Origin of the sequence: Nonomuraea sp. NPDC003709, assembly GCF_040610775.1 — a bacterium.
GTDB classification, from domain to species: domain Bacteria; phylum Actinomycetota; class Actinomycetes; order Streptosporangiales; family Streptosporangiaceae; genus Nonomuraea; species Nonomuraea angiospora_A.
Genome location: NZ_JBEXMW010000004.1, coordinates 121,916 through 347,163, shown reverse-complemented (window position 1 = coordinate 347,163; position 225,248 = coordinate 121,916). Strand labels below are relative to the sequence as shown.

The 225,248-nt window shown below is 70.5% G+C and carries 213 protein-coding genes, 1 other RNA gene and 1 pseudogene (2 of these 215 running past the window's edge); 101 read left to right on the top strand and 114 right to left on the bottom strand.

Annotation, left to right across the window (positions count from 1 at the left end):
* The 4 genes in view from ABZX61_RS14375 to ABZX61_RS14360 are tightly spaced (each overlapping or abutting the next) and all read left to right on the top strand, a layout consistent with a single transcriptional unit that may run on beyond the window.
* On the top strand, positions 1-1,208 hold the 3' portion of the coding sequence (locus tag ABZX61_RS14375; RefSeq protein ID WP_355194567.1) for a nitrite/sulfite reductase. 481 nt of this gene lie to the left of the window's left edge; 1,208 of the gene's 1,689 nt are visible here — the last part of the coding sequence; its start codon lies beyond the left edge, outside the window; the stop codon is at positions 1,206-1,208.
* Complete coding sequence (locus ABZX61_RS14370; RefSeq protein ID WP_185077756.1) at positions 1,205-1,348, top strand: Insertion element protein; 144 nt, start codon at positions 1,205-1,207, stop codon at positions 1,346-1,348. The genes ABZX61_RS14375 and ABZX61_RS14370 overlap by 4 nt, the downstream gene beginning before the upstream one ends.
* Positions 1,345-2,073 carry a phosphoadenylyl-sulfate reductase gene (locus ABZX61_RS14365; RefSeq protein WP_350722673.1) on the top strand — a complete coding sequence of 243 codons (729 nt, stop codon included), beginning with the start codon at positions 1,345-1,347 and terminating at the stop codon, positions 2,071-2,073. The genes ABZX61_RS14370 and ABZX61_RS14365 overlap by 4 nt, the downstream gene beginning before the upstream one ends.
* Entirely contained in the window at positions 2,055-2,849 is a 795-nt protein-coding gene (locus ABZX61_RS14360) for a sirohydrochlorin chelatase (RefSeq protein WP_355194565.1), read from the top strand. The genes ABZX61_RS14365 and ABZX61_RS14360 overlap by 19 nt, the downstream gene beginning before the upstream one ends.
* A 7-nt stretch (positions 2,850-2,856) precedes the next feature.
* On the opposite strand, the gene ABZX61_RS14355 is transcribed toward ABZX61_RS14360, so the two are convergent.
* On the bottom strand, positions 2,857-3,603 hold the full coding sequence (locus ABZX61_RS14355) for a DUF1707 domain-containing protein (RefSeq protein ID WP_355194563.1): 747 nt from the start codon (positions 3,601-3,603) through the stop codon (positions 2,857-2,859).
* Between the two features lie 168 nt (positions 3,604-3,771).
* Between ABZX61_RS14355 and ABZX61_RS14350 the strand changes: the two genes are divergently transcribed.
* Complete coding sequence (locus ABZX61_RS14350) at positions 3,772-5,109, top strand: ankyrin repeat domain-containing protein (RefSeq protein WP_355194561.1); 1,338 nt, start codon at positions 3,772-3,774, stop codon at positions 5,107-5,109.
* Between the two features lie 30 nt (positions 5,110-5,139).
* Here ABZX61_RS14350 and ABZX61_RS14345 read toward each other — a convergent pair whose 3' ends face one another.
* The 4 genes from ABZX61_RS14345 to ABZX61_RS14330 form a co-directional block, all read right to left on the bottom strand.
* Entirely contained in the window at positions 5,140-5,715 is a 576-nt protein-coding gene (locus ABZX61_RS14345) for an HD domain-containing protein (RefSeq protein ID WP_355194559.1), read from the bottom strand.
* A 101-nt stretch (positions 5,716-5,816) separates the two neighbouring features.
* Positions 5,817-6,356 (bottom strand): hypothetical protein, encoded by a 540-nt coding sequence (locus tag ABZX61_RS14340; RefSeq protein WP_355194557.1) that lies wholly within the window; start codon positions 6,354-6,356, stop codon positions 5,817-5,819.
* A gap of 241 nt (positions 6,357-6,597) precedes the next feature.
* Entirely contained in the window at positions 6,598-7,488 is an 891-nt protein-coding gene (locus tag ABZX61_RS14335) for a maleylpyruvate isomerase family mycothiol-dependent enzyme (RefSeq protein WP_355194555.1), read from the bottom strand.
* A complete protein-coding gene (locus ABZX61_RS14330; RefSeq protein WP_355194553.1) occupies positions 7,488-8,039 on the bottom strand; it encodes a sigma-70 family RNA polymerase sigma factor in 552 nt (183 codons plus the stop codon). The genes ABZX61_RS14335 and ABZX61_RS14330 overlap by 1 nt, the downstream gene beginning before the upstream one ends.
* A 158-nt stretch (positions 8,040-8,197) precedes the next feature.
* On the opposite strand from ABZX61_RS14330, the gene ABZX61_RS14325 reads away from it, so the two are divergent.
* Together ABZX61_RS14325 and glgX are read left to right on the top strand one after the other, a co-directional pair.
* A complete protein-coding gene (locus ABZX61_RS14325; protein WP_350722684.1) occupies positions 8,198-8,623 on the top strand; it encodes an OsmC family protein in 426 nt (141 codons plus the stop codon).
* Positions 8,624-8,735: 112 nt separating this feature from the next.
* Complete coding sequence (gene glgX, locus ABZX61_RS14320) at positions 8,736-10,856, top strand: glycogen debranching protein GlgX (RefSeq protein ID WP_355194551.1); 2,121 nt, start codon at positions 8,736-8,738, stop codon at positions 10,854-10,856.
* On the opposite strand, the gene ABZX61_RS14315 is transcribed toward glgX, so the two are convergent.
* Positions 10,810-11,223, bottom strand: a complete 414-nt coding sequence (locus ABZX61_RS14315) for a hypothetical protein (protein WP_355194549.1) — start codon at positions 11,221-11,223, stop codon at positions 10,810-10,812. The genes glgX and ABZX61_RS14315 overlap by 47 nt on opposite strands.
* Before the next feature lie 163 nt (positions 11,224-11,386).
* Between ABZX61_RS14315 and ABZX61_RS14310 the strand changes: the two genes are divergently transcribed.
* The 4 genes from ABZX61_RS14310 to ABZX61_RS14295 all read left to right on the top strand — a co-directional run bounded on the left by ABZX61_RS14310 (position 11,387) and on the right by ABZX61_RS14295 (position 14,248).
* Positions 11,387-11,887 carry a GNAT family N-acetyltransferase gene (locus ABZX61_RS14310; protein ID WP_350722690.1) on the top strand — a complete coding sequence of 167 codons (501 nt, stop codon included), beginning with the start codon at positions 11,387-11,389 and terminating at the stop codon, positions 11,885-11,887.
* A 99-nt stretch (positions 11,888-11,986) separates the two neighbouring features.
* On the top strand, positions 11,987-12,721 hold the full coding sequence (locus tag ABZX61_RS14305; RefSeq protein WP_355194547.1) for a pyrimidine reductase family protein: 735 nt from the start codon (positions 11,987-11,989) through the stop codon (positions 12,719-12,721).
* Positions 12,705-13,871: an ATP-dependent DNA ligase gene (locus ABZX61_RS14300; RefSeq protein ID WP_355194545.1), complete on the top strand. Its 1,167-nt coding sequence runs from the start codon at positions 12,705-12,707 to the stop codon at positions 13,869-13,871. The genes ABZX61_RS14305 and ABZX61_RS14300 overlap by 17 nt, the downstream gene beginning before the upstream one ends.
* A 56-nt stretch (positions 13,872-13,927) precedes the next feature.
* Entirely contained in the window at positions 13,928-14,248 is a 321-nt protein-coding gene (locus ABZX61_RS14295; protein ID WP_355194543.1) for a hypothetical protein, read from the top strand.
* 24 nt (positions 14,249-14,272) lie between these two features.
* Here ABZX61_RS14295 and ABZX61_RS14290 read toward each other — a convergent pair whose 3' ends face one another.
* From ABZX61_RS14290 to ABZX61_RS14255, 8 genes are read right to left on the bottom strand one after another with little or no spacing between them, the layout of a single operon-like run.
* The gene (locus ABZX61_RS14290; protein ID WP_355194541.1) at positions 14,273-15,469 is read right to left on the bottom strand and encodes a flavin-dependent oxidoreductase; all 1,197 of its coding nucleotides are present in this window, start codon (positions 15,467-15,469) and stop codon (positions 14,273-14,275) included.
* A gap of 37 nt (positions 15,470-15,506) precedes the next feature.
* Positions 15,507-16,214, bottom strand: a complete 708-nt coding sequence (gene pgeF, locus ABZX61_RS14285) for a peptidoglycan editing factor PgeF (protein ID WP_355194539.1) — start codon at positions 16,212-16,214, stop codon at positions 15,507-15,509.
* Positions 16,215-16,237: 23 nt separating this feature from the next.
* A complete protein-coding gene (locus tag ABZX61_RS14280; RefSeq protein WP_355194537.1) occupies positions 16,238-17,008 on the bottom strand; it encodes an enoyl-CoA hydratase/isomerase family protein in 771 nt (256 codons plus the stop codon).
* Positions 17,005-18,492, bottom strand: coding sequence for a tripartite tricarboxylate transporter permease (locus ABZX61_RS14275; protein ID WP_355194535.1), 1,488 nt, complete (start codon positions 18,490-18,492; stop codon positions 17,005-17,007). Before ABZX61_RS14275 ends, ABZX61_RS14280 begins: the two co-directional genes overlap by 4 nt.
* Positions 18,492-18,965 (bottom strand): tripartite tricarboxylate transporter TctB family protein, encoded by a 474-nt coding sequence (locus ABZX61_RS14270; RefSeq protein ID WP_350722704.1) that lies wholly within the window; start codon positions 18,963-18,965, stop codon positions 18,492-18,494. Before ABZX61_RS14270 ends, ABZX61_RS14275 begins: the two co-directional genes overlap by 1 nt.
* Positions 18,962-19,915 (bottom strand): tripartite tricarboxylate transporter substrate binding protein, encoded by a 954-nt coding sequence (locus ABZX61_RS14265; RefSeq protein WP_355194532.1) that lies wholly within the window; start codon positions 19,913-19,915, stop codon positions 18,962-18,964. Before ABZX61_RS14265 ends, ABZX61_RS14270 begins: the two co-directional genes overlap by 4 nt.
* Positions 19,912-20,298, bottom strand: coding sequence for a thioesterase family protein (locus ABZX61_RS14260; protein ID WP_350722707.1), 387 nt, complete (start codon positions 20,296-20,298; stop codon positions 19,912-19,914). Before ABZX61_RS14260 ends, ABZX61_RS14265 begins: the two co-directional genes overlap by 4 nt.
* A complete protein-coding gene (locus ABZX61_RS14255) occupies positions 20,295-21,509 on the bottom strand; it encodes a CaiB/BaiF CoA-transferase family protein (protein WP_350722709.1) in 1,215 nt (404 codons plus the stop codon). The genes ABZX61_RS14260 and ABZX61_RS14255 overlap by 4 nt, the downstream gene beginning before the upstream one ends.
* Before the next feature lie 135 nt (positions 21,510-21,644).
* Here ABZX61_RS14255 and ABZX61_RS14250 point away from each other — a divergent pair, with 135 nt between their 5' ends.
* Genes ABZX61_RS14250 through ABZX61_RS14240 form a run of 3 tightly spaced genes read left to right on the top strand, consistent with a single transcriptional unit; the run spans position 21,645 to position 23,145 of the window.
* The gene (locus ABZX61_RS14250; protein WP_355194530.1) at positions 21,645-22,358 is read left to right on the top strand and encodes a GntR family transcriptional regulator; all 714 of its coding nucleotides are present in this window, start codon (positions 21,645-21,647) and stop codon (positions 22,356-22,358) included.
* Positions 22,355-22,744, top strand: coding sequence for a MaoC family dehydratase N-terminal domain-containing protein (locus ABZX61_RS14245; protein ID WP_355194528.1), 390 nt, complete (start codon positions 22,355-22,357; stop codon positions 22,742-22,744). The genes ABZX61_RS14250 and ABZX61_RS14245 overlap by 4 nt, the downstream gene beginning before the upstream one ends.
* Entirely contained in the window at positions 22,741-23,145 is a 405-nt protein-coding gene (locus tag ABZX61_RS14240; protein WP_355194526.1) for a MaoC/PaaZ C-terminal domain-containing protein, read from the top strand. The genes ABZX61_RS14245 and ABZX61_RS14240 overlap by 4 nt, the downstream gene beginning before the upstream one ends.
* Here the strand turns inward: ABZX61_RS14240 and ABZX61_RS14235 are convergent.
* Positions 23,120-24,163 (bottom strand): class I SAM-dependent methyltransferase, encoded by a 1,044-nt coding sequence (locus ABZX61_RS14235; RefSeq protein WP_355194524.1) that lies wholly within the window; start codon positions 24,161-24,163, stop codon positions 23,120-23,122. The two genes, ABZX61_RS14240 and ABZX61_RS14235, sit on opposite strands and share 26 nt — an antisense overlap.
* A gap of 136 nt (positions 24,164-24,299) precedes the next feature.
* Here ABZX61_RS14235 and ABZX61_RS14230 point away from each other — a divergent pair, with 136 nt between their 5' ends.
* Entirely contained in the window at positions 24,300-25,739 is a 1,440-nt protein-coding gene (locus ABZX61_RS14230; RefSeq protein WP_355194522.1) for an aldehyde dehydrogenase family protein, read from the top strand.
* 19 nt (positions 25,740-25,758) lie between these two features.
* Entirely contained in the window at positions 25,759-26,634 is an 876-nt protein-coding gene (locus ABZX61_RS14225) for a tetratricopeptide repeat protein (protein WP_350722720.1), read from the top strand.
* 50 nt (positions 26,635-26,684) lie between these two features.
* Here the strand turns inward: ABZX61_RS14225 and ABZX61_RS14220 are convergent, their stop codons facing one another.
* Positions 26,685-27,065, bottom strand: coding sequence for a hypothetical protein (locus tag ABZX61_RS14220; RefSeq protein ID WP_350722722.1), 381 nt, complete (start codon positions 27,063-27,065; stop codon positions 26,685-26,687).
* A gap of 262 nt (positions 27,066-27,327) precedes the next feature.
* On the opposite strand from ABZX61_RS14220, the gene ABZX61_RS14215 reads away from it, so the two are divergent.
* On the top strand, positions 27,328-27,720 hold the full coding sequence (locus tag ABZX61_RS14215) for an NUDIX domain-containing protein (RefSeq protein ID WP_355194519.1): 393 nt from the start codon (positions 27,328-27,330) through the stop codon (positions 27,718-27,720).
* 62 nt (positions 27,721-27,782) lie between these two features.
* On the opposite strand, the gene ABZX61_RS14210 is transcribed toward ABZX61_RS14215, so the two are convergent.
* Both ABZX61_RS14210 and ABZX61_RS14205 read right to left on the bottom strand, forming a co-directional pair.
* Positions 27,783-28,172: an RNHCP domain-containing protein gene (locus tag ABZX61_RS14210; protein WP_350722725.1), complete on the bottom strand. Its 390-nt coding sequence runs from the start codon at positions 28,170-28,172 to the stop codon at positions 27,783-27,785.
* Position 28,173: 1 nt separating this feature from the next.
* A complete protein-coding gene (locus tag ABZX61_RS14205) occupies positions 28,174-28,542 on the bottom strand; it encodes an RNHCP domain-containing protein (protein ID WP_350722726.1) in 369 nt (122 codons plus the stop codon).
* A gap of 333 nt (positions 28,543-28,875) precedes the next feature.
* On the opposite strand from ABZX61_RS14205, the gene ABZX61_RS14200 reads away from it, so the two are divergent.
* Positions 28,876-31,032 (top strand): acyl-CoA dehydrogenase, encoded by a 2,157-nt coding sequence (locus ABZX61_RS14200; RefSeq protein ID WP_355194517.1) that lies wholly within the window; start codon positions 28,876-28,878, stop codon positions 31,030-31,032.
* Here ABZX61_RS14200 and ABZX61_RS14195 read toward each other — a convergent pair whose 3' ends face one another.
* Both ABZX61_RS14195 and ABZX61_RS14190 read right to left on the bottom strand, forming a co-directional pair.
* The gene (locus ABZX61_RS14195; protein ID WP_355194515.1) at positions 31,033-31,761 is read right to left on the bottom strand and encodes a class F sortase; all 729 of its coding nucleotides are present in this window, start codon (positions 31,759-31,761) and stop codon (positions 31,033-31,035) included. It abuts the gene before it with no gap.
* 1 nt (position 31,762) lies between these two features.
* Positions 31,763-32,203 (bottom strand): hypothetical protein, encoded by a 441-nt coding sequence (locus ABZX61_RS14190; RefSeq protein WP_355194513.1) that lies wholly within the window; start codon positions 32,201-32,203, stop codon positions 31,763-31,765.
* 165 nt (positions 32,204-32,368) lie between these two features.
* Here ABZX61_RS14190 and ABZX61_RS14185 point away from each other — a divergent pair, with 165 nt between their 5' ends.
* On the top strand, positions 32,369-32,563 hold the full coding sequence (locus ABZX61_RS14185; RefSeq protein WP_355194511.1) for a hypothetical protein: 195 nt from the start codon (positions 32,369-32,371) through the stop codon (positions 32,561-32,563).
* Positions 32,564-32,569: 6 nt separating this feature from the next.
* The gene (locus ABZX61_RS14180) at positions 32,570-33,379 is read left to right on the top strand and encodes an MBL fold metallo-hydrolase (RefSeq protein WP_355194509.1); all 810 of its coding nucleotides are present in this window, start codon (positions 32,570-32,572) and stop codon (positions 33,377-33,379) included.
* On the opposite strand, the gene ligD is transcribed toward ABZX61_RS14180, so the two are convergent.
* A complete protein-coding gene (ligD, locus tag ABZX61_RS14175) occupies positions 33,376-34,377 on the bottom strand; it encodes a non-homologous end-joining DNA ligase (RefSeq protein WP_355194507.1) in 1,002 nt (333 codons plus the stop codon). The genes ABZX61_RS14180 and ligD overlap by 4 nt on opposite strands.
* 161 nt (positions 34,378-34,538) lie before the next feature.
* Positions 34,539-34,679 (bottom strand): hypothetical protein, encoded by a 141-nt coding sequence (locus ABZX61_RS14170; RefSeq protein WP_350722739.1) that lies wholly within the window; start codon positions 34,677-34,679, stop codon positions 34,539-34,541.
* Between the two features lie 106 nt (positions 34,680-34,785).
* Here ABZX61_RS14170 and msrB point away from each other — a divergent pair, with 106 nt between their 5' ends.
* Complete coding sequence (gene msrB, locus ABZX61_RS14165; protein ID WP_355194505.1) at positions 34,786-35,187, top strand: peptide-methionine (R)-S-oxide reductase MsrB; 402 nt, start codon at positions 34,786-34,788, stop codon at positions 35,185-35,187.
* Positions 35,188-35,341: 154 nt separating this feature from the next.
* On the opposite strand, the gene ABZX61_RS14160 is transcribed toward msrB, so the two are convergent.
* Positions 35,342-36,019, bottom strand: a complete 678-nt coding sequence (locus tag ABZX61_RS14160) for a hypothetical protein (RefSeq protein WP_355194503.1) — start codon at positions 36,017-36,019, stop codon at positions 35,342-35,344.
* Positions 36,020-36,370: 351 nt separating this feature from the next.
* On the opposite strand from ABZX61_RS14160, the gene ABZX61_RS14155 reads away from it, so the two are divergent.
* Positions 36,371-37,126: an SDR family oxidoreductase gene (locus ABZX61_RS14155; protein ID WP_355194501.1), complete on the top strand. Its 756-nt coding sequence runs from the start codon at positions 36,371-36,373 to the stop codon at positions 37,124-37,126.
* Positions 37,126-38,004, top strand: a complete 879-nt coding sequence (locus ABZX61_RS14150) for an ABC transporter substrate-binding protein (protein ID WP_355194499.1) — start codon at positions 37,126-37,128, stop codon at positions 38,002-38,004. The genes ABZX61_RS14155 and ABZX61_RS14150 overlap by 1 nt, the downstream gene beginning before the upstream one ends.
* Here the strand turns inward: ABZX61_RS14150 and hemQ are convergent.
* Together hemQ and hemG are read right to left on the bottom strand one after the other, a co-directional pair.
* The gene (gene hemQ, locus ABZX61_RS14145) at positions 38,001-38,702 is read right to left on the bottom strand and encodes a hydrogen peroxide-dependent heme synthase (protein WP_350722748.1); all 702 of its coding nucleotides are present in this window, start codon (positions 38,700-38,702) and stop codon (positions 38,001-38,003) included. The genes ABZX61_RS14150 and hemQ overlap by 4 nt on opposite strands.
* A gap of 5 nt (positions 38,703-38,707) precedes the next feature.
* Positions 38,708-40,111, bottom strand: a complete 1,404-nt coding sequence (gene hemG, locus ABZX61_RS14140; RefSeq protein WP_355194496.1) for a protoporphyrinogen oxidase — start codon at positions 40,109-40,111, stop codon at positions 38,708-38,710.
* Positions 40,112-40,335: 224 nt separating this feature from the next.
* Here hemG and ABZX61_RS14135 point away from each other — a divergent pair, with 224 nt between their 5' ends.
* On the top strand, positions 40,336-41,292 hold the full coding sequence (locus tag ABZX61_RS14135) for a DUF4349 domain-containing protein (protein WP_355194494.1): 957 nt from the start codon (positions 40,336-40,338) through the stop codon (positions 41,290-41,292).
* 76 nt (positions 41,293-41,368) lie between these two features.
* On the opposite strand, the gene katG is transcribed toward ABZX61_RS14135, so the two are convergent.
* From katG to hemE, 3 genes are all read right to left on the bottom strand, one after another.
* Complete coding sequence (gene katG / locus ABZX61_RS14130; RefSeq protein ID WP_355194492.1) at positions 41,369-43,597, bottom strand: catalase/peroxidase HPI; 2,229 nt, start codon at positions 43,595-43,597, stop codon at positions 41,369-41,371.
* Between the two features lie 29 nt (positions 43,598-43,626).
* On the bottom strand, positions 43,627-44,049 hold the full coding sequence (locus ABZX61_RS14125; RefSeq protein ID WP_355194490.1) for a Fur family transcriptional regulator: 423 nt from the start codon (positions 44,047-44,049) through the stop codon (positions 43,627-43,629).
* Between the two features lie 123 nt (positions 44,050-44,172).
* Positions 44,173-45,177 (bottom strand): uroporphyrinogen decarboxylase, encoded by a 1,005-nt coding sequence (hemE, locus tag ABZX61_RS14120; protein ID WP_355195178.1) that lies wholly within the window; start codon positions 45,175-45,177, stop codon positions 44,173-44,175.
* A gap of 622 nt (positions 45,178-45,799) precedes the next feature.
* Between hemE and ABZX61_RS14115 the strand changes: the two genes are divergently transcribed.
* The 5 genes from ABZX61_RS14115 to ABZX61_RS14095 all read left to right on the top strand — a co-directional run bounded on the left by ABZX61_RS14115 (position 45,800) and on the right by ABZX61_RS14095 (position 51,313).
* The gene (locus tag ABZX61_RS14115) at positions 45,800-46,396 is read left to right on the top strand and encodes a DUF3000 domain-containing protein (RefSeq protein WP_355194488.1); all 597 of its coding nucleotides are present in this window, start codon (positions 45,800-45,802) and stop codon (positions 46,394-46,396) included.
* Between the two features lie 45 nt (positions 46,397-46,441).
* Positions 46,442-47,668, top strand: coding sequence for a ribonuclease D (locus ABZX61_RS14110; protein ID WP_355194486.1), 1,227 nt, complete (start codon positions 46,442-46,444; stop codon positions 47,666-47,668).
* Positions 47,669-48,132: 464 nt separating this feature from the next.
* Positions 48,133-49,278: a Gfo/Idh/MocA family oxidoreductase gene (locus ABZX61_RS14105; protein WP_192786504.1), complete on the top strand. Its 1,146-nt coding sequence runs from the start codon at positions 48,133-48,135 to the stop codon at positions 49,276-49,278.
* A gap of 35 nt (positions 49,279-49,313) precedes the next feature.
* Entirely contained in the window at positions 49,314-50,444 is a 1,131-nt protein-coding gene (locus tag ABZX61_RS14100; protein ID WP_355195176.1) for a dihydrodipicolinate synthase family protein, read from the top strand.
* Entirely contained in the window at positions 50,441-51,313 is an 873-nt protein-coding gene (locus tag ABZX61_RS14095; RefSeq protein ID WP_355194483.1) for a sugar phosphate isomerase/epimerase, read from the top strand. The genes ABZX61_RS14100 and ABZX61_RS14095 overlap by 4 nt, the downstream gene beginning before the upstream one ends.
* A 9-nt stretch (positions 51,314-51,322) precedes the next feature.
* On the opposite strand, the gene ABZX61_RS14090 is transcribed toward ABZX61_RS14095, so the two are convergent.
* The 7 genes from ABZX61_RS14090 to ABZX61_RS14060 all read right to left on the bottom strand — a co-directional run bounded on the left by ABZX61_RS14090 (position 51,323) and on the right by ABZX61_RS14060 (position 60,318).
* Positions 51,323-51,916: a class I SAM-dependent methyltransferase gene (locus ABZX61_RS14090; RefSeq protein WP_355194481.1), complete on the bottom strand. Its 594-nt coding sequence runs from the start codon at positions 51,914-51,916 to the stop codon at positions 51,323-51,325.
* Between the two features lie 4 nt (positions 51,917-51,920).
* Positions 51,921-54,494 carry a PEP/pyruvate-binding domain-containing protein gene (locus ABZX61_RS14085; protein ID WP_355194479.1) on the bottom strand — a complete coding sequence of 858 codons (2,574 nt, stop codon included), beginning with the start codon at positions 54,492-54,494 and terminating at the stop codon, positions 51,921-51,923.
* 57 nt (positions 54,495-54,551) lie between these two features.
* The gene (locus ABZX61_RS14080; protein ID WP_355194477.1) at positions 54,552-55,478 is read right to left on the bottom strand and encodes an alkaline phosphatase family protein; all 927 of its coding nucleotides are present in this window, start codon (positions 55,476-55,478) and stop codon (positions 54,552-54,554) included.
* Positions 55,479-55,504: 26 nt separating this feature from the next.
* Positions 55,505-56,278: a sugar phosphate isomerase/epimerase gene (locus ABZX61_RS14075; RefSeq protein ID WP_355194475.1), complete on the bottom strand. Its 774-nt coding sequence runs from the start codon at positions 56,276-56,278 to the stop codon at positions 55,505-55,507.
* Positions 56,275-57,267: a LacI family DNA-binding transcriptional regulator gene (locus tag ABZX61_RS14070; RefSeq protein ID WP_350722770.1), complete on the bottom strand. Its 993-nt coding sequence runs from the start codon at positions 57,265-57,267 to the stop codon at positions 56,275-56,277. Before ABZX61_RS14070 ends, ABZX61_RS14075 begins: the two co-directional genes overlap by 4 nt.
* 67 nt (positions 57,268-57,334) lie before the next feature.
* On the bottom strand, positions 57,335-58,483 hold the full coding sequence (locus ABZX61_RS14065) for a hypothetical protein (protein WP_355194472.1): 1,149 nt from the start codon (positions 58,481-58,483) through the stop codon (positions 57,335-57,337).
* 350 nt (positions 58,484-58,833) lie between these two features.
* A complete protein-coding gene (locus ABZX61_RS14060) occupies positions 58,834-60,318 on the bottom strand; it encodes an LCP family protein (protein WP_355194470.1) in 1,485 nt (494 codons plus the stop codon).
* Between the two features lie 212 nt (positions 60,319-60,530).
* Between ABZX61_RS14060 and ABZX61_RS14055 the strand changes: the two genes are divergently transcribed.
* From ABZX61_RS14055 to ABZX61_RS14040, 4 genes are all read left to right on the top strand, one after another.
* A complete protein-coding gene (locus tag ABZX61_RS14055; RefSeq protein WP_355194468.1) occupies positions 60,531-61,259 on the top strand; it encodes a hypothetical protein in 729 nt (242 codons plus the stop codon).
* Positions 61,260-61,295: 36 nt separating this feature from the next.
* Positions 61,296-62,480 (top strand): thiolase family protein, encoded by a 1,185-nt coding sequence (locus tag ABZX61_RS14050; RefSeq protein WP_355194466.1) that lies wholly within the window; start codon positions 61,296-61,298, stop codon positions 62,478-62,480.
* Positions 62,477-64,567, top strand: coding sequence for a 3-hydroxyacyl-CoA dehydrogenase NAD-binding domain-containing protein (locus ABZX61_RS14045; protein ID WP_355194464.1), 2,091 nt, complete (start codon positions 62,477-62,479; stop codon positions 64,565-64,567). The genes ABZX61_RS14050 and ABZX61_RS14045 overlap by 4 nt, the downstream gene beginning before the upstream one ends.
* 93 nt (positions 64,568-64,660) lie before the next feature.
* On the top strand, positions 64,661-65,044 hold the full coding sequence (locus ABZX61_RS14040; RefSeq protein ID WP_355194462.1) for an SSI family serine proteinase inhibitor: 384 nt from the start codon (positions 64,661-64,663) through the stop codon (positions 65,042-65,044).
* Between the two features lie 30 nt (positions 65,045-65,074).
* Here ABZX61_RS14040 and ABZX61_RS14035 read toward each other — a convergent pair whose 3' ends face one another.
* Positions 65,075-66,547 carry an amino acid permease gene (locus tag ABZX61_RS14035; protein ID WP_355194460.1) on the bottom strand — a complete coding sequence of 491 codons (1,473 nt, stop codon included), beginning with the start codon at positions 66,545-66,547 and terminating at the stop codon, positions 65,075-65,077.
* A gap of 126 nt (positions 66,548-66,673) precedes the next feature.
* On the bottom strand, positions 66,674-68,554 hold the full coding sequence (gene dxs / locus ABZX61_RS14030; protein ID WP_350723235.1) for a 1-deoxy-D-xylulose-5-phosphate synthase: 1,881 nt from the start codon (positions 68,552-68,554) through the stop codon (positions 66,674-66,676).
* 132 nt (positions 68,555-68,686) lie between these two features.
* Here dxs and ABZX61_RS14025 point away from each other — a divergent pair, with 132 nt between their 5' ends.
* Genes ABZX61_RS14025 through ABZX61_RS14015 form a run of 3 tightly spaced genes read left to right on the top strand, consistent with a single transcriptional unit; the run spans position 68,687 to position 71,211 of the window.
* Positions 68,687-69,577 (top strand): neutral zinc metallopeptidase, encoded by an 891-nt coding sequence (locus ABZX61_RS14025; RefSeq protein WP_355194459.1) that lies wholly within the window; start codon positions 68,687-68,689, stop codon positions 69,575-69,577.
* A gap of 43 nt (positions 69,578-69,620) precedes the next feature.
* Positions 69,621-70,433, top strand: a complete 813-nt coding sequence (locus ABZX61_RS14020; protein WP_350722787.1) for a neutral zinc metallopeptidase — start codon at positions 69,621-69,623, stop codon at positions 70,431-70,433.
* A gap of 22 nt (positions 70,434-70,455) precedes the next feature.
* The gene (locus ABZX61_RS14015) at positions 70,456-71,211 is read left to right on the top strand and encodes a neutral zinc metallopeptidase (protein ID WP_350722789.1); all 756 of its coding nucleotides are present in this window, start codon (positions 70,456-70,458) and stop codon (positions 71,209-71,211) included.
* A gap of 7 nt (positions 71,212-71,218) precedes the next feature.
* On the opposite strand, the gene ABZX61_RS14010 is transcribed toward ABZX61_RS14015, so the two are convergent.
* The 6 genes from ABZX61_RS14010 to ABZX61_RS13985 all read right to left on the bottom strand — a co-directional run bounded on the left by ABZX61_RS14010 (position 71,219) and on the right by ABZX61_RS13985 (position 76,968).
* Positions 71,219-72,424 (bottom strand): ROK family transcriptional regulator, encoded by a 1,206-nt coding sequence (locus ABZX61_RS14010; protein WP_350722790.1) that lies wholly within the window; start codon positions 72,422-72,424, stop codon positions 71,219-71,221.
* A gap of 35 nt (positions 72,425-72,459) precedes the next feature.
* Entirely contained in the window at positions 72,460-73,722 is a 1,263-nt protein-coding gene (locus ABZX61_RS14005) for an ABC transporter permease (RefSeq protein ID WP_350722792.1), read from the bottom strand.
* Positions 73,719-74,483: an ATP-binding cassette domain-containing protein gene (locus ABZX61_RS14000; RefSeq protein WP_350722794.1), complete on the bottom strand. Its 765-nt coding sequence runs from the start codon at positions 74,481-74,483 to the stop codon at positions 73,719-73,721. Before ABZX61_RS14000 ends, ABZX61_RS14005 begins: the two co-directional genes overlap by 4 nt.
* A gap of 50 nt (positions 74,484-74,533) precedes the next feature.
* On the bottom strand, positions 74,534-75,655 hold the full coding sequence (locus ABZX61_RS13995; RefSeq protein ID WP_355194455.1) for a substrate-binding domain-containing protein: 1,122 nt from the start codon (positions 75,653-75,655) through the stop codon (positions 74,534-74,536).
* A gap of 300 nt (positions 75,656-75,955) precedes the next feature.
* The gene (locus ABZX61_RS13990) at positions 75,956-76,162 is read right to left on the bottom strand and encodes a 4-oxalocrotonate tautomerase family protein (protein WP_350722797.1); all 207 of its coding nucleotides are present in this window, start codon (positions 76,160-76,162) and stop codon (positions 75,956-75,958) included.
* 71 nt (positions 76,163-76,233) lie between these two features.
* Positions 76,234-76,968: an SDR family oxidoreductase gene (locus ABZX61_RS13985; protein WP_355194453.1), complete on the bottom strand. Its 735-nt coding sequence runs from the start codon at positions 76,966-76,968 to the stop codon at positions 76,234-76,236.
* A 102-nt stretch (positions 76,969-77,070) separates the two neighbouring features.
* Here ABZX61_RS13985 and ABZX61_RS13980 point away from each other — a divergent pair, with 102 nt between their 5' ends.
* Both ABZX61_RS13980 and ABZX61_RS13975 read left to right on the top strand, forming a co-directional pair.
* Positions 77,071-77,775, top strand: coding sequence for a TetR/AcrR family transcriptional regulator (locus ABZX61_RS13980; RefSeq protein WP_355194451.1), 705 nt, complete (start codon positions 77,071-77,073; stop codon positions 77,773-77,775).
* Positions 77,765-78,070, top strand: a complete 306-nt coding sequence (locus ABZX61_RS13975) for a hypothetical protein (RefSeq protein WP_355194449.1) — start codon at positions 77,765-77,767, stop codon at positions 78,068-78,070. Before ABZX61_RS13980 ends, ABZX61_RS13975 begins: the two co-directional genes overlap by 11 nt.
* A 412-nt stretch (positions 78,071-78,482) precedes the next feature.
* Here ABZX61_RS13975 and ABZX61_RS13970 read toward each other — a convergent pair whose 3' ends face one another.
* A complete protein-coding gene (locus ABZX61_RS13970; RefSeq protein WP_355195173.1) occupies positions 78,483-79,196 on the bottom strand; it encodes a sulfite exporter TauE/SafE family protein in 714 nt (237 codons plus the stop codon).
* Between the two features lie 115 nt (positions 79,197-79,311).
* Between ABZX61_RS13970 and ABZX61_RS13965 the strand changes: the two genes are divergently transcribed.
* Positions 79,312-80,076: a neutral zinc metallopeptidase gene (locus ABZX61_RS13965; RefSeq protein WP_355194447.1), complete on the top strand. Its 765-nt coding sequence runs from the start codon at positions 79,312-79,314 to the stop codon at positions 80,074-80,076.
* Here the strand turns inward: ABZX61_RS13965 and ABZX61_RS13960 are convergent.
* Complete coding sequence (locus ABZX61_RS13960; RefSeq protein WP_355194445.1) at positions 80,013-80,693, bottom strand: TetR/AcrR family transcriptional regulator C-terminal domain-containing protein; 681 nt, start codon at positions 80,691-80,693, stop codon at positions 80,013-80,015. The two genes, ABZX61_RS13965 and ABZX61_RS13960, sit on opposite strands and share 64 nt — an antisense overlap.
* A gap of 69 nt (positions 80,694-80,762) precedes the next feature.
* Here ABZX61_RS13960 and ABZX61_RS13955 point away from each other — a divergent pair, with 69 nt between their 5' ends.
* Complete coding sequence (locus ABZX61_RS13955; protein WP_355194443.1) at positions 80,763-81,680, top strand: ATP-binding cassette domain-containing protein; 918 nt, start codon at positions 80,763-80,765, stop codon at positions 81,678-81,680.
* 12 nt (positions 81,681-81,692) lie between these two features.
* Entirely contained in the window at positions 81,693-82,493 is an 801-nt protein-coding gene (locus ABZX61_RS13950; RefSeq protein WP_355194441.1) for an ABC transporter permease, read from the top strand.
* 164 nt (positions 82,494-82,657) lie between these two features.
* On the opposite strand, the gene acnA is transcribed toward ABZX61_RS13950, so the two are convergent.
* Together acnA and ABZX61_RS13940 are read right to left on the bottom strand one after the other, a co-directional pair.
* Positions 82,658-85,387: an aconitate hydratase AcnA gene (gene acnA / locus ABZX61_RS13945; RefSeq protein ID WP_355194439.1), complete on the bottom strand. Its 2,730-nt coding sequence runs from the start codon at positions 85,385-85,387 to the stop codon at positions 82,658-82,660.
* A 147-nt stretch (positions 85,388-85,534) separates the two neighbouring features.
* Positions 85,535-86,263: a metal-dependent hydrolase gene (locus ABZX61_RS13940; RefSeq protein WP_355194437.1), complete on the bottom strand. Its 729-nt coding sequence runs from the start codon at positions 86,261-86,263 to the stop codon at positions 85,535-85,537.
* Between the two features lie 429 nt (positions 86,264-86,692).
* Here ABZX61_RS13940 and ABZX61_RS13935 point away from each other — a divergent pair, with 429 nt between their 5' ends.
* The 3 genes from ABZX61_RS13935 to ABZX61_RS13925 all read left to right on the top strand — a co-directional run bounded on the left by ABZX61_RS13935 (position 86,693) and on the right by ABZX61_RS13925 (position 88,764).
* Complete coding sequence (locus ABZX61_RS13935) at positions 86,693-87,421, top strand: PadR family transcriptional regulator (protein ID WP_355194435.1); 729 nt, start codon at positions 86,693-86,695, stop codon at positions 87,419-87,421.
* A 32-nt stretch (positions 87,422-87,453) separates the two neighbouring features.
* Positions 87,454-87,996: a DUF1707 domain-containing protein gene (locus ABZX61_RS13930; RefSeq protein WP_355194433.1), complete on the top strand. Its 543-nt coding sequence runs from the start codon at positions 87,454-87,456 to the stop codon at positions 87,994-87,996.
* 87 nt (positions 87,997-88,083) lie between these two features.
* Complete coding sequence (locus ABZX61_RS13925) at positions 88,084-88,764, top strand: DUF6879 family protein (RefSeq protein ID WP_350722821.1); 681 nt, start codon at positions 88,084-88,086, stop codon at positions 88,762-88,764.
* 9 nt (positions 88,765-88,773) lie between these two features.
* Here the strand turns inward: ABZX61_RS13925 and ABZX61_RS13920 are convergent, their stop codons facing one another.
* From ABZX61_RS13920 to ABZX61_RS13900, 5 genes are all read right to left on the bottom strand, one after another.
* Positions 88,774-89,658: an ATP-binding cassette domain-containing protein gene (locus tag ABZX61_RS13920; RefSeq protein WP_355194431.1), complete on the bottom strand. Its 885-nt coding sequence runs from the start codon at positions 89,656-89,658 to the stop codon at positions 88,774-88,776.
* Complete coding sequence (locus tag ABZX61_RS13915) at positions 89,658-90,599, bottom strand: ABC transporter ATP-binding protein (protein ID WP_355194429.1); 942 nt, start codon at positions 90,597-90,599, stop codon at positions 89,658-89,660. Before ABZX61_RS13915 ends, ABZX61_RS13920 begins: the two co-directional genes overlap by 1 nt.
* Positions 90,596-91,480, bottom strand: a complete 885-nt coding sequence (locus ABZX61_RS13910; RefSeq protein WP_185077827.1) for an ABC transporter permease — start codon at positions 91,478-91,480, stop codon at positions 90,596-90,598. Before ABZX61_RS13910 ends, ABZX61_RS13915 begins: the two co-directional genes overlap by 4 nt.
* Positions 91,477-92,472 carry an ABC transporter permease gene (locus tag ABZX61_RS13905; RefSeq protein ID WP_355194426.1) on the bottom strand — a complete coding sequence of 332 codons (996 nt, stop codon included), beginning with the start codon at positions 92,470-92,472 and terminating at the stop codon, positions 91,477-91,479. Before ABZX61_RS13905 ends, ABZX61_RS13910 begins: the two co-directional genes overlap by 4 nt.
* A gap of 64 nt (positions 92,473-92,536) precedes the next feature.
* A complete protein-coding gene (locus tag ABZX61_RS13900) occupies positions 92,537-94,294 on the bottom strand; it encodes an ABC transporter substrate-binding protein (RefSeq protein ID WP_355194424.1) in 1,758 nt (585 codons plus the stop codon).
* Positions 94,295-94,622: 328 nt separating this feature from the next.
* Between ABZX61_RS13900 and ABZX61_RS13895 the strand changes: the two genes are divergently transcribed.
* Positions 94,623-95,528: an LLM class flavin-dependent oxidoreductase gene (locus ABZX61_RS13895; RefSeq protein WP_355194422.1), complete on the top strand. Its 906-nt coding sequence runs from the start codon at positions 94,623-94,625 to the stop codon at positions 95,526-95,528.
* Positions 95,529-95,541: 13 nt separating this feature from the next.
* On the opposite strand, the gene ABZX61_RS13890 is transcribed toward ABZX61_RS13895, so the two are convergent.
* Genes ABZX61_RS13890 through ABZX61_RS13875 form a run of 4 tightly spaced genes read right to left on the bottom strand, consistent with a single transcriptional unit; the run spans position 95,542 to position 99,379 of the window.
* Positions 95,542-96,141: a response regulator transcription factor gene (locus ABZX61_RS13890; protein ID WP_192786541.1), complete on the bottom strand. Its 600-nt coding sequence runs from the start codon at positions 96,139-96,141 to the stop codon at positions 95,542-95,544.
* Positions 96,138-97,229 carry a histidine kinase gene (locus tag ABZX61_RS13885; RefSeq protein WP_355194420.1) on the bottom strand — a complete coding sequence of 364 codons (1,092 nt, stop codon included), beginning with the start codon at positions 97,227-97,229 and terminating at the stop codon, positions 96,138-96,140. The genes ABZX61_RS13890 and ABZX61_RS13885 overlap by 4 nt, the downstream gene beginning before the upstream one ends.
* Entirely contained in the window at positions 97,226-98,344 is a 1,119-nt protein-coding gene (locus ABZX61_RS13880) for a histidine kinase (protein ID WP_355194418.1), read from the bottom strand. Before ABZX61_RS13880 ends, ABZX61_RS13885 begins: the two co-directional genes overlap by 4 nt.
* Positions 98,345-98,395: 51 nt before the next feature.
* Positions 98,396-99,379, bottom strand: coding sequence for a hypothetical protein (locus ABZX61_RS13875; RefSeq protein WP_350722839.1), 984 nt, complete (start codon positions 99,377-99,379; stop codon positions 98,396-98,398).
* Between the two features lie 145 nt (positions 99,380-99,524).
* Here ABZX61_RS13875 and ABZX61_RS13870 point away from each other — a divergent pair, with 145 nt between their 5' ends.
* Genes ABZX61_RS13870 through mug form a run of 5 tightly spaced genes read left to right on the top strand, consistent with a single transcriptional unit; the run spans position 99,525 to position 106,388 of the window.
* Entirely contained in the window at positions 99,525-100,439 is a 915-nt protein-coding gene (locus ABZX61_RS13870; protein WP_355194416.1) for an LLM class F420-dependent oxidoreductase, read from the top strand.
* A gap of 44 nt (positions 100,440-100,483) precedes the next feature.
* Positions 100,484-101,983 carry a 3' terminal RNA ribose 2'-O-methyltransferase Hen1 gene (locus ABZX61_RS13865; protein ID WP_355194414.1) on the top strand — a complete coding sequence of 500 codons (1,500 nt, stop codon included), beginning with the start codon at positions 100,484-100,486 and terminating at the stop codon, positions 101,981-101,983.
* Positions 101,922-104,429, top strand: coding sequence for a polynucleotide kinase-phosphatase (locus ABZX61_RS13860; RefSeq protein WP_355194412.1), 2,508 nt, complete (start codon positions 101,922-101,924; stop codon positions 104,427-104,429). The genes ABZX61_RS13865 and ABZX61_RS13860 overlap by 62 nt, the downstream gene beginning before the upstream one ends.
* A 50-nt stretch (positions 104,430-104,479) precedes the next feature.
* Positions 104,480-105,880: a sugar porter family MFS transporter gene (locus ABZX61_RS13855; protein WP_355194410.1), complete on the top strand. Its 1,401-nt coding sequence runs from the start codon at positions 104,480-104,482 to the stop codon at positions 105,878-105,880.
* A gap of 10 nt (positions 105,881-105,890) precedes the next feature.
* Positions 105,891-106,388 carry a G/U mismatch-specific DNA glycosylase gene (mug, locus tag ABZX61_RS13850; protein ID WP_355194408.1) on the top strand — a complete coding sequence of 166 codons (498 nt, stop codon included), beginning with the start codon at positions 105,891-105,893 and terminating at the stop codon, positions 106,386-106,388.
* A gap of 32 nt (positions 106,389-106,420) precedes the next feature.
* Here the strand turns inward: mug and ABZX61_RS13845 are convergent, their stop codons facing one another.
* From ABZX61_RS13845 to ABZX61_RS13830, 4 genes are all read right to left on the bottom strand, one after another.
* Positions 106,421-107,287, bottom strand: coding sequence for a CAP domain-containing protein (locus tag ABZX61_RS13845; protein WP_355194406.1), 867 nt, complete (start codon positions 107,285-107,287; stop codon positions 106,421-106,423).
* Between the two features lie 820 nt (positions 107,288-108,107).
* Entirely contained in the window at positions 108,108-108,572 is a 465-nt protein-coding gene (locus tag ABZX61_RS13840) for an NUDIX domain-containing protein (protein ID WP_355194405.1), read from the bottom strand.
* 88 nt (positions 108,573-108,660) lie between these two features.
* Positions 108,661-109,350: a deoxynucleoside kinase gene (locus ABZX61_RS13835; RefSeq protein ID WP_355194403.1), complete on the bottom strand. Its 690-nt coding sequence runs from the start codon at positions 109,348-109,350 to the stop codon at positions 108,661-108,663.
* Positions 109,347-110,363, bottom strand: a complete 1,017-nt coding sequence (locus ABZX61_RS13830) for a radical SAM protein (RefSeq protein ID WP_355194401.1) — start codon at positions 110,361-110,363, stop codon at positions 109,347-109,349. The genes ABZX61_RS13835 and ABZX61_RS13830 overlap by 4 nt, the downstream gene beginning before the upstream one ends.
* Positions 110,364-110,578: 215 nt before the next feature.
* Between ABZX61_RS13830 and ABZX61_RS13825 the strand changes: the two genes are divergently transcribed.
* Complete coding sequence (locus tag ABZX61_RS13825) at positions 110,579-111,346, top strand: GntR family transcriptional regulator (protein WP_355194399.1); 768 nt, start codon at positions 110,579-110,581, stop codon at positions 111,344-111,346.
* A gap of 604 nt (positions 111,347-111,950) precedes the next feature.
* Here ABZX61_RS13825 and ABZX61_RS13820 read toward each other — a convergent pair.
* Entirely contained in the window at positions 111,951-113,201 is a 1,251-nt protein-coding gene (locus ABZX61_RS13820) for a class I SAM-dependent RNA methyltransferase (protein ID WP_355194397.1), read from the bottom strand.
* 9 nt (positions 113,202-113,210) lie between these two features.
* Positions 113,211-115,253, bottom strand: coding sequence for an APC family permease (locus ABZX61_RS13815; protein ID WP_355194395.1), 2,043 nt, complete (start codon positions 115,251-115,253; stop codon positions 113,211-113,213).
* Between the two features lie 102 nt (positions 115,254-115,355).
* Between ABZX61_RS13815 and ABZX61_RS13810 the strand changes: the two genes are divergently transcribed.
* The 4 genes from ABZX61_RS13810 (at position 115,356) to ABZX61_RS13795 (ending at position 118,426) form a co-directional block, all read left to right on the top strand.
* Positions 115,356-116,021: a TrkA family potassium uptake protein gene (locus ABZX61_RS13810; RefSeq protein ID WP_350722857.1), complete on the top strand. Its 666-nt coding sequence runs from the start codon at positions 115,356-115,358 to the stop codon at positions 116,019-116,021.
* Positions 116,021-116,680, top strand: a complete 660-nt coding sequence (locus ABZX61_RS13805) for a TrkA family potassium uptake protein (RefSeq protein ID WP_350722859.1) — start codon at positions 116,021-116,023, stop codon at positions 116,678-116,680. Before ABZX61_RS13810 ends, ABZX61_RS13805 begins: the two co-directional genes overlap by 1 nt.
* A gap of 584 nt (positions 116,681-117,264) precedes the next feature.
* Complete coding sequence (locus ABZX61_RS13800; RefSeq protein WP_355194392.1) at positions 117,265-117,918, top strand: DUF433 domain-containing protein; 654 nt, start codon at positions 117,265-117,267, stop codon at positions 117,916-117,918.
* Entirely contained in the window at positions 117,878-118,426 is a 549-nt protein-coding gene (locus ABZX61_RS13795) for a hypothetical protein (RefSeq protein WP_355194390.1), read from the top strand. Before ABZX61_RS13800 ends, ABZX61_RS13795 begins: the two co-directional genes overlap by 41 nt.
* A 63-nt stretch (positions 118,427-118,489) precedes the next feature.
* Here the strand turns inward: ABZX61_RS13795 and ABZX61_RS13790 are convergent, their stop codons facing one another.
* The 6 genes from ABZX61_RS13790 to ABZX61_RS13765 form a co-directional block, all read right to left on the bottom strand.
* A complete protein-coding gene (locus ABZX61_RS13790) occupies positions 118,490-118,711 on the bottom strand; it encodes a hypothetical protein (protein WP_355194388.1) in 222 nt (73 codons plus the stop codon).
* Between the two features lie 103 nt (positions 118,712-118,814).
* Positions 118,815-119,486 carry a DUF3159 domain-containing protein gene (locus tag ABZX61_RS13785; protein ID WP_350722865.1) on the bottom strand — a complete coding sequence of 224 codons (672 nt, stop codon included), beginning with the start codon at positions 119,484-119,486 and terminating at the stop codon, positions 118,815-118,817.
* Positions 119,487-119,489: 3 nt separating this feature from the next.
* Complete coding sequence (locus ABZX61_RS13780; RefSeq protein ID WP_090929309.1) at positions 119,490-119,876, bottom strand: OB-fold nucleic acid binding domain-containing protein; 387 nt, start codon at positions 119,874-119,876, stop codon at positions 119,490-119,492.
* A gap of 39 nt (positions 119,877-119,915) precedes the next feature.
* Positions 119,916-120,554 (bottom strand): DUF3710 domain-containing protein, encoded by a 639-nt coding sequence (locus ABZX61_RS13775; RefSeq protein ID WP_355194386.1) that lies wholly within the window; start codon positions 120,552-120,554, stop codon positions 119,916-119,918.
* A 45-nt stretch (positions 120,555-120,599) separates the two neighbouring features.
* Entirely contained in the window at positions 120,600-121,040 is a 441-nt protein-coding gene (gene dut, locus ABZX61_RS13770; protein ID WP_355194384.1) for a dUTP diphosphatase, read from the bottom strand.
* Positions 121,041-121,280: 240 nt separating this feature from the next.
* Positions 121,281-122,540, bottom strand: a complete 1,260-nt coding sequence (locus tag ABZX61_RS13765; protein WP_355194382.1) for an AI-2E family transporter — start codon at positions 122,538-122,540, stop codon at positions 121,281-121,283.
* Between the two features lie 155 nt (positions 122,541-122,695).
* Here ABZX61_RS13765 and ABZX61_RS13760 point away from each other — a divergent pair, with 155 nt between their 5' ends.
* Positions 122,696-124,849 carry a DUF6351 family protein gene (locus ABZX61_RS13760; RefSeq protein ID WP_355194380.1) on the top strand — a complete coding sequence of 718 codons (2,154 nt, stop codon included), beginning with the start codon at positions 122,696-122,698 and terminating at the stop codon, positions 124,847-124,849.
* Here ABZX61_RS13760 and ABZX61_RS13755 read toward each other — a convergent pair.
* Positions 124,827-126,059 (bottom strand): MFS transporter, encoded by a 1,233-nt coding sequence (locus ABZX61_RS13755; RefSeq protein ID WP_355194378.1) that lies wholly within the window; start codon positions 126,057-126,059, stop codon positions 124,827-124,829. The two genes, ABZX61_RS13760 and ABZX61_RS13755, sit on opposite strands and share 23 nt — an antisense overlap.
* Positions 126,060-126,116: 57 nt before the next feature.
* Between ABZX61_RS13755 and ABZX61_RS13750 the strand changes: the two genes are divergently transcribed.
* The gene (locus tag ABZX61_RS13750) at positions 126,117-126,635 is read left to right on the top strand and encodes a winged helix-turn-helix domain-containing protein (RefSeq protein ID WP_355194376.1); all 519 of its coding nucleotides are present in this window, start codon (positions 126,117-126,119) and stop codon (positions 126,633-126,635) included.
* Positions 126,636-126,703: 68 nt separating this feature from the next.
* Here the strand turns inward: ABZX61_RS13750 and valS are convergent, their stop codons facing one another.
* On the bottom strand, positions 126,704-129,193 hold the full coding sequence (valS, locus tag ABZX61_RS13745) for a valine--tRNA ligase (RefSeq protein WP_355194374.1): 2,490 nt from the start codon (positions 129,191-129,193) through the stop codon (positions 126,704-126,706).
* A gap of 108 nt (positions 129,194-129,301) precedes the next feature.
* Here valS and ABZX61_RS13740 point away from each other — a divergent pair, with 108 nt between their 5' ends.
* The gene (locus tag ABZX61_RS13740) at positions 129,302-129,586 is read left to right on the top strand and encodes a DUF4235 domain-containing protein (protein ID WP_185077851.1); all 285 of its coding nucleotides are present in this window, start codon (positions 129,302-129,304) and stop codon (positions 129,584-129,586) included.
* On the opposite strand, the gene ABZX61_RS13735 is transcribed toward ABZX61_RS13740, so the two are convergent.
* The 4 genes from ABZX61_RS13735 to paaN all read right to left on the bottom strand — a co-directional run bounded on the left by ABZX61_RS13735 (position 129,519) and on the right by paaN (position 135,170).
* Positions 129,519-130,952, bottom strand: a complete 1,434-nt coding sequence (locus ABZX61_RS13735; protein ID WP_355194372.1) for a trehalose-6-phosphate synthase — start codon at positions 130,950-130,952, stop codon at positions 129,519-129,521. The two genes, ABZX61_RS13740 and ABZX61_RS13735, sit on opposite strands and share 68 nt — an antisense overlap.
* A 10-nt stretch (positions 130,953-130,962) precedes the next feature.
* Positions 130,963-132,498: an FAD-dependent monooxygenase gene (locus tag ABZX61_RS13730; RefSeq protein ID WP_355194370.1), complete on the bottom strand. Its 1,536-nt coding sequence runs from the start codon at positions 132,496-132,498 to the stop codon at positions 130,963-130,965.
* Positions 132,495-133,442 (bottom strand): MBL fold metallo-hydrolase, encoded by a 948-nt coding sequence (locus ABZX61_RS13725; protein ID WP_355194368.1) that lies wholly within the window; start codon positions 133,440-133,442, stop codon positions 132,495-132,497. Before ABZX61_RS13725 ends, ABZX61_RS13730 begins: the two co-directional genes overlap by 4 nt.
* Before the next feature lie 81 nt (positions 133,443-133,523).
* Positions 133,524-135,170 carry a phenylacetic acid degradation protein PaaN gene (paaN, locus tag ABZX61_RS13720; RefSeq protein WP_355194366.1) on the bottom strand — a complete coding sequence of 549 codons (1,647 nt, stop codon included), beginning with the start codon at positions 135,168-135,170 and terminating at the stop codon, positions 133,524-133,526.
* 99 nt (positions 135,171-135,269) lie between these two features.
* Between paaN and paaI the strand changes: the two genes are divergently transcribed.
* The 3 genes from paaI to ABZX61_RS13705 are packed head-to-tail and all read left to right on the top strand — an operon-like array spanning position 135,270 to position 137,545.
* Complete coding sequence (paaI, locus tag ABZX61_RS13715) at positions 135,270-135,650, top strand: hydroxyphenylacetyl-CoA thioesterase PaaI (RefSeq protein WP_350723237.1); 381 nt, start codon at positions 135,270-135,272, stop codon at positions 135,648-135,650.
* On the top strand, positions 135,650-136,945 hold the full coding sequence (gene paaK / locus ABZX61_RS13710; RefSeq protein WP_355194364.1) for a phenylacetate--CoA ligase PaaK: 1,296 nt from the start codon (positions 135,650-135,652) through the stop codon (positions 136,943-136,945). Before paaI ends, paaK begins: the two co-directional genes overlap by 1 nt.
* 3 nt (positions 136,946-136,948) lie before the next feature.
* On the top strand, positions 136,949-137,545 hold the full coding sequence (locus ABZX61_RS13705) for a TetR/AcrR family transcriptional regulator (protein WP_355194362.1): 597 nt from the start codon (positions 136,949-136,951) through the stop codon (positions 137,543-137,545).
* Here ABZX61_RS13705 and ABZX61_RS13700 read toward each other — a convergent pair.
* From ABZX61_RS13700 to ABZX61_RS13685, 4 genes are all read right to left on the bottom strand, one after another.
* Positions 137,534-138,355, bottom strand: coding sequence for a hypothetical protein (locus ABZX61_RS13700; RefSeq protein ID WP_355194360.1), 822 nt, complete (start codon positions 138,353-138,355; stop codon positions 137,534-137,536). The genes ABZX61_RS13705 and ABZX61_RS13700 overlap by 12 nt on opposite strands.
* 79 nt (positions 138,356-138,434) lie before the next feature.
* The gene (locus tag ABZX61_RS13695; protein WP_020542847.1) at positions 138,435-138,734 is read right to left on the bottom strand and encodes a DUF4193 domain-containing protein; all 300 of its coding nucleotides are present in this window, start codon (positions 138,732-138,734) and stop codon (positions 138,435-138,437) included.
* A 320-nt stretch (positions 138,735-139,054) separates the two neighbouring features.
* On the bottom strand, positions 139,055-140,125 hold the full coding sequence (locus ABZX61_RS13690) for a HAMP domain-containing sensor histidine kinase (RefSeq protein ID WP_355194357.1): 1,071 nt from the start codon (positions 140,123-140,125) through the stop codon (positions 139,055-139,057).
* Between the two features lie 292 nt (positions 140,126-140,417).
* The gene (locus ABZX61_RS13685) at positions 140,418-141,071 is read right to left on the bottom strand and encodes a response regulator transcription factor (RefSeq protein ID WP_350722895.1); all 654 of its coding nucleotides are present in this window, start codon (positions 141,069-141,071) and stop codon (positions 140,418-140,420) included.
* 235 nt (positions 141,072-141,306) lie between these two features.
* Here ABZX61_RS13685 and ABZX61_RS13680 point away from each other — a divergent pair, with 235 nt between their 5' ends.
* On the top strand, positions 141,307-141,471 hold the full coding sequence (locus ABZX61_RS13680; protein ID WP_165959788.1) for a hypothetical protein: 165 nt from the start codon (positions 141,307-141,309) through the stop codon (positions 141,469-141,471).
* 45 nt (positions 141,472-141,516) lie between these two features.
* Here ABZX61_RS13680 and ABZX61_RS13675 read toward each other — a convergent pair whose 3' ends face one another.
* Together ABZX61_RS13675 and ABZX61_RS13670 are read right to left on the bottom strand one after the other, a co-directional pair.
* A complete protein-coding gene (locus tag ABZX61_RS13675) occupies positions 141,517-142,305 on the bottom strand; it encodes an inositol monophosphatase family protein (RefSeq protein WP_355194354.1) in 789 nt (262 codons plus the stop codon).
* Complete coding sequence (locus ABZX61_RS13670) at positions 142,305-144,305, bottom strand: S9 family peptidase (RefSeq protein WP_355194352.1); 2,001 nt, start codon at positions 144,303-144,305, stop codon at positions 142,305-142,307. The genes ABZX61_RS13675 and ABZX61_RS13670 overlap by 1 nt, the downstream gene beginning before the upstream one ends.
* A gap of 32 nt (positions 144,306-144,337) precedes the next feature.
* On the opposite strand from ABZX61_RS13670, the gene ABZX61_RS13665 reads away from it, so the two are divergent.
* Positions 144,338-145,288, top strand: a complete 951-nt coding sequence (locus tag ABZX61_RS13665; RefSeq protein WP_355194350.1) for a ferrochelatase — start codon at positions 144,338-144,340, stop codon at positions 145,286-145,288.
* On the opposite strand, the gene ABZX61_RS13660 is transcribed toward ABZX61_RS13665, so the two are convergent.
* Positions 145,279-146,448 carry a lytic transglycosylase domain-containing protein gene (locus ABZX61_RS13660; protein ID WP_355194348.1) on the bottom strand — a complete coding sequence of 390 codons (1,170 nt, stop codon included), beginning with the start codon at positions 146,446-146,448 and terminating at the stop codon, positions 145,279-145,281. The two genes, ABZX61_RS13665 and ABZX61_RS13660, sit on opposite strands and share 10 nt — an antisense overlap.
* Positions 146,449-146,541: 93 nt before the next feature.
* Here ABZX61_RS13660 and ABZX61_RS13655 point away from each other — a divergent pair, with 93 nt between their 5' ends.
* From ABZX61_RS13655 to sepH, 5 genes are all read left to right on the top strand, one after another.
* Positions 146,542-147,744: an MFS transporter gene (locus tag ABZX61_RS13655; RefSeq protein WP_355194346.1), complete on the top strand. Its 1,203-nt coding sequence runs from the start codon at positions 146,542-146,544 to the stop codon at positions 147,742-147,744.
* Between the two features lie 54 nt (positions 147,745-147,798).
* Positions 147,799-148,524 (top strand): polysaccharide deacetylase family protein, encoded by a 726-nt coding sequence (locus ABZX61_RS13650; RefSeq protein WP_350722907.1) that lies wholly within the window; start codon positions 147,799-147,801, stop codon positions 148,522-148,524.
* 43 nt (positions 148,525-148,567) lie between these two features.
* The gene (locus ABZX61_RS13645) at positions 148,568-149,845 is read left to right on the top strand and encodes a D-arabinono-1,4-lactone oxidase (RefSeq protein WP_355194343.1); all 1,278 of its coding nucleotides are present in this window, start codon (positions 148,568-148,570) and stop codon (positions 149,843-149,845) included.
* Between the two features lie 79 nt (positions 149,846-149,924).
* The gene (locus ABZX61_RS13640; protein WP_355194341.1) at positions 149,925-150,869 is read left to right on the top strand and encodes a S8 family serine peptidase; all 945 of its coding nucleotides are present in this window, start codon (positions 149,925-149,927) and stop codon (positions 150,867-150,869) included.
* A gap of 160 nt (positions 150,870-151,029) precedes the next feature.
* Positions 151,030-153,861 (top strand): septation protein SepH, encoded by a 2,832-nt coding sequence (gene sepH / locus ABZX61_RS13635; protein WP_355194339.1) that lies wholly within the window; start codon positions 151,030-151,032, stop codon positions 153,859-153,861.
* A gap of 197 nt (positions 153,862-154,058) precedes the next feature.
* Here the strand turns inward: sepH and ABZX61_RS13630 are convergent, their stop codons facing one another.
* Both ABZX61_RS13630 and ABZX61_RS13625 read right to left on the bottom strand, forming a co-directional pair.
* Positions 154,059-155,513, bottom strand: a complete 1,455-nt coding sequence (locus ABZX61_RS13630) for a PH domain-containing protein (protein ID WP_355194337.1) — start codon at positions 155,511-155,513, stop codon at positions 154,059-154,061.
* Between the two features lie 281 nt (positions 155,514-155,794).
* Positions 155,795-156,316 carry a PH domain-containing protein gene (locus ABZX61_RS13625; protein ID WP_350722916.1) on the bottom strand — a complete coding sequence of 174 codons (522 nt, stop codon included), beginning with the start codon at positions 156,314-156,316 and terminating at the stop codon, positions 155,795-155,797.
* A gap of 734 nt (positions 156,317-157,050) precedes the next feature.
* On the opposite strand from ABZX61_RS13625, the gene ABZX61_RS13620 reads away from it, so the two are divergent.
* The 5 genes from ABZX61_RS13620 (at position 157,051) to ABZX61_RS13600 (ending at position 164,195) form a co-directional block, all read left to right on the top strand.
* A complete protein-coding gene (locus ABZX61_RS13620) occupies positions 157,051-157,563 on the top strand; it encodes a YbhB/YbcL family Raf kinase inhibitor-like protein (protein ID WP_355194334.1) in 513 nt (170 codons plus the stop codon).
* Between the two features lie 183 nt (positions 157,564-157,746).
* Positions 157,747-159,156: a hypothetical protein gene (locus ABZX61_RS13615; protein WP_355194332.1), complete on the top strand. Its 1,410-nt coding sequence runs from the start codon at positions 157,747-157,749 to the stop codon at positions 159,154-159,156.
* A 78-nt stretch (positions 159,157-159,234) separates the two neighbouring features.
* Positions 159,235-161,445 carry a bifunctional SulP family inorganic anion transporter/carbonic anhydrase gene (locus ABZX61_RS13610; protein WP_350722921.1) on the top strand — a complete coding sequence of 737 codons (2,211 nt, stop codon included), beginning with the start codon at positions 159,235-159,237 and terminating at the stop codon, positions 161,443-161,445.
* A 404-nt stretch (positions 161,446-161,849) separates the two neighbouring features.
* Positions 161,850-163,196, top strand: coding sequence for an alpha/beta hydrolase (locus tag ABZX61_RS13605; protein WP_355195171.1), 1,347 nt, complete (start codon positions 161,850-161,852; stop codon positions 163,194-163,196).
* 96 nt (positions 163,197-163,292) lie between these two features.
* Positions 163,293-164,195 carry a serine hydrolase gene (locus ABZX61_RS13600; protein ID WP_355194330.1) on the top strand — a complete coding sequence of 301 codons (903 nt, stop codon included), beginning with the start codon at positions 163,293-163,295 and terminating at the stop codon, positions 164,193-164,195.
* Between the two features lie 115 nt (positions 164,196-164,310).
* Here the strand turns inward: ABZX61_RS13600 and ABZX61_RS13595 are convergent, their stop codons facing one another.
* From ABZX61_RS13595 to ABZX61_RS13580, 4 genes are all read right to left on the bottom strand, one after another.
* Entirely contained in the window at positions 164,311-165,510 is a 1,200-nt protein-coding gene (locus ABZX61_RS13595; RefSeq protein WP_355194328.1) for a cytochrome P450, read from the bottom strand.
* A gap of 693 nt (positions 165,511-166,203) precedes the next feature.
* Entirely contained in the window at positions 166,204-167,274 is a 1,071-nt protein-coding gene (locus ABZX61_RS13590; protein WP_355194326.1) for a M20 family metallopeptidase, read from the bottom strand.
* A 719-nt stretch (positions 167,275-167,993) separates the two neighbouring features.
* On the bottom strand, positions 167,994-169,022 hold the full coding sequence (locus ABZX61_RS13585) for a dipeptidase (RefSeq protein WP_355194324.1): 1,029 nt from the start codon (positions 169,020-169,022) through the stop codon (positions 167,994-167,996).
* A 510-nt stretch (positions 169,023-169,532) separates the two neighbouring features.
* On the bottom strand, positions 169,533-170,111 hold the full coding sequence (locus ABZX61_RS13580) for a TetR family transcriptional regulator (RefSeq protein ID WP_355195169.1): 579 nt from the start codon (positions 170,109-170,111) through the stop codon (positions 169,533-169,535).
* A 99-nt stretch (positions 170,112-170,210) separates the two neighbouring features.
* Between ABZX61_RS13580 and ABZX61_RS13575 the strand changes: the two genes are divergently transcribed.
* A complete protein-coding gene (locus ABZX61_RS13575; protein ID WP_355194322.1) occupies positions 170,211-171,149 on the top strand; it encodes an SDR family NAD(P)-dependent oxidoreductase in 939 nt (312 codons plus the stop codon).
* A gap of 122 nt (positions 171,150-171,271) precedes the next feature.
* Positions 171,272-171,733: a DUF2871 domain-containing protein gene (locus ABZX61_RS13570; protein WP_355194320.1), complete on the top strand. Its 462-nt coding sequence runs from the start codon at positions 171,272-171,274 to the stop codon at positions 171,731-171,733.
* Positions 171,734-171,740: 7 nt separating this feature from the next.
* On the opposite strand, the gene ABZX61_RS13565 is transcribed toward ABZX61_RS13570, so the two are convergent.
* Entirely contained in the window at positions 171,741-172,685 is a 945-nt protein-coding gene (locus tag ABZX61_RS13565) for a GntR family transcriptional regulator (protein WP_355194318.1), read from the bottom strand.
* A 108-nt stretch (positions 172,686-172,793) separates the two neighbouring features.
* Between ABZX61_RS13565 and ABZX61_RS13560 the strand changes: the two genes are divergently transcribed.
* Complete coding sequence (locus ABZX61_RS13560; protein WP_355194316.1) at positions 172,794-173,390, top strand: GNAT family N-acetyltransferase; 597 nt, start codon at positions 172,794-172,796, stop codon at positions 173,388-173,390.
* A 39-nt stretch (positions 173,391-173,429) separates the two neighbouring features.
* Positions 173,430-174,299, top strand: coding sequence for an alpha/beta hydrolase (locus tag ABZX61_RS13555; RefSeq protein ID WP_355194314.1), 870 nt, complete (start codon positions 173,430-173,432; stop codon positions 174,297-174,299).
* Positions 174,300-174,317: 18 nt separating this feature from the next.
* On the opposite strand, the gene ABZX61_RS13550 is transcribed toward ABZX61_RS13555, so the two are convergent.
* The 8 genes from ABZX61_RS13550 to ABZX61_RS13515 all read right to left on the bottom strand — a co-directional run bounded on the left by ABZX61_RS13550 (position 174,318) and on the right by ABZX61_RS13515 (position 182,688).
* Complete coding sequence (locus tag ABZX61_RS13550; protein ID WP_355194312.1) at positions 174,318-175,238, bottom strand: RNA polymerase sigma-70 factor; 921 nt, start codon at positions 175,236-175,238, stop codon at positions 174,318-174,320.
* Entirely contained in the window at positions 175,235-176,407 is a 1,173-nt protein-coding gene (locus ABZX61_RS13545; protein WP_355194310.1) for an FAD-dependent oxidoreductase, read from the bottom strand. The genes ABZX61_RS13550 and ABZX61_RS13545 overlap by 4 nt, the downstream gene beginning before the upstream one ends.
* A 157-nt stretch (positions 176,408-176,564) precedes the next feature.
* A complete protein-coding gene (locus tag ABZX61_RS13540; protein ID WP_355194309.1) occupies positions 176,565-177,446 on the bottom strand; it encodes a VOC family protein in 882 nt (293 codons plus the stop codon).
* Between the two features lie 132 nt (positions 177,447-177,578).
* Complete coding sequence (locus ABZX61_RS13535; RefSeq protein ID WP_355194307.1) at positions 177,579-178,799, bottom strand: WD40 repeat domain-containing protein; 1,221 nt, start codon at positions 178,797-178,799, stop codon at positions 177,579-177,581.
* A gap of 605 nt (positions 178,800-179,404) precedes the next feature.
* An RNA gene (rnpB, locus tag ABZX61_RS13530) (RNase P RNA component class A) lies at positions 179,405-179,792 on the bottom strand.
* Positions 179,793-179,828: 36 nt separating this feature from the next.
* A complete protein-coding gene (locus ABZX61_RS13525) occupies positions 179,829-181,148 on the bottom strand; it encodes a bifunctional RNase H/acid phosphatase (RefSeq protein ID WP_355194305.1) in 1,320 nt (439 codons plus the stop codon).
* The gene (locus tag ABZX61_RS13520; RefSeq protein WP_355194303.1) at positions 181,145-181,885 is read right to left on the bottom strand and encodes a C4-type zinc ribbon domain-containing protein; all 741 of its coding nucleotides are present in this window, start codon (positions 181,883-181,885) and stop codon (positions 181,145-181,147) included. The genes ABZX61_RS13525 and ABZX61_RS13520 overlap by 4 nt, the downstream gene beginning before the upstream one ends.
* A gap of 2 nt (positions 181,886-181,887) precedes the next feature.
* Positions 181,888-182,688 carry a Nif3-like dinuclear metal center hexameric protein gene (locus ABZX61_RS13515; protein ID WP_355194301.1) on the bottom strand — a complete coding sequence of 267 codons (801 nt, stop codon included), beginning with the start codon at positions 182,686-182,688 and terminating at the stop codon, positions 181,888-181,890.
* Positions 182,689-182,783: 95 nt separating this feature from the next.
* Between ABZX61_RS13515 and ABZX61_RS13510 the strand changes: the two genes are divergently transcribed.
* The 7 genes and pseudogenes from ABZX61_RS13510 to ABZX61_RS13480 all read left to right on the top strand — a co-directional run bounded on the left by ABZX61_RS13510 (position 182,784) and on the right by ABZX61_RS13480 (position 190,735).
* Positions 182,784-184,229, top strand: coding sequence for an NAD(P)/FAD-dependent oxidoreductase (locus ABZX61_RS13510; protein WP_355194299.1), 1,446 nt, complete (start codon positions 182,784-182,786; stop codon positions 184,227-184,229).
* Between the two features lie 251 nt (positions 184,230-184,480).
* Positions 184,481-185,230 (top strand): GNAT family N-acetyltransferase, encoded by a 750-nt coding sequence (locus tag ABZX61_RS13505; RefSeq protein WP_355194297.1) that lies wholly within the window; start codon positions 184,481-184,483, stop codon positions 185,228-185,230.
* A 66-nt stretch (positions 185,231-185,296) separates the two neighbouring features.
* Positions 185,297-186,727, top strand: a complete 1,431-nt coding sequence (locus ABZX61_RS13500) for an Nramp family divalent metal transporter (RefSeq protein WP_350722954.1) — start codon at positions 185,297-185,299, stop codon at positions 186,725-186,727.
* A gap of 65 nt (positions 186,728-186,792) precedes the next feature.
* Positions 186,793-187,686: pseudogene (locus ABZX61_RS13495) on the top strand (zinc-binding dehydrogenase); the annotation flags it as partial.
* Between the two features lie 12 nt (positions 187,687-187,698).
* Positions 187,699-188,592, top strand: coding sequence for an NADP-dependent oxidoreductase (locus tag ABZX61_RS13490; RefSeq protein ID WP_355195167.1), 894 nt, complete (start codon positions 187,699-187,701; stop codon positions 188,590-188,592).
* A gap of 17 nt (positions 188,593-188,609) precedes the next feature.
* Positions 188,610-189,578, top strand: a complete 969-nt coding sequence (locus tag ABZX61_RS13485; RefSeq protein WP_355194295.1) for a YafY family protein — start codon at positions 188,610-188,612, stop codon at positions 189,576-189,578.
* Positions 189,579-189,613: 35 nt separating this feature from the next.
* On the top strand, positions 189,614-190,735 hold the full coding sequence (locus ABZX61_RS13480; RefSeq protein WP_355194293.1) for a C45 family peptidase: 1,122 nt from the start codon (positions 189,614-189,616) through the stop codon (positions 190,733-190,735).
* On the opposite strand, the gene ABZX61_RS13475 is transcribed toward ABZX61_RS13480, so the two are convergent.
* The 3 genes from ABZX61_RS13475 to ABZX61_RS13465 all read right to left on the bottom strand — a co-directional run bounded on the left by ABZX61_RS13475 (position 190,717) and on the right by ABZX61_RS13465 (position 194,452).
* Complete coding sequence (locus ABZX61_RS13475; protein ID WP_355194291.1) at positions 190,717-192,204, bottom strand: AMP-binding protein; 1,488 nt, start codon at positions 192,202-192,204, stop codon at positions 190,717-190,719. The genes ABZX61_RS13480 and ABZX61_RS13475 overlap by 19 nt on opposite strands.
* Before the next feature lie 68 nt (positions 192,205-192,272).
* Positions 192,273-193,289 carry an acyl-CoA dehydrogenase family protein gene (locus tag ABZX61_RS13470; RefSeq protein WP_355194289.1) on the bottom strand — a complete coding sequence of 339 codons (1,017 nt, stop codon included), beginning with the start codon at positions 193,287-193,289 and terminating at the stop codon, positions 192,273-192,275.
* Positions 193,286-194,452, bottom strand: coding sequence for an acyl-CoA dehydrogenase family protein (locus ABZX61_RS13465; protein WP_355194287.1), 1,167 nt, complete (start codon positions 194,450-194,452; stop codon positions 193,286-193,288). The genes ABZX61_RS13470 and ABZX61_RS13465 overlap by 4 nt, the downstream gene beginning before the upstream one ends.
* A gap of 159 nt (positions 194,453-194,611) precedes the next feature.
* Between ABZX61_RS13465 and ABZX61_RS13460 the strand changes: the two genes are divergently transcribed.
* From ABZX61_RS13460 to ABZX61_RS13450, 3 genes are all read left to right on the top strand, one after another.
* Positions 194,612-195,949: a HAMP domain-containing sensor histidine kinase gene (locus tag ABZX61_RS13460; RefSeq protein ID WP_355194285.1), complete on the top strand. Its 1,338-nt coding sequence runs from the start codon at positions 194,612-194,614 to the stop codon at positions 195,947-195,949.
* Positions 195,950-196,031: 82 nt separating this feature from the next.
* Positions 196,032-196,631 (top strand): TetR family transcriptional regulator C-terminal domain-containing protein, encoded by a 600-nt coding sequence (locus tag ABZX61_RS13455; protein ID WP_355194283.1) that lies wholly within the window; start codon positions 196,032-196,034, stop codon positions 196,629-196,631.
* A gap of 63 nt (positions 196,632-196,694) precedes the next feature.
* Entirely contained in the window at positions 196,695-197,654 is a 960-nt protein-coding gene (locus tag ABZX61_RS13450; protein ID WP_355194281.1) for a diiron oxygenase, read from the top strand.
* Here ABZX61_RS13450 and ABZX61_RS13445 read toward each other — a convergent pair.
* A complete protein-coding gene (locus tag ABZX61_RS13445; RefSeq protein ID WP_355194279.1) occupies positions 197,651-198,415 on the bottom strand; it encodes a class I SAM-dependent methyltransferase in 765 nt (254 codons plus the stop codon). The genes ABZX61_RS13450 and ABZX61_RS13445 overlap by 4 nt on opposite strands.
* A gap of 51 nt (positions 198,416-198,466) precedes the next feature.
* Between ABZX61_RS13445 and ABZX61_RS13440 the strand changes: the two genes are divergently transcribed.
* Positions 198,467-199,096: a copper resistance CopC family protein gene (locus ABZX61_RS13440; RefSeq protein ID WP_355194277.1), complete on the top strand. Its 630-nt coding sequence runs from the start codon at positions 198,467-198,469 to the stop codon at positions 199,094-199,096.
* On the top strand, positions 199,093-200,124 hold the full coding sequence (locus tag ABZX61_RS13435) for a CopD family protein (protein WP_355194275.1): 1,032 nt from the start codon (positions 199,093-199,095) through the stop codon (positions 200,122-200,124). The genes ABZX61_RS13440 and ABZX61_RS13435 overlap by 4 nt, the downstream gene beginning before the upstream one ends.
* On the opposite strand, the gene ABZX61_RS13430 is transcribed toward ABZX61_RS13435, so the two are convergent.
* A complete protein-coding gene (locus ABZX61_RS13430; RefSeq protein WP_355194273.1) occupies positions 200,082-201,263 on the bottom strand; it encodes a hypothetical protein in 1,182 nt (393 codons plus the stop codon). The two genes, ABZX61_RS13435 and ABZX61_RS13430, sit on opposite strands and share 43 nt — an antisense overlap.
* Positions 201,264-201,331: 68 nt before the next feature.
* A complete protein-coding gene (locus ABZX61_RS13425) occupies positions 201,332-202,126 on the bottom strand; it encodes a class I SAM-dependent methyltransferase (RefSeq protein ID WP_355194271.1) in 795 nt (264 codons plus the stop codon).
* Positions 202,127-202,383: 257 nt separating this feature from the next.
* Between ABZX61_RS13425 and ABZX61_RS13420 the strand changes: the two genes are divergently transcribed.
* Genes ABZX61_RS13420 through ABZX61_RS13410 form a run of 3 tightly spaced genes read left to right on the top strand, consistent with a single transcriptional unit; the run spans position 202,384 to position 206,282 of the window.
* Positions 202,384-202,791, top strand: a complete 408-nt coding sequence (locus tag ABZX61_RS13420; protein ID WP_355194269.1) for a PaaI family thioesterase — start codon at positions 202,384-202,386, stop codon at positions 202,789-202,791.
* Positions 202,792-202,851: 60 nt separating this feature from the next.
* Positions 202,852-205,434, top strand: coding sequence for an alpha/beta fold hydrolase (locus tag ABZX61_RS13415; RefSeq protein WP_355194267.1), 2,583 nt, complete (start codon positions 202,852-202,854; stop codon positions 205,432-205,434).
* Positions 205,431-206,282 (top strand): ABC transporter permease subunit, encoded by an 852-nt coding sequence (locus ABZX61_RS13410; RefSeq protein ID WP_192786611.1) that lies wholly within the window; start codon positions 205,431-205,433, stop codon positions 206,280-206,282. The genes ABZX61_RS13415 and ABZX61_RS13410 overlap by 4 nt, the downstream gene beginning before the upstream one ends.
* Here ABZX61_RS13410 and glpK read toward each other — a convergent pair.
* From glpK to ABZX61_RS13385, 5 genes are all read right to left on the bottom strand, one after another.
* On the bottom strand, positions 206,279-207,787 hold the full coding sequence (gene glpK, locus ABZX61_RS13405; RefSeq protein WP_355194265.1) for a glycerol kinase GlpK: 1,509 nt from the start codon (positions 207,785-207,787) through the stop codon (positions 206,279-206,281). The genes ABZX61_RS13410 and glpK overlap by 4 nt on opposite strands.
* A gap of 24 nt (positions 207,788-207,811) precedes the next feature.
* Complete coding sequence (locus tag ABZX61_RS13400) at positions 207,812-208,621, bottom strand: MIP/aquaporin family protein (RefSeq protein WP_350722987.1); 810 nt, start codon at positions 208,619-208,621, stop codon at positions 207,812-207,814.
* A gap of 126 nt (positions 208,622-208,747) precedes the next feature.
* Positions 208,748-209,212 (bottom strand): GNAT family N-acetyltransferase, encoded by a 465-nt coding sequence (locus ABZX61_RS13395; protein WP_355194263.1) that lies wholly within the window; start codon positions 209,210-209,212, stop codon positions 208,748-208,750.
* 8 nt (positions 209,213-209,220) lie between these two features.
* The gene (cpt, locus tag ABZX61_RS13390) at positions 209,221-209,754 is read right to left on the bottom strand and encodes a chloramphenicol phosphotransferase CPT (RefSeq protein WP_355194261.1); all 534 of its coding nucleotides are present in this window, start codon (positions 209,752-209,754) and stop codon (positions 209,221-209,223) included.
* A gap of 79 nt (positions 209,755-209,833) precedes the next feature.
* Entirely contained in the window at positions 209,834-210,307 is a 474-nt protein-coding gene (locus ABZX61_RS13385) for a MarR family winged helix-turn-helix transcriptional regulator (RefSeq protein WP_350722992.1), read from the bottom strand.
* A gap of 105 nt (positions 210,308-210,412) precedes the next feature.
* Between ABZX61_RS13385 and ABZX61_RS13380 the strand changes: the two genes are divergently transcribed.
* Together ABZX61_RS13380 and ABZX61_RS13375 are read left to right on the top strand one after the other, a co-directional pair.
* Positions 210,413-211,255 (top strand): NAD(P)H-binding protein, encoded by an 843-nt coding sequence (locus ABZX61_RS13380; RefSeq protein WP_355194259.1) that lies wholly within the window; start codon positions 210,413-210,415, stop codon positions 211,253-211,255.
* A 70-nt stretch (positions 211,256-211,325) separates the two neighbouring features.
* A complete protein-coding gene (locus tag ABZX61_RS13375) occupies positions 211,326-212,687 on the top strand; it encodes an MFS transporter (protein WP_355194257.1) in 1,362 nt (453 codons plus the stop codon).
* A gap of 120 nt (positions 212,688-212,807) precedes the next feature.
* Here the strand turns inward: ABZX61_RS13375 and ABZX61_RS13370 are convergent, their stop codons facing one another.
* Positions 212,808-213,452, bottom strand: coding sequence for a helix-turn-helix domain-containing protein (locus ABZX61_RS13370; protein WP_355194255.1), 645 nt, complete (start codon positions 213,450-213,452; stop codon positions 212,808-212,810).
* 60 nt (positions 213,453-213,512) lie between these two features.
* On the opposite strand from ABZX61_RS13370, the gene ABZX61_RS13365 reads away from it, so the two are divergent.
* The 5 genes from ABZX61_RS13365 to ABZX61_RS13345 all read left to right on the top strand — a co-directional run bounded on the left by ABZX61_RS13365 (position 213,513) and on the right by ABZX61_RS13345 (position 216,724).
* Positions 213,513-213,803 (top strand): antibiotic biosynthesis monooxygenase, encoded by a 291-nt coding sequence (locus ABZX61_RS13365; protein ID WP_355194253.1) that lies wholly within the window; start codon positions 213,513-213,515, stop codon positions 213,801-213,803.
* Between the two features lie 63 nt (positions 213,804-213,866).
* Positions 213,867-214,784 carry an ABC transporter ATP-binding protein gene (locus tag ABZX61_RS13360; protein ID WP_355194251.1) on the top strand — a complete coding sequence of 306 codons (918 nt, stop codon included), beginning with the start codon at positions 213,867-213,869 and terminating at the stop codon, positions 214,782-214,784.
* Positions 214,774-215,544 carry an ABC transporter permease gene (locus ABZX61_RS13355; RefSeq protein WP_355194249.1) on the top strand — a complete coding sequence of 257 codons (771 nt, stop codon included), beginning with the start codon at positions 214,774-214,776 and terminating at the stop codon, positions 215,542-215,544. The genes ABZX61_RS13360 and ABZX61_RS13355 overlap by 11 nt, the downstream gene beginning before the upstream one ends.
* Positions 215,541-216,338 (top strand): ABC transporter permease, encoded by a 798-nt coding sequence (locus tag ABZX61_RS13350; protein WP_355194247.1) that lies wholly within the window; start codon positions 215,541-215,543, stop codon positions 216,336-216,338. Before ABZX61_RS13355 ends, ABZX61_RS13350 begins: the two co-directional genes overlap by 4 nt.
* A 29-nt stretch (positions 216,339-216,367) precedes the next feature.
* Positions 216,368-216,724 carry a DoxX family protein gene (locus ABZX61_RS13345; protein WP_355194245.1) on the top strand — a complete coding sequence of 119 codons (357 nt, stop codon included), beginning with the start codon at positions 216,368-216,370 and terminating at the stop codon, positions 216,722-216,724.
* Positions 216,725-216,855: 131 nt separating this feature from the next.
* Here the strand turns inward: ABZX61_RS13345 and ABZX61_RS13340 are convergent, their stop codons facing one another.
* From ABZX61_RS13340 to ABZX61_RS13325, 4 genes are all read right to left on the bottom strand, one after another.
* Entirely contained in the window at positions 216,856-218,541 is a 1,686-nt protein-coding gene (locus tag ABZX61_RS13340) for a hypothetical protein (RefSeq protein WP_355194243.1), read from the bottom strand.
* Between the two features lie 210 nt (positions 218,542-218,751).
* Complete coding sequence (locus ABZX61_RS13335; protein WP_355194241.1) at positions 218,752-219,423, bottom strand: SDR family NAD(P)-dependent oxidoreductase; 672 nt, start codon at positions 219,421-219,423, stop codon at positions 218,752-218,754.
* Between the two features lie 424 nt (positions 219,424-219,847).
* A complete protein-coding gene (locus tag ABZX61_RS13330) occupies positions 219,848-220,000 on the bottom strand; it encodes a hypothetical protein (RefSeq protein WP_355194239.1) in 153 nt (50 codons plus the stop codon).
* Complete coding sequence (locus ABZX61_RS13325; RefSeq protein ID WP_355194237.1) at positions 219,993-220,664, bottom strand: DsbA family oxidoreductase; 672 nt, start codon at positions 220,662-220,664, stop codon at positions 219,993-219,995. Before ABZX61_RS13325 ends, ABZX61_RS13330 begins: the two co-directional genes overlap by 8 nt.
* Before the next feature lie 92 nt (positions 220,665-220,756).
* Here ABZX61_RS13325 and ABZX61_RS13320 point away from each other — a divergent pair, with 92 nt between their 5' ends.
* On the top strand, positions 220,757-221,326 hold the full coding sequence (locus tag ABZX61_RS13320; RefSeq protein ID WP_355194235.1) for a helix-turn-helix domain-containing protein: 570 nt from the start codon (positions 220,757-220,759) through the stop codon (positions 221,324-221,326).
* 432 nt (positions 221,327-221,758) lie between these two features.
* On the opposite strand, the gene ABZX61_RS13315 is transcribed toward ABZX61_RS13320, so the two are convergent.
* Positions 221,759-222,049, bottom strand: a complete 291-nt coding sequence (locus ABZX61_RS13315) for a helix-turn-helix domain-containing protein (RefSeq protein ID WP_185077905.1) — start codon at positions 222,047-222,049, stop codon at positions 221,759-221,761.
* Positions 222,050-222,478: 429 nt separating this feature from the next.
* Between ABZX61_RS13315 and ABZX61_RS13310 the strand changes: the two genes are divergently transcribed.
* Positions 222,479-224,584 carry an ATPase gene (locus ABZX61_RS13310; RefSeq protein ID WP_350723017.1) on the top strand — a complete coding sequence of 702 codons (2,106 nt, stop codon included), beginning with the start codon at positions 222,479-222,481 and terminating at the stop codon, positions 224,582-224,584.
* An 8-nt stretch (positions 224,585-224,592) separates the two neighbouring features.
* Here ABZX61_RS13310 and ABZX61_RS13305 read toward each other — a convergent pair whose 3' ends face one another.
* Positions 224,593-225,248, bottom strand: partial view of a hypothetical protein gene (locus tag ABZX61_RS13305; RefSeq protein WP_355194232.1) — the 3' portion only. The gene runs 265 nt beyond the window's last position; the window shows 656 of its 921 coding nt (coding positions 266-921); its start codon lies beyond the right edge, outside the window — the gene reads right to left on this strand; the stop codon is at positions 224,593-224,595.

Below are 225,248 nucleotides of genomic sequence, written 5' to 3'. Positions count from 1 at the left end.
TGGGCCTGTCCACCACCGAGGCGTGCGGCGACACCCCCCGCGTGATCCTGGGCTGCCCGCTGGCCGGGATCGACGCCGACGAGGTGCTCGACGCGACCGAGCAGATCCACGAGGTGCAGGACCGGATCGTGGGCAACCCGGCGTACTCCAACCTGCCCCGCAAGTTCAAGTCGGCGCTGAGCGGCTGCACCGCCCACTGCACGGTGCACGAGATCAACGACATCGCGTTCGTCGGCGTGGTCAACGAGCAGGGTGAGGTCGGCTACGACCTGTGGGTGGGCGGCGGCCTGTCGACCAACCCGATGCTGGGCAAGCGGATCGGCGTGTTCGTCCGGCCGGAGCAGGCGGTCGACGTCTTCGAGGGCGTGGTCGGGATCTTCCGCGACTACGGCTACCGGCGGCTGCGGCACCGGGCCCGCATCAAGTTCCTGGTCAACGACTGGGGAGTCGAGAAGTTCCGCGACGTTCTCGAACAGGAGTACCTCAAGGAGCCGCTGCCCGACGGGCCCGCCCCCGCGCTGCCGCGCGGCAGCCGCCGCGACCACGTGGGCGTCTTCCCGCAGAAGGACGGCAACTTCTACGTCGGCTTCGCGCCCAAGGTGGGCCGGCTCGACGGCGACAGGCTGCACCTGATCGCCGACATCGCCGAGCGGCACGGCTCCGGCCGGGTCCGCACGACCGTCGAGCAGAAGATGGTCATCCTCGACGTCGCACCCGACCAGGTCGACTCGATCGTGGCCGAGCTGGAGGCCAACGACCTGCGGGTCCGGCCGTCCACGTTCCGCCGCCAGACGATGGCCTGCACCGGCATCGAGTACTGCAAGCTGGCCATCGTCGAGACCAAGGCCGCGGCCGCCGACCTGATCGACGAGCTGGAGCGACGGTTGCCGGCGTTCGAGGAGCCGCTGACGATCAACGTCAACGGCTGCCCCAACTCCTGCGCCCGCATCCAGGTCGCCGACATCGGCCTCAAGGGCCAGCTCGTGGTGGACGAGAACGGCGACCAGGTCGAGGGCTTCCAGATCCACCTGGGCGGCTCCCTCGGCGTCAACGCCGGCTTCGGGCGCAAGGTGCGCGGCCTCAAGACCACCGCCAAGGCGCTGCCCGACTACGTGGAGCGCGTCGTCAAGCACTACGACGCCCAGAAGAAGGAAGGCGAGTCGTTCGCCGACTGGGTGCAGCGGGCCGACGAGGCGGACCTCAAATGAGCGAGCGAGCGGTCCCGTTCCACTGCCCGTACTGCGGCGACGAGGACCTCGAACCCTACGAGGGGGACGGCGGCTGGTACTGCCGCGCCTGCGCCCGCGCCTTCAAGCTCAAGTTTCTCGGGATCGGAGTGAAGATATGACGCTCGTGGACATCGAGGTCGGCCTGAAACAGCAGCGCGGCACCCTTGACCTGCAGGACATCGTCGAGTCCGCCGCGACGTTCCTCGAGGGCGCCCCCGCCCGCGAGATCATCCGCTGGGCGGCGGCGACGTTCGGCGACCGGCTGTGCCTGACCTCCTCGATGAGCGACGCCCTCCTGATCGACCTGGTGAGCAGGGTCAAGCCCGGCGTGGACGTGCTGTTCATCGACACCGGCTACCACTTCGCCGAGACGATCGGCACGCGTGACGCGGTGCGCCAGGTCTATGACGTCAACGTGATCGACATCAAGCCGTCGCGGACGGTCGAGGAGCAGGATCGCGACCTCGGCCCGCGCCTGTTCGGCCGCAACCCCGACCTGTGCTGCTTCCTGCGCAAGGTCGAGCCGCTCAACCGGGCGCTGGAGCCGTACCTGGCGTGGATCTCCGGCATCCGCCGCGACGAGTCCTCCAGCCGCGCCGACTCCAAGGTCGTCGAGTGGGACGCCAAGCGGCAGATGGTCAAGGTCAACCCGATCGCGGCCTGGACCCAGGAGGACGTCGACAACTACATCGCCGACAACGGGGTGCTGATCAACCCGTTGCACTACGACAACTACCCCTCGATCGGCTGCGCGCCGTGCACGCGGCAGGTCGCGGAGGGAGAGGATCCGCGCAGCGGACGCTGGGCGGGCCTGGGGAAGGTCGAATGCGGCATTCACCTGTGATCCCCAGCAGGGGATCCGTCCCGTTGGCAGGCGGGGCGGCCCCCGGCCGCGTGCCACTGGTGGCGGTGGCGCACGGGTCGCGAGATCCGCGTGCCGCCGCCACCGTGGCCGCGCTGCTCGACCGGGTACGCCTGGCGCGCCCTGAGGTGCCCGTACGGGTGGCGTATCTCGACCACTGCACTCCCGCACTGGGACAGGCGCTGAGCGGCCTCCAGGAGGCCGTTGTGCTGCCGCTGCTGCTCACCGAGGCCTACCACAGCCGGGTGGACCTGCCGGCGGCGCTGAACGAGGTCCGGGCGCGCGAGCCGCGCCTGCGCGTGCACTACGGCAGCACGCTGGGGCCGCACCCGCTGCTGCTGACGGCGCTGGAGCGGCGCCTGGCCGAGGCGGGCGTGCGCGCCGGGGACCCGGAGACCGCGGTCGTGCTGGTGTCAGCGGGTTCGAGCGACGCCAGGGCCAACGCGGTGATCGCGGGGCAGGCGCGGGCGTGGCGGCGTTCCGGCTGGTGGACGGTGTCCGCCGGCTACGCGTCGGCCGCCGATCCGTCGCCCGCCGAGGCCGTGGCCGCGCTCAGGCGGGCGGGCGCGCCGAAGGTCGTCGTCGCCCCGTACCTGCTGGCGCCCGGCTACTTCGCGGACAAGGTACGGCAGACGAGCCTGGAGGCCGGGGCCGCGGTCGTGTCGGACGTGCTCGGCCCGGCACCGGAGCTGGTGGAGGTGCTCCTGGAGCGTTACGAGGCGGCCCAGCGGCAGCCGGTGTCCTCCCTGGTCGGCTGAGCCGGGGTCAGTAGCCCCACCGGTCGCCGCGGTCCCCACGCGCCTGCCTGCCCAGCTCACGGGCCTGCCGGTTCAGCTCGCGGGTCTCCTCCCGCATCTGCCGGCCCAGCGCCCGCCAGTCCTCGCCGTGCAGCCGCCGCCAGTGCTCCCGCCAGGCCGCGAACGCGCGCTGCACCGGCTGCGCCCGCGAGTCGCCGATCACCTTGACGTCCCCCATCACGGCGTACGCGCGCACGCGCACCACCGGGACGTTCATGCCGGGGGCCGCCTGGAGGACGTCCACCCGCTTGTCGCCCATGACGGCCACGCCGTCGAGGTCCACGTTCACGCCGTCGGGGACGATGATCTTGACGTCGCCCATCACGGAGACGGCCATGATGTCCACCATGTCCGTGCGCACCTCGGCCTCGCGCAGGTCGAGCACCACGTCGCCCATCACGGCGACCGCGCCGAGCTCCTGGTCGATCCGCCAGGTCCCGCGCCGCTTGGAGTCGCCCATGAAGCCCACGAACCACCGCCGCTTCCTGCCCGCGGGCACCGGGGCGGGCGCCGGCGCCGGCGCCGGCGCGGCTCCCCCCGGCAGGTCCTGGGTGAGCAGGGCCAGCTCGGCGTGCGTGGTCGCGGAATAGGCGGCCTCGGTACGGTCGGTCAGCTCGGCGAGCGTCAGCCTGCCCTCCACCGATGCGACACGCAGCTGCTCGACGACGGCCTCGCGCTCGGCGTCCGAGGCGCGGAGCCCACCGGGATCACTCATACTCGCAACATATCGCGTCTTGCTCGGAATGCGACTCCTCCCCGAGAAGGAAAACATGTCATCCCTTGTAGGTGTTTGAACCTAGACGCCGCTTTGGCGCGTACCAAGCGATGACACGGGGCTCTGGCTTGGCCCGGGGCGCGGCCGGACCAGGCTAGGGTCCCTGTCATGCATGAGGAACAGCTCTACCGCGCGGCGTTGAACGGCGAGACCGAGACCGTGGGCAAGCTGCTCACCGGCGGCGCCGATCCCAACAGCCCAGGTGAGGAGGGGTTGCCGCTGTGCGCGGCCGCCGCCTGGGACCGCGTGGAGGTGGCCGGCGCGCTCCTGACGGCCGGCGCCGACGTGAACGGCCGGGAGGAGGGCGGCTGGACGGCGCTGCACTGGGCGGCCTCCAACGGCCACGCCGCCACCGCCAAGGCGTTGATCGAGGCGGGCGCGGAGGTCGACGCGGCCAACGAGTCCGGCGACACCCCGCTCACGCTGGCCGTCCGGCGCGGCGCGCTGGGCGTGGTGCAGGTGCTGCTCGAAGCGGGCGCCGATGCCGAGAAGTACGACGGCGACGGCGACACGCCGCTCGAGATCGCCGCCTCCTGGGTGGGCGTGCACCTGGAGAGCGCGCTGCTCGACCAGATCGAGAAGGAGGGCTGGGAGTACGTCGTGGCCCGCCAGTACGCCAAGGACGGCACCGAGCTGGTCACGGTGGCCGGACGCGCGGCCGACGGCTCGGAGAGCGAGCAGGTGCAGGCGCAGCGCGGCCACGCCGCCGTCGCGACCCTGCTGGAGGACGCGACGGGCACGTACACGCCGGTGGAGCAGCTCGTGGCGCGGGCCGTCGCGCACCGCGACATCGACGAGGACGCCGAGACCTGGTGGATCGTGGCCGACTCGCTGGGCAAGCGGGCGGACGACGAGACGTACGAGGCGCTGGTCCGGCTGTGCGGGAGCGAGGACGCCAGGGAGCGGGAGTTCGGGGTCGACGCGATCGCCCAGTTCGGGTTCGCGGAGGGGGAGAAGCCCTACCTCGACACCACGCTGCCGCTGCTGCAGAAGATGGTCACCACGGAGGGTAACCCGCAGGTGCTGCGGTCGGTCCTGGCCGCGCTCGGGCACCAGGGGGACGCCCGCGCGCTGCCGTACGTGCTGGACGTCATCGGGCGTCCGGGGCACAAGCGCACGATGACGGACGCGATCGCGCTGGCCGACGTGCTGCCGCCGGGCCACGAGGAGGGCCTGGCGCTGCTGATCGCGATGACGGAGGACGAGGACACGGAGGTGCGCGACTGGGCCACCGCCGGGCTCGCCGGGCTGTCCGAGGACACGCCCGTCATCCGTGAGGCCCTGGCCGCCCGCCTCGCCGACGCCGACCTGCGCACGGTGGCCGAGGCCACGCGCGGGCTGCTGACGCGCGGCGACGAGCGCGCTTCGCAGGGGGTGGAGCGGGTGCTGGCGGAGAGCGACGACGAGTACGAGCGGGACCTCGTCACCCGGCCCGTCACCGGCTGACCCGCACCCTCCCGCCGGGCCGGGGAGCGCTCAGTCGCCGTTGAGCACGCGCGTCACCCATTCCAGGGTGCCGGTGCGCAGGGCCTCCTCGGCCAGCCGTTTCCCGGTCGGGGTCGTCAGGGCGTCCAGGGAGCTGTCGATCCAGCCCTGGACGTTCTGGTGCCCCTGCTCCCGGTATTCGACCGCCTGGATGAGGCATTCCAGCTTGTCCGCGTCCCGGGCGCAGACGGCTTCGAGGCTGGCCTTCTCCTCGTACTCCCCCACCGCGTCGGCGACCATGTCCGCCACCTCCGCGGGCAGGCCGCGCATCTGGTCGGCGGTGACGTCCTCGTTGGAGGCCGCCTTGAGGTAGCGCTTGCCGATGTACGGGATGTCGGTGATGCGGGTCTCCTGGGTGTCGTGGAAGAGGCTCATGAACGCGGCCCGCTCCGGATTCGCGCCTTCGAGCCTCGCGATCACGCCGGCTATGACTGCCGCGCGGAACGAGTGCTCGGCGATGCTCTCCGGGTCCCGTACGCCCGCCACCAGCCACCCGGTCCGCTTGTAGCGCTTGAGCAGCCCGAACTCGTACAGCAGCCCCGCCAGTCCCGTCGCGTCGTCCACCACGGGGATCCTCCTCTCCTACGGCAAATGCCGTGGCCGTTTCGCCGGCCACGGCATTTGTCATCGACCGTTCTCCGAAAACGGGAGCTGTTTCAGCTCACCGGCTAATTCTCGGTGCCGAAGATATCCCGCCAGTCGTCCCCGTTGGGCCACCAGCTGTCGTTCTGGCCCGTCTCGTCCTGGCCCGTCTCTTCGGGGCCCTCGAACAGGTCGTCGTCCTTGACCGGGTGCTTGACCGGCTGCTCCTTGACGGGTGGCGCCACCACCGTCGGCCTCGTCTCCTGCACCGGATGGTGGTGGTGGTGGTGTTGGGGACGCGGCTGACGGATGCGGATGATCTCTTCGTCGTCGCGACGGTGGTGGCGGCGACCGCCCCAGCCGCCCCAGCCCCACGGGCCACACCAGGGGCGCCAGCAGCCTCCCCCTCCCCATCCGCGACGACCGCAGTGCTTGCCACAGAGCGGCGGCTTCTCGTTCGAGATGACCCCGACGCCCGCCGGGACGGCGGCGCTGTTGGGCACCGCGCTCGCCGCGGCCGCCAGACCCGTGGGCAGGAACAGGGAGCCGACGATGGCGCCGGCCAGCGTTAGTGTCGCGGCCCGCCCATGGCGAGGCGTCCGCGATTGCCGACTTTCAGTGTTCACGTGCATTCGTTTCCGTTCATGGGTAGATCGGCCCGAAATCCAGTGCCCACTATCTCCGCAGGCACTCAGACAGGGGCAGACGTACCCATGTGAATATTCTCCCCTAACTATGTAAACCCAAATAACCTGTCAAAACCCCGCGGGGTCATTAAACGATGGTTTTGCGAGTTACTTAAAGGACCTCGCGCTATATCCCAGGGCATTTCCCGCCCAATTCCCCCAGAATGGACAGCGCCGCCGGTCAGGGGCCGGAAAGCGCCGGGGCCGCGGTCAGGACGTCCCTGGCCAGCGGCAGGTCGCCGGCCAGCTCGGCCGGGAACTCGGCGGGCTCTCCCCTGCCGCCCAGCAGGAAGCAGAACGCGACCACGTCCGCCGTGATGTGGGCGTCCGGCGTGCCGGGCCGGGTGTCCTCCACGCCCAGCGGCACCTGCCACTCGCCCCCGCCCGCGCCCGTCAGCGTGAGGTGGAGGGTGCGGCCGGAGCCGTCCATGCCCGACAGGAGCATCGTCCAGGGCAGCAGGCGCGCGCAGAGGTCGGCGGTCGGGTGGATGTGCTCGGCGATGGGGTCGGGCAGGCGCAGCCGGGCGGTCCGGGCGGCGTCGGCCGTGTGGATCCAGGTCTCCAGGCAGCGCGCCAGGAGCTGGTCGCGGACCGGGACCTCCATGCCGTCCAGGGTGGCCGGGGTCGTGGGCGGCAGGTCGGCCAGGTGGCGGCAGAGGGCGTCGGCCTGGGCCCGCCAGTCCCTTCTGGTCTGCTCTGGGCTGCGGGTGCGCTCGTACGCCTGAACGTCGCTCGTACGTCCCGTCGAATCGGTCGCGCCCATGGGCGGCCCCAGGACGGGGGCGCCGACGGAGGCGGCCAGGAGGCCGTCCTTGGCGGCCAGGTGGGCGACGAGCTCCTGGAGGGTCCAGCCCTCGACGATCACGCGCGACCAGTCGTCGTCCACGGCCGAGGTCAGCAGCGCGTCCATCGCGGCCACCCGGCCCGCGTACGGCTCCGCCCAGGTCGCGGTGGGGGCCGCGGGCCTGCGCCGGGCCCTGGCCCCGGCCAGGAGCTGGGGCCGCAACGAACGGGCCGGCACCTCCGGGTCCTCCATCATCGCGTCCAGATAGAGGCGCTCGATGGGGTCCATTACACCTCTTCCTCCGCAAGCGCGTCCGCCAGGCGTCTCAGCGCCAGCCGGATGCGCGATTTGGCCGTGCCCTCGGGCACGCCCAGCTCCTCGCTCACCTGCCGATAGGTCCTGCCGCCGAAGTAGGCGAGCTCCACCGCCTCCCGGAGGCCGTCGGGCAGCGAGGTCACCGCCTGCCGCACCCGTTTGGCCTCGTCCGAGGCCAGGACCGTGTCCTCCAGTCTGTCAGGTTCGCGCTCGAACAGCCTGGGTCCGAGTGCCGACACCCGCCGCCGTTCCTCGGCGCGCACGTGGTCGACCGCGCGGCGGTGCGCGATCGTCGCGAGCCAGGCGCGTAAGGTGCCGCGCTCCGGGTCATAGGACAGGGGACGCTCCCAGAAGACCAGGAACACCTCCTGAGTGATGTCCTCGGCGATCACCCGGTCCCTGGTGACCCGCAGCGCGAGCCCGAAAATCAGCGAGGAGAGCCGATCGTAGACCTCGCCCAGCGCGGACTCATCGCCGCCGACCACCCGCTGGTGCAGCAGGCGGTCGTCGTACGGTGCCTCCACTGGCACCACGCTCCCGTGTAATCCGGACCAGAAGGCGGCGGGGGCGCCGCGACCCGAGCATGTCATTATTCGCCGGAAAAGTAGAGCTGGATGACCGAGAGGCAGGGAGTTTGCCGGCGCGCGATAAGGTCGGAGGACCAATACGGAGGGAGCACGTCATGGCCACCACTCGCACCGCCACCACCCAGTGGAAGGGCAACCTGATCAACGGTTCGGGCACCGTGTCGCTCGACACCTCGGGCGTGGGCACGTTCGAGGTCTCCTGGCCGTCCAGGTCCCAGGAGGCCAACGGCAAGACGTCCCCGGAGGAGCTCATCGCGGCCGCCCACTCCTCCTGCTTCTCGATGGCGCTCTCGCACGGGCTGGCCGGCGCCGGCACCCCGCCGGAGTCGCTGGAGACCAGCGCCGACGTGACGTTCCAGCCGGGTGAGGGCATCACGGGCATCGTGCTCACGGTGAAGGGCCACGTTCCCGGCATCTCGGCCGAGCAGTTCGCGGAGGCCGCCGAGACGGCCAAGGCCAACTGCCCGGTCAGCAAGGCCCTGACGGGCACCATGATCACGCTCAACGCCGAGCTGCTCTGACGGTCGCCGCGACCTGCCCGGCCCGGAGGCCGGGCACGTGGAGACCCCGGTACGGAGGGCGATCGGCGCATTGAGAGACCAAGAGCGTGTTCGCGTGCGACAATTGGGCCACATGCGCGAGGTCTGGCCGGGCGAGCCCTATCCACTCGGCGGCACCTGGGATGGCGTTGGCACCAGCTTTGCGGTGTTCTCCGAGGTCGCCGAGCGAGTCGAGCTGTGCCTTTTTCATGACGACGGCACCGAGGAGCGCGTCGACCTGCCCGAGGTCGACGGGTTCGTCTGGCACGGCTACCTGCCGGGCATCCAGCCGGGCCAGCGCTACGGCTACCGCGTCCACGGCCCGCACGACCCGTCGCAGGGCCACCGGTGCAACCCCGCCAAGCTGCTCCTCGATCCCTACGCCAAGGCCATCGACGGCGAGCTGACCTGGAACCAGGCGCTGTTCCCCTATTACTTCACCGATCCGACCCGGCGCAACACCGAGGACAGCGCCCCCTACATGCCGAAGAACGTGGTCATCAACCCGTTCTTCGAGTGGGGCAACGACCGGCCACCGCGCATCCCGTACCACCAGACCGTGATCTACGAGGCCCACGTGCGCGGGCTCACCATGCGCCACCCCGACGTGCCGCCCGACCTGCGCGGCACGTACGCGGGCGTGGGGCATCCGGCGATCATCGATCACCTGCTGTCGCTGGGGGTGACGGCGGTCGAGCTGATGCCGGTCCACCACTACATCCCCGAGCACTTCCTGGTCGCCCGCGGGCTGACCAACTACTGGGGCTACAACACCATGGCCTACCTGGCCCCCCACGGCGGCTACTCCAGCGCGGGGACGCGGGGGCAGCAGGTGCTGGAGTTCAAGGCGATGGTGCGGGCGCTGCACGAGGCGGGCATCGAGGTCATCCTCGACGTCGTCTACAACCACACGGCCGAGGGCGACCACATGGGGCCCACGCTGGGGTTCCGGGGCATCGACAACGCGGCCTACTACCGGCTGCACGACGGCGACCGGCGCTACTACCTCGACTACACCGGGTGCGGAAACTCCCTCAACGTACGCTCGCCGCACGCGCTGCAGCTGATCATGGACTCGCTGCGTTACTGGGTCCTCGACATGCACGTGGACGGGTTCCGGTTCGACCTGGCCTCGGCGCTGGCCAGGGAGCTGCACGACGTCGACCGGCTGAGCGCGTTCTTCGACCTGATCCAGCAGGATCCGGTGATCTCGCAGGTCAAGCTCATCGCCGAGCCGTGGGACGTGGGGCCCGGCGGCTACCAGGTCGGGAATTTCCCGCCTTTGTGGACGGAGTGGAACGGCAAATATCGCGACATCGTGCGCGATTTCTGGAGAGGCACCCATTCCGCGCTCCCCGAGTTCGCCTCCCGCCTGACCGGCTCCGCCGACCTGTACGAGTCCTCCGGCCGCCGCCCGGTCGCCTCGATCAACTTCGTGACCTGCCACGACGGTTTCACCCTCAACGACCTGGTCTCGTACGACCACAAGCACAACGAGGCCAACGGCGAGGACAACCGCGACGGCACCAACGACAACCGCTCCTGGAACTGCGGCGCCGAGGGCCCTGTGGAGGACCCCGGCATCGTCCAGCTCCGCCACCGCCAGCGCCGCAACTTCCTGGTCACCCTGTTCCTGTCGCAGGGGGTGCCCATGCTCTCCCACGGCGACGAGATCGGCCGCACCCAGCGTGGCAACAACAACGCCTACTGCCAGGACAACGAGCTGGCCTGGGTCGACTGGTCGATGCTGCACACGGAGCCGGAGCTGCTGGAGTTCGTCAGGGCGCTGTCGAAGCTGCGCCGCGAGCACCCGGTCTTCCAGCGCCGCCGCTTCTTCCACGGCCGCCATCCCGAGGACGGCAAGCGCGACCTGGTCTGGCTCACCCCGGGCGGCACGGAGATGACGGCGAGCGACTGGCACATCGGCTACGCCAAGTCGCTCATGGTCTACCTCAACGGCGAGGCCATCACCGAGCCCGGGCCGCGCGGCGAGCGGATCGTGGACGACTCGTTCCTGCTGCTCATCAACGCCCACCACGAGAACATGTCGTTCACGCTGCCGGGCGAGGAGTGCGGCACCGGATGGGTCCCCGTGCTCGACACCAGCCACGAGACGATGGAGGACGCGTTCGTGGACGAGGGCTGGCAGGCCGGCGACCTGGTCGCCGTCACGGCCCGTTCCCTCCAGGTCCTGCGCCAGCCGCGCTCGCGGTGAGCAGCATCAGCGCGAACGTCGCCACCCCCGCCAGGCCGTGCAGCGTCACCGCCAGCACCGGGAACCGGCGCCCGCACGTCGCGTGCCGCCCGGCCCCGAGCCAGCGCGTGGACATCGTGAACCCCAGCAGCGCGGCCACCGCCAGCCCTCCGAACGCGGCCCACGCCAGCGCCCTACTCCCCGTGACCAGCCCGCCCACCCAGCACACCAGCGCCGACACGGCCAGCGTCGGGTGGGAGAACACCAGCGCGGCCGGGAAGCGGGTGACCTTGGCCCGGCGCAGCCCGTCCCCGGAGAGCCAGAAGTAGAGCAGGTACACTCCGGCCAGCGCGGCGATCGCCCACGCCACAGCGGTGATCAGACCCACAGGGCCTCCCTCCCCCGATCCCCTTCCGCCACGTAAGCACGTGAACGCCCGCGCGTCCTTGGATACACAAAAGTGCTATACGCCCCATATCCCGAAATGCCCGCTCGCATCTGCTAGCTTTACCTTTCCGGCCGGACGTTGCTTCCGGCCGGAACGTGGTTGTATGACCATTTCTCTGGCAACCGTGCGGCCCGTGTGCGCCGCCGACCACCCCACCGTCGAACGGCTCTGGCTCATGTTCCGCCACGACATGGCGGAGTTCCAGGGCGGGCTGCCCAACCCCGACGCCACCTATCACAGCGACCGGCTGCGCTCGGCGCTCGAGGACGACGACTGGGCGGCCTACCTGTTCACCAGCGACGACCGGCCCGTCGGATTCTCGTTCGTGCGCGCGCTGTCCGGCCCGGCGCGCGTGCTGAACAGCTTCTTCGTGGTACGCGGCGCGCGCCGGTCCGGGATCGGGATGGAGGTCGTGCGGGAGGTGATCTCCCGGCACCCCGGTCCCTGGAAGATCGCCTTCCAGGACTCGAACGCGGCGGCCGTCGCGTTCTGGCGGCGCGTCGCCATCGAGATCGCCGGTGAGGCGTGGACGGAGGAGCGCCTGGCCGTGCCGAACCGGCCCGACGTTCCCCCGGACGCGTGGATCTCCTTCACCACCGCCTGACCAGCCCAGGAACCGGGCGGGGCCCGCGACGAGCGGGCCCCGCCCCAGCGCGAGCTCCCGCGTGGGCCAACTGTCGGTGGGGTGTGCCAAGGTAGAGGAGTGCGGCGCATCTATCCCGACATACAGGACAACACGGACATCGTGCAGGCGTACGCCTACCCCGAGGGGCGGCCGTGGCTGCGGCTCAACATGGTGGCCAGCGCCGACGGCGCGGCGTGGCTCAAGGGCCGCTCGGGCGGGCTGTCGAGCGCGGGTGACAAGCGGATCTTCCAGACCCTGCGCGGCCTGGCCGACGTCGTCCTCGCGGGCGCCGCGACCGTGCGCAAGGAGGGATACGGTCCCGTCCCCCCGCGTGACTGGTGGGGCGAGATCCGCGCGGGCAGGCCGGAGGTGCCGCCCATCGCGGTCATCACCCGCAGCCTGGACTTCGACCTCGACGACGAGCTGTTCACCGAGGCGCCCAGCCGGACGATCGTGATCACCTGCGAGGCCGCCCCGCACGAGCGGCGCAAGGCGGCGGCCAGGCACGCCGACGTCATCGTGGCCGGGGGCGAGAGCGTCGACCTGGTGCCGGCCGTCACGGAGCTGCACGAGCGCGGGCTGACCAGGATCCTGTGCGAGGGCGGCCCCAGGATCAACGCCCAGCTCGCGGCCCAGGACCTGGTGGACGAGATGTGCCTGTCCATCAGCCCGCTGCTGGTGGGGGGCGGCGCGGCGCGCATACTCAACGGCGAGCCCTCGGAGGTCTCGCTGCGCCTCAGCCAGGTGCTGGAGGAGGAGGGGGTCCTCTTCTGCAAATACGACAGGGAGCAGAGCCATGACCGAGCCGACTGAGCCCACGGAGCCGACCGGGCTCGCGGAGCCCGCCGAAGAGCAGCCGGTGCCCAACCTGCCGGTGCGCCCGCCGGTGCCGCCCATGCTGGCCAAGCCGGTCAAGGCCATGCCCAAGCAGAACGGCTCGCTGTTCTACGAGCCGAAGTGGGACGGTTTCCGGTGCATCGTGTTCCGCGACGGCGACGAGGTCTATCTGGGCAGCCGCAACGAGCGGCCGTTCACGCGCTACTTCCCGGAGCTGGTCGAGGCGGTCAGGGCGGAGCTGCCGGACAGGTGCGTGGTGGACGGCGAGATCGTGCTGCCGAGGGGGTCGCAGCTCGACTTCGACGCGCTGCAGCAGCGCATCCATCCGGCGGCCTCGCGGGTGAAGCTGCTGTCGGAGCAGACGCCGGCCCAGTTCGTCGCGTTCGACCTGCTGGCGCTGGGCGACGAGTCGCTGATGGAGACGCCGTTCTCGGAGCGCCGCGCGCGACTTGAGGGGATATTTTCGGAAAAGGGCGAGTCCATTCGGCTGACCCCGGTCACGACCAACGACGAGCAGGCGGCCGAGTGGTTCGAGATGTTCGAGGGCGCGGGGCTCGACGGCATCATCGTCAAGCCGGGTGACCAGCCGTACATCCCCGACAAGCGCACGATGTTCAAGGTCAAGCACGAGCGCACGGCCGATGTGGTGATCTGCGGCTACCGCGAGCACAAGTCGGGCCCGATCGTGGGGTCGCTGCTGCTCGGCCTCTACGGTGACGACGGCCGGCTGCACCACGTGGGCGTGGCGGCCTCGTTCCCGATGGCGCGCAGGGCCGAGCTGGTCGAGGAGATAAAGCCGTACCTCGCGGAGCTGAGCGAGCACCCCTGGGGCCACTGGGCCCAGCAGGCGGCGGCCAACATCGGCCAGCCCGCCGCCGGGCCCGCGACGGGCGGGCAGCGGGTGCCCGGCGCGGTGTCGCGGTGGAACGCCAAGAAGGACCTGTCGTTCATCCCGCTCAGGCCGGAGCTGGTGATCGAGGTGGCCTACGACCAGATGGAAGGCGACCGGTTCCGGCACACGGCGCAGTGGCGGCGCTGGCGGCCCGACCGCACGCCGGAGTCATGCACGTACGAGCAGCTCGAACGTCCCGTGAGTTACAACCTGGACGACATCCTTGCCCGGTAGCCACGCCACCCGTTATATCTCGACATATGAGTACAGGGGATGAGTTAAAGGCAGCTGTGTCCGCCCGCCGGGACCTCGGGCCGGAGTTCGAGGACGCCGTGGTCGAGTCCTTCCTCGACAAGATGGGGCAGGAGGTCGACCGGCGGGTGGATGAGCGCATCGCGCAGCGGGCGTCGAAGGCGCCGGCACGCGACCGGGCGCCCGACGGGCAGCGACTCGCCCTGGCGATCGTCTCGCTCAGCCTCGGCACCATCTCCACCCTCCTGCTGGTCCTGCTGGGGGACGACAAGGCGGCCTACCTGGTGCCGATCTGGGTCGGGATCATCATCATCAACGCGTTGTTCAACTCGGGGAGGTCGAGCGGCAAGAGCGGCTGACTCCGGCGGCCCGCGCCTGATCCTTCACTCCGGGGAGGCGCCGGTCTCCACCGACCAGCTCCGGCGTGCGTTCAGCGTGGCGGGCTCGAAGCCGGCCAGCTGCTTGTACCGCAGGGCGATCTCCTCGCGCTCGGCCAGCGGCAGGACGTCCTCGACGTCGGCGAAGCCTCGCGGGGCGCGCTGGTGGGCCAGCTTCAGGACGACCTCGGGCCCGTCCTTGCGGTTGGCCAGCACGACGTTGTTCGTGACGGGCCGGCGCTGCTCCTCGTAGAACTCCAGCCCCCGGCCGGTCGCCAGCGCGTAGGCCAGGACGCGGGCGTCGATGATGGCCTGGGTGCCGCCGTTGGAGCCGGTGGGATACATCGGATGCGCGGCGTCGCCCATCAGCGTCACCTTCTCCGTCGACCAGGACGGTAACGGGTCCCGGTCCACCAGCGGATACTCGAACACCTTCTCCGCCGCCGCCATGAGCCCGGGGATGTCGAGCTCGTCGCAGTGCCAGTCCGCCACGTGCGGGAGGACCTTCTCCAGGCTCACGGGCCGGTTCCAGTCGCCCCGGTGCGTGGCCTCGGTGGCCCTGTGCTGGATGCCCCAGTTGATCAGCTGCCTGCCGTCGGGGTCCGGCGGCGCGATGGGGTAGATGACGATCTTCTGTGCGCCGTCACCCGCCATGATCATGGACTTTCCGGTCATGAACGGCGTGCTGTACGAGATGCCGCGCCACAGCACGTCGCCGCTCCATAACGGCTCGCCCTCCTCGGGGAACAGCGCCTGCCGGACGCCGGAGCGGATGCCGTCGGCGCCGATGAGCAGGTCCGCGTCGTGGTCGAGCTCGGTGACGGGCGACCCGGTCACCACCGCCTCCGCGCCGAGGCGCTCCTGGACCGCCCGCAGGAGCATGAACTGCAGCCGGCCCCGGTGTATCGAGTACTGGGGCCATTTGTAGCCGGCCGTCAGCCCGCGCGGTTCGGACCAGATGCGCTGCCCGTACCGGTTGATGAAGGTGAGGTCGGCGGTCTCGACGCCGATCTCCGCCAGGCGGTCGGCCAGGCCGAGTTCGATGAGCTCGCGTACGGCGTGGGGCAGGATGTTGATGCCCACGCCCAGCGGCTGGAGCTCGTCGACCGCCTCGTGGATGACCACCTCGGTGATTCCCGCGGCGTGCAGGCTCAGGGCCGCGGTCAGCCCGGCGATGCCCGCCCCCGCGATGACGACGCGCATGGAGCGACATTAACCGAAGAAATGCGGAAAAAGGAGCCTATGTGAGCCAGATGAGCCCGGCGAAACGACCGCCCGGCTGCTCCCTGCGGTGCGAGTAGAGCTCCGCCGACTCGATCGTGCAGCGGGCGTCATGGCGTACGTCCTGGACCCCCGCGGCACGGAGCTGGGCCTCGATCCCGGCCCGCAGGTCGAGCGCGGGCGTCTCCCACGACGTCGTGGACCACGTCTCGGGGACGCGGGAGGCCACCCGCTCGCGCAGGTCGGCGGGCACCTCGTAGCAGCGGCCGCACGCGCCGGGCCCGACCAGCGCGACCATCCGGCCCGGCGCCGCGCCCTTGGCCGCCATGGCCGCCACCAGGGCGCTCGCGATGCCCGCCTCGGTGCCGGGGCGGCCGGAGTGCGCGGCGCCCACCATGCGCGCCACCGGGTCGGCCACCAGCACCGCCGGGCAGTCGGCCCCGAGCGAGGCCAGCGCCAGCCCCGGCTCGGTGGTGAACACGCCGTCGAGCGCGGGCGGATCGTCCCCGAAGGGCTCGCTCACGTACGCGACGTCGGCGCTGTGGACCTGGCGCATGAACACGACGCCCCGCACGCCCAGCTCGGCGGCCACCCCCGCCCGGTTGGCCCGCACGGCCTCCGGGTCGTCGCCGACCATCCCGCCGAGGTTGCGCGACCCGAACGGCGGGACGCTGATCCCCCCGTGGCGATCGGTGACGGCGACACGCACTCCAGGGGCCAGCTCCATGGCTCGATCTTAGAGCGCGAGGCTCACCGGCCCTGCCAGGTGGCCCGCTCCTTGGCGAGGAAGGCGGGCACGGCGGCGTGGAAGTCGGCGCTGCCGAAGACCGTGGCCACGATGTCGTCGCCGTCCGGCAGGCCGGCCACGCGCAGCCGCCTGACCGCCTCCTTGGCCGCCCACATCGACAGCGGCGCGTGGGAGAGCAGCCGCTCCTCCACCTCCGCCTGCCGCGCGGGCAGGTCGTCGGGAGCGCACAGCTCGGCCACGAACCCGGCGGCGTGCGCCTCCTCGGCCGTGTACATGCGGGCCCGCAGCAGCATGTCCAGCGTGCGGGCGGGGCCGAGGTGGTGGACGAGCAGCGAGTACGTGTTCATCGACAGGCAGTTGCCCAGCGTCCTGGCGATGGGAGCCCCGAACCGGGCACCCGGCACGGCCAGCCGCAGGTCGCAGGCGGCGGCCACGACCAGGCCCCCGCCCACGCAGTAGCCCTGGACGACGGCCACGGTGGGCACCTTGACGCGTTCGAGCCGGTCGATGATCCGCTGGACCTTGCGCTCGTACGCGATCCCGTCGTCCCCATCGACAAAGGTGGAAAACTGCGAAATATCGGTGCCCGCCACGAAGGCCCGCCCACCGGCCCCCGACAACACGAGCAGCTTGACGGCGGGATCCGCGTCGGCCCGCTCGCAGGCGTCGTAAAGACCGTCCCACATCGCCCAGGTCAGCGCGTTGTGCTGCTCCGGCCGGTTGAACGTGACCCGCAGCACGGGCCCGTCGGTGACGACGACTAGCTCGGTCACACCGTCTCCTTGACTCTTCGTGGGATGAGCTTCAGCAGCGAGGGCCCGGCCGCCAGCAGGGCGGCCAGCACGAGCACCGCCAGCGCGATCGGCCGGGTGAGGATGATCGTCAGGTCGCCGTCCCCCATCGCGGACGTCTGCACGAGCGCCTTCTCGAACAGCGCCCCGATCACCAGCCCGAGCACGAGCGGCGCCATCGGCAGATCAAACTTTTTCATGAAATATCCGATCAGTCCGGAAACGAACACGATCCACACGCTGAACATGTTGTTGTCGATCGAATAGGCCCCGACGAAGCTGGTGACCAGGATCAGCGGATACAGGTACCCGTACGGGATCCGCAGCATCTGCGCGAACAGCGGCGCCAGCGGCAGGTTCAGCACCAGCAGCAGCACGTTCCCGATGAAGAACGAGGCCAGCAGCCCCCACACCAGCTCCGGCTGCTCGTCGAAGAGCAGCGGCCCCGGCTGGATCCCGTACATCGTGAACGCCCCCAGCAGCACCGCCGTGGTCGCGCCGCCCGGGATGCCCAGCGCGAGGGTGGGCACGAAGTTGGCGTTCGCGGCGGCGTTGTTGGCGCTCTCCGGCGCCGCGACACCCTCGATCGCACCCTGCCCGAACTCGTCCCGGTGCCGCGAGACCCGCTTCTCCACCCCGTACGCGAGGAAGGACGCCAGCGTGGACCCGGCGCCGGGCAGGCAGCCGAGCAGGTAGCCGATCACGCTTCCCCGGGCGATCGCCCCCTTGGAGCGGGACAGCTCCTCCCGGGTGATCACCAGGTCCCTGAAGCGGGCCCGGATGGGCTCGGCCGCGCCCTGCCTGATCTGGTAGAGCACCTCCCCCACCGCGAACAACCCGATCATCACCTGGACGAACGGCAGCCCGGACAGCAGGTCCACGTCCCCGAAGGTGTAGCGGGGCAGCCCGGTGGCCGCGTCCACGCCGACGGTCGCGAGCAGGACGCCGAGCACGGCCATCGCCAGGCCGCGCAGCCGCGTCCCACCGGAGAAGCTCACGATGGTGGCCAGGCCGAGGACCATGACGGCGAGGTTCTCGGGCGGCCCGAAGTCGAGCGCCAGCTTGGCGAACGGCGGCGCCATCGCCACCAGCAGCACCAGCGAGACGATCGCGGCGGCGAACGACCCGATGGCCGCGATCGCCAGCGCCGCCCCGGCCCGTCCCTTGCGGGCCATCTGGTAGCCGTCGATCGCGGTCACCACGCTGGCCGCCTCGCCGGGCGTGGAGATCAGCACGGAGGTGATCGTGCCGCCGTACTGGGCGCCGTAGTAGATCCCGGCGAGCATGATGAGCGCGGTCAGCGGCTCGAACGACAGCGTCAGCGGCAGCAGCACGGCCACGCCGGTCGTCGAGCCCAGCCCCGGCAGCAGGCCGATGACGGTCCCGGCGAGCACGCCGACGAAGCACCACAGCAGGTTGGCGGGCGTGAGGGCCGCGCCGAAGCCCATGACCAGGTTGTCCAGCATCACCCGTCACCTCCGACGCCCAGCAGCCCGCCGGGCAGCGGGACGGCCAGGAACAGCACGAACACCGCGTAGATCACCACCGTGGCGGCCACGGCCACGCCCGCCGCCGGCACGACCCGCTGCTTCTCCACGAACGCCGACACGGCGAAGACCAGCAGCCCGAACGCCACCAGGAACCCGGTCAGCGGCACCAGCAGCAGCGCGACCAGCAGCATGGCGAACACGGTCCACAGCGTCCGGACGCGCCGGGGGTCGTCCGCCTCGGTGGCGGGCGCGGCACGGCGTACGGACTGCAGGAGGCAGGCGGCCGAGAGCACGGCCAGCGCCACGCCGCTCACCAGCGGCAGGAACCCGGGCCCCACCTGCCCGCCGTCCTTGGTGATGCCGTAGCCGAACGAGACGGCGGCCATGGCCGTCGCCAGGCAGACCAGCACCGCCCAGACGACGGCCTCGCCGCGGAGCAGCTGCCTCATGACGACTTCTTCAGCACCGGCGCGAGCGCCGTGTCGAGCTGTTCGAGGTATTCGCCGAAGTCGGCGCCGTACAGCTCGGCCTGCTGCAGGTAGTTGTCCTTGAGCCACTTCTGGAACTCGGCGGTCTTGGCCACACCCCTGGCCGCCTGCTCCCAGTACGCCTTCTCCCGCGCGTCCAGCCCGCCCGGCCCGATGAAGCCTCTGAACTGCACGTACGAGACGTCGATGCCCTGCTCCTTGGCCGTGCCCAGGGAGGCGAACTCAGGGTAGGTGTAGCGCTTGTCCGTGGTGACGCACAGGCCCCGGAGGTCGCCGGACCTGAACTGGCCGATCACCTCGCCCGGGTTGAGCAGGGCGACCTGGATCTGGCCGCCGAGCACGGCCGGCACCAACTCGCCGCCCGACTCGAACGGCACGCGCTGGAACTTCACGCCGGTCTTCTGCTCGATCATCGTGAAGATCACGTTGTCCACGCCGTACGCACCCGACATGCCCACGCTCACCCGGCCGCTCCTGGCCGCGCCGACCACGTCGGCGCACGTCTTGAGCGGCGAGTCCTTCTTGACCACGACGATGCCGCCGTCCTCGGCCAGCTTGGCGACCGGCGTGAAGTCCTGCCGGGTGAAGGACACCTGGCCGCTGAGCGGCAGCGACAGGATGGCGTTCTCGGTGGCGAGCAGGTACTTGCCATCGCCCTTCTTGCCGAGCAGGGCCGAGTAGCCGACCGCGCCCGAGCCGCCCTCGCGGTTCTCCACGGTGACCTTCAGCCCGGGCTGGGCCCTCTCCAGGGCGGCGGCGATGGCGCGGCCCGCCAGGTCGCTGCCGCCGCCCGCCGAGAACGGCACGATCATGCGGACGTCGCCGCGCGGCTTCCACGCGCCGCCCCCGGCGTCGGCGTTCGTGCCGCAGGCGGCGACCCCGAGCAGGAGCACGGCGACCCACGCCCTCATGACGCCTGCTCCGCGAGCTTGGCGGCGAACTTGTCCAGGTTGATGATGAAGCGTTCGTGAGTGCCCTCGCCGACCTTCCCGTTGGCGTCCTCGGCGACCACGGCGAACACGACGCGCCGCCGGTCCACCTCGGTCACCGTGGCGGTCGCGGTCACCTCGCCCCCTTTGAGCGTGGGCGCCACGTGCGCGATCTCGACCTTGCTGCCGACGCTGCCCTCGCCGTCGGCCAGGTACGGGGCCAGCGCCTCGATGGCGGCGTCCTCGATCAGGTGGACCAGGTTGGGGGTCGAGAAGATGTCGTGGTCGCCGCGGCGGGTGCAGTGCCGCTCCGTCACGACCCAGGTGAGGCCGGCGCTCACACCCGGGGTCAGCTGGTCGCTCATGAACTCTCCAAGGGGGTGGGGGATTGGGCCGCCGCGCCTTCGGCGAGCAGCCGGTCGATCTCCTGCTCGGTCAGACCGCACTCGCGCAGCACCTCCACGGTGTCCGCGCCGAGCGACGGTCCGGCGGGGCCGCGTCTCGTCGGCGTGTCCGAGAAACGCATGGCCGAGCCGAGCTGGCGTACGGGGCCCATCTCGGGATGCTCGGCATCCCAGAAGAACCCGCGCTGGTTCAGGTGCTCGTCTTCGAACACCTGGGAGTAGTCGGAAATGGGGGCGCACGGCACGCCGTGCTCGTCGAGCGCGGCCACGACCTCGGCCGTGGTGCGCCGGGTGGTGGCCGCCTCGATGGCCGGGATCAGCTCGTGGCGCAGGCCGTGCCGATCGTGCGCGTCGGTGTAGCGCTCGTCGTCGAGCAGGGCGGTCAGGCCGAGCGCCACGCAGAAGCCGCGCCAGGTCTTGGGGGTGACGGCGCCGACCGTGCACCAGCCGTCGGAGGTGCGGACGGCCTGGTACGGCGCCGTACTCTGGTGCGCGGACCCGAGCGGCCCGCCCACCTCGCCGGTGGCGAAATACTTGCCCGCCTCCCAGATGGCGAACGACACGGCCGACTCCAGCAGCGACACGTCCACGTGCTGGCCCTGGCCGGTCAGCGCGCGGGCGTGCAGCGCGGAGATCGCTCCGAGCGCGCCGTAGAGCCCGCACACCAGGTCCGCGATGGGCACGCCGACCTTGACCGGGTCGCCGCCCGGCATGCCGGTGACGCTCATCAGGCCGCCCCTGGCCTGGGCCATGATGTCCAGGCCGGGCAGGTCCGCGAGCGGGCCGTCCTGGCCCCAGCCGGAGGCGGAGACGTACACGAGGCCGGGGTTGAGCTCCTTCAGGTCGGCGAAGCCGAGCCCGAGCCGGCGCATGGCGCCGGGGCGGAGGTTCTCCACCAGGACGTCGGCGTCCTCGACGAGGCGGCGGAAGGCCGCCACGCCGAGCTCGGACTTCAGGTCCAGCGCGACCGACCGCTTGTTCCTGTTGAGCCGGGCGAACGGGGAGCTGTGCCCGGCCGTGAACGGGCCGACGGCGCGCACGCCGTCGCCTCCGTCGGGGTTCTCGACCTTGATGACGGTGGCGCCGAGGTCGGCGAGCTGCATGGCCGCGAAGGGGGCCGCCATGAACGCGCCGACCTCGACGACCCGGATGCCGGACAGTGGAGTGGTCATGTGTTACGAAAACCTCACTTCGGGCCGGATTGGTCTATTGTCTACAGAAGACAAGTGAGCTAGACAAGGGTTCTGCCGGAAGTTCTTCGGCACTATGGCGGCAGACGATGATCGCCTACGACAAGAGAGACCACGATGCGCATCGAGGCACCCCCCAGCATGGTTCAGCTCGCCACCGAGGCGCTGATGCGCATGCTGCTCAGCGGCAAGCTGCAGCCGGGCGACCGGGTCGTGGAGAACCAGCTCACCCAGGAGCTGGGCGTCAGCAGGCCGCCGCTGCGCGAGGCCATGCGCGTGCTGGAGCAGCAGGGGCTGATCACCCAGCAGCCGCGGCGGGGCGCGTTCGTCACGCAGCTCACGCTGCACGACATCTACGAGATCGTCACGCTGCGGCGGGAGCTGGAGCGGATGGCCGTGGACCTCGGCGTCCCGGTACGCGAGCCCGCCCGGCTCCGGCGCTGCCACGCCGCGCTCGACCGGCACCAGGCCGCCGCGCGATCCGGCGACTGGCTGGGGGTGCTGGAGCAGGCCGTCGAGTTCCACAGCTCGGTCATCGGGCTGTCCGGGCACCGGCGGCTGGAGGAGGCCTACCGGTCGATCCAGCTCCAGATGCTGCTCTGCATGGGCATGAACCGGCAGGTCAGGGCGTCCGGCGAGTCGCTCGTCGACGACTGGGAGCGGCATCGGCGGCTGCTGGAGGTGATCGAGGCCGGCTCGCCCGAGGCCGTGCACCGGGAGCTGGCCGGGCACGGTGACATGGCGTTCCTCGACGGCATCGAGGACCGGGTCGGCGGCCACTCCCCCGAGTCGCTGGCCTGGCTGAAGCGGGTCAGGGAAGGAGACACATGATCGAGGCTCTCCAGGAGGCGGTGGGCTGGACGGGGCCGCCGCGCGAGGACGTCGTCGAGCGGCGGCACCTGGCTTTCTACCTGCGCGCCGTCGGGGCGTCGGGCGACGAGGTGCCGCCCACGTTCACGGCGTGCTTCCTCGACGAGCCGCCGTCGCTGCCGGCCGCCTCGTCGTACGGGTCCGGCTGGCTGAACGGCGGCGACCGGTTCGAGTACCACGCGCCGCTGCGCGTGGGCGACGTGATCGTGTCGCGGCCGCGGTTCACCGGGGTCGTCGAGAAGAACGGGTCGGCGGGGCCGATGGCGCTGCTGACATTCGAGACGGAGTTCCACCGGCCGGACGGCGAGCTGGTGGTCAGGCACATCGGCACCAGGATCAGGAAATGACCGACATTCCCCCGCTGACGGAGACGACCACGCTGCGGAGGCTCGTCGAGTACGCCGGAGCGTCGGGCGACTTCTACGAGATGCACTACGACCTCGCCTTCGCCCGCTCGCTCGGCCACCCCGAGCTGGCCGTGCACGGGCTGCTCAAGGCCGCCTACCTGGGCAGGCTCGTCACCGGCTGGCTCGGCGGACGGGGGCGGCTGGCCGTGCTGGAGGTCAGCTACCGCGGCATGGACTTCCGCGACCGCGCCCACACGTGCCGGGGCCGGGTGGTGTCGACCGACGGCAACCGGGCGGAGCTGGAGCTGTGGGGCGAGGACGACACGGGCCGCCGCACCACGCTCGGCCGCGCGGAAGTGGTCTACGACGAGGAGTTCAGCGGCCGAGGCGGTGGACGGTGAGCGGGCCGCCGCCCCAGCGGCCGATCGCCTCGTCGTCGGCGAAGGCCAGCACGCGCATCATGTTGCCGCCGTCGCTGAGGTCCACGCTGCGGCGCAGCCTCCGTTGCAGCGGGCGGGGCAGGGCGGTCGTGCCGGCCTCGACCGTGTCGCCGTAGTGCGGGGCGAAGGAGACGCCCGCGAAGCCGGTACGGCTCAGCAGCCTGCGCACGGTCCACGGGGAGTAGAACATCAGGTGGTTCCTGGTGAAGCCGCTCCACGCCGGCCCGTACGCCTTGAGCAGCAGCGACTGGGCGTTCACGGTCAGGATGAGCAGCACGCCGCCGGGCGCCAGCAGGCGGCGGAAGCTACGGAAGTCGTCCAGCGGCCTGGGCAGGTGCGCGAGCACCGACCAGAGCGTGATCACGTCGAACCCGCCCGCGGCGATCTCCGGCACGTCCTCGGGGGCGCCCAGATACGCGCGGGCCCTGCTCAGCCGCTCGTTGGCCTGGACGACGGACTCCGGCGACAGGTCCACGCCCCAGGCGTCGAACCCGCGCCGCTCGGCCAGCTCCAGGAACAGCCCGGCCCCCGAGCCGAAGTCGAGCAGCCGGCGCTCCTTGCCCTCGTCGAACACCGGCGAGAACGCGTCCATGGTCAGCTCGTACCGGCGCTGCCGCTTGGCGGCGTACGAGCCGGTCAGGAAGGTGTTGTAGCCGGTGGCGTACAGGTCGCCGAGGCGTTCGGGCAGGATGTTGGGGTTGCGGTAGAGGAAGCCGCACGAGGGGCAGCGGACGACGTGATAGTGCCAGCCGTTGCCGGAGGGCTCGAACATCGGCTGCTGGCGCGACTCCCCGCACATCATGCAGGCCAGGAACTCCTCGTTCGCCTTCAGCGGCCTGAGCCTGCGGTAGTCCGTCAGCTCCATGACCGGGGCCCGCGTGGTCAGCAGCTGCCACTGCGCCTCGCGCACCAGGCGCTCCCCCGGACGGACGTACACCCGCTGCGCCCAGGGAATGCGGTCGTATCGGGAGCCATACACCAACCGGCTCAACAGTCGATATGCCATGCGAAGCGTCTTCCCCGACGCCAAGGACCGCTATGCGTGAAGATCCGGGCACTTTACGTGATCTTAGGGCTTCATGGCGAATGATGACAAGCAAGCATATGCTTGGTCCGTGTCTGACTATCGCAATCTCGTCGGCGGCGAGCTGGTCCCCGCAAGCGACGGCAGAACCCTCGACTCGGTCAACCCGGCGACCGGGGAGGTGTGGGCGCGGATCCCGGCGAGCGGGGCGCCCGACGCCGAGGCGGCCGTGGCGGCGGCCCGGCGCGCCTTCCCCGCCTGGTCGGCGCTGCCCGCCCTGGCCAGAGCGGGTTACCTGCGCAAGGTGTCGGAGGTGTTCGCCCGCAACGCCGAGGAGCTGGCCAGGCTGGAGACGCGCGACAACGGCCGCATCCTGCGCGACACGCTGAAGAAGGACCTGCCCGGGATGGCGTACCTGTGGCAGCTGGCCGCCGGGCAGTGCCTGGACGCGGCCAAGGGCGACACGGTCATCCTCGGCCCGGACACGCTCGGGCTGACGCGGCGGGAGCCGTACGGGGTGGTGGTCTGCATCATCCCGTGGAACTCGCCCGTCTCCACGTTCTCGGCCAAGGCGGCGTACGCGCTGGCGGCCGGCAACACGGTGATCGTCAAGCCGGCCGAGCAGGCGAGCGCGTCGGTGCTGCGGCTGGGCGAGCTGCTGGCCGAGGTGTTCCCGCCCGGGGTGCTGAACATCGTCAGCGGCCTGGGCGAGGAGGTGGGGGACGCGCTCGTACGGCACCGCGACGTCGCCAAGATCAGCCTCACCGGCTCGACGGCCACCGGCCAGGCCATCACCCGGGCGTCGGCGGACGCGCTGAAGCCGCTGACGTTCGAGCTCGGGGGCAAGTCCCCGAACATCGTCTTCCCCGACGCCGACCTGGACGCGGCCGCCCAGGGCGTCACCGTGAACTCCGTCTACACCGGCAACGCCGGGCAGGTCTGCGTGGCCGGCTCCCGCATCCTCATCCACCACTCGATCTGGGACGAGCTGCTGGAGCGCATCGCGCGCATCTGCGCCGAACTGGTCCTGGACGACCCGCTCGACCTGCGGACGACCATGGGCCCGATCGTCTCCTCGGCCCAGTACGAGCACGTGAGGTCGTACCTGGAGCTGGCCGAGAAGGAGGGGGCGAGCCTGCTCTTCGGCGGGCGGACGGGGGCGGAGGTGGTGCCCGGCCTGCCGGGCGGCTACTGGGTCTCCCCCACCCTCTACACGACCACGGACAACTCGCTCCGGCTCTGCCAGGAGGAGATCTTCGGCCCGGTGGCGGTGGCCATGCCGTTCTCCTCCGACGAGGAGGCCCTGGAGATCGCGAACGACTCCCGCTACGGCCTGGCGGCCGGCGTCTGGACGCGTGACCTGGGGCGGGCGCACCGTTTCGTGCGCGATCTGCAGAGCGGGACGGTGTGGGTGAACACGTTCCGGCAGATGCCGCCCGGCCTCCCGTTCGGAGGCGTCAAGGACAGCGGGTACGGGCACGATTCGGTCCTCGAGTACACCCGCGAAAAGGCGGCCATAATCCAGATTTAGTCGGATAGATTTACGCCTCATGAGCGAGGGGATCAAGGACGAATCCGAGCTGCCGGACGCAGCCGCGCAGTCCCGTGCGTCCGTACTACGCAGTCGTGCCGAATCGTACATCGCCCTGTCGAGGTATGACGCCGCGATCGCGGATCTGACGGAATCGATCGCGTTAGTACCGGACAACGCCCGCGCCTGGCGGCTGCGCGGCGAGAGCCATCGCGTCATCGAACGCTACGAGACCGCCCTGGAGGACTTCGACGAGGCGCTCAAGCTGGAGCCGGACAGCGCGTACGCGCTGGGCTCCCGGGGCCAGACGTACGCCGCGATGGGCCGCCTGGACGAGGCCATGACCGACTTCGAGCACGCCCTCACCCTCTCCCCCGACTCCCTGTGGATCCTGGAGGCGAAGGCCGACGTCCTGGTGGACCTGGACCGCCTGGACGAGGCCCTGGAGGAACACGCCAAGATCATCGCTCTGAACGCGGACCTGCCCTACTCCTGGGCCGCCCGGGGCGACCTGTACCAGCGCATGCACCTCTACGCCGAGGCCATCGAGGACTACACGAAGGCGCTGGAGGCGAACCCGGAGTACGTGCGCGCGCTGAGCCGGCGCGGCGAGGCGTACCGCATGATCGACCGGTACGAGGAGGCGCTGGCGGACCTGAGCCGCGCGGTGGAGCTGGACCCCGAGAACGACCGGGCCTATGGCAGCCGGGGGGCGGTGCTGAGCGAGCTGGGCGACAACGAGGCGGCGCTGAGCGATCTGAACCGGGCGATCGAGCTGGATCCCGAGTACATCTGGGCATTCCGCGTACGCGGGGAGATCCTGCAGGAGGCGGACCGCCACGAGGAGGCGATCTCCGACTTCACCCGGGCCCTGCACCTGGAGTTCGGGGACTGACCTCGCGGGCGGGAGTGGCGGCCAGGTGCGAGACCTGGCCGCGCCCCCGTCTATGCGTTGCGGGTCTCCAGCAACCGGTCGAGCCTGCGGCCGAGGTCGACCATGTCGTGCCGCAGGGAGTCGAATACCCCGAGGATCTCCGCGCGGGCGGAGATGAATTGATCGTTGGTCTGCCGTCGAAGACCTGTCAGTTCGTCGCCCAGGGCCGCGAAGTCCTGGGAGATCTCCAGCTGAACATCCGCGATCTCGGCCCGCATCTCGGCGACGGCGATGTCCGCCGAGGTGATCTTCGAGCCTTTCGCGCGTGTACGTCTCCCCGTTCGCAGGTGGGCATGGCTGTAGTCGTCAGAATCTGCGTCACCGGAACGCACGATCGCTTCGAACGCGTCGATGCGGAGCTTCAAAGCGCGGATCTCCGCCTCAATGTCCACGTACTCCTGCCTTTGCATGTACTCGGAAGGGATTCCGTGCCCCGATGACGCGGATCTCCGCTTCCCCTGAGACATCGTCGCAGGTAGCGCGAGATTGCGAGGCTCGGCGAGAACGCTCTGGGTGTGGTTTTCTCTGTCTCGGGAGTGCCAGAGATCTCTGCGGGGATGACGTATGTAAGCCGCGCGGTCGCAGGAAAAGACCAACCATCCGATGACTCTCCAAGGGGGATAAATGCGGAGGGATATGTGCATGATGGTCGGCATGATTGACAAGATCGCGTGGATCCACCTGGCGGACGGCAAGATCCTCAGTACCCGGTCACGGGGCAAGACCGTCTACTACCTCCCCGGCGGCAAGCGCGAACCCGGCGAGAGCGACCTCGACACCCTCGTCCGCGAGATCGACGAGGAGCTGTCGGTCGCCATCGTCCCCTCCACCGCCGTCCACCTGGGCACGTACCAGGCTCAGGCGGACAGCCACGCCGACGGCGTGATCGTGAAGATGACCTGCTACACCGCCGACCACGAGGGGACGCCGACGCCCAGCAGCGAGATCGAGGAGGTGGTGTGGCTCACCTACGCCGACCGCGACCGCGTGGCGCCCGTGGACCAGATCATCTTCGACGACCTCCACCAGGACGGCCGCCTGAGCTGACCCGATGTCCGTCGGGGCGCATCGGGCCGTCCGGGGGTCACCCCGGACGGCCGTCGGGTCGCCTACCCCGCCCAGGCGGGCAGGGGGAGGCGGGGCGCGGACAGGGGGCGCATGGCGATGCGGAGCAGGGCCAGCGCGTTGTCGTCGCCCGCGATGCGGTTGGCGCTGAGCTCGTCGCAGGACTGGCAGTGGTGGATGATCAGCCACTCCCCGTCCGGCCGGACGGTGATGCTCAGCGCCGCCATCCTGCCCCGGCAGGCCGCGCGGCGGTCCCCCGGGATCCGGTGGTCGACGTGCAGGCTCGTCAGGCAGTGCGGGCAGTGGTTACGGTGGGCGGTGCCCGGCGCGATCATCGGGACGTCCAGCCTGCAGGAGACACAGCGGAACGCGTCCGGGTGATGCGCCTTCTTGCGTTGCCGGGCCCTGTCCCGGGCCGGGTTCCTCCTGGGCATGTCACAGACCGCCGAACGCCTCGAGCGGGAACGGCGGCTGCGCCAGCGGCCGTACGGCCATGCGCATGAGGATGAGCTGGTTGTCGTCCCCGCAGATGGGGTTGGACGTCAGCTCACCGCACCGGGTGCAGCGGTGGATGAGCATCCAGTCGCCGGTGCGCAGGACCGCGATCGAGATCGGGATCATCCGCGCCCCGCACTCCGAGGGGCCGCCTTCCGCACGGTCGAGCACGTGCTGCGAGTGCAGGCAACTCGGACAGTGGTTGCGGCGGGTGCCGTCCGGTGCGGTCACGGCCACGGTCAGGCCGCAGCGCACGCACGGGAAGGTGTCGGTGTTCACGATGGAACGAGGTTTGCCGTTGGTGGACAACCTGGGTACTCCTTGCCGGAATGACTTTGTCGAAAGGCAGCAAGAGAGCGCCGAGCGAGCCTCGCGGTGTATGCGGGCATGCTGGTACGGCAGGCGGTCCGGCCGGTCAGAGGTGGGGTTTCAGAGGCAGGATCCGCCCACGGCACGACGAGGCGCGCAAGGCGCGGTGCCAGGCATTAATCCACCCCTCCCCAGATCATGAGTTCCATCGTCAGGACATCAGGGAGATTAGCGGGGCGAGTCCGGCGGCCGCGAATGGTTTTCCTGGCTGTCTGGTTTCCTGGCCGTCTGGTTTCCTGGCCATCGACCGAATGATCTTCTAGGTTCGGACGTATGGGCATCGGGACCACCGAGGAACACCAGGCGCTGGCCGACTCCGTACGGGGGCTCGCCACGCGCACGACCGAGCACGCGGCTCTGGCGGGGCAGGGGATTCTGGGGCTGCATCTGCCCGAGGAGTGCGGCGGGCAGGGGTATGGGCTGCTGGAGCTGTGCGTCGCGCTGGAGGCGCTGGGTGAGCGGCGGGTCCCGGGCGCGTACCTGCCGACCGTACTGACCTCGGCCGCACTTACCTGGCCCGGACCTGCCCGCCCGGCCGGAGGCGCCGTGACCGCCGCGTCGCTGATCGCGGGGCTCGCCGACGGATCCGTGACCGCCGCCGTCGCGTTCCCCGCCGAGGATGGCGATCCGGGACGCGTTCTGGCGCTGGGCTCGCCGGAGGCCGACCTCTTCCTCGTGCCGGTGGACGGCCGGGGATGGGCGGTGCTCGACCGTGCCGACGTCGTCGCCGAACCCGCCGACGGCGTCGACCTCGACCGGCCGCTCTGCTACGTCGCCGCGCGCACCATGCCCGCCGACCGGGTCCTCGGCGAGGTGCCGGTACGGGAACTCGCCGCCGTACTGCTCGGGGCGGACGCGTGCGGCGTGGCGGCGTGGGCCGTGCGGACGGCGGCCGAGTACGCCAAGGTACGCGAGCAGTTCGGGCGGCCGATCGGGCAGTTCCAAGGGGTCAAGCACCGGGTGGCCGCCGCGCTCGTGACCCTCGAACAGGCACGCGCCGCCGTATGGGACGCCGCCAGAGCCCTGGACGCCACACCCGGGGGCGGACCTGGGGGCGAAATCCGGGCGGAGGACGTCACCGGAGGCGGGCTCGGGGACAAGGCCCGGGCGGAGGACGTCACCGGAGGCGGGCTCGGGGACGAGGTCAGGCTGGCGGTGGGGGTGGCCGGGGTGCTGGGGACCGAGGCGGCCGTGCGGTGCGTGGCGGATGCGATCCAGGTGCTCGGCGGCATCGGCTACACCTTCGAGCACGACGCGCACCGCTACTACCGCCGGGCCCTGTCCGACCGCATGCTGGCCGGCGACCCGGGACCGTGGGCCGAGGAGGTGGCCGGGCTGGCGGCGGCCGGGGTGCGGCGGGCGATGGAGCCGGACCTGCCTGAGGAGGCGGGCGCCGTCAGGGACGCCATCAGGGCGGAGGCCGAGTCGCTGCGAGCCGAGGAGCCGCTGGCCCGGCTGGGCAGGTTCGCGAGGGAGGGGTGGATCATGCCGTACCTGCCCAGGCCCTGGGGCAGGGACGCCTCGCCGCTGGAGCAGGTGATCATCCATCAGGAGTTCCGCGACCTCAAGCGGCCGAACCTGGGCATCGCGGCCTGGGCCGTCCCCTCCATCGTCCGGTACGGCACGCGGGAGCAGCAGGAGCGGTTCCTGCCGAGGACGTTCACCGGGGAGATCGTGTGGTGCCAGCTGTTCAGCGAGCCCGGCGCCGGGTCGGACCTGGCCGGGCTGGCGACGAAGGCCACGAGGGTGGAGGGCGGCTGGTCGCTGACGGGTCAGAAGATCTGGACGTCCCTCGCGCAGTTCGCCCATTGGGGCATCTGCCTCGCCCGGACTTCTCCCGAAAAAGCGAAACATAACGGGATCACGTACTTCCTGGTGGACATGGCATCCCCGGGAGTCACCGTCAGACCGCTCAAGGAGATCAACGGGGACGAGGTGTTCAACGAGGTCTTCCTCGACGACGTCTTCGTACCGGACGACCTGGTCGTCGGCGCGGTGGACGAGGGCTGGCGGGTGGCCCGCGACACGCTCTCCCACGAACGTGTCGCGCTCGGCGACTCCTGGGGCCCCGGCTCGCAGCACACCGACATGGCCGAGCTGATCGCGACGCTGCCCCCGCTCCGGCAGTCGCAACGCGAGCAGGCCGGTCGGCTGTGGGCCGAGGGCCAGGCCATCTCGGCACTCGGCCTGCGCGTGACACTCTCCAAGCTGTCCGGCGTGGACGCCGCGACCGCGTCCAGCGTGCGGAAGTTGCTCGGTATGCGGCACGCTCAGGCGATCTCGGAGTTCTGCTGGTCGCTGGCCCCGGCGAGCCGCCGCTGGAACCGCATGATCCTCGCGACGCGGGCGTTCACGATCGGCGGCGGCACCACGGAGGTGCAGCTCAACATCATCGCCGAACGCGCCCTCGGCCTGCCGCGCGACCCCTGATCAGCTCTTGGGGTAGTACGGCGCCGCCAGGTGCGCGTACACGATCGTGTTGTCCCGGTAGCTGTGCGCCTGCCGGTCGAACGTCCCGCCGCAGGTCACCAGCCGCAGCCCGGGATAGGCGAGCCTGCCGTACACCTTCTTGACGGGGAAGCTGCGCTTCGGCGTGTGCTCGACCTTGTCGACGACGAACACGGCCACCGAGCGGTCGGCACGCAGCACCTGCACCTGGTCGCCGCGCTTGACGTTCTTGAGGTTGGCGAAGACGGCGGGGCCGGACCTGGTGTCCAGGTGGCCGGTGATCACGGCGGCGCCGCGCTGGCCGGGCACGGGGCCGTAGCGGTACCAGCCGGCCAGGTCCGGAGGGTCGAACGGCGGGTTCTCGATGGCGCCCGCCGCGTCCAGGCCCAGCTCCATGAGCGAGGCGGCCACGCCGATGGACGGGATGTAGACGGCGGTCGGCTTGGCGGCCCGCATGGGCGCGGCCACCTTGCCGAGCGGCAGGCCGGTGACCGGGGCAGCACCCTCGACGGGTCCGCGCCGCGTGGCGGCGACGGGCTCCGGCTCGGGCTCCCCGCCCACGATGCCGCTCAGCCCGAGCCCGATCAGCAACGCCCCGGCCAACGACACCGCACCGGCCACGACCAGCATCCCCCGCTGCCCGGACCTCCGGCCACCGCCCAGGTCCCGGCGCGCGGATGGGTCCCGGCTCGGGGTTTCCGCTGCGGCCAAGCTAGGCGACACCTCTGCGGCGTCGTACCGCGGCTCCGGCCAGCCCCGCGCCCGTCAGCAGCGCCACCCCGCCCAGCGCGAACGGCCACATCGGGTCGTCCGGGGCGAGCCCGCCGCCACCGGTCTCCGGGTGCCCCCTCGGCACTCGGTGCTCGTTCTCGGCCGCGGGCCGCCACGGCCGGGCGGACTCCTCCGGCCCCGGCCAGGATCGGCCGGGATCGGGCTCGGCGGAGGGCGGCGGGCTCGGCTCCTCAGGCTCGGGTTCGGGCTGCTCGTCGCAGAGCAGCGGCAGCGGAAGCAGGCAGGTGGGCAGATCGACCGGTAGGTCAACCGGCAGGTCGGGACCGGTGCGGGCGGAGGCATGGGACGGGCCCGCCGCCAGGGTCACTCCTCCGACCACGAAGACGGCCACCAGCGCCGCGAGATGTCGCGCTTTTGCCATGAGAGAAGGCTCCAGAATCGGTTGTCCCCCCGATACACAAGAGAGCCTTGCGAATTATTAGATAACGAGTCAAGTAATGTGATCGAAGTGAAACCAGCCAGACACGGAGGGTTTAAGCACGCCCCAACGTGGCAGGAAATAACCGCATAAAGGGGGACAAATGCCATGAGCAATCCACAGCAGCCCGAGATTCGCAGATCAGGCAAATCGCCCACCGAGTTCAAGTCCACCCACCTCGTCTCCGACAAGCAGCGCGGCGCCAGGCGCGCCGAGCACCCGCACTCCACGGACAAGGGCAACAAAGGGGGCGGCAAGGGCGGAGGCGTGCCTCCCGACCAGCGCTCGCCGTACCCGGGGTGAGCCGAGGTGAAAGGCAGCCTGCAGTTCATCGGCAACGCGACCACGCTGATCCGCTACAACGGCCTCACGCTGCTGACCGATCCCAACTTCCTGCACCGGGGCCAGCGGGCCTACCTGGGCTACGGCCTGTCCTCATGCCGCCTCACCGACCCGGCCCTGGAGATCGAGGACCTGCCGCCGCTCGACGGGGTGGTGCTGTCGCACCTGCACGGTGACCACTGGGACCGGGTCGCCCGCAGGAAACTGGACAAGGGCACGGTGATCGTCACGACGACCGCGGCGGCCCGCAGACTCCGGCTCCAGGGCTTCCGCCGCAGCGTAGGGCTGGAGGAATGGCACACGCACGAGCTACGCGGCCCGCACGGCACGGTCAGGATCACCGCTCTGCCCGCCAAGCACGCGCCGGGCCCGGCCGAGGCGCTGCTGCCGCCCGTGATCGGCACGATGCTGGAGTTCCGCAACCTGGACGAACGGCTGGAGCTGACCGTGCACATCAGCGGCGACACGCTGCTCGACCGCCGCCTGGACGCGATCCCGCGCCGCTTCCCCGACGTCGACCTGGCCATCGTGCACCTGGGCGGCGCCCGGCTGCTCGGCCTCCTGCTCGTCACGATGGACGGCGAGCAGGGCGCGTCGTGGTGCGACCTGATCAACCCGCACGCGGTCGTACCGGTGCACTACGACGACTACGCCGCCTTCAGCTCACCGCTGGAGGACTTCCGCCACCACATCGAGCAGAACGGCCTGGCCGACCGGGTGGTCTACATGCGGCGAGGCGAGATCCGCGAACTCGCCCCGCACCACCTCGTCCGCTAGTCGGCGTTCCGGGCCCGGCTCGGCTGCACGCGCATGGGCTCGCCCGGCATCTTCGGGTAGTTGGGCGGGTACGGCATGTCGCCCCGGTCGTCCTTGGCGTAGAGCTCCAGCAGCGGCTCGATCGAGTGCGCCACGTCGTCGATGGCCGCGTGCACGTCGCCCACCTCGGCGAACCGGGCCGGCACCGTACGGATGTCGAAGTCACGCGGGTCGGCGTCGACCAGCTCGTCCCAGGTCAGCGGGGCCGAGACGGGGGCATGCGGCTGGGCCCTGACGGAGTAGGCGCTGGCGATCGTACGGTCCCGGGCGTTCTGGTTGAAGTCGATGAACACCCGCTCCCCGCGCTCCTCCTTCCACCACGCCGTGGTCACCAGCCCCGGGTCCCGGTCCTCGACGGCCCTGGCCAGGGCGATGCCGGCGTGACGTACCTGGATGAAGTCCCAGTGCGGCTCGATGCGTACGGCGATGTGCACGCCGCGGTTGCCCGACGTCTTCACGAACCCGGTCATCCCCAGCTCCCCCAGCACCTCCCTGGTGAGCAGCGCGGCCTTGCGGGCGGCGTCGAAGTCCAGGCCCGGCTGCGGGTCCAGGTCGACGCGCAGCTCGTCGGGATGCTCGACGTCGGAGGCCCGCACCTGCCAGGGGTGGAAGTCGATGGTGCCGAGGTTCGCGCCCCAGGCGATGGCCGCCACCTCGGTGACCCGCAGCGACTGCGCCGTACGACCGCTCGGGAACCGCACCGTCACCGACTGGAGCCAGTCGGGGTGCTTGGGTGGCATCCGCTTCTGATAGATCGCCTCGGTCTGTACGCCGTCGGGGTGGCGCTTGAGGTTGGTGGGCCGGTCCTTGAGCGCGCGCAGGGCGCCCTCGCCGACGCTCACGTAGTACTCGACCAGCTCCCGCTTGGTGGCGCCGATCTCCGGGAAGTAGACCTTGTCGGGGTTGGTGACCTTGACGGTCCGCTCCCCCACCTGCAGCTCGATGTACGGCGATGCCATGCACCGAACATACTCTCCACTCGTGGAGGGGGCTCCGTCGCCTCACGTGCTCCCGACGCTCCTCAGTCCAGGCAACGGCGCTCCCTCGCGTGCCATGGCCGAGGTGGGCCCGTCCCGGAGCCGCCTCGGTGGCGGGACCGAGGGCTCGACGGGACGGGCCGCTAGATCACCCGCCGCCGTTCCGGGCGCTGGCGCGCCACCCGGCCGGCCGTGGCGATCCCCAGCGGCTCCAGCACGGGCGTGGGCTGTGCCGCCTGGCGGGATCTGCGGATGATCTCACCCCTGACAGGAGGCGATGACACCCCCTTGCCTACAAAGACGCGAATTCACCCCAGAACAGATGCTTCAGCCTGCGAAGATCTCTTTTTGCCTGATCTCTCATCGCCTCCGATCTCGTACGCTGGACGCATGGAGAAGGTGGTCAAGAGCGAGGCCGAGTGGCGGGTCCAGCTCTCGCCTGAGGAGTTCCACGTCCTCAGGGAGGCCGGGACCGAGCGCCCGTTCACGGGCGAATACGTGGACACCAAGGCGGAGGGCGTCTACTCGTGCCGCGCGTGCGGGGCGGAGCTGTTCCGGTCGGACACGAAGTTCGAGTCGCACTGCGGGTGGCCGAGCTTCTTCGCGCCGGGCGACTCCGACGCGGTCCGGCTGATCGAGGATGACAGCCATGGAATGGTGCGTACGGAGGTGCGGTGCGCGCGGTGCGACTCGCATCTGGGGCACGTGTTCCACGGAGAGGGATATCCCACTCCGACCGACGATCGTTACTGCATCAACTCGATCTCCCTTAGGCTTGAACCCAAGGGGTGATCGGCCAGCGACAGCGCGTACTGATCACCTGCCTCGGGTAGGAGTTTTGTGTGCGCTTTGTCCATCTGCGCCATCGCTGGGTGACGATTGAGGCCATCGGGCGGGTCGTGACGCAACGGTGTGAGGTGTGCGCCAAGACCCGCGTCCGGGTCCGTTAGTCAGGGGCGGGGTGGGTGACGCGACAGCTGGTGTCGGACGGGCCGAGGATGTTGGCGAGCACGGGATTGCCGTTCTCGCCGAACTCGGCCTGTACGAACACGACCGGATGGGCCACGCCCCTCGCGCGCAGGTACGCCAGACCGCGCTCGCACAGCGTGATCGCTGAGGACGAGTTCCCCGCCGTTTCCGGTAGATCCGTGTAAATGCGCAAATATCCGCCGACCGTGCGGATGTCCTTGAGGCGTTTCAGCGCCTTGTCGTCCGGGCCCCAGTGCGTACGGAAATACTCGGCCGCCTGCTGATCGGTGTGCCGCGACGGGCCGTTCGCCTTGTACCCCTCCGCCTCGCCGGGGTCGGGACCGCCCGCCAGGTCCTCCGCGTCGGTGGTGCCCGGCACCAGCCCCTGCTCGACCGTACCGGGAGAAACCGCACCCGGGCTCGGAGCGGCCTGGGACGGCGGCTCCGACTTCGGCAGCTCACGCGTCCTGACCTCCGCGCTCACCCCCGCACTGGTGGTGCCGCCGCCCTTTCCCGGCAGTGCCGCGGAGCCGTTCTCCGGCTCCACCCGAGCCTGCGGCGCCGGTCGCGCCTGCTGGGACGAGGCGGCGGTCAGCGCCCCGCCGAAGGTCCCGTTCGCGCCGAGCACCGCGGCCACGCCGCCGGCCAACGCCATGGCCCCGACCGCGCCGACCGCCCACCGCCGGCCCCGACCGCGCCGCCGCGAGCGCGTCGCCACATGACGGCCTGCCCCGCGCCGCCGGCTCCCCCGTTTTCCCGATCCACCCATCACCCCGCCCTCCCCGCCACCGTGGGACGCCGCCCCGGACCCCGCGTGCCTTGGAACGTGCCACCGCAAGCCGCCCGTACGAACAGAGGATTTCCCTGATTGTGACAAAGCGGATAGATCAAGTCGCCCGGATCGCCAACTTCGGCCTCGCTCTTTCTGCCGTTATCCGGAAAGCCCCGGGGGCAGCAAGGAAGAGCAGGGACAGTCCAGGCCGCAGGATGGGCAGGGGGTGGGCCCGTGGCTGAGACAACCGGCAGGGTGGTGTTGGTGACGGGGGCCAGCAGCGGAATCGGCGCGGCCACCGCACGCCTTCTGGCCGCGCGAGGAATGCGCGTGGTGGTCAACTACCTCCGCAGCACCAGGGCGGCCGAGGAGGTCGTGGCCGGCATCGAAGCCGCCGGCGGCCGGGCCATGGCCGCGCAGGCCGACGTACGCGAGGCGACGGCGGTCGGGCGCATGATCCGGCAGGTCGAGGCGGCATGGGGCGGCATCGACGTGCTCGTGCACAACGCGCTCACCCCATATGTGATCAAGCATTTCCAGGACATGACATGGGAGGAGCTGGGCGGGAAGCTCGACGACGAGATGCGTGCGGCGTTCACGGTCACCAAGGCCGTCCTGCCCGCCATGACCGAACAGAGCTGGGGACGCATCATCTATCTCGGCACCGGCCTCAGCCGCCGGCCCCGGGAGGGCATGGTCGCGCTGGGCACGGCCAAGGCGGCACTGGCGCAGTTCGCCCGCTACCTCGCCCAGGAACTGGGCCCGCGCGGCATCACGGTCAACGTCGTCGAGCCCGGCCCGGTCGCGGACACCCGGATGGCGAACGTGCTCGACGAGGAGCTCGTACAGCGGCAGGTGGCCGCCACCCCGCTGGGCCGCCTGGCGCACCCGGGCGACGTCGCCCAAGTGGTCGCCTTCTACGCGAGCGAGGACAACGCCTTCATGACCGGTACCACGGCCGCGGTCAACGGCGGGATGGCCATGTACTGATGTACACGATCGATCTCGCCTACGTCGGGCGCGGCCTGCACGAGGAACTGGTCGCCTACATCGCCGACCAGCAGGGCTACTACGCCGACGAGGGCGTCCACGTCGCGCTGCGGGACGGCTGCTCCTGGGACGAGGAGCGGCTGCGCCACGTCGCCACCATCGGGCTCGGCCGGGCGCTGCTGTCCCGGCTGGCCGACGGCGTGCCCTGGGTCGCGCTCAACGTCAACACCCACCGCCCACTGTTCTGGTTCCTCGCCCGCGCCGGTCTGACCTCGCTGGCCGATCTGGCCGGTCGGCGGGTCGCGGTGCACGCCCCGCAGACCGCACCGGGGTGCTTCGCCCGGATCGTGCTGCGCCGGGCCGGCCTCGACCCGGACCTCGACATCCGCGCCGTCGTCCGCCCGCCCGGCGACTACGGCATGGACCTGCGGCTGCTGCACGAGGGCAGGATCGACGCCGCCCTGGTCGGCAGCACCATGGCACCGGAGGCGGTGGCCGCCGAGCACGGCTGGCGGGTGCCGGCCTGGGTCGGCGACCACTTCCAGATCCCCACCGTCGGGGTGGCCGTCGATCCCACCCACATCCCTCCGGACGACCCCGCGGTCCAGGCCGTCGTACGAGCCCATCGGCGCGCCCTGCGGGTGATCCACGACGAACCCGACACCGCGGTGCGGCACATCCGGACGTTCCTCGGCCGGCACACCGCGGACGAGGCCCGAGCCCACTACGAGACGTTCATCGCCCCGTATTTCACCACCGAGGGCCAAGCCGACCTCGCCGTCGGCGCCACCGCGATCACCGCGGTCGCCGCCGAACTCGGCGTCCCCGCCACCGTCACCGCGGCCGAGTTCTACCGCACCGCGACCACCGCACCTTAGGGCAGGGCCGCGATCAGCTCCCGCACCGGCTTGCGGGCGCCCGTGTAGAACGGGATCTCCACGCGCGTGTGGCGGCGGGCCTGGGCGCCCCGCAGCGTACGCATCAGGTCGACGATCCTGTGCAGCTCGTCGGCCTCGAACGCCAGCATCCACTCGTAGTCGTTGAGCGAGAAGCACGCCACCGTGTTGGCCCGCACGTCGGGATAGTCGCGCGCCATCCTGCCGTGCTCGGCCAGCATGGCCCGGCGCTCGGAGTCCTCGAGCAGATACCACTCGTACGACCGCACGAACGGATAGACGCTCACGTAGGCCCGCGGCTCCTCCTCCGCGAGGAAGGCCGGGATGTGCGACTTGTTGAACTCGGCCGGCCGGTGCAGCGCCATGGCCGACCAGACCGGCCTGCTGTGGCGGCCCAGCTCGGTGCGCCGGAACCTGGAGTAGACGTCCTGCAGGTCCTCGGCGGTGGGCGCGTGCCACCAGAACATGAAGTCGGCGTCGGCCCGCAGCCCGGCCACGTCGTAGACCCCCCTGGTCACGACGCCCTTGCCGGCGGCCTGGTCCAGCAGCTCCTCGACCTCACCCGCCAGGCCCTCGCGGTCGGCGGGACACGGCTCGGTCACCTGGAAGACCGACCACATCGTGTAACGGATCACCTGGTTGAGATCGCGGGCCTTGGGCCGCGGGGCTGCCTCTGTCATAGCCTCTATTGTCCTCTCGGGGACAGGTGGTCCAGAATCCGGGCCGCGGCCGTACGCGCCGTGCCGATGCAGGCCGGGATGCCGATCCCGTCGTACGCGGCGCCGCAGACGGCCAGCCCGGGCTGCACGGCCACAGCCGCGCGCACCCTGGCCACCCGGTCGAGGTGACCCACGTTGTACTGCGGCAGCGCGCCGCCCCAGCGCGTGACCCGGGTGTCCAGCGGCAGCCCGCTGGTGCCCATCACGTCGGCCATCTCGGCGGCGGCCAGCGACACCAGCTCGGTGTCGTCCCGCTGGAGCAGGTGCTCCTCGCCGACCCTGCCGATCGAGCAGCGCAGGATCACCATGTCCTTGGCCAGGTGCGGCCACTTGACCGAGCTGAACGTGACCGCCTTGACCGCCCGTCCCTCCACAGGCGGCACCAGGTAGCCGCTGGAGGCGGGCGGTTCGGGGAAGGCGTCGATCGGGTACGCGAGCGTGACGATGGCCATGCTGGCGTACTCGATCCTGGCCAGCTCGCTCGCCGCCTTGGGCACCTCGGCCTTGAGCAGCCGGGAGGCCGCGGGCCCCGGCGTGGCCACGATCACCGCGTCCGCCTCGATGACCTCGGGCCGCGGGACCGGGCCGGTGACGAGCTGCCAGCCGTCGCCGGTCCTGCGCAGCTCGCGTACGGTGACGCCGGTCCTGATGTCCGCGCCCGACGCCTTGGCGACCGCCTCCGCGAGGCTGCCGACGCCGTTCTTGAGGGTCGTGAAGACCGGCCCCGCGTCCTTCGGCGCCTCCTCGACGAGCTGCCTGGCCCCGGTCAGCAGCGAGCGCTCGGAGCGCGCCACCGCCGCCACCCGCGGCATCGTGGCCTCCAGCGACAACATGTCGGACCGGCCCGCGTAGACGCCGCCGAGCAGCGGCTCGACCAGCCGTTCCACGACCTCGGCGCCCATCCTGGCCCGGATGTACGCGGCCACGGACACATCGGTGCGGACGAGCGTCGCCGGCAGGATCTGGTCGAGCGGCACGCGCAGCAGGCCGCCGGGCGAGACGATGCCGGACTTGGCCAGCTCGGTGAGGTCGGCGGGCACGCCCATGACCTGGCCCTTCGGCATCGGCCGCAGCGTGCCCCTGCTGTAGACGGCCGAGCCGGCGGTGCCGGGGAAGACCAGGTCGTCGCCGAGCCCCACCGCTCCGGCCAGCTCCTTGCCCTCGGGCCGCCTGGCCAGCATGGCCTCCGCGCCCGCGTCCACGCTCACCCCGGCGACCTCCGAGGCGTACAGCTTGCCGCCGATGCGCGAGGCGCCCTCCAGCACGGTCACCTTGACCCGCTCGCCCCCGCTCTGGCGGAGATACCACGCGGCGGCGAGACCGGAGATCCCCCCGCCGATGACGACCACGTGGGCCCGATTCCCTTCCACGCCTCCTGACGCTACCGCCTCAGCGCCCTGCCTCCCCCCTTGGGTGCGAGGGAGCGCCGTTGCCTGGACTGAGGAGCGTCGGGAGCGCAGCGACCAGAGCGACGAGGGAAGGCAACGGCTCCCCAGCGACCGAGCCGTCTCCACGGAGTGGAGACCATAAGCAGGGTGACCGTAACGTGATTCATCCGCTCAAACCGGGGTTATCTCGCGTCCGTCTTATGGGCATGAGGAGAATCCGGTACGGAATCGCACTCGCGACCGCCTGCTCAGCCCTGCTCCTGGCCGGCTGCGGCGGCGGCAGCCGCTCGAACGTCCTCACCAGCGACGCGGGCGGCGAGGCGGCCGCACCGGCCGTGGCCTCCGCGGCGCCGGATCAGGCGCAGGAGCAGGACGTCGGCAAGCAGCCGAGACCCCAGCGTCAGGACAACGGCGGGCTGGTCTCGAACGTCAAGCTCACCCAGCAGGACCGCCAGGTCATCTACACCGGCAGCATGACCGTACGGGCCAAGCAGGTCACCGCCGCCGTGCAGCAGGCCAAGCAGATCGTGACGTCGGCGGGCGGCTACCTGTCCAAGGAGGAGACCAGCTCGGCCAGTGACACCGAGGACACGGCCATGCTGGAGTTCAAGGTCCCGCCGGACAAGTACGCCGAGGTGCTCGGCCGGCTCGGCAAGGACCTGGGCAAGCAGCTGTCCATGAACCAGGGCACCCAGGACGTCACCATGCAGATGGCCGACGTCAACAGCCGGCTCAAGTCGGCGCAGCAGTCGCTGGACTCGCTGCGTACGCTGCTGAAGAAGGCCGACACGATCGGGCAGGTCCTGCAGGTGGAGCGGGAGATCTCCACGCGCGAGGCGGACCTGGAGTCGCTGCAGGCGCAGCAGAAGGAGCTGACCACGCAGGTCGCCATGGCCACGCTGACGCTCCGGCTGGTCGGGCCGGTCACCGAGGTCCAGGATCCCGAGGAGGAGCCCGCGGGTTTCCTGGGCGGGCTGAAGGCGGGCTGGAAGGCGCTTGTGTCGTTCACGAAGATCGCGCTGACGGTGCTCGGCGCGCTGCTGCCGTGGCTGATCGCGTCGCTGCCCCTGATCGCGCTGGTGATCTACCTGGCGCGGCGCAATCGCGTCAGGCGTCCCACCGTCCCCACGCCCCCACCGGGCCCCGGCCCCGAGGCGGCCTGACCGCCCAGAGACCGGGTACTGAGGCCGGGTACGCCGTCCGGGCCGGCCCGTCGTGGGCCGACCCGGACGTCGATCATCAGACCAGGTCGAACCGGTCGAGATTCATGACCTTGTCCCACGCCGCGACGAAGTCCGTCACGAACTTCTCCTTCGCGTCGTCGCTCGCGTAGACCTCCGCGACCGCGCGCAGCTCGGAGTTGGACCCGAAGACGAGGTCGGCCCGGCTGCCGGTCCACTTGACCGCACCGGTGACGTCGTCCTTGGCCTCGAACGTGTTCGCGTCCTCGGACGTCGCCGTCCACGTCGTGCCCAGGTCGAGCAGGTTGACGAAGAAGTCGTTGGTCAGCGCCCCGGGGGTCGCGGTGAGGACGCCGAGCTGCGACTGCTGGTAGTTCGCACCCAGGACGCGCAGGCCGCCGACGAGGACCGTCAGCTCGGGAGCGCTCAGGGTCAGCAGGTTGGCCCGGTCGATGAGCAGGTACTCGGCCGGCAGCCGGTTGCCCTTCCCGAGGTAGTTGCGGAACCCGTCGGCGGCCGGCTCGAGCGCGGCGAACGACTCGACGTCGGTCTGCTCCTGCGCGGCGTCCACGCGGCCCGGCGTGAAGGGCACCTGGACGTCGAAGCCGGCGTCCTTGGCGGCCTTCTCCACGGCCGCGGCACCGGCCAGCACGATCACGTCGGCCAGCGAGACCTGCTTGCCGCCGGTCTGGGCGCCGTTGAACGCCTTCTGGATCCCCTCAAGGGTGCCCAGCACCGCCGCCAGCTGGTCGGGGTCGTTGACCTCCCACCCGCTCTGCGGCTGCAGGCGGATGCGCGCGCCGTTGGCGCCGCCGCGCTTGTCGCTGCCGCGGAAGGACGCGGCCGACGCCCACGCGGTGGAGACGAGCTGCGACACCGACAGGCCCGAGGCCAGGACCTGGCCCTTGAGGGCGGCGATGTCGGCGGCGTCGACGAGCTCGTGCGTCACCGCGGGCAGCGGGTCCTGCCAGAGCAGCGTCTCGGACGGGACCTCCGGGCCGAGGTAGCGCACGATCGGGCCCATGTCGCGGTGGGTCAGCTTGTACCACGCGCGGGCGAAGGCGTCCGCGAACTCGGCGGGGTTCTCCAGGAAGCGCCGCGAGATCGGCTCGTAGACCGGGTCGAACCGGAGCGAGAGGTCCGTGGTCAGCATCGTCGGAGCGTGGCTCTTCGACGCGTCGTGGGCGTCGGGGACGGTGTCCGCGCCCGCGCCGTCCTTCGGCCGCCACTGGTTGGCGCCGGCGGGGCTCTGGAACAGCTCCCACTCGTAGCCGAACAGGATCTCGAAGAAGCTGTTGTCCCAGGTGATCGGGGTGTTCGTCCAGATGCCCTCGAGACCGCTGGTGATCGTGTCGCCACCCTTGCCGGTGCCGAAGCTGTTCCTCCAGCCGAAGCCCTGCGCCTCGATCGGGGCGGCCTCGGGGTCGGCGCCGACGCTGTCGGCCGGGCCGGCGCCGTGGGTCTTGCCGAAGGTGTGACCGCCGGCGATCAGGGCGACCGTCTCCTCGTCGTTCATCGCCATCCGGCGGAACGTCTCACGGATGTCGCGGGCCGCGGCCAGCGGGTCGGGGTTGCCGTTCGGGCCCTCCGGGTTGACGTAGATGAGGCCCATCTGGACCGCGCCCAGCGGGTTCTCCAGCTCGCGGTCGCCGGTGTAGCGCTCGTCGCCGAGCCAGGTGCTCTCGGGGCCCCAGTAGACGTCCTCGTCAGGCTCCCAGACGTCCGCGCGGCCGCCGGCGAAGCCGAAGGTCTCGAAGCCCATCGTCTCCAGGGCGACGTTGCCGGCGAGGATCATGAGGTCGGCCCACGAGAGCTTCTGGCCGTACTTCTTCTTGACCGGCCAGAGCAGGCGGCGGGCCTTGTCGAGGTTGCCGTTGTCGGGCCAGCTGTTGAGCGGGGCGAAACGCTGCTGCCCGGCCCCGGCGCCGCCGCGGCCGTCGCTGATCCGGTACGTGCCCGCGCTGTGCCAGGCCATCCGGATGATGAACGGGCCGTAGTGACCGAAGTCGGCCGGCCACCAGTCCTGCGAGGTCGTCAGCACCTCCGCGATGTCCCGCTTGACGGCCGGGAGGTCCAGGCTCTTGAACGCCTCGGCGTAGTCGAACTCCTGGCCGAGGGGGTTGGTCTCGGCGGGGTTCTTGGCGAGGATCCTCAGGTTGAGCCGCTCCGGCCACCACTGGCGGTTTCCGCCGCCCTGAGTCGGATGCGGGGCGCGCTGGTGCGCGACCGGGCAGCCTGCGCCTTCTGCCTTCGCGTCAGTGACGATTGCATCATGGTTCTCAGACATGGGAATCCTTCCGGACTAGATCACGGTGCTCAGGCACTGCGGGCGGTGGAACATGCGGGGCACAGGCCCCAGTAGATGACCTCGGCCTCGTCGATCGTGAAGCCGTGGGCGTCGGACGCGGTCAGGCAGGGCACCTCGCCCACCGCGCAGTCGACGTCGGCGACGACACCGCACGAGCGGCACACGACGTGGTGGTGGTTGTCGCCGATGCGTCCCTCGAACCGGGCCGGGCTGCCGGCCGGTTCGATGCGACGTACGAGTCCCGCTGCGGTGAGCGCGTGCAGGGCCTCGTACACGGCTTGAAGGGAGACATGACCGACACGGTCGCGCACCCCGGAGGCGATCGCCTCGACATCGAGGTGATCGCCCTCCCGGACGGTCTCGAGCAGCGCGACGCGGGCGGCCGTCACTCTCAGGCCTACACCGCGCAGCTCCTCGGCGGTGGTCTTCATAAACACGAACTATACAAGATAATGAATGATCCAAGTCTAGTGACGCGCCGGAAAACATTCCGTGACATGCGAAAAGGCCTGCCCCGCGCGCTGCGGGACAGGCCTCGAATCTGCTGCCGGGTGTCAGCCGGTGACGCTCGCCTCGTGGACCAGCTCGGTGAGGCGCTTGAGCTGGTCGGGGTCGGTCGAGGGCAGCACGCCGTGCCCCAGGTTGAACACGTGCCCCTCGGCCGCCCGGCCCTGGCGCAGCACCTCGCGTGCCTTGCGCTCGACGACCTCCCAGGGTGCCAGGAGCACGGCCGGGTCGAGGTTGCCCTGGAGCGCCCGGCCGGGGCCGACCCGGCGGGCGGCCTCGTCGAGCGGCACCCGCCAGTCCACGCCCACCACGTCGGCCCCGGCCTCGCCGAGCACGCCGAGCAGCTCGCCCGTGCCGACGCCGAAGTGGATGCGCGGCACGTCCGTCACTCCCTCGAAGATCCGCCGCGTGTACGGCAGGACGAACTCCCGGTAGTCGGCCGGCGCCACCGCCCCCACCCAGGAGTCGAAGAGCTGCACCGCCGAGGCCCCCGCCGCGATCTGGATGCGCAGGTGCTCCAGCACGATCGTGGACAGCCGCTCCATGAGCGCGTGCCACAGCTTCGGCTCGCCGTACATCATGGCCTTGGTGTGGTCGTGGTTCTTGGACGGGCCGCCCTCGATCAGGTAGGAGCCGAGCGTGAACGGCGCCCCGGCGAAGCCGATCAGCGGCGTGCCGCCCAGCTCGCCGGTCAGCGCGCGGATGGCCTCGGTGACGTACGGCACGTCGTCCGGCTCCAGCGGGCGCAGCGCGTCGATGCCCTTGGCGTCGCGGATCGGGTCGGCCACGACGGGGCCGACGCCCGGCTTGATGTCGAGATCGACGCCGATGGCCTTGAGCGGGACGACGATGTCGCTGAAGAAGACGGCCGCGTCCACGCCGTAGCGGCGCACGGGCTGCATGGTGATCTCGACGATCAGATCGGGCCTCGCGCAGGCGGTGAGCATCGGCACGCCCCCGCGGACCTTATGGTATTCCGGCAGCGCCCGCCCTGCCTGGCGCATGTACCAGACCGGGGTGTGCGGGACGGGCTGGCGGCGGCAGGCACGCAGGAACGCTGAGTCGGCGAGGTTCACCCCACAAGGGTGCCATGGCGGGGCGGCGGTCCCGACACTGGCGCGAGGTGTCGGAAAAACATCGATCGAACACCCCAAGTCATGATCAGATAGCCAGATGAAGGTTTACCGGTCTGCTCGGCATCGGCATCGCACGAGGGTCGAACACACCCCATGCCCGGCCAGAGTGCCGGTCTCGACTGGGCCAAATGTTCACCAACCCCCCGCGCGGCATCGATTCAGAGACCACTTTCGGGACACGCCGAGCGCGTTGCGGGGAAATGTCAGCGGCTCGTGCCAACGTCGGAGCCACGACCCGAAGAAAGGCCCCGGTTCGATGACTCGTGCGACTACCGCGTTGTGGACTTCCCCAGAGCGCCGCAATGAGCGCTGCCTGTCCTGTGCCGGCGAGCGGCTGTTCGAGCAGCCGCCGTGCCTCGACGGGCACGAGCCCGGCCACTGCCCGGAGTGGGCCTGCGTCGAGTGCGGTCACGCGATCGTCATCGGCACCGCCGAGTCCGTCCGACAGGTTCGCCAGCTGGTTACGGCAGCGGCTTGATCACGAAGGATGAGCACCCCTGTGGTCCCCTTCCGTCCGACTTCGACCTACGCTTCCGCTATGACACTCAGTGACCCGCCTCCTCCGCCCGCGGCGTTCACGCGCGCGGCGGAGAGCATGCGGTTGACCGAGGTCAGGCCGGAGATCGAGCTGGAGGAGCTGCCCGCGCCGCAGCGGCTGGCCCCCTACTCGTCGGCCATCGGCGCGTCGGTCTACCGCGACGACGAAGAGCTCGCGGTGGGCAGGCTGATCCTGCTCTACGACCCTGACGGCCAGCGCGGGTGGGAGGGCCCGTTCCGGCTGGTGGCCTACGTCAGGGCCGACATGGAGCCGGAGATCACCTCCGACCCGCTGCTCGGGCCGGTCGTCTGGAGCTGGCTGACGGAAGCTCTGGAGGCCCACCAAGCCGACTACTCCGCCGCTGGCGGTACCGTGACAAGAGCCGTGTCAGAGGGCTTCGGCAACAAAGCCGAAGACCCGGTCACGACCGAGCTCGAGCTACGGGCGTCCTGGTCACCCGCGCAGGAGGATCTCTCCGGCCACGTCGCCGCCTGGTGCGACCTCATGTGCCTGGCGGCGGGGATCCCGCCGCTCCCGCCCGACGTGGCCGCCCTTCCCCGCCGCCGTGATGATCCGGAGAGTGACCGTACGAAGTGAGGGCACCAGTCAAGACAGCACAAGCGTCATGAGGTCGGTGAACTCGTGACAGAAGAACATACCGTCGTGCCGCTCCTGGAGCCGCGCGAGGGCATTCCAGCGGTCATCGCGGACGCCGACGCGCTGACTGAAATCGTTTCGCGTTTCGCTGCGGGCAAGGGTCCCGTGGCGGTCGACGCCGAACGCGCCTCGGGCTATCGGTACGGCAACCGCGCCTACCTCGTACAGCTGCGCCGGGCCGGGGCCGGGACCGCGTTGATCGACCCGATCGCCTGCCCCGACCTGTCCGCGCTCGACGCGGCCGTGGCCGAGGCGGAGATCGTGCTGCACGCCGCCTCCCAGGACCTGCCGTGCCTGCTCGAGGTGGGGTTCAGGCCGCGGGAGATGTTCGACACGGAGCTGGCGGGGCGGCTGCTCGGCTACGAGCGGGTCGGACTCGGCACGATGGTCGAGACCGTGCTCGGGCTGCGCCTGGAAAAGGGACACTCGGCCGCCGACTGGTCCACTCGGCCGCTGCCGGAAGACTGGCTGCGGTACGCGGCCCTCGACGTGGAAGTGCTCGTCGAGCTCCGCGACGTGCTCCACCAGGAGCTGGCCGACAGCGGGAAGCTGGAGTGGGCGCGCGAGGAGTTCGCCGCCGTGCTCAACACGCCGCCGCCCGTGCCGCGGTCCGATCCCTGGCGGCGTACGTCGGGCATCCACAAGGTCCGGAACGTACGCGCGCTGGCGATCGTGCGGGAGTTGTGGACCATGCGCGACAGGATCGCCCGGGAATCCGACCTGGCGCCGGGGCGGGTGTTGCCCGACGCGGCCATCGTCACCGCCGCGCTGGAGGGACCCCGCACCAAGAAGGCCTTGACCGAAATATCAGCATTCACCGGGCGTAGCGCACGCCGCCACATGGGCGACTGGCTCGCCGCCGTCACCCGGGCCCGCGGACTGCCGGACAACCAGCTCCCGCAGCCGAGCACCCCGGGCGACGGACCGCCACCGCCCAACCGCTGGGCCGACCGCGACCCGGCCGCCGCCAAACGCCTCGCCGCCGCGCGAGCGGTGGTGGCGGGGCTGGCCGAGCAGCACCACATGCCGACCGAGAACCTGCTCCAGCCGGACGCGGTCCGGCGGCTCACCTGGGAGCCGCCGGAGGAGATCACCGAGGAGACGGTGACGGAGCGGCTGCGCGAGCTCGGGGCCCGCGAGTGGCAGCTCTCCCTGACGGCCCACCCCATCACCAAGGCCCTGGGCCGCCTCGAACCCCGCGGCGACCTCTAGCACCCCGCGCCTCACCGCAACGCGCCCCGACCCACCCGAACCCGGGAGGGTCGGGGCGCGTCGCACATCCGCGGTCTGGTCCGCGCACGGCCCCACCGGCGCGCCGCAAGACGCCAACGACCCACGACGCCGACACCCGCCTCGCGCCCGACCGCCCGACCGGGCACCGCACTCGAACGCCGGGCCGGGCACCGCGCGCGTTGCGCCGGCTACCACCGCACGCCCGAGCACCGCGCCCGAACGCCGGGCTGAGCGCCGTGCCCAAGCACCGCGCCCGATCGCCCTTGCGCCCCCGGGCATCGCGCCCGAACGCACCGTGCCCGAGTGTCCTTGCGGGCCCGGGTCCCGGGCTTGGGCGGTGGGTTTTCGGGTGTGTGGGGGTTGGGGCTACTTGACGGGGTTGGTGGGGCGGCCGTACGGTTCGGGAAAGCGCTTTCCCCATGTTTGTCCTGAAGGGATCCTCAATGAGCGTGCGCACCATCGGCGTCGTGATGAACGGCGTCACCGGGCGGATGGGCTACCGTCAGCACCTGGTCCGCTCCGTCCTGGCCATCAACGAGCAGGGCGGGGTCACGCTCTCGGACGGCGGCAGGGTGAAGATCAAGCCAGTACTTGTCGGCAGAAATGCCGATAAATTGGCAGATATCGCGGCGAAGCATGGGATTTCGGATTTCACTACGGAGCTCGACTCCGCCCTCGCCGACGACGACAACCTGATCTACTTCGACGCCCAGGTCACCAGCGCCCGCGTCAAGGCCGTCTTGAAGGCCATCGAGGCGGGTAAGCACATCTACGCCGAGAAACCCACCGCCGAGTCGACGCAGGAGGCGATGGCGCTGGCCGAGGCCGCCACGGCCAAGGGCGTCAAGAACGGCGTCGTACAGGACAAGCTCTTCCTGCCCGGCCTGCTCAAGCTGAAGCGGCTGATCGACGGTGGTTTCTTCGGCCGGATCCTGTCGGTGCGCGGGGAGTTCGGCTACTGGGTGTTCGAGGGCGACTGGCAGGAGGCGCAGCGCCCGTCGTGGAACTACCGGGCCGAGGACGGCGGCGGCATCGTGCTCGACATGTTCCCGCACTGGCACTACGTGATGGAGAACCTGTTCGGCCGCGTCCAGTCCGTCTACGCCCGCGCCGTGACCCACGTCCCCGCCCGGGTGGACGAGCAGGGCAACACGTACCAGGCCACCGCGGACGACGCCGCGTACGGGATCTTCGAGCTCGAAGGCGGCATCGTCGCCCAGATCAACTCCTCCTGGACCGTTCGCGTGAACCGCGACGAGCTGGTCGAGTTCCAGGTGGACGGCACGCACGGCAGCGCCGTGGCCGGCCTGCGCAACTGCCGCGTGCAGCACCGCTCCGCCACCCCCAAGCCCGTCTGGAACCCCGACCTGCCCGCCACCGCCCGCTTCCGCGACGGCTGGCAGGAGGTGCCGGACAACGCCGAGTTCGACAACGGGTTCAAGGTGCAGTGGGAGGCGTTCATCAAGCACGTGCTGGAGGACGCGCCCTTCCCGAACGACTTCGCCTCCGGCGCCCGCGGCGTGCAGCTCGCCGAGCTGGGGCTGCGTTCGTCCGCCGAGGGCCGCAGGATCGAGGTGCCGCAGCTGTGACGACGATCGACCTGCCCGGGATCGGCGCCTACACCCTGCGCGAGCCCGTCACATGGGAGGTTCCCGGCGGGCCGCCCGCCGGCCGCGTCGTGTACGCGGCCGCGCACGTGGTGGCCGACCCGCTCGGCGACAACACGCCCGGCTCCCCCGCCGCCGTCGACTGGGACGCGACCCTGCGCTTCCGCCGCCACCTGTGGACGCACGGCCTGCGCGTCGCGGACGCCATGGACACCGCCCAGCGCAACATGGGCCTGGACTGGGCGGCGACCAAGGAGCTCATCCGGCGCAGCGCCGCCGAGGCCCGCTCGTACGGCGACCCGGCGACGCTGGTCGCCTGCGGCGCGGGCACCGACCACGCGCCCCAGGCCGCCGACCTCAACACGATCACGGCCGCGTACGCCGAGCAGATCGAGACCGTCCAGTCGGCCGGCGCCGGCGTGATCGTCATGGCCTCCCGCCAGCTCGCCAGGGTGGCGGCGGGTCCGCAGGACTACCACCAGGTGTACGGCAAGCTGTTCGGCCTGGCGGACCGGCCGGTGATCCTGCACTGGCTGGGTGAGATGTTCGACCCGCAGCTGGCCGGCTACTGGGGTTCGGGCGACGTGGCGGCGGCCACCGAGTCGTTCCTGGAGCTGATCCACGCGCACGCCGCGATGGTGGACGGCGTGAAGGTGTCGCTGCTGGACGAGGAGCACGAGGTAGGGCTGCGCGCCGCGCTCCCCGAGGGCGTCCGGCTCTACACGGGGGACGACTTCAACTACCCGTCGCTGATCAAGTCGGGCTCGCACGCGCTGCTGGGCATCTTCGACGCCATCGCCCCGGCGGCGACGGCGGCGCTGCAGGCCCTGGACGCGGCCGAGGCGGCGCAGGACGCGGACGAGGCCGCCCGGCAGCTCGCCCGCTACGACGAGATCTTCGCCCCGACCGTCCCCCTGTCCAGGAAGATCTTCGAGACGCCGACGTACAACTACAAGACCGGCATCGTCTTCCTGGCCTGGCTGAACGGCCACCAGGACGCGTTCGCCATGGTGAACGGCGCCCAGTCGGCCCGCTCGCTGCGGCACCTCGCGGAGGTGTTCCGCCTCGCCGACCAGGCCGGGCTCCTGTCCGACCAGGAGCTGGCCGTGGGCCGGATGAAGGCGCTGCTGGCGGTGAACGGCCTGTGAGCCTTGCGCTGAACCAGTGGACGACCCGGCGGTGGTCCGTGGCCGAGGCCGTGGACGGGTGCGTGCGGCACGGCCTGGAGGCGGTCGGGCTGTGGCGGGAGAAGGTCGCCGAGCAGGGCCTCGCGGAGAGCGTGAAGCTGGTGCGCGAGGCCGGCCTGCGGGTGTCCTCGCTGTGCCGGGGCGGCTTCCTCACGGCGGGCGGGCTGCCCGGCGAGGAGGGCCGGCGGGCCTTCGCGCAGGCGCTGGACGACAACCGGCGGGCCATCGACGAGGCGGCCGAGCTGTCGGCGGCCTGCCTGGTGATGGTGGTCGGCGGCCTGCCCGGGGTGAAGCCGGGTGAGGACCTGCCCCCGAGCGGGTTCTCGCGGGACGTGGCCGGGGCGCGCGAGCGCGTGGCGGAGGCGCTGGCCGAGCTGGCGCCGTACGCCGGGGAGCGCGGGGTCAAGCTGGCCCTGGAGCCCCTGCACCCGATCTACTGCCCCGACCGCGCCGTCCTGTCCACCCTGGGCCAGGCGCTGGACCTGAGCCTGGCCCACCCGGAGGAGCAGGTCGGCGTGGTGGTCGACACGTTCCACGTGTGGTGGGACCCGAGGGTGTTCGAGGACATCGCGCGGGCCGGCCGCAGGATCGCCTCCTACCAGGTGTGCGACTACCTGCACCCGCTGCCGCAGGACATCCTGCTCGGGCGGGGCATGATGGGCGACGGCGTGATCGACTTCCGGCCGATCACGCAGGCCGTCCTGGACGCCGGTTACGCGGGCGACGTCGAGGTGGAGATCTTCAACGCCGACGTCTGGGCCGCCGACCCCGACGAGGTGGTGGCGACGATGAAGGCCCGTTACGAGGACGTGGTGCTCCCCGTACGGTGACGTCCGGCGCTACCTCGGCTTGTCCCAGACCAGCAGGTAGCGCCGCAGGAGGAGGCGGCGGAAGCGGCAGCCGGGCAGCAGCCGGCGGGCCGCCCGCCCCACCTCGCCCCACGACATGACGGGGTCCATGGCCGGCACGCCGGGACCGCGCTTGCCGCCGTGGAACAGCTTGAGCACGTGCGAGACCGCCTGGCCCGAGAGCCGGACGATCCCGTCCAGGAGCGTGCGGTCCCTGGCGTTGCCGACGATCACCAGCCGGCCGCCCGGCGCCAGCAGCCCCACCAGCGCGTCCATGGCCTCGCCGAAGTCCGCGTGGTGGACGACCGCGACGGCGGTGACGAGGTCGTACTTGCCCTCGGGGAGCCGGCCGTCGAGGTAGTCGCCTTCCAGGAAGGACACGTTGCCGGGGCGGCGCTCGCGGGCCATGGCGATCGCCTCGGCGGAGCGGTCGACGCCGGTCACGTAGGGGACGCGGGCCGCGAGCTTGCCCGCCAGCAGCCCGTCACCGCATCCGACGTCGAGCGCGTGCGCGCAGTCCTCGGGAACGAGCTTCAGGACGAGCCTCTGGTAATGAACGTTGTGATTCCAGTAGGTCTCGGGCATTTGATCACGATAGCGTCACGGTCCCCGCGGCGCCGTTCACTTCGATCTCCTGCCCCGTCGTGATGCGGTGGGTGGCGTCGGGGACGCCGACGACGGCCGGGATGCCGTACTCCCTGGCCACCACGGCGCCGTGCGACATCGCGCCGCCCATCTCCATCACCAGCCCGCCCGCCGTCAGGAACAGCGGCGTCCAGCCCGGATCGGTCGAGGGGCAGACCAGGATCTCGCCGGGCTCCAGGTGCGCGCCGATGGGGTCGAGCACCACTCTGGCCACGCCCTTGACGGTGCCGGCCGAGGCGGCGGTGCCCGTCAGCGCGCCTTCCACGGCACTGGTCGCGAGCGCCTCGGGCTCGGTGCCGTCGGACAGCAGGATCCTCGGGACGTGCCTGCGGCGCGACTCCCGCTCGTACGTCTCCCGCCGCTCCGCCACGACCGCGCGCAGGTCGCCCCCGTCCAGGGCGGCCCTGGCCTCGTCGAAGCCGAGGAAGTACACGTCCCGCGCCGAGTCCAGGACGCCGAGACCCACCAGGTGCTCCCCCACCGCGAGCATGCTCCGCCGCACCCCGGCGAGGGTCTTGACCAGGTAGAACTTGGGCAGCTCCCGCAGCCCCGCGAACTCCCTGGTCCGCCGGAGCCCGAAACGCACGACCGCGGCCCGCCAGCGGCCCTTGCGGCGGGCCTCGGACGCCACGTGGGCGATGGCGGAGCGCGCCGCCTCGGCCCCCTTGGCGAACAGCGCGGAGGGCACGAGGTCGGCGCCGCCGTCCATGCGCAGGTAGTTGGCCAGCACACCGAGGATGTGCGCGGGCTCCTCCGACCAGCGGGGCACGCCCAGATCGATCTCGGCGACGCCGCGGTGGCCGTACTCGTCCAGGAACGCGGTGATCTCGCGCTGGGCGACCGGCGGGAGCTTCCCGGCCTCGAAGAGGCGGACCAGCTCGGCCACCGGCTCCTTCCTGAACGGCTCCGGCTCGATGCGGGTGGCCAGGTGCCACAGCTCCAGGTCCATCTCCGTGGTCGGGTTGTGCGGGACGCTGCGCAGGACGTCCTGCATGTCGGCGATCGGCACGCCGGAGAGCCTGGAGGCCAGCGCGAACAGGCCGTAGCCGGTGAGCACCATGGGCATGATCGAGAGGATGACCGGGAAGGTGGCGGCGAGCAGGCGTTCGGCGTGGTCCAGGCGCTGGGCGGGGGTGGCCGCCTCGGGGAGCCGCAGCCGCCGGTCCAGCTGCTCGCCGATGCGGGCGGCGTACGCGAGGCCCTCCTTCGGCCGCGTGAGGGCGAGCAGGATCCGGGAGGGCGCGTGGATGCGGCGGGCGAACCTGCGCAGGCCGCGCAGGACCGGGCGGGGTGACGTGTGCACCACCGAGAGCCTCGGGTCCTCCATCAGCCGCTCGAACACGGGGACGGTGCGCGCCTCGCCCAGCGCGAGCATGCGCGGCAGGACCGCGCGGCCGAAGCGGCTGCGTACGGCCGTGGTCAGGTCCAGCCACATGCGCTGGCCCGACACGGTCATGAACGGCGCGCCGTCCCGCGGGTCGGCCGGCCCGTAGCCGGGCAGCCCCGCCGCCCCGGAGGAGATCAGCCGGAACGCCGACAGGCCCATCGGGGTGAGCGGCCCCATGACGCCCTGGACGACGTTGACCGAGAAGTACACCCGCAGGCCCGGCCGGGTCCGCTCGGGCAGCGGGTAGAGGGTGGTGATCGGTCTCGCCTGGGTGAGCCAGAGCCGGCCGTCACCGTCGATGGCCCACTCGGTGTCCTGGGGCGCGCCGTAGTGGTCCTCCACGCGGGCGCCCAGCTCGGCCAGCGCGCGCACCTGGCCGTCAGTCAGGCAGAGTCCGTCGTGCGCGGTCTCGACGCGTTCCGTGCCGCCGCCGGGCACGGAACGGATGGTCAGGCGCTTGTCGCCGGCGTGGCGTTCGAGGATCTCGCCGCCGTGCACGACGAACCGGTCGGGGTTCACGGCGCCGGAGACGACGGCCTCGCCGAGCCCGGGGTTGGCGTCGATGACGGCCTCGCGCCGCCGCCCGGTCACCGGGTTGGCGGTGAACATCACGCCCGCCACCCGCGCGTCCACCATCTCCTGCACGACCACCGCCAGCCGGACGGCGCCGTGGTCGATGCCGTTGGACTCGCGGTAGGCGACCGCGCGGTCGGTCCAGAGCGAGGCCCAGCAGCGGCGCACGGCCTCGACCACCGCCTCGGCGCCGACGACGTTGAGGTAAGTGTCCTGCTGCCCGGCGAAGCTGGCGAACGGCAGGTCCTCGGCCGTGGCGGACGAGCGCACCGCCACGGCCACGTCGTCACCGAGCGCGGCGTAGGACGTCACGATCGTCTCGCGCACGTCCTCCGGCACCGGCGCCTCCAGCAGGTGCCGCCTGGCCCGCTCGGCGAGCCCGTCGCCGCTCGTCTCCAGGCCCTCCGCGACCCGCCGGTACGCCTCCGTGGTGAGCACCCATCCCGGCGGGACGGGAAGGCCGGCCCTGGCCAGCTCGCCGAGGTTCGCGGCCTTGCCGCCCACCTCGGCGAGCATCCCGGCGTCGATCTCGGAGAAGGCCAGTGCCGTCTTCATCATCTGCTCCCCTGCCGTTCAGCTTCCTGACACTCAGTGTGGCTCTTCCGGGAGAGAAATTCAACAGTTGATGAAAAGATCCGCGCCGTCCAGATCCCAGGCGGGATCGACCCCGACGCCCAGCACTCCGAGCGCCGTCGGCCCCACGTCGACCAGCCGCGGCTCGCCGAGCGAGCGGCCGCCCAGGTCCTCCTCCAGCCGGTTCGCGATCACGAACACCGTGCGCTCCTCGTCCGAGATCCCGCCGTGGCCGCCCTCGTCCACGTGCCCGTGGTCGGTCGTGATCAGCACCGTCCATCGCTCGTCGAGGTACGAGGACCGCCCCCGCACAGTGTCGAGCAGCTGCCCCAGGTAGGCGTCCTGGGTCTGGAGCGCGTCGAAGTACTCGGGGCAATGGGGGCCGAGGTCGTGGGCCACCTCGTCGGTGTCGCCCAGATACACGAAGACGGCGTCGGGGTCGGCCGCGGCCAGGTGCCGCTCGGCGGCCTCGGCGACCTGCCTGTCGGCCTCGGCCCAGGAGCCGAACTCGTAGCCGTCCAGGACGAACCGGTGGTCGATGGCCCGGCTGAACGCGCCGTGCTCCTCCAGCGCCCCCCAGGAGAAGAACGCGGCGGTGCTCAACTCCGGCCGGGCATGCTTCGCACGAGTCAAGAAGTCCGGATATTTCGTGAAACGGGGATTGGCGAAGCCGTTGTCCACCACGCCGTGCTTGTCCGGCCAGACTCCGGTGGCGATCGACGACCAGCCGGGACCCGAGTCCGTCCGCGAGGCGATGACGCGCCCGCTCGGCTCCGGAGCCTTGGGGACGACCTGGCCGGGCGACTCCGTACGCGGCGTTCCCGCCTCGCCGTAGGGGAGCTTGCTGGTGCCGTACGCGCCGGAGGACATGAGCGAGCCCAGCACGGGCGCGCCCAGAGCCTGGAGGCGGTCGAACCGCAGGCCGTCCATCCCGACGACCAGCACCTTGTTCCGCTTAGATAGGGGCATCCCCCTATCTAAGCGGCGAAAGGTATCTAAAGGGCGAAACGCCGCACCCAGTCAGCCGCGCCCGGGAGGATCTCCTCGACCGGGGCGACCTGCGGATACCAGGTGCGCTCCCATTCCAGCGACACCCATCCGTCGTAACCGGCCGCGTGCAGCAGCTCGCCCGCCTCCGCCAAGGGCACCGAGCCCGTCCACATGGGCACCGGCGTGGTGTCCTCGGCCGAGACCGCGTCCTTGACCTGGACGTAGGAGAGGTACGGGCCCAGCGCGGCCAGCGTTTCGGCCGGGGGCTCGCCGTGTCGCCACGGGTGCAGCAGGTCCCAGATCGCGCCGGTGGACTCGGGGCAGCCCGCCTCGGCCAGCAGCCCGGCCACGGCGGCGCCGGTGGCCATGTGGTCGTGCGTCTCGACGAGGACGCGGACGCCGAGCGCGGAGGCCGTACCGGAGACCGCCTTGAGCCGGCGGGCGCCGACGGCGGGATCGTCGCCGCCCGGGAACACCCGCACCGCGGGGGCACCCAGGTCGGCGGCGAGCCGGAGGTCGGCGAGGAGCGCCTCGATGGCCAGTTCGTCCGGTCCAGGCGCACAAACCTTGACATATCCGGCGAGTGCGGCGATCTCCAGGCCCGCCCGCTCGACCCGTTCCCGCGCCGAGCGCCGCTCCGCGGCGTCGAGGCCGGCGTGGACCCCGGTGTCCGGGTGCAGGCGCAGCTCGAGGCCCTGGCAGCCGCCTCCGGCCGCGATCCCGATCGCCCTGTCCAGCCCCTCGCCGGGCATCCCCAGGGTGCTGACCGCCAGCTTCACGCCATCCTCCGTACGCTCTCTCGCAGCACGACCTCGCCCGCGACCTGCTCGACCACGACCTCGTCCGTCTCACCCAGCGCGAGCTCCAGCGCCCGCGCGCCCATGTCCGTCAGGGGCAGCCGCACGGTCGTCAGCGCGGGCACGTGGTCCCGCAGCGTCACGATGTCGTCGAACCCGGCCACCGAGACGTCCTCCGGCACCCGGACCCCGCGCTCCCTGTAGGCCGCCAGCGCCCCGACCGCCATCACGTCGTTGACCGCGAACACGCAGGTCGCGTCCTTGACCTGCTGGGCCGCCGCGTAGCCGCCGTCGCGGTCGAACGGCCCGTGGATGACGTGCGGCGCGGGCAGCCCCAGCTCCTCCAGCGCCCCGGCGAACCCGGCGCACCGGTCGGCCGCCGTCACCAGGTGCGGCGGCCCGGCCAGCACCGCGAACCGCGTGTGCCCGAGCCCGGCCAGCGCGCGGGCCAGCTCGGCCGCGCCCGCTCTGTTGGCGGGCGCGACGGTGTCGACGCCGAGGAGGTCCTGGCCCACGCAGGCGGCGCGGCCGCCGCCTGACTGGTAGCGGGCGAGCTCGTCGCGCAGGCGCCCCGTGACGGCGTGGTCGGCGACGCGCGAGCCGACCAGCAGCACCGCCCGCACGCGCTGGGCGTTGAGCGTGGCCACGTAGGCGATCTCCTGCTCGGGGTCGCGATGCGTGGTGCCCACCATGACCAGCAGGCCCTCGGTGGCGGCCGCCCGCATCGCCCCGTCGGCCAGGGCCGCGAAGTAGGGGTCGGTCAGGTCGTGGACGACGATGCCGATGACGTTGCTGGCGCCGCGGGCGAGCGTCTGGGCGGCGATGTTGGCGCGGTAGCCCAGCTCGTCCGCGGCCTGCTCGACGCGCGCCCGCAGAGTCGCGCCCACCTGGCGGGTGCTGCCGTTGAGCACCCGCGAGGCTGTCGCGAGCGAGACGCCCGCCTGCTTGGCGACATCCTCAAGCGTGACCACGAGACCTCCCCGGAAAGCGGTTTCCAAGTCTGCCAGATCAGCACCTGGATCCGCATCCTCGCACGTCTCAGGCCCAGGGGAACAGGATGTCCAGAAGTCCCTTGCTCTCCTTGGTGGGCGTGGGCGCGGGCGCCTGGGTCTGCGGCGGCGCCTGCGTGGAGGGAGCCTGGGTGGACTTCGACTCCGGCGCCTTGGTCGAGACCGTGTTGTCCCTGCTGTCCGTGTCGTTCGTCGTGCTCGTGCGGTCGTCGTCGTCGTTCGTCTGGTTCTGCGGGGCGCGGGTGGGCCTGGTGCTCGCCTTCGCCGTCGGCTGGCCGATGCGCGTGTTCGTCGGACGGGCCGAGGGCTCGCGCGTGGGCCGGGCCGCCCGCGTGGGCGCGGTCGTCGGGGTATCGGACTCGGACTCGGACGGCTCCGGGGTGTCCGTATCCTCGGTCTCGGGAGTCTCCTCCTCCGAGGTGGTGTCCTCGGGGGCCGCGCTCTCCGAGGGGCGCGTCACCTCGCCCGCGCTGGCGCACTGACCGCCCTTGCAGGGGTCGTCGGAGGAGTTGCCCGTGAGCATGAAGCCGGCGCCCACGCCGACCAGCACCACCGCGGCCGCGACCACCAGCAGCTTCCTGGTGCGCCGGCGCACCTCGCCGCCGTCGTCACCGTTGCCGCCGCCGGAACGGCCGCCCGAGCGCCTGTCCTGCGGGCGCTTGTCGTCCGAGTCCTCCGTCCAGCCCGAGCCAAGGAAGCCGCGCTTGGGCTTGTCGTCGTCGTGGTCGTCGTCGATCCCGGCGTCGTAGCTGCGGTCGAGCGGGAGGTACGGGTTGTCGTCGTCGATGCGGTGGGAGCCGCTGGGTCCGCCCAGGTCGTCGGCGTCCAGGACGTGATGGGGACCGCTGGCCCCGCCGTACACGTCGCGGTGGCCCACGTCGAGCGGGTCGCCGGCCGCATACACGTCGCGCTTGCTGCCGTCCAGCGGGTCGCCGGCCACGTACATGTCGCGCTGGCCCCCCACGTCGAGCGGGTCGCCGTACACGTCGCGCTGGCCCGCGTCGAGCGGGTCGCTCTGACCGCCGAGGACATCGTGCGGGCCGTCGTCGAGCAGGTCACGGCCCCCGATGAGCTGGGGCTCGCTCTTGTCGAGGGGGAGGATGTAGGTCTCGTTGCCGACGACCTGGATGGCGGGCTGCTCGTCGGTGTCATCGGTGCTCCACCGTGGGGAAAGCACGTCGCCCGTCAGATCCGGGTTTAACGACCTCCCCTGCCCATCCTCATAAGGCCTGTCGTTCTCGTCGCGCGCCACGATGAACCTCTCTAGTACGAATTCGGACCGCGCCCTTCTTAACAGACCCGACCATCACTTGTCCGGAAATTTCACATGTTTCCCTAAAAACACTCTCTGTAACATTCGTCACTCTAAGAGATCGAAGGCACGCTGTTGGTGAGCCGATCGGCCCTCCAGAACCCCCTTTGACCACGGAGTTCACCCGCGCGGGCACGCTCCGGCGTCACGGGGCACGGCAGGCGAAAGGCCGCCCGGACCGGGTCCGGGCGGCCTGTCAAGAGCACAGTCAGGAGTCACAGGCAGGGGTTGGTGTCGGAGTCGACGACCTTGTCCTTGAGCGAGTCGGGGATCGCCGACACGACGCGCACGCCGGGCCAGTCCGCCCCGATGACGACCTGGATGATCGGCCCGCCGGGGACCTCGACGCCGGCCTTGGACTTGTACGGCTGCGTGGTGATCGGCTTGACCTTGCCGGCCACGGGCGTCTTCTTCTCCTTCGACAGCCGCGAGGCCACCGCGTCCCCGTAGGCGGGCCCGTCGGCGTCGTCCTTCTTGGCGTACCGGAGTGCGGTCTTCGGGGTGGCGGCGACGTTGCCGACCTCCGTGATCACGAACCCCTGGGCGGCCAGCTCGTCGGCCACCTTGAGCGCCTTGCCCTGCTCCCCCGTGCCGTTGAGCACCTGGACGCGCACCTGCTTGTTCTCGATCTTGGGCCCGGCTGACTTGCCCGGTGTGGGAGCCGCGGTGACCTCGACGTCGTTGCGCACGCTCTCGAAGAAGTCGCGCGCGGACGGCTGGCTGAACTGGACCCGGTTCTTGTCCGCCGGGTAGGGCTCGGTGGGCACCGTGATGCCCTTGAGCTCCTTGGCCGTCAGGCCCTTGACGCTGAGGGCGATGTCCACCATGCGGTCGAGGGTGAGCTGATCGTCCAGGGTGACGGCCTTGGTGGCGGCCAGCAGGAACGAGTTCAGCTTGACCGGGTCGGTGAGCAGGCCGCCGTCGGTGACCGCCTGCAGCACCTTGGTGAGGAAGACCTGCTGGCGCTGGATCCTGCTCAGGTCGCTGCCGTCGCCCAGCGAGTACCGGGCGCGCACGTACCCCAGCGCCTGCTCGCCGCTGACCACGTGCCGGCCCGCGCTGAGCACCAGCTTCGCCTTGGGGTCGTTGACGGCCTTGGGCAGGCAGATCTCGATGCCGCCGATGGCGTCGATGATGCCCTTGAAGCCGGTGAAGTCGACCTTCACGAAGTGGTCGATCCTGATGTTGGTGAGCGACTCGAGGGTCTTGATCGTGCAGTTGATGCCGCCGTCGTTGAAGGCGGCGTTGATCTGGCGCAGGCCGCCGGGGATCAGGGCGCCGGTACGGCTCTTGCACTCCGGGATCAGGACCATGGAGTCACGCGGAAAGCTGATCATGGTGGCCTTGTCCCGGTTCGGGGAGATGTGCAGCAGCATGATCGTGTCGGTGCGCTCGCCGATCTCCTTGAGGTGGGGGCCGTACTTCTTGTTGTCGCCCTCACGGGAGTCGGAGCCGACGAGCAGGACGTTGAGCGCGCCGGTGTCCGGCGGGCGGCTCTCGCCGACGGCGATGGGCTCGCGGGGGATCTCGCTCTCGATGTGCCGGTAGTACGCGTACGCCCCGACCGAGACGACCACCAGCACCAGCGTCATCCCGATGCCGATCCACCCCAGGACCGAGACCCGCCATCGCGGGCCGGGCTCGCGCCGCCTCCTGCGCCGCGGCGGAGCATCCCCCACGTGTTCCGGACTCTGCCTCACGCGCCCCCCTTCACCCACCCCACAAGAGAAACGCGTACCGCCAGGTGGCGGCGCGTAGCTCACCGAGTTACCGATGATTCCAGGACTGTCGCGCCTTGCAGATAAAAGTGGCAATCCTCGGGGCTGCCACTGTTGCGTGCCGGGCGAGGAGCTCCATCCGAAGCACGGGAATCCGGGGCGTCACCACGCAGAGTGACGCCATGATGACATTCATGCTGTTGACCGAGATGGCGCCCCCTCCAGGCGCCCAGGAACTGGCCGGGCTGCGGGCCAGAGCCAGAACCGCCCGCCGCCGGGCCTTCGTCGCGCTCTCCGCCTCGATCGCGCTGCTGGCCACCGCCCAGCTGCTCGCCGACCGGGCGCAGACGAGGGAGCAGACGCTGCCGCTGGCCGTGTTGTCGCTGGCGGTCTTCGCGGCCGCGGTGCCCGCGCAGGCGATCACCCAGTACGTCTGGGGCACCCACGCCCGGCACGTCCACCGCAAGGAGCGCGAGCTGTACGCCGCCCCCCGCACCGGACGCGTGCGCCCCCTCAGCAGACTGGCCGTGGCCTGCTGCTGGGCGGTGACGCTGCTGCTCGGCTGGACGGCGCCGCGCCTGTTCCGGGAGGCCGCCCTGTACGGCTTCGCCGACTCCCTGGGCCGGGCCACCGAGGCGCTGGCGCTGATGAGTCTCGCGACGGGGGTGTTGTTCGTCCTCTGGTGGGCAGGCGACGCGTTGGGGACACTGGCGCGCGCCGTGCGGTCGGGCGGGTCACCTGGCGATCCGTGGGACCCCGGCCGAGGCGCGCGCCGGCGAGAGGGCGCGGCGCTCTGGACGGGCGCGGCCATGGCGGTCGCGGCCCTGGTCGGGGCCCGCGCCCATCTCTGGGAGCCGGCCACGGCGGTCGTTTACACATTGCTGACCGCCGCCCTCGTCTGCGGAGTAGTTACTGACGAGTAGCATAGGCACGGAACCCTATCAACGAGGAGCGAATCCGTGCCTTCCTCTCGTGACGTCGTGTTCGTCGACGGCGTGCGCACGCCTTTCGGCAGGTCAGGACCGAAAGGGCTGTACGCGGAGACCCGCGCCGACGACCTGGTCGTCCGCGTCATCCGCGAGCTCGTCCGGCGCAATCCCAACCTGCCCCCCGAGCGAGTGGACGAGGTCGCCATCGCCGCGACCACGCAGATCGGCGACCAGGGCCTGACCATCGGCCGGGCGGCGGCGGTGCTGGCCGGGCTGCCCAAGAGCGTGCCCGGCTACGCCATCGACCGGATGTGCGCGGGCGCGATGACCGCGGTCACCACGGTCGCGGGCGGCATCGCGTTCGGCGCGTACGACGTGGCCATCGCCGGCGGCGTCGAACACATGGGCCGCCACCCGATGGGCGAGGGCGTCGATCCCAACCCGCGCTTCCTGTCGGAGAAGCTGGTCGACCCGAGCGCGCTGGTCATGGGCATGACGGCGGAGAACCTGCACGACCGCTACCCGCACATCACCAAGGGCCGTGCGGACGCGTACGCGGTGCTGTCGCAAGAGCGGGCGGCCAAGGCGTACGCCGACGGCCGGATCCAGCCCGACCTGGTCCCGACCGCGATCAGGACGGCCGAGAAGGGCTGGGGCCTGGCGGTCGAGGACGAGGCGCCGCGGCCCGGCACCACGGTGGAAGGGCTGAGCACGCTCAAGACGCCCTTCCGGCCGCACGGCAACATCACGGCGGGCAACTCCTCCGGCATCAACGACGGCGCCACCGGGTGCGTCGTGGCCGCCAAGGAGGTCGCGGACGAGCTGGGGCTGGGCGCGAAGATGCGGCTCGTCTCCTACGCGTTCGCGGGCGTGGACCCCGAGGTCATGGGCGTCGGACCGATCCCGTCCACGGAGCGGGCGCTCCGGCTGGCCGGCCTGGACATCTCCGACATCGGGCTGTTCGAGATCAACGAGGCGTTCGCCGTCCAGGTGCTGGCGTTCCTCGACCACTTCGGGATCGCCGACGACGATCCCCGCGTGAACCAGTACGGCGGCGCGATCGCCTACGGGCACCCGCTCGCCTCCTCCGGCGTGCGGCTGATGACGCAGCTCGCGCGGCAGTTCGGCGAGCGTCCCGACGTGCGGTACGGCATCACCACCATGTGCGTCGGCATGGGTATGGGCGGCACTGTGATCTGGGAGAACCTCGCATGACCAACGTCGAGAACTGGCGCGCGCTGCTGGGCGGGCGCAACACCGACGAAGTCGTCACCAAGGCGCTCGTGCGCGACGTCCAGCTCCCCTACGGCGCCGGCACGATGGCGCTGATCACGCTGGACAACGGCTTCGACCACACCAAGCCCAACACGTTCGGCCCGAACGGCCTGTTCGCGCTCAACGGCGCGCTGTCGGAGATCGCCGAGCGCACCGACCTGGCCGCGGTGGGCGTGACGGGCAAGCCGTTCATCTTCGCCGTCGGCGCCGACCTCAAGGGCGCGGCCGCGCTGTCCACGCGCGAGGAGGCCCTGGCCATCGGCGCGCTGGGCCACCACGTGTTCCGCAGGCTGGGCGAGCTGGCGATCCCGTCGTTCGCGTTCGTGAACGGCGCCGCGATGGGCGGCGGGCTCGAGGTGGCGCTGCACTGCACGTACCGGACCATCTCCTCCGGCGTGCCCGCGGTGGCGCTGCCGGAGTGCTTCCTCGGCCTGGTGCCGGGCTGGGGCGGCACGCAGCTCCTGCCCCGCCTGATCGGCCCGGCGAAGGCGATCAAGCTCGTCATCGAGAACCCGCTCTCGCAGAACCGCATGGTCAAGGGCAAGGAGGCGTACGAGCTGGGCGTCGCGGACGCGATGTTCGAGCCCGCCGACTTCCTGGAGGAGTCGCTGCGCTGGGCCGCCCGCGTGGTCAAGGGCGACCTGGCCGTGGAGCGGCCGGCACACGACGAGGACTGGGACAAGACGGTCGCCGACGCGCGCTTCCTGGTGGACATGAAGCTGCGCGGCGCCTCGCCCGCCCCCTACCGCGCGCTCGACCTGATCGCCCAGGCCCGCACGGCCTCCCGCGACGAGGGCTTCGCCGCCGAGGACGAGGCGCTGGCCGACCTGCTGATGGGTGACGAGCTGCGGGCCGGGCTCTACTCGTTCGACCTGGTGCAGCGCCGTGCCAAGCGGCCCGCGGGCGCGCCCGACCGGTCGCTGGCCCGCAAGGTCACCAAGGTCGGCGTGGTGGGCGCGGGGCTGATGGCCTCGCAGATGGCGCTGCTGTTCGCGCGCCGCCTGGAGGTGCCGGTCGTGCTGACCGACCTCGACCAGGCCCGGCTCGACAAGGGCGTCGGGTACGTGCACGCCGAGGTCGACAAGCTCCTGGGCAAGGGCCGCGTCTCGGCCGACCAGGCCAACCGGCTCAAGGCCCTGGTGACCGGGTCGCTGACGAAGGACGCCTTCGCCGACGCCGACTTCGTGATCGAGGCCGTGTTCGAGGACATGGCGGTCAAGAAGCAGGTGTTCGCCGAGGTGGAGGCCGTGGTCTCGGCCGAGTGCGTGCTGGCCACGAACACCTCCTCGCTCTCCCTCACCGAGATGGGCGCCGGGCTGGCGCACCCCGAGCGGCTGGTCGGGTTCCACTTCTTCAACCCGGTCGCCGTCATGCCGCTGCTGGAGATCATCCGCGGCGCCGTGACGGACGACGCCACGCTGGCCACGGCGTTCGCGGTGGGCAAGTCGCTGAAGAAGTCGTCGGTGCTGGTCAAGGACGCCCCGGCGTTCGTGGTCAACCGGCTGCTGACCTGCTTCATGGGCGAGGTCGTGACGGCCGTGGACGAGGGCACGCCGCTGGAGGTGGCCGAGCACGCTCTGGACGGGCTCGGGCTGCCGATGTCGCCGTTCGCGCTGCTGCAGCTCGTCGGCCCGGCCGTCGGCCTGCACGTCGCCGAGACGCTGCACGAGGCCTTCCCCGACCGGTTCGGCGTCTCGGAGAACATGGCCAAGCTGGTCGCCGCGGGCAAGCCGGGCGTCTACCGGCCCGACTTCACGCTCGACCCGGAGGCGGTCGCCCTCTTCTCGGGCGGCACGTCACCGTCCACCGCCGAGCAGGTGCGCGAGCGTGTCCTGGCGGCGCTGGCCAGGGAGGTCCGCATCATGCTGGACGAGGGCGTGGTCGCCGCGCCGCAGGACATCGACCTGTGCATGATCCTCGGGGCCGGCTGGCCGTTCCACCTGGGCGGGATCACCCCGTACCTGGACAGGACGGGCATCGCCCGGCCTCGGTTCCTGTCGCCCGGCGTGGCCTCGCTGCCCGCCTGAACGCTTTGAAGGAGGCCCGCCCCGGCGGGCCTCCCTGATCCTCACCGGCCTCCGTCGTAGCGTTGAGTACCGTTCTACGAACGGAGAGTAGTCATGATGAGAGCATTCGGCGCCATCGCGCTCTGCGGAGCCTTCATGGTGGGCGCGTCGTCGCCCGCGGTGGCCGCACCCCACCCGAAGGCGCAGCTCAAGATCGTCGACGCCGTCAAGGACGGCGTGACGAAGACGGTCTGGCTCAACTGCGGCCCCGCGGGAGGGGCCCACCCCAACGCGCGCGCGGCCTGCCGGCTGCTGGAGAAGGTCGACGGGCACCCCGAGCGGCTCAACGTCACACCGGACGCCATCTGCACGAAGGAGCTGCAGCCGCACGTCGTCGTGGTGGCCGGCCAGTGGCAGGGCACGACGGTGCAGTGGGCCAAGGTCTTCGGCAACGGCTGCACGGCGAAGGCCGCGCTGGGAGCCGTCGTGTCGTTCTGACCGGCCGCGAGGGGGCGGGCGCCCGCCCCCTCAGCCGCCGCTCTTGACGCGGACCTTGACCGTCCTGCTGTGGCGGTAGCCGTAGACGAAGTAGATGACGACGCCGACGATCATCCAGATCAGGAACCTCAGCCACGTCTGCACCGGCAGGTTGAGCATGAGGTAGAGGCAGGCCAGCACCGACAGGACCGGCAGCACCGGGACGAACGGCGCGCGGAACGCCCTCGGCAGGTCGGGCCGGGTGCGCCGGAGAATGACCACCCCGATCGAGACCACCACGAACGCGAAGAGCGTGCCGATGTTCACCAGTTCGGCCAGCTCGCCGAACGACACGAACCCGGCCAGCGCCATCGTCACCACGCCGATGATGATCGTGAGCCGGGCCGGCGTGCCGAATTGGGGGTGGACCTTGGCCAGCGGGCGCGGCAGCAGCCCGTCGCGGCACATCGCGAAGAGCACCCGGGTCTGGCCGAGCAGCAGCACGAGCACCACGGTGGTCAGGCCGGCGATGGCGCCGACGCTGATGATGGTGGCCAGCCAGCCGTAGCCGACCGAGGTGAACGCGTCGGACAGCGGCGCCGAGGTGCTGAGCCGGTCGTAGCGCTGCATACCGACCACGACGAGCGAGACGGCCACGTACAGGGCCGTGCAGATGGCCAGTGAGCCGAGGATGCCGCGCGGCACGTCGCGCTGCGGGTGGATGGTCTCCTCCGCGGCGGTGGCCACGATGTCGAAGCCGATGAACGCGAAGAACACGATCGCCGCGGCGGAGAAGACGCCCAGCACGCCGAAGGCGACCGGCGTGACGCCGAACAGCACCTGGATCAGCGGCGCCTTCAGCCCCTCCACCCGCGGCGTGGACACCGCCTCGGGGATGAACGGCGTGTAGTTGGCCCCCTTGACGAAGAACAGCCCGGCCACGATCACCAGCAGCACGACCGTGATCTTCGTGATCACCAGGATGAGGTTGACCCGCGAGGAGACCTTGATCCCGATCACCAGGATCACGGTGAGGAGGAGGACGATGAGGATGGCGGGCACGTTCACCACGGGGTTCTCGCCCGCGATCGAGGCGGGCAGATGGATGCCGATCGACGCCAGCATCGAGGCGAAGTAGCCCGACCAGCCGACCGCCACCACGGCCGCGGCCAGCGCCAGCTCCAGGGTCAGGTCCCAGCCGATCACCCAGGCGGGGAACTCGCCCAGGGTGGCGAAGGCGAAGGTGTAGGCCGAGCCGGCGACCGGGATCGTGGAGGCGAACTCGGCGTAGCACAGGGCCGCCAGGCCGCAGACGATGCCCGCGACGACGAACGAGAGCGCCACCGCCGGGCCTGCCACCTCCTTGGCGACCTGTCCCGTGAGCACGAAGATCCCGGTGCCGACGATCACCCCGATGCCGAAGACCGTCAGGTCGGTGGCCGTCAGGCGTTTGCGCAGCTGATGCTCCGGATCCTCGGTGTCACGGATCGACTGCTCGACACTCTTCGTGCGAAAGATGTCCACGCCCGGTGATCCTTCCCACGCCCTGAGTGATCATGCGTGGTCGGGATCCAGTCTCACCTTCCGGATAGGAGCGCGACGCGGCGGTGGTCGCCATGCCGGGGATCACCGCCGCGCCGCGCCGGGTGCTCAGTGGCGGGCGGGCACCTCGTGGGAGGTCCGCTTCGCGACCGCCTCGGTGATCTGCCGGGCGAGGTCCTGCGCGGTCAGGCCGATCCTGGCGAGGATCGCGGCCCGCTTGGCGTGGTCGAGGAACTCCTGCGGGATGCCGTACGTGCGCACCGGCACGTCGACGTCGGCGTCGCGCAGCAGCCGGGCCACGGCGTCGCCCACGGCGCCCACGCGGCCGTTGTCCTCGACGACGGCCACCAGCTTGTGGGCGCTCGCTGCCAGCACGAGCGCCTCGTCGAGCGGCTTGACCCAGCGGGGGTCGACCACGGTGGCCCCGATCCCCTGGGCGTCGAGCAGGACCGCGGCGTCCATGCAGAGCTGCGCCATCGGGCCCACGCCGACCAGCAGCACGTCGGGGTCGCCCTTGGGGGCGCGCAGCAGGTCCATCTCGCCCAGCTTGCCCACCGGCTCGACCGGCTCGGCGACCGGGCCCTTGGGGAAGCGCAGCACGGTCGGGCCGTCGGTGACCTCGACGGCCTCGCGCAGCAGCTCGGTCAGCCGGTCGCCGTCACGCGGCACCGCGACCCGCAGCCCGGGGACGACCTGGAGGATCGACAGGTCCCACATGCCGTTGTGGCTGGCGCCGTCGTCACCCGTGACGCCCGCGCGGTCGAGCACCACCGTGACGGGCAGCCGGTGCAGCGCGACGTCCATGAGGAGCTGGTCGAAGGCCCGGTTGAGGAACGTGGCGTAGACGGCCACGACCGGGTGCATGCCGCCGAGGGCGAGGCCGGCGGCGCTGGTCAGCGCGTGCTGCTCGGCGATGCCGACGTCGTAGATGCGCTCGGGGTAGGCGTCGGCGAAGGCGTTGAGGCCCGTCGGGTGGAGCATGGCCGCGGTGATCGCGACGAGGTCCTCGCGCTCCTTGCCGAGCCGGACGAGCTCCTCGCTGAAGACGTTGGTCCAGATGCGCGGCTTGGGCTTCTCCGCGCCGGTGGCCCGGTCGAAGGCGCCGGGCGAGTGGAACTGGTCCTCGTCGTGATTCTCCGCCGGCGTGTAGCCGCGGCCCTTCTGGGTGAGAGCGTGGACGATGACGGGGCCGCGGAAGTCGCGCGCCTTGCGCAGCGCCGCCTCCATGGCCTGCTCGTCGTGGCCGTCGATGGGGCCGACGTATTTGAGCCCGAGGTCCTCGAACATCACCTGCGGGGCCAGGACGTCCTTGACGCCCTTCTTGAAGCCGTGCAGGGCGTCGTAGAGCACGGGAACGTTCCCCAACTTGTCCTTGACGTAGTCGAGGAAGTCCTCATACCTGCGGTTGACCCGCAGGTTGGACAGGTGGGAGGCCAGGCCGCCGATCGTGGGCGAGTAGGAGCGGCCGTTGTCGTTGACCACGATCACGAGCCGGAGGTCCTTGCCGGCGGCGATGTTGTTGAGCGCCTCCCAGGCCATGCCGCCGGTCAGCGCGCCGTCGCCGATCACCGCCACGACCGTGCGGTCCTGCTCGCCGCGCAGCTTGAACGCCTTGGCCAGGCCGTCGGCGTAGGACAGCGCGGTCGAGGCGTGGGAGTTTTCCACGAAGTCGTGCTCCGACTCGGCCTGGCTCGGGTAGCCCGACAGACCGCCCTCCTGCTTGAGGGCCTCGAAGCCGGAGGCCCGTCCGGTGAGGACCTTATGCACGTACGACTGGTGGCCGGTGTCCCAGACGACGGGGTCGTTCGGGGAGTCGAAGACCCGGTGGATGGCGATGGTGAGCTCGACCACCCCCAGGTTGGGGCCCAGATGGCCGCCGAACCTGGCGCACGAGTCGACCAGCAGGTCGCGGATCTCCCCCGCAAGCCGCGGCAGCTCCTCGACAGTGAGCCGTTTGACGTCGTGCGGTCCCTCTATCGAGCCCAGCAACCCGCTCACGGATCCGACTCCCCTCTGCTCTTGTGCGCCGTTGACCCGAGTCTAGTTCGCTCCCGCCTCACTGACTCCATCGAGTCAAATCCACCCACATATGTCTGATCTTGGGATAGTTTTTCGGAACATATGAACTCTGCCCCCAAAAGCAAACTCGCGGCGCTGGCGGTCGCCATGGTGGCGCTTGCCCTGGTGGCGGCCGGTTTGGTGCTCGTGCTGGCCGGCGTGGCCACCCCCTCGTCGGAGTCGCTGAACGGGGCGGCCCAGCAGCTCTCCTCCCCGCCGGCCAAGGGCTCCAGCGAGTCGAAGAAGGGGCCCTCGATCGGCCAGGCGCTGGCGATGGCGAACCCGCTGTACCGGACCGGGCGCCTGGCCGACGTCAACTGCGCGCCCGGCGACCTGCCGGCCGGGAGCATGACCGCGTACCGGCGCTTCCTGACCCGCGTGACCAACTGCCTCAACAAGGCGTGGGCCGCCCAGTTCCGCAAGGCCGGGCTGCCCTTCGCCAAGCCGCGGCTGCGCATCATCACCACCAAGGTCAGGACCCCCTGCGGCACCTGGAACACCGGCGCCGACGGCGTCTACTGCTCCACGGACCGCACGATGTACCTGATGATCAGCAGGGACCAGCTGCGCAACCCGTTCCCGCTGGGCATCACCCGCCTGATCGCCCACGAGTACGGGCACCACGTCCAGCAGATCTCCGGCATCTGGAACTACTACTGGACCGCCAGGAATGTCGCGGGCAAGGCGAAGCGGCTGCAACTCTCGCGCAATTCGGAACTGCAGGCGGAGTGCTTCTCGTCGGTGTTCATGAGCACGATGAAGGGAACGGAACTGGTCACCGACGCCGACTGGGCGTACACGGTCGACTGGTTCAGGAAGAACGGCGCCAAGGGCTGGCCCCAGAACGACCACGGCAAGGGCCCGACGCAGGCGGCCTGGATGACGCGGGGCTTCAACCGCGGCGGTCCGGGCGCGTGCAACACCTGGTCCGCCACGGCCCGCAACACGCTTTAATCTTCCTTTACCTGGAACTCCCTATTCAATAGGGTGCCTTCTCATGCGTATCACCCGATTGGCGCTTATGGCAGGCACCATGGCGAGCCTGCTCTTCGCCGGAACGGCCCACGCGGCCACCGCTGCGCCGGCATACAAGCCTGTACTGGCGAAAAGCCCGATCTACAAGACGGGCAAGCTCGGCTTCGACTCGTGCCCGGAGCCCAAGGTGCAGTCCGGCACCCTGGATGAGGTCAAGGGCTACCTGGAGGTCGTGCTCGACTGCCTCAACGCCGCCTGGGAGCCGAAGGTCAAGAAGGCCGGCTTCACATTCACCAAGCCCACCATGCAGGTGATCACCAAGCCCGGCGCACAGACCGGGTGCGGCAAATTCCCCGAGGGCGGCGTGCAGGCGCTCTACTGCTCGACCAACAAGAAGATCACCTATTTCGCCAGCTCCAACCTGGTCGAGGAGCAGAACGACCTGATGCTGATGCTGGTCCTGGCCCATGAGTACGGCCACCACATCCAGCAGACGACGGGCATGTTCAAGGCCCTGACGCCGTACAACCGCAAGAACGAGGCCCGGGTGCTCGACGAGAGCCGCCGGCTCGAACTGCAGGCGGAGTGCCTGTCCGGCGTGTTCACCGGCAGCGTCTGGCACTCGCTGGGCCGCCAGGAGTCCGACTTCACCTACTGGGTCAGGAACGGCGGCACCGGCCTCGACCTGTCCGCCCTCGGCGTGAAGGTCGACAACTGGGGCGAGAAGACGCACGGCAACGCCAAGAACACCGGCGCCTGGCTCAAGCGCGGCTTCGACACCGAGTCGGCCGGCGGCTGCAACACCTGGAAGGCTCCGAAGTCCCAAGTGTCGTAAATCTCCTCTAAGATCCGCGATCGTGCGCATATCCCTCTTAGCGGGCATGGTCGCGGGTCTACTGCTCTTCTCCGGGCATTTTTCTGGGCCGGCCTGGGCGGCGTCGCGTATCGCGCAGGCCGGCCTTCTGGGAGAGATGGGCGGGGACGTGGTCGCGCAGACCTGCGAGGTCCCGGAGATCCGTCCGGGCAGCGTCGCCTCGCTCAAGACGTTCTACCGGGCGATGGCCGGATGCGCCGACCGCTTCTGGGCCGGGCGGTTCGCGCAGGCCCGGCTGCCGTACGCGCCGCCCGAGGTCACGATCACGACGGGGAGCGACTCCGTCTGCGGGGAGATCACCAGCAACGGCGCGCAGTACTGCCCCGAGCAGCGCACGATCGCCATCCGCATCATGAAGCACGACCTGCGCGACCCCTTCAGGATGAACATCGCGCACTCCGTCGCCCACGAGTGGGGACACCACGTGCAGCAGCTCATCGGGGTGCTGGACGCGCAGAACGCGCTGTCCTGGCAGGCGTCCGGCAGCGCGCGGACCCTGCTGAGCCACCGGCTGGAGATGCAGGCCGAGTGCTTCGCCGGCGTCCTGTACAGCGCCACGCTGAAGTCGATCAGGCCGGGGATCGAGTGGGACGACTGGATCGACGCGGTGCGCAGGGCCGACGAGAGCGAGATCCACGGCAAGCCCCGCAACCTCGCCTTCTGGCAGGAGCGCGGCTACCGCGGCGGGGCCACGGGCTTCTGCAACACCTGGACGGCCGCCAAGTCGAAGGTCGGCTGACGACGGTCTAGGCGGTGGCGCGGGCGAGGACCTCCAGAGGGTCGGCGAGGACGTTGGCGAAGGCCAGCTCGGCCGCGCCCACCAGCGGGGCGGCGTCCTTGAGCGACGCCGTGCGCAGCCGCAGCCGCTCCCGTTGCGGCGCCATCGCGTGCAGCGCGAGCTGGGAACGCACCCGCGCGGCGGACCCCAGGTAGATCTCCCGGAGGATGCCCCCGAAGATGACCATCTCGGGGTTGAAGATGTTGACCAGGTTGGCCACGCCGAGGCCGAGCCAGTCGCCGACCTTCTTGAGCGCGTCCTGCGCCTCGATGTCGCCCCGGTCGGCGGCCTCCACCACGGCACGCACCGCGTCGCGTCCGTGCTGCCCGGGGCCGATGCGGCCCGCGGCCTCCAGCAGCGCCCGCTCCCCCACCTCCGCCTCCAGGCACCCGTGGGATCCGCAGCCGCAGGCGCGCCCGCCGGGGTTGACGACCATGTGGCCGACCTCGCCGCCGTAGCCGTCGTGGCCGCCGAGCAGATGGCCGCCCGCGATGATGCCGCCGCCGATGCCCACGTCGCCGTGCAGGTAGATGAGGTCCCTGACGGCGGCGCCGACGCCCCGGCTGTGCTCGGCGAGGGCGGCCAGGTTGGCGTCGTTGCCCACGCTGACCGGCAGCCCGAGGCCGAGCCGGCGGCCCAGCTCCTCGCCGAACGGGATCTCCTCGGCCAGCAGGTTGGGCGAGAACCGCACCACGCCGTCGGCCTTGCGCACGCCGCCGGACACGGCCGCCGCCGCGCCCACGCAGACGGTGTCGTCCCTGGTCTTGCGCCGCATCTGCCGGGCGAAACCGGACAGCACTCCGGTCAGCTCGTCCAGCTCGAACTTGCCGCGCTCGCGGGTCGTCTCACGGCGGTCGAGGATCACCCCGCCCAGCCCCACGCGGGCCACCGCCAGCCGGTCGGGGCCCACGTCGAACGCGAACACGTAGACCCGGGCCGACTCCGGCCGCACCACGAGCGAGGGCCGTCCCGCGCGGCCCGTCTCGCGGGGCAGCTCCTCGCGCACCAGCCCGGCCGCGGTGAGGTCCGAGGTCAGCGCCATGATCGTGCTGCGGTTGAGCCCCATCCTCGAGGTCAGCTCGGCGCGCGAGATCGGCCCGCCCAGATGGACATGGCGAAGCAGCGCGCCGAGATTGTGGCGCCTGATGTCCTCTTGGGAAGGGCCGGCACGCATCGTCTGGTATTCCTTCGGGGGCTGAGAGTCGCTGATCACCTTAGACCAGCGGCCGACGCCCGCTTGCGGGCCAGGGCGTCGACGCCCGCGGCGAGCAGCAGGACGGACCCCGTGACCAGGTACTTCACACTGGCCCCATACCCCATCAGACCCATGCCGTTCTCGATGACCGCCACCACGGCGCCGCCGAGCACGGCGTCCAGCACCCTGCCCTTGCCGCCGAACAGGCTCGTGCCGCCGATGACCGCCGCGCCGACCGCGTACAGCAGGACGGAGCTGCCGCCCGTGTTCGGGTCGACCGAGCTGGCCCTGGACGCGGCCACGATCCCGCCGATCGCGGCCATCGAGGAGCAGATCACGAACGCGCTGATCCTGATCCGGTCGACCGGGATGCCGGCCCGGCGCGCGGCCTCGGTGTTGCCGCCGACCGCGTAGATGTGGCGTCCGAACGCGGTACGGCGCAGCACCATCGTCCACGCGACCAGCAGCACCAGGATGATCGGCACCACGATCGGCACGCCGGTGAGCGAGACCAGCGCCGGGTTGCGGCTGCGCTCAAGGTTGAGCACGTAGACCGCGAGCCCGGCCAGCACCGCCAGCGCGCCCACGCGGGCGGCGATCAGCGACATCGGGTCGGCCACCAGCCCGCGCTTGGTGCGCTTCCTGGCCCGCAGGAGCTGGACGGCGGCGTAGACCGCCACGCTGGCCGCGTAGAGCACCCAGCCCAGCCAGGGCGGCAGGTTCTTGTTGGCGATGGCGACGATCATGCTGTCGCGGATGGAGATGTTCGTGCCCTCCTGGACCAGCACCAGGACCAGGCCCTGGAAGGCGAGGAAGGCGGCCAGCGTGACCACGAACGACGGGATCCCGACCTTGGCGACGAGCGTGCCGAGCACCGTGCCGATGATCACGCCGGTGACGATGGCGGCCAGCGCGCACACGTACCAGGGCAGGCCCAGGCTGGTGAGCGTGACGGCCAGCACCGCCGCGCACACGCCGCTGGCGAAGCCGGCGGACAGGTCGATCTCGCCGAGCAGCAGCACGAACACCAGGCCCATCGCGATCAGCGTGATCGCGGCGCCCTGGGTGAAGAGGTTGGCGAAGTTGATCGAGGTGACGAAGGCGGGGCGGGCGACGGCGAAGACCGTGCAGAGCACGACCAGCCCCAGCACGGCGGGCAGCGCGCCCATGTCGCCGCCGCGTACCCGCTCGACGTAGGCGAGGAAGCTGTTGCCGATCGACGGCGACTGCGTCGCGGCGGCGATGGCCTCGCCCGGAAGTTCTTTGACCTTGCTCATGGGGTGACCCCGTTCTTGAGGCCGAGTTCCCCGCTGCGGCCTGAGGTGATCAGTTCGACGACCTGGGCGTGCGTCAAGTCGGCGGTCTTGACCTGGGCGGCCATCCTGCCGAGGTAGAGCGCCGCGATCCGGTCGGAGACGGCGAAGACGTCGTTCATGTTGTGCGAGATGAGCACGACGGCCAGGCCGGTGTCGGCCAGCCTGCGCACCAGTTCCAGCACCTGCGCGGTCTGGGCCACGCCCAGCGCCGCGGTCGGCTCGTCGAGGATGACGACCTTGCTGTTCCACAGCACGGCCTTGGCGATGGCCACGGTCTGCCGCTGCCCGCCGGACAGGCTGGAGACCTGCTGCCGGATGGACTTCACCGTGCGTACGGACAGGCCGCTGAGGGTCTTCTCGGCCAGTTCCTCCATGCTGTCCTCGTCGAGCAGGAGCCCGTTCTTGCGCTCCCTGCCGAGGAACATGTTCTGGACGATGTCGAGGTTGTCACACAGGGCCAGGTCCTGGTACACGATCTCGATCCCGAGCTCGCCCGCGTCGCGAGGGCTGTGGACGTGCACCTGCCTGCCGTCGAACAGGATCTCGCCGGCGTCGATCGGATAGATGCCGCCGATGCACTTGACCAGGGTCGACTTGCCCGCGCCGTTGTCTCCGACCAGGGCCGTCACCTCGCCGGCGTACGCCTCGAACTCGACCTTGTGCAGCACCTTCACCGGGCCGAAGCTCTTGTCGATCCCGCGCACTTCAAGGAGGGGGGTCATGGGGCTCCCTAAAAGGGGGCACGACCGGTCCGGCCGCGCCCCCTTTGGTCTTATTGAATACCTGCCTCGGTGCACTTCTTGGCGAAGTCACCCGTGCACAGTTCCTCCTTGGTCACGTAACCGTCGGCCACCACGTCCTTGACGTTGTCGAGGTAGATGGCCTGCGGCTCGAGCAGTTCGGAGGGGACGTCCTGACCGCTCTCGGGGTCCTTGACGCTGCCGCTCGCCGTGGGCTTCTCACCCTTGGCCAGCGCCACCGCGAGCTTGGCCGCCGCGTCGGCCTCCTTCTTGACGGCCTTGTAGACGGTCATGCACTGGTCACCCGCGAGGATGTTCTGCAGGCCCTGGACGGTGGCGTCCTGGCCGGTGACCGGCACCTTGCCGTTGAGGTTCTGCTTCTTCAGCACGGTGATGGCGGCGTTGCCGAGGCCGTCGTTGGCGGCCAGCACGCCGGCGATCTTCGGCTGCTGGGTGAGCATCTGCTCGAAGATCGTGCCGGCCTGGGTGTTGTCCCAGTCGGGCACGGCCTGGTCGGGGCCCTTGACGTAGTCGCCGGAGTCGAACTTGGGCTTGAGCACCCCGTCGTACCCCTGCTTGAACAGGGTGGCGTTGTTGTCCGTCGGCGAGCCGTTCAGGTAGGCCACAATGGGCTTGCTGGCCTTCTTGTCGGTCAGGCACTTGCTCAGGCCCTCGCCCTGCAGGGTGCCGACCTTGGTGTTGTCGAAGCTGACGTAGTAGGCGGCGCCGCCGCCGAGCGTCAGCCGGTCGTAGTCGATCGTGGCCACGCCCTGGGACTTGGCCTTTTCGATGACCGCCTTGCCGCTGCCGCTGTCCAGGTTCACGATCATCAGGACGGTGGCGCCGTTGGTGATCATCTGGTCGGCGATGGTCTGGAACGCCGTCTTGTCGTTCTGTGCGTTCTGGATGTCGTACTGGACACCGGCGGCCTTGAACGCCTCTTCGAGGTATTTGCGGTCCGCCGTCTCCCACCGGGCCGAGGACTTGCTGTCCGGCAGGATGACGCCGATCTTCCCGGCCTTTGCCGCTGAGGCCGTGGCCGACGCGGTCGACGAGGTCGACGTCGTGTTCTGACTGCTGTTGCCCCCGCAGGCGGTGAGACCGAGGGCGAGCGTGGCTGCCGCGGCGGTCAGGCTGAGGATCCCCTTGCGCATGGTGCAGGGTCCTTTCTTCCGGAGGCGCCCGGATGAATGTTGTTTGCGGCAACGTATTCCGGGATGGCCTGCTTTGGAAGACCCTGTGGGCCGGGAGTTTGTTGTTTCGGGTAACAATCCAGAAACGTCACCGGAATCTTCGGGGGCTCCGGTCCTGCGACTGAGCGCTTCAGTCGGCCAGTTCGCGCCGTTCTGCCCACCGGCGGGCGTTGCAGGATCGGCGGCCATCGAAGGGGCGGTCCCGCCGGGTCTCGGGACTGGGCCGGGCCGGGTGGGATGTCCGGCCCGGCCCCGGACGGGTCAGCTTCGGCCGAGCATTTCAGCGGTGAGGATATTGCCGCCCAGGCCCCAGCCGCCGTCCGGAACCTCCTCCAGGAGGACCAGGGTGGTGGCGCGGGCTCGTTCTCCGTAGACGTCGGCGTAGGCGTCGGTGACGGCGTCGATGAGCTTCTTCTTGGACTCGGGGGTCAGGGTGTCGGCAGGCACCTTGAGGTTGGCGAACGGCATGCCGGTTTCCTTTCGTGGCGGGAATTCAGGGGGTTGGTAGAACGCGGCACGGAGGCGGTGGGCGGCGGCCGTCAGACGATCCCGCCGTTCGCGCGTACGACCTGGCCGTTGATCCAGTGCCCCGCCGGGCTCGCCAGGAAGGCGACGACCTCGGCGATGTCCTCGGGGGTGCCGAGCCGCTCCAGCGGCGGCTGCTTGGCGAGCCGTTCGACGGTGGCCTCGTCCTTGCCGTCGAGGAACAGTTCGGTGGCGGTCGGGCCGGGCGCGACCGCGTTGACCGTGATGTCCCGCCCTCGCAACTCGCGGGCGAGCACGAGCGTCATCGCCTCGACGGCCCCCTTGCTGGCGGCGTACGCCCCGTAGTTCGGGAACTGCAGACCGACCACGGAGGTGGAAAGGGTGACGATCGCGCCACCGGCGCGCACGCGACGCGCGGCCTCCCGCGCCATGACGAAGGCGCCGCGAATGTTGGTGCGATGCAGGGCGTCCAGGTCGTCGAGGTCGAGTTCGGCGATGGGGGACAGCGACAGCCGCCCCGCCGAGTTGACGACCACGTCGACCCCGCCGAAGGCCTTCTCCACCGTGTCGAACATCGCCGCGACGGCGTGCTCGTCCGCCACGTCGGCCTGAACCGGGATCGCCCGGCCGCCGGACGCCGTGATCTTCTCGACCACCTGCGCCGCGGCGGAGGCCGACCCTTGGAACCCCACCGCGACCGCGCAGCCTCGCGCCGCCAACGCCATCGCGATCGCCTTGCCTATCCCGCGAGAGCCGCCGGCGACGACGGCAACATGCTGATCACTCACGGAAGCTCCTTATCTTCGATACGGCTTTTCCATATCGATGCTACGGAGTGACCATAGCACAGATCCGTATCACCGCTATCGAATGGCAGTAGCATTGATTCCATGGCAGCGACAGACCCGCTTCGCACGGCGATGATCGAAGCCGCGGTGCGGCAACTGGCGACGTCCGCGAACCACGAGATCGCCACGCGCGCGGTCTGCGAGGCGGTCGGCGTGAGCCAGCCCGTGCTCTACCGGTTGTTCGGTGACAAGCACGGGCTTCTCGACGCCGTCGCCGACCACGGGTACGAGCGGTACGCCGCGATCAAGGCCGCTCAGGAGCAGACGCACGACCCGGTCGCCGATCTGCACGCCGGCTGGGACGGTCACATGGCGTTCGCGAAGGAGAACCCGGCCCTCTACCAGCTCATGTTCACTCCCCGGCCGTGGTCCCACTCAACGGCGCGAGATCGCGTGATGGACCTGCTGGTGGCGGCGCTCACCCGGTGCGCGGCGGCGGGCGCGTTGACGGTCGCGCCGCGGACCGCCGCTCAGCTCATCCTGTCGGCGAACGTCGGGACCGCCCTCGACCACATCTCCAGACCGGCTCTGTTCGACGACCCCGCGCCGTCCCACCGCATGCGAGACGCCGTATTTTCGTACGTACTCACCGCAACGACCGCTCACAACGACGCCGACCCCGTGCGCGCCGCCGCCCTACGCCTTCACGCGCAACTCGATCTCGTCGGGACCGAGGCCCTCGAACCGGCCGAGACCGCCCTCCTGCGGCGATGGCTCGAACGCATCACGCAACCTCATGACCCATGAGTTGCGCCGGTACGTCCCGCCGCTCAGATCGATTCGGGCGGAGGCTCGTCGGCTCTGGGTGAGCCGCCTCGTGCCGCTCGGCTACCTCTACGCGGCGAACTCACTCGTCGGACTCACGCTGGTCAGCGCGCTGTTCTGCAAGCCGTCGCTGCCGGCGATGGCCGCCTTCACCGTCGTGGTCGTACGCCGGGCCGTGCGGCAGGAGCCGTACGCCACCGGCGCCGCACCGGACCACCAAGTGGTGGCCGCCACGTCCGAAGGCCGCCCGGCACCCCGTCGAAAGGACCCGTCATGACCTCCTCGATGCTCAAGCCGGCCGATGTGATGTGGGCCGGCCGGCGCGAGCCGGCCTCCATGACGGAACCCACCGTGACCGACGCCGAGGAGGTCGCCGACGGGTGCTGATGGTCACCCACCACCGGGGCGAGACCGACGACCACGTGGTCGGCCGGCTTCCCCGGCCTGCCATCTCGCCCAGCTCGCCGGCGACGCCGCCCGGAGGACAGGGCCGTCCACACCGCCCGCGCCGAGGTCTACGCGCTCCGCGCCGCCCAGGAGCGCGGCACCATGTCGATCGGCATCTTCCGCTGGGCCGAGGCCGAATCTCGGGACGTCCTGACCGGCCCCGATGCCATCACATAGCTCGCTCGCGAGGCGGCCTGCGAGCTGAGTCACACCCGCCATCCACCGCTCGCAGCCTCACGGTCTCAGGCGAGCTGCGCGATCACGTTCTGCGCGAGCAGCGCCAAGGCGGAGGCGGCGGCCACCACGAGCACGGCCACCCGCACCTTGCCGCCGTCGAGATACCTCCGCAGCGGCCCCGACACCAGGAAGCCGAGCACCATCGGCACGATCAGGATCGCCCCCGTCGTCAGCGCCCGGGCCGGGAGCTCGTCCACGACGGCGAGGATGACCAGCGACTGGGCGGCGCTCAGGAAGAAGAACATCGCCAGCGTCGCCCTGATCTGCGGCCCCTTGGCGTGCTGGTACACCAGCCCCATGGGCGGCCCGCCGATGCCGGTCGCCGTTCCGGTGATCCCGGAGACGAACCCGGCGGAGGCGAGCGTCACCCCGTTGCGCGGCACGCTCAGCGCCCTGGCCGTCAGGGCCACCGCGACGAGCACCATGACCGCGACGAAGACGCCTCTGGCGTATACGGAAACGTAGACCACGATGACCGCGCCGATGACACTCCCGGGCAGCCTCCCCAGCACCGCGAACCCGAGCCCGCGCCAGTCCACCGTCCGCCATTCGGCGGCCAGCGTGAACAGCGGGAGCGTCACGTTGACGACCTGGATGGCGCCGGGCATGAGGTCGGGGTCGAGCATGGTGAGCACGGGAGCGGCGACCAGTCCGAGACCGAAACCCACACCACCTTGGACAATCGCCCCAACGAAGACCGCCAAACCGCCAACAATCATCACCAATGCCGCATCAGTCATGGGCGAGAGTCAATCACCTTCACTCTCTGTCGCCGTTCCCCCTGCGGGAGTGACCGAGCTCGAGACGCTCCCGCCGATCGTTAAGCTGCCCTCCGTGCAGTCCCTCCCGCTCACGCGCGTCCTCGCCCTCGTCGCGGTCCTCGCGGCCGTCTGCGTGCCCGCTCAGATCGCCCACGCCGCCCCCGTCACCAGCCCGTTCGCCAAGAAGGCCGGGAAGCTGCGTGACACCGCCTGTCCCGAGACGGCGATCACGTACGGGGGGATCCCGCGGGCCCGGCAGTACCTCGCAGCAGTCGTGAAATGTCTGGACACGTCGTGGGGTGCTTACTTCGGGCGGGCCGGATGGGCGTTCGGCAAGCCCGTCGTGCGGTACTACGAGGAGCCCGAGAGCACCGTGTGCGGGGTGCCGTGGCCCGAGCAGGCGGCGGCCTTCTACTGCATGGAGCGCGGCACGCTGGTGTTCCCCCTCACCGGCCGGTGGATCGAGGACAGGACCGATCTCTATCCGTTCAAGGTGGCCGCCCACGAGTACGGGCACCACCTGCAGAGCCGGCTCGGCGTCTGGCGGCAGTACAAGGCGAAGCTCCCGGCCGACCGCCAGGGCGAGCTGAAGCGGCGCTTCGAACTGCAGGCCGACTGCCTGTCCGGGGTGTTCCTCGGCAGCGTGTGGGGGTCGCTGCGGCGCGGCAAGGACGACTGGGCGGCGCTGCTCGACGCCACCCGGGCCAGCGGCGACGAGGACGGCCACCGCAGCCACGGCAAGGGCGCCACCCGCGTCTACTGGCTCCAGCGCGGCTACCGCGCCGTCTCCCCCTCCGCCTGCGACACCTGGTCCGCGCCCGCCGCCAAGGTGTCCTGAGCCTTCAGGCGCAGCCCCATCCCGTCGAGGATCAGCTGCAGCCCGCCCTCGAACGACAGGTCGCCCTGCGGGTCGCCCACCTCCGCCAGGCCCGCCATGAGCCGCGGATAGGCCGCCTGGAACTCCTCCATGTCCGGCATGCCGCGCTCCTCGTCCGTACGCGTCCGGTCGGCCTGCTCCTCCAGCACGAAGCCGGCCACGTATCCGCTCACCGTGAACAGCCCCCGCGCCGCGTCCCCGGCGCCGAACCCCGCCGCCTCCAGCCCCGCCAGCGCCCGCTCCACCACGGCGAACAGCTCCGACGACGGCCGCGTGCCCGCCACCAGCTTGGCCCCGTCGCGATAGGAGTTGAGCATCGCCCGGTCGGCGTGCGCGTAGCCGGCGACCCACTCCCGCCACTTGCCCGGATCCGTCAGCGTGGGGCGGGACGTGTGCGCGGACATCATCGCCGCCGCCATCGCGTCCAGCAGTTCCTGCTTGTTCTTGAAGTGCCAGTAGAGGGCCGGGGCCTGCACGCCCAGCTCGCCCGCGAGCCGGCGCAGCGTCAGCCCGTCGAGCCCGACCTCGTCCAGGAGCCGTAGCGCGGTCGCGACGATGGTGCTTTTTTCGAGTGCCACGGTTGACAGCTTAACAACGTTCAATGCATCCTTAACGCTGTTAGATTTAACACCGTTAAGGGGGTCTTCATGATCCACGCGGAAGGATTGCGGAAGCGGTACGCGGCCACGGAAGCGCTCAAGGGCATCGACCTGGACGTCCCGGCCGGCACCGTCTGCGGCCTGCTGGGGCCGAACGGGGCGGGCAAGACCACCGCCGTACGCATCCTCGCCACGCTCCTGCGCCCCGACGCGGGCCACGCCGAGGTCGCCGGGCTGGACGTCGTGCGCGACGCGGCCCCGCTGCGCTTCCGCATCGGCCTGGCCGGGCAGCACGCGGCCGTCGACGAGTTGCTGACCGGGCGGCGCAACCTGGAGCTGTTCGGGCGGCTCTACCACCTGAGCAGGGCCGAGGCGCGCCGCAGGGCGGGCGAGCTGCTGGAGCGGTTCGAGCTGGCCGAGGCGGGACAGCGGCCGGTCAAGGAGTATTCGGGGGGCATGCGGCGCCGGCTCGACCTGGCGGCGAGCCTGATCGTGTCGCCGCCGGTGCTGTTCATGGACGAGCCGACCACCGGGCTCGACCCGCGCAGCCGGATGCAGCTCTGGGAGCTGATGCTCGACCTGGTGAAGGAGGGCACGACCCTGCTGCTGACCACGCAGTACCTGGACGAGGCCGACCGGCTCGCGGACCAGATCGTGGTGCTGAGGGAGGGCGTGGTGGCCGCGGCGGGGTCACCGGCCGAGCTGAAGAGGCAGATCGGCGGCGACCGGGTCCAGGTCGTCTTCCGGGAGCCGGGGGACGTGGACGCGGGGCTGCGGCTGCTGCGCGGCGCCGGATCCCCCGAGATCGAGAGCGCCGAGGGGCGGCAGGTGACCGTTCCCGCGGCCGACGGCGCGCAGTCGCTCGTCCGCATCGCCGGCGCGCTGGACGCGGCCGGCATCCCCGTGGAGGACCTGGCGCTGCGGCGGCCGACCCTCGACGAGGTCTTCCTCCACCTGACGGCCTGAGGAGCCGGAGAGATGTACCAGACGCTGCGCTGGACCCTGAACGACTCCCTCACCATCGCCGGCCGCACCTATTCGCGGCTGAAGGCCCAGCCGGCCGAGATCGCGGGATTCCTGGTGTTCCCCGTGATCATGACCGTGCTGTTCGGCTACGTCTTCGGCAGCGCGATCACCCTGCCGGGCGGCGGCGACTACCGCGACTACCTCATGCCCGGCATCTTCATGCAGGTCATGGCCATGACGGCCACCTCTGCCGCCACCACCGTGGCCGAGGACATGGCCCGCGGGATCACCGACAGGTTCCGCGCCCAGCCCATCGCCCGCAGCGCCGTGCTGGTCGGGCGGAGCGTGGCCGCCCTGTCGCTGCACCTGCTGTCGCTGTCCGCCATGGTGCTGACCGGAGTGCTGCTGGCCGGGTGGCGGGCGCACGGGAGCCTGGGGGCGACGGCGGGGGCGTTCGGGCTGCTGGCGCTGTTCGGGTTCGCGATGATCTGGATGGGCACGTACATCGGCCTGTGGGTCAAGAGCGGCGGGCAGGCGGACGCGGCCACGTTCGGCTGGCTGATGCCGATGACGTTCCTGGCCAACACGTTCGTCCCCACCGAGGGGCTGCCGGCCTGGCTCAAGCCCGTCACCGACTGGAACCCCATGAGCGCCGTCGCGGCCGCCACCCGCGGCCTGTTCGGCAACCCCACCTCGGTCTCCTCGGCCTGGCCGCTGCAGCACCCGGTGGCCGCGAGCCTGATCTGGTCGCTGGCGATCCTCGCGGTGTTCCTGCCGCTGTCCGTCCACCGCTACCGGACGATGTCCCGATGACGAAGAGCCGCCCGGCGGGGGTTGTCCCGCCGGGCGGCTCTTCTTTGTGTCGGGTGGTTCCCCCGATACGGGCGCGTGAGGATCACGCCCCACCCCCGGCTTCAACGAGCGGCCAAGGGATCCCGGCTCCCGCGCGGCTCATGACCGCGCGCGAACCCGGGAAGTCACTTCGCGAGCAACGAGCGAAGAACGTACTGCATGATCCCGCCGTGCCGGTAGTAGTCGGCCTCACCCGGCGTGTCGATGCGCACCACCGCGTCGAACTCCACCTCGCCGGCCCTGACGTGCACGGTGCTCGGGATGCCGCCGGAGTTGAGCTCCTCGACACCCGTGATGTCGAAGGTCTCCTCGCCGGTCAGCCCGAGCGACTCCGCCGTGGCGCCCTCGGGGAACTGCAGCGGGAGCACGCCCATGCCGATCAGGTTGGAGCGGTGGATGCGCTCGTACGACTCGGCGATGACCGCGCGCACGCCCAGCAGCGCCGTGCCCTTGGCCGCCCAGTCGCGCGAGGAGCCGGAGCCGTACTCCTTGCCCGCCAGCACCACCAGCGGCGTCTCGGCCGCGGCGTAGTTGACCGAGGCGTCGTAGATGAACGACACCGGCCCGTCGGGCTGGGTGAAGTCGCGGGTGTAGCCGCCCTCGGTGCCCGGCGCGATCTGGTTGCGCAGGCGGATGTTGGCGAACGTGCCCCGGATCATCACCTCGTGGTTGCCGCGCCGCGAGCCGTAGGAGTTGAAGTCCTTCACCTCGACCCCGTTGGCCTGCAGATATTGCGCGGCCGGGGTGCCGGTCTTGATGGAGCCGGCCGGCGAGATGTGGTCGGTGGTGACCGAGTCGCCGACCTTGACCAGCACGCGGGCGCCGGCGATGTCGGTGACGGGCTCCGGCTTCGACGGCATGCCGTCGAAGTAGGGGGCCTTGCGCACGTAGGTCGAGGACGGGTCCCACTCGAACGTGTCGCCGGTCGGGATCGGCAGCGAGCGCCAGTGGTCGTCGCCCTTGAACACGTCGGCGTAGTCGCGCTCGAACATGTCACGGCCGATGGAGGAGTTGACCACCGCGGAGATCTCCTCCGGCGACGGCCAGATGTCCCTCAGGTAGACGGGCTTGCCGTCGTTGCCCAGGCCCAGCGGCTCGGTGTCGAGGTCGACGTCCATGGTCCCGGCCAGCGCGTACGCCACCACGAGCGGCGGCGAGGCCAGGTAGTTCATCTTGACGTCGGGGTTGATGCGGCCCTCGAAGTTGCGGTTGCCCGACAGCACGGCCGTGACCGCGAGGTCGTTGGCCTGCACGGCCTCGGAGATCTCGGGCGGCAGCGGGCCCGAGTTTCCGATGCAGGTGGTGCAGCCGTAGCCGACGAGGTTGAAGCCGATCTTGTCGAGGTACGGCTGGAGCCCCGAGCGCTCGAAGTAGCCGGTGACGACCTGCGAGCCGGGGGCCAGCGAGGTCTTGACCCACGGCTTGCGGGTCAGGCCCTTCTCGACGGCGTTGCGGGCCAGCAGCGCCGCGCCGAGCATGACGAACGGGTTGGAGGTGTTGGTGCACGAGGTGATCGCGGCGATCGAGACGATGCCGTGGTCGATCTCGAACGAGGTGCCGTCGGCCAGCGTGACCGCCACCGGCTTGTGCGGCCGGCCGCCGTTGGCGCGGGCGTTGGAGGCGGGCGCGTCGGAGGCCGGGAAGGTCTCCTGGCCCGCCTCGTCGACACCGTCCTCGACGTAGTTCTGGACGTCGTGGCGCCAGGTGGCCTTGGCGGCCGACAGCGCGATGCGGTCCTGCGGGCGCTTGGGGCCGGCGATGGACGGCACGACGGTGCCGAGGTCGAGCTCGATGTACTCGGAGAAGACCGGCTCGGGCGCGGACGGGTCGAGCCAGAGGCCCTGGGTCTTGGCGTACGCCTCGACGAGCGCGATCTGCTCCTCGGAGCGGCCGGTCAGGCGCAGGTAGTCGACGGTCTGGCCGTCGATCGGGAAGATCGCGCAGGTGGAGCCGAACTCGGGGCTCATGTTGCCGATCGTGGCCCGGTCGGCCAGCGGCACGGACGAGACGCCCTCGCCGTAGAACTCCACGAACTTGCCGACGACGCCGTGCTTGCGCAGGATCTCGGTGATCGTGAGCACCAGGTCGGTGGCGGTGGCCCCGGCGGGCAGCTTGCCGTTGAGCTTGAAGCCGACCACGCGCGGGATGAGCATGGAGATCGGCTGGCCGAGCATCGCGGCCTCGGCCTCGATGCCGCCGACGCCCCAGCCCAGGACGCCGATGCCGTTCTCCATGGTGGTGTGGGAGTCGGTGCCGACGCAGGTGTCGGGGTAGGCCTTGCCGTCGCGGATCATCACCACGCGGGCCAGGTGCTCGATGTTGACCTGGTGGACGATGCCGGTGCCGGGCGGGACGACCTTGAACTCGTCGAAGGCCGTCTGGCCCCAGCGCAGGAACTGGTAGCGCTCGCGGTTGCGCTCGTACTCGCGCTCGACGTTGCGCTGGAAGGCGTCGGGGTGGCCGAAGAAGTCGACGATGACCGAGTGGTCGATGACCATCTCGGCCGGCGCGAGCGGGTTGATGCGGGCCGCGTCGCCGCCGAGGTCACGCACGGCCTCGCGCATGGTGGCCAGGTCGACCACGCAGGGGACGCCGGTGAAGTCCTGCATGATGACGCGCGCCGGCGTGAACTGGATCTCCACGCTCGGCGCCGCCTTCGGGTCCCAGCCACCCAGCGCCCGGATGTGGTCGGCGGTGATGTTCGCGCCGTCCTCGGTGCGGAGGAGGTTTTCCAGCAGGATCTTCAGGCTGTACGGGAGGCGTGCGGCGCCCTCGACGGCATCCAGCCGGAAAATCTCGTACGACGCGTCGCCGACGCGTAGCGTGTCACGGCTGCCGAAGCTGTTCGCGGACACGGTGATTCGCCTCCTCCATCAGACATTTTCCTCAGACCAAATCCTGCCGCACTCTTCGCACGACCAGCACGTTAGGTGACCCTAACTGGCGAGCTCCGCGGCGGATGTCTCGACGTCAAGATATCCCTAGGTTATCTCGACATCAAGTTAACCGGGTGCCAACCGCCAGAACAGCAGGCCGACAATGGCCACCGACAGGATCGGCGCAAGAATCTTCTGCTCGAACGTCTTGCCGGTCTTGATGCCGATCTTCCACGGCAGCACGAACTTGGCCCCCAGCGGCCACAACACCGGACAGCCCCGTTCGGTCATGCAGTCGCCGACGACATGGATGAGGCACCCGATCGCCACCGCGAGCCCCAGCCAGGCGTAGCCCACGCCGAGCGAGAGGAAGACGGCGTAAAGCCCGGCGGTCAGCCCGATGTTGATCATCGCGGAACCCGCCTTGTTGCCGGGGATCCCGACGCCGATCGCCCGCAGGGCCAGGCCGATGAGCAGCACGACCATGATGTCGCGCCCGATGGGATAGGTGTTGGCCAGCCAGTGGGCCCCGAATCCGAGCGCCGCCGCGAACACCAGCGAGTGGGTCGCCCCGCGGTGGCCGCCGCTGATCCAGCACACGGCCTTGCTGAGCGCCCACGTGACCGGCCCGAACGTCTGCGCGATCGTCGCGCTCGGATGGTCGAGGTCGGGCAGCATCGCGGCGCCGGCGCAGATGAGGGCACCGGCGATCAGCTCCGCCGGGCTGAGCGCGGTGGCCATGATTCCCGTCTCGACGAACCGGGACGACTCGTTCAGCAACGGAAGTGCGGCGAGGGGCGGCGCCAGCCCCAGCCAGGCGATGGCCCCGGTCATCGCGTGCGTGTGCCCCATCATGATCCGGACTGTACGGCAAAGAAGTCCTTTACGCGCCAAGACCCGCCTGGCGGGGGCTTCACGATGACCGGGGGCCGATCCGCGACGCGTTGCTTGGCGAAAACATGGGGATACGTGGTCACGCACGGTCTTCGCGGCCGGCCGGCTCGACGACCCGCTCCCCCGCGCACGCGAGCGGGAAGAAGCGGGCGCGCGGTCCCGAAAAGTCACCGCAAACGCAGACGAGGCCGTCTCCGCGGCGACAGCACCCCCCAGCCCTGCCGACGCGGAACGACCTCGTCTGCTCTAGATAACGAGCCTTTCCTCAATCCTGTTCCCGGATTCCGCAACTTTTTCGTGATCTGGCTCACTCCCACACCGGCCTTGCGAACGACACACTATCGATATATCGTTGACGCATCGAGAACAGATCACGATATAGGGGGAGAAATGGATTCCGCACAGGCAGCAGGCGGGCACTGGCCCGGCGCGCACGAGTACCGGCAGGCGGCCCGTGAGGCCAAGCAGGCCGCCCGTGAGGCGTTCAGGGCCGTTTCCGAGGCCTTCGACGACATGGGTGGCCGCCGCCACCATCACGAGCACCGCCAGCGCGGCAGGCGCGGCGGTCCCGGACCGTTCCCGTTCGACTGGGGGCGCGGCCCCTGGGGCGGCCCCGGCGGGCCGTGGGGCGGCCAGCGGGGCTGGGGCGGCCGGGGCCGCAAGGCCAAGCGGGGCGACGTCCGCGCCGCGATCCTGGCCCTGCTCCTGGAGGAGCCGCGCAACGGCTACCAGATCATCCAGGAGATCGCCGAGCGTAGCGAGGGCGGCTGGAAGCCCAGCCCCGGCGCCGTCTACCCGGCGCTGCAGCAGCTCACCGACGAGGGCCTGGTGATCTCGGAGGAGAGCGAGGGCCGCAAGACCTTCCGCCTCACCGAGGCGGGGCGCAACTACATCGAGTCGCACGCGGACGAGGTCCGGGCCCCGTGGGACGAGATGCGCCCCGACATCGACGACAACACCGCCGATCTCTGGCACATCGCCCGGCAGTCGGCCTTCGCCATGATGCAGGTTTTGCAGACCGGGAACGACGCACAAATCCGAGAAGCGCGTAAGACTCTTATAGAGACCCGGCGCAAGCTCTACCAGATCCTGGCGGACGACGAACCGGGCGAGGAGTGAGCGCGAGCTTCCGGAAGGATTCGGGATCAGGTATGGACTCGCACGACCTTCGCATCGGCGACGCCGAGCGTGAGCAGACGATGGCCGTCCTGCGCGAGCACTTCGCGCAGGGCCGCCTGACCCACGAGGAGCTCGACGAGCGACTCGACCAGACGCTGGCCTCGAAGACGGCCCGTGACCTGGCAAAGGTGACGGCCGACCTGCCGGGGCCGCAGCCCGCGCCCGGCTACCGCGAGCCCGCACCCCACTACGACCCCCACCATGACATGGACGGCTGGCGGGAGGCGATGTCGGCGCACCGCCGGCAGATGCAGTCCATGCACCAGGCCCACCATGACATGCGCCACTCCATGCACCAGGCCCGCCGGGACATGCGCCGTCAGTGGCGCGAGCAGGGCGGCAACCACCCGTGGCGGCGCCATCGCGGGCCGCATCCGTTCATGGGCGTGCTGTTCGTGTTCCTGCTGCTGGGGCTGATCTTCGGCGGCTTCGGGATCTTCAAGGTGCTCTTCGTGGTGTGGCTGGGAGCCATGGTGTTCAGCCTCATCCACCGGCGCTTCCACTCCCGGCGCTGACGGTCCGCCCAGATCGTTTTGGGCCTTGACCCTGTCAGGGGCTCATTTCATGATCAGGGCGGATCTTCAGAGTCGAAGGGACGCCGCATGACCCAGCAGGGCGCTCCGGCCCGCCGCACGAACCCGTTCGCCGCCGTCGCCCCGGCCGACGGCCTCGCCCTGGACGTGCCGGAGTACCAAACCGGTTTCGACCGCGACCACGCGATCTGCCCCGAGCCGATGTGGAAGCTGGAGCGCGCCCAGCACTTCTACGAGCCGGACGTGGCGAGCTGGCGGGCCATGATGGACGGCGACTGGGAGCGTTCGCTGGCCCTGACCGCGCACATGGCGGCGACCGTGGCCGACTATTTCCGGCACCGCGTCCCGGTCAAGCGGGTGCGGGTCGTCGAGTTCCCGATCACCTCGTACCTGCAGTGGGAGATGCACATCCTGGCCTTACGCGCCAGGGCCGGCTCCCCGTGCCGGGTGGTGCCGGCCGAGCGGGTGGCGGGGCTCGACCCGATGCCGGAGCTGGTGATCTTCTCTCCGTCCCTGATGTACGAAGTGCTGTACGACCGGTACGGCGGGGGCATGGGCGGGCGGCGGATCACCGATCCCGCGGTCGTGGGGCCGTGCCTGCGGACGGTCCAGGAGCTGTTCGCCGAGGGGGAGAACGTGCTCGACTTCCACGAGCGGGAGATCGTGCCGCTGCCGCCGCCGCAGGTCACCGACGAGATGCGGGCCGCGCTGCCCGCCTACGCGCACCGTACCGAGGAGTTCCGGGTCTGAGCGCCCCCTTCACCTTTCTCGGCAGGCCGGGAGCCGGGCGCACGCCACGAGGTGGCCGGGTTCGGCCTCCAGCAGCGCTCCCGTGCCGCCGCGCTCGTGGTAGAGGCAGGTTTCCACGGGCGTGGCGTCGTCCCAGGCCTGGTGCAGGCGCGGCACGGCGGACAGCAGCTCGCGGGTGTACGGGTGCAGCGGATCGCCGAAGACCTTGTCCGTCAGCCCCATCTCGACCACGCTCCCCTGGCGCAGCACCACCGTGCGCTCGGCGAGGTAGTTGCCGAGCGAGAGGTCGTGCGTGATGTAGAGCACGCCGAGGCCCCGGGTCTTCAGCTCGGCGAGCAGGTTGAGCACGTCGATGCGGGTGGAGGCGTCCAGCATGCTGGTGATCTCGTCGGCCACCAGCAGCTTGATGTCCAGCAGCAGCGCGCGGGCGATGAGCAGGCGCTGGAGCTGGCCGCCGCTGAGCTGGTGCGGATATTTGCCGAGCACCTGGTCGGGGTTGAGCCGCACGTCGCGCAGGCACGCCGCGACCCGTCCGGCCCACTCGACCGCCGGGACGGACGGGTGGTACGCCTCCTTGACCAGGTCGAACACCCGGTCGGCCTTGAACACCGGGTTGAACGAGCTGAACGGGTCCTGGAAGATGCCCTGGATGTGGCGGTAGTACTCCTTGCCGCCGCGCACGGGCCGCCCGTCGAAGGTGATCGTGCCGCTGGTGACCGGGTTCAGGCCGAGGATCATCCGGCCGATCGTGCTCTTGCCGCTGCCGCTCTCCCCGATGAGGGAGACGACCTCGCCGGGCACGACCTCGAAGCTCACGTTCCGTACGGCCGCGACGCTCTTGCCGCCGAACGCGCCGATCCTGAATTCCTTGGTGACGTCGTCGAGTTTCAGCATCAGGCCTTCCAGCAGGCGACGTGATGGTCGGAGGCGAGCTCGACCACGGGCGGTTCCTCGGCGCACTCGTCCCCCGCGATCGGGCAGCGGTCGCGGAAGCGGCAGCCGGCGGGCGGGTCCAGCAGCGACGGCGGGCTGCCGGCGATGCCCTCCAGCCTGCGGTCGGCGTAGCGGACCCCGACCTCGGGCAGGGAGTCGAGGAGCAGCTTCGTGTACGGGTGGCGGGGCGCCTTGACGATCACGTCGGCGGGCGCCTTCTCGGCCAGCTTGCCCGCGTACATGACCATGATCGTGTCGGCGATGTGGTGGGTGAGCGCGATGTCGTGGGTGACGAAGATCATGCTCTTGACGTAGCCGCTCTCGCGGAAGCCGAGCAGCGCGCGGGCGACGGCCTTCTGGGTGGAGACGTCGAGCGCGGAGGTGACCTCGTCGGCGATCAGCAGGGACGGGTCGAGCAGCGTCGAGATGACCATCACCATGCGCTGCTTCATGCCGCCGGACAGCTCGATCGGGTAGCGGTCGAGCACCTCGCGGGGCAGGCCGACCTGGTCCATCCGGCGTTCCAGCTCGGCGACGTCCACCTCCGCGCCCCTCGACCTGAGCAGCTCGCCGACCATCCTGCGGATCTTGCGGGTGGGGTTGAGCGCGCTCATGGCGTACTGCGGGATGAGGGAGACCTCCTTGAAGCGGAAGTCGTTCATCCCGCGGTCGTCGGCGATGGGCAGCTCCCGGCCGTCGAGCACGACCCGGCCGCCGACGTGGCGCATGCGGCCGTCCATGCGGATGAGGCTTTTGCCCAGCGTGCTCTTGCCGCAGCCGGACTCGCCGACCAGGCCGAGGATCTCGCCGTCCGACAGCTCGAAGGACATGCCGTCGAGGGCGCGGACCTCGCCCCTGAGCGTGCGGTAGTGCACCCTCAGCTCGCTGACCTGCAGGCTCATGTCTCCCTCAGTTTCGGGTTGAAGACCTCGTCGAGGCCGACGTTGGCCACGTACAGGGCGCCCACGATGGCGGTGATGGCCGCGCCCGGCGGCACGAACCACCACCACATGCCGAGCTGGAGCGCGCTCCACTGGTTGGCGTTCTGCAGCATCAGGCCGAGCGAGACCCCCTCGGTCGGGCCGAGGCCGATGAAGTCGAGCGAGGAGGCGATGAGGATCGAGCCGCCGAACAGCAGGATGAAGGTCATGAACAGGTAGGAGCTCATGTTCGGCGCGATCTCCCTGGTGATGATCTTCCAGGTGCTCGCGCCGCTCATCCTGGCCAGGTCCACGAACTCCCTCGTACGCAGCGAGAACGTCTGCGCCCTGATCGCCCGCGCCGCCCACGGCCACTGCGTCAGGCCGATGAACAGGCCCTGCACGGCCACGCTCCTGATCCCCAGGTACGCGTTGATGATCAGCAGCACGGCCAGGGTCGGGATGACGAGGATGACGTTGGTCAGCATGTTGAGCACCTCGTCGACGATGCCGCCGCGGTAGCCGGCCACGAACCCGACGAGCATGCCGATGGCCGCCGCGATACCGCCGCCGACCACGCCCACGGCGAAGGTGCTGCGCAGGCCGTGCACGAACTGCAGGAAGATGTCCTGGCCGAACGTGGTGGTGCCGAGCCAGTGCCCGGCCGAGGGCGGGCTCATGGGCTGGGGGCCGTACTCGTTGGGCGTGCCGCCGGTCAGCACCGGCCCGATCAGGCCGAGCAGGAGCAGCGCCAGCACGAGGCCGAAGCCGAACATCAGCTTGCCGTTGCGCACGGCGAAGTAGAGCGCCTCGCGCCGGACCCCGGCGCGCTCGCGCGGGGCGACTTCCTGGAGTGCCGTCATGCCCGCGCACCCGCCATTCCCGCCCTGGTACGCGGATCGACCACGACGTAGACGATGTCGATGATGAAGTTGGCGATCAGCACGCCGAGCACGATGAACAGGAACGTGCCCTGGAGCAGGAAGAAGTCCTTGTTCTTGATGGCGTTGAGAATCAGGCTGCCCAGGCCCGGGTAAGCGAAGACGATCTCGGTGACCAGGGCTCCGGCCACGATCACGCCGAGTTGCAGGGCCAGGCCGGTGATCTGGGGCAGGACGGCGTTGCGGAAGGCGTACCTGCGGATGAGCCTGGCCGGCGCGCCGAGCGCGGCCAGGTAGTTGGAGTAGTCGGACTCCAGCTCATAGATGATCATGTTGCGCATGCCGATGGCCCAGCCGCCCAGCGCCACCAGGAACAGCGACAGGAACGGCAGCGTCCAGTGGTGCAGCAGGTCGAGCAGGAACGCCCACGACCAGTTGGGCCGCATCGAGAAGCTGTAGCCGCCGGCCACCGGGAACAGTCCGGCGATCACGCCGAGCGCCCAGGCCAGGAGCACGGCCAGCCACATGTACGGCATCGCGGTCAGGACGTACCCGACCGGGAGCACGGTGTTGTCGAGCAGCTTGCGCCGGGCCGCGTACGCGCCGAACCAGTTGCCCACCACCCAGCTCAGCAGCACCGACGGGATGATCAGCGCCAGCGTGTACGGCACCGCACTCATGATCACGGAGCTGACGGGGGAAGGGAACAGCCAGATGCTGATCCCGAAGTCGCCCCTGAACAGCGCGGCCCAGAAGTTGAGGTACTGCGTGATCAGCGGCTGGTCGAAGCCGAAGAGGTTGCTGTAGTAGACCCGCATCGCCTCCGCGGCGGCGGGCTGGGTGACATTGGCTCTGGCCACCATGCTCGCCACCGGGTCGCCGGGCATGAAACGCGGGATCAGCCAGTTGACGGTGACAGCGACGAAGAAGGTCAGCCCGTATATGAGCAGTTTTCTGCCGAAATATCGACGCACGTGATGCTTTCTCCGTGAGAGCCGTGAAAGTCCCCCGCTCCTGCGGGAGCGGGGGACGATGGGGTCAGGAGCCGGAGGGCTGGAGCTGCGTGAGGGTCTCGAACCCACCCAGTTCGAGCCAGTTGTGCCACATCACGGCCGGGGTCTTGGGCGTGCTGCCCGCCGCGGCCGGCCAGTTCTTCCAGACCTGGTTGCTCGACTGCGCCCAGAGGCCGTTGTACCAGAGCGGGATCACCGGCAGGTCGTCCAGGTGGATCTGCTGGAGCTGAGAGATGATCTTCTTCATGCCCTCGACGTCGTCGGTCTTGACCTGGTCGAGCTGCTTGGTCAGGTCCCAGGCCCGCTTGTTCTCGTAGCGGGCGAAGTTGACGGTGTTCTGCTGTTTCTGGATCGGGAGCTGGAAGAGGTACTCGTAGTAGGTGTACGGCGAGTTGGACAGCTGCCGCTCGTTGTTGATCAGCAGGTCGAAGTCGCCCTTGGCGCGCTTCTCCACCAGGGCGTTGAAGTCGGGGAAGTCCGGGGTGATCTGGATCCCGGCGGTCTTGGCGCTGGCGGCGATGGACCTGGCCGACTCCATCCAGTCCGTCCAGCCGGACGGCACGATGATGGTCAGGCTGATCTTGGAGCCGTCCTTGTTCTCGACGTACCCGTCGCCGTCGGTGTCCTTGTAACCGGCGTCGGCCAGCGCCTTCTTCGCCTTGGCCGCGTCGAAGGCGAACCCGGACTTGGCCACCACGTTCTGGTCGACGTACTGCTCCCACTGCGGCAGCAGGCCGGTCGGGCTCGCGGCCTTGACGAGGTTGCCGTACACGCCTTCGACGATCTTCTTGACGTCGATCGAGGCGGCGAGCGCCTTGCGGAAGGCGGGGTCGTCCATCGGCTTCTTGGTGGTGTTGGGCACCAGCCACGCGGTGTTGGCCGACAACATGTACGGCGGCTCGCTGTAGTAGGTCGTCAGGCCGAAGTTGCCCTTGACCAGGTTGGCCACGCCGGGCAGGAAGTTGTTGCTCAGGTCCATGCCCTTCTGCAGCAGCAGGCCCATCGCGACCTCGTTGCTCGGGGTGGCGATGTCGACGATGTAGCGGGGCTTGGGCTCCATGTTCAGCGCGGTCTTGCCCCACCAGTCGTCGCGCCGCTGCAGCACGACGCGGTCCTGGTCCTTGGCCATGAATTTGTACGCGCCCGTGCCCACCGGGTTCTCGTTGATCCCGTCGAGCACGTCCTTCTCCGAGCGGCCCTTCCAGATGTGCTCGGGGACGATCGACCGGCTGTACAGGTTGAAGTCCCACTGCTGGTAGTTGGCCGTGGAGAAGCTGAACTTCACCGTCTGGTCGTCGACCGCCTCGACGCTCTTCAGCCAGGTCCACAGGTTGTGGTACGGAATCGTCTCCATCTTGCCGAGCTCGAAGGAGTACGCCACGTCCTTGGCCGTCAGAGGCTGGCCGTCGGCCCACTTGACGCCCTGGCGGAGCTTGACCTGGTACGTCTTGTCGTCGGCCCACGAACCGCTCTCGGCCAGCCAGGGGGTCAGCTTGCCGGCGGTCGCGTCATAGTGGAACAGCGTCTCGTACACCAGGCCCTTGGTGCCCGTGGCGTGGTCCCATTCCCTGATGGGGTTGAAGTTGACGGGCGGCCCCCACTGGGTGCCGGTCGTGTAGAGGGTCTCGCTGCGCGGCAGCGAGTCGGGGTTGGCGCTCGCCACCGCGCCCTGGCTCTGCGGCTGGGAGGCCGGTGGGGTCGGCGTGGCTCCGCCGCCGGTGCAGGCCGCGGCGAGCAGGCCCGCCGCCACGAGCGGAATCATGATCCGAGCCCGGTTTCGCATCGCTTCTCTCCTTCCTCCGCGCGTGGCGCGAAGGTTCGCACGTCTTCCATCGACCCCCGATGGGCCGGCTTGCTCTCGAACGGGCGGCGGGAGCTCCCACCTGGGAGCGCTCCCAGCAAGGACGCAGAACGCGCCCCCGCCCTGGAGACCGGTGAGCGATTCACTGAGGAGTAGTCACAGGCCGTGAGGGCCTGCTGAACCGGATAAGTACCGCGAACGTAAGTTCACGATGTCCGTGCCGTCAATACCCGTGACGTTTTCGAGACGCGCCCCGCAAACGCTCTCAACGGTTGACCTCGACCGCGATTGAGGTTGCACGGTGGAGCGCATGAACAGCTTCACGATCGGCGTCATCCTGCCGGGGGTCGCCGTGCAGCGGCGCGACGGCATCGACCTGCCGGCCGCCGCGCGGCACGCCGAGGACGCCGGGCTGGACGGCGTGTGGCACGGCGACCACCTGGCCATCGGCGGGCCGACGCTGGACGGGCCCATCGCCCTGGCCGCCGCGGCGGCGGGCACCCGGCGGATCAAGGTGGGGATGAGCGTGTTCGTCCCCGCCATCCGGCCCCTCGCGTGGGCCGCCAAGCAGATCGCGACCCTGCAGCACGTCACCGGCGACCGCCTCGTCCTGGGTGTGGGCTCGGGCGGCGGTCCCGGGCAGTGGGCCGCGGCGGGGGCGCCCTACCGCTCGCGCGGCCGGCGTACCGACACCGCCCTGGAACTGCTGCCCCGGCTGCTGGCGGGCGAGGAGACGCGGCTGCGGGACGAGCCCGGCGAGCCGCCCGTACGGCTGGCGCCCGCCGCCACGATGCCGCCGGTGTGGGTGGGCAACGCGTCCGAGGCGGCGATCCGGCGGGCGGCGCTGCTCGGCGACGGGTGGTTCCCGTCCCTGGTCCCGCCCCGGGAGGTGGCCGAGGGCCGGGCCCGGCTCGCGGAGCTGGCCGCGGGCCGGGGCCGTCCCGTACCAGTCGTCGCGATCGGCGGCACGGCGGCCCTGGGGAGCGGCGACGGCGTCCCGTCGCGGGAGGAGATCGCGTCAGGCGTCGCCGCCGCCTACGGCCGCCCCTTGGAGGAGGTCCTGCCGATCCCGCTCACCGGCCCGCCGGAGCGGGCCGCCGAGGCGCTCGCCGCCTACCGCGACGCCGGGGCGGGCCACGCGGTCATCGGCATAGCGGGCGGCGACTGGCGTACCCAGGTGGACCTGCTGGCGAAGGTGCGCGACCTGCTGCGGTGAGGCCCGGCCGGGTTCAGAGCCAGCCCATGCGCTGGGCCGTGCGGATGGCCTCCAGGCGGTTCTGGGCGTTGAGCTTGGTCATCGCGCTCGACAGGTAGTTGCGTACGGTGCCCTCGGTCAGGTGCAGCTCGGCCGCGATCCGCGAGATCGTGGCCCCGTCGCCGGCCAGCCGCAGCGCGTCGCGCTCGCGCTCGGTCAGCGGGCTGTCGCCGGCGGCCATCGCGGCGGCGGCCAGCTCGGCGTCGAGATAGCGGCCGCCCGCCTGGACCTTCCGGATCGCCATGGCCAGCTCCTCCGCCGAGGCGTCCTTGCCGAGGAAGCCGCTCACCCCCGCCGCCATGGCCCTGCGCAGGTAGCCGGGGCGGCCCAGGCTCGTCAGGATGACGATCTTGCACTGCGCGCTGATCTGCTCGGCCGCGCTGAGGCCGTCCATGCCGGGCATCTCGATGTCGAGCACGGCCACGTCGGGCCGGTGCTCGGCCACGGCGGCCACGACCTCGTCGCCCCTGCCCACCTGGGCGACGACCTCGATGCCCTCCTCCAGGTCCAGCAGGGCCGCGATGGCGCCCCGGATCAGGTGCTCGTCGTCGGCCAGCAACACCCTGGTCGTCATGCCGGCACCGCCGCCCGCAGCAGGTAGCCGCCCTCGTGCGTCGGCGCGGCCTCCAGGGTGCCGCCGACCGCGCGTACGCGCTGGGCCAGCCCCGCCAGGCCGTTCGGCGCGTGCTCGCCCGCCGGCCCGCTCACCCCGTCGTTGGACATCTCCAGCACTCCATCCTCGATCGTGATCGTGCAGCGTCCGGCCGTGCTGTGCTTGAGCACGTTGGTGGTCCCCTCGCGCACGACCGTGGCCAGCAGCGTGCGGGTCTCCGGCGGCAGCGAGCCCGTCTCGGCGCGCACGGTGCATCGTACGTCCGCCGCCTCCAGCACGGCCCGCACGCTGGCGAGCATCTCGTCCAGGTCGACGGCCCGGTAGCTCTGCACGACGGAGCGCACCTCGCGCAGCGACCGCCGGGCCAGGTCGCGGACCGCGAACATCTCCTCGGCGGCCGCCGCCGGGTCGACCGGCAGCGTGCGCGACGCGCCCTCGGTGCGGGCCGCGATGTCGGTGAGGCTCTGCCCGAGCAGGTCGTTGAGGTCGCGGGCGAAGCGCAGGCGCTCCTCCGAGACCGCCAGCCTGGCCTGCGCCTCCTGCCCCTCGTACGCCTCCTTGGCCACCCGCCAGAGCCACAGGTTCGTCAGCACGCCGACCACACTCACGGCGGTGAACACCGACTGCACCAGGAGCGTGCCCCAGATGGGCACGCCCTGCAGCGCCACGTACAGGTTGAAGAGCACGACGGACAGGACCGACAGGATCACGATGGTGCGCCTGCGCACGAAGGGCCCCAGCATGCCCAGCCACGTCGGGATGGCCCACATGAAGAAGGCGGCGGACATGACCAGGATGATCACGCCGGTCACCGCCAGGATCGCGGTGGGCCGCCTGCCGCCCCTCATGGCCACCCGGTGCGGCCGCGTCGCGAGCACGTTGAAGACCACCAGCAGGGCGACGCCGGCCAGGACCACCGGCCACGGCACGCCCATCTGCCAGCGGACATAGAGGTCGTAATAGCCGAAGAAGGAGAACAGGTTGATGAAGTCGGTCGAGTAGACGATCACCCAGCGGATCTTGTCCAGCTTCGTCGCACGGCGGATCACGCGGGCACCGCCGCTCGCAGCAGGAACTCGCCCGCCGGGGTCGGCCGGGCGGAGAAGGAGCCGCCCGCCGTGGCCAGCCGCTCCGACAGGCCCCGCAGGCCGCTGCCGGAGGCGGAGGGGCGCCCGTCCACGCCGTCGTTGATCATTTCGAGCACGCCGCCGTCGATCGTGATCGCGCAGCGGGTGGCCGCGCTGTGCTTGAGCACGTTGGTGGTGCCCTCGCGGACCGCCCAGGCCAGCAGCGTCCGGGCGGCCGGCGACAGCCCGTCGGCCCTGGCATCGATCAGGCAGCGCGCGCCGGCCGCCTCCAACGCCACCCGCGCGCCGGCCAACTCCTCGTCGAGGTCGAGCGTCTGGTAGCCGTGCACCGCCTGCTGCACCTCGGCCAGCGACTCGCCGGCCAGCCGGTGCACCTGGGCCATCTCGGCGTCCGCCCGCCCGGCGTCCTTGGTCGCCAGCTTGGCGGCCAGCTCGCTCTTCAGTGTGATCACCGACAGGCTGTGTCCGAGCAGGTCGTGCAGGTCACGGGCGAAGCGCAGCCGCTCCTCCGACACCGCCAGCCGAGCCTTGGCCTCCTTGCTGTCGTGGGCGTCCCTGATCGTCCACCAGATCCAGCGCCAGACCAGCATGGCCACCGTCAGCGCGATGGCGCTGAACGTCTCGGGGACGAGCACCCCGTACCACGGCTCGCCGGTCACGGCCATGACATAGCCGCCGACCAGGCCGACCACGGCCACGCCGAGGCAGAGGGTCACGGCCCACGGCAGGTAGAGGGCGGCGATCGACAGCCACAGGACGCCGATCTCCAGCCAGGTGGGCACGTTCTCCAGCGGCTGGTGCGGCACCAGCGCCACCGCGACCGCCGCGGACAGCCCCGCGACCACCAGCTTCGGCGTGGGCCGCGGCCTGGCGTCGTAGGCGTCCCTGAGCAGGGAGGGGAAGAGGCCGAAGCAGACCAGCAGGCACGTGAGGACGGCCGCGGCGTGGAGCGTGGAGATCCGGCCGTCCGCCAGGTAGATGACGATGACCACCACGAACATGACGCCGAGGAGCATGACCGCGGCGTCCATCCAGTAGAGCAGGATCTTTCGCGCCGTCTCCGGACGCGCCGCCATCACGCCATCCCCCTGCCGCTGGAAACCTCGCCCGTCGCGGAAATCCTATAGTCAGGGAGAGGTCTGCCAAAGAATCCGTGACACGTCCGGCTTCGGGGCGACTCCGCGCAGCGACAGCCAGGCCAGGCCGTGGCGGGCGGCGTAGGCGGCCAGGGTCCGGGCGTCGACCTCGTTCAGATCGCCCTCGCCCACCAGCACCGGGGTGAGCGCGATGTGCGGCCACGCCTCCTCGGGGTCGTCCAGGCCCTGGGCCCGCGCGATCTGGTCCCTGGCCGCCAGCACGGCCTCCGCCACCCGGCGCAGGCGGCCGTCAGGGGCGCCGCGCGGCTCGATGTCGGCCAGCAGGTTGACGGTGCCGATCTCGGCGCCCGCCTGGCGGGTGGCCCGCAGCATCGCCACGTCGCCGGAGCCCAGCCCGTCCGACTTCAGCGGCAGCGTGAAGCTGACCTGGAGCGGCCGCTCGCGCTGCATGGCGTAGATGGCCCGCGCCCGGCGCAGCACGGCGGCCTCGTCCCGGCTGTCGCTGACCTCGAAGTCGATGGTGTCGGCGTCGAACGCCCCGACCACCCTGCGGTAGGCGGCCGCGAGCCCGCCCGGCCTGGTGCAGGTGTCGGCCAGCTCCCGCCCCTCCGGGCCGCCGAACACGGGCGCGGCGTCGCCGCCCAGCGCCCTGAGCCGGCCGATCCGGTTGGCCACGGGGTTCTTGCCGGGATCGAGCGGGTCGGACTGGGACGGGCCATTCCATTTGGGCGCGCAGCCGTCGTCGCCCGAGACGAGGTGGCCGAGCGCGTACCGGCGCACACCGGTGCGCCGGGTCTCCTTGGACAGGTCGAACTCGGGCTCCCGAGCGGTGTCGACGAACTCCACGAACGCCGCCTGCGGCTCCACCGCCACCGGTGGCGAGACGGCAGGGGTGTGCCTCACCACCGGCGGCCTCGGCGCGAGCGTGGCACCCGCGGGAAGCATGCGCACGATCGCTCCGGTGGCGCCGGTGAGAGCGAGGGCCCCGAGGATCGCGAGCGGGCGCGGGAGCATGCCCGGCTCCCTCTTGTGCCGCGGCATAGGCCACCCCACGTGGTCATTCGGCTACTTTCCGGCGCTGACTCGAACGGTAGCAAGCGCGCGAGCCGCTGTGCGGTCCTTTTCCGGCACGCGTCCGTTGTGTGCGGATAATGTCGTCATGAAGCTGCGGATCTTCACCGAGCCCCAGCAGGGCGCGACATATGACGACCTGCTCACCGTCGCCCAGGCCACCGAGCGACTGGGTTTTGACGCTTTCTTCCGTTCCGACCACTACATGCGCATCGGCCCCGGCGACCCGGGGGTCGGCTCGACCGACGCGTGGATCACGCTGGCCGGCCTGGCCAGGGAGACCTCGAGGATCCGGCTGGGCACCCTGGTGACGCCGGCCACGTTCCGGCTGCCCGGGCCGCTGGCGATCAGCGTCGCGCAGATCGACCAGATGAGCGGCGGCCGGGTCGAGCTCGGCTTCGGCACGGGCTGGTTCGACACCGAGCACGCGGCGTACGGCATCCCGTTCCCGCCGCAGAACGAGCGGTTCGGGCGGTTCGAGGAGCAGCTCGAGATCATCACGGGCCTGTGGACCACGGAGAAGAGCTTCTCGTTCGAGGGCAGCTACTACCGGGTGGCCGACTCGCCCGCGCTGCCCAAGCCGGTCCAGCGGCCCAGGCCGCCGATCATCATCGGCGGGTTCGGCGCCAAGCGCACGCCGAGGCTGGCGGCTGCGTACGCCGACGAGTACAACCTCCCGTTCCACACCCTGGCCGACACGGAGCAGGCGTTCGCGCGGGTGCGCGCGGCGTGCGAGACGACCGGGCGCGACCTGACGTACTCGGTGGCGCAGACGACCGTCGTGGGCGCGGATCGGGCGGAGGTCGAGCGGCGCGCGGCCGCCATCGGCGAGAACCCCGAGACCCTGCCCGTGGGCGGACTGTGCGGCACCCCGGCCGAGATCGTGGAGAAGATCGGCAAGTTCGCCGAGCTGGGCGCCGAGACGGTCTACCTCCAGATCATGGACCTGAACGACCTCGAGCACCTGGAGCTGATCGCCGCTGAGGTGCTTCCGCACGTGTAAGTAATCATTGGCGGCGCTTCGTGGCGGTACGGCAGACTTGGGGGGTGCTGCTGACGATCACGACCACCGCGAGGCCTGCCACTGACCTGGGTTTCCTCCTGCACAAGCATCCCGGGCGCGTGCAGGAGTTCGGCCGGTCGTTCGGCACGGCGACGGTGTTCTACCCCGAGGCCGAGGAGGAGCGCTGCACAGCGGCGCTCCTGCTCGAAGTCGATCCGATCGCGCTGGTCAGGTCGCGTGGCAAGAGCTCGCCCGACTTCAGCCTTTCGCAGTACGTCAACGACCGCCCCTACGCGGCCTCCTCGCTGCTTGCCGTGGCGCTGGCCGACGTGTTCCGCACCGCGCGGGCGGGCCGGTGCACGGCCAGGCCCGAGCTGGCGGGCACGCCGCTGCCGCTGGAGCTGCGGCTGCCCGCGCTGCCCTGCCGGGGCGGCCCCGAGCTGGCCACCAGGCTCTTCGAGCCGCTCGGGTGGGAGGTGGACGCGCAGGCTCTGCCGCTCGACGAGGGCTTCCCCGAGTGGGGCGATTCGCGCTATGTCCGGCTCACCCTGCGCGGCACGGCACGCCTCGCCGACGCGCTCAACCACCTGTACGTGCTGCTGCCGGTGCTCGACGACGGCAAGCACTACTGGATCGCGCCCGACGAGGTCGACAAGCTGATCAGGGCGGGCGAGGGCTGGCTGGCCGGGCACCCGGAGCGCGGCCTGATCACCCGGCGCTACCTGGGACGGCGCTGGGCGCTGGCCCGCACCGCGCTGGCGCGCCTGGCCGAGCTGGGCGACGAGACCGAGGAGGAGTTGGAGCCCGCGGTCGAGGAGGACGCGCCCGCCGGGGAGACCGCCGCCGACGAGGCGGCCGCCGCGGAGGCCGAGGCCCAGGGCGACGCTCCCCAGGCGGAGGCCGCCCAAGATGAGGCCACCCAGCAGGCGCCCAAGGCGAAGCCGCTGAACCTCCGGCGGCGCGAGGCGGTGCTGGCCAAGCTGGAGGAGCTCGGCGCGGTCAGCGTGATCGACCTGGGCTGCGGCCAGGGCGAGCTGGTCGGCGCGCTGCTGGCCAGGCCCAGGTTCGCCAGGGTCGGCGGCATGGACGTCTCGTCGATGGCGCTCACCATCGCCGCCCGCAAGCTGCGGCTGGACCGCATGCCCGACAGCAAGCGCGCCAGGCTCACCCTGTTCCAGGGCGCGCTCACGTACACCGACAAGCGGCTGTCCGGCTACGACGCCGCGGTGCTCATGGAGGTGATCGAGCACGTCGACCCGCCGCGCCTGACCGCGCTCGAACGCGTCGTGTTCGGCCGCGCCCGGCCCCAGCACGTGCTCGTCACCACCCCCAACGTCGAGCACAACGTCCGCTACGAGTTCCTGACCGGCCTGCGCCACCCCGACCACCGCTTCGAGTGGACCCGCGCCGAGTTCGCCGCCTGGGCCACCAGGGTCGCCGGCGAGTACGGCTACCAGGTCGTCTTCGCGCCGGTCGGCGACGATGACCCCGAGGTCGGCCCGCCGACCCAGATGGGAGTGTTCACCCGTGATCAGCGTTCCTGAGCTCTCGCTGGTGGTGCTCGTCGGCGTCTCGGGCAGCGGCAAGTCGACGTTCGCCAGGAAGCACTTCAAGCCCACGCAGGTCATCTCCTCCGACTTCTGCCGCGGCCTGGTCTCCGACGACGAGAACGACCAGTCGGCCACGCCCGCGGCGTTCGACCTGCTGCACCACATCGTCGGCGTACGGCTGGCCAGGGGCCTGTTCACCGTGGTCGACGCCACCAACGTCCAGTACGCGGCCCGCAGGAGCCTCCTCGACCTGGCCAGGAAGTACGACGTGCTGTGCGACGCGATCGTGCTCGACGCGCCCGAGGAGGTGGCCATCGAGCGCAACGCCGCCCGGCCCGACCGCGACTTCGGCCCCGGCGTGGTCATCCGCCAGCGCAAGGAGCTGCGGCGCTCGCTGAGCAAGATCTCCAACGACGGGTTCCGGCGGGTCCACGTGCTGCGCGGCCTCGACGAGATCGACGACGCGGAGATCACGTACGAGAGGGCCTGGTCCGACAGGACCGAGCTGTCCGGCCCCTTCGACATCATCGGCGACATCCACGGCTGCCGCTCGGAGCTGGAGACGCTGCTGCGCAGGCTCGGCTGGGAAGGGCTCACGCACCCGGAGGGGCGCACGGCCGTGTTCGTCGGCGACCTGGTCGACCGCGGGCCCGACACCCCCGGTGTGCTGCGCCTGGTGATGGACATGGTCGAGGCCGGCACCGCGATCTGCGTGGCCGGCAACCACGAGCAGAAGCTGGTGCGCGCGCTCAACGGCCGCAAGGTCACGGTCGCGCACGGCCTGCAGGAGTCGCTCGACCAGCTCGCGGCGCAGGAGCCGGAGTTCGTGGAGCGGGCCAGGACGTTCATGGACGGCCTGCTCAGCCACTACCGCCTCGACGGCGGCCGGCTCGTGGTCGCGCACGCGGGCCTGAAGGAGGCCTACCACGGCCGCGCCTCGGGCCGGGTGCGCGCGTTCGCCCTGTACGGCGACACGACCGGCGAGACCGACGAGTACGGCCTGCCCGTCCGCTACCCGTGGGCCGACGAGTACCGCGGCCGGGCGATGGTCGTCTACGGCCACACCCCCACGGTCCGCCCCGAGTGGGTGAACAACACGATCTGCCTCGACACCGGCTGCGTCTTCGGCGGCCACTTGACCGCGCTGCGCTACCCGGAGCGGCAGATCGTCCAGATCCCGGCAGAGAAGGTCTGGTACGAGCCGGCCAAGCCCCTCGGCACCGGCTCGGCCCGCGATCCCGGCATGCTGGACATCAACGACGTGATCGGCACTCGGCACGTCGAGACCAGGTTCGGCACCAGGGTCAAGGTCCTGGAGGAGAACGCGGCCGCGGCCCTGGAGGTCATGAGCCGGTTCGCGGTGGACCCGCGCTGGCTGGTCTACCTGCCGCCCACCATGGCGCCGCCGGAGACGTCCCGGCTGGACGGCTACCTCGAGCACCCGCACGAGGCGTTCGAGGAGTTCGCCGCCGCCGGGGTGCGCGAGGTCGTGTGCGAGGAGAAGCACATGGGCTCGCGGGCCGTCGCCGTGCTGGCCAGGACGCCAGAGGTGGCGGCGGCCAGGTTCGGCGTGACGGACGGCAGCGCCGGCGCCGTCTACACGCGTACCGGACGGCCGTTCTTCAACGACACGGCACCGCTGCTCGCACGGCTGCGCGAGGCGTGCGAGCCGCTCTGGGCGGAGCTGGACTCCGACTGGGTGGTGCTCGACTGCGAGCTGCTGCCCTGGTCGGCGAAGGCCGGCGAGCTGATCCGCTCGCAGTACGCCTCCGTCGGCGCGGCCGCCCGCGCCGCGCTGCCCGAGGCGGTCGCGGCGCTGGAGGCGGCGGCCGGGCGGGGAATGGACGTGGGCGGACTGCTGACCCGCACCCGGCGCCGCTCCGACAACGCTGCCCTGTTCCGCGACGCTTATGCACGCTACTGCTGGCCGGTCGACGGCCTGGAGGGCATCCGGGTGGCGCCGTTCCAGATCCTCGCCTGCGAGGGGCGGGCCACGGCGCTGGAGCCGCACGCCTGGCACCTGTCCACGCTGGCGCTGCTCGACTCGCCGCTGATCGCCCCCACCCGGCACGTCTCCGTCACGCTCGACTCGCCCGGGTCGAGGGCTTCGGCGACCGAGTGGTGGGAGTCTCTGACGGCGGCGGGCGGCGAGGGCATGGTGGTCAAGCCCGCCGCGTACGCTCCCGGGCGGGTGCAGCCCGGGGTGAAGGTGCGCGGGCGCGAATACCTGCGCATCATCTACGGCCCCGACTACACCGAGTCGCTCGACGTGCTGCGCCGGCGCTTCCTGGGCAAGAAGCGCTCGATGGCGCTGCGCGAGTACGCGCTGGGGCTGGAGGCGCTGTCGCGGCTGGCGGACGGCGAGGCGGCCTGGCGGGTGCACGAGCCGGTCTTCGCGGTGCTGGCCCTGGAGTCGGAGCCTGTGGATCCCCGGCTCTGACTAACGCCATGACCTGCGGGTATGTCCCCCCACCACGGGGAAGGACCTGCATGGCAACGAAGTTCGCGCACCACGAGCACCTCGGCCACGTCATCTTCATCACGGCGGCCGCGGCCATCGGGGGGTTCTTGTTCGGCTACGACAGCGCCGTGATCAACGGCGCCGTCGTCGGCATCCAGAAGTACTTCCACGTGGGGCCGGTCGAGATCGGGTTCGTGGTGGCCATCGCGCTGCTCGGGTCCGCCGTGGGGGCGTGGGCGGGCGGCGGGCTGGCCGACCGGCTGGGGCGCACCAGGACGATGCAGGTGGCGGCGCTGCTGTTCGCGGTCAGCTCGATCGGTCAGATGCTGCCGTTCGCCATCTGGGACCTCGCGTTCTGGCGGGTGATCGCGGGCTTCGCGATCGGCATGGCGTCGGTGATCGGGCCCGCGTACATCGCCGAGGTGGCCCCGCCCGCCTACCGGGGACGGCTGGGCTCGTTCCAGCAGCTGGCGATCGTGCTCGGCATCGCGGTCTCGCAGCTCGTCGACTACGTGATCGTCCAGCTGGCCGGCGGCAACGTGAACAACCCCCTCTGGGGCCTGCAGGCGTGGCAGTGGATGCTGGGCGCCTGCGTCGTGCCCGCCCTGTTCTACCTGACGTTCGCGCTGATCATCCCCGAGTCGCCGCGCTACCTGATCATGTCGGGGCGCACCAGGAGGGCCCGCGAGGTGCTGTCCGAGATCGAGCCCGAGGACGTGGACATCGAGGCCCACATCGCGGCGATCCAGCACGTGCTGCGCACCCAGCGGGTGCCGGGGCTGAAGGACCTGCGCGGGCCCGCGCTCGGGCTGCTGCCGATCGTCTGGATCGGGATCGGCCTGTCGGTCTTCCAGCAGTTCGTCGGCATCAACGTGATCTTCTACTACTCGTCCGTGCTGTGGCAGTCGGTCGGCATCAACCAGAGCGCCTCGTTGCTGATCAGCTTCTCCAGCTCGATGATCAACATCGTGGGCACGTTCATCGCGATCTCGCTGGTGGACAGGATCGGGCGCAAGCCGCTCCTCCTGATCGGCTCCGCGGGCATGGCGGTCTCGCTGGCCACCGCGGCGTGGGCGTTCAGCGCGGCCAGGGAGGTGGGCAAGACGGTCACGCTGCCCGACCCGCAGGGGCTGATCGCGCTCGTGGCGGCCAACGTGTTCGTGCTGTTCTTCGCCCTGTCCTGGGGCGTGGTGGTCTGGGTGCTGCTGGGGGAGATGTTCCCGAACCGCATCCGCGCCGCCGCCCTGGGCGTCTCCGCCGGGGCCCAGTGGATCGCGAACTGGGCGGTCACGGTGACGTTCCCGGCGATGGCGGCCTGGAACCTGCCGCTCACCTACGCCATGTACGCGTTCTTCGCGGTGCTGTCGTTCCTGTTCGTCGTCAGGTGGGTGCGTGAGACCAAGGGCCGCAAACTCGAAGAGATGGGCTAATCTCCGGCACGTGATCGACGACGTCCTGGCCCCCGAGCTCGACGTGCTGTTCTGCGGCATCAATCCCGGCCTCATGTCCGAGGCCACCGGCCACCACTTCGCCCGGCCCGGCAACCGCTTCTGGCCCGCGCTGCACCTGTCCGGCTTCACACCGCGCCTGCTGGCCCCGGCCGAGCAGCACCTTCTCCCCTCGTACGGCCTGGGCATCACGAACATCGTCGCCCGCCCGAGCGCCAAGGCGTCGGAGCTGACCCGGGAGGAGCTGGTGGCGGGCGGCCTGGCCCTGACCGCGAAGGTGGCGGCCGCGACGCCGGCGGTCCTCGCGGTGCTGGGGATCTCGGCGTACCGCATGGCCTTCGCCCGCCCCAAGGCCCGCATCGGCCCCCAGGAGGAGCTCGTCGGTGGGGCCAGGGTGTGGGTGCTGCCCAACCCGAGCGGGTTGAACGCCCACTGGACCCTGGCCACCATCGCCGACGAGATGGGACGGCTGCGCGGCCACTTGGCCTGATCGGCCTGCCTGGCCTACTTGGCCTGCCTGGCCTACTTGGCCGCGAAGTCCTGGGTCCAGTAGATCCGGCCCTGGGAGTTCTTGGCCACGCCGACGCCGATCAGGTTGTACCGGCAGTTCATGATGTTGGCCCGGTGGCCCTCGCTGTTCATCCAGCCCTGGACCACGGAGGCCGGGGAGGGCTGGCCGAAGGCGATGTTCTCGGCGAAGGCCGTGCCTCCGCTGAAGCCGGCCCCCCGGATGCGGTCCATGAAGCTGCGGCCGTCCTTGGAGGTGTGGTCGAAGTAGCCCTGCTTCGCCATGTCGTCGGAGTGGCCGAACGCGGCGGTGCGGAGCTGCGGGTCGTGCTTGAGCGGCTGGCAGCCGCCCTTGGCCCGCTCGGCGTTGGTCAGCCTGAGGACCTCGTTCTCCTCGGCCGTGCCGACCGTCCCTCCGGACGACGGGGGCGGCGCGGTGGGTGTCGGGGTCGACGTGCCGCTGGGGCTGGGGGTGGTGGGCGTGGGCGTCGGCGTGCTGTCAGGGGTGCAGGTCAGCCGGACGGCCCGGGACTTGGCGGTGCCGCCGCGATAGTCGGTCGCGACCGCGTAGTAGGTGCCCGGTCTGCAGGCGAGTGTCAAGGTGATGCGGCCGTCCTTGGAGGCCCCGCTCTTGACGACGGGGTCGGGACCCGGGACGGCGCGCTTGATGCGGATGCGCAGGAGTGCGCTGTCGTCGCAGTTGCGACGGGTGGCGAACGACTTGATCTTCAATGCGTTGGTCAGGCTGGGCTTGGCCACGTTCACGCGGCACGAGGCCTGCGCCTCGACCGAGCTCTGCGCCGCGGCCTCGGCCGCACTGATCGGCGCGCAGAGCGCCGCCAGGCCGATGAGCCCGGCAAATACCCCAATGGGTCTACGCATAGGGGATTCCCTCCAGTTGCCATAGACGCTGGATGGCAAGGCATTCTGTCGGGAACGAGACCGACTTGTCACTAAATTGCGATATAAATCTCGCAACTCGGGTAAACCAAAGTGCCACCTGAGGCGTCCGTGCCCCCGCTGCCACAGGCCCGAAACTCCTGTCCCACCGGGCTTTGCACGCCCCATGGCCCCCGTGGGAGCCACCTGGAGATACGCGGAGGATCGCTTGGGGGTTCACGAAGAAGCCCGCGGCGCATCGTGCGCCGCGGGCTGAGAAGGACCCGGCTCACCCGCGAGGCGGGCCGGGACGACGGATCACTGCTTGGCCAGCAGGGCAGTCCTCCACCGCATCAGGAGGAGCGGGAGTCCAATGGCGAGGAGGAGGATCAGGCCCACGTTGCTGCGGTGCGGCGGAGGCGGCGGGCTCGTGGGCGGCTGGTACCCGTACCCGTACGTCGGCTGGGGTCCGCTGTGGGACGTTCCAAGAATTCCCTCGGTTGACGTAGATCACATGTCCGCATCCGGACGCGTTGTCGTGCCGCCCGCCGTGTCGAGGGTGACGGCGGGCGGCACCCCTCAAGCCGCGACAGCCGACCCCCTGGAGGTAGCCGCGTGCGATCTCCGCTGACCAGCCTGAGACAACGCCTGAGCCAGGGTGGTGCCTGCCTCATCTGGCTCGCAGTGGGCATCCTCTGCCTCGGACAGGCGTGGACCATCCACGACCGGCTCGCCTACACCGTCGCCGCATTGACGATCCGGGGCGGGGCTTTCGTCGTGTCTACGCCTCCGGAAAGTGCTCCAAAGCGGACGCCGCGGGGCGTCAGGCTATGTGCTGTGCCTGCCAGCCGTCGAGGCTGAATGCCTGGTCATGTCGGTACGCGTCGATGCCAGTACGGATGTAGGTGACGACGTCGTCGGGAAGGTCGTCGAGCGCGAACCAGTCGATCTTGTCGCACTTGGCGGGTTCGGCGTTGGTGGGCTCGCCTCCCCAGCGGGTGGCCGCGAAGAACACGCCGATGCGGGCCTGGCCGTCTGGATCGGCGTGATGGCACATGCCCGCGAATGCGAGATCTGCGGGGTCGATGACGACGCCGAGCTCTTCGCGGGCCTCACGCGCCGCGCCCTCAGGCAGGGTTTCGCCGGCGTCGAGGCAGCCGCCGGGTACCGACCAGGAGCCGTCGGCGAAGCCGGTGTTGGCTCGCAGCAACAGCAGGACCTTGCCTGCCGCGATGAGGATCAGGTGGACGCCGACGTGGGGCCGGAACGGTTCGGATGGTGTGGCCATGGCCGTGCTCCCGCAGTGGGCGATGCGTCGTGGGTGTCACGCTACGCGGCCACACGGGGAGCACGGGCCTGTTTGCCAGGACGAACTTCTAGGCGTCGGTGCGAGGTTGCTGGACGCCGGTCATCGCGTGGACCATGCCGGCGAGGTGGACGGCGAGCTGCTCCGCGGTGCGGCCGTCGGTGTGCAGGTGGTACGCGGTGGGGTCGCTGCCGGCGATCTGGTCGTAGTGCTCCTGCAGCCGTCGCAGCAGGGCGCGGTCGGCGATCAGGTCGCGGTCGGAAGCAGTCTGGTCGGGCTTGGCGGTCATCCGCGCGGTCAGCTCGTCCAGGTCGGTGTGCAGGTAGACCGTCAGGTCCGGCTGGGCCAGGTAGCCCGCGAAGGATGCGATGGTCGCCTCGACGGTGGCGTTGTCCAGGCCGTGCACGGCGGAGTGGTTGGCGATGACGGAGTTGACGTACCGGTCGGCCACCACGTGCCCGCTCTGGAGCGCCTGGCGGGCCAGGTCAGAGGCGTGCAACGCCCCGGCGAGGTAGAAGACCAGCTGCGGCAGCGCCTGGGCGCGAGCGTTGATGTACGGCTGCAGGTCCGACACCGGGGCGGGCACCGTGTGGAAGAAGCGGCAGTCCAAGCGCTCGGCGAGGTTCCGGGCGAGCGTGGACTTGCCTGATCCGCTGATCCCTTCCAGGACCACGAAGACGCCCGATCGTGGCGTCTCGGCCGGCTGGTAGGCGGCGGGCAGCTGGTTGCCGATGCTGGGGCGGGGGGCGGCGATGGTCATTGCAGCGTCCCTTCGGCGAAGGCGTCCAGGTGGGCGGAGACGGCCGCCAGCAGGCCGGCCGGGTCTTGCGCGTACGGGGTGACGTCCAAGCGGAGATCGGGGCGGAGCAGGCACGGGCTGAGCTCGCCGGCCGAGTCCAGGCGCAGCGCCCAGAACCCCTCGATGCACTGCGCCCGCTTGGGGCAGGTGGCGCACTGGCCGATGTGGTGGCGGCCGAGGGAGGCGTCGATGACCTCGATGGTCATCTCCCCGCGCCGACCGGGGACGGTGAAGACGCGGCGGCCCTGCCCGGTGCCGGAGGTGACCACCTTCTCGGCGGTGGCGATGGAGCGCAGGTGGGCGCTGATGTCACCGGAAGCAACCTTGAGGCCGCCAAGGTCGGCGTTGTGGTCGGTGCCGACCAGTTCGATGATCTGCAGGCCCGTTCCGAGTTCGCGGGTGTAGGCGATGATGTCCATCACCTCGTGGGCGTTCTGCTCTTGCAGCAGCAGGTTCAACTCGACGATCGGGATGGCGTTGGTGGCGGCCTCGATCCCGGCCTTGATCTTGGCGATGTCGCCGGGTTTGCCCTCGGCGATGGTGGCGACGGAGGTGTCGGAGAAGTAGTGCAGCGAGACCTTGATCCGGTCCAGTGCGGTGGCCGCCAGCCAGTCGAGGTCCTTGGTGAGCGTGAGCCCGTTGGTGATCAGCGTGGTGGTGTAGTCGCTCATCTGGTGCTGGGGCAGGCCCTGAAGGATCGGGCGGGCGAGCGGGGACAGCAGCGGTTCACCGCCTGTGAAGAAGACGCGGCTGATCCCGGCGGCGGTCATCGTGTTGATCGCAGACAGGAAGTCGTTGGCGTCCAGTGCCCGGCGGCGGGGCTGAATGGTGCGGTCGTGGTGGGTGATTCTGGGTGGGATTTCGCCTTCGTTGTGGCAAAACCAGCAGCCCAACTGGCAGCGCGGGGTGAGCGAGACGCGCAGCTGGCCGCCGCGGCGAGCGAAGTCGGCGCCGCCGCCGGCGAATCGAGGCATGGGTAGATCGGTAGGCACGTCGTCCTCCGACAGGGGTTGAGGGCCGCCCGGGTTGGGGCGGCCGTGGCGGCTCGTACCTCCGAGCCGTCGGCTTCCAGCAGGCCCGACCGTCGGTCGTTCTTGCCGGTCAGGTAAGTATGTACTACGTACTTCATAGATATCAGGCGAGGCGAGGTCAATGAGTATGTAGTACATACTTCCGCTAAGGTGAGATCGTGATCACATCAGGAAGCAGCTATCGCGATGTGGCGGACACCATCCGCCAGGCCATCCATGAGGGCGTCTATCCCCGCGGCTCTTTGCTCCCCAACGAAGATCAGCTTGCCGAAGAGCTCCACGTGAACAGGGCCACCGTGAACAAGGCCTTGCGAATCTTGAAAGGCGAAGGACTGGTCTACGTGCACATGGGCGTGGGGACCTACGTCCACAAGCTGCCGCCCCTGCTGCGCGACGCCGCCGTACGGCACAGCCGCGCCCACCGCGAACGCGGGGGCGTTCGAGGCTCCCTGGCCAGCGAACTCGCCCAGTTCGGCTACGAGTTGAACTCCGCCAACACGGTCGGCCCCGGCCATCCTCCACCGGATGTGGCCGACGTCCTGGGCGTCGACGCCGACACCGACAGTGTCATCATCCGCGCGCGACGGATGAAGGCCGAAGACGTCCCCATCCAGATCGCCATCAGCTACATCCCGCGCTCCATCGCCGATGGGACACCGATAGCCGAGCTCGACCCGGGAGTCGGCGGGATCAGCAGCCGCCTGGCCGAACTCGGGTACGCGCAGGTCGAGCTTGAGGAGAACATCAGTATCCGGCCGCCCACGCCTGACGAAGCTCGCTTCCTTCGCATGATCCCAGATCAGTGGGTGTACGAGATCTTCCATATCGGATGGACCGCGAGCGACCAGGCCGTCAAGGTCACCACCTACGTCATGCCGACGTACCAGTGGAATCTGCGCTACCGCTACCCCGCGGACCCTTCGTGACCCGCGGTCCCGCCCTGGACGCAGAACGCCCCCGTCTCCTCCAAGCGGAGCAACTGGTTACGAGGGAATCCGCTCACCCTCCGGGCCGGCATCGGACCCCACCTCGGCTGCGACGCCACGGCTCCTCAGCCGGGTGTGCAGAAACTCCATCTCCGCCAGCGTCCCGACCAAGCCGGCGTGAGTGAGTTCGTCGGCGAGTTCACGAGCCTGGGAAGTGACACCTCCCAGACCTCCCGCAGAACCTTCAAGACCGAGACCAGGTTCGGCACCGGACCGACCACACGCAGCCGGCTTGGGCCATGCGCCGCCAGGAGGGCACTGCGGACATCTTCCGGCGGCTTGCCTGAATCTGGATGCTCCCACCAGCCATGACCGCAGGACGTGCAGGAGGCCTCGGCATCCCACCACAGCTGCCCGCGGTCGATGAACTGGTTTACCTGGCGGACCAGGGTGCCCCCGCAAGCATCACAACGCGATTCGATCTTTGCCGTCTGCCCCGTCATCGCGACACCAACGCTCCCCACGCCGCCACGAGCTGACGGGCCCGGTAGCCAAATACTCTGCGTCATGATCTTGAGAATCCGCTGCTGGTCAGCGCCATGATCTATGCCTTGGCCAGCAGGGCCACGCACTCCACGTGGTGGGTCATCGGGAAGGCGTCGAAGGCCCGCAGGTCGGAGAGCGGGTAACCGAGCTCCGCCAGCCAGGCCAGGTCCCGCGCCAGCGTGGCCGGGTCGCAGGAGACGTACACGATCCGCTGCGCGTCCAGCGCGGCGATCCGCTCCACCACCTCGCGCCCCAGCCCGGAACGGGGCGGGTCGACGACCACGAGGTCGGCGCGTTCGATCTGGAAGCGGTCCAGCGCCTCCTCGACCCGTCCCCGCTCCACCCGGGCCTGCGGCAGGTCGCGGAGGTTGGCGCGGGCGTCGCGGACGGCGGCCGCCTCCGACTCCAGCCCGAACACCGCCCCCTCGGCCCCCACGGCCTCCGCCAGACCGGCGGCGAACAGCCCCACCCCGCAGTAGAGGTCGAGCGCCCACTCCCCCGGCTCCGGCGCCGCGTAGGCCAGCACCGCGTCCAGCAGCGTCTCGGCTGCGCCCGGGTGGACCTGCCAGAAGCCGCTGCCCGCGACCCGGAAGCCGCGGTCGCCGACCTGCTCGTGCAGCACCCCCGAGCCGCGGCGCGGCACCGTACGGCCCTTGCCCTGGTCGAGGAGGATCGAGGCGGGCGCTTCGAGCTCGGGCACGGTGACGCTGCGGCGCGGCCTGGGCGAGACGACCACGGCCCGGTCGCCGGACGAGGACGCGATGACCTCGACGCCGGCCGCGCCCGGCCAGGAGTGCTGCTCCGCCCCGACCGCCTCCACCTCCGGGTGGGCGATCAGGCAGGCGTCCACGACCTCGATGTCATGCGAACGGTGCCGGCGGAAGCCCAGCTCACCGCCGGGCCGGGCGGCGAACTGGACGCGGGTGCGCCAGCCGAGCCCGTCCTTGGCGCCCGGCACCTCCTCCACCACGACCTCGCGCGACAGGCCCGCGAGCCGCTTGAGCTGCTCGGCCACGACCTGCGCCTTGAGCCGCCGCTGCGCCTCCAGCGTGGCGTGCTGCCAGTCGCACCCGCCGCACCGCCCAGGGCCGGCGTACGGGCAGGGCGGGACGACGCGGTCGGGCGAGGGCTCCAGGATCTCCACGGCGTCGGCACGCAGGAACCTGGTGGTCTCCTCGGTGACGTCGGCGATCACCCGCTCGCCTGGCAAGGCGTGGCGTACGAACACCACGCGCCCTTCGTGGCGCGCCACACACCAGCCGCCGTGCGCGACCGGACCTACCGTCAGCTCGAGAGATGCCTGTTCCACAGGGACACCCTATGCCCGAGCCTGCTCCCCATCCTTGGCGGTCTGGTCCCAGGGACGGCGCACCGCGCCCGGCGCGAACGGCTCCGGCCTGCCCTTGAGGCGGTCGGAGGAGTGCAGCTGCCAGGGCACGCTCGTCACCATGACCCCCGGTTTGAACAGCAGCCGTGCCTTCAGCCTGAGCGCGCTCTGGTTGTGCAGCGCGTGCTCCCACCAGTGGCCGACCACGTACTCGGGGATGAACACGGTCACCACGTCGCGCGGCGAGCGCCGCCGCAGGGTCTTGACGTAGTCGAGGATGGGCTGCGTGATCTCGCGGTACGGCGAGTCGAGCATCTTGAGCGGCACCGGGATGCCCCGCCGCTCCCACTCCTCCTGCAGCTTGCGCGCGTCCTCGCCCTCGACGCCCACCGTGATGGCCTCGATCGTGGACGGCCTGGTGGCGCGGGCGTAGGCCAGCGCGCGCATGGTCGGCTTGTGCAGCTTGGAGACGAGCACGATCGCGTGGTTGCGCGCGGGCAGCATGGCCGGCTCGTAGTCCTCGCTGATCTCCAGCTCGGCCGCCACGTTGTCGTAGTGGCGCCTGATGCCCTTCATCATGAGGAACAGGATCGGCATCGCGATGCACACGATCCACGCCCCGACCAGGAACTTCGTCAGCAGCACGACCACCAGCACGAGCCCCGTCATGATCCCGCCGAAGAAGTTGATCACGCGGGAGCGGTGCATCTGGTGGCGCACCTTGGGGTCGGTCTCGGTCTTCAGGTGGCGGGTCCAGTGGATGACCATGCCGATCTGGCTGAGCGTGAACGAGACGAAGACGCCGACGATGTAGAGGTTCAGCAGGCGGCTGACGTCGGCCTGGAAGCCCCACAGCAGCAGGCACGCGCCGAGCGCGAGGATGATGATGCCGTTGGAGAAGGCCAGCCGGTCGCCGCGGGTGTGGAGCTGGCGCGGCAGGTAACGGTCCTGCGCCAGGATGGAGCCGAGCACCGGGAAGCCGTTGAAGGCCGTGTTGGCGGCCAGGAAGAGGATCAGGGCGGTCACCGCCGAGATCACCACGAACGGCAGCGACCCTCCGCCGAACACCGCGTCGGCCACCTGGGAGATGATCGGCTGCTGGTAGTAGCCGGGGCCGACGGGGTTGCCGTTGGGCAGGTGCAGGTCGGTGGCGACCACGGACGGCTCGGCAATCTTCACGCCCGACGCGAGGCCGAGGGCGATGATGCCGCCGAACATGGTGATCGCGACCAGGCCCATCATCAGCAGCGTGGTGGCGGCGTTCTTGCTCTTGGGCTTTCTGAAGGCGGGCACGCCGTTGCTGATGGCCTCGACGCCCGTCAGGGCGGCGCAGCCGGAGGAGAACGCGCGCAGGATCAGGAACGCGGCGGCGAAGGCGGTCAGGTTGGTCTGCTCGGCCTCGATGGTGAAGTGGGCGCTCGGCGCCTGGAGCTGCTCACCCAGCACCAGCAGCCGGAACCCGCCCCAGGCGATCAGGGCCAGAACGGCGATCATGAACGCGTACGTAGGAACGGCGAAGGCGGCGCCGGACTCGCGGATGCCGCGCAGGTTGATCACCGTGAGGAGGATCACGATGGCGATGGCGATGGCGGGCTTGTGCTGGCCCACGAACGGAATTGTGGCGCCGACGTAATCGACGCCGTTGGCGACGGACACGGCGACCGTGAGCACGTAGTCGACCATGAGCGCGCTGGCGACGGTGAGCCCGGCGTTCTTGCCGAGGTTGGTGGTCGCCACCTCGTAGTCCCCGCCGCCGCTCGGATAGGCGTGCACGTTCTGCCGGTACGACGCCACGACGGTGAGCATCACGACCACGACGGCGATCGCGACCCAGGGACTGTAGGTGTAGAAGGAGACTCCGGCCAACGACAGGATGACCAGAATCTCTTGGGGCGCGTACGCCACAGAAGAGAGCGCGTCACTCGCGAAAACCGGCAGTGCTATCCGTTTTGGGAGGAGTTGCTCGTGAAGCTGCCCGCTACGCAGGGCGCGCCCCACGAGCAAGCGTTTGACAAGATCCGTTACCTTCGCCACGTAACGAGATGCTAGCCCCATGCCGAGGCCTTAAACGAGGCGCTCCCCCCTCGGGCCATACTGGTGTCCAGCAATGGGCCGACCGCGAAAGTGCGGGGGGAAATGCATATAGTGATCATGGGGTGTGGCCGAGTCGGTTCGACTCTCGCTCATATCCTCGAGGACAGCGGCCATTCCGTCGCCATCATCGACCGCGACCCGCAGGCGTTCCGGCGGCTTCGCGCCGGGTTCCGAGGGCGGCGGGTGACGGGCGTGGGCTTCGATCGCGACGTGCTCACCGAGGCCGGCATCGAGTCCGCCGCCGCGTACGTCGCGGTCTCCAGCGGCGACAACTCCAACATCATCTCCGCTCGCGTGGCCCGCGAGACGTTCGGCGTGGACAACGTGGTGGCCCGCATCTACGACCCCCGCCGCGCCGAGGTCTACCAGCGGCTCGGCATCCCCACGGTGGCGACCGTACGGTGGACGGCCGACCAGATCCTGCGCCGCATCCTCCCCGAGGGCGCCGAGCCGCTCTGGCGCGACCCCACGGGCACGATCATCCTGGCGGAGGTCACCGCCAACCCCGAGTGGATCGGCACCCGCGTCGTCGACCTCGAGCACCGCGTCAAGACGCGCGTGGCCTTCATCAACCGCATGGGCGAGGCCCTGACCATCACGGAGGACACCGTGGTGCAGGAGGGCGACGTGCTCCACGTCATCGCCGCGGAGAACGACATGGACCGGATCAACAAGGTGCTCGCCGCGGCACCGGAAGAGGACGAGTGATGCGCGTCGCCATCGCCGGAGCGGGCGCCGTGGGCCGCTCCATCGCGGCCGAGCTCCTGGAGAACGGCCACGAGGTCCTGCTCATCGACGTGGACCCCCGGGCCATCAAGATCGACAGCGTGCCGCGCGCCGAATGGCTCCTCGCCGACGCCTGCGAGATCGCCTCCCTCGACGAGGCCGGGCTCAACAACTGCCACGTCGTGGTCGCCTCCTCCGGCGACGACAAGGTCAACCTGGTGGTCTCCCTGCTGGCCAAGACCGAGTACGGCGTACCGCGCGTGGTGGCCCGCATCAACCACCCCAACAACGAGTGGCTCTTCAACGAGTCCTGGGGCGTCGACGTGGCCGTCTCGACCCCGCGCCTGCTGAGCGCCCTGGTGGAGGAGGCGGTCAGCGTCGGAGACCTCGTACGCCTGATGACCTTCCGCCAGGGCCAGGCCAACCTGGTGGAGCTCACGCTGGCCGAGGACGCCCCGGTCGTGGGCCAGCGGGCCGGCTCGGTGCCGTGGCCCGTGGACTCCGCCCTGGTCGCGATCCTCAGGGAGGGCCGGGTCCTGGTGCCGACGGCGGACGATCCGCTGGAGGCGGGGGACGAGCTGCTGTTCGTCGCGAACCAGGAGGTGGAGCAGGAGCTCGCCCACCTCCTCTCCCAGCACTAGCCGGCACGAACCCGGGCCCCCTGGGGGTTCCGGGGCCGAAAGGCAAGGTCCTCGCACCGGGAGGCGCTTCGCGCCACGAGAGCCCTCGGGCCCCGCCTCTCAGGGGCTTCGCCCCTTCGACCCCGCAACGGCGCGGTCCTCGCTTGAAGGCGCGCTGCGCGCGACAAGAGCTCGGGCAGCGCCCTGCGGGGGCAGGCCCCCACACCCCCAGGCGGGGACCTGCCGGCCCCCGCACCCCCGGACGCGACCCCGATGACCGTGGCGCCAAGCTATTTCGGCAGATAACGGCGGGAAGGGCAGCCCGTTCGGCTCAACGTAATCAGAAATCGAGCAGCGCAAACCGGTGCCTGCGCCCCGGTCTGATTCGACTCACCGCGGCTCACGCCCTCGGGAAGCCAGGACTGCCGGCGGCAACCTCCTCTCACCCCAGATCTTCGGCGAAGAGAGCCGAGTGGCGACCAGCGTGTCAGACGAGCTGGGCGCGACCGGACTGTATGCCATCCCATGCATGTGCTGCAAGGAGATCTTCGGGATGATGGCTCCGATGCGGGTTCTCGATCGAGAAGAGGGAGGGGGCGGAGCCTATGTCCTACAGTCCGAAGCTTGCGGCGGCGTTGTCGGGTGCCACGCTTCGCCAACTCGCGCATTGGCGTAAGGCCAGCGCCGGCTGTGGAGCCGTACTCATCCCCGAGATCTCCGAGAACCGTCCCATCCTCTACTCCTTCCGCGACCTGGTGGCACTACGAACCTGTGTGAAGCTGCGCAATGACACCTCGCTGCAGAAGATTCGGCGCGCTCTGGACACGCTTCGTGACGACCTGCAGGAGCGTGCGCACCTGTCGGCTTACCGCCTGGTGGCCGATGGCTCCACGGTCTATCTCGTGGAGCCCGGACAGGCGACCGACCTCGTGCGTCGTAAGGCCCATGTGGTCATCCATGAGATGGTGGACGTCCTACGCCCGTTCTACCGGGATGGCCGGCACATTCCCGATCTGCTCCGGCCTCGTGACCACGTCACCGTCGATCCGGCCATCAGGGGCGGGATACCGGTGATCGAGGGCACCCGCGTGCCCTGTGACGAGGTCGCCGCGTTGTTGCGCGACGGGGTGCCGGCCGAGCAGATCTCCACGTACTACCCGAACGTGACGGCTCCCGCGGCATTGGACGCGAAGGACTTCGCCGATTACGTCGACAGCTATGACCCCCCGAGGGAGCCGCGTGAGGCTGCTGCTGGATGAGAACGTCCCCAAGCCGCTCCACCAGGTTCTCACCACATTCATTCTGAACCACGAAATCGTGCATTTGCTCGATCTTGATGGCTGGTCTGGAACCCGCGATGAGACGCTCTACCCCCGAGCCGCGGCCGACGGGTTTGATGCGATCCTGACAAACGACGGACGACAGATGCAGCGTCCCCGAACCGTTGCGGCCGGCATGCCTGGTGCGTTGGCCTTGCTGGAGGAGTCTGACGGTCAGCGGTTGATCAGCTTGCGTGGGATCGATCCGACTGCGGCAAGCCGCCTCCGTCTCATCGATCCGCCAAGACGCCGCCGAAGTTCTGGCCCTCGCTTCTGTAGGCATGGCCGCGCCCATCACGCGAACGCCCTATGCCTCGTCCAGGTCATCCCACGCCTGGCCCCTGTACTGCAGTGCGCTGCTCGCCTCTGCCGACGAGATCGCCCCAGCTTCACCAGCCCTGCCGTCTGTTCACCCACGCCGACGCGAACGGCTGCCCGTGACCCATGAGCAAACAGCACGAAGACCCCTCGCCACGAAGAGCGAGAGGTCTTTCCGGAGCGGAACCGGCGCTCAGTCGAAGGTCACGCTGAAGCGCCTGGCGTCATCCGCGTCCATGCAGTTGAAGACGACACTCATGGGCAGCATGACGGAGCCCCTGTCCAGGCTCTCGAGGAACCGTTCGCACAGAGTGTCATCCGGCCCCCTCCAGTCGTCGTCGGCGACGGCCGGCCCCGCTGCCAGGAGCAGGGCGGCGGCGGTCGTGGCCAGGGCGGTGACGGCACGTGCGTACATTGGGGCCCCCGATTGGCTCGAAGTGATCCTTCGCCAGCCTTCGTACCCGCGCAAGTGGATCAGCTCTTCTAGGAAATGATCCGGAGATCTTTACCAGGGATCGTCAGGCGGGAGCCACCGGGGGTTTGATCGGGGTGCGGCCGCGGCCCAGGACCCAGAGCATGGCGCCGAGGGCGGCCACCTGGAGCGGCCAGCCCATGGCGATCTTGGCGACGCCGAGGGCGGCGACCGCCTCGTTGCCGCCTCCGAACCAGTAGACCGGCCCCTGCACGGCCACCCGGACCGCGCATGGCAGCAGGAGCAGCCAGGTCAGCCGCGTGCACAGCTTCACGATGCCCGGGTCCTTGTGCCAGGCGGTCGGGTCGCCCGTGACCGAGCCGATCAGGAAGCCCACCACCGGCCACCGGGTGACGATGGACAGCAGCATCGCCACCATGTAGCCGGCGTTCCACAGGATGCCGGGCAGGAAGTAGTCCTTCGCGTCGCCGGTGCGGCTGGCGAAGAACGCGCCGATCGCGATGCCGATCAGGCTGTTGATCACGAACTGCGGCGTGGACCGCTGCACGATCCTGACCAGCAGCAGCACCACCGCGATCGAGACGCTCACGATGAGCGACAGCTTCAGCTCCTCGGTGGAGACCCAGCACACCGTGAACGCGATCGTCGGGATCGCCGCCTCGATGATGCCGCGCACCCCGCCGAAGGCCTTGGCGAGCTGGGCTCGCACCGCCGCCTCAACGGTGTCGTGGGCGACCTCTTCCGCCTCAGCACTCACGTGTCAACTCCCTGGGCGCAGCTCGTAACGCGGATTGAACATCACCTTGCGGCCGTCCTGCATGCTGACCAGGCCCTCGGCCTTGACCGTGCGGCCGGGCTCGATGCCCGCGATCTTGCGGCGGCCGAGCCAGACCAGGTCGATCACGTCGGACCCGTCGTAGAGCTCGGCCTCGAGGGCGGGGGCGCCGCCCCTCGGACGGAGTGTCACCGTACGTAGCGTACCTGCCACGCAGAAGCGCCGACGGCCGCCACACGAGACGATGGGGGTCGCGCCGACCTCGTCGGCGTCTTCTCGCAGTTCCTGGGCCTCGATCTCGGACTGGGGTGAGGCCAGCCGACTGAAGAACCCGCGCAATCCCCCGCGTTTCGGAGGCTCTGCCGTACTCATGATGAATCAGCCTATGTGATGTCGGCGCGATGTCAGCCCTCAGCGAATCTCACTGATTTCGGGTCCCCGTTTGAACGGGTTGAGCCCGGGCCGATCGTCGCCCGTCTCGCCTGCTTGTTCGTTGGGGCGGCGCAGCGGGATGGGCTCCTCGCGGGCCATCGGCTCGCTGCCCCGGACCACCACGACGTCCTTGACGAAGTCGATGTACGCCGCCGCCACGGCCTCGTCCAGCGCCGCCTTGCCGGAGATCACGGCGAGCAGGAACCAGCGGGGCCCGTCGATGCCGAGATATCGGGCGGGACGGGAGCCGTCCTCGACCTTCATCTCGCCCCTCAGCTCGCTGCCGAACGGGCCCTCCCGCTCCTCCAGATGCTGTGCCTGGGCCAGGATCTTGGTCTTGACCTCGTCCCACAGGCCCGAGCTGCGCGGTGCGGCCAGGGCCTGGAGCTGCAGCGAGCTCTCCTCGTAGAGCACGACGACACCGACGTGCTGGTCTCCGACGGAGGCCAGCCGCACGTCGAAGTCGGGATTGTGCGGCAGCCGCAGGCCGCCCAGGTCGATCCTGTCGGTCTCCGGGTGGGGCTCGTCGGCGTCCCACGGGCCGGAATCTCGCGCAAGGGCGGCAGGATCCTGCTCGACGACCTGCTCCGGCTGCTCACGACGACGACGTCGGAACACGTTCCTCACTCTCCTCGCTCGCGGGCCGTCAGCGCGGCCCGATGCTCATCGTCCTGTAGATCCGAACCCGTTGGCGCCGCGCACCGAACCCGGCAGGCTCTCCACCTCGTAGAAGGCCGCGCGCTCCACCCGCTGGACCACGAGCTGGGCCACCCGGTCGCCCCGCTGGAGGCGGAACGGCTCCTTGGCGTCGGTGTTGATCAGCGTCACCCTGATCTCGCCGCGGTAGCCCGCGTCGACCGTGCCCGGCGCGTTGACCAGCGTGACACCGTGCTTGGCGGCCAGCCCGGACCTCGGGTGGACGAACGCGGCGTAGCCGTCGGGCAGGGCGATCGCGACGCCCGTCCCGATGACGGCCCGCTCGCCGGGCAGCAACTCGACGTCCTCGGCCGCGTAGAGGTCGGCGCCCGCGTCTCCCGCGTGGGCGTAGGACGGCATCGGCAGCCCGGCGTCGAGCCGCTGGATGAGGACCTCTACGTTGCTCAAGGGTTCACCTCGTAGTCCTGGGTGTTCTGTACGGTGGCGTGCTTGGCGAAGTGTCCCATGCTCACCTCGACGAACAGCGCCGCCGCGCGGACGGGCGGACGGGCGGACGGGCGGACGGGCGGTTTCGCCCCTCAGCCTCAAGGTACGCCTTCCCGCCCGCATTGCCGTCGCACCCGGCACGCAAGTGGAGTGTCGTGCCCACGGGAGCGGAGAGGAGACAGGGAGTCACGGCTGACGAGGTTACTCGGTCTCCACCCGCCGGCCGTTCTCGCCCTGGCTTCCGGGCTCGGCGCCTCTGCCGCCGGGCTCCGCGCCGCGCGATCCGGATACGTCGTCGCGGGGAGCGGCCCCCTCGCCGCGCGGACGGGGAACCTCGCCGGGCCCTCCCCCGGCGTCCCCTCTGGGCCCCTTGTCCTCCCCGGGACCATGGCTGGGCGGTGGCAGGGCGGGTGGTTGATGCATGAGCTCGGGCAGCGCGCGGTAGATCACCGCGGCCACCGGCACGGCGACGGCGGCCCCCGCGATGCCGGCCAGGATGCCGCCGATGGCCAGCACGAGGATGATCGCCAGCGGATGGAAGTTGAGCGCCCGGCCCACGATCAGCGGCTGGAGCACGTGATTTTCCAGCTGCTGCTCGACGATGAGGATGCCGAGGAAGATCAGCGCGTAGACGAGCCCCTTGGCGCCCAGCGTGACGAGGGTGGCGACCGTGCCGGCGAAGAAGATGCCGACGATCGGGATGAAGCTGGCGAAGAAGATCAGCACGGCCAGCGGCGCCCACAGCGGCACGCCCATGCCCGCCAGCACGATGCCCATGATCAGCCCGTGCACCGCGGCCACGGCCACGGTGCCCTGCACGTAGTGGGAGAGCGTGGCCCAGGCGGCCCGCCCGGCCCGGTCCACGCGCGGCGCGACGTTGCCGAACCCCCGCAGGACCCACGACCAGATGCGCTCGCCGTCCTTGAGCAGGAAGAACGTCACGAACAGCAGCAGCACGATGGACGCGAGCACCTCGAAGGCGACCGCCCCGGCCGTCAGCACGGTGCCGGTGATGGCCGTGCGCTGCGTGTTGACCATGGTGGCGATCTCGTCGACGTAGCTCGTGATCTGCGCCTCTTTGAGGTGCAGGGGGCCGGTGATCAGCCAGTCCTGCACCGATCGGGCCGTCGCCTGCACCTGCTGGACGAGGTTGGGGAACTCGTCGCTGGCCCGCGCCCCCACCAGCCACCCGGTGCCGGCGAGCACGGCCAGGGCCACCAGCATGGTGATCCAGGTGGCGTAGATGGGCCGCATGCCCGCCTGGCGCAGGCTGTTGGTCAGCGGGAACAGCAGCGCGGTCAGCAGCAGCGCGATCGCCACGGGCAGCGCCACGAACGTGAGCCGGGCGATGACGAGGGCGAAGAAGTAGACGACCACGCCGACGAGGATCAGGCACGCGCACCACGCGGCCATCTTGGCCAGCACGGGCGGCACGAGCTTGGTAGGGCGGTCGGGAAACACATATTCCAGACTGGCATGTCCGCGGCCCGGATGCGCGCCCATAATTCATGGGGCGGCTGACCACAGAGCGACCCGAAGGCCGCGCGACCAGCACAAGCCCACCTCGCCAAGGTCGGGCCTGTGCAAGGGATGGACGGCGTGTCACCGTCATGGTCATGAAGGCTGTGGTGGTCCTCGCCGTGCTCGCGTCGCTCTTGCCCGCCCCCGCGTACGCCTCCCGCGCCGATCTGGCGCTGGACGTGCTCTCCAGCCGCCCCGACCAGGTCACCGGCGGTGACGCCCTGCTCAGGGTCCGCCACCGCGAAGGCACGCGGCTCCGGGTCACGCGCGACGGCGAGGACGTCACGGCGGCCTTCAAGCAGACCAGGGACGGCCTCACGGCCCTGGTCACCGGCCTGAGGACGGGAGCGAACACGATCGTCGCCACGGCGGGCCGGGAGCGGCGGACGCTGACGTTGCGCAACCATCCCATCGAGGGCCCGGTCTTCTCGGGTCCGCACCAGTACCCGTTCCTGTGCAAGACCGAGCGCAGCGGGCTGGGCCCGCCCGCGGCGGACAACCAGGACGGCCAGGGCATGCGCGTCGCGGGCGGCTGGAGCAGGGACTGCTTCGCGCCAGCCGTCACCGACCGCCTCTACCGGTCCACGGACGGCACGTTCAAGCCCATGCCGGCGAGCGGATCCACTGGGCGGCCCGCCGACATGTCCACGACCACGCTGCCGGACGGCCGCACGGTCGACTTCGTGGTACGCAGGGAGCGCGGCGTGATCAACCGCTTCCTCTACTCCATCGCCATGGTCGAGGACGGCTGGACCGGCCGGGCGATCTACCGGTTCGACGGCGGCGTGGGGATCGGCCACGACCAGGGCACGCTCGGCGGCAACGCCCTCGACCCGTACGGGCTGGGCCAGGGCTACGCGATCATGTACTCGTCGGGCACCCGCACCTCCACCCACTACAACCTGATCCTGGGCGGCGAGACGGCCCTCATGGTCAAGGAGCGCTTCATCGAGCAGTACGGCGTCCCGCTCTACACGGTGGGCGTGGGCGGCTCGGGCGGGGCCATCCAGCAGTACATCTACGGCCAGAACCTGGGCGACCGGCTGATCGACGCCGCGATCCCGCAGTACTCCTATCCGGACATGGCCACCCAGACCATCCACGTGGGCGACTGCGAGCTACTCGAACGCTACATGGACCGCAATCCGCGCTGGGCCCGGTGGGACGACAGGACGGCCCTCATCGGCATGAACGCCAGCGACACGGTCGCGAACCCGTACACCGGCGGACAGGGCTCCGACGAGTGCGTCAACGGCTGGCGCGGCCTGACCCCGCTGACCATGAACCCGCGGTGGACCTCGAACAACGACCCCGAGTGGCAGCGCATGGACCCGCCGGGCGTCAAGGACACCGTGCAGTGGACGCACTGGGACGACGTGCGCAACGTCTACGGCGTGGACGAGCACGGGTACGCCCGCTCGACCTGGGACAACGTGGGCGTCCAGTACGGGCTGAAGGCGCTGGCCGACGGCGTGATCACCCCGGCCGAGTTCCTGGACGTCAACGCGAAGGCGGGCTCGTGGAAGGAGGCGGCGGACATGGTCCAGGAGGGCTGCCCGTTCGTGCAGTCCGCCTGCCCGGCCGACTTCGACCCCTGGAGCGCCCGCAACGTCAACCTGGGCGACCCGGCGCCCAGGCGCGCGGGAGACCCGATCGCGATCAGGAACGTGCGGCGCAGCGGCCTGGTGTTCAGGGGCGACATCGACATCCCGATCATCGACTGGCGGCACTACCTGGAGGACCGGCTCGACATGCACGACTCGCACCAGTCGTTCGCCTCCAGGCAGCGGATGCTCGACCACGACGGCCGGGCGGGCAATCAGGTCATCTGGTTCACGGACGCGCGGCCCGACGGGCCGAAGTTCGACCAGACGCCGCAGGCGCTGCAGGTGATGGACGCCTGGATGGCCAACATCCGTAAATATCCGGCGCGCGGCGTGGCCGGCAACAGGCCGCCGGAGGCGGTGGACCGCTGCTTCGCCACGGACGGCACGCAGATCGCGGCGGGCCCGCACGTCTGGGACGGCATCCTCGACCGCCGCTCCCCCGGCGCCTGCACGCAGCACTTCCCGCTCTACTCGACGAGCCGCGTGGTGGCGGGCGGCCCGCTGGCGGGCGGCGTCTACAGGTGCCGCCTCCAGCCGGTCGATCGGGCCGTCGCGAGGGGCCTGTACGGCTCCTGGCACCCGACCGAGGAGGAGCGGGCCAGGCTGAAGCAGATCTTCCCTACCGGAGTGTGCGACTACTGACGGGCAGTTCGCGCATCGAGCGCAGGGGCGAGGTGACCAGCGGCAGGAACGCCAGGCAGGCCCCGGCAGCCGCGACCAGGAGCGTGTTCCGCACTCCGATCGCCCCGCCCAGCGCGCCACCGATCAGCCCGCCCAGCGGCAGCGTGCCCCACACCAGGAAGCGCATGGTGGCGTTCACCCGCCCGAGCAGCGGCTCGGGGGTGATGGCCTGGCGGAAACTGAGTTGCGTCACGTTGTAGATCACCACCCCGGCCCCGACGCAGAACTCGTAGGCCACGAACAGCCCCAGCCGCCAGTCGGCCGCCATCCACGGCAGCACGAACGTCAGCGGCGCGGGCACGGCTATGCCCAGCCACATCGCCGGCCCCTGCCCGAGCCGCCTGACGACCCGGGCGTTGACCAGCGCGCCGACGATCCCGCCGAGGCCGCCCGAGGCCATGAGCAGCCCGATGGTGCCCGCGTCCAGGCCGAGCTCCCTGGCCAGGAGGAGCAGGAGCATGGGCTGGGCCACGGAGACGAAGAAGTTCGCGGTGGCGGTGCAGCCGGCGATGCGGCGCAGCAGCCGGTGCCCGAGCACGAATCGCACGCCTTCGGCGATCTCCTGGCCCAGGTTGGCCCGGCCGGGCTCCGGACGGGCCTCGTGTCTGCAGATCGTCCCCAGGCACAGCGCCGACCAGGCGAACCCGGCCACCGTGGCGACCAGCGCGAACGGCGCGGTGAGGAGGTGGATCAGGTAGCCGCCCCCGCTCGGCCCGCCGACCTGCGCCACCGTGCGGACGATCTCCAGCGTGGAGTTGCCCTCGACGAGCCGCTCGCGTTCGACCAGGCAGGGCAGGTAGCTCTGGTACGCGACGTCGAAGAACACGGTGAAGACGCCCAGCACCAGCGCCACCGCGTACAGCTGGTGGATCGTCAGCACGTCCAGCCACCACGCGACCGGCACGGACGCGAGCGCCAGCGCCCTCGCCCAGTCGCTGACCACCATGACCACGCGCTTGCGCAGCCGGTCGACGAGGGCGCCGGCGGGGAGCCCGATCACCACGAACGCCAGCGTCTGGCATGCCGCCAGCAGGCCCACCTCGAACGCGGAGGCCCGCAGCGCCGACACGGCCACCAGCGGCAGCGCCAGCACCAGGAGCTGGCTGCCCGCCTGGCTGGCGACGTCGGCGAGGAACAACCGGCGGAAGTCGTGATCGCGTAACAGGCTCACCCGTCAGAGCATCCCTGACTGATTGGGAAAAATCAACCGGTTATAGGGTGGCGGTCCATGGGCACCCAACGCCGCCCCGCCACCGAGGCCGAGGCCCGCGCGCTGGCCTCGGCCGTACGGCTGCGCATCCTGCGACTCTGTCTCGACCAGGCGCTCACCAACAAAGAGATCGCCGGCTGCCTCGACGCCAACCCCGCCACCACCCTCCACCACGTGCGCAAGCTCGTGGAGACGGGTTTCCTGTCCGCCGAGCCCAGCCGGCCGGGGCCGCGCGGCTCCACGGAGATCCCCTACCGGGCCACCGGCAAGTCGTGGGAGATGGACGTCCGCGAGAGCGGCGTGAGCGGGGGCAGCGCGGCGATGCTCGACGCGTTCCTGCAGGAGAGCAGGCTCATCGACATCGAGCGGGCCGACCTCGTCAGGCTGGGGCTCAGGCTCACCCCCGACGGGCACGCGGAGCTGCGCAGGCGGCTGGAGGAGCTGTTCGACGAGTTTCGCGGGCGGCAGGCGCCGCCGGACGGGCAGGCGTACTCGATCTTCCTGGCCATGCACCGCGACGTCACCCGGGACCGCTGAGGACCCCTGAACGCACGGACGCCGGGCGCCCCGCAGAGGGGGCGGCCCGGCGTCCTGCCATCCGGACGTCAGCCCAGGTGGACCTCGACTTTCAGCTCGTCACCATACTCCAAGACGAACTCCTCCACAGTGCCTGCGGCACAAAGGTCGTCCTGAGCTTGGCGGACAAGCCCGACTTCGGGCGCCCAAACGGTCAGCCTGGAGACCTCGGCCCGCATCGACTGCTTGGCCTCGGACTTGGCCTTGCGCACCTGGCCGAGCACCTCGGACGCCACGGCCAGCACGGCCGGGTCGCCGGCCCCGCGCGGGAGAGCGGGCCACGGGGCCCGGTGCACCGATCCCTCGCGCCACCACGACCACACCTCTTCGGTCACGAAGGGCAGGAACGGCGCGAACAGCCGCAGCAGCACGTCGAGCGCCTGCCGCAGCGCCGCGTGGGCGGAGGCGGCGGCCGGACCGGACTCGTAGGCCCTGGCCTTGACCAGCTCCAGGTAGTCGTCGCAGAACGCCCAGAAGAAGCGCTCCACGGCCTCCAGCGCCCTAGTGTGGTCGTAGGCCTCGAACGCCTGGCCGGCCTCGCGCACGGCGTCGGACAGGCCCGCGAGCATCGACAGGTCGAGCGGCTCGGTGACCGTGTTCGATCCTGGCCCGTCGTTCATAGCCAGGCCGAGGACGAACTTGGACGCGTTGAGGATCTTGATCGCGAGCCGCCGCCCGATCTTGAGCTGCCCGGCGTCGAACGCGGTGTCCACGCCGTAGCGGCCGTTGGCCGCCCAGTAGCGCACCGCGTCGGAGCCGTGCTGCTTCAGCAGGTCGAGCGGGGTGACCACGTTGCCCTTGGACTTGGACATCTTCTTGCGGTCGGGGTCGAGGATCCAGCCCGAGATCGCGACGTCGCTCCACGGCAGCCGGCCGAACTCGTAGTGGGACCTGACCACGGTCGAGAACAGCCAGGTGCGGATGATCTCGTGCGCCTGCGGCCGCAGGTCGGCCGGGTAGACCCGCTTGAACAGGTCGTCGTCGGTCTCCCAGCGGCCCGCGATCTGCGGCGTCAGCGACGAGGTGGCCCAGGTGTCCATCACGTCGGGGTCGGCCATGAACCCGCCGGGCACGCCGCGCTGGTCCTCGGTGTAGCCGGGCGGCACGTCGGAGGACGGGTCGACCGGCAGCATGTCCTCCGTGGGCACGATCGGCGCGTCGTGGACGGGCTGCCCCGACTCGTCGATCGGATACCACACCGGGAACGGCACGCCGAAGAAGCGCTGGCGCGAGATCAGCCAGTCGCTGGTGAGCCCCTCGACCCAGTTGTCGTAGCGCACGCGCATGTGCGGCGGGTGCCACGTCAGCTCGCGCCCGCGCCCCAGCAGCCGATCACGCAGCTCCTCATCGCGCCCGCCGTTGCGGATGTACCACTGGCGGGTGGTGACGATCTCGAGCGGCCGGTCGCCCTTCTCGTAGAACTTGACCGTGCGCGAGACGGGCCTCGGCTCGCCCTCGAGGTCGCCGGACTCCCGCAGCAGCTCCACGATCCGCTCGCGGGCGCTGTGCACGGTCTTGCCGGCCAGCTCCTTGTACGGCTCCGCCTCCACGCCCTGCGGCGGCTCGGCCAGCAGCCGCCCGTCCCAGCCGATGATCGGCCGGGTCTCCAGGTGCAGCTCCCGCCACCAGGTGACGTCGGTGATGTCGCCGAACGTGCAGATCATGGCGATGCCGGTGCCCTTGTCGGGCTCGGCCAGCCGGTGGGCCAGCACCGGCACCTCCACCCCGAACAGCGGCGTCAGCACCGAGGTGCCGAACAGCGGCTGGTAGCGCTCGTCGTCGGGGTGGGCGACCAGCGCCACGCACGCCGGGATCAGCTCGGGCCTGGTCGTCTCGATGAAGACCGGGCCCTTCTCGCCGTAGAACGAGATCTTGTGGAACGCGCCGGGCCACTCCCGGTCCTCCAGCTCGGCCTGGGCGACGGCGGTGCGGAAGGTGACGTCCCACAGCGTCGGCGCCTCGGCGAGGTAGGCCTCGCCGCGCAGCAGGTTGCGCAGGAAGGCGCGCTGCGAGACCGCCTGCGCCTCGTCGCTGATCGTGGTGTAGAGCAGCGACCAGTCGACCGACAGGCCGACCCGCCGCCAGACCTCCTCGAACGCCTGCTCGTCGAGGGCGGTCAGCTTGTGACACAGCTCCACGAAGTTACGCCGCGAGATGGCGATCTCACGTTTGCCGGGCTTGTCCGGTGGCACGAAGTCAGGGTCATAGGGCAGCGACGGGTCACAGCGCACGCCATAGACGTTCTGCACCCGGCGCTCGGTGGGCAGGCCGTTGTCGTCCCAGCCGATCGGGTAGAACACCGACTTTCCGATCATCCGCTGGTAGCGGGCCATGATGTCGGTGTGGGTGAAGGAGAAGACATGACCGACGTGCAGCGAGCCGGACACGGTCGGCGGCGGCGTGTCGATGGCATAAACCTGCTCGCGCGGCGCGGACCGGTCGAAACGGTAGGTGCCCTCGTCCTCCCAGCGAGCTACCCATACCTGCTCCAAGCCGTCGAGGGTCGGCTTTTCCGGCATGGATGCATGGCGTAGTCGCTGTTGAGTCATGCCTCCATATGGTACGGCTTCGCAGGCCCGGCAAGCGGTGCAGACTAGTCTTCGTTACAGAGGGGAAGGGAGATCGACATGGCGGAGGACAAGCCCGATGTCGCCTGGCGTGTGATCGGCGGCCTGGTCGGTCTGGCCACCGGCTGGGCGGCAAGGAAGGTCCTCGGGTTCGTCTGGGTGAAGGCGACCGGGAAGGAACCGCCGCTCGACACAGACTCGCCCGAGGTCAGCATGGGGGAGGCGATCGGCTACGCCGTGCTCATGGGTGTCGGCATGTCCGTGGCGCAGATCGTGGTCAACCGGACCGCCAAGAAGCGTTACGACGCGTGGAAGTCTGTGAAGCAGGTGACTCAAGGGCAGTGAGAAACTCGTTGGCCCAGCGGTCCACGTCGTAGGTGGCTACCCGGCGGCGCATCGTGCGCATCCGCCGGGCCAGCTCGTGCGGCGTGGCCCGCATCGCGGCCACCATCTGCCGCTTGACGTCCTCCACGTCGTACGGGTTGACCAGGTAGGCCTGGCGCAGCTCGTCGGCCGCCCCGGCGAACTCGCTGAGCACCAGCGCGCCGTGCAGGTCGTGGTGGCAGGAGACGTACTCCTTGGCGACCAGGTTCATCCCGTCACGCAGCGGGGTCACGACCATGACGTCGGCGGCCAGGTAGAGGGCGGCCAGCTCGGCGTGGTCGTAGGACTGGTGGAAATACTGGACCGGCTGGTAGCCGAGCTGCGCGTGCTCGCCGTTGATCCGCCCGACCTGCAGCTCGATGTCGTCGCGCAGCCGCTTGTACTCCTCCACCCGCTCCCTGCTGGGCGTGGCGATCTGCACGAACACGGCCTCGTTCGCCTTCAGCCGCCCGTCCTTGAGCAGCTCGCCGAACGCCTCCAGCCGCTGCCCGATGCCCTTGGTGTAGTCGAGCCGGTCGACGCCGAGCAGCACGTGCTCGGGATCGCCCAGCTCTGCCCTGACCTCCTTGGCCCGCGCCATGATCTGCGGGTCGCGCACCAGCGAGTCGAGCTGCCCGAAGTCCACCGAGATGGGGAACGCCTGCGTGGTCACCACCCGGTCGTCGAGGAAGATCTCGTTCCCCTTGTACGGCAGCCCGAGCAGCCTGCGGCACAGCCGCCGGAAGTTGGAGGCCCCGCCGGGCAGCTGGAAGCCCACCAGGTCGGCCCCGAGCAGCCCTTCGACGAGGTCCTTGCGCCACGGCAGCCGCCAGAACAGCTCGGTCGGCGGGAACGGGATGTGCAGGAAGAACCCGATCCGCAGGTCCGGCCTGAGCCTGCGCAGCATGGCCGGGACGAGCTGGAGCTGGTAGTCCTGCACCCAGACCACCGCGCCCTTCTCGGCGGCGTCGGCGGCGGCGTTGGCGAAGCGCTCGTTGACGGCGCGGTAGGTGTCCCACATCGCCCGGTCGAACACCGGCGGCGCCACCACGTCGTGGTAGAGCGGCCAGAGGGTGGCGTTGGAGAAGCCCTCGTAGTACAGCTCCACCTCGCCGGCCGACAGGGGGACCGGGATGAGGTTCATGCCGTCCTGCTCGAACGGCTCCAGCTTCTCGTCGGGGGCTCCGTGCCAGCCGAGCCAGGCTCCGTGCCGGCGCTTCATCACCGGTGCGATCGCGGTCACGAGGCCACCAGGGCTCCTGCGCCACGAGGCCGTTCCGTCAGGCTCGAGCATCCGATCCACCGGCAACCGGTTCGCGACGATCAGAAACGAGCTACGGCCAGTCACGCAGTTCCTCCTATTGTTCGCCGAGCACGCGGCGGACGGCGTCCGCCACCGAGTCGGGACCCGCATGGGGGATGATCGCGGCGATGTGGGAGTCGGGCCTGATGAGCCATGCCTCATCCGGTCCGGCGCCGAGCCTTTCAGCGAGCGAGCCGGTCCCATCCATCTCCGCGAGCCCGCGCACGGCGAGCGGCGCCGTAATGACCTTGCCCAAGACCTGCGCAAACAAACGCGAATCGCACATATCACCCAACAACACGAGAAAACCGTCACGACAGAACTCCCGCAACCTGCCGCCCGAAAGTCCCACGTCCGGAAGGATCACGCCGGGCGCCGGAACGCACAGCGCGCCCTTGGGCGGCCTGCCCCCGAACGGCCGCGTCGGCTCGGGGGTGGTCAGCGGCGAGTCCACGTACCAGAACGGCTCCGCGAACCGGCCCGAGTCCACCTCCGCCACCAGCCCGCCCTCCAGCACGGCCCGCCTGCGCATGCGCTCCGCCACGGTCCTGGGGGCGAGGAAGCGCATCGTGGCGGCGGTGATCTCGAGGTTCTCCCGCGCGGCCGCGTGCCGCTCGGCGTGGTACGACTCCAGCAGCCCCTCCCCCGCCCAGCCGTTGAGCACGAAGGCCAGCTTCCAGGCCGCGTTCTCGGCGTCGGGCACGCCGGAGTTGAGGCCTCTGGCGCCGAATGGGGCCACCAGGTGGGCGCTGTCGCCGGCCAGCAGGACCCGGCCGACGCGCATGCGGGAGGCGATGCGGGAGTGGAAGCGGTACGTGCTGTGCCAGAGCAGGTCATAGGGCCGGCCGCCGATGATCTGTCCAATTTTTCCGGAAATATCGGCTTTTGTTGGGATGAAGTCGGGCGCGATCTGCCAGTCGATCCGGAACGTGCCGCCCGGGCAGGGGTGGATCAGGACCTGGCGGCCCGGGTTCCACAGCGGGTCGAAGTAGAAGCGGCGCTCGTTCTCCCAGCCGGGCAGGTCGGCCCTGATGTCGCAGATGAGGAACTGGTCGTCGAACGTCTCCCCGTCGAACGAGACGCCGAGCGCCTGGCGTACCTGCTGGGCCCTGGCGCCCGCGCAGACCAGTGCGTAGGACGCGCGCAGCGACCGCTGACCGCAGCGGACCGTCACCCCCGAGGGGTCCTGGTCGAGGCCGGTGACCTCGTGGTCCCAGCGCACCTCGATGAGCGGCTGCGTCGCGATGGCCTCGTCCAGGATCTGCTCGGTGCGGGTCTGGGAGATGTTCACGCACGCCGGCAGTGGGCCCTCGCGCTCGAACGACCAGGAGAACAGCTCGCGGTCGCGGTAGTAGGTGCGGGCGGTGGTCCAGGCCAGGCCCTCCTCGGCGATCTTGCCCGCGCCGGCGGCGGTCCAGATGTCGAGCACGTCGCGCTGCTGGCAGATGGACTTCGACCCGGTGGAGTCGCGCCCGGCCCGCCGGTCGAGCACCAGCACCTGGATGCCCCAGCGGGCCAGCAGCAGCGCGGCACTCTGCCCGACCGGCCCGGCCCCGACCACGATGACCTGCGCACTGGCTGGGGCGTTCATGACTGGAGCTGGTCCCAGACTTCGCGGTCGCGCTCGGCGGTCCAGATGCGCGGGCGCTCGACGCCGTGCAGCTCGTCCCAGAGCCTGGAGACGTTGAACGGCAGGCAGTGCTCGAAGATCGGCCACGACCCGTACCGGGGCGCCAGCGCCCGGTGCGTGCGCTCGAACGCCTCCTTGAGCGAGCCCGCCGCGCCGACCTCGCGCAGCATCACGGTGAGGAAGTCACGCGTCTGCGCGATAGCCGCGTCCACCCCCTGCCGGCCGCGCACCACCGCGCCCCTGCCCCCGACCAGCGTCTCCGCCCCGAACGACGCGACCTTGTCGAGCGTCGCGGCGGACCAGTCGAGGTGGAAGGCGTCGCCGGTGTAGAGGGCGGCCTGGGACTCGACGAGGTCGCCGGCGAACATGATCCGTCGCTTCGGCAGCCAGGCCACCAGGTCGCCCTCGGTGTGGCCGCGCCCGCAGTGGGCCAGCACCAGGTCGCCCCGGTCGCCGCCCAGGTCGATGGTGAACGTGTCGCTGAACGTCGCCGTCGGCCACGTCAGCCCCGGGATCGACCCGGGCTCCTTGAACAGGCGGGGCATCCTGGCGTACTCGCTGGCCCAGTCCTGCTCGCCGCGCTCGGCGATCAGCTCGCGGGTCTTGTCGTGCGTCACGATCACGTCCGCGCCGAACGCCGACGCGCCCAGCACCCGGACGGCGTGGTAGTGCGACAGCACCAGGTACCTGATCGGCTTGTCGGTGTGCTCCCGTAGCCTGGCCAGCCATTCGCGGGCGGCCACGGGCGTGGCGAGCGCCTCGAAGCAGACGAGGAAGTCCTCGGCCTCGATGGCGCCCACGTTCGGATCGCCTTCTGCCGTGAGCGCGTACACGCCCTCGGCCAGCACCTCCAGGGACTGCTCCTTCTCGCCGAGATCGGCCGACGAGGCGAACGGTCTGGCCATCACCACTCCTCCCGCGACGCGGTCAGCACCCGCCAGGACCCCTTCCCCCTCCGACGGCCCCTCTCCCAACGCCGCCCCACGTCACGCCGGACGCCGGGTCTGGACGATGTGGAAGCGGCCCGCCACGTAGCCCGGGTCCGTGAGCGAGGCCGTGGCGGCCGGGTTGGCGCCCGTGCCGTGGTAGTCGCTGAACGCCGCCGACTGGTTGACGAAGACGCCGCCCGTCAGGTTGCACGACAGGTTCACCCCTGCGTCGAGGGCGGCCCGTTCGGCCTGGTCGAGCACCTCGTCGGAGGTGGAGTAGGCGGCGGCCGTGAGCGCCCCGCGGGCCTTGATCGTGCGGCCCAGCACCTCCAGGCTCTCCTGCGTCGACCCCATCGGGATGACGAACGCGATCGGCCCGAAATGCTCCCGCCCGTAGACGTCGGAGTCGTCCGGCGAGACCTTCACGATCACCGGCGTCCGCACCACCGCGTCCGGGAACCCCGGGTGCTTCACCGCGCGCGACTCCAGCACCACCTCGCCCAGCGACGGCGCCGCCTCCACCCGGGCCAGCACGTCGGGGTTGACGATGGCCCCGGTCAGCTCCACCGCGCGGGCGTCGTCCCCGAGCAGCCTGCCGACGGCGCCCGCCAGCCCGGCGCAGACCTCGTCGAAGCTCTTGTGCCCCTCGTCCGTCTCGATCCCGCCGGCCGGCACGAGGAGGTTCTGCGGCGCCGTGCACATCTGGCCGCTGTAGAGCGACAGCGAGAACGCCAGGTTGCCCAGCATGCCGCGCCAGGAGTCGGTCGAGTCGACGACGATCGTGTTGACCCCCGCCTTCTCGGTGTGCACGAGCGCCTGCCGCGCGTTCTGCTCCAGCCAGTCGCCGAACTCCGTGGAGCCGGTGAAGTCGACGATGCGGACGTCGGGGTGGGTGGCGAGCGTCCTGGCCAGCCCCTGCCCCTCCTCCACCGCGAGCGAGACCAGCCCGGGGTCGAAGCCCGCCTCGGCCAGCACCTCGCGGGCGATCCGCACGGTGATGGCGAGCGGCAGGACCGCGCGCGGATGGGGCTTGACGATCACCGGGTTGCCGGTGACGAGCGAGGCGAACAGCCCCGGGTACGCGTTCCAGGTCGGGAACGTGTTGCAGCCGATCACCAGCGCGACGCCCCGGGGCACGACCGTGAAGCGCTTGTCCATGACCAGCGGCTCGCCCTTGGCCGGCTTCTCCCAGCGGGCGCTCGCGGCCGAGGAGGTCATGGCCGCGTAGCCGTAGGCGACGGCCTCGAGCGCGCGGTCCTGCGCGTGCGGCCCGCCCGCCTGGAAGGCCATCACGAACGCCTGCCCGGTCGTGTGCTGCACCGCATTGGCCAGCTCGAAGCTGCGCCGGTTGATCCGGTCGACGATCTCGACGCAGGCCAGCGCGCGGGCCTCGGGCCCGGCGTCGCGCCAGGCGGGCAGCGCCGCCCGGGCCGCGGCGATCAGGTCGTCCACGAGCGGCTGCGGGTAGGTGACGCCGAGGTCGATGCCGTACGGGGAGCGCTCGGCGCCGATCCGGGACCCGGTGCCCGGCTGGTCGAGGGGGAACGGCTTGCCGAGGTAGGACTCGAACGCCTCCTTGCCCCGCTCGGCCGCCCCCTCGCCGTAGACGCGCGGGCTCGGCGACTCGGGATAGGCGCTCCAGTATCCCCGCTCGGCGATGGCCGACAGCGCCTTCTCCAGAGTCTCGCGGTGCTGCTCGAACATGGTGTTCATCCTCTTGACAGGGATGGTCCGGACGGTGAAGTGTTTACCGAACATTCGGTCAGTTGACAAGGGAGACCTGCGTTGGAGAGCGCGCGTCGCATGATGGACGCCGACACCGCCTCCGCCGCCCTGGGCATCGAGCTGACGGAGCTCGGCGAGGGCCGGGCGGTGTGCCGCATGACCGTGACCGACCAGATGATCAACGGGCACGACCTGTGTCACGGCGGCTACGTGTTCCTGCTGGCCGACACCGCGTTCGCGTGCGCCTGCAACAGCCACGGCCCGGTGACGGTGGCGGCGGGCGCGGAGATCACGTTCGTCTCCCCGGCCCACGCGGGCGACGTGCTGGTGGCCGAGGCCGCCGAGCGCACCCGCTACGGCCGCAGCGGCATCTACGACATCACGGTGCGCGGCGCGGCCGGCCGGGTGGTCGCCGAGTTCCGCGGCCGCAGCAGAGAGCTGAGACAGGTGGAGGGCTGATGAGACTCGGCGATCCCCCCGCGCCGGAAGATCTCGATCCCATCGAGCGGGCGTCCCGCGACGAGCTCATGTCGATCCAGTTGGAGCGGCTCCAGCGGACACTCACCCACGCCTACCAACATGTCCCGATTTATCGGCAAAAATTCGACCAGGCGGGCGTGCATCCGAGCGACTGCAAAGAGCTCGCCGACCTGGCGAAGTTCCCCTTCACCACCAAGCAGGACCTGCGCGACACCTACCCGTTCGGCATGTTCGCCGTCCCGCGCGAGCAGGTGGCCAGGATCCACGCCTCCAGCGGCACCACGGGCACGCCCACCGTGGTCGGCTACACCAGGCACGACCTGGACGTCTGGGCGGACGTCGTGGCCCGCTCGATCCGCGCCTCCGGCGGCCGGCCGGGCGACATCGTGCACGTGGCCTACGGGTACGGCCTGTTCACCGGCGGGCTGGGCGCCCACTACGGGGCCGAGCGGCTGGGCTGCACGGTGGTGCCGGTCTCCGGCGGCATGACGCCCCGGCAGGTCCGGCTCATCACCGATCTGCGGCCCGACATCGTCATGGTCACGCCGTCGTACATGCTGGCCCTGCTGGACGAGTTCGAGCGGCAGGGCCTGGACCCCCGCGCGTCCTCCCCGCGGATCGGGATCTTCGGCGCCGAGCCCTGGACCGAGCGCATGCGCGCGGAACTCGAGGACCGCTTCGACCTGCACGCCGTGGACATCTACGGCCTGTCGGAGGTGATCGGCCCCGGCGTCGCGAACGAGTGCGTCGAGACCAAGGACGGCCTGCACGTCTGGGAGGACCACTTCTACCCGGAGACCGTCGACCCCCTCACCGGGGAGCCCGCGCAGGCGGGCGAGCTGGTCTTCACCAGCCTCACCAAGGAGGCCATGCCGGTCATCCGCTACCGCACCGGCGACCTGACCAGGCTGCTGCCGGGCACCGCCAGGCCCGCGTTCCGGCGCATGGAGAAGGTGACGGGCCGCACCGACGACATGATCGTCCTGCGCGGCGTGAACGTGTTCCCGACCCAGATCGAGGAGCTGGTGCTGCGCGTGGAGGGCCTGTCACCGCACTTCCAGCTCCACCTGACCCGCCCGGGGCGGCTCGACGTGATGACGGTCAGGGTCGAGGCCCGCCCTGGCCTCGCGACCCGTGGGGAGGCAGGCGAGGAGCTGCGCCGGGCCGTCAAGGACACCGTGGGCGTGAGCGTGGAGGTCGAGGTGGTGGATCCGGAGACGCTGGAGCGCTCGGTCGGCAAGCTCAAACGAGTCATCGACAAGCGGGATAATTAAGACATGGCCTCTCCGACCCCCACCCGCCGGCGCAAGCGCGGACACGACCCGGAGTCCGTGCTGTCCACCGCCGTCGGCGTCTTCAACGAGCGGGGCTACGACGGGACGAGCATGGAGGACCTGGCCAGGGCTCTCGGCGTGACGAAGTCGGCCATCTACTACCACGTGCCGGGCAAGGAGCAACTGCTGGCGCGGGCGCTGGACCGGGCGCTCGACGGGCTGTTCGCGGTGGTGACCGACGAGCGCGCCGCCTCGGGGCCCGCGATCGACCGCCTGGAGTGGGCCGTACGGCAGAGCGTGCGCATCCTCGTGGACCGGCTGCCGTACGTGACGCTGCTGCTGCGGGTGCGCGGCAACAGCCGCACCGAGCAGGCGGCGCTGGAGCGGCGGCGGGAGTTCGACAGGTTCATCAGCCACCTGGTCAAGGAGGCGGCGGCGGAGGGCAGCATCCGGCCGGACGTGGACCCGGCGCTGGTGACGCGGCTGCTGTTCGGCGCGGTGAACTCGATCACCGAGTGGTACCGACCGGCGCGCGGGGCCTCGGCGGACGACCTGGCCGACGCGCTGCTCAAGATGACCTTCACCGGCCTACGGGTCTAACGCGTCCCGCCGCGGAGGATCGACCTCGGGGGTCTCGGCGCCGCGGGGCAGCTTGACGCGCAGGTCGTTGCGTACGGCCTCGCCGAGTTTCTTGGTGGCGATGCGGTTGAGCGCGCCGCCGGCGATCGCTCCCGTGAGGAACGGGCCGAGCGTGGTCAGATGGCGGCCGAGCGTCCGGAGGAGGCGGTTGCGCAGGGCGGTCTTGGTGGCCGCGCCGAGCGCCAGCGAGACGGACGTGGGCGTGAGGGGGTCGATGCCACGTTGTCTGGCCCATGCGGCCGTGAACGCGACCGCGCGCTGGGTGCCCGAGCCCTCGACGCGTACGCCGTAGACCTCGTGCAGTTCGGCCAGGAGCTTGACCTCGATGGCGGCGACGACGATGGTCTCGGCGACGAGTTGCGCGGGGGCGGAGAGCAGAAGGGGCGGTGCGGCGAACTCTGCCGCCGCGAGCGCTCCGCCGATGGCGCCGACCGTCATCGTGGCCTTCTGGGCGGTGCGCACCAGGTCGTCGGCGAGTTGCTCGCCGGTCAGGCCGTGATGGTGCTCGGAAAGGGTGTGCAGGTCCCTGATCGGGATGCGCGGCGCGATGTTGAGAAAGACGTCCGCCAGCCAGCGGCCCCGGCCCGCGCCTGTGGCGCGTGCCCTCTTGGACCCCTCGGACAGCGCGCGGGCTAGTCGGCCGAGCAGCCTGCGCCGCTCGGCCGGCTCCAGCTCGCCGGGCGCGGTGAGTTTGCCTACGAGCTCGCCGACCTCGCGTTCGGGGCCGGCGACCTCGTTGTCTGGTTGCTTGTCTTGCTCAGGTACGGCCACGCGTTGCCTCCGTCCTCATGGTCGCGATCACTCAAGGTCGGGCTTCGTCTCCCTACCCCGAGCATTTCGCTCCAGTCGATTAGGCGGCGCACTCCCGGCAGACCTGCTGGCCGTTCTTCTCGGAGGCCAGCTGGCTACGGTGGTGCACCAGGAAGCAGCGCGAGCAGGTGAACTCGTCGGCCTGACGGGGGATCACCCGCAGGGAGAGCTCTTCGTTCGACAGATCCGCACCGGGCAGCTCGAGCGACTCGGCCAGGTCGGTCTCGTCGATGTCGATGCTGCCAGACGACTTGTCGGTGCGCCGCGCCTGCAACTCCTGGAGGCTGTCCTCCCCCAGGTCGTCGTCTGTCTTGCGTGGGCTGTCGTAGTCGGTAGCCATTGTGCTTACTCCATCCCCCTCATCTATATGTCCTCGCGCTCATCGCGCGTCTTCTAACGTCCAGGAAGCCCATCTTGTGCCCGTTCCGCCGGGGAGATTTCCCATGGGTACCCCGCTGGAACGGACGACGAACCTCCCAACACGTCAGGGCCTGCTGCCGTCGGCAATGGTTAGCCAAATATGGCGAAACCCACAGCCTTGGCGCCATGCACCACCGTGTTCGACGGCACATCCAACCACATGTGCGGCGTGAATGAGACGCCCCCCACGCCTCAACACGGGCACCAACACACGGACGAACGTGCCGGAGCAAGACGATCTCAGCGTCTCGGGAGCCGAATGGTCACGACGAGCCCTCCACCATCACGTGGCACCGCGGCCACATTTCCACCGTGAGCCTGAACCACCGCACGAACGATGGACAGCCCCAGCCCCGATCCCTTCGCCGAATCCACGCGGTCCGCGTGGAGCCTCCTGAAGGGCTCGAATAGGCTGTTCACCTCGTACGCCGGGACATGCTGCCCTGTGTTGGCCACCTGAACAACCAAGGCACCGTCCGCCATTCCCGTCCGGATCCATACTTTTCCGTTTTCAGGAATGTTGTACTTGACCGCGTTCTCCAGGAGGTTGCTGACCGACCGCTCCAGGAGCACCGGATCGCCTATGGTAGGCGCGCTGACCAGTTCGGCCGTCACGGTTACCCCGTGCTCCTCGGCGAAGGCCGTCACCTGTTCCACGGCCGTCTGACCGACTTCCCGGACATCGACCGGTTTGCGCACGGCGAGTTCGCGCTCGCTCCTCGCCAGCAACAGCAGTCCCTCGATGAGCTTCTCGTTACGCGCGTTGACTTCGAGAAGGGTACGGCCGAGCGCTTTGAGATCCTCGGACGCCTCGGGATCGGACAGGGCGATCTCCAGGACGGTCCGGTTAATCGTGAGGGGAGTTCGCAATTCGTGGGAGGCGTTGGCCACGAATCTGCGCTGGGTGTCGAAGGCGACGTTGAGCCGGGTGAGCATGGCGTCGAACGTGTCGGCCAGCTCCTTCAGCTCGTCGTTGGGGCCCTGCAGGTCGATGCGCTGATGGGCCAGGGTGCTTTCGGACAGCTTGCGCGCCGTCGCCGTCATCTGGGCCACCGGCCGCAGCGCCCGGTCGGCCACGAAGTAGCCGATGATCAGCGCCAGGATGCCGACGCCCATCAGCGCGAGGAGGGCGTTGCTGAACAGCGCGTCCCGCGCGTCCTGGACCGCCTGCTTCTGCCAGCTGTGCCAGGCGATCTGGAACTGCTCGTTATCGGAGGGAGACAGCCACGACAGGTCGATGCTGGGCCACGCGGAGCTGATCGCCGTCCCGACGATCACGTAGACCGACCCCAGCAGCACGGCGGCCGCCACGAAGACGAGCGCGCCGTATGTGAGAGTCAGCCGCCACCGGATGCTGACCTTGGCGGGCAGCTCTCTCATCCGCTCCATCGGCGTCCTCTGCACCGGCGACTGCTCAGGCGGTGGCGGGCCGTCCCAGGCGGGCGGCCCGCTGGGTGGTGGCGCCTGCTGCACGCGCGTCGCCTTCCTCGCCGAATGCGGGCTGATCATCGGATGTGTCGGCCCCGACTGGAGCTCCTCCGACCTCTCCATCACGGGGCCTCCCCCGCGACGGCCGTGCGGCGTTCAATGGATCGCCGTTTTCTCACAGTTTGTACCCAACCCCGGGCACAGTCTCGATCACCTGAGGCTCGCCCAGCTTCTTCCGCAGCGTCATCATGGTCACGCGGACCACGTTCGTGAAGGGATCGATGTTCTCGTCCCATGCCTTGTCCAGCAGGTCCTCCTGGCTGACCACGGCGCCCTCGGCCCGCATCAGCTCCTCGAGCACCGCGAACTCCTTCTTGGTCAGCACGACCTCCTTGCCGTCGCGCTCCACCAGCCGCTTGCCCGGGTCGAGCCGGATGCCGCCGCGCTCCAGGACGGGCGGCAGGGCGGGCGCGGAGCGGCGGCCGAGCGCGCGCACCCTGGCGACCAGCTCGATGAACACGAACGGCTTGGCCAGGTAGTCGTCGGCCCCCAGACCGAGACCCTCCACCTTGTCGTCCACGTCGCCCGACGCGGTCAGCATCAGGATCCGCGAGGCGCTCCGCTGCTCCACCAGGCGACGGCACACCTCGTCGCCGTGGACGACCGGCAGGTCGCGGTCCAGCACGATCACGTCGTAGTCGATGTAGGAGGTCCGCTCGAGGGCGCCGCCCCCGTCGTAGGCGACGTCGACCGCCATGGCCTCGCGCCGCAGCCCGGTCGCGATCGCGTCGGCGAGCACCCGCTCATCCTCAACCACCAGCACCCGCACGCCTGATGCACCTCTCTCCGATTCTGGTCACTCATTCTGGCCACAGCCTCGATAAGCGCACGGTAAGGCATGTTCAGAGGTGGGTGACCCCCCGGTCAGGGAGAGGAGCACAAAATTCATGTTTCGGGGTGCGACGGGCCGGGGTATGCCTGCGGGACACCCATCGCCCGGACATCACCCGGCAATGGGCGTACTTCGCCCTAAGACACGGATCGGACCCCAGAGAGTAGGTGAGATGGGCGAGTTCACGACTACGATCGAACACCGCCTCGACCAGGCTTATAAGGGCCTTCGGGAGGCCCGTAGCGTCGGCGACGAATATCTCGCTGACACGCTCACCGCCGAGATCGAGGACCTGCGCAGGCTGGCCGACGATCACGGCATCCCGTTGCCCCGCTGACCAAGCGCGAACGGCCGGAGCCCCCGGGGCTCCGGCCGTTCGCGTTCAGGCGTCCCGTTCCGGGTTCTGCGCCGCCAGCAGGTCGTGCAGCTCCTCGAAGAGCCCCGGCGCCGCGCAGAGCGCGAACTCCGGGCTCACCGGCCTGCCGTGCAGGCCTTCGAGCCTGGCCCCCGACTCGGTCGCCACCAGGCCGGCCGCGCCGTAGTCCCACGGGTTGATGCCGCGCTCGTAGTAGGCGTCCACGCGGCCCGCCGCGAGCGAGCACAGGTCGATCGCGCACGAGCCGCCGCGCCTGATGTCCCGCACCCGGGGCAGCACCGCCGCGACCACCTGGCCCTGGACCGCGCGCCTGCTCACCGCGTAGCCGAACCCGGTCGCCACCAGCGCCTGCGCGAGCGGCACGCCCGTGTTGCAACGCAGCCGCTCGGCGCCGAGCCAGGCGCCCTCGCCGAGCGCCGCGGTGTAGACCTCGCCGCGCGCCGGCAGGTTGACGACCCCGGCCACGACCTGGCCGTTCACCTCGACGGCGATCGACACCGCCCACTCCGGCAGGCCGTACAGGAAGTTGACGGTGCCGTCGATCGGGTCGACGACCCAGCGCACGTCCGAATCGCCGGGCTTCTCCCCACCCTCCTCGCCGAGGATCCTGTCGCCGGGCCTGGCGGCCAGGATGCGCTCGCGGATGAGCTCCTCCGACGCCTTGTCCAGCGCGGTGACCACGTCGGTGGGGCTGGACTTGGTCTCGATCTCCTCGGACATCGTGGGCCGCTTGGCGAGCAGCATGTCGCCCGCCTCACGCGCGATGTCCTCGGCCAGTCTCAGGAAATCCGTCATCAGGCCACCGAGTCCGGACGCTTCCACTCCTCGCCGAGCACGTGCTGGGCGAGGAAGGCGAAGACGGTCTCGTACCAGGCGACGATGTTGCCCGGCTTGAGGATCCAGTGGTTCTCGTCGGGGAAGTACAGGAACTTCGACTCGACCTCGCTGCGCCGCAGGTCCCACCAGAGCCGCAGGCCCTCGCCGATCGGCACGCGGTAGTCCTTGTCGCCGTGGATGACGAGGAGCGGCGTGGTGATCTTGTCGAGGGAGTTGTGCGGCGACAGGAGCTGGTACCGCTCGGAGCCGGGCTCGCCCATCTCGCGCTGCCAGTACATGGCGGCGTCGGTGGTGCCGGCGAACTGGTCGAGGTTCCACAGTGCCGCGTGGGTGACGATGGCCTTGTAGCGGTCGCTGTGGCCGGCGAGCCAGTTGGCCATGTAGCCGCCGTACGAGCCGCCCATCGCGCCGATGCGCTCGCTGTCGATGTCGTCCCTGGCCAGGGCCACGTCGACGATCGCGTCGAGGTCGGCCTGGGTGCGCGGGCCCCAGTTGCCCCAGCCGCGGTCGATCATCTCCTGCCCGTAGCCGGTGGACAGGCACGGGTCCGGCATGAGCACGGCGTACCCGCGCTGGGTCATGAGCCATACCTGCCAGCGCCACTGCCAGTCGTTCCACGAGGCGACCGGGCCGCCGTGGATCCACAGCACGAACGGCGCCGGCTCGTCGGCCGAGGCGCCTTCGGGCAACGCGAGCCAGCCGCGGATCGTGGCGCCGTCGTCAGCGGTGGCGGAGATCTCGGTCAGCGTGCCCGGCGCCTCGGGACGCGGCCCGGGCGAGGGCAGGTCGACGATCTCGCCGCCGGCCACGTCGATCCTGGCCGGGCCGGGGGCGAGGGCGATGCCGCTGCGCAGCGCGTAGACGGAGCCGCCGTCGGAGGAGACGTTGAGCCCGGTGTACGCGGCGTCGTCCAGGGTGAGCCTGCTGCTCTCCCCGTCCAGCGGGACGCGGAAGACCGGACGGCGGCCCTGGTGGTCGGCCACGATGTAGACGGCCGAGGAGTCCGGCGCCCACGCGATGTCCGAGGGGAACAGGTCGGGCGCGTACGCGCGGCCCTCGCCGGTGGCCACGTCGGCGATCCACAGCTCGCTGCGCGCCGAGACCTCCAGCCCGGTGAACCGGTCGCGGGCGCAGGCCACCCTGGAGCCGTCGGGCGAGATCGCGAGCGGGCCCGTGTAGTCGAAGCCGTCCTCGGTGAGCACCGTGCGCCGCTCGCCCGAGGCCACGTCGATGGCCACCAGGTCGGTACGGCTCTCGCCCTTCGGCAGGTACGTGCGCCAGGTCGTGAACACCGTGGCGCCGTCCGGGCTCAGCTCGAACGAGGCGTCCCGCAGCCCCTCCCCCGCGTCGGGGGTCAGCTCGCGCACGTCCTCCAGGCGGTCGCCGCCGAGCCTGGCGGCGAACAGCCTGGTGCGGCCCGGGCCGAGGTCGTGGTCCCAGAAGCGGATCGGGTAACCCTCGTGCAGGATGGCGCTGATCCCGGCGTCCTTGCGGGCCTTGCGCCTGTCCTCGTCGGCCGCCTCCTCGCCGTCGAGCACGTCGGCGGAGAACACCACGACGTCGGCGGCCGTACGCACCGCGCCGACGCCGCCGGGGCGGGTGGCCACCTGGCGGGCCTCACCGCCCGCGCGGGGCAGCAACCAGAGCGCGGGCACCTCGTCGGAGGAGTCCTTGACGGTGGGGTCGGGGCGGGCGGAGGTGAACAGCACGTCGCCCGCGGCCGTGAAGACCGCGGCCGACTCGCCCTTGGCCGAGCGGGTCAGCCGGTAGGGCTCGCCGTCGACCGGAATCGCCCAGAGCGCGGTGCCGTAAGACTTGCCGTCGGGGTTGAGTGACTGGACTGTGGAGATCAACCTGGAGCCGTCGGGGGAGAGCTTCAGCGAGAGAACCCGGGGGATGGCCACGTAGTCGCGTATGTCATTGAATGCGCTCACTCCACCGAACCTACCTCGCAGCATAGACCGCCCGCATACCCCAATACTGTGGTCACGTGGGAACTTACGACGCGTTGCTGGTTCTGTCGTTCGGCGGGCCCGAGGGGCCCGAGGACGTGCTGCCGTTCCTGGAGAACGTCGTGCGCGGCAGGGGGGTGCCGCGCGAGCGGCTGCTCGAGGTGGCCGAGCACTACCAGGGCTTCGGCGGGGTCAGCCCGATCAACCGGCAGAACCGCGACCTGGTCGAGGCGCTGCGGCCGATCGCCGGCGTGCCCGTCTACTGGGGCAACCGCAACTGGCACCCGTTCGGCGAGGACACCGTCCGCCAGATGAAGGCCGACGGGATCAGGAAAGCGGCCGTGTTCGCGACCTCGGCGTTCGCGGGCTACTCGAGCTGCCGCCAGTACTACGAGGACATCGCCAGGATCTCCGTCGAGGACGGCCCCGAGCTGGTCAAGATGCGCCACTTCGGCGACCACCCGGGGTTCGTGGCCGCGATGGCCGACCACACGCGGGCCGCGCTCGACCGGCTCGGCCGCGACGACGCCAGGCTGGTGTTCACCGCCCACAGCATCCCCGTCTCCATGGCCGAGACCGCGGGCCCCTCGGGCGGCCTGTACGAGGCGCAGCTCCGCAGGAGCGCCGAGCTGGTCAGCCAGGCGCTCGGCCGCACGCAGCCGTGGGACCTGGTGTGGCAGTCGCGCAGCGGCCCGCCACAGGTGCCGTGGCTGGAGCCGGACGTCTGCGACTTCCTGCGCAAGACGGACGCCCGTTCGGTCGTGCTGGTGCCGATCGGGTTCGTCTCCGACCACATGGAGGTCGTCTACGACCTCGACACCGAGGCCAGGCAGGTGGCCGCCGAGCTGGCGCTGCCGATGGAGCGGGCGGCGACCGCCGGCACGCACCTGCGCTTCGTCCAGATGGTGCGCGAACTGATGGACGAGCCCGAGCCCATCCCCTGCGCGCTCACCTGCTGCCCGGCTCCCCGCAGACGCCCTCAGGCGTAAGTACGGGCGTAGGCCTGGGCGATCCCCATGACCTTGTTCACGTAGTCCCACGAGTGGTTGTAGAACCAGATCGCCTTGCGTAGCTTCTCGCCGCCCTGGCCGGCGCCGTTGGCACACAGGTAGTTGGCGGCGCCGGGCACCGCGTCGTACGGGCTCCAGATGTCGGACTTGCCGTCCCCGTCGCCGTCCACGCCGTAGTGCTTCCAGGTGGCGGGCATGAACTGCATGGGCCCGAGCGCGCCCGCGCTGGACGGGCCGTTGTTGCGGCCGTGGCTGCTCTCCACCTGCCCGATCGCCGCCAGCACCGTCCACGACAGCCCCGGGCAGCGGGTGGCCGACGCCTTGTACAGGTCCAGGTAGCTGCCCGGGCGGCCCACGTTCACCGTCGTCTGGGGCTTCTGCTGCTTCGGCGTACGGTGCGCCGCGTCCAGCATGACGACCTGCGAGCCCTTGCCGAGCACCTTGCGCACCCCGGCCTCGCTGATCTTGCCGGCCTTGCCGTGCAGCAGCACCGCGACCCCCGGCGCGAACCCCAGCGACCTGCCCAGGTCCGCGCTCACCAGCCCGTCCACGCCCATGAGCCCGAGCGTGGCCGAGGCCGCCACGCGCAGCCGGGGACCGCCGTCCACCTGGTACATGCCGCCCAGGATCATCCCGAACTTGCGCATCGCGCCCGCGTCGGCCACCAGCTCGCCCCTGGCCAGCGCGCTCCACACGGCGGGCTGGTCGGCGACGGGCTGCGGCGTCCAGGAGCGGAAGTCGGCGGGATCGACGGCCAGCAGGTTCAGGCCGGTGCCGGCCACCTTGATCGCGCCCGCGTCCACCACGGCCACCTTCTGCACGTACTTCAGCCCGCTGAGCGCGAACCTCGTGCTCTTGGGGACCGTGCCCGCGGCGATGGCCAGCACGCGCGGCGGCGTCGCGGTGACCCCGGCGCCGCCCTGGCCGAAGTCCTTGACCGGCGCGGCCGTGGGCACGAGCTGGTCGAGGCGCGGCGAGGGCTGCTGCGGCCGCTGCGTGGGCTTCCTGCGCACCGGCTCGTTCGCGGTTTTGACCAGGTCGTCGCCCAGGATCACGACGACTCCGCCGGCCGCGGCCGTGACCACGAGCACGGCGGCGACCATGAGGATGACCGCGCGGAACGAGGGAAGACCGGACACTCGGGACACGTTAACCCACTCGGCCGCTAAATCACTTGCCATACGGACATACGGTGCGCCATGGTTACTTGGCTCAAGTAAGGGGGAAAAGGCGTGGTCGGGCCTTACCGAGGATTGTTCGACGGGCCCGGCGTCAAGGGGTTCGTCCTGGCGGGATTCATCGGCCGCATGCCGATGTCCATGCTCGGCATCGGGGTCGTGCTGCTGGTCTCCGCGCTCACCTCGTCGTACGCCACCGCCGGCGGCGTCGCCGCCATGACCAACCTGGCCTTCGCCGTGGCCGCCCCCATGTCGGGCCGTCTCGTGGACAGGTTCGGGCAGGGCCGGGTGATCCCGCCGTTCGCCGTCGTCAACGCGCTCGCGCTGGTCGCCCTGATGCTGTGCGCCGGGTTCGGGCTGCCCGACTGGACGCTGTACGCCTCGGGCCTGCTCGTGGGCGGCACCTCGCTGTCGCTGGGCTCGATGGTGCGGGCCCGCTGGTCGGTCATCCACGGCGGGTCGGGCAGGCTGCACACCGCGTTCGCCTTCGAGTCGGTGGTGGACGAGGTCATCTTCGTCACCGGGCCCGCGCTGGTCACGGTGCTGGCCACCGCCGTGAACCCGTACGCGGGGCTGGTCGTGGCCCTGGTCTGCATGCTCCTCGGCACCTTCGCGCTGGCGGCCCAGCGGCGCACCCAGCCGCCCGTGCAGCCGGTCAAGACGGTGGCGGGCACTCCCATCTTGATCCCCGGCATCGCCCTGCTGGCGTGCGTCTACCTGGCGCTGGGCGCCGTGTTCGGCTCGGTCGACCTGATCACGGTGGCCTTCGCCGAGGAGCACGGCGTGAAGGGCGCCTCCGGGTTCCTGCTGGCGGCGTTCGCGGGCGGGTCGATGGTGTCGGGGCTGTGGTTCGGGTCGCGGGAATGGAAGATCTCGCTGCGCGGGCGGTTCGTGCGGACGCTCGCGCTGTTCGTGGTGGGGCTCATACCGATCATGTTCATCGGTGACGCGCGGATCATGGCGCCGGCCCTGTTCCTGGCCGGATTCGCCATCTCGCCGACGCTCATCACGGGCTTCTCGCTCACCGAGCGGCTGGTGCCTCCGTCCCTGCTCACCGAGGGCATGGCGTGGATCTCGACGTCGATCGGGTTCGGCGTGGCGGTCGGGGCGTGGGCCGGCGGGCGGCTCACCGAGATGTTCGGCGCGTCCAACGCGTACGCCTTCTCCTGGAGTGCGGCGATCCTGGCCGCGGCCGTGGGTATCGGAGGTTCGGGTTTGCTGAGACTTCCCGAGGCTCCTTCACCCGCCAAGAGTTGATCCGCTACGGTCGGGACATCCCTCGCAACACCCATCTCATTGGAAGCATTACCTATGTCCCGACAAATCAGTTCACTTCTAGCTATCGCGGCTGTCTGCGTCACTCTGGCCCCGGCGCCCGCCTTCGCACAGGCGCCGAAGAAGGCCGCGCCGGTCGACTGCGAGCAGGTCAAGTGCCTCGCGCTGACGTTCGACGACGGGCCCGGCCAGTACGCGGGAACGCTCCTCGACACGCTGAAGAAGTACGACGCGAAGGCGACGTTCTTCCTCGAGGGCCAGTACGTCAAGAGCCGCCCCGCGTTCGTCAAGCGCATGGTGGCCGAGGGCCACGAGGTCGGCAACCACAGCTACAGCCACCCCGACTTCACCAAGTCCGACGCGGGCGCCATCAGGAACGAGATCAAGAAGACCCAGGACGCGGTCAAGAAGGCTTCGGGCGTCGAGCCCAAGCTGCTGCGTCCGCCGTACGGGCTGGCCGACCTGCAGGTCGCCGACGTCGCCACGGAGTTCGGCATGCCGATGATCCTGTGGACCGCCGGCTCCGAGGACTGGTCCAGCAAGAACGTCGACGCCATCAAGAAGAAGACCATGGAGGTCGCGCAGCCCAACGGCATCATCCTGATGCACGACTGGGTGAAGCAGACCGTGGACGCGATGCCGGCCCTCATCAAGTCGCTCCAGAAGAAGGGCTACCACCTCGTGACGGTGTCCGACATCGTCAAGCAGCAGAACCTGCAGCCCGGCGACATCTTCCCGGTTCCCGCCGGCTGGGAGAAGTGAGTATCGTTCGCGTCTAACCGAACGATGCTCTGGAGGGGCGCTCATGACGTTCGCGAATTGGGCGCGTAACCAGTCGGGCACCCCTGCCGAGGTGCGTACGCCGGCCTCGGTCGAGGACGTCGTACGCGCCGTGCGGGACGCCGCCGCCTCCGGGCGGCGGGTCCGCATGGTGGGGACGGGCCACTCCTTCACGGGGGTGGCCCTCACCGACGGCGTCATGCTGCGCCCCGGCGCGCTCACCGGGATCAGGTCATGGGGCGACGACCGCGTGACCGTGCTGGCCGGCACCCCGCTCCGCGTGCTGAACGAGCTGCTCGACGAGCGCGGCCTGGCCCTGGCCAACATGGGCGACATCACCGAGCAGACCGTCGCGGGCGCGATCCAGACCGGCACGCACGGCACCGGCCGCGACAGCGGCGGCCTCGCCGACCAGGTCGCCGAGCTGGAGCTGGTGCTGGCCGACGGCTCGGTGACGACGTCCGGGCCGGGCGAGGACCTGTTCGACGCGGCCAGGGTCGGGCTGGGGGCGCTCGGGGTGCTGACGGCCGTGACGCTCCGGGTTGAGCCCGCGTTCCTGCTGCACAACCGGCGGCGCAAGCTGTCCCTCAGCGAGGTGCTCGGCTCGCTCGACGAGCTGACCTCGGCGAACGAGCACCTCGACTTCTTCTGGCTGCCGCACACCGACGCCTGCCTGGTCAAGACCAACAACCGCAGCCCGGGCCCGGCCCGGCCGCCGGGCGCGTTGCGGCACTGGCTGGACAACGTCTTCCTGGAGAACACCGTCTTCGGCGCGGCCTGCGCGCTCGGGGGCCGCTTCCCCGACCTGATCCCGCGGATCAACGCCGTCAGCGCGGCGGCGCTCGGCGACTCGGAGTCGGTGGACACGTCGTACAAGGTCTTCACGGCGCGGCGGGACGTGCGCTTCCTCGAGATGGAGTACGCGGTGCCGCGCGAACGCCTCGGCCAGGCGCTGCGCGAGACCAGGGACCTGATCGACCGGATGGACTGGAAGATCACGTTCCCGGTGGAGGTGCGGGTCACGCCGCCCAGCGACGCGTGGCTGTCCACCGCGTACGGGCGGTCGTCGGCGTACATCGCGTGCCACATCTACCGGCCGACGCCGAACCCCGCGTACTTCGAGGGTGTGGAGGAGATCATGACGCGGCTGGACGGGCGGCCGCACTGGGGCAAGCTGCACACCAGGGACGCTTCCTACCTGAACAAGGTCTATCCCCGCTTCGCGGACTTCACGGCCCTGCGCGACCGGCTCGACCCGGGACGCCTATTCGGCAATGAGTACCTGGATCTAGTGCTCGGCTAACGCATCGTTAGGTAAAGAGCTTGCTCGAAAACGTGTCCTGGGATCCGCGCGGGCCTCGTGGCGGGCATCCTCGTAACTCGTGCCCCGACGACTCGGCCTGCCCTCCGTGTACCTCGCCGCGGCCGTGGCCACCGCCGCCACGACCGCCGTTCCTCTCGCCATGACGCCCGCGTCAGGACTCGCCCTGCGGCCCGCCCCCACCGAGCCGACCCGGCCCTTCATCGTCACGGCACGCAGCCGCGGCGCCGCCCGCGATCTCGTCGGCGAGGTGCGGTGGCGGGTGCGGCGCTATTACACCGCCGCACTGCCCGGCTTCGCCACCTTCCTCACCGCCGCCGAGCTGGCCGAGCTCCGGTCGGACCCGCGGGTGCTCGCGGTCGAGCCCGACCGCGAGATCCGCCCCATGACGCTCGGGAAATCCCGCCCGCGCTCCCACTGGGCCACCGGCGCCGGCGCCACCGTGTACGTCGTGGACAGCGGCCTGGACACGGCCCGGGCCGAGCTCGGCGACCGGGCCTGGCGCGCCTTCGACGCCACGGGCGGCACCGGGCACGACTGCGCGGGCCACGGCACCGAGGCCGCGCGGCGCGTCAACGTCATGGCGCCGAAGGCCCGGATCGCCTCCGTGCGGGTGCTCGGCTGCGCCGGCTACGGCACCCTGGCTGATCTGCTCGCCGGGCTGGACTGGATCGGCAGGCACGCCCACGGCCCCTCCGTCGCGAACCTGGCCGTCGACGGGTCCGACTCCCCCGCGCTCGACGCCGCCACGCGGTCGCTGGTGCGGTCGGGCGTCTTCGTGGTCGGCGCGGCGTCCTCCGGCGCCTGCCGGGCCGTGCCCGGCGCTCAGGCCTTCTCCGCTCACGCACCGTATCTGGCCGGGGTCGCCGCCCAATACCTGGAGCGCCATCCTGGCGCCGCCCCATCCGTTCTGGCCTCTTGGCTCAAGTGCACGACACCACGCGCCGCGATTCGTCAGAATCCGTCAGGGGCCTCTAACCTCCACCTGCACAACGGCGGGCTCTAGAGGGATGGATTCGACAAATGTGACCGGCGTCACACCGTCCCGGGAGTATCCCAGGAAGGCGATGTTCGGACATGCCGGGTACGGTGCTGGCAGGCAACCGGCACACGCGAGAGACTCAAGGGTCCGGGGGAAGAATGGCGACGCTGACGAAGGGACTCGCATGCAGGAGCTCCGACTCGTCGCGGTGAGTGAGGACGGCACCTATCTCGTGCTGGCTACTGCCGGGCGAGGTACGCGCTTCACGCTTCCCGTGGACGACCGGCTCCGTGCTGCCGTCCGCGGCAACTTCTCCCGTCTCGGCCAGTACGAGATCGAAGTGGAGAGTCCGTTGCGCCCCAAGGAGATCCAGGCTCGCATCCGCGCCGGAGAGACGGCGGAGGAGATAGCCGCGACCGCCGGGATCCCGGTCGAGCGTGTCCGCTGGTTCGAGGGTCCGGTGCTGCAGGAGCGGGAGTACGTCGCCCAGCAGGCGCAACGTGTGGCCGTCCGGATGCCCGGTGAGTCGGCGCCCGGGCCCACCCTGGGCGACCTCGTCGCCGAGCGGCTGACCAGGCGTGGCGTGCCCACCGACGAGATCGACTGGGATTCCGCCAAGCGCGACGACGGGCTGTGGCGCGTCAAGCTCGGCTACGTGTGGAACGGTCACACGCGCCACGCCGAATGGCTGTTCGACCCGCGCAAGCGGCACGTGACGCCCCATGACGACGAGGCCATGCGGCTGTCGGCGGCCGACTTCGACCCGGATCCCGTCGTCGTGGAGGACACGACGGTGACGCCGTTCACGCCGCGGGTGGCCAAGCTGCAGCCCGTGCCGCCGCTCGCCTCCGACCCGCTGCCGTTCCCGTCGGTGGTGCGCCGCGAGCCGGAGGAGCCGGCGGTCGGCTACAACCCGCCGCCCAGGTCGCCGGAGACGGCGTACGGCCGCGCCCCGGAGACGGCGCCCCCGTTCGAGCGGGGCGCGCCTCCACGTGAGCCTGACACCTCCAGAGAGGTGTCTTACGACACGCCCGACCCCGGCGAGCACTACCGGCCGGAGCCGCCCGCCCGCGAGACCGGCTATGCCCGCCCCGGCGACACCTCGTCCCGCCGCGGCGGGTCTTCGCCGTGGCTGCCCGACTTCGGCTCCGGCCGTCCTGCCGGGCGCGAGGCCGACTCCTCCATCTACGCCCCTGCCGGCACTCCCGCGGACTCCCGCACCTCACCTCCGCCCGCCGTCGAGGAGCCGCCCGCCCAGGAGCGCCCGGTGGCCTGGCGCGAGCAGAGCCCTGCCCCGCAGGCCCCCGCACCGTCCCAGCCCGCCGCGGCCACACCGCCCACGCCCCAGCCCACCGCCGAGCCCCACCACCAGCCCACCACCCGCGACCCGCACACCACCCCGGCCCAGCCCGCGCCCCAGGCCCAGCCCGCAGTCCAGGCTCAGCCCGCTGCCCAGGCTCAGCCCGCTGCTGAGACCCAGCCCGGCGCTGACGCCCAGTTCGCCGCTGAAGCCCAGCGTGTCGGCCAGGGCCAGGCGAGCGCCGCCGTGGAGTCACCCGCGCAGCCCGAGGCCGCGAAGCCCGAGGCCGCAACGCCCGCTGCGATGGAGCGGCCTGCCGCACCGGAGCCGTCCACGGAGCCCGCTCAGGACGCCCACTCCGCCGCGACCAGCCGGCCGAGCACGGCCCCGGCCCCGATCGCGACCTCCGAGCCGACCGCAGCCCCTGAGCCGGTCGTGGCCCATGGGGCGACGGCGGCCGCACAACCCGTGGCATCCGCAGACCCCGTGGCACCCGCGGAGGCCGTAGCGACCACCGAGCCGACGTCGGCCACCGAGCCGGCGACACTCGCGGAGCCGACCACGGTCACCGAGCCCGCAGCATCCGCGGAGCCGACCCCGGTCGCCGAGCCCACGGCGACCACGGAGCCGACCGCGATCACCGAGCCCGCGGCGACCTCTGAGGCGACGGCCGTCACCCAGCCCGCAGCGACCTCCGAGACGACCGCGGTCAGCGAGCCCGCAGCGGTCTCCGAGCCGACGGCAGTCACCCAGCCCGCGGCATCCGCGGAGCCGACCGCGGTCGCCGAGCCGGTGGTTGCCTCGGAGTCGGCGGCATCTGCGGCGCCGGTCGCGTCCGCGAAGCCGACCCCGGAGCCGACCCCGGTCACCGAGTCGGCACCAGCCACGGAGCCGGTCACTTCTTCGGCCACCGAGCCGGTCGCGTCCTCGGCCACCGAGTCGGACACGTCGTCGGCCGGCGAGCCGGTCGCGTCGGTCACCGACGCCGAGCCCACTCCTGAGCCCACTCCTGAGCCCGCTCCCGCGCCGGTCTCCGAGGCCGTCTCCGCGCCTGCCGACGCGCCCGCCGATGGGGACACCACACCCACCACGGACGCCCAGGCCGCCGACGCCGTAAAGGCCGAGACGTCCAAGCCGGCGGCAGACGCGCCCACCGCCGAGCCGACGGCCGCCATGCCCGAGCAGAAGGCGACCCAGGCCGTACCGGACGCCCAGCCGCAGCCCGAGGCGACCCCTGAGGTCGCCACACCGGAGGCCGCCGGCACCCCCACAACGGAGGCCGCCAGCACCGCCATGGCGGAGCCCGCCAGTGCCGCCGCCGCAAAGGAAGCCGCGACCACCACTACGACGGAGCCCGCCAGCGGTGCCGCGGCCGCGAGCACTGCTGCGACGAAGCCTGCCGAGGCCGCCGCGCCGGAGCCCGCGGCTCAGCCCGCTGCGCCGAAGCCCGAGAGCGCGGCCGAGCCCGAGCAGCCCGCTCAGGAGGCCAAGCCGCCGGCGCCCGCTCCCAAGCCCAAGCCCACGGAGCCCAAGACCGCCCCGGCGGTCCCGGCGGCGCGGTCCGGCAAGGACGCGCCCAAGGAGGAGCCGCCCGTGCCGGTGCCGTCTCCCCCGCCCGCTCCGGCGGCCCGCCAGGCGCGCAAGGGTTCGCGGGGCCGCCGCGCCTCGGTTCCGACCTGGGACGAGATCATGTTCGGCGCCCGCCGCCAGGACTGACCGCCCCAGGCGCGGAGACCGACCTCGGCGGCCCACCGCCAGCCACGGTGCCACGACCTCAGCGGCACCACACCGGCGCGAGGGCCGTGACGAAGGCCGGGGCCTCCCGGTCCGCCGCCGAGGGAAGGGGGATCGATGCCTCGGCACGAACTTCCCGGTCCACCGCACAGACGAGAGGGACCGGGCGGTGCCGGGGGTCAGGCCGTGGGCGGTGTGCCGGGGGACTCGAGGAAGGGGGCGAGCCACTCCGGCGTCACCTCACCGGGGAACGCCGCCCCCTGGGCCACCGACACGTCGATCGCCGAGTAGCCCCCCTTGCCCGCCCCGACCCCGGCGATCAGCGTGAGCACTCCGGCCCGCCGCTGGAACCACGTCTGCCGCAGCCGCCACCCCACCACGGCCCGGCGTTCGATCACGGCGTGGGAGCGCCGCAGCGACCCCGACCGCACCGCCACGCGTACCCCGTCGTAGCCGTGCCCCAGTGACCGGTACCGGTCGAGCCCGAGCGGAATCCCGGCCCCGGCCAGCAGCAGCGCGAGCACCAGCAGGACCCACCAGAGGATCATGCCCGTCGCCCAGATCCCCACGGCGCTCGCCACCGCCAGCACGGCCCACGGGAAGACGGCGCGGAACAGACGGCGGTTGCGCGCCACGGGCGGGTGGCGGCGGAGTTCGGCCTGGTGGGGGCCGATGGCCTCCGCGGTCACCTGGTACGCCACGGCCCGGGGCACGTCGGGCAGGAGTTGCCCGCGCGTCTCGGAGTCGCCGAGCCCCGTGACGATGGCCCAGGCCCGTACGACCCCGGCCCAGCGTTCGGCGAGCCCGTCCACGATCTCGTAGCCGCGCACCCGGGCGGACTCCAGCGACACGCTGCGCCGGTTGATCAGCCCTCGTTCGGCGACCAGGTAGCCGTCGCGGTGCTTGAGCTTGAAGTCCCAGTTGAAGACCGCGTACATCAGCCCGCCCACGACCGGCATCGCCAGCACGAGCAGCACCGCCACGGCCACCAGCAGGTAGGGATGGTCCCAGACCCATTCCCCGGCGCTCCAGGCGGCGTCCTGGTCGAGGCCCAGGTCGTCGCCCCACTGGAACGCCAGGCCCACGGCGCCGCCCGCGAGGGCGAAGGGGGTGAGCAGGTACGCACCCGACAGCGGCCCGTACAGCAGCCACTTCCGCGGCACCCCGATGATCACTCGCTCGTGAGGGGCCGCCGCCTCGGAAACCTGCGCCTCGGGCCGGAGCGCGCGCCGCAGCAGCACCGACTTGAGGCGGTCGGCCTCCTCCGGCGTGACCCCGTCGAGCTCGGCCTCCTCGTCGCCGCCGCTGGCCCCAGTGTCGATCTTGAGCACGGTCAGGCCGAGCAGGCGGTGCAGGGGCGGCGTGGACACGTCGACGCCACGGATCCGCTCAAGCGGGATGGTACGGACGGAACGGCTGATCAGCGACCGCTTGGTCTCCAGCCGGTCGCCGACGATCTCGTAGCTGAAGGTGGCCCACCTGATGATCGCGAACACCACGGTCCCCGCCACGCCCAGAGCCGCCCATACGTACGAGTGGGCCGAGAACCCGCCCACGAACAGCACGCCGACGAGGGGCAGGAGGAGGGAGGGCAGCATGCGTACGGGGTCGATGAGCAGCACCTTGGGGCTCAACCGCAGCGGCACCCGGACCGGAGGACCCGGCGGCCCTCCCATCGGGCCGGGCGGACCGCTCCACGGCTCGGACGCCTGCCCGCTCCCGTCGCCGCCGCCCGGGTGCGCGACCCAGGACGGAGCGCCATCCCGGGGGTACGGCTGCGGAGGGGCGGCAAGAGGACGCGGCTCGCTCGGAGGCGGAGGACCAGGGTCGCTTCGAGGGGCGGGATCCGGCCGAGGACGCGGGTCGCTCCAAGAGGGCTGAGGGGGCGGGTCGCCTTGCGGGTGGTGGGGCTCGGTCATGTCGCGTCGTCCCTGAGCGCCTCGGCGCGGTGCGCGAGCTGCTCGGCGAGCCCGGCCGCCACCGCGTAGTCAAGACCCTTGATCGTCGAGGACCCGGCATGGGACGCGGTACGGATCTCGAGCGTGGCCAGCCCGAGCAGCCGCTCCATCCACCCTTGCCCCTTGTCGACCGTCTGGATGCGGCTCACAGGCACGAACACCCACTCCCTGGTCAAGAACCCCGACCTGGCGTAGACGACGTCCCCTGAGAGCTCCCAGCGGTGCACGGCGTACCGTACGAACGGCTCGGCCACCAGGAACGGCGCCGTCAGCAGCACGACCGCGGCCGGCAGCAGCCATGAGTTGTCCGCGAACCAGCCGGGCACCCACGACCAGCCGCTCCCGCCCACCCACCGCGCCACCAGAAGCGAGCCGCCGAGGAAGAACACGAAGGCGACCAGCGATTCGAGCAGCCACAGGCGGACGGCTTTCGGCGAGACGCGGTTCGCCGGATCGCGCAGTGGGCCAGTTGACGTCACAAGGCCAGCTTAGGGCGCGCGGAGGCAGGGCGATCAGCCCGCGGGCCGCTAAAGATCGACCGAGATCCTCGGCGTGTCGGCCGTCGCGCCCCTCCGCCCCGGTGCCATGCTCGGTGGCGGCCGGCCGCAGGCTGTCGAGCTTGGCCACGTCGGCGGCGCCACGTACGTGCCAACCAGGCTCGGCCAGCGCATGACCGCACCACCGCGCTAGCGCCTCACGCAACGTGGCAGCCGCCGTCACCCGCTCGAACCACCACCGGCCGTGACTCCCGGTCCCCGACCACCGCGCCACCGGCTGTCGCGCCGGCACCCCTCACCCCGCGAACCACCACCGCCCGATTCGGGACACCAGAGCCGCCCGAATCACCACGAGCTCCTACATCCAGGGGCCAATCCGGCGCACCTGGTTTTTGCGGCATCACCGTGACCGAAAACGCTGTCCGTTTTGTCGGATCCGGGCGCATGACCCCACCCCCGTCCCACCGCACCGAACCAGCAGGCCAGGCCGGGTCCGAGGCGCGACCCGATTCCGGTCCCCCAACAGACACGCAGGCCACTCCTGTGGCCAACGTCACTCCACGGATCCCGCGATTCTGACCCGTTTCGGATCCTTTACCGAGCACCGACCATCGAGAAACGGTCTGCGCACCGCCGAGAGCCGCGTAGCATCGTCCGGCATGGGGCTGTGTAACGCGGCAACACGCATGCGGCGCATCACCGTCAGTGTGACGGCGGTGACTGCGGCGTTCGCGTTGGCCGGTTGCGGCAGCTTCATCGGCAGATCTCAGGCCAAGGACATCGCGGAGATCAACGTCTCGAGCCCGGAGTTGGGGGAAGGCAAGCCGCTCCCCGCCGAATACTCCTGCCGGGGTGGCGAGGGCAGTCCTCCGCTGCGCTGGTCGAGCCAACCGTTGTCCGAGGCGAAGTCGATCGCGATCGTGGTCGACTCCCACACACCGTCCGATTCGGCCGTCAACTGGGTGCTCTACAACATCCCGGCGACCACGACCGAGCTGGGGCCCAACGCCGCGGCGGACCCGCCCGAGGGGTCCGGCCAGGCGAAGGTCACCGGCGGCAAGGAGGGCTATGAGCCACCTTGCACAAGCCCGGGCAGCTATCGCTTCACCGTCTACACGCTGAACGGACGGGTCGACCTCAAGCAGGGTGACGAGCTCCCCGACATCCTGAAGGAGATCGCGGACAAGACGATCGCCCGGGGTCGGCTCACAGCGGTCGACATCCAGTGAGAGAGCGATCACAGCAGGTAGTCCGGTGTACCTATTCTTCACGTAGGGTGTGACAACGCTCATAGTGGTCCGACACAATCAGATCCAATCGTTAGGCACTGGTGATCACTGGGGGCAGGTCGCGTCGATGGCCGCGCGATCTCACCAGCGCCGAAGGGAGGCCATGGCTTTGAGGGTGGTGCAATGATCGCGGTCGTAGTGAGCTTGGTCGCTGTCGTGCTCCTCGTGCTCGTCGTCGTGGCACTGGGCATGCGTTCCATGAGCCGAAGGGAGAGCTCTCTCCCTCCGGAGCGCCTGAAGGAGATGGCCGAGAAGGAGGAGAGGACCCAGACGCGGTCCACCGACGAGTTCGCCTCGCACGAGCCTCGCATGGCCAATTTCAGCCCCGATTTCAGCCCCATCGGCGAGCGCGAGCCCAAACCGGTGCGCACCGGTCAGCGTGGCAGGCGCGGCGTCGACGAGTGGGGCAACCCGAGCACGGATGACGACGACGAGGAGTTCTGGGCCAACATCCGCAGCGACGCGGAAGAGGGCGGCTTCGGCGCGGGTGGCACCGTGGCGGCCAGGAAGGCCTCCTCCCGTCCGGTCGAGCGTGAGAAGCCCGCCGAGCGCCCCGCGGCCCCCAAGCGCCAGGAGCGCACCGCGAAGCCGCGGCCCGCTGCCGCCGCCGTCGACCCCGACGCGACCACCGTCCAGGCCCCCCTCCCGCAGCGCCAGCCGGCCTCCGCCGCGGCCAACCTCGCCGACCTGGTGGAGCCCGCCAAGCGCCCCGCTCCGTCCCAGTCGGAGATGGCCGACCAGCGTACGGTGACGTTCGCGGCCCCCACGGCCGACGTGATGAGCATCCTGGGCGCGGGCGCCCAGCCGGTCCCCTCCCCCCGCCCCGACTCCCTGTCGTCCAACAACTCGCCCAGGAGCGGCACCGGCTCCTTCCCGGCGGCCCCCGCCGCCGGCGGCACCTTCCCGGCCAGCCCCGTGAGCCAGCCCGGCGGGAGCGGCGCCTACCCCGCCACCCCCTCCTCGAGCGGCTCCTTCCCCGCCCAGCCGGCCCCCATCCACGGCGCGCCCACGAGCGACCCGTTCCCCGCCTACAACAACGCGGCCGAGACCACCTGGACCAACCCGCCCGCGACGCCCTCCTCGTCCGGCTCCTGGCCCGCGCAGCCCGACATCCTCGACGACCCCGCCCCCGCCGCCGGTTACGGCTCGGGGACGTCCTGGCCGGCGTTCGAGCAGCCCGCCGCGCGCTCCTCCTACCCCGCCTCGTACGAGGTGCGCTCCGGTTGGGCCGTGGCCGACGACACCGACCCGCTCACCGGCCCCTCCCCCGCCACCGGCACCCCGACGGTGCCCGGCAGGGCGGTCTCGGCCTACGACGACGTGCTGTCCACGTCGACTCCGGTGCCTCCGACGCCGCAGGGCGCGCCGTTCGCGTACGAGACGGGCGACATCACCACCGCCCCGGCCGCCGCCTGGCCGGAGCCGCCGTCGAGCGCGACCTCGTGGCCGACGTACGGCTCCCAGAACGGCAACGACGGCGGCAACCACCGTCGCGGGTCGGACCAGGAACACCCGCACGACTACTACCGGTGAACGCACGCGCCCATTAATGGGTAAAACCAGCGTGAGACACCCCTAAAGCAGGGTCGACGGAGCAATAGGGTTTGCTCCATGATCCCCGACACGAAGAGTAGCTGGCTGAGCACCCTCCGGCATGACGTGCCAGCCTCGCTCGTGGTTTTCCTCGTCGCGGTGCCCCTGTCCCTGGGCATCGCGATGGCCTCCGGCGCGCCACTGGCCGCCGGTCTGATCGCCGCCGTGGTCGGCGGGATCGTGGCGGGCGTCCTGGGCGGCTCCGCCGTTCAGGTCAGCGGACCCGCCGCCGGGTTGTCGCTGGTGGTCGTGGATCTCGTGCAGACGTACGGATGGCGCGCCACCTGCATGATCACCCTGCTGGCGGGCGCCGTACAGCTCCTGCTGGGCGTGTTCAAGGCGGCCAGGGCGGCACTCGCGGTGTCGCCGGCGGTCATCCACGGCATGCTGGCGGCCGTCGGCGTGATCATCGCCCTCTCCCAGCTCCACGTGGTGCTGGGCGGCAGCTCGCAGCGTTCGGCCGTGGCCAACCTGATCGAGCTGCCCGGCCAGATCGCGAACCTGCACGGCCACAAGGTCGCCGTCGGACTGCTCACGATCACGGTGCTGGCGCTGTGGACGCGGCTGCCCAAGCGGGTCAAGGTCGTGCCCGCGCCACTGGTGGCGCTGGTCGTGGCGGCGGTGACGGCGTGGGTGTTCGAGTGGGACGTCACGCGCGTGGACCTGTCCCACAGCGTCACCGAGTGGGCCTTCCCGGTCCTGCCGCACGGCGACTGGCACCTGATCGTGGGGGCGGTGCTGCTGGTGGCGCTGCTGGCCGGGTGCGAGTCGCTGCTGTGCTGCGTGGCGGTGGACGGGATGCACGGCGGCCGCCGCGCCGACCTCGACCAGGAGCTGACCGGCCAGGGCGTCGCGAACATGGTCACCGGCGCCCTCGGCGGCCTGCCGGTGGCGGGGGTGATCGTGCGCAGCACCGCGAACGTGCAGGCCGGCGCGCACACCCGCTGGTCGGCGATCCTGCACGGGGTGTGGGTGCTGGTGTTCGCGATCGGGTTCGGCTGGACGATCAAGCTGATCCCGCTGGAGGCGCTGGCGGCGTTGCTGGTGTTCATCGGCGTGCAGATGGTGAACCTCGGTCACATCAGGAAGGTGCACGGCCACGGCGAGGTGCCCGTCTACGTGGTGACGATGCTCACCGTGATCGCGCTCGGGCTCGCCGAGGGCGTCGTGGTGGGGCTGATCCTGGCCGCGCTGCTCGCGCTGCGCCGCCTGACCTGGGTCACGGTCCTGAAGCGCGACGGCGGCGACGGGCGGCTGCACGTGACGGTGTCCGGTTCGCTGACGTTCCTGGGGGTGCCCAGGCTCACGCACGAACTGCGGACGATCGCCCCGGCCACCGCCGTGGACCTCGACCTGAACATCGACTTCATGGACAACGCCGCCTTCGAGGCCATCCACTCCTGGCGGCTGGACCACGAGCGCATGGGCGGCACGGTCGACATCGACGAGCTGCACGACGAGTGGTACACGCTGGCGGCCAGCGGCGCGCGCATGTTCCCGGTGAAGTCGCCGCCCAAGGTGCCGGACCGCTGGTGGCTGCCGTGGTCGCACCGCCGCCATCCCGTCCGTCCCTCGGCTCCCGACTCCACCGAGGCGGAGTGCCTGCTGACGGCGGGCGCGCGCGAGTTCCACCGGCGTACGGCGCCGCTGGTCCGGCCCATCTTCACCGAGCTGGCCCGCAAGCAGCAGCCCTCGCACCTGTTCATCACGTGCGCCGACTCCCGGATCGTGCCCAGCCTCATCACCGCGAGCGGGCCCGGAGACCTGTTCACGGTGCGCAACATCGGCAACCTGGTGCCGCGCCGGGGCTCCGAACCGCACGACGACTCGGTGGTGGCGGCGATCGAGTACGCCACGCAGGTCCTCGGCGTACACACGATCACGGTGTGCGGGCACTCCGGCTGCGGCGCCATGGCCGGGGTGCTGAGCGGCGGGGTGCAGGCGGGCAGCCTGCCGGGGCTGAGGAGGTGGCTGCGGCACGGAAACCACAGCCTGGCCACGTTCATCGAGACCGAGGGTGACCGGCTGCACAGCGGCGCTCTGGACGTGCTGTGCCGGGTCAACGTGCAGCAGCAGCTGGAGAACCTGCGCACCTACCGGAAGGTCGACGAGCAGGTGCGCGCCGGGAAGCTGGAGCTGGTGGGGCTGTTCTTCGACATCGGCTCGGCCAGGGTGCACATGGTGCCGCCGCTGCGCCCCGCACCGGCCGAGCGGATGATGAGCTTCTGAGTAATCCTGCGCAGACGCGGCGCCGGGAGGCGGATTAGCGTCGCGGGGGCCGGCGAGGTTCTCCATATGCCCATGGCGCTCCTCGCGACGCCGGTCCTGACTCCCAGGGGCCGGAGGGGCGGAGGTGTCGATGCCTCCGCCCCTCACTTTGCGTTACATAATAACTGAACGGGTAAATAGCCTCACGTAGAGTAATGAATCGCCCGAAACAGGGGGAATGGGCGGTGACGGCACTTCGGAGAACAGCGGTAGCCGCGGCGACGGGAATGCTCGCGGTCGCGTGCGCCGGCGCACAGAGCATGACGATGACGGCGACCGCGCCGGCATCCGGCCTTGAGCCGTTTTATCAGCAGAGATTGTCGTGGTCGGACTGCAGAGAAGGCTTTCAGTGCGCCACGTTGAAGGTGCCACGGGACTACGCCCGTCCCGAGGGTCGCCAGCTGAAGATCGCCGTCATCCGGCTGCCCGCGAAAGACAGATCCCGGCGCGTCGGCTCACTGGTGACCAACCCTGGAGGGCCCGGCGCATCCGGCGTCTCTTTCCTCCGTACCTCCAGCCAGGCGTTCGGCGAGGCACTGCGAGATCGCTTCGACCTCGTCGGGTTCGACCCCCGCGGCGTGGGGCGGAGCGATCCGGTGCGCTGCCTCGACTACCGGCAGGCCGAGCAGCGTCTCTTCTACGATCCGCCCACCACGCGCGCCCAGGTCAACGCCGAGGCCACGTTCTGGCGGGCGTTCGTGGCGGCCTGCGAGGCCAGGTCCGGGGCCAACCTGCCGTACGTCGGAACGGTCAACGCCGCCCGCGACATGGACGTGCTGCGGGCGGCGCTCGGCGACAGGCGGCTGACCTACCTCGGATTCTCGTACGGCACGTACCTGGGCGCCTTCTACGCCGACCAGTTCCCCCGGAACGTGCGGGCCCTGGTCCTGGACGGCGCGTCCGACCCGAAACTGACGGGCGAGGAGTTCCTCCTCGGTCACGCCGAGGGCTTCGAGACGGCACTGCGCGCCTTCGCCGCCTACTGCGTCAGCACCGCCGGCTGCCCGTTGGGCGCCGGGAGCGTGGACCGGGCCGTCGGCAAGATCTCCGACCTGCAGGAACGGGCCGCCCGCGAACCCCTGAAGAACCGGGCGGACGGCCGCGTCCCGGTGGACGACGACGGGGTGACGCAGGGGATCTACACGGCCCTCTACAACCGGAACTACTGGCCCACGCTGCGGCAGGCGCTGATACAGGCGATCGACGACGGCGACGGCACCGGCCTGTTCAAGCTCGGTTATGCGCAGGAGATGATCGCCCCGTTCGGGGCACTGCAGGCGGTCAACTGCGTCGACAAGCCGTTTCCCGCCGATCTCGCGGCCGTTCAGGACCTGGCCGACCGGGCCGGGAAGGTCGCGCCGCACTTCGGCTCGTTCGTCGTGTGGCCGTGGCTGGCATGCGCGTACTGGCCGGTCAGGCCCACCCGGCAGCCCAGGGCGGTGACCGCGACCGGAGCGCCGCCGATCCTCGTGATCGGCACCACCCGCGACCCCGCGACCCCGTACAGGTGGGCTCAGAGCCTGGCGGACCAGCTCACCTCCGGCGTCCTGCTCACCTACGACGGCGACGGACACACCGCCTACCTGACCAACACGGAGAAGTGCATCCGCGAGCCGGTCGAGCAGTACCTGATCAGCGCTCAGCCCCCGAAGCGCGGCACCACCTGCAAGCAGACGCCGCTGGACCCGGAAGGCAAGGGCTCACCGAGCTGAACCCGCCCCGGCTAACACCGGAGAAACAGCTGCGCCGCAATGCTGCCTACCATGGCTTCGCGCTCTTTGTCGCTTTTCTCCCCCGTGTAGGCCGCTGTGCCGTCCCAGCCCGGGACGCGACCGCTCCGGCGAACCCTGGCGGCGTCCGTCCTCTCGTCATCCCTGCTCATCTCATGCAGCCCCGCCCCCGCACCCGTACCCGCCCCGCTCGTCCCCCGCCCGGTCGCCGCGACCACGCCGTCAGCGCCTGCTCCGCGCGGTTCGTCGTACAGGAAGGCGCTGACCCGTTCCCTGCACCGCTACCTGGACGACCTCCCCGGCCAGCTCTCGGTGTCGGTACGCGAGCTCTCCACCGGCCTGTCCTACACCTACAACCACCGCCTCAGAACGGCCACCGCCAGCATCGTCAAGGTCGACCTCGTGGTCGCGCTGCTGCTCAAGGCCCAGCGCCGGCACCGTGGCCTCACCGGCCGGGAACGGCGGTCGGCGGCGCGGGCCGTCAAGGTCAGCGACAACGCCGCCGCGTCCACGCTGTGGTCCGCGATCGGCGGCGCGCCGGGCCTGGCCGCCGCCCACCGGAAGCTCGGCCTGCGCGACACCACCCCCGGCCCCGGAGGAGCGTGGGGAGCGACCACGACCAGCGCCGCCGACCAGCTCCGCCTCCTGACCGCGCTCACCTCCCCCAAGAGCCCCCTTTCCGCCAAGAACCGCCGGTACGTGCTCGGCCTGATGAGCGAGGTGACGCCGGAGCAGTCGTGGGGCGTCAGCGCGGCCGGACGCGGGGACGTCGCCCTCAAGAACGGCTGGTTGCCACGGCCGCGCGACGGGGGCCGGTGGACGGTCAACAGCATCGGCCGGGTACGCGACCGCCACGGGCACACGTACCTGATCGCCGTCATCTCCCACCGGCACCGCACGATGGGGGCCGGGGTGAAAGCGGTCGAGCACGTCGCCGAACTCGTCGCCAAGGCCCTCTCCAAGGCTGCGGATCGCAGGTGAGGCCGAGCGGGTCCGTCTCGGCCCCGCCCATTCCTCCGCTCCACCCCGCCCCGGCGGCGAAGGGCGGCGGGGCGCTGTGGCGCGGGATGGACGAGGGCGCGTTACGTCGCGGCGGTCATGCGTCCCAGGTGACCGGGAGGCTCTTGACGCCGTAGATGTCGGCGGTCTCCGGGCGCAGGGCGACCTCGTCGGCCGGTACGGCCAGGCGCAGCGTGGGGAAGCGGTTGAGCAGCGCGGGGAAGGCGACCCGCATCTCGACGCGGGCCAGCTGCTGACCCAGGCATTGGTGGATGCCGTGGCCGAAGGTCAGGTGGCCGCCGTCCTGCCTGCGGATGTCGAGCACGTGGGGGTCGGTGAAGCGCTCGGGGTCGCGGTTGGCGGTGTTGCCCGACAGGATGACCGTCGTACCGGCCTTGATGGTCTGGCCGCCCAGCTCGACGTCCTCCAGCGCTACCCTCTGGAACGCCCTGAGGACGCTCAGATACCGCAGCAGCTCCTCCACGGCCGGTTCGATGAGCGTGGGCTCGGCGCGCAGCGCCGCCAACTGCTCCGGGTTCTGCAGCAGCGCGAAGGTGCCCAGCGCCAGCATGTTGGCAGTGGTGTCGAACCCCGCCGACAACAGGATCAGGGCCATGCCCTGCAGCTCCTCGTCGGTCAGGTCGCTGTCGGTGAGGTCGCTGAGCACGTCGTCGGTGGGATTGGCGCGCTTGGCGACCACCAGCTCCGCGAGGTACTGCTGGACCGCGGTGTAGGCGGCGATCAGTTCCTCGTCGCTGACCTCCCCGCCGAGGAACTTGTCGATGTTGTCCTGGAAGCGGCCCCGGTCCTCGTACGGCACGCCCAGCAGCTCGCAGATGACGATGGCGGGGATGGGCTTGGCGAAGGCGGTCACCAGGTCGGCCGACGGGCCGGCCTTCTCCATGGCGTCCAGGTGCTCGGCGGTGACCTGCTCGACGCGCTCGGTGAGCAGCCGCATCCGCCGGACGGTGAACTTGCCGACCAGCGGTTTGCGGTAGCGGCTGTGCTGGGGCTCGTCCATAAGGAGGAACTCGCCGGGCGGCGCCGGAGGGACCTCGATGTCGCCGTAGTCGATGGTCGGGTGGTGGCGCATGAGCTCCTTGCGCGAGCTGAACCGCGGGTCGGCCAGGACCGACCGGGCCAGGTCGTATCCGGTGATCAGCCAGCCCTGGTGTCCGCTGGGGAAGGGGTAGGGGGTGATCGGGCTGTGCTCGCGGGTCTGGATCAGCTCCTTGGGCGGGTCGAAGGGGCAGCCGGGCTGACGCGCGGTCGGCATCTTGGTGAGGGGGATTTCCATGGTCATTCCTCTCATCGACCTAGGGGCAAGTCGGGACATCGCGATCAGGGCTGAACGGAAGCGATGACGCTGGGTCTGCCATCAGCAGCGGGTTTTCCTCGCCGGTGAGCCGGTCGTCGCGGGGGTCAGCAGCGCTGTCAACACGTTCGCTGCCGCGGTCTTCCCAGCGCCGTCGGATCCGAGCCGTGCCGGTCCGGGCATCCGGGTCGATGCCGTCGAGCACGGGGCCGTGATGGCTGAGCCGTTCATGGGATCCACCATCGCCGACCGCGCTGATATCGGACCGTTGCCGAGCTGACATGGCCTCTGACCCGTCACCGCATCAGACCTGATAGCCGCCGGGACCTCCACTGCGGCACATGCGCGCACAGGACAGCAGAGCCATCGTCACCTCGGCGACATCCCAAGCCTCGGCAGTGGCCTCGTGGGCATACATCGGCCGCTACAGCGTCTCTCGCCCCAACAGCCTCGGCGGCATCCGGGCCTCAGCTCGGCAGCATCCCGGCCTCAGCTGCCTTGGCGGCATCTCCGGCCGTGCCTCCAACCACGCCGACGCCAAAGCCAACCAGCCCATCAACCAACCGGCTCGGCACCACCGAGGAGATCGCCCACGCCGCCCTACGGCCACCGGGACGAAGAGTCCTCCGGCCACCGGGACGAACACCTCGGGTCACACGGCAAGGACACCCACGCTCACGCCCCGCCACGGACGGCTTCGATCAGGGCGCGGAGGAGGGCGGTGCGCCGGGGCATCTCGGCGACGATGACGTGCTCGTCGTCCGCGTGCGCCCCGCCGCCCACCGCGCCCAGCCCGTCGAGGGTCGGGCAGCCGACTCCCGCCGTGAAGTTGCCGTCCGAGGCGCCGCCCACCGAGGCCGAGATCAGCGGCCCCACTCCCAGGTCCGATGCCAGCTCCTGCGCCAACGCGTACAACGAGGCCGACATCGCGCTCTCGAGCGGCGGCCGGTTGGGGCCGCCCAGGATCTCCAGGCGGGTGCCGGGCAGGACCGGCCGGAGCGCGCGGAAGGCCGCGTCCACCCGATCCTGCTCCGACATCTCAGCCACTCGCACGTCCACCGAGACCGAGGCCGCGGCGGGGACGGTGTTGCGTGCCGTGCCGGCCGACAAGACCGTCGGCGTGACAGTGGTGGCCCCCGCGCCCATGGCGGCGATGGCCAGGACCTGGTGAGCCAGCTCGATCGCGGAGTTCAGCCCCTTCTCGGGCTCCAGCCCGGCGTGCGCGGCCCGGCCGCGGACGTTGACGGTGTAGAGGGCGGTGCCCTTGCGGGACGTCTTCAGCGCGCCGCCGTCGGCGCTCGCCTCCATGACGAACGCGGCGGCCAGCCCGCGGGCGGTCTCCTTGATCAGCTCGGCCGACGTACGGGAACCGCACTCCTCATCACCGTTGATCAGCAGAGTGATGCCGTCGAGCGAGTCGAGCCCGGCCAGCGCGTGGAACGTCTGCACCAGCCCCGCCTTCATGTCGAACACCCCGGGCCCCCGGGCCACGCCGTCCACCACGGACCAGGGGTGGGTGGCGAGGGTGCCGATCGGCCAGACGGTGTCGTGGTGACACAGCAGGAACACCTTGGGGGTGCCGAACGTCCAGCGCAGGTGCGTGACGCCGTCGATCACGAGGAACTCGGGCTGCGTGCCCAGGTAGCGGGCTCCCATCGCCGCCACGACCTTCGCGCTGCGGGCAACGGCTTCCAGGTCGTGGGTGAAGGACTCGCACAACACCAGCTCTTCGAGATCCTCGATCATGCCGTCCCTCCGTAGAGCTCGTGCTTCATTCCGTTTCCTCTCCGCAGCCGTCAGCTCGCACCGGCCCGATCGCCGTCCGAGAAGGGGTGATGAAGGGGGTCATGCGCCTGCCGCGCACTTAGATCCGCTGAAAGAGGTGCATGCTGCCGCCGACCGAACCGGCTCCCGCCCAGGAACCAGCGCACGCTGCCGCCAACGCCGTCAATTGCTCACTCAGGAGACGGCGAACGCCGCCGCCCACTCCACCGACCACTCGCCCAGGCAGCACGCCCGCTGCCACCGACCCAACCAGTTCCCCACCCAGGAACCAGCACACCTTGCCGCCAACGCCATCAACCGCTCACCCAGGAGACGGCGCCGGCCGCCGCCACCCACTCCACCTGCTACGTACCCGGAAAACGGTGCACGCTGCCGCCAACCGGCCCAGCTATTTGCCGGAAAAGCGTGCGCGCGGTCGTTAACCGACCGAGTTACCTGGCCGGAGAGCGATGCTCGCCGGCGTTGGCCGACCCGGCTATTTCCCGAAGGGGGTGCACGGCGGCGTTGACCAGCTCAGCTGTTGCCCGAAGGCGATGCACCCTGCCGCCGACCGAACCACGGCTGCCGCCGACCGAACCACGGCTGCCGCCGACCGAACCACGGCTGCCGCCGACCGAACCACGGCTGCCGCTGACCGAACCTCGGCTGCCGCTGACCGAACCTCGACCGCATGGCGCCGATCACGCCAGTTGCTCGCTCAGGAAGCGGTGCACGTTGCCACCGATGATCTTCGTGACGTCCTTCTCCGGGAGGCCGCGGGTGAGCAGGCCCTCGGTGACCATGGGCAGGCCGGAGGGACCCGCCAGCCCCGGGACGGCCGACTTCGGGTTGACGCCTCTCGTGTTGAGGCCCTCGCAGCACGGCGGCGTCAGGTCGTCCATGACCTCGCGGATGAAGTCGGGGCCGAGCCCGACGTGGTCGATCCCGGCGACGGACACGATGTGCTCGATGTGGTCGAGCAGGCGGTCGAGGGTCATGTCCTCCTCGCGCTCGGCGAGGAAGGGGGCGAAGAAGTTGACGCAGATCACGCCGCCCGTGGCGGCCACCGCGCGGAGCTGGTCGTCGGTGAGGTTGCGGTGGTGGTCGCGCAGCGCCCTGGCGGCGGAGTGGGTGGCGATGACCGGTCTGGTGGCCAGCTCCAGGACGTGCGCCACGCCGGAGGCGCCCAGGTGGGAGACGTCGAAGACGATGCCGAGCCGCTCCATCTCCTCCAGCGCCGCGATGCCGTGGGAGGTCAGGCCGCTGCCTGTGGCGTCCTCACCGCTGCCGTCGGCCAACGCCGTGCGCCCGAAATGCGCGATGGACGCCACCCGTACGCCAAGGCGGTGAACGGTCGAGATCAGCTCGACGTCGGCGTCGATGCCCGGCATGCTCTCCAGCGCGATCACCAGCGCGATCTTGCCCTCTTCGAGCGTGCGGTCGATGTCGGCCGCGTTCAGACAGATCCGGACATGGTCGGGATTTCCCTCGGCCAGCACGTGCGCACACTCGATCATGCGCAACGTCTGCCTCAGCGCGCCCTCCGGCCGATATTGGTCGTCGATGAAGACCGGCAGGACCTGCAGATCGACCCCGCCCTCGACGAGCTGGGGCAGCCATCTCTCCCGGAAGAACGAGGCCCACTGCTGAGGCGGCCGCGCGGAGACGGCCATGAGCAGATCGTTGTGTGTGTCGGCCACGACTGCGCGTCGGTGGAGGGAAAGCGTCATGCGATGGACGTTATCGCGAGGGCTGGACCTGCTCCAATGCGCCCTGAGTCCGATTTTTTGGATCACTTGTACGACTGTGGGTTGAGTTTCAAGTGTGCCCAGTGGGGAACCGCGTGCACCCGGTCAGGCACCCACAGCGCGCGGCGACGGGTAACGGCCGAGTCCGTGGTGGTGACCGAAGGCACCCGGCCAGCCTGAGCGGTGACGACGCCTCGGGCTGAGCCGAGTCGCCTGGGTCACGACGGGATGGGTGCGCCGTGCTGGAGGGGCCCGCGAGGCGGGCGCGCCATGCTTGAGGGGCAACGGGGGTGGGCGGCGACGGGGTGGGGGCACCGTGCTGCAGCTGTGACACCGGAAGTGGCCTCGCCGCTGGAAGTGGCCTCACCGTCCAGAGCGGCCTCGGCGTCGGGAGTGGCGTCGCCGTCCAGAGCGGCGTCGCCGTCGGGAGTGGCGTCGCCGTCGGGAGTGGCGTCGCCGTCGGGAGTTCACCCCCAGGATCGGGTGAGCCGGTCAGGCGTCCTCGTGCGACTCCGGCCAGCCGGATTCGAGCAGGTCGAAGATGGCGTTCATCGCGGCCAGGGGGTCGGCCTCCACGCCCGCGAGCTCAGGAATCTCCAGGACATAGCGGGCGAGCGCGCGGACGGTCATGTCGGACGGGTCGCGGCCGCTCTCGGCGGCGATCGCCTCGGCCAGGGGCCCCTCACCGGCTATCCAGAGCTTGCGCGAGTACTCCCGCAGGGCGGGCGTGCCGACGATCAGGTCACGCTTGGCCCGCAGTTCGGGCGGGAGATCGTCGCTGAAGGGCCCTCGGCCCGCCAGGCACCGACGCAGGGCTTCCAGTACGGACTGACCGGCGGGCCGGTCACGGACCGCGGCGGCCAGCCAGACGTGCCGTTCCGCGCCGTCGTCGAAGATCAGCGCTTCCTTGCCGTCCGGCACATGCGCGAACAGCGTGGCGATGGAGACGTCCGCCTCGTCGGCGATCTGGGCGACGGTGACGCCGTCGTACCCGTGCTCGGCGAACAGCCGCAACGCGGCGTCCGACAACGCCCGGCGGGTCTGTGCCTTCTTGCGCTCCCGGCGCCCCATCTCCACGTCCCCATCGTAGCGAAATCTGGAACGCCTACGAAATCATAATGACTATAATTTCAGAGTTAGTTCAGAAATCATCGAGCCAAGGAGCCGACCATGTCCCCCTGGGACGTACGACGCCTGCCGCCCGCCAAGGGCAAGCACTTCCTCGTCACCGGCGGCAACGCCGGCATCGGATACTTCGTCGCCGAACAACTCGCCGACACCGGCGCCACCGTCACCCTCGGCAGCCGCGACACCGCCAAGGCCGAAGCCGCGCGGGCCTCGATCCGCGCCCGCGTCCCCGGCGCCGACGTACGGCACATCCGCCTGGACCTCGCCGACCTCTCCTCGCTCAAAACCTCCGTGGACGCCCTGAGCCCGGAGAGGCTGGACGCGGTCGTCTGCAACGCCGGAGTGCTACTCGACCAGCCGCAACGGCGGGTCACCGGGGACGGAAACGAGCTGATGTTCGCCACCAACCACCTGGGGCACTTCGCGCTGATCCACTGGCTCGCGCCCCTGCTCACGACCACGCCCGCGAGCCGCGTCGTCACCACCGGCAGCTTCACCGCCAAGTCCGAGAGCCTGGACCTCGACGATCTCCAGAGCACGCGCGACTACCGGCCCAAACGCACCTACGCGCGATCCAAGCTCGCGCAGATGCTCTTCGGCTTCGAACTCGACCGCCGCCTGCGCGCCGCCGGCAGCACGATGCTGAGCGTGGTCACCCACCCCGGCGGCGCACTCGACTCCCTCACACCGGCCCGCCCGCCGGTCCACCTGCCCACCACCGGCGAACGGCTGCGCGGCCTGCCCGCCGGCCTCCTCCTCCAGGGCAAGGAAGCCGCCGCCTGGCCCGCCGTCCGGGCCGTCCTCGACCCGTCCGTACGCGGCGGCCAGCTATGGGGACCCCGGATCTTCGGGATCCGCGGCCTGCCCACCCTCGAACCCGTACGCGGCCACCTGGCCGACACCGAACTCGCGGCCCGCGTGTGGACCGCCAGCTCCGCCCTGACCGGCCTCGACCCGAGCCCTCCGGCGGCATTGCGATAGCGGACCACAGTCCGATAATGTCCTCCCGGCACCGACCGGCACCAGAAGAACGCCCCTCCAGCGAACCTCACCCGGCGAGGGCCGCACCGTTTCCCCCCGCGCGAGAGTGAAGGTCAGCTCCCATGAGGAAAATCCTCAACGTCGCTCACGTCTACATGATCCTCGGGCTGGTCAGCGGCCTGTACTACCGCGAGCTGACCAAGCTGACGGGCTTCACCGGCGACACGCAGCTGGGCGTCGTCCACACGCACCTGCTCGCGCTCGGGATGCTGTTCTTTCTCGTGGTCCTCGCTCTGGAGAAGCTGTTCGCGCTGACCTCCGTCCGGCTCTTCGGCTGGTTCTTCTGGATCTACAACGCCGGCCTGGCGGTGACCGTCGCCACGATGACCCTCCATGGCACCCTGACCGTCCTGGGCCGCCCCAGCGGTGAAGCCATCGCGTTGCTCTCCGGGCTGGGTCACGTCCTGCTGACCGTGGGCCTGATCCTGCTGTTCGTCACCCTGGGCAAGCGCATCCCCGCCATGCCCGCTCCCGCGACTGACCCCGTCCCGGCCGACGCGGCACCGCGGAACGCCGAAGCCTGACGAGGGCTCATGGTCGCGCCCGGGCCTGACCCTCGACCAGGGCGGCGAAGCCGTCGAGATGGCGTGCGAGGCTGTACTCGAACAGCCCGTCCAGGTCCGACACCGTCTCCTCCGGGATCCTGGCCAACAGCGGGAATCGTCCGCTGTCGAGGAGTTCGTCGGCGCGGTTCCGTTGCGCGAGCCACCACCGGTCGAGGGTCACGCCGGTCTCCTGCTCGGCCTCGACCTCGTCCGCCATCGACAGGGCGACGGTGATGACCAGTCCGTGCAGCGCGAGCGCCTCCCGGATGCATGTCTCCATGGGCAGGCCGAGCCCGTCGAGCGCGCGCAGGGTCCATTCGGTGTGGGCCATCATGTTGGGTACGAGCAGCGGGCGCGTGAACGAGACGGCCCTGGGCAGCCAGAGGTGCCGCCGTACCAGCTGCCATTGCGCGCGGGAGATCAGTTCGAGCTTGGCCCGCCACCCGTCCGGCCCGGGCACGGGGAGCTCCGGTTCGCCGAAGACCTCGTCGACCATCTGCGTCACCAGCTCGTCCTTGTTCTCCACGTGCCGGTAGAGCGACATCGGACCGGCGCCGAGGTCGGCCGCGAGCCGCCGCATGGACACGGCGTCGAGCCCCTCGGCGTCGGCGATCTTGATGGCGGTGCGGAGCATCTGCTCGCGATTGAGCGCCTGCTTGGGGACACCGGCCTGCCGCGGCCTCGGCGGCACGGCCGGCTGCTTGAGGGTCGTACGTGAGCTGACCACCGCGCCGGAGCCGACCTTCGTCTCGACCAGCCCCTCGTCGCGCAGCGCCGCCATCACCTTGGTCGCGGTGGCGAGCGCGACGCCCCATCGCTGGGCGATCTGCCGGATGGACGGCATCCGGTCGCCGGGCCGCAGGGCGCCACTCAGGATCCGGGCACGGATCTCCGTGACGATCCGCTGGTAGGGCGGATCCGTTCGCTGCATGGGGACCTCCGATCCATCGATAAGTGCACTAGTTCACTCTATACAGTACTAGTTCACTTCTTTCCCCTAAAACCGCCAGAAGGGCGGCTATCTCAATACTCTGTACGCATGACAGTTGATACGCCGTACGCATCCGTGCGGAAGGCGGATGGAGCAGACGAGCAGGCGGTGCTGGACGTCCTCACCGAGGCGTTCATGAACGACCCCCTCGCCTGCTGGCTCTTCCCCGAGGCGAGCGAACGAGGTCGGCTCCAGTCGTCCTTCTACCGCTCCCTGCTGGCCCATCCCACCGCCGAGGCGTACCTGATCGGCGGTCGCGAAGGCGCCTCGTTGTGGCTGGCGCCGGCCACGGACCGGACGTCCCACGAGGAGCCTCCGGGGGCGGACCAGGTCTTCGGCGAGAACGGAGCACGGCTGCAGGCCGTGGGCGAGGCGCTGGCCCAACGGCACCCCGACCACGAACCGCACCTCTACCTCGCGTGCATGGGAGTGGTCGGCGGGCGGCAGGGCGCCGGACTCGGTACGGCGATGCTGCGGCACCGGCTGGAGCGGGCGGACGCCGACGGGCTCGCCGCGTACCTGGAGGCGAGTTCGCCCCGCAGCCGCGACCTCTATCTGCGGCACGGCTTCGAGGATCTCGGCGAACCGGTACGCGTGGCCGACAGCCCGCTCCTGTGGCCTATGTGGCGCCGGCCGCGGCCTTGACCACCCACACAAACCCAACGAACAAGGAAGAGAGCGACCATGACCAACCATGAAGCAGGACGCGCGCCGACCCTGGTGTTCGTCCACGGGACCAACTCCTCCTCGGCCCTGGGCACGGGGCTGATCCGCGAACTCACCCTGCGCGGGCACCGAGCCCTGATGGTCGACCTTCCGGGACACGGCGACGAGGCGTTCTACCCCCGCGCATACCAGGCCCCGCAGGACCTCCAGGCGCTGGCGACCGAGCCGTCGCCGCTCGCCAAGATCACCATTGACGACTACGTCGAACGCGTCGTGGACGTGGTCCGCCGCGCCCGCCGCCTCGGGCCCGTGATCCTGGCCGGCGCCAGCCAGGGCGGCGTCACCGTGAGCAGGGTCGGCAACGCCATCCCCGAGCTGCTCGACCGGGTCGTCTATGTCGCCGCGTACTGCTGCGTGGACCTGCCGAACCTGGCCGCCTACCTCTCCACCCCCGAGAACAGCGACAGCCTGCTCCCCCAAGTGACCCAGGCGCTGGTCGCCGACCCCGCGGTCCTCGGGGTGACCCGGCTCAACTGGCGCTCGGCCGACCCGGCGGTGTTCCGCGGCGTCAGGGAGGCCCTGGCCGGCGACTTCACCGACGAGGGGGTGAGCCGGCTGCTCAACCTGCTCGAACCGGACGAGACCGCCGGCATTCCCCTGGCCGACGCCCGGGGCGAGGCGCACACGTGGGGCCGCATTCCCCGGACCTACGTACGTTTCACCCTCGACCGGCTGATCCCGCCGGCGCTGCAGGACCGGTTCATCCAGGAGGCCGACCGCCTCACGCCGGACAACCCGACCGACGTGCGAAGCGTCGCGGCGCCCCACGTCGGCCCCTTCGACCGGCCCGAAGTGGTGGAGATCTTCAGCGAGCTCCTCAGCCGTTAGTCCCGCGCGCGCGAGGTCTCAGGGGGTACGGACGTCGCGCGTGGTGCCGTCCGCGATGGCCTGGAGTTTGTCCGGGTTGGCGATGTTGTGGATGGTGAAGATGCGGCCCTCGGCGTCGAAATCGAACGTGACGGTGGCGATCACCCGGCCCAGGCCGCTGAACACCACGCCCGGGCCGCCGTTGATCTCGACCAGTGCGGCGTTCATGTCGGCGGGCTCGACGCCCTGGTAGGTGACCTCACCGATGGCGGCGAACCAGGCGGCCACCGTCTCCGCGCCCACCACCGGCCGCAGCGCCTGGCGAACCTTGCCGCCGCCGTCGGTCCACAGGGTGACGTCCGGGGACAGCAGTTCCATGAGGGTGTTGATGTCGCCGCCGGTCGCGGCGGCGAGGAAGCGTTCGGTGACGTCGCGTTGCCGCGACCGGTCCGCGGTGAACCGGGGCCGCCGGGCCCGTACGTGCTCGCGAGCACGGTGCGCGGCCTGGCGCACCGCGGACTCGGAGCGCTCCACCGCCTCCGCGATCTCGGCGTGGCTGAAGCCGAAGACCTCCTTCAGCACGAAGACCGCGCGTTCGAGCGGGCTCAGGGTCTCCAGCACCACCAGCATCGCCGTCGACACCGACTCGGCGTTCGTGACGTCGTCGGCGGTGTCGCCGCTGGTCAGGATCGGCTCCGGAAGCCACGGCCCGACGTAGGTCTCGCGCTGGTGCTGCGTGGAGCGCAGCCGTTGCAGCGCCAGGTTCGACACGATCCGCGCCAGATAGGCCTTGGGGTCGGCCACCTGCGAACGGTCGGCGGCCGACCATTTGATCCAGGCGTCCTGGACCGCGTCCTCGGCGTCCGCCACGGTGCCGAGGATGCGGTAGGCCACGGAGAACAGCAGGCTGCGATGCTGGTTGAAGACCTGCTGGTCGCGATCGGAGTACGGCTGAGTCACCGCACGCCCCTGGTGAAGCGGCCGCCGCGGGGCCAGAACGCGCCCGAGGCGGGCAGCTTCTTCATGCGGCCATAGGTCGGCCAGGGCGAGGCGGTCACCGTCTCCTTATACCGTGCCGCCGTCCGGCCGGTGAGATAGACCCGTCGGGGGCTGTCGTCGGGGTGGGTGAACTGGACGACCGCGTCGTGTCGACCCAGGCTCACCGGCGTGTGGTAGTAGCCGAAGCGGAACGGCTTGGGCCGCCTACCGTCCAGCGTGCGGACGATCGACACCGCGGCGTGCACACCGGTCGGCATGCCGCCCTGGCAGGTGCCGTGCATGACGCCGTACCCCTGCCGGATCGCGGCCGCGTCGCCCACGGCGTACACGTCCGGGTGCGACACCGACCGCAGCGCGGCATCGGTGACGACCCGGCCACGCTCGTCGACGGTCAGCCCGGCCGCGGCGGCCAGCGGCGACACCCGCGTACCGCTCGTCCACAGCACGGCGTCGGCGACGACGAGCTCCCCGCCCGCCAGCTCCACCGCGTCCGGCAGCACCTTCACCACCTCGGCCCCGCTGAGTACCCGGACGCCCAGGCGCGCGAGCGCGGCCTGCAGATACGCCCTCGGCTTGGGACTCATGGCCGCGCCGGGCTCCTGCCGGCCCAGCAGCACGACGTCCAGCTCCGGGTACTGCTCGGCGATCTCCGCGGCCGACTCGACGCCGGTCAGCCCGCTGCCGCCGACCACGACCGTGCCACGGCCCAGCCGAGCCAGCCGATCGGCCAGCAGCTCGGCGTCCTGCGCGCTGTTGAGCGTGTACGCGTGATCCTCCACGCCCGGCACCGCCGACGTGTCGGCCACGCTGCCCAGCCCGTACACCAGCGTGTCGTAGTGCAGCACCCGGTCGTCGTCGATCCGTACGAGCTTCGCGTCCGCGTCCACCGCCGTCACCCAGCCCCGCACGAACCGCGCGCCCGTGCCCTCCAGCAGCTCCGGGATGCTCAGCTCGGCGACCCGCTGCCCGGTTGCCGACATGTGCAGCCGCAGCCGCTCGATGAAGCGCTCCTGCGCGTTCACCAGGGTCACCTGCACGTCCTCGCGCCGCGTACCCCGAGCCGCTAGCTGGATCGCCGCGGCCATGCCCGCGTACCCCGCCCCCAGAATCAGAACCCGATGTTCGGTCATCTTTGCGCCCTTCTCCTCGCACTGACGACCACGTGATGCAAGCTGCTCGCCGATACGTGACACGGACCAGGTGTGACGTGCGCCACACCCCGCCTCACGAACGGACTACGGAGACTTTCGCCTGGTCAGTGGCCACGAGAGGGCGCGAACGACGGCGCTATCGCGGGCTCAGAACACAGAACTCATGGCCATCGGGATCGGCCATGACCACCCAGTCGACCTCGCCCTGACCGATGTCGACGCGCGTCGCCCCGAGGGCGACGAGCCGCTCGACCTCCGCTTGCTGATCACCGTCGGCGGGCGGAGCGAGGTCGAAATGCAGCCGGTGCTTCCCGGTCTTCGGGTCCAGCGGCGGACCGCCCCAGGTGATCTTCGGGCCGCCCTGCGGCGAGCGGATCGCGGTCTCCTGGTCCTGATCCCAGACCAGCGGCCAGCCCAGCGCCTCGCTCCAGAAGTAGCCGACCTCCTGCGAACCGTCGCACGCGAGCGCCCCGACGAATCCGCATTCGGCGAGGAAGTTGTTGCCCGGCTCGATCACGCAGAACTCGTTGCCTTCGGGGTCCGCGAGCACGACATGCTCATCCTCCGGACCTTGACCGACGTCGATGTGCCGGGCGCCGAGCCCGAGCGACCTCGCCACCGTCTCCTGCTGGCCCTCGAGGGACTTGCTCGTCAGGTCGAAGTGCATCTGGTTCTGGCTGATCTTCTGCGCCTGGGACGGCAGGAACCGGATCCGGAACCCGGTGTCATCGCTCGGCAGGAGCGCGACGCCGTCCCGGGGGTCGTCGGCCAGCTCCCAGTCCAGGACGCCGGCCCAGAAGCGCGCGAGACGGAGCGGGTCGTGCGCGTCGAAGCAGAGCGCGTGGAGGCGACAAGCCATTCCGCTCCGCACCTCCGATCTGCTGATTCGAAGCCGCAGAAAAGGCACGTCCGCCGCGCCCATGGAGAAGATAACGTCGGGCACACGGGCCCCGCCACGCATTTTCTCCCGCGCCCGGCCCACGAACGGGCACAGCGCGCTTACCTGGGTGAAGCGCACTCGATCCCCAGGACGTGCGGGTAGGCGTTTTTGCGGCCCAGCGGCCCACATCGGCGTTTCGGGAGGTGGACCTTCGCTGCGCCTCTTCGGACCCCGCCGAGCTCCGTCAGCGTCCTGTAGTCCTGCTAAGCGCTATCGGGCGAGCACGCCATCGCAGGGCCGGAAGTCTCCGTCTCCGTCGGCGTATGCAGAGCCTTGCCCGTCGGTGTAGCGATCCCAAAACTCGCGAGGAATCACGTATTCCCCTCGACGACAAACGCTCTTGAGCGGATCCTGGCCCACGTGCGAAAGATCCCAGACCCGGGGGCCACTCCACGCGCTGCCCATCACCGCGGTCCGCCCGTCGTCGCTGAGGGCTACCGCATGCACGGCACGAACCCCCGTCTTCAGGGCTGCCAACCTCACAGGTCTCGACGGCTCTGACAGATCCCACAGGATGGCACGCCCCCGATAATCGGCGGTAAGCACCAGGTCCCCCTTGCGTGCCATGGCAACGGCGAACACGTCATGAAATTCCCCGCCCATCGTCGCTACCCGCACAGGCTTCGTGCGGTCGCTGAGGTCCCAGACCTCCGCCGCATTTCCGGTGCCGAACACGGCTCTGCGTCCGTCAGGGCTGAGCGCGACGGATTCCTCCCCTTGATCATCGGCATAGAGCTCGGCCGGATGGGCCAGATCCGTCAGATCCCAGACAAGGAAACCCTCGCCTCCAACCACCACCGCCGTCTTGCCATCGGCACTGATGGCGATGTTGTAGAGAAAATCGCCGGGCACCTTCAGTGTCGATCGGCGGGCCGGATGGGACAGACGCCTGAAGTCCCATACCTCCACTATCACAATATTTAGATCGTCGCTCAAATCGTCATATGCGATCAAGGCAGTCGTCCCATCGCGAGACAGGACGATCTCATCGAAGGACTCTCCGAGCGGCAGGAATACCACCTTGCGTGGGCGTTTCCGCTCACCGAGATCCCACAGGGTCACGCCGTCGAAATCCTCGGCTGTCACAACAGCGCGCCCGTCTGCCGACATTGCCATTTGGTCGACCGAGGAGACTTTGAAATCAGGCACACTCACGTCTGGGCGCTCCTCGCGCAGATCCCACCGATGCACCTTCTCATCAAGGGGGCGGGCGAGGACGAAGGACCCGTCCGATGCGATCGCCACGTCATCGGATCGACTGACGTCAGTGAGATCGGCAAGTCCTTCGTTCGCGAGGGTGTTAGCCAGTGCTTCCACCGTCTGAGCGTCGGCGTGCAGGCGTACGGCTGCCGCGCCGAGTAATCGGGCGTCCCCCGCATCGACTTCGCGTAGTTCCACTCCTTTGAGCGCCAGCCTCTGCGCCAACGCCACGCGCTCAGCGTCACGCCGCCCGCCTGCCTCGACCGCGAGACTCCATGCGGAGACGGCTAAGACGACCAAGAGGGCAAGAAACCACCGTGTCCGGTCGGTGTGTGGGGGATACACGTGTGCTCCGTTCGGGGGACGATCCACGCCAGATCAAACCACGTCCGGACAAATAGAGGGGGTAAATGTGGCCGCATTGCCGAAGTGGAGCTTCGCTATGGGCCCTTCGAATTCCTGCCGGACTCAGCCAACCACCGGATCGAGCGTGAATTCCATCAGGATTCGTCGGCTCCGGAGACTTGGCCTACGGAGAGGAGACGGCGCAGATGGTTTCCCAAGTGGCTCCTGGAAGTCGCCGGGAAAACGGTCCGTGTAGCAAGCAGAATACTGATTCGTTCCGCGACTTCAATACGGGTATGACCGCGGTCAACCAACAGGTAGTCGTGGCGAAGAGCCGAGTGGCTCGGCCACGAGTCGATCACAACCACCGTAGACCTGTACGGCCACCTCGTCCCCGAAGCTTCTGCCAGGGCCGGAGAGGTTGGACCATCACTGAACGTGCCCCTGGCCTTGGGGCATCCCCGTTCCCTCCCAGGTCAGAGAGGGATTGGGTGACGAGTCGGCCTGTAGGCCGGGTTCTGTCCTTCGTGAGAAGGGGCGACCATCCATCTAGGGCCGCCGTTGCCGGCGGCCTCGAGCGGTCTACCCGCGCGGCTCGGGCGGGCAGCCCTCGAACGTCGCGCGCGGGACGCTCCGGAGAGCGTCCCTTCTTGACCTTGCTCCGGGTGGGGTTTACCTAGCCGCCCACGTCACCGTGGGCGCTGGTGGTCTCTTACACCACCCTTTCACCCTTACCTCCCGTCAACCAGGAGGCGGTCTGCTTTCTGTGGCACTGTCCCGCGGGTCACCCCGGGTCGGTGTTACCGACCACCCTGCCCTGTGGAGCCCGGACCTTCCTCGGCGGGCCGGATGGCCCGACGCGGTCGCCCGGCCGACTCGTCTGCAGCACTTTATCAAGCTCCGCGGCGTTCCCGGTCAACGGCGCAGGTGTGAGGTGTCGTTGAACGACTTCACCACGGCCGGGCCGTCCGCGTAGTACTCGATCAGCGACAGGCAGGCCACGTCGAGGTGCATCCGGTAGAGGGACTCCAGCGGGGCCATCAGGGCCAGCCGCAGCAGCATCTTGATGGGTGTGACGTGGGAGACCGCGAGGACGGTCTTGCCCTCGTAGCGCTCCACCAGCCGCTCCCCCGCCGCCTGGACGCGGCGGGCGACCGTGGCGAAGCTCTCGCCGCCGGGCGGCGCGGTCTCCGGGTCGGCGAGCCAGGTGGAGAGCTCGGCGGGCCAGCGGCGCTGGACCTCCGTGAACGTGTGGCCCTCCCAGTCGCCGAAATCGAGCTCCCTGAGGTCCTCGTCCACCTCGACGTCGAGCCCGGTCCGCCGGGCGACCGCCTCCGCGGTCTGCCTGGCGCGCTTGAGGGGCGAGCTGACGATCACATCCAGCCGGTACGGCTCGCGCGACAGCCGTTCGGCGGCCGCCGCGGCCTGGGCCAGGCCGTTGGCTGTGAGCTCGGCGTCGCCCCTGCCCGAGAACCTGCGCTCCACGGACAGCGCGGTCTCGCCGTGCCTGAGCAGGAGCAAGGACGTGGCCACGCGGGTGGGCGGGGCCCAGCCGGTGCCCTTGGCGGGCGCCTTGGCCGTGCGTTGCTGGGCCGCGGCGGTGGAGGCGGTTGGGGCGGATATTTCGGAGATGGTGCCCGTGGTGCCGATAGTGCCTATGTCGAGGAGGTCTGTCTGCTGGGCGATGACAGGCGGTGTGGTGGTGGGCGCCGTGGTGCGGGCCGTGGTGCGGGTCGTGGAGGGCTCTCCCGCTCCCGCTGCGGTCGGGGGCTCTTCCTGTAGCTCCGGTTGGGTGGTGCCGCCGGCCTTCCAGGTCAGGCCCTTGGCGGCCGCGTCCATGGCCTCGTTGGCCAGGCGGTCGGCGTGCTTGTTGCGCTCGCGGGGGATCCAGGTCCACTCCGTCACCCGCAGCCGCCTGACCAGGGATCCGGCTTCCATCGCGAGCGGCCGCAGCCCCTCGTTCTTGATCTTCCAGCGGCCCGCCATCTGCTCGATGACCAGCTTCGAGTCCATCCGGACGGCCACCGGCGCGCCCTCGCCGCCGAGCCGGAGCACGGCCTGCAGGCCGGCGATCAGGCCGCGGTATTCGGCGACGTTGTTGGTCGTGACGCCGATGGCCTCGGCCGCCTCCGCCAGCACCTGGCCGTCGGAGGCGTCCATGACCACCGCGCCATAGCCGGCGGGCCCCGGGTTGCCGCGGGAGCCGCCGTCCGCCTCGATGACGTAGGAGGTCACAGGCCTGACTCTGCCGTACGTACGAGGATACGCCGGCACTCCTCACAACGGAGGACGTCGTCGTGGGGCGCGGCCTTGATGCGGTTCATCTCGGCGATGGACAGGGCCACCTTGCACCCCTGACACCGGCCGCCCCGCAGCATCGCGGCGCCCACGCCGTACTGGTCCTTGAGCTTCTCGTAGAGCGCCAGCAGGTCGGCGGGGATCTCGCCGGAGACGCCGCCCCGGCGGCCCTTGACCTCCGAAGCCTCCTTGTCGATCCCCTGGAGCCCCTCGTCGCGGCGGGCCTCGGCGGTGGACAGGGCGGCGGCGAGCTCGTCACGCTGCGCGATCAGGTCGGTGACCTTGGTGTCGGCGGCCTCCCTGCGCTCCATGATCTCCAGCACGACCTCTTCCAGGTCGCCCTGGCGCTTCTGCAGCGAGGCGATCTCGGACTGCAGGCTGGAAAGGTCGCGCGGCGAGGTCACGGCGCCGGAGTCGAGGCGCTTCTGGTCACGGTCGGCACGCGTGCGCACGGCGTCGACGTCGCTCTCCGCCTTGGCCTGCTCGCGGGCCAGGTCGCCCGCCTCGGTCTCGGCCTCGATCACCTGGGTGGCGACCTTGGCGAACAACTTCGACCGCTCGTCGATCTCGGCCAGCTCGGGCAGGGTGCGGCGGCGGTGGGCCAGCCGATCAATCACGGAGTCGAGCTCTGCCAGGTCGAGCAGTCTCTTCTGTGCCTCAGGGGCTGCTTTCATGATCAATATCCTTTTGTCCAAGCATCGGTGACCGTGGCGGAGACGCGCGTTTCAACGGTAACGCCACTCGAGTGCAGGATGGACGCCGCGCTGTCCAGCCAGGGCCACTCGGTCGCCCAGTGCGCGGCGTCGATGAGCGCGGGCCCGCCCGACTCCACGAACTCACTCGCCGGATGATGCCGCAGATCCGCCGTCAGGAACACATCGACCTCGGCCGCCTTGGCCGTGCCGAGCAGGGAGTCGCCGGCGCCGCCGCTGACCGCGACGCGGGTGACGGGCCGGTCGAGGTCGCCTGCCACGCGGATCCCCCAGGACGTACGGGGCAGGCCTTTGGACGCCTGCGCCGCGAAGTCGCCCAGCGTCATCGCCGAGGGCAGCTCGCCGATGCGGCCCAGACCCCGCCACGGGTCATCCGGGAACGGCTGGAGCGGCACCAGGTCGCCTACCAGACCCACGGCCCTGGCCAGGGCGTCCGACACGCCGGGGTTGGCCACGTCGGCGTTCGTGTGGGCGGTGTAAAGCGATATGTCGTTCTTTATCAGGGTGTGGATCAGGCGGCCCTTCGGCGTGGTCGCGGCCACGCTGGTGGTGCCGCGCAAGTACAGGGGGTGATGGGTGACCATCAGGTCGGCCCGCCACTCCAGGGCCTCCTCGGCCACGGCCGCCACCGGGTCGACCGCGAACAGCACCCGGCGCACCTCCTGCGCCGGATCCCCGCAGACCAGCCCCACGGCGTCCCACGACTCGGCCCGGGCGGGCGGGTAGGCCGCCTCGAGCACCCCGATCACGTTCTTCAACGACACAGCAGCCACCTGCGCAGACTATCGGCACGGGAGAGGGTGTCGGTGGAACGGCGTTCGGCGTAATGTAAGTGAATCCTGACCTGCGGAGGGGCGGCATGTCACCAAGCGTCGCGATCGTCGGAGCGGGGTTCGGCGGGCTGTGCATGGCGATCCGGCTCGAACGGGCCGGGATCCGCTCGTACGCGGTCTTCGAGAGGGCGGACGACCTCGGGGGCACCTGGCGCGACAACAGCTACCCCGGAGCGGGGTGCGACATTCCCTCGCATCTTTACTCGTACTCATTCGAGAAGTACGCGAGCTGGACCCGCCGTTACCCAGAACAGCCCGAAATTCTTGGATATCTTGAACATTGCGCCGATAAATACGACGTCAGGCGAAAAATCCGGTTCGGCGCGGAAGTCCAGCACGCCGATTTCGACGGCACCAGGTGGCAGGTGACGAGCGGCGACCGCACCGAGCCGTTCGACATGGTCGTCACCGGCGCGGGCCAGCTCAACCGCCCCCACCTACCCGATATTCCGGGAATGCCGGACTTCGGGGGCGTCTCCTTCCACTCCGCCCGCTGGAACCACACCCACGACCTCACCGGCCGCCGCGTCGCCGTGATCGGGAACGGGTCGTCGGCGGCCCAGCTCATCCCGCGCATCGCGGAGCAGGTCGAGCGCCTGTACGTCTTCCAGCGCACCCCGAACTGGGTCATCCCCAAGCCGGACACCACCTTCGGACCGCTGGCCAGGCTGGGATTCCACTACGTACCCGGCCTCCAGCGTGCCTACCGCGAGTGGCTCTACCGGTACGCCGAGGCCACCCTCTATCCCGCGCTCGCCCAGGGCTGGAGCGCGGACCTGCTCAGGAAACGCGCCCTGCGGCACCTGCACGACCAGGTGCCCGACCCGGCGCTGCGGGCCAAGCTCACGCCCGACTACCCGCCGGGCTGCAAGCGGGTCGTCATCGACAGCGCCTTCTATCCCGCGCTGACCAGGCCCAACGTCGACGTGGTGACGGACAGGATCGTACGGATCACGCCCACAGGCGTCGAGACCACCGAGGGCCCGCACGAGGTGGACACGATCGTCTACGCCACCGGCTTCCGGACCACCGAGTTCCTGGCCCCGATGGAGATCACCGGGCGCGACGGGCGCACGCTGGAGGAGCAGTGGAAGGGAGGGCCCGAGGCGTACCTGGGGATCTCCGTGCCGAATTTCCCCAACCTCTTCCTCCTGTACGGCCCCAACACCAACCTCGGCCACAACTCCATCGTCTTCATGATCGAGTGTCAGGTGGAGCACATCATGTCCTGCCTGCCGCACCTGTCCGCCAACGGGCCGATCGAGGTGCGGCCCGAGGTGATGGCGGCCTGGCGCGGGCAGCTCGACGCGGCGATGGCGCGGATGGTGTGGGGCGGCGGCTGCCGGAGCTGGTACAAGACGGCCGAGGGCCGCGTGACGAACAACTGGCCGGGCCCCACCACCCTCTACCGCCGCCTCACCGCCAGGCCCCCGGCCCCCGCCTACCGCCCCGTCGGCCCGAGGACGCCGTAGCCGCGACAGTGCGGGCCCGGATCCGAGGCCCCGGATCCGAGGCCCCGGGTCCCCACCGACGCCTGACGCCTGACGCCGAGCACGCGGTACCGCGGAGCGCGCCGCGCCGTGGAACGACGATCCGCCGGCGATCCCGCCGGGGACGTCCGGCGGGGCCGCGCGGGCGTGCGTAAGGAGACGTCCGGCCGGGACTCGCGGGCGTGCGTAAGGGGACGTCCGGTGGGGACTCGCGGGCGTGCGTAAATGGAGGGGTGAACGGTGGTGTGAAGATCAGGGAGTTGCGGCAGATCGACGAGTTCGAGGAGGTCTGCCGGCTCTTCGACGACATCTGGCACCCGGCGCCGCACAACCCGCCCGTGACGATGGAGCTGATGATCGGGTTCGCGCACACGGGCAACTACGTGGCGGGCGCGTACGACGAGGGCGGCACGCTCGTGGGCGCCTCGGTCGGGTTCAGGGCGGCGGAGCGGACGCTGCACTCGCACGTGACCGGCGCGGTCATCGGCAGGGGCATCGGCCACGCGCTCAAGTCGCACCAGCGCGAGTGGTGCCTGGGTCAGGGGCTGGAACGGATCACCTGGACGTTCGACCCCCTCGTACGCAGGAACGCGCGGTTCAACCTGGTCAAGCTGGGCGCCATGCCGGAGGAGTACCTGGAGGACTTCTACGGGAAGATGGCCGACGCGATCAACGAGGGTGACGCGTCCGACCGGCTGCTGGCCGCGTGGCGCCTCACAGAAACGGCGAAATCCGGCGAACCGCCCGCCGCCGAGGCGCTCCTGTCGGACGAGAACGGATGGCCCGTGGCCAAGGAGGCGCGGGGCGGCACGGTGCTCGTGGGGACGCCGGCGGACGTCGAGCGGCTGCGGCGCGAGAACCCGGCGGCGGCCGCGGCGTGGCGGCTGGCCGTGCGTGACGCGCTCGGCCGGCGTATGAAAGCGGGCTGGCGTGTCGTGGGTTTCACCGAACGCGGAGAATACGTGGTCAAGCAGGCTAACTAGGTATTCCACCAGAGTTTGCGGTCTCTGTAATGTGGCGGCTAGGCAACGCTTAGCAAGGAGATTCGCATGGCGGAGTTCACCCCGACCGTTCCCGCGCGAGTCCTACCGTCCGTCACCGTCCGCGACCTGCCCGACCCTCCCCGATCGACCTGGCGCATCATCGGCCCGGGGCTGGTCGGCGCGGGTGTGGGGCTGGCGTCGGGCGAATTCATTCTCTGGCCGTACATCGCCTCCCAAGTCGGGCTCATTTTCGTCTGGGGAGCCGCGATCGGCATCATCACGCAGTGGTTCCTGAACATGGAGATCGAGCGTTACACGCTGGCCACCGGTGAGACCGCGCTCACCGGATTCAGCCGGATGTGGAAACACTGGGGCCTGGTCTTCGTGGTGATGACGCTCTGCTCGAACCTCTGGCCCGGCTGGGTCACCACGTCCGCGACGATGGTGACGTACCTGACCGGGTCGGGCGCGGGCAGCGTGCGGTGGATCGCGATCGGCATGCTCGTCGTGATCGCGCTCGGCCTGACGCTGGCGCCGGTGATCTACACCGCGCTCGAACGGGTCATCTTCGTGAAGATCATCCTGGTGGCCACGCTGATCCTGGTCGCCGTCCTGTTCGCGATCAACGCGGAGAGCTGGGTCCAGCTGGGCAAGGGCCTGACCGTCGACGCCCGGATCCCGGTGCCGCCGCTGGAGTTCTCGCTGCTGATGGGCGCCATCGCCTACGCCGGCGCGGGCGGCGGCCAGAACCTCTGTCAGAGCAACTGGATCCGCGACAAGGGCTTCGGTATGGGCCAGTACGTGCCGCGCCTGGTCAGCCCGGTGACCGGCCAGGAGGAGGCGGCCGCCTCGACCGGCTTCCAGTTCGCACCCACCAAGGAGAACCTGGCGCGCTGGCGGCAGTGGTGGCGCTTCGCGAACATCGAGCAGGCCTGGACCTTCGCCGTGGTGTCGTTCCTGACGATCGCGTTCATGTCGATGCTGGCCTACTCCACCGTGTTCGGCCGGGAGGGGCTGGCCAACGGCATCCAGTTCCTCAAGGTCGAGGGCGAGGTGCTGCAGGAGGTCGTCGGGCCCTGGTTCGGCGTGCTGTTCTGGGTGATCGGGGCGCTGGCGCTGTTCGCCTCCGCCATGGGCATCGTCGACTACACCTCGCGGCTGGCCTCCGACACGATCAAGACGGTCTACCTGCGTGACAAGCCCGTCTCGGTGAACCGCGTCTACTTCTACACCGTCTGGGCGATGGCGCTGATCGGGATCGCCTTCCTGCTGGCGGGCTTCGACCAGCCGCTCATCCTGCTGGTGCTCTCGGCGTGCTTCGCGGCCGTGATGATGTTCGTGTACTCGATCCTGCTGATCATCCTCAACCGGCGGTCGCTGCCCGAGCCCATCAAGGTGCGCTCGTACCGGCTCGGCGCGCTGATCTGGTCGGTGGCGTTCTTCGGCACGCTGACCGTGATGGTCCTCATCCAGCAGGCGGACAAGCTGTTCGGCTGATCGTCAGGGAGTGACCTGCCCCGGAAGTTGACCTCAACCTCGCTTGAGGTTACAGACTCGGCCGCATGAACGTGATCGAGGTGACGAGGTTCGGCGGTCCCGAGGTGCTGGAGGTCCGGCAGGCGCCGGAGCCGGAGGCCGGCCCGGGGCAGGTGCTCATCGGCGTGTCGGTGGTGGACGTGATGTCGCTCGACGCGCAGTTGCGGGCCGGGTGGGGACGGGAGTGGTTCCCCGGCGAGCCGCCGTTCGTGCCCGGCACCGGCGTGGCCGGGCGGGTGCTGTCGGTGGGCGACGGGGTGGACGGCGCGTGGGCGGGGCGGCGGGTGGCCGCGTTCCTGCCCGGCGGCGGCGCGTACGCCGAGCGGGTCGTGGCCGACGCCGAGACGGTGGTCCCGGTGCCCGACGAGGTGCCTCTGTGGTGGGCGGCCGCGCTCATCCAGGTCGGGCCCGCGGCCCTGAGCCTGGTGGAGGCGGCCGAGCTGAAGCCGGGGACGCGGGTGCTGGTCACGGGGGCCGGTGGCGCGCTGGGGCTGCCGATCGTGGGGCTGGCGAGTGCGGCGGGAGCCCGGGTGACGGCCGCCGCCCGCGGCGCGGCGAAGCGGGCCGCGGCCCTGGGCATGGGCGCGGCGGAGGCCGTCGGCTACGACGAGCTCGGCGGGCCCTTCGACGTGGTGTTCGACGGGGTCGGCGGGGAGGTCGGCGGCGCCGCGTACGAGCTGGTCGAGCCCGGCGGCACGTTCTTCGCCTACGGCGTGCCCAGCGGCTCGACCGCCCGGATCGAGCCCGAGGCCGCGCGGGTGGTGGGCATGGAGCAGGTCCAGTTCGCCCCGGACGAGTTCCGGCGGCTGGCCGGGCGGGCCCTGGAGCACGACATCCTGACGACCGTCGTGGGGCTGGCCGTGCCGCTGGAACGCGCGCACGAGGCCCACGCCGCCCTGGGGAGCCGCGAGCTGGTCGGCAAGGCGGTCCTGCTGGTCACCGCCCAGGCCGCCCGCTACCGCGCCCACGGCGGTCCGGAGGTGCTGGCGCTGGAGGAGATCCCGCTCCCCCAGCCCGGCCCGGGACAGGTGCGGATCGCGGTCAGGGCGGCCGGGGTCAACCCCATCGACTGGAAAATCCGCCGCGGCCTCATGGGCGCGCCCCTCAGGGAGCCTCAGGGCACCGGGCTCGAACTGGCCGGGACGATCGACGCCCTCGGCCCCGGGGTGACCGGGTGGCGGCTGGGCGACCCGGTGTTCGGGCAGGTCGAGGGAGGCGCCGCCGCCACGCACGCGATCGCGGACGCGGGCCTGCTGGCGGCCAAGCCGGACGATCTGACGTACGAGGAGGCCGCCGCGCTGCCCGTCGCCGTCGAGACGGCCCGGCGGGCGTTGGGCGGGCTGGGCCTGGAAAAGGGCCAGACGCTGCTGATCCACGCGGTCGCGGGCGGCGTCGGGCTGGCCGCCGCGCAGCTCGCCCTCGCCGCGGGCGCCCGGGTCGTCGGGACGGCCGGCGAGCGCCACCACGCATTCCTGCGCGGCCTCGGCGTCCACCCGGTCACGTACGGCGAGGGCTTGGAGGAGCGCCTGCCCGGCCCCGTCGACCGGGTGCTGGACGCCTCCGGCAGAGGCGAGCTGGAGCTGTCGGTGAAGCTGGCCGGCGACCCCGCCAACGTGATCACCATCGCCGACCGGGCCGGCGCGGCCGAGCTCGGCGTGCGCTTCTCGTCCGGCGGCGCGAAGGGGCCGGTGGACCACCAGAACGTACGGATCCCCATCGCGGAGGCGTTCCCCCTGGAGCGGATCGCCGACGCGCACCGGCTCAGCGAGGACGGCCACTTCCTGGGCAAGATCGTGGTGAACACGGAAGGGACCTTGCCGCGATAGCGCGGCACACTGGTCTCATGCTGGAAACCTCGGCCCGCCTGCTGAAGCTCCTGTCCCTGCTCCAAGCCCGCCGGGACTGGACCGGCCCCGAGTTGTCGTCCCGGCTCGGGGTCTCCACCAGGACGATCCGCAACGACGTCGAGCGCCTGCGCACGCTCGGCTACCCCGTGCACGCCACGCCCGGGGTCGCGGGCGGCTACCGGCTGGGCGCCGGAGCCTCGCTGCCGCCGCTGCTGCTCGACGACGAGGAGGCCGTCGCGGTGGCGGTCGGGCTCGGCCGGGCGGCCGGGGGCGGCGTCGAGGGCATCGAGGAGACCTCCGTGCGGGCCCTGGCCAAGCTGGAGCAGGTGCTCCCGTCCCGCCTGCGCCGCCGGGTGAACGCGCTCAACACCTACACCGTGCAAATACCGGGGCAGGTACCGGGCGACGTGCCCGCCGTACCCCCCGAGGTGCTGACCACGATCGCGAACGCGGCCCGCGACCATGAGCGGCTGCGCTTCGACTACACCGGCCACGACGGCGCGACGGCCGTGCGGAACGTGGAGCCGCTCCGCCTGGCGCACCGGCGCGGCCGCTGGTACCTCGTGGGGTACGACGTCGAGCGGCAGGGCTGGCGCACGTTCCGGGTGGACCGGGTGCGCCCGCGCACCCCGGCCGGGCCCAAATTCACCCCGCGCGAGCCGCCGGAGGGCGGCGACGTGGCGGCGTACGTGGAGAAGGGCGTCAACACGGCGACGTGGCGCCACCGGGGCACGGTGCTGGCGCACGCCCCGGCCCACGAGCTGCCCCGCCTGCCGATGGGGCTGGAGGTGGAGCCGGTGGACGAGGTCACCTGCCTGGTCAGGCTGGGCGGCGACGACCCGGACAGCATGGCCAGGTGGATCGGGTTGATGGGCGTGGACTTCGAGGTGCTCGATCCGCCCGAGCTGGCCGAGGCCGTACTGAGGCTCTCCGAGCGCTACCGGCGGGCGGTCAGCGAACGGTAGGGCTCCGGTCAGCGGGCGGCCCCAGGCTCGGCGGCATGAAGAACATGACGCGGGTGGCGGGCGGCAAGGACGATTTCCAGCTCGTGCACCACCTCACGCTCACGGGCAGCCAGTTCGAGATCGGCAAGGCGCTCACCGAGGAGGCCCGCCGGCTGGGCTGGGCCCCCATGCCGGCCGACCCGGCGGTGAACCGGGCCCGCAGGACGTGGTTCGAGCGGCACTGGCCGCAGCACCACGCCCGTATGGACGGCGCGGCGGCGGTCCTCGGCCTCGACCCCGACCAGGACGATCTGGCCCTCGACGGGCTGAACTACGTCCCCGAGGGCACCGGCTGCTCGGCCCTGTGGATCCCGCCGTCGGCCGCCACGGACGGCCACGGCCGGGTGGGCCGCAACTACGACTTCTTCCCGATGACCAGCAGCGAGGTGATGGGCACCGCGCCCAGGCCGGACGAGCTGCCGATGGCCTCACGCCCCTACGTGATCACGACGGTGCCCGACGAGGGGCTGGCCTCCACCGTGATCACCATGTCGGACCTCGACGGCTGCATGGACGGCATCAACTCGGCCGGCCTGGCGGTCGTGCTGCTGGTGGCCGACTTCGAGCACGCCGCGCCGCCGGAGCACGTCGCGCCGCAGGTCGGGGTGGGGAGCGTGCAGCTGCCCAGGTTCCTGGTCGACACCTGCGAGAACGTGGAGCAGGCCAAGCAGGCGCTCCTGGGCGCCAAGCAGTACGACCACGGCACCTCCCTGCACTACCTGGTGGCCGACGCCCACGGGCAGGCGTTCGTGTGGGAGCGCGGCAGGGACGGCAGCGAGCACATCGTCCAGCTCGGCGACGGCCCGCTCTGCGTCACCAACCACCTGCTGCACCGCCACTCCGATCCGATGAACCTGCCCGAGGACACCCCGGGCAGCTTCCGGACGTACGAGCGGCTGCGCACGCTGTACGAGCGCAGCAAGGGCGCCGCCGTGTCACCGCGGGGGCTGCGCGACCACCTGCGCGCGGTCCGGCAGGCCGAGGACCCGGCCCTGCCGTTCCGCACGTTGTGGACGACCGTCTTCGACACCGCCGACCGCACCCTGTCGGCCCGCTTCTACCTGGGAGACGGCCGGGGCTACAGCGAGGAGCTGGTCTTTCACCCCTCCGACAGGTAGTCCTCGCGCACCTTGGAGCGCGACAGCTTGCCCGTGGGCGTGCGCGGCAGCAGGGAGCGGTATTCGATCTCCTTCGGGTGCTTGAACCTGGCGATGCGCGGCCCGCAGTGCTCCAGCAGCTCGGCGGTGAGTCCGGGGCCGGGCGTGACCCCTTCGGCGGGCTGGACGAGGGCCACCACGTGGTGGCCCCACTCCTCGTCCGGCACCCCGATGACGGCCACGTCCGCCACCGCCGGGTGCTCGAGCAGGGCGGCCTCGATCTCGGCGGGGTAGATGTTGACCCCGCCGGAGACGATCAGGTCGGTCCGCCGGTCGCACAGGAACAGGTAGCCGTCCTCGTCCAGGTAGCCGATGTCGCCCGGCGAGTACCACTCCCCCAGCATGCTGGCGGCCGTCTTCGCCGGGTCCTTGCGGTACTCGAACGTGCCCATGGCCGACTTGACGTAGATCAGGCCGGGCTCGCCGGCCGGCAGCTCGGCGCCGTCCTCGTCCACGATCTTGGCCTCGAACGTGGGCACCGGCCGCCCCACCGTGCCGGGCCTGGCCAGCCAGTCGTGCGGCTTGACCGCGAACGCGATCGTCGATTCGGTGGAGCCGTAGTACTCGTACAGCACCGGCCCCCACCAGTCCATGATCTGCTGCTTGACCGCGACGGGGCAGGCGGCGGCGGTGTGGATGACCTGGCGCAGGCTCGACACGTCGTACTTGCCCCTGACCTCCTCCGGCAGCTGCAGCATGCGGTGGAACATGGTCGGCACCATCATCGCGTTGGTGACCCGGTATCGCTCGACGAGCTCCAGGATCGTCACCGGCTCGAACTTCGGGGCGACGACCACGGTGTGCCCGAGGTGCAGCGCGAACTGGGTGTGCGCGCACGGCGCCGAGTGGTACATCGGCGAGGTCACCAGATGGACGTCGTCGCCCGGCCTGAGGTCCACGACCTCGCCGAGGAACCACTGGTAGGCGGGCACCATCTGCTCGGGCGCGACGCCCGGCAGCGGCCGCTGCACGCCCTTGGGGAAGCCGGTGGTGCCGGAGGTGTACCACATGACCGCCCCGGACGTCCGCTCACCGGGCGCGTCGGAGGGCTGCCCCTCGGCCAGCCCCGCCGTGCCGATCTCCCCACCGGGTACGGCGTGGTCGGGCCCGGTGATCACGACCTTGGCGTCGCAGTCGGCCAGGATGTACGCCACCTCGGACGCCGTCAGGTGCCAGTTGATCGGCACGTAGTAGAGCCCGATCTGCGCGGTCGCCATGACCATGACGATGGCGTCGATGCCGTTGGGCAGCACGCCCGCCACCACGTCGCCGGTGCCGAGCCCGCGGGCCCTGAGACCGTGCGACACCTGGTTGACCCGGGCGAGCAGCTCGCCGTAGGACGTCCTCGTGCCGTCGGAGTCGATCACCGCGAGGCGGTCCGGGTCGGCGGCGGCGATGGCGTAGAAGCCGGGCAACTGGCTGACATCCATTTCCGCGTCTGATTGCCGAGCTGCGCTCGGAGTGCTGTGATGGATGTCCTCGCTGCGCTGCGGATCCATCACAGCTCCAGCAGCTGCGCGAGGCGGGCACGGTGGATGCGGGGCGGGCCGAGCAGCACCTCGTCCGCCTTGGCCCGTTTGTAGAACAGATGCGCGTCGTGCTCCCAGGTGAAACCGATGCCGCCGTACAGCAGCAGGTGGTCGCGGGCCACCTCGAAGCAGGCGCGGCCGACGTACGCCTGGGCGAGGGCGGCGGCGCCGGGCAGTTCGTCCGGCGACTCGTCGGCGGCCCAGGCGGCGTACCTGACGATGGACTCGGCCTGTTCGAGCTTGCAGTGCATGTCGGCCAGCTTGTGCTTGACACCCTGGTAGGAGCCGATGTACCGGCCGAAGGCGACGCGGATCTTGGCGTAGGCCACGATGGCGTCCAGCGCCGCCCGCATCACGCCGAGCTGCTCGGCCGCCAGCGCCACGCACAGCCGGTCGCCGACCTCCGGCGCCGGCCCCAGCACGCGGGCGGGAGCGCCCTCCAGGACCACCCGCGCCTGGCCGCGCGTCAGGTCGAGCGTCTCCAGCGGGGTCCTGGTGACGCCGGGCCCGGCCAGCTCGACGGCGACCAGGAGCTCGCCGTCGCCGCCGCGCGCGGGCGCCACCAGCACGTCGGCCTCCATGCCGCTGAGCACCTGCGTCAGCGTGCCGCGCACGGCCCCGCCGTCGAGGTCGACGGGGGCCTGGGCGAGCGTGGCCGTGGTGCGGCCCTCCGCGACGGCGGCGAGCAGCTCCTTGTCGGGAGTGCGGGTCAGGGCGATCGCGGCGAACGCGGTGGCCAGGAACGGCCCGGGCAGCAGGGCCGCGCCCGTCTCCTCCAGCGCGACCGCCAGTTCGGCCAGGCCCGCGCCCGCGCCGCCGTACTCCTCCGGAATGATCAGGCCCGCCAGGCCCAGCTCGCCGTTGAGCCTGGCGTACACCTGCGGGTCGTAGCCGTGCCGCGCCTTGGACAGCGGCGAGGCGGCCCCCAGGAAGGCGCGTACGGCCTCGCGCAGCTGCCGCTGCTCCTCATCGAGTACGAGCTTCACCCCTGCGTCCCCACCTTCAGGTCCTTGAACGGCACGGTCTTGTCCATCCGGGGCTCCGGCGGCAGGTTGAGCACGCGGTCGCCCACGATGTTACGCATGATCTCGTTGGTGCCGCCGCCCAGCGACATGGCCGGGGCCATGGAGATCGCCTGCGCGAGCGGGGAGTCGCCCAGGACGGCCTCCGGGCCGGCGAGCCGCGTGGCCAGGTCTGCCTGGAACATGGTCAGCTCGGCCAGCAGCAGCTTGGCGGCGCTGCCCCGGGCGCCGGGGAAGATCCCCGCCTCGGTCTCCTGGGCCAGCCGCTGGTTGAACAGCGCCAGGGCGCGGCTGCGGATGTGCAGCTCGACCAGCTCGTCGCGGACCAGCGGGTCGCCGGTGTCGACCACCCGGCGCAGCGCCTCCAGCGAGGTCGGGTCCTCCTTCTGGCCGCTCATGCCCACGCCCGCCGAGATCGACAGCCGCTCGTGCAGCAGGGTCGTGACGGCCACGCTCCAGCCGTCGTTGACCTCGCCGACGCGGTGCTCGTCGGGGATGGGGACGTCGTCGAAGAAGATCTCGTTGAAGTTGGACCTGCCGGTCATGTCCTTCAGCGGCCTGACCGTGACCCCGGGGTGGCGCATGTCCACCACGAACATGGTCAGCCCCTTGTGCTTGGGCACCTCCACGTCGGTGCGGGCCAGCAGCAGGCCCCAGTCGGCGTGGTGGGCGACCGAGGTCCACACCTTCTGGCCGTTGACGATCCAGTGGTCGCCGTCGCGCTCGGCCCTCGTCTGCAGGCTGGCCACGTCGCTGCCCGCGCCCGGCTCGGAGAAGAGCTGGCACCAGATCTCCTCGCCGCGCAGCAGCGGCCGGACGAACCGCTCGCGCTGGGCGTCGGTGCCCCGGTCGACCAGCGTGGGCCCGGTCATGCCGAGGCCGATCGAGAAGACGTACGTGGGGAGGGTGAAACCGCGGGCCTCGGCGGCGAACGCGCGCTCCTCCGCCTGCGTCAGCCCCTGGCCGCCCCACTGCCGCGGCCACGTGATGCCGGAGTAGCCGGCGTCGTGGAGCTTGGCCATGAATTCTTTGGCCCGGGCGATCGGGTCTCCCCCGGGCCGGTCGTCCGCCGGGACATTTTCCTGCAGCCAGGTCCTGGCGGACCGCCGATAGTCAGCAAGGTTCACATCGACTCCTTGGCATCAGTGCTCACTTACTCTAGTCAGACGACCGGATGCCGCATAGAGCACTGTTCTGCAGGTCTTTTAGCGTGATTTGTCACTGAATCTCCGTTAATTGGATGCAGGGGCACGTACTGTGATCATCTGGTCACGGGGGGATTGGGTGTGATCGAACGGCTGGGCCGGTCCATTCGCGCGCGCCTGGCGCTGTTCGCCAGCGTCGCCATGGCATTGCTGTGCCTGGCGGCCGGCTCGTTCTTCCTGTGGGTGGGGCACAACACCGCCGTCGACATCCGCACGAGGGAGGTGACCACCGCGGCGCTGCACGTGGGCCACGACATCCAGCGCTATCACCGGCACTCCCTGACCAACTTCGATCTGAAGGGCATCCAGGTCATCGACCCGACCGGTCGCGTGATGGCCTCGACGCCGAACTTGGAGGGCAAGCCACGCCTGACCACCATCGTGCCCGGCCCGAGCAGCCCCAGCCGTACCGACCTGCTGTGCGAGCTGCCCGAGCTCGGCGACGAGTGCCACATCACGGCCGCCGTCCGGGTCTACGATGAGGCCGGCGACTGGTTCGTCTACGCCTACGACTCCACGGTGCCCTGGTACATCCACCCCTCCGTGATCGCCGCGCTGATCGTGCTGACCGTGCTGCTGGTCGCGATCACCTGGTTCGGCGTGTCCAAGGTGGTGGCCAGGACGCTCGCGCCGGTGAACCAGATCACCCGGCGGCTGACCGACATCAACTACGGCGACGAGATCATGCGCGTGCCCGTGCCGGAGAAGGCCGAGGAGATCAAGGCGCTCGCGGATGCCGCCAACTTCATGCTCGCGCGGCTGGAGGGCGCGATGGAGCAGCAGCGCCGGTTCGCCTCCGACGCCTCGCACGACCTGCGCAGCCCGATCACCGCCATGCGCGCCGAGCTCGAGGCGGCGATGCTCGCACCCGAGGAGACCGACTGGTGCGAGACCGGCGGCAAGCTGATGGCCAGCCTCGACCGGCTGCAGAACATCGTCGCCGACCTGCTGACGCTGGCCAAGCTCGAAGCGGGCGCCCCGTCGCGGCTCGAGTCCGTCGACCTGGCCGAACTGGTCGCCGCCGAGACCACCAGGCCGCGGTCGAAGAAGATCGTCACCGCGCTGCAGCCCGGCGTGGTCGTCACGGGCAACCGGCTCAAGCTGGCCCGCCTCCTGACGAACCTGCTGGACAACGCCGAACGGCACGCCGAGAGCACGATCATCGTGACCCTGCGCCGGAACGAGCAGGCCCTGCTCGAAGTGCTCGACGACGGCGCGGGCATCGCGCCGGACCAGCGCGAGGTGGTCTTCAGGCGGTTCACCCGGCTGGACGCCTCGCGCAGCCGCGACGCCGGCGGCACCGGACTGGGCCTGCCCATCGCCCGCGAGATCGCCCAGGCCCACAACGGCACCCTCACGATCGAGGACTCCGACATCGGCGCGCGCTTCGTGCTGCGATTGCCGATACGAAAGGAGTGAATGTGGGTATGAGAAATTTTCCGCCCCTTGATGGATCTCTGGGCGCACACGATTACTATGCATCGGAGGTGAGTTACTCGCTGTGACTTCAGGGTTCAGCCGATTACGGCGCGAGGATTTACTGAAGACGGCCTGCGAGGTCATCGCGGAGCGCGGGTTCGGGCATACCCGGACCATTGACATCGCCAGGGCCGCCGGGGTGAGTCAGGCGCTGCTGTTCTACCACTTCGAGACCAAGGATCGGCTGTTCGCGCAGGCCTTCACCTACGCCGCCCGCCAGCATCTCCACTCGCTCGAACACATCGAGGAGTCCACGGGCACGCCGCTCGAACGGCTGCGCACCCTGCTCAGGCTCTCCTCCCCGGCGATCCCCACCGAGGGATGGCGGCTGTGGATCGACGCGTGGTCCGAGGCGATGCGCAACCCGGAGCTGGAGGAGATCTCGCGCCGCCTCGACTCCCGGGGCCGGCTGGTCATGCGCGCGATCATCGAGGCGGGCGTGTCGTGCGGCGAGTTCAAGTGCGACGACCCCGACGCTTCCACGTGGCGGATTCTCGCGCTCGTGGACGGGCTCGCGATCCAGACGCACGCGCATCCCAAGGTGCTGACCAGGCGCAAGGTGAACACGCTGATCCGTACGGCCGCCGCGGCCGAGCTCGGGCTCTCTGCGGAAACCCTGTGACCCTCCCCTCTTCCGACGCTATTGGATGCTCCGTACAATTAGCGGCGAGGAGAGGAGCACGTGATGGCATCCGCACCGAGCTCTGCCGCCGCCCGCGAACGCGACGAGCAGGTCGCCAGCAGGAGCGCCTACCGAGCGGTCATCGAACGGCTCTCGAAGGCGTCGGTCGACAAGCACTGGGAGCCGTACCGGGACATCCCGTGGGATGACCCGGAGTTCGCCGTGGATCCGGCGGACCCCCGCTGGGAGCTGCCGGAGGTCGACAAACTGGGCGGCCACCCGTGGTACCGCAGCCGCCCGCCCGAGGTGCGGGCGGCGATCGGGCTGTGGCGGGTGGCCACCGCGATGAAGGTCGGGCTGCAGTTCGAGAACCTGCTCAAGCGCGGGCTGCTCAACTACGCCTACCGGCTGCCGAACGGGTCACCGGAGTTCCGGTACGTCTACCACGAGACCATCGAAGAGGGACATCACGGGATGATGTTCCAGGAGTTCGTGAACCGCACCGGCTTACCGATCCGCGGGATGCCCGGGCCGCTGTCGCTGATCGCTCAGGTGGCGCCGTGGATCCCGCTGATCTCGACGGAGCTGTTCTTCGTGTTCGTGCTCGGCGGCGAGGATCCGATCGACCACGTGCAGCGCAAGGTGCTGAAGGACGAGCGGGCGCATCATCCGCTGGAAGAGACGATCATGCGGATCCACATCGCGGAGGAGGCCAGGCACATCTCCTTCGCCCGGCACTACCTGCGCAACCGGGTGCCCCGGATGCCCGCGTACCGGCGGCTCCTGCTCGGGGTCATCTCCCCCGTCATCCTGGGCGTGATGGCCCGGATCATGCTGGCGCCCCCGGGGCCGATGATCCGGCGCTTCCGCATCCCGGCCCACGTGGTCGCCGACATCTACCTGCGCAATCCCGCCGCCAAGCAGGAGATCCGCGACTCGGTGGGCAGGACGCGGGAGCTGTGCACGGAGATCGGCCTGATCAACCCGGTCACCCGGCGGATCTGGCGGGCGATGGGCATCTAGCCGGTCGGCCGCCGGGCGATCAGCACCTCGGTGACCTCGGTGTGCTCCCATGTCCCGGAGGGGTCGAGGTCGTGCAGCGCCTTCCTGGCCGCCTCCTTGAACGGCTCCAGCCGGTCGCCGAGGCGGGCCGGGGAGCTGTAGGAGTAGGACAGCTGCAGGCCGATCACGGCGTCCACGTCGTACGTCAGGCGGTGCTCGTACATGGCGGACTCCAGGTCGCTGAACGGCGTGGTGACCAGCACGTCGTGGGGGTGCTCGCCGCTGACCTGGAAGGAGCCGGTGGCCGTGAACGTGTTCGCGTCGAACTCCTCGCGCACCCGGCGCATCGTCGGCTCCCAGGGCTCCTCCTGGGGCTCGCGGCCCGGGCCGAGGAGGGCCACGGCCCCGCCGGGCGGCAGCAGTTCGTCCAGATCGGCCAGCACCGCGCGGCGGTCCATCCAGTGGAACGACCTGCCCATGACGATGTGACCGAACGCCGGGAGCTCGCGCAGCCTCGTCGAGTCGCCGCGCAGCCACCGGATGTTCCGCACCTCCGCCGCCAGCCCTCTGCCCGTCTCCAGCATCTCCTCGTCGGGATCGACGGCCAGGACCTCGCGCACGGCGGGCGCCAGCGGGATCGCCACCGTGCCGGGACCGCAGCCGAGATCGAGCACGGTGCCGTCCGGGCCGAACGTCCTCGCCAGGTGCTCGATCGCCTGATCCCCGTGGTCGGGCCGGTACTTCGCGTAGTAGGGGGCCGTGCCGGCAAACAGGTCTGTCATGGATGGGACCATATACGGGTTCGTTTCGTCGTTGCTGGAAGGTTTTGATCTTTGAGGCGGCTACTCACGGTCCTGCTGCTCGCCTTCGCCGCCGCCGGGATCGCCCCTCCCGCGGCACAGGCGCACAACGTGCTCCTCAGCAGCGACCCCAAGGACGGTGCCACGTTGCCGGCCGCGCCCGCGCGGGTGACGCTGGTGTTCGACCAGGCGGTGCGGCAGGGCTACGCGCAGGTGGGCGTGACGGGCCCGGACGGGTCCTCGTGGGCGGACGGGTCCGCGGAGGTCGCCGCGGAGCGGGTGTCGGTACGCGTCAAGCCGCTGCCGTCCGGGGGCGCGTACACGGTGGGCTACCGGATCCTGTCCGCCGACGGCCACCCGGTCACCGGCAAGATCACCTTCACCCTCGCGGCCGGGGCCGGGACCGGCGGCCCGGCCCAGAACACGGGCCAGGGCGCCACCGGGCAGGCGCCGCAGGACGCGAGTGCGCAGGCCGCCGAGGCGGCCGCCAACGGCGGCGCGGGCATGGCCGTGGTGTGGATCGTGGGCGCGCTGCTGCTGCTCGCCGCCGGCACGGCGGTGGCACTGCGCCGTCCCCGCCCGGCCGCGCCCGCCCCGGGCTCCGCCGGAGAGGCCCAGCCGAATGCCGGGCCCGATGCCGCCGGCGAGGAGGCCCGGGCATGACCGTCACCGCGCCTCCCCTCCCCCGGCAGCGGGTCGGCGGCCGGCTGGTGGCCGGGGCGTTCGGCGTCTGCGCGGTCGTCGCCGCGGTGGCGGCGAGCACGTTCACCGCCCAGGAGGCCGTCCCCGGCATCCCCATGCCCGGCCCGCTGGTGTCCTTCGGGCTGCCCGTCGTGCGGGTGCTGCTCGACCTGGCCGCCGTCGCCGTGGTCGGGCTGAGCCTGCTGCCCAAGCTGCTCGGCTTCGACGCCCCCGAGCGGACCGAGCCCGTCATGCTCAGGGTGCGGCCGCTGGCCGTGCTGGCCGCCTGGGCGTGGGCGATCTGCGCGCTGCTCACCATCGTGTTCCAGACGGCCGAGCTCAATCCCGGCAGCGTGCCCACGTTCGGGATGATCGCCGGCTACGTCGAGACCGTCGGCACCGGTCAGGGGCTGCTGTTCAGCGCGGCGTGCGCGCTGGCGGCGGCCGGCATCGGGCTCATGGCGGTGCGGTTCGGCGAGAAGGTGCCGGCCGAGCTGCGGGTGATCGTGGCGCTGTTCGGGCTGCTGCCCATCCCCGTCACCGGGCACGCCGTCAACTCGGTCTGGCACGACCCCATCATGGTCTCGATGGAGATCCACGTGATGGGCGCTGCGGCGTGGGCGGGCGGGCTGGCGGCCACGGCCGTGTTCGTGGCGCCGCACCGGGAACTGCTGGCCGTGGTGCTGCCCAGGTTCTCCAGGATCGCCACGGTGTGCCTGCTCCTGGTGGGGCTGTCAGGGCTGGTCAACGGGCTCGGCACGATGGCCCTCACCCCCGGTGTGACACTGCCCGACGCCCTGCTGACCAGCCACTACGGCGTGCTGGTGGTGATCAAGACGGTCCTGGTGGCGGCGCTGGTGCCGCTGGCCGCCCACATCCGCTTCCGCCTGATGCCCGCCATCCGCGCAGGCCGGGCCACCGCCCTGGTGGGCTGGGCGGCGGCCGAGGTGGGCGTGATGGGGCTGGCCTACGGCGTGGCGGTGGCGATCACCCGGGCCTCGATCGGCTGAGACCCGCGCCGCCTGGCGGCCAGCCACTCGACCGCCAGCCAGACGACCAGCAGGCCGAGCCCCGCCCAGACGGCCGACGACGTGGCCGGTGGAGGCGCTCCGAGCAGCCCCTTCTGGCCCGTGATCGCGCTGTACACGCCGCCCATGATCGCGCTCTGCGCCACCAGCGCGCCGTAGGCCGCGGCCGTGACGCCGACGCTCCCGAGCACGGCCCGTACGTACGGCATGCGCACCAGGAACGCGAGGTCCACCACCAGCCCCGCCACGACCAGGAAGAACGGCACCGCCGACGGTGGGAACCCGGTGAAGGTCAGCAGCGGCCAGAGCAGCGTGCGGACCCCCACGTAGGCGCCCGCCACCAGCGTCGCGGCCCCGAACCTGCCGATCAGCAGCCTGGCCACCACCAGCACCGACAGGCCGACGACCACCGCGTAGACCGGATAGAGGAAGTCGGGGACGGGCAGCGAGAACGCGACCATCATCGGCCGGTCCACCGGCCGCCCCATCTGGTCGGCCGCGAACTGGAGCAGGATCTGCTCGGCGTAGGTCGCGTGGTTGTCCCAGGCGCCGATCGACAGGATGCCGTACTCCTGGTGCTGCTCGGGGAAGTGCACGTTCTCCAGGAAGAACGCGAAGAACGCGCCCAGCACGACGGTCCGCTCCTGCCCCGGCGGCGCCCCCATGAACCAGCCGCGGAGCACGCCCGCGATCATGAAAAACGTTCCAAGATAGAGCATGATGTGCGACGGGCTCCACGAGGTGATGTCGAGCCCGTTGACCCGGTGGTTGATCAGGTCGAGCGGGACCGCGACCAGGAAGATCCCGGTGCCCCACTGGATCAGCCGCAGCGCCGCCTTGTCCACGCCGTAGCCGGTGTAGCCATGGATGATGGTCAGCGCGACGGCGATGGCCGTGCCGGCGGAGTTGAGCAGGTGGGGCGGGGCGAGGTCGTCCCGCAGCCACTTGAAGTGCCATGAAACGTCCCACGCCGAGCCGAGCAGCTTGAGCGTGAACGCCACCAGCCAGCCGAAATAGAGCACCCTGAACAGATCCTGCGGCGTCTCACGCCCCGCCTGGCCCCTGGTCCAGTACGGCAGGGCCCACTCGGCGGCCCTCTTGAGAGATGCTGGAGACTTCACGGGAGTGAATCTTACGGTTCCCTGCGTTGAGCTGTTGCTGGGGTAATGCCAGGCAATGTCTTGGCAGGTCAGGCTACCGCCGAGGCCCGCAGGGTGTACAGGAGCGGGATCCTGGGGGCGCCCTCCGGGAGCCGGAAGCCCTCCTGGCCGTCGACCAGCGTGCCGAAGCGGCGGAAGTACGTGCGGTCGTGCTCGCGCAGGAACTCGACCCGCAGGCCCGCCGCCGCGACCGCGCTGACGACCTCGCCGAGGCCGTGCTGGAACTGCACGGAGGTCTGGTGCTCCAGGATTTCGCTGCCGGTGTAGGTGTGCGGGTACTCCCAGACGTGGGGGCCTCGGTCGAAGTAGTCGGTGGTGACGGTGGTGCCCGTCTCGTCGTCCATGGTGTCGGCGAACGGATGGAATTCGGCGAGATAGAGGAATCCGCCCGGCTTGAGCAGCGCGGCGACCGTCCGCGCCCAGTTCTCGAGGTCCGCCAGCCACACCAGCGCGCCGAGGCCGGTGTAGACGATGTCGTACGTGGCCCCGCCGAGCGCCTCGACCGCGTCGTAGACGTCGGCGGTGACGAACTCCGCCGGGATGCCGCATTCGGCGGCGATGGCCCTGGCCTGCTCGATGGCGGCCGCGGAGAAGTCGAGTCCGGTCACCTCGGCGCCGAGCCTGGCCCAGGCCAGGGTGTCCAGGCCGAAGTGGCACTGCAGGTGCAGCAGGCGGCGGCCGGTCACGTCGCCGACCTCGTCCCGTTCGAACGACCGCAGCGGGCTCCGGCCCGCCTTGAAGCCCTCGACGTCGTAGAAGTCGCTGGCGACGTGGATGGGGACCCGGCCGTCCCAGTTGGCCCTGTTGACGTCCACATAGTCCATGGGGGGCAGCGTAGGCGAGCCCTTGATCGCGGCGCCGCTGGTTTTCGGTGGGCCGGGGCCGGTCAGGGGCGCCTTCTCGTCAGCCGTACCGGGAGGTGCTTGAGGCCGTTCTGAAAGTTGGACGTCAGCCGTCGCGGGCTGCCCTCCAGCCCACCCCCGCGCTCGTCGGTCGTGGCTCCGCCCTGTACCGGCACCCTGACACGACGCAAGCGATCGATCCAGGAGCGGCGCGGCGCTCCGGCGGGCATCATGAGCGCGTGACTCCAGCAGACGCAGAGGCGATCCTCCAGGGATACTTCGCCCCCTGGATCCAGCGGCTCGGGTTGCGCGTGGAGGAGGTGGGCGAGCGCCACGCCGTCGTACGGCTCCCGTGGTCCGACGACCTGGCCCGGGAGGGCGGCGGGCTGTGCGGCCAGGCGATGATGGCGGCAGCCGACACCGCCACCGTCATCGCCATCTCCTCGGCGCGCGGCGGGTTCGTGCCGATGACCACGGTGCAGCAGTCGACGACGTTCCAGCGGCCGGTGCTGGGCAAGGACGTCCTGATCGACGTCCGCATCACGAAACTGGGCCGCACCCTGGCCTTCTCCGACGTCACCCTCACGGCCGCGGGCAGCGCCGAGACCGCCGCCCACGCGACGACCGTCTACGCCATCCTGGCCTGATCCCGCAGCTCAGGCCTTGATCTCAGGGATCTCTCAGGTGCGGAAAGTAGGCTCACGGTCATGAAGCGTGTGGCCGCGCTGGTAGCGGCGCTCGCCCTCATCGGGGTGACGACGTGGCTCGTGTGGCCGTCGGCTCCTGGGGTGCGGGGCCAGGACCAGACAATCAGCGTCGTCGACGGACCCGGCGACGACCAACGGGTGGAGCTCGATACGACCTTCTTCCCGCCGCCCGACGGCGGGAAGGCTCCAGCCGTACTGATCGGGCACGGCTTCGGCGGCAGCAAGCAGAGCGTGCGGGACCAGGCCGTCCGGATCGCCCAGCAGGGCTACGCCGTGCTGACCTGGTCGGCGCGCGGGTTCGGGCGCTCGACCGGCGAGATCGCGCTCAACTCGCCCGACTACGAGGTCAAGGACGTCAAGCAGCTGATCGACTGGCTGGCCAAGCGGCCGGAGGTCCAGCTCGACGCGGCGAACGACCCGCGCGTGGGCATCGCGGGCGGCTCGTACGGCGGCGCCATCTCCCTGATGACAGCCGCCTACGACCACCGGGTCGACGCCATCGTCCCCCAGATCACCTGGGCCGACCTGGCCGACGCGCTCTTCCCCAACGCCGCCGCGCAGGGCGCCGGCCCCGCCGCCATCGGCCAGGACGCCGCGCACGGGGTCTTCAAGCGCATGTGGGCCGGCATCTTCTTCGGCCAGGGCGTCTCGCTGGACAGCTTCGCGGGGCGGGGCGAGCGGCAGGCCGCCGCCGGCCCGCTGACGCCCGAGCAGGCGCGGTGCGGCAGGTTCCTGCCCGCGATCTGCGACGTCTACCAGCAGGTCGCCAAGGACGGCAAGGCCACGCCGGAGGCCGTCGCCCTGCTGCGCAGGTCGAGCCCGATCACCGTGGCCGGCCAGATCAAGGCGCCGACCCTGCTCATCCAGGGCCAGCGCGACTCGCTCTTCCCGCTCGGCCACGCCGACGCCAACGCCAAGGCGATCGCCGCCGCCGGCACGCCGGTGAGCCTGGCCTGGTTCGACGGCGGGCACGACGGCGGCAACGGCGAGGCGGACTGGGTGTTCGAGCAGTCCACGGCCTGGTTCGCCCGCTACCTGAAGGGTGACGAGTCCGCCCCGGCGGTGAGCGCGTTCACGGTGACGCGCGACGGCGGCCGCGACCCCGGCACCCGCCAGCGCATCCGCCTGCACCCGGAGGCCGCCTCCTACCCCGGCCTGACCGGCACCGACACCACCACGGTCCAGCTGAACGGCCCCGCCCAGAACATCGTCAACCCGCCGGGCGGCGCGCCCGCCTCCATCTCGACGGTGCCCGGCATCGGCGGCCTGCTGGGCGGCGGCCAGGCCGGCATCGGCGTGTCCATCGACATGCCGGGCCAGAGCGCCGCGTTCGAGTCCCGTCCGCTCACCGCCCCGCTCCAGCTCACCGGCAGTTCCACGGTCAGGGTCAAGGTGTCGGGCAAGGGCGAGGCGACGCTGTTCGCCAAGCTGTACGACGTGGCCGACGGCACCCAGCCGCCCGCCCTGCCCGCCGGGCTGGTGGCGCCGGTCCGGGTGACGATCCCGGAGGGCGCGGGCAGCGCGGAGGTCACCGTCACCCTGCCCGCCGTGGATTACCGCTTCGCCGCAGGCCACCGGCTCCGGCTGGTCCTGACCACGACGGACATGGGCTTCGCGACCGCCGCCGAGCCGGCTTCGTACCAGGTGTCCCTGGCCTCCCCCGCGCTCGCCGCGCCGACGGTGCGCACGCTCGCCGCTCCGCCGACCGGGGTGGCGTGGTGGGTGTGGGCGATGCCGCTGGCCGCCGTGGTCGTCGCCGCCGTGCTGCTGGCGACGGGACGCACCGCGTCCCGCCGCCGGACCGCAACCGGCGCCCCGGAGAACGGGCCGCATGGTGACAAGGACGTGCCGCTGGAGATCAGCGGACTGACCAAGGCGTACCGGAACGGCGAGCTGGCCGTGGACGGGCTGTCGTTCCGCGTCGAGCGGGGCCAGGTCCTGGGCCTGCTCGGGCCGAACGGCGCGGGCAAGACGACCACGATGCGCATGATGATGGGCCTCATCCAGCCGGACGGCGGCGAGATCCGGATCTTCGGTGACCGCGTCACACCCGGGGCGCCCGTGCTGTCCAGGCTCGGGTCGTTCGTCGAGGGGCCGGGGTTCCTGCCGCACCTGTCCGGGCGGGACAACATCGAGCTGTACTGGGCCGCCACCGGGCGGCCCGCCGCCGACGCGCACTTCGACGAGGCGCTGGAGATCGCCGGCCTGGGCAAGGCCCTGGACCGGGCCGTCCGCACGTACTCGCAGGGCATGCGCCAGCGGCTCGCCATCGCCCAGGCCATGCTCGGGCTTCCTGACCTGCTGGTGCTCGACGAGCCCACGAACGGTCTCGACCCGCCCCAGATCCGGGAGATGCGCGAGGTGCTCAAGCGCTACGCGCAGGACGGCCGTACCGTGATCGTCTCCAGCCACATGCTGGCCGAGGTCGAACAGACCTGCAGCCACGTCGTGGTCATGCACCGGGGCCGCCTGGTCTCGACCGGGCCGGTGTCGCTGCTGCTCACCTCGGCCACCGTCCCCTCCAACGGGCACGGGCCGCGCCTGGAAGACGTGTTCCTCGACCTCATCGGAGACAAGTCATGACCGTCGCCGCGCCGGGCTACGCGCCCCGTCGCACGCTGCCGCTGCGCGTGGAGATCGTCAGGCAGTTCAAGCGGCGGCGCACGCTGGTCATGTTCGGGCTGCTGCTGGCGCTGCCGTGGATCCTGGTGATCGCGTTCCAGTTCGGGCCGCAGCCGAGCGGGCAGGGGCAGTCGTCGCTGCGCATCTCCGACCTGGCGACGGCGAGCGGCCTGAACTTCGCCGCCTTCGCCCTGTCTGTGTCGGCCAGCTTCCTGCTGGTGGTGGCGGTCGCGCTGTTCTGCGGCGACACTGTCGCCAGCGAGGCCAACTGGTCGTCGCTGCGCTACCTGCTGGCCGCGCCGGTCCCCCGCGACCGGCTGCTGCGCCAGAAGCTGATCGTGGCGCTGGGCTACTCGGCGGCGGCGGTGATCTGCCTGCCGCTGATGGCGCTGCTCGCGGGCACGCTGGCGTTCGGCTGGAACGACATCCAGGTGCCCGGCACGGGCGAGACGATCCCGGCCCTGGACGTGCTGCCGCGCTTCGGCATCGTGATCGGGTACGCGCTGGTCAGCCAGCTGGTGGTGGCCGCGCTCGCGTTCCTCGTCTCCACCATGACCGACTCCCCGCTCGGCGCGGTCGGCGGGGCGGTCGGGCTCTGGATCGTCTGCAACATCCTCCAGGCGGTGGAGGCGCTGGGCTCGCTGCGCGAGTTCCTGCCCACGTTCTGGAACAACGCCTGGCTCGACGCGCTGATGCCGGAGCTGGACTGGAGCGGCATGGCGAAGGGGGCGTCGGTGTCGGTCACGTACGCGGCCCTCCTGATCGCGCTCGCGTTCCGGCGCTTCCGGCGTAAGGACGTCGTGAGCTAGACCCAGTCGAACGACCTGGTCACGGCCTTCTTCCAGCCCGCGTACGCCTCCTCCCGCCGCTCCTCGCTCCACCGGGGCTCCCAGCGGCGGTCCTCCGCCCAGTGCGCCCGCAGCTCCGAGATGTCCTTCCAGTATCCGGAGGCGAGCCCGGCGGCGTACGCGGCCCCGAGCGCGGTGGTCTCCGACACGACCGGGCGGCTGACCGGGACGCCGAGGATGTCGGACTGGAGCTGCATGCACAGGTCGTTCATGGTGATGCCGCCGTCCACCTTGAGCACGTCCAGGACCACCCCGGAGTCCTGCTGCATCGCCTCCACGACGTCGCGGCTCTGGTAGCAGATCGCCTCCAGAGCGGCCCTGGCGAGGTGGGCGTCGGTGTTGAAGCGCGACAGGCCGACGATCACGCCGCGGGCGTCGGCGCGCCAGTAGGGGGCGAACAGCCCGGAGAACGCCGGCACGAAGTACATCCCCCCGGAGTCCTCCACCTGCCGGGCCAGGGCCTCGCTCTGCTCCGCGGAGGTGATGACGTGGAGCTGGTCGCGCAGCCACTGCACCGCCGAGCCGGTCACCGCGATGGATCCCTCCAGCGCGAACACGGCCGGCTGGTCCCCGAACTTGTAGGCAGGCGTCGTGAGCAGCCCGCTGCGCGAGCGCACGCGGTCGGTGCCGGTGTTGAGCAGCAGGAAGTTGCCGGTGCCGTAGGTGTTCTTGGCCTCGCCGGGCGCGAAGCAGGCCTGGCCGACGGTGGCCGCCTGCTGGTCCCCCAGGATCGCGCTGATCGGCACCTCCCCGCCGAGCGGCCCGTACGGGAGCGTGGTCCCGTACATCGCGGGGTCGGCCGACGGCCGGATCTCGGGCAGCATCCGGCGCGGGATCCCGAAGAACGACAGCAGCTCGTCGTCCCAGTCGAGCGTCTCCAGGTCCATCAGCATCGTCCGGCTGGCGTTGGTCACGTCGGTGATGTGCACGCCGCCCTTGACGCCGCCGGTGAGGTTCCACAGGGTCCAGGTGTCGGTGTTGCCGAAGACGGCCTCGCCCCGCTCCGCGTCCGCGCGGACGCCCTCCACGTTCTCCAGGATCCACTGGATCTTGCCGCCGGAGAAGTACGCCTCCGGCCGCAGGCCCGTCCTGTCGCGGATGACCTCCCCGCGCCCGTCCCGCTCCAGCGCGGCGGCGATCCGGTCGGTACGGGTGTCCTGCCACACGATCGCGTTGTAGTACGGGCGGCCGGTCCGCCGGTTCCAGACGACCGTGGTCTCGCGCTGGTTCGTGACGCCCAAGGCCGCCAGATCCTTGGCGTGCAGCCCGGCACGCTGGATCGTCGTCTGGATCACGGCCGCCGTCACGGTCCAGATCTCTATCGGGTTGTGCTCGACCCAGCCCGCCTTCGGCAGGATCTGCTCGTGTTCGAGCTGGTATTTGGCGACCTCGGCGCCGTCATGATCGAAGACCATGAATCGGGTGCTGGTGGTGCCCTGGTCGACGGCTCCCACGAACTCGGGCATGTCTTTCTCCTCTGCAAGATTCCGTCAGATCTCCACCGGCTGCACGATCCCGCGCTCCTCGCTCGGCGGCAGGAACCGGGCGATGCCCGCCTGGTAGAGGCCGGCGCCGATGAGACCGCCGATCAGCGGGGCGACGATCGGCACCCAGAAGTACAGATCGCCGTACTGATCTCGCCAGGCGGTGGAGTAGCCGGTGAGGTAGCTCGCCAGGCGCGGCCCGAAGTCGCGCGCGGGGTTGATCGCGTAGCCGGCGTCGGTGCCGAAGGACATGCCGATCCCCACGATGAGCAGGCCGACGACGACGGGCCCGAGGTTCGCGCTGGGGGCCATGTTGGCGACGTCGGACACGGCGAAGATGACGAAGAGCAGGATGGCGGTGCCGATGATCTGGTCGCGGAACCCGCCCCACATGTCCACCGGCAGCACCCCGTTGCCGGGCAGGGTCGAGAAGACGCCCTGGGTCTTGATCGTGTGCCCGGGGTCCACCATGGTCAGCACCTCGGTGTAGTTCCAGCGCACGATGAGCGCCGCGATGAAGGCCCCGGCCGTCTGCGCCAGCGCGTACGGCAGGACCTTGCCCCAGGCGAAGCCGCGGAAGACCGCGAACGCCAGCGTGACCGCCGGGTTGAGGTGCGCGCCCGTGGTCCGGCCCGCGACGTAGACGCCCAGCGTGACACCGATGCCCCACGCCCAGGCGATGCTGTCGTGGTCGCCGAGCTTGCCCGCGACCACCTGGGCGACCACGCCGACGCCGAACAGAATGAGCACCATCGTGCCGGCGAACTCGGCGATCAGCTCACCGGTCAGCCCTATCCGGTCGCGACGTCCGGCCACCGCTCCTCCTTGCGCATGAGATCGTCGTGTGCCATTCCCGATTTCGGGACATGCATACGGTACGCACGCTATGCGTCACGCAAAGTGACATCAGAGGCTGTTCGCGGTCACCGATCCCTGGAGCGCCTACAGATCAGAGATGCTTCGCCTGAAGGTCACCAGGGCGGTTCCCGGGCCGTTGTAGCCGGGGACGGGCTCGCCGACCTCGAACCCCATGCGCCGGTGGAACGCCATGGACGTCTGGTTGACGGACGCGGTGATGGCCTTCACGACGCGGCGGTCGTGGCGGCGGGCCAGATCGAAGAAGCGTTCGTACATGGCGCGGGCCACGCCGCCCGTCCTGGCCTCCGGGGAGACGCCGACGAAGTGGATGTACGCCTCGTCGGGCTCGGACGGGGAGATGAAGCCGATCAGGAACCCCGCCATGCCCGCCGGGCCCTCCGCGATCAGGCTCGTGCGGTGGAAGTGGTCGAGGAAGAGCCTGGGCAGGGAGGGCAGGACCGGCCGGCCCCACCACTCGTCGACGACGGCGGCTATGGGGTCGTAGTCGGCGGGGGTGGCGGGGCGCAGCTCGTACGCGGGGGACGTCATGGGCTCCGTCACCTGACCCGCGCGGCGATGGTCCGCGCGCACTCCAGGGATTCGGCACGCGTGGTGTCCACCTCCAGGTCATAGGCCACGCCCTGGTGGACCACCTCCGCCTGCAACTCCGCCATCCCCCGGACCCGGTCTCCCCGGGCGATCTCCCGGCCCGCGGCGACCGCGCTCTCGCACTTGACGCCGACCCACAGCACGTCCAGCCCGGCAAGAGCCTTCTGCCACCGCTCCTGGGAGGCGGCTCCGCCGAGGAAGACGTCATCGATGATGACCCGGGCGCCCGCACGGACCATCGCGGCGACCCCTTCCGCCCACGCCCGGTCGAGCATCATGAACTGCGGCCCGACACTGACCCCGCCGTCCGGAGCGAACTCGATGCCCGCGTCCGATCCCTGCATGGACGCCGGCATCGCCTCGACCAGCGTATCGACCCCGAGGGCGAGCCACGGATCCGGCAGGACCGCCTGCAGACACCGGACGATCCCGGACTTGCCCGAGCTGGAGCCGCCGTTCAACACGATCACCTGAGTAGTCACCGGCCCACGATAGGGGTGCTCCCCACCAGGCCCAAAGGCATTTTCGGGCAGAGGGCCGCCCGGACCCGGGCCCCGATGCCTACCTGCTCGTGCGGTCGCGGAGCTGGGCCAGGGAATCGACGTACTTGAGCATCAGCCGGGCGAACTCGAGCCGGTCGCCCTCGTTCCACTCGGCGGTGATGTACTCGAACGCCTCGCGCTGGTGGCGGCGGAAGCGCTCCATGAGCTCCACCCCCGCCGGACTCAGCTCCAGCACGGTGCGCCGGCCGTCCTGCTGGGAAGCGGTGCGGATCAGGTAGCCCGCCTTGATGTTGTCGCTCACCATGCGACTGCCGACCGAGGGGTCCACTGCCAGCAGCTCCGCTATCGCGCCGACGGTCACCTCCTTGCCCTGACCGGTGGTGTGCTCCAGGACCAGGTTCAGCACGAGCGTCCTGCTCAGATCCTTGGCCGAGATGGCGTTCTCGACCTCCAGCAGCGAGGTGCGGCGCAACTTGGAGAAGGCCGGTCCCACGGCGTTGAGCAGGTCCTCGGCTGTCGCTGTCTCATCCATGCCCTCATCGTATCTCTGTGCAACCAGCAAGACATGTGTTGACACGAATTTATGTGCATGCAAGCATGCATGTGTCTTCGCGCACCAACTACCTCAGGAGTCACCATGACCATCCTCATCACCGGCGCCCGCGGCAAGGTCGGCCAGGCCGTCATCCACCGCCTGGTCACCGCGGGCCTGCCCACCCGCGCCGGCAGCGCCGACCCCACCGGACTGACCGCCCCGACCGGCGTCGAGATCGCCGAGCTCAAGCTCGACCAGCCCGGCACCTTCCCCGCCGCGCTGGACGGCGTCCGCCAGGTCTTCCTCTACCCCGAGCCCGCCGGTGTCGACGCCTTCGTCAAGACCGCCCAGGCCGTCGGCGTCGAGCACGTCGTGCTGCTGTCGTCCTCCTCCGTCACGGCCCCCGGCGCCGAGACCGACCCGCTGGCCTCCCACAGCCTCCAGGTCGAACGCGCCCTGACCGCCTCCGGCCTGACCTGCACCTTCCTGCGTCCGGACGCCTTCGCCAGCAACGCCCTCGGCTGGTCCTACCTCATCGGCCAGAACCAGCCGATCCAGCTCGCCTACCCCGACGCGCACATAGCGCCCATCCACTCCGACGACCTCGCCGACCTCGCCGTGGCCGCCCTGACCGGCGACGCGCTCACCGGCCGTCAGATCACCCTCACCGGGCCGCAGTCGCTCACCTTCCGCGAGCAACTGGTCATCCTGTCCGGCGCGATCGGCCGCGACATCCCCCTCCTGCAGATCACCCGCGCCGAGGCCGAGCAGCAGATGACCCGGTGGATGTCCGCCCCCTACGCCGGCTCGCTGCTGGATCTGTGGGCCGCCGCCACCGCCGGTCCCGCCCCGATCGCCGAGACCACCCAGACGCTCCTCGGCACTCCCGCCCGCACCTTCGCCCAGTGGGCCGCGGAGAACGTCGCCGCCTTCGACGCCCGATGAGCGCCATCTGTCCACGCCCCGCCCTGCTCGGGCCGGGGCTCATCCCCCTTCACCCTCATAGGAAGTCCTCATGCGCACCCCTGTGGCCCCCGCGCCCGCATTCACCTCCGCGCGCCGGCGCTGGGCCGTCCTCGCCGTCGTGCTGTTCGCCGCCATCCTCGACCTGCTGGATTCGACCATCACCAACATCGCCGCCCCCGCCATCGCCGCCGACCTGAACGGCGGACAGGCTCTCATCCAGTGGCTCGGCGCCGCCTACGCCCTGGCCATGGGAGTGCTGCTGGTGGTCGGCGGACGGCTCGGCGACAAGTACGGCCGGCGCCGCCTGTTCCTGATCGGCATCACCGGCTTCACTCTGGCCTCCATCGCCTGCGGCCTGGCCTTCGACCCGACCTCCATGGTGGCGTTCCGGCTGCTCCAAGGAGCGTTCGGCGCCCTGCTCATCCCGCAGGGCTTCGGCATCCTCGGCGCCGTCTTCCCTCGCGACCAGATCGGCACGGCCTTCGGCGTCTTCGCCCCCGCCCTGGGCCTGTCCGCCATCGGCGGCCCCATCCTCGCCGGCTTCCTCATCGACGCCGACCTGCTCGGCCTCGGCTGGCGTGCCATGTTCCTCATCAACATCGCCCTCGGCGGCCTGGCGATCGGCTGTGCCGTACGGCTGCTGCCCCCGGATCCCGGCGACCGTGCCGTCACCGTCGACGGACCCGGCTCAGCCCTGCTCGCCGTCACCATGCTCGCCCTGCTGTACGGCCTGATCGACGGCTCCAGTCACGGCTGGGGCCTGCCACCGGTCATCTGCCTGGGCGCCGGGCTGGTGTCCTTCGCCCTGTTCTGCCGCCGCCAGCGCACCGCGCCTCAGCCGCTCATCAAACCCTCGCTGCTGACCAACCGCGGCTTCACCTCCGGGCTGATCCTCGGCCTGGCCTTCAACGCCGCCGTCGCCGGCCTGCTGCTGGTGCTCTCCCTTCACCTGCAGAACGACCTCGGCCGCACCCCCACCGGAGCCTCCCTCGGGCTGGCGCCCGTCGCCGCCGGCATCGTGGTCGCCTCGATCACCGCGCACCGGTTCATCGCCCGGCTGGGCCGCAGGCTCATCCTCATCGGCCTGCTGCTCACCCTGACCGGCGTCCTGATACTCCTCACCGGCATCGCGCTCATCCTGCCGGTGTTCGTGATCGGCCTGGGTCTGGGCACCTGCTTCGGCACCGTCTACCAGATCACTCTCGGCGACGTCGACCCGGCCGAGTCCGGCAGCGCCAGCGGCTCGCTGTCGGCCACCCAGCAACTGGCCAACAGCCTCGGCGCCGCCGCCCTCACCACCGTCTACTTCCACGCCGGCCCGACGGTCAGCCTCGGCGTGGTGGCGGCCCTTCTGCTGGCCTCCTGCGTCCTGGTACGGCTGCTGCCACACCACGCCCAACCCCACCACTGACTCTGCCGAGGACGGTGTGACCCGGCATGGGGCGCACCGCTTCGGGGAGTGCGCGGCACACCTGTGCGAGGCGGTCTACATCGCCCTGACCCGCGAGGACGTGGGCGACGGGACGGAGGATCACCCGTTCCCGCCCATGGTGCAGAGCTGGGCGCGGAGGGTCTCGCCGACCCACTGCTCCCAGCGCTCGCGCGTCCAGCCGCGCTCGCGCACGAACAGCAGGTACAGCTCGGGGCTGAGCAGGCCGTACAGCAGGTCGGCGGCCTCCTCCACCGACACCTCGGCCCGCGCCCCGGGTTTGCCGGCAAGCGCCCTGGCCGCGCCCTGTTGGACGACGTGCCGGGGATCGACGTCGTGCGGCCACAGCGCGGCAACCTCGGGGTCGCTCGCGACCGCCGCCTCCAGGACCCGGCCGATCGGCGCGACGCGTTCCAGGACCGAGGTCGTGCCGGCGACGTAGGCGCGCAGCATGTCCTGGGCGGTGCCGGCGGCCAGCGCCGCCACGTACCACGGCCGGTCCATCGTGGCCACCGGCTCGTCATCGCCCGCGATCGTGACGTCGACCAGCTCCTTGAGCAGGGCGCGCTTGTTGCCGAAGACGAAGTAGATCGTCTGCACCGCGACCCCGGCCTTCTCGGCGACGTCCTGCAGGTTTGTCGCGCCATATCCCTCCTGCACGAACAACTCCGATGCTGCCGCGAGGATGCGCCGGCGCGTCTCCTTCGCCTTCTCAGCCCGCTTGTTCGTCCGCTTGACATCGCTCATGGCTAGAGTCTATCTCTAGATTCAGCAACTAGAAGTCAACTCTAGAGAGCAGGTACAGCCATGACGGTCATCAGCGTCACCCGCTTCCAGGCCGATCCCGCGGACGCCGAGCAGGTTCAGGCCCGGCACGCCGCCCTGGTCACCGCCATCAGAGCCACTCAGCCCGGCCTCACCGAAGCGCGCCTCGGCCGGCTGAACGACGAGACGTGGGTCGGCGTCTGGCGCTGGGATTCGGCCGCCAGCCTGCAGGCCGCCCGCCAGGCCGCGCCCGGCACCCCCGCTGCCGTCGCGGCGTTCGCGGTCGCCCGCGACGTCATGGCGGAGGACATCGAGGTTCTGGCCGAGCTCTGACCGCCTGCCCCGGCCCCCGGCCCCGCGGCCAGGAGCCGGGGTTCCCCGAACCAAGGAGATGACATGATCGAAATCGACGCGTTGACCAAGGTCTACGGCTCGGCGCAGGTCAGGGCGGTCGACGAGGTGTCCCTGCACATCCCCGCCGGGTCGGTCTTCGGCTTCCTGGGCCCCAACGGCGCCGGCAAGACCACCACCATCAAGATGCTGGCCGGCCTGCTGACCCCCACCTCCGGCCAGGTCCGGCTGGGCGGCTTCGACGTGACCCGGCAGCGCTCGGCCGCGATGGCACAGTTCGGCGCCGTGCTGGAAGGCTCGCGCAACGTCTACTGGAGCCTGTCGGCCTGGCAGAACCTCATGTACTTCGGCCGGCTCAAAGGCCTGCGCAAGGCCCAGGTCGCCGAGCGCGCCCGTGATCTGCTGACCGACCTGGAGCTGTGGGAGCGCCGCGACGACAAGGTCGGCGGCTTCTCGCGCGGCATGCAGCAGAAGGTCGCGATCGCCGCCGCTCTCATCGCCGGCCCGCCGATCGTGCTGCTCGACGAGCCGACCCTCGGCCTCGACGTCGAGGCCACCCGCACCGTCAAGAACTGGATCACCGAGCAGGCCCGCGAGCTCGGCACCACCATCCTGATCACCACGCACCAGCTCGACGTGGCCCAGGAACTGTGCGACCGGGTGGCCGTCATGCGCGAAGGACGGCTCATCGCCGACCTGCCCACGTACCAGCTGCTGGCGAGCTTCCGCGAACGGGACAGGTACGAGATCCGCGTCGAGGGTGCGGCGCCACCCGGGTTCGACGCCGTCACCCGAGACGGCATCACCACGATCAGCGTGCGGGTGAGCCACCCGCACGAGGTGTACGACGCGGTCGAGCGCCTGCGCGCCCAGGGTGCCGTCCTGGAGTCGCTGACCCAGGTCCAGCCCGACCTGGAGGATGTGTTCCTCGCCCTGGTGAACGAGGCGTCCCATGCTGCTTGACGTCCTGCGCGCGGAGATCGGCAAGGGCCTGCGCGTCCAGCTGGCCCACCCGATCGGCCACGTCATCACCCTGCTGATCAGCACCACCATGTACCTCGGCCTGCAGTTCGTGCTCGGCCAGGGCGAGCTGCGCCAGGAGCTCCTGCCACAGACCCTGGTCGCGATCGGCGCCTACTGGTTCCTGCAGTACGCCGCTTTGGTGATGGTGGCCGACCTCATCGAGGAGAAACGCGCCGGCACCTTCGCCCAGGCGCAGATGACCCCGGCGCCGCCCTGGCTGCCGATGCTCGGCCGGCTGATCACCGCCTCGGTGTTCGGCCTGGCCGTGGCCGCGGTCGCCGCGCTCGCCCCCATATTGGTGGCCGGTATCGCGATCCCGATGCGCTGGGCGGCGCTGGTGCCGGCCCTGCTGCTCGGAGCGAACGTGCTGGCCTTCACGTTCCTGCTGGCGGCCCTCGCACTGGTCTCCCCGATGATCGGGGCGCTGCAGTCGCTGTTCACGGCACTCGTGCTGCTGCTGAACGGGTCGTTCCTGCCGCTGGCCTTCTATCCGGACTGGCTGGCGGTCCTGGCCAGGGTCCTGCCCACCACGCTGGGCATCGAGGCGCTCACCCAGACGCTGTTCCAGGACCGGACCCTGGCCGAAGCGTGGAACGGAGGCACCCTGCCCTGGCTGCTCGCCCATACGATCGCGCTCACCGCCGCCGGCGGGCTGCTGTTCGTCCGCAACCACCGCCGTGCCCTGCAGGAGACAGCATGATCTTCGCTCGCGGATTCGCCGCGGAAGTACGCAAGGGCCTGCTCAACCTCGTCGCCGGATGGCGCGAAGTCCTCATCCAGATGGCCACCTTCCCGCTGTTCTACCTGCTCATCGTGCTGTTCATGGGACGTGGGCAACTGCGCGCGGACCTCCTGCTCCCGGTCCTGCTCGGCATGGTGGCGCTGACCTTCATCCACGAGCAGGTCAACCGCGTGTTCTGGAGCTACCTGGGCGACATCCAGTCCGGCGTGCTGGAACAGACCTACCTGACCCCGCTGCCCTCGGCCGCGCTCATCCTCGGCCGCCAGGTCGCCGCCGTGATCTCCGCCCTGCCCACCGCACTGGCCGTCCTGGCCACCGGCGCGGTCACCATCACCCTCCAGGGCGGGCGACTGCCCTTCGACGCGCAGGTGATCGTGCCGCTGGCCGCCATCACGCTGGGCACCTGCGGCCTGGCCCTCATCCTGTGCGGGCTGACCCTGGTGTTCAAACGTATCGAGATCATCACCCAGCTGTCCGTGGCCGCCTACGCCATCGCCGGCGGCACCCTGGTCCCCCTGGCCGCCATGCCCGACCCGGTCGCCTTCCTCAGCCGGCTCGCGGTCCCCATCGCGCCCGGCATCGAGGCGATGCGGGACATCCTGCTCGGCGGGCATTCCCTGGCCGCCCTCCCGACCGGCTGGGGTCTTGGATGGCTGCTGGTCCAGCCGCTGCTCATCACCATCGCCGGGGTGATCCTGTTCAACCGGCTCGAGCACCTCGCCCGACGCCGCGGCACCCTCGGCCGCTACTAGGCCAAGAACCTGCGAAAGGAGCAACTGACGTGAACGTGTTCTGGTGGGTACTGCAGGCCGTCCTGGCCGCTGTCTTCGGGCTGGCGGGGGTCATGCATTCCACCCTGCCCAAGGAGAGACTGCGCCCCATGCTGCCCTGGGTGGAGGACTTCACTCCCGCCCAGATCCGCCTGATCGGCGTGGCCGAGCTTCTCGGCGCCCTCGGCCTGATCCTGCCCGCCGCCACCGGCATCGCCCCGATCCTCACCCCGGTGGCTGCCGCCGGCCTGGCGATCACCATGCTCGGCGCCGCCGCCACCCACGTTCGCCGCAAAGAGCCTGCGGCCGTCGCCGTCAACGTCGTACTGCTCGCGCTGACCGCCTTGATCGCCTGGGGCCGCTTCTGACTGTCCATCTCACTCGAGGTCCGGGGCTTCGGCGCTGTTCGCCCACGATGCTCAAGATCGGCGAATGTGGTCAACCGGCTTCGCGCCGTCGCTCCGCTCCGTTCGCGACGACCCCGCTGTCCAGGTCGGCATCAGGTCTCTTCGAGGACGTGCACCTGGGGGAGATCGCGGTGGCGGTGGTGGGCTTGGGCGATCGCAGCGAGGTTGTCGCGTCCCAGAGCGCGGTAGGCCATGGTGAGCAGCTCGTTCGCATGATGTTCGAGTTCGGGGTTTCCCGCGCTGATCCAGTGCAGGTCACGGCCGAGGGTGAGCGCGTCGGCGGGGTGTCCGGCGGCGCAGCGGCGCCGTGCCTCGGCGAGGCGGGCTTCCCGGACGGCCGGGTCGTCGGTCAGCTCCTTCTGCAGGGCTGTGCAGAACTCGTAGTCGTCCCATGGTCTCTGTCGGCCGCGCCTGATCGCGGTGTCACCGTCGACGAGCGCGCCGCCGCCGTCCAGGGTTTCGATTCGATCCGGATCTCCGTGCTCGAGCAGTTCTGGGGAGTGTCCGTAGGCGTCGTGGTAGGCCTCGCCCTGCTCGTCGCGGTCGCCGGTCTCGAAGGTCATCAGGATCTCGCGGAGGAGCCGTAGCCGGTGCCGTCGTGCGACCACCTCGGGGTCCATGGGATCGGCCGGCTCATCATCCTGGTCTCCGAGGTGACGCCATCCCCATTCGAGCGTGTACCTGACTGCCTCGAGAGGGGTACGCGACGGGATGCCCACGCCGCCACCGTCGTTGTTGTAGTAGGAGGCGACTCCGGTGCAGGTGCGGCCGTCGTCGTACCAGAGCCCGAAATGCAGCCCGTCGGTGCCGCCGTGCATGAACGTGAGGAACTCGGGCGGGTCACGGTAGTAGCGGCCGTGTACTCGCACATCGATGCCGGCCCGGGAACCGCGTTCGGGATCATCGAACAGGTCCATGATCCCGAACGGGCACAGTTCCAGGTCGTCGAGGGCCTGCTTTTCGGCCGGGCCCAGGGACAGCAGGAATGCCCGAAACCGGAAGATCGAGTCGGGCAGCTGGAATCCCCAGTCGCGGGCAAAGCGTTCCTCAATCGCGGCGCGTTCGTGCTCCACCTGGGCCGCAGCAGCCGACCTCACCTGCTCCTGCGGTCGGTTCGCCGCCTTCCACACCGCGTAGTCCCGCAGTCCGGCGGCGGAACGCGATGCGGCCCGCCGACGGTCGGCCCGTTCCCACAGCGTCAGCGGCGGATCGGGCTCCCCGAATATCGCCGCCCGCAACCGCTCTTCGGTATTGGAGCGGTCGATGCCCGGGTATCGCGACCGGCGCTCCTCCCGGGCGGCCGCAGCCGGCAGCCAGCGGCCGGGGTCGGCCGCCACTCGCCTTCTCGCCTCACCGGCCGGCAGCGGAGCGATCTCCTGATCGAACGCGCGCAACGCCACCGCCTTGCGCCGTTGCACATCGGCGTCAATCTCGGTGCACAACGCGGTGTAAGCGTCCCACTCCTGGGCCAGATCCTCCTCGGGAAGATCGGCGCGCTCGAGAAAGAACTCGAACCTTCTCCCATACCTGAGGTCGTCGTATTGCGCCGCTATCTGCTCCCGCAGCCCCGCGAGGACCTGCCCGTCGTCCTCCTTCTCGCCGTACCACAGCACGGGTATGTCCTCGGGATGCTCTATCTGGTCCCGATGGAGTTCCACCGCCGTTTCCCGACCGAAGATCGTCACACGCGCGGTCAACCTTTGACCGTCCACAGAGACGATCTCCGCATCAAGGCCGGCGAACGGGCCATCGACAATCCTCGCGAAGTGACGCTCCATGGTGGGACCCCAATCGGCACGGATGATCTCTGGGGCAGCATGATAGAGATCGCCGCTGACATGCGGCCCCAACAAGGCACCCGGCCCGGGGCGGGCATCAGATGGCCCGCCGCTGCGCCGGTCAGCGGGTGGGCTCGATGGCGCCGCAACGGGCCGGGCGGCTCACGAAGCTCATCGGGCGGGCTGCCCCGCTGTGTCGCCCTGTGCGAGTCACGGCTGGTTGTCGAGTGCGACGTAGTGCAGTTCGGGTTCGGTACGTGTCTCGTACAGCTCGGTGTAGGCCCGGGCGATGACGTCGGGCGCGGCGTCCGGGTGGCCGGCTCCGATCCATGCGCTGATGGCGATGTGCGCGACGTAGATGTTGTGTGGCTTGAGCTCGTTGTGGAGGTTCAGGGTCCAGTTGCGCAGCCCGGCGGCGGCGAGCGTGATGTTCGCCAGGGCAGGGACCGGGGCGACCGAGCCGCCGCCGGTGGTGACGAGGATCGTCCCCGTCCTGGCGGTGATCATGTCGGGGACGATCTGCCGGACGGCGTGGATGGCGCCGTGGAGGTAGAAGTCGAGCTGCGGCTGAAGGTTTTCGGGGGTCACGTCGAGCACCCCGACGGCGTCGAGGCTCTGATCGACGGGCGAGAACTCCAGGACGTCGATCGCGCCGTAGCGCTCTTTGACGGACGTGAACGCCGCCGCGATGGTGTCGGGCTTGTAGATGTCGCCGACGAACCCGGCGGCCTCGATGCCTTCGGCGTGGAGGTCGGATGCCAGAGCGTCGAGCTTGGCGGCGTTGCGGGCGATCATGGCGACGGTGAAACCTTTGACGCCGAAGGCGCGTGCGATCTCGATTCCCAGGCCAGGGCCGGCTCCGACGATGGCGATGACAGGCACGGCTATATCTCCTCAGCTGAAAACGGGTGAAAGGATTTCCGCGCGCGGCAGCGAGTCGCCGGGCGTGGAGGCGCGCGGCCTTGGGGGCCTCGCGGCGAATGCGGTCAGCGGAGCCGCCCTCCCTGACAGCGGCCTCGGCACGAGGCTGATCTCCGGACGGTTGCTCGCGTAACCCGGTCAGAGGCCGTAGACCTCTTGAAGGCTTTCGCTCAACGACATGGGTTTCCTGCCCAGCAGGTCTTCGAGGTCCTGCGTGACGATCTCGTACCGCCCCTCCCGCATGTCGGCGACGAACGCGGACAGGGCCGCTACGCCGAACTCGGGGACGCCTGCGCGGGGAGGCCGGGCTCTTCAGCGGTTTGGTGAAGCGGGTCGGTCAGTCCACTGGCCCTGGCCCGAGTTCTTCGAGGCGATTCGCGATCGGTCAGCCGCCCGGCATCGCGCCGTTGCCGGCGGTGGGCCCAGGATCTGCCGCGCCCGGCACCGCGCACACTCCGGTCACCGGATCGCAGTAGCCGTCCGGGTCGCCTCCGATGAGCTGCAGCGGCACCGCCGGCGCAGGCGTGTCGTCAGCCATGGACCTGCTCCCACGCCTGGTCGATGGCGCTCGCGTACTCGCTGACGCTGACCGCGCCCGGGATGCCGAGTCGTTCGCCGAGGACGGTGAACGGCACCCCTCGTGCGCCCAGGGCCACGGCGGTGTCGTGATCGGCTCGCACGGCGTCGGCGTAGCGGTCGGTGGCGAGCACGTCCCAGATCTCGTCGGCGGGAATGCCGACTTCCTCGCCGATCCGGACCAGCGTGTCGCGCTCGAACGCGTCGGGGTTGCCGCTGAACACCTCGGTCTGCATCGCGCGCAGGTACTCCCACGAGAGGCCGTACTCCGCGCCCAGGTGCACCAGGCGCAGCAGGTCGAACGTGTTGCGCGCGGGACGGTCGACCTCGTACCTCAGTCCCTCGGCGGCGGCCTGCCCGGCCATCCCCTCCTCCATCGATCGCGCCTGTGCCGCCGAGACCCCGTACTTCTTCGACAGGTAGTCGAGAGTCGCGAAGACCTCGGCGGGCGCGGCGGGATCGAGCTGGAAGGTATGGACCTTCAGCTCGATGTCATCGGCGTGGGAGGACTGGGCGATGGCGGCGCTCAGCCGCTGCTCGCCCAGGTAGCACCACGGGCAGAGCACGTCGGCCCACACATCGATCGTCAGCCGCGTCGAAGCCGCGGCTGCAGTGGTCGTTTCCATCTTGTGGCCACCCTCCGGTAAGTTGAGTGCTGCCTCAGGATTTGAGAATAGCACCTAACTTGAGTGGCGCCTCAAGATGTGACGGATGGAACATGACCGAGTCGAAGCCTCTCCGGCGCGATGCGCGGGACAACATCGCCAAGCTGCGCGCCGCCGCGCTCGACATCTTCCTGGCCAAGGGCCTGGATGCCCCGTTGGAGGAGATCGCGCGAGCCGCGAGCGTGAGCATCGGGACCCTCTACAACCGCTTCGGGTCACGAGAGAGCCTGATCGACGCGGTGATACCCGACGTCGCAGGCAACAGACTGCAAACCCTCGCCGCCACCGTGATGGCGAAGGACACGCCTCGGCGGCGGCTCGAAGCCTTCGTGCACGGCATGATCGAACTGCAACGCGACGATCCCGCGCTCAACGACGCGATCCTGCGCCGCTATCCGGACGCCGTCGCGCTGCTCGGAATCTGCGACCGATCGGCCGCGCTGGGGCAGGACCTGGTACGCGAAGCACATGCGGACGGGTCGCTCTCGCCGGACTTCACCGAACACGACCTGTTCTGCATGCTGTGGCTGGCCGGCACCGCAAGCAGAGACCCCCATGCGCCGACGGGCTGGCACCGCGTGATCACGCGTGCTCTTGACGCCGCGTGGGTTGCTGTGGCGTGAGGGCCCCTGAACGTCTGGCGCCGCATCGTCGCCCTGGTGATCCAGTCCTTTTGGAGACGACGACCGTGGTGCCATGCCCGCGCGGGCCGGCCCGCAGGCCGCGACCTCCAGGCCCCCTCCCTGTCCGGCGCACCCGAACCCACGTGCCCCGCACCATGCTCCGCGCCGGCCACGCGGGCTCCACTCCACCTGGGCCGGGGACAAACAGCCGATCGGAGCGGCCTGGGCCTGGCACGGGATCAGCGCCATCATGTCCAAGCGGGTCGCGGTTCGACGTCGTGACGACGCGACACGGACCGCACGTCGTCACCGAGTGGGAGGGAACCTGCGCGTCCTCCAGCAGGCCAACCCGGTAACCAGGCGACGGGCGGGTCTAGGATCGCCGGGACTTCGGCGCTGTTCGCCCACGATGCTCAAGATCGGCGAATGTGGTCAACTGGCTCTGGAGAGCGGCTGGAGTTGGACGCTGAGCCGCAGTTCGAGCGCTTCGGCCAGGCGTTCCAGCATGGGGATGGTGCCGCCCGCCTCGAAGCGAGCCACCGCCGGTTGCTTGAGTCCTGCTCGCTCAGCGAGTTCGGCCTGAGTGAGCCCAAGTTCCTCGCGGCGGCGCCGTACGGTCTCGCCAAGTTCGAATCGAATACGGGCGGCCTCGTAGGCGGCTCCGGCACCAGGGCGGCTCATGATCTCAGCGCGCTTGTCGGACCAGGCCTTGCGCTCAGCCATGCCGCTCACTCCTTATCTGGTACGCGACCGGCCGCCAATTGCACCATGCGCGATCGGGCAACGCGGCCCGGAAGGCACCCGGTCCTGGGCGGGCATCAGATGGCCCGCCGCTTCGCCGGTCAGCGGGTGGGCTCGATGGCGCCGTCAGGCGCGCCTCTGGAGGGACAGTCCGAGCGGAGCGAGGGCCTTGCTTCTAGGCCCAGTGTGGAGGCTTGTTGTCCAGGTAGAAGGCATCCGGGTCGGTCTCGGGCCAGTCGCCCCAGCCCTCGTCCGTGTCGTCCGCTGTCTGCTCCGGTAGAAAATCGTTCACGCCGGACATGCTACTCGGGCATACAAAGCGCCCGACGTGTCCGCAGGTCCAGGGACAGGCGGGGGCGGCGGCGGTACGATGCGAGAGCAGGTGTCGCCTATCCCCCCGTGAGGCTGCTCATGGCAACCCCGACAGGCTGGCAGCGAGACGGCAATCTACCGGCGGAGCTCACCAGCTTCATCGGCAGGACACGGCTCCTCGCCAACCTCAAACGGCACCTCGGCGAGTCCCGCCTGGTGACCGTGACGGGCATCGGGGGCGTGGGCAAGTCCCGTACGGTGCTGAGGCTCGCGCATCTCGTCCGGTCACAGTATCCGGACGGCGTGTGGTTCGCGGATCTCGGGCGGTTGCAGGACGCGGGCATGGTCAAGCACACCATCGCCTCCGCGCTGGGCATCGCCGACCAGTCCTCGCGGGCCGAGTCCGAGTCGCTGTCGGAGTGGGTGGGCGAGCGCGACATGCTGCTCATCATCGACACCTGCGAACACCTGGTGCACGGGTGCGCCGATCTGGTGCACGAGTTGCTGGAGGCGGCGCCCAATCTGAAGGTGCTGGCCACCAGCCGCCAGTCGCTGAACCTGCCGTACGAGCACGTGGTCCCCGTGCCGCCGCTGCAGGTGCCGTTCGAGGATCCGGACGAGAGCCTGTTCACGAACGAGTCCGTGCAGCTCTTCGCCGAACGCGCCGGGGCGAGCGTGCCCGACTTCGTGCTCGACGAGGACAACATCGGCGCCGTGGCCGAGCTGTGCCGCAGGCTCGACGGGATCCCGCTCGCGATCGAGCTGGCGGCCGTGCGGCTGCGGGCGCTGTCGGTGGAGCAGATCCTCGGGCTGCTGGCCGACCGGTTCAGCCTGCTGGCGGGCGCGAGCCGGACGGCGCTGCCGCGGCACCAGACGCTGCGGGCGGCCATCGGGTGGAGTCACGAGCTGTGCGAGCCCGCGGAGCGGCTGCTGTGGGCGCGGCTGTCGGTGTTCGCGAAGGACTTCGAGCTGGACGCGGCCAGGTTCGTCTGCTCCGACGGGCGGCTGCCGTCCGAGGACATCACCGACCTGGTCACGGGGCTGGTCGAGAAGTCCATCCTGCTGATCAGGAGCAACCACGCCGGGGTCCGCTACAAGCTCATCGACACCCTCGCGGAGTACGGCGAGGAGTGGCTCGACAAGCTCGGCCAGAAGGAGCAGATGCAGCAGCGGCACCTGGAGTACTACCTGAGCCTGGCCCAGCGCAGCGAGGACGCCTGGTCCGGGCCGCGGCAGATCTACTGGTTCGTCCGCATGCGGCAGGAGCACGACAACGTACGGGTGGCGCTCGATCATGCGCTCAAGTCGCCGGGCAAGTCGGTGCTGGCGCTGACGCTGCTGTCGTCGTTGTGGTTCATGTGGGTGTGCTGCGGGTTCGTCCGCGAGGGACGGCTCTACCTGGAGAGAGCGCTCCAGGCCAACCCCACCGCGAGCAAGGAGCGCTGCAAGGCGCTGTGGGTGCTCTCGTACGTGCGCAGCGCCCAGGGCGACAACGCGGGCGCGTTGAAGGCGGCCGAGCAGTGCGGGACCGAGGCCGTCAGGGTCGGCGACTCCAGGGCCGTGATCCTGGCCTCCAAGATGCAGGGCACGGCCGCGCTGCTCTCGGGCGACCTGCAGAAGGCCAGCGCGCTGCTGGGCGTGGCGATCGAGTTCAACACCGACAACAAGGAGCTCAACCCCGGTCTGCTGCCCGCCATCGTCGAGCTGTCGCTGGTGCTGTCGTCGCAGGGCGAGTTCTACGAGGCGGAGTCGCTGCTGCTGGACTGCCTGCAGGTGTGCAGGGAGCGCGGCGAGCTCTGGGTCAGCTCGTACGCGCAGTGGGCGCTGGCCTTCACCAGGCTCGCGACCGGCAGGGCGGAGGAGGCGCTGCAGAGCGCCAGGGAGGGGCTGCGGATCAAGCGGCACTTCCACGACACGCTCGGCACCCTGCTGGCGCTGGAGACCTGCGCGCGCATCTTCGTCCTGCACGACGAGCTGGCGCTGGCCGCCAAGCTGCTCGGCGCGTTGCAGCAGAACTGGAGGTCGGCCGGCCTGCCGCAGATGGGCGCGCCGTTCCTGACCGAAGACCACAACGTGTGCGTGCGCGAGTGTGTGCGGCGGATGGGCGAGCAGGCCTACAAGAACGCGTTGGAGGAGGGCGCCAGGCTCGACCTGGACGAGGCGTCCGAACTCGCGCTCGGCGGCGAGCCGGACGCCTCTGAGTAGCGCCGGCCTCAGACCGCCTGGGGCCAGCGGGTGCCGTCGGGCCAGGCGTGCACGTAACGTGCGCTGCCGAGGGAGAACTCGATGTGCCCGCGCACCCAGTGTTCGAGCCCCCGTACGTACTTGCGGACCGGTAGCGACGCCCAGTGCTCCAGCGTCGCGCGCCGCTCGATGAACGCGGCGATCGCGTTGTTGTGCATCTCCGCGACCTCGCGCAACGCGTCCTGGAGGGAGAGGGACTTGTGCGTGGCAAGGACGGTGACGAGGTTGTGCCGGGCCTTGTCGTTCCCCCGTTCCTTGGCGTACGAGAGCAGGTCGTTGTCCCAGCCGATGAGATCGCACGCCAGGTCGGAGAGCGCGCGGACGTCGGGATGATGCCATTCCTCCGCTTCGAGCCGGTAACCGCCACCGGCGTCGATGAGCGCGAGGCAGGTGTACGTGGCCCCCGTGATGCGGCGCATCAGCACGTAGTCCTCAGGGTTGGGGATCAGGTCGACCTCACGGTTGGCCGCCTCCCAGATCTGGGCGAACAGGTACTCCTTCACCGTGATCCGCCACCGGTCCACCTGGGCGGGGGTGGCGGCTTCGGAGATCCGGTGCAGGATCTCGTTGAGGGCGAGGCCGAACGGGTCGTCGAAGTCCGGCTTCCTGCGTCCGTCGAGGATCT

Bases quoted from the DNA above. Each gene is read 5' to 3' on its own strand.
- ABZX61_RS14370 (WP_185077756.1), top strand. From the start codon at position 1,205: ATGAGCGAGCGAGCGGTCCCGTTCCACTGCCCGTACTGCGGCGACGAG.
- ABZX61_RS14365 (WP_350722673.1), top strand. From the start codon at position 1,345: ATGACGCTCGTGGACATCGAGGTCGGCCTGAAACAGCAGCGCGGCACC.
- ABZX61_RS14360 (WP_355194565.1), top strand. From the start codon at position 2,055: ATGCGGCATTCACCTGTGATCCCCAGCAGGGGATCCGTCCCGTTGGCA.
- ABZX61_RS14355 (WP_355194563.1), bottom strand. From the start codon at position 3,603: ATGAGTGATCCCGGTGGGCTCCGCGCCTCGGACGCCGAGCGCGAGGCC.
- ABZX61_RS14350 (WP_355194561.1), top strand. From the start codon at position 3,772: ATGCATGAGGAACAGCTCTACCGCGCGGCGTTGAACGGCGAGACCGAG.
- ABZX61_RS14335 (WP_355194555.1), bottom strand. From the start codon at position 7,488: ATGGACCCCATCGAGCGCCTCTATCTGGACGCGATGATGGAGGACCCG.
- ABZX61_RS14325 (WP_350722684.1), top strand. From the start codon at position 8,198: ATGGCCACCACTCGCACCGCCACCACCCAGTGGAAGGGCAACCTGATC.
- glgX (WP_355194551.1), top strand. From the start codon at position 8,736: ATGCGCGAGGTCTGGCCGGGCGAGCCCTATCCACTCGGCGGCACCTGG.
- ABZX61_RS14310 (WP_350722690.1), top strand. From the start codon at position 11,387: ATGACCATTTCTCTGGCAACCGTGCGGCCCGTGTGCGCCGCCGACCAC.
- ABZX61_RS14300 (WP_355194545.1), top strand. From the start codon at position 12,705: ATGACCGAGCCGACTGAGCCCACGGAGCCGACCGGGCTCGCGGAGCCC.
- ABZX61_RS14290 (WP_355194541.1), bottom strand. From the start codon at position 15,469: ATGCGCGTCGTCATCGCGGGGGCGGGCATCGCCGGGCTGACCGCGGCC.
- pgeF (WP_355194539.1), bottom strand. From the start codon at position 16,214: ATGGAGCTGGCCCCTGGAGTGCGTGTCGCCGTCACCGATCGCCACGGG.
- ABZX61_RS14275 (WP_355194535.1), bottom strand. From the start codon at position 18,492: ATGCTGGACAACCTGGTCATGGGCTTCGGCGCGGCCCTCACGCCCGCC.
- ABZX61_RS14270 (WP_350722704.1), bottom strand. From the start codon at position 18,965: ATGAGGCAGCTGCTCCGCGGCGAGGCCGTCGTCTGGGCGGTGCTGGTC.
- ABZX61_RS14265 (WP_355194532.1), bottom strand. From the start codon at position 19,915: ATGAGGGCGTGGGTCGCCGTGCTCCTGCTCGGGGTCGCCGCCTGCGGC.
- ABZX61_RS14260 (WP_350722707.1), bottom strand. From the start codon at position 20,298: ATGAGCGACCAGCTGACCCCGGGTGTGAGCGCCGGCCTCACCTGGGTC.
- ABZX61_RS14255 (WP_350722709.1), bottom strand. From the start codon at position 21,509: ATGACCACTCCACTGTCCGGCATCCGGGTCGTCGAGGTCGGCGCGTTC.
- ABZX61_RS14250 (WP_355194530.1), top strand. From the start codon at position 21,645: ATGCGCATCGAGGCACCCCCCAGCATGGTTCAGCTCGCCACCGAGGCG.
- ABZX61_RS14245 (WP_355194528.1), top strand. From the start codon at position 22,355: ATGATCGAGGCTCTCCAGGAGGCGGTGGGCTGGACGGGGCCGCCGCGC.
- ABZX61_RS14240 (WP_355194526.1), top strand. From the start codon at position 22,741: ATGACCGACATTCCCCCGCTGACGGAGACGACCACGCTGCGGAGGCTC.
- ABZX61_RS14225 (WP_350722720.1), top strand. From the start codon at position 25,759: ATGAGCGAGGGGATCAAGGACGAATCCGAGCTGCCGGACGCAGCCGCG.
- ABZX61_RS14215 (WP_355194519.1), top strand. From the start codon at position 27,328: ATGATTGACAAGATCGCGTGGATCCACCTGGCGGACGGCAAGATCCTC.
- ABZX61_RS14210 (WP_350722725.1), bottom strand. From the start codon at position 28,172: ATGCCCAGGAGGAACCCGGCCCGGGACAGGGCCCGGCAACGCAAGAAG.
- ABZX61_RS14200 (WP_355194517.1), top strand. From the start codon at position 28,876: ATGGGCATCGGGACCACCGAGGAACACCAGGCGCTGGCCGACTCCGTA.
- ABZX61_RS14190 (WP_355194513.1), bottom strand. From the start codon at position 32,203: ATGGCAAAAGCGCGACATCTCGCGGCGCTGGTGGCCGTCTTCGTGGTC.
- ABZX61_RS14185 (WP_355194511.1), top strand. From the start codon at position 32,369: ATGAGCAATCCACAGCAGCCCGAGATTCGCAGATCAGGCAAATCGCCC.
- ligD (WP_355194507.1), bottom strand. From the start codon at position 34,377: ATGGCATCGCCGTACATCGAGCTGCAGGTGGGGGAGCGGACCGTCAAG.
- msrB (WP_355194505.1), top strand. From the start codon at position 34,786: ATGGAGAAGGTGGTCAAGAGCGAGGCCGAGTGGCGGGTCCAGCTCTCG.
- ABZX61_RS14160 (WP_355194503.1), bottom strand. From the start codon at position 36,019: ATGGCGTTGGCCGGCGGCGTGGCCGCGGTGCTCGGCGCGAACGGGACC.
- ABZX61_RS14150 (WP_355194499.1), top strand. From the start codon at position 37,126: ATGTACACGATCGATCTCGCCTACGTCGGGCGCGGCCTGCACGAGGAA.
- hemQ (WP_350722748.1), bottom strand. From the start codon at position 38,702: ATGACAGAGGCAGCCCCGCGGCCCAAGGCCCGCGATCTCAACCAGGTG.
- ABZX61_RS14135 (WP_355194494.1), top strand. From the start codon at position 40,336: ATGAGGAGAATCCGGTACGGAATCGCACTCGCGACCGCCTGCTCAGCC.
- katG (WP_355194492.1), bottom strand. From the start codon at position 43,597: ATGTCTGAGAACCATGATGCAATCGTCACTGACGCGAAGGCAGAAGGC.
- ABZX61_RS14125 (WP_355194490.1), bottom strand. From the start codon at position 44,049: ATGAAGACCACCGCCGAGGAGCTGCGCGGTGTAGGCCTGAGAGTGACG.
- ABZX61_RS14115 (WP_355194488.1), top strand. From the start codon at position 45,800: ATGACACTCAGTGACCCGCCTCCTCCGCCCGCGGCGTTCACGCGCGCG.
- ABZX61_RS14105 (WP_192786504.1), top strand. From the start codon at position 48,133: ATGAGCGTGCGCACCATCGGCGTCGTGATGAACGGCGTCACCGGGCGG.
- ABZX61_RS14090 (WP_355194481.1), bottom strand. From the start codon at position 51,916: ATGCCCGAGACCTACTGGAATCACAACGTTCATTACCAGAGGCTCGTC.
- ABZX61_RS14085 (WP_355194479.1), bottom strand. From the start codon at position 54,494: ATGATGAAGACGGCACTGGCCTTCTCCGAGATCGACGCCGGGATGCTC.
- ABZX61_RS14080 (WP_355194477.1), bottom strand. From the start codon at position 55,478: ATGCCCCTATCTAAGCGGAACAAGGTGCTGGTCGTCGGGATGGACGGC.
- ABZX61_RS14055 (WP_355194468.1), top strand. From the start codon at position 60,531: ATGCTGTTGACCGAGATGGCGCCCCCTCCAGGCGCCCAGGAACTGGCC.
- ABZX61_RS14045 (WP_355194464.1), top strand. From the start codon at position 62,477: ATGACCAACGTCGAGAACTGGCGCGCGCTGCTGGGCGGGCGCAACACC.
- ABZX61_RS14040 (WP_355194462.1), top strand. From the start codon at position 64,661: ATGATGAGAGCATTCGGCGCCATCGCGCTCTGCGGAGCCTTCATGGTG.
- ABZX61_RS14025 (WP_355194459.1), top strand. From the start codon at position 68,687: ATGAACTCTGCCCCCAAAAGCAAACTCGCGGCGCTGGCGGTCGCCATG.
- ABZX61_RS14020 (WP_350722787.1), top strand. From the start codon at position 69,621: ATGCGTATCACCCGATTGGCGCTTATGGCAGGCACCATGGCGAGCCTG.
- ABZX61_RS14010 (WP_350722790.1), bottom strand. From the start codon at position 72,424: ATGCGTGCCGGCCCTTCCCAAGAGGACATCAGGCGCCACAATCTCGGC.
- ABZX61_RS14005 (WP_350722792.1), bottom strand. From the start codon at position 73,722: ATGAGCAAGGTCAAAGAACTTCCGGGCGAGGCCATCGCCGCCGCGACG.
- ABZX61_RS14000 (WP_350722794.1), bottom strand. From the start codon at position 74,483: ATGACCCCCCTCCTTGAAGTGCGCGGGATCGACAAGAGCTTCGGCCCG.
- ABZX61_RS13995 (WP_355194455.1), bottom strand. From the start codon at position 75,655: ATGCGCAAGGGGATCCTCAGCCTGACCGCCGCGGCAGCCACGCTCGCC.
- ABZX61_RS13990 (WP_350722797.1), bottom strand. From the start codon at position 76,162: ATGCCGTTCGCCAACCTCAAGGTGCCTGCCGACACCCTGACCCCCGAG.
- ABZX61_RS13980 (WP_355194451.1), top strand. From the start codon at position 77,071: ATGGCAGCGACAGACCCGCTTCGCACGGCGATGATCGAAGCCGCGGTG.
- ABZX61_RS13975 (WP_355194449.1), top strand. From the start codon at position 77,765: ATGACCCATGAGTTGCGCCGGTACGTCCCGCCGCTCAGATCGATTCGG.
- ABZX61_RS13970 (WP_355195173.1), bottom strand. From the start codon at position 79,196: ATGATTGTTGGCGGTTTGGCGGTCTTCGTTGGGGCGATTGTCCAAGGT.
- ABZX61_RS13955 (WP_355194443.1), top strand. From the start codon at position 80,763: ATGATCCACGCGGAAGGATTGCGGAAGCGGTACGCGGCCACGGAAGCG.
- ABZX61_RS13950 (WP_355194441.1), top strand. From the start codon at position 81,693: ATGTACCAGACGCTGCGCTGGACCCTGAACGACTCCCTCACCATCGCC.
- ABZX61_RS13940 (WP_355194437.1), bottom strand. From the start codon at position 86,263: ATGATGGGGCACACGCACGCGATGACCGGGGCCATCGCCTGGCTGGGG.
- ABZX61_RS13935 (WP_355194435.1), top strand. From the start codon at position 86,693: ATGGATTCCGCACAGGCAGCAGGCGGGCACTGGCCCGGCGCGCACGAG.
- ABZX61_RS13930 (WP_355194433.1), top strand. From the start codon at position 87,454: ATGGACTCGCACGACCTTCGCATCGGCGACGCCGAGCGTGAGCAGACG.
- ABZX61_RS13925 (WP_350722821.1), top strand. From the start codon at position 88,084: ATGACCCAGCAGGGCGCTCCGGCCCGCCGCACGAACCCGTTCGCCGCC.
- ABZX61_RS13920 (WP_355194431.1), bottom strand. From the start codon at position 89,658: ATGCTGAAACTCGACGACGTCACCAAGGAATTCAGGATCGGCGCGTTC.
- ABZX61_RS13915 (WP_355194429.1), bottom strand. From the start codon at position 90,599: ATGAGCCTGCAGGTCAGCGAGCTGAGGGTGCACTACCGCACGCTCAGG.
- ABZX61_RS13910 (WP_185077827.1), bottom strand. From the start codon at position 91,480: ATGACGGCACTCCAGGAAGTCGCCCCGCGCGAGCGCGCCGGGGTCCGG.
- ABZX61_RS13900 (WP_355194424.1), bottom strand. From the start codon at position 94,294: ATGCGAAACCGGGCTCGGATCATGATTCCGCTCGTGGCGGCGGGCCTG.
- ABZX61_RS13895 (WP_355194422.1), top strand. From the start codon at position 94,623: ATGAACAGCTTCACGATCGGCGTCATCCTGCCGGGGGTCGCCGTGCAG.
- ABZX61_RS13890 (WP_192786541.1), bottom strand. From the start codon at position 96,141: ATGACGACCAGGGTGTTGCTGGCCGACGACGAGCACCTGATCCGGGGC.
- ABZX61_RS13880 (WP_355194418.1), bottom strand. From the start codon at position 98,344: ATGGCGGCGCGTCCGGAGACGGCGCGAAAGATCCTGCTCTACTGGATG.
- ABZX61_RS13875 (WP_350722839.1), bottom strand. From the start codon at position 99,379: ATGCTCCCGCGCCCGCTCGCGATCCTCGGGGCCCTCGCTCTCACCGGC.
- ABZX61_RS13870 (WP_355194416.1), top strand. From the start codon at position 99,525: ATGAAGCTGCGGATCTTCACCGAGCCCCAGCAGGGCGCGACATATGAC.
- ABZX61_RS13860 (WP_355194412.1), top strand. From the start codon at position 101,922: ATGACCCCGAGGTCGGCCCGCCGACCCAGATGGGAGTGTTCACCCGTG.
- ABZX61_RS13855 (WP_355194410.1), top strand. From the start codon at position 104,480: ATGGCAACGAAGTTCGCGCACCACGAGCACCTCGGCCACGTCATCTTC.
- ABZX61_RS13845 (WP_355194406.1), bottom strand. From the start codon at position 107,287: ATGCGTAGACCCATTGGGGTATTTGCCGGGCTCATCGGCCTGGCGGCG.
- ABZX61_RS13840 (WP_355194405.1), bottom strand. From the start codon at position 108,572: ATGGCCACACCATCCGAACCGTTCCGGCCCCACGTCGGCGTCCACCTG.
- ABZX61_RS13835 (WP_355194403.1), bottom strand. From the start codon at position 109,350: ATGACCATCGCCGCCCCCCGCCCCAGCATCGGCAACCAGCTGCCCGCC.
- ABZX61_RS13830 (WP_355194401.1), bottom strand. From the start codon at position 110,363: ATGCCTCGATTCGCCGGCGGCGGCGCCGACTTCGCTCGCCGCGGCGGC.
- ABZX61_RS13810 (WP_350722857.1), top strand. From the start codon at position 115,356: ATGCATATAGTGATCATGGGGTGTGGCCGAGTCGGTTCGACTCTCGCT.
- ABZX61_RS13805 (WP_350722859.1), top strand. From the start codon at position 116,021: ATGCGCGTCGCCATCGCCGGAGCGGGCGCCGTGGGCCGCTCCATCGCG.
- ABZX61_RS13800 (WP_355194392.1), top strand. From the start codon at position 117,265: ATGTCCTACAGTCCGAAGCTTGCGGCGGCGTTGTCGGGTGCCACGCTT.
- ABZX61_RS13795 (WP_355194390.1), top strand. From the start codon at position 117,878: ATGACCCCCCGAGGGAGCCGCGTGAGGCTGCTGCTGGATGAGAACGTC.
- ABZX61_RS13790 (WP_355194388.1), bottom strand. From the start codon at position 118,711: ATGTACGCACGTGCCGTCACCGCCCTGGCCACGACCGCCGCCGCCCTG.
- ABZX61_RS13780 (WP_090929309.1), bottom strand. From the start codon at position 119,876: ATGAGTACGGCAGAGCCTCCGAAACGCGGGGGATTGCGCGGGTTCTTC.
- ABZX61_RS13760 (WP_355194380.1), top strand. From the start codon at position 122,696: ATGAAGGCTGTGGTGGTCCTCGCCGTGCTCGCGTCGCTCTTGCCCGCC.
- ABZX61_RS13750 (WP_355194376.1), top strand. From the start codon at position 126,117: ATGGGCACCCAACGCCGCCCCGCCACCGAGGCCGAGGCCCGCGCGCTG.
- valS (WP_355194374.1), bottom strand. From the start codon at position 129,193: ATGCCGGAAAAGCCGACCCTCGACGGCTTGGAGCAGGTATGGGTAGCT.
- ABZX61_RS13740 (WP_185077851.1), top strand. From the start codon at position 129,302: ATGGCGGAGGACAAGCCCGATGTCGCCTGGCGTGTGATCGGCGGCCTG.
- ABZX61_RS13730 (WP_355194370.1), bottom strand. From the start codon at position 132,498: ATGAACGCCCCAGCCAGTGCGCAGGTCATCGTGGTCGGGGCCGGGCCG.
- ABZX61_RS13725 (WP_355194368.1), bottom strand. From the start codon at position 133,442: ATGGCCAGACCGTTCGCCTCGTCGGCCGATCTCGGCGAGAAGGAGCAG.
- paaN (WP_355194366.1), bottom strand. From the start codon at position 135,170: ATGTTCGAGCAGCACCGCGAGACTCTGGAGAAGGCGCTGTCGGCCATC.
- paaI (WP_350723237.1), top strand. From the start codon at position 135,270: ATGATGGACGCCGACACCGCCTCCGCCGCCCTGGGCATCGAGCTGACG.
- paaK (WP_355194364.1), top strand. From the start codon at position 135,650: ATGAGACTCGGCGATCCCCCCGCGCCGGAAGATCTCGATCCCATCGAG.
- ABZX61_RS13705 (WP_355194362.1), top strand. From the start codon at position 136,949: ATGGCCTCTCCGACCCCCACCCGCCGGCGCAAGCGCGGACACGACCCG.
- ABZX61_RS13695 (WP_020542847.1), bottom strand. From the start codon at position 138,734: ATGGCTACCGACTACGACAGCCCACGCAAGACAGACGACGACCTGGGG.
- ABZX61_RS13680 (WP_165959788.1), top strand. From the start codon at position 141,307: ATGGGCGAGTTCACGACTACGATCGAACACCGCCTCGACCAGGCTTAT.
- ABZX61_RS13675 (WP_355194354.1), bottom strand. From the start codon at position 142,305: ATGACGGATTTCCTGAGACTGGCCGAGGACATCGCGCGTGAGGCGGGC.
- ABZX61_RS13670 (WP_355194352.1), bottom strand. From the start codon at position 144,305: ATGCTGCGAGGTAGGTTCGGTGGAGTGAGCGCATTCAATGACATACGC.
- ABZX61_RS13650 (WP_350722907.1), top strand. From the start codon at position 147,799: ATGTCCCGACAAATCAGTTCACTTCTAGCTATCGCGGCTGTCTGCGTC.
- ABZX61_RS13645 (WP_355194343.1), top strand. From the start codon at position 148,568: ATGACGTTCGCGAATTGGGCGCGTAACCAGTCGGGCACCCCTGCCGAG.
- sepH (WP_355194339.1), top strand. From the start codon at position 151,030: ATGCAGGAGCTCCGACTCGTCGCGGTGAGTGAGGACGGCACCTATCTC.
- ABZX61_RS13615 (WP_355194332.1), top strand. From the start codon at position 157,747: ATGATCGCGGTCGTAGTGAGCTTGGTCGCTGTCGTGCTCCTCGTGCTC.
- ABZX61_RS13610 (WP_350722921.1), top strand. From the start codon at position 159,235: ATGATCCCCGACACGAAGAGTAGCTGGCTGAGCACCCTCCGGCATGAC.
- ABZX61_RS13595 (WP_355194328.1), bottom strand. From the start codon at position 165,510: ATGGAAATCCCCCTCACCAAGATGCCGACCGCGCGTCAGCCCGGCTGC.
- ABZX61_RS13590 (WP_355194326.1), bottom strand. From the start codon at position 167,274: ATGATCGAGGATCTCGAAGAGCTGGTGTTGTGCGAGTCCTTCACCCAC.
- ABZX61_RS13585 (WP_355194324.1), bottom strand. From the start codon at position 169,022: ATGACGCTTTCCCTCCACCGACGCGCAGTCGTGGCCGACACACACAAC.
- ABZX61_RS13580 (WP_355195169.1), bottom strand. From the start codon at position 170,111: ATGGGGCGCCGGGAGCGCAAGAAGGCACAGACCCGCCGGGCGTTGTCG.
- ABZX61_RS13575 (WP_355194322.1), top strand. From the start codon at position 170,211: ATGTCCCCCTGGGACGTACGACGCCTGCCGCCCGCCAAGGGCAAGCAC.
- ABZX61_RS13570 (WP_355194320.1), top strand. From the start codon at position 171,272: ATGAGGAAAATCCTCAACGTCGCTCACGTCTACATGATCCTCGGGCTG.
- ABZX61_RS13565 (WP_355194318.1), bottom strand. From the start codon at position 172,685: ATGCAGCGAACGGATCCGCCCTACCAGCGGATCGTCACGGAGATCCGT.
- ABZX61_RS13560 (WP_355194316.1), top strand. From the start codon at position 172,794: ATGACAGTTGATACGCCGTACGCATCCGTGCGGAAGGCGGATGGAGCA.
- ABZX61_RS13555 (WP_355194314.1), top strand. From the start codon at position 173,430: ATGACCAACCATGAAGCAGGACGCGCGCCGACCCTGGTGTTCGTCCAC.
- ABZX61_RS13545 (WP_355194310.1), bottom strand. From the start codon at position 176,407: ATGACCGAACATCGGGTTCTGATTCTGGGGGCGGGGTACGCGGGCATG.
- ABZX61_RS13520 (WP_355194303.1), bottom strand. From the start codon at position 181,885: ATGAAAGCAGCCCCTGAGGCACAGAAGAGACTGCTCGACCTGGCAGAG.
- ABZX61_RS13510 (WP_355194299.1), top strand. From the start codon at position 182,784: ATGTCACCAAGCGTCGCGATCGTCGGAGCGGGGTTCGGCGGGCTGTGC.
- ABZX61_RS13500 (WP_350722954.1), top strand. From the start codon at position 185,297: ATGGCGGAGTTCACCCCGACCGTTCCCGCGCGAGTCCTACCGTCCGTC.
- ABZX61_RS13485 (WP_355194295.1), top strand. From the start codon at position 188,610: ATGCTGGAAACCTCGGCCCGCCTGCTGAAGCTCCTGTCCCTGCTCCAA.
- ABZX61_RS13480 (WP_355194293.1), top strand. From the start codon at position 189,614: ATGAAGAACATGACGCGGGTGGCGGGCGGCAAGGACGATTTCCAGCTC.
- ABZX61_RS13475 (WP_355194291.1), bottom strand. From the start codon at position 192,204: ATGGATGTCAGCCAGTTGCCCGGCTTCTACGCCATCGCCGCCGCCGAC.
- ABZX61_RS13450 (WP_355194281.1), top strand. From the start codon at position 196,695: ATGGCATCCGCACCGAGCTCTGCCGCCGCCCGCGAACGCGACGAGCAG.
- ABZX61_RS13445 (WP_355194279.1), bottom strand. From the start codon at position 198,415: ATGACAGACCTGTTTGCCGGCACGGCCCCCTACTACGCGAAGTACCGG.
- ABZX61_RS13435 (WP_355194275.1), top strand. From the start codon at position 199,093: ATGACCGTCACCGCGCCTCCCCTCCCCCGGCAGCGGGTCGGCGGCCGG.
- ABZX61_RS13425 (WP_355194271.1), bottom strand. From the start codon at position 202,126: ATGGACTATGTGGACGTCAACAGGGCCAACTGGGACGGCCGGGTCCCC.
- ABZX61_RS13415 (WP_355194267.1), top strand. From the start codon at position 202,852: ATGAAGCGTGTGGCCGCGCTGGTAGCGGCGCTCGCCCTCATCGGGGTG.
- ABZX61_RS13410 (WP_192786611.1), top strand. From the start codon at position 205,431: ATGACCGTCGCCGCGCCGGGCTACGCGCCCCGTCGCACGCTGCCGCTG.
- glpK (WP_355194265.1), bottom strand. From the start codon at position 207,787: ATGCCCGAGTTCGTGGGAGCCGTCGACCAGGGCACCACCAGCACCCGA.
- ABZX61_RS13395 (WP_355194263.1), bottom strand. From the start codon at position 209,212: ATGACGTCCCCCGCGTACGAGCTGCGCCCCGCCACCCCCGCCGACTAC.
- ABZX61_RS13385 (WP_350722992.1), bottom strand. From the start codon at position 210,307: ATGGATGAGACAGCGACAGCCGAGGACCTGCTCAACGCCGTGGGACCG.
- ABZX61_RS13380 (WP_355194259.1), top strand. From the start codon at position 210,413: ATGACCATCCTCATCACCGGCGCCCGCGGCAAGGTCGGCCAGGCCGTC.
- ABZX61_RS13375 (WP_355194257.1), top strand. From the start codon at position 211,326: ATGCGCACCCCTGTGGCCCCCGCGCCCGCATTCACCTCCGCGCGCCGG.
- ABZX61_RS13370 (WP_355194255.1), bottom strand. From the start codon at position 213,452: ATGAGCGATGTCAAGCGGACGAACAAGCGGGCTGAGAAGGCGAAGGAG.
- ABZX61_RS13365 (WP_355194253.1), top strand. From the start codon at position 213,513: ATGACGGTCATCAGCGTCACCCGCTTCCAGGCCGATCCCGCGGACGCC.
- ABZX61_RS13360 (WP_355194251.1), top strand. From the start codon at position 213,867: ATGATCGAAATCGACGCGTTGACCAAGGTCTACGGCTCGGCGCAGGTC.
- ABZX61_RS13355 (WP_355194249.1), top strand. From the start codon at position 214,774: ATGCTGCTTGACGTCCTGCGCGCGGAGATCGGCAAGGGCCTGCGCGTC.
- ABZX61_RS13350 (WP_355194247.1), top strand. From the start codon at position 215,541: ATGATCTTCGCTCGCGGATTCGCCGCGGAAGTACGCAAGGGCCTGCTC.
- ABZX61_RS13340 (WP_355194243.1), bottom strand. From the start codon at position 218,541: ATGGAGCGTCACTTCGCGAGGATTGTCGATGGCCCGTTCGCCGGCCTT.
- ABZX61_RS13330 (WP_355194239.1), bottom strand. From the start codon at position 220,000: ATGGCTGACGACACGCCTGCGCCGGCGGTGCCGCTGCAGCTCATCGGA.
- ABZX61_RS13325 (WP_355194237.1), bottom strand. From the start codon at position 220,664: ATGGAAACGACCACTGCAGCCGCGGCTTCGACGCGGCTGACGATCGAT.
- ABZX61_RS13320 (WP_355194235.1), top strand. From the start codon at position 220,757: ATGACCGAGTCGAAGCCTCTCCGGCGCGATGCGCGGGACAACATCGCC.
- ABZX61_RS13315 (WP_185077905.1), bottom strand. From the start codon at position 222,049: ATGGCTGAGCGCAAGGCCTGGTCCGACAAGCGCGCTGAGATCATGAGC.
- ABZX61_RS13310 (WP_350723017.1), top strand. From the start codon at position 222,479: ATGGCAACCCCGACAGGCTGGCAGCGAGACGGCAATCTACCGGCGGAG.